General features: G+C 60.2%; 236 protein-coding genes, 6 tRNA genes, 1 other RNA gene and 3 pseudogenes (2 of these 246 only partly in view). 110 read left to right on the forward strand and 136 right to left on the reverse strand.

Annotation, left to right across the window (positions count from 1 at the left end; translation table 11 throughout):
* Positions 1–1,400 carry the 3' portion of a threonyl-tRNA synthetase editing domain-containing protein gene (locus AArcSt11_RS02105; protein ID WP_250594142.1) on the forward strand. 328 nt of this gene lie to the left of the window's left edge, so the window shows 1,400 of its 1,728 coding nt (coding positions 329–1,728); its start codon lies beyond the left edge, outside the window; its stop codon occupies positions 1,398–1,400.
* An 11-nt stretch (positions 1,401–1,411) separates the two neighbouring features.
* Here AArcSt11_RS02105 and AArcSt11_RS02110 read toward each other — a convergent pair whose 3' ends face one another.
* Positions 1,412–2,401 carry an aldo/keto reductase gene (locus AArcSt11_RS02110; RefSeq protein WP_250594143.1) on the reverse strand — a complete coding sequence of 330 codons (990 nt, stop codon included), beginning with the start codon at positions 2,399–2,401 and terminating at the stop codon, positions 1,412–1,414.
* A 131-nt stretch (positions 2,402–2,532) separates the two neighbouring features.
* Here AArcSt11_RS02110 and AArcSt11_RS02115 point away from each other — a divergent pair, with 131 nt between their 5' ends.
* Together AArcSt11_RS02115 and AArcSt11_RS02120 are read left to right on the forward strand one after the other, a co-directional pair.
* Positions 2,533–4,788, forward strand: a complete 2,256-nt coding sequence (locus AArcSt11_RS02115; RefSeq protein WP_250594145.1) for a PAS domain-containing protein — start codon at positions 2,533–2,535, stop codon at positions 4,786–4,788.
* 195 nt (positions 4,789–4,983) lie between these two features.
* On the forward strand, positions 4,984–5,415 hold the full coding sequence (locus tag AArcSt11_RS02120; RefSeq protein WP_250594147.1) for a universal stress protein: 432 nt from the start codon (positions 4,984–4,986) through the stop codon (positions 5,413–5,415).
* Here AArcSt11_RS02120 and AArcSt11_RS02125 read toward each other — a convergent pair whose 3' ends face one another.
* From AArcSt11_RS02125 to AArcSt11_RS02150, 6 genes are read right to left on the reverse strand one after another with little or no spacing between them, the layout of a single operon-like run.
* Positions 5,416–6,435, reverse strand: coding sequence for a phosphate uptake regulator PhoU (locus AArcSt11_RS02125; RefSeq protein WP_250594149.1), 1,020 nt, complete (start codon positions 6,433–6,435; stop codon positions 5,416–5,418).
* A gap of 37 nt (positions 6,436–6,472) precedes the next feature.
* Positions 6,473–7,138 (reverse strand): phosphate signaling complex protein PhoU, encoded by a 666-nt coding sequence (phoU, locus tag AArcSt11_RS02130; RefSeq protein WP_250594151.1) that lies wholly within the window; start codon positions 7,136–7,138, stop codon positions 6,473–6,475.
* A gap of 2 nt (positions 7,139–7,140) precedes the next feature.
* Positions 7,141–7,971: a phosphate ABC transporter ATP-binding protein PstB gene (gene pstB, locus AArcSt11_RS02135; protein WP_250594153.1), complete on the reverse strand. Its 831-nt coding sequence runs from the start codon at positions 7,969–7,971 to the stop codon at positions 7,141–7,143.
* A 1-nt stretch (position 7,972) separates the two neighbouring features.
* Positions 7,973–8,881 carry a phosphate ABC transporter permease PstA gene (gene pstA, locus AArcSt11_RS02140; RefSeq protein WP_250594155.1) on the reverse strand — a complete coding sequence of 303 codons (909 nt, stop codon included), beginning with the start codon at positions 8,879–8,881 and terminating at the stop codon, positions 7,973–7,975.
* On the reverse strand, positions 8,878–9,870 hold the full coding sequence (gene pstC / locus AArcSt11_RS02145) for a phosphate ABC transporter permease subunit PstC (RefSeq protein ID WP_250594157.1): 993 nt from the start codon (positions 9,868–9,870) through the stop codon (positions 8,878–8,880). The genes pstA and pstC overlap by 4 nt, the downstream gene beginning before the upstream one ends.
* Before the next feature lie 14 nt (positions 9,871–9,884).
* The gene (locus AArcSt11_RS02150; RefSeq protein WP_250594159.1) at positions 9,885–10,925 is read right to left on the reverse strand and encodes a PstS family phosphate ABC transporter substrate-binding protein; all 1,041 of its coding nucleotides are present in this window, start codon (positions 10,923–10,925) and stop codon (positions 9,885–9,887) included.
* A 157-nt stretch (positions 10,926–11,082) separates the two neighbouring features.
* Here AArcSt11_RS02150 and AArcSt11_RS02155 point away from each other — a divergent pair, with 157 nt between their 5' ends.
* Complete coding sequence (locus tag AArcSt11_RS02155) at positions 11,083–11,841, forward strand: DUF7260 family protein (protein WP_250594161.1); 759 nt, start codon at positions 11,083–11,085, stop codon at positions 11,839–11,841.
* Position 11,842: 1 nt separating this feature from the next.
* On the opposite strand, the gene AArcSt11_RS02160 is transcribed toward AArcSt11_RS02155, so the two are convergent.
* The 3 genes from AArcSt11_RS02160 to AArcSt11_RS02170 all read right to left on the reverse strand — a co-directional run bounded on the left by AArcSt11_RS02160 (position 11,843) and on the right by AArcSt11_RS02170 (position 16,184).
* Positions 11,843–13,204, reverse strand: a complete 1,362-nt coding sequence (locus AArcSt11_RS02160; protein WP_250594163.1) for a PAS domain-containing sensor histidine kinase — start codon at positions 13,202–13,204, stop codon at positions 11,843–11,845.
* Between the two features lie 94 nt (positions 13,205–13,298).
* The gene (locus tag AArcSt11_RS02165; protein WP_250594165.1) at positions 13,299–14,654 is read right to left on the reverse strand and encodes an ATP-binding protein; all 1,356 of its coding nucleotides are present in this window, start codon (positions 14,652–14,654) and stop codon (positions 13,299–13,301) included.
* 63 nt (positions 14,655–14,717) lie between these two features.
* The gene (locus tag AArcSt11_RS02170; protein ID WP_250594167.1) at positions 14,718–16,184 is read right to left on the reverse strand and encodes a PAS domain-containing sensor histidine kinase; all 1,467 of its coding nucleotides are present in this window, start codon (positions 16,182–16,184) and stop codon (positions 14,718–14,720) included.
* A 161-nt stretch (positions 16,185–16,345) separates the two neighbouring features.
* On the opposite strand from AArcSt11_RS02170, the gene pyrG reads away from it, so the two are divergent.
* The 4 genes from pyrG (at position 16,346) to AArcSt11_RS02190 (ending at position 19,873) form a co-directional block, all read left to right on the forward strand.
* Positions 16,346–17,998 carry a CTP synthase gene (gene pyrG, locus AArcSt11_RS02175; protein WP_250594169.1) on the forward strand — a complete coding sequence of 551 codons (1,653 nt, stop codon included), beginning with the start codon at positions 16,346–16,348 and terminating at the stop codon, positions 17,996–17,998.
* Complete coding sequence (guaA, locus tag AArcSt11_RS02180) at positions 17,998–18,915, forward strand: glutamine-hydrolyzing GMP synthase (protein WP_250594171.1); 918 nt, start codon at positions 17,998–18,000, stop codon at positions 18,913–18,915. Before pyrG ends, guaA begins: the two co-directional genes overlap by 1 nt.
* Complete coding sequence (locus tag AArcSt11_RS02185) at positions 18,915–19,238, forward strand: DUF7126 family protein (RefSeq protein ID WP_250594173.1); 324 nt, start codon at positions 18,915–18,917, stop codon at positions 19,236–19,238. The genes guaA and AArcSt11_RS02185 overlap by 1 nt, the downstream gene beginning before the upstream one ends.
* Positions 19,239–19,555: 317 nt before the next feature.
* On the forward strand, positions 19,556–19,873 hold the full coding sequence (locus tag AArcSt11_RS02190) for a cupin domain-containing protein (RefSeq protein ID WP_250594175.1): 318 nt from the start codon (positions 19,556–19,558) through the stop codon (positions 19,871–19,873).
* A gap of 22 nt (positions 19,874–19,895) precedes the next feature.
* On the opposite strand, the gene AArcSt11_RS02195 is transcribed toward AArcSt11_RS02190, so the two are convergent.
* Both AArcSt11_RS02195 and AArcSt11_RS02200 read right to left on the reverse strand, forming a co-directional pair.
* Positions 19,896–20,549 carry a MogA/MoaB family molybdenum cofactor biosynthesis protein gene (locus tag AArcSt11_RS02195; RefSeq protein ID WP_250594177.1) on the reverse strand — a complete coding sequence of 218 codons (654 nt, stop codon included), beginning with the start codon at positions 20,547–20,549 and terminating at the stop codon, positions 19,896–19,898.
* 165 nt (positions 20,550–20,714) lie between these two features.
* Complete coding sequence (locus AArcSt11_RS02200) at positions 20,715–20,921, reverse strand: cold-shock protein (protein ID WP_008418277.1); 207 nt, start codon at positions 20,919–20,921, stop codon at positions 20,715–20,717.
* Between the two features lie 139 nt (positions 20,922–21,060).
* On the opposite strand from AArcSt11_RS02200, the gene AArcSt11_RS02205 reads away from it, so the two are divergent.
* On the forward strand, positions 21,061–23,286 hold the full coding sequence (locus tag AArcSt11_RS02205) for an outer membrane protein assembly factor BamB family protein (protein WP_250594179.1): 2,226 nt from the start codon (positions 21,061–21,063) through the stop codon (positions 23,284–23,286).
* Here the strand turns inward: AArcSt11_RS02205 and AArcSt11_RS02210 are convergent, their stop codons facing one another.
* Positions 23,287–23,475 (reverse strand): hypothetical protein, encoded by a 189-nt coding sequence (locus tag AArcSt11_RS02210; RefSeq protein ID WP_250594181.1) that lies wholly within the window; start codon positions 23,473–23,475, stop codon positions 23,287–23,289.
* 108 nt (positions 23,476–23,583) lie between these two features.
* Between AArcSt11_RS02210 and AArcSt11_RS02215 the strand changes: the two genes are divergently transcribed.
* The 3 genes from AArcSt11_RS02215 to AArcSt11_RS02225 are packed head-to-tail and all read left to right on the forward strand — an operon-like array spanning position 23,584 to position 25,392.
* Positions 23,584–23,973, forward strand: a complete 390-nt coding sequence (locus AArcSt11_RS02215) for a DUF7987 family protein (RefSeq protein WP_250594183.1) — start codon at positions 23,584–23,586, stop codon at positions 23,971–23,973.
* Between the two features lie 32 nt (positions 23,974–24,005).
* A complete protein-coding gene (locus AArcSt11_RS02220; RefSeq protein ID WP_250594185.1) occupies positions 24,006–25,052 on the forward strand; it encodes a zinc-binding dehydrogenase in 1,047 nt (348 codons plus the stop codon).
* Entirely contained in the window at positions 25,036–25,392 is a 357-nt protein-coding gene (locus AArcSt11_RS02225) for a DUF7977 family protein (RefSeq protein ID WP_250594187.1), read from the forward strand. The genes AArcSt11_RS02220 and AArcSt11_RS02225 overlap by 17 nt, the downstream gene beginning before the upstream one ends.
* On the opposite strand, the gene AArcSt11_RS02230 is transcribed toward AArcSt11_RS02225, so the two are convergent.
* The 3 genes from AArcSt11_RS02230 to AArcSt11_RS02240 form a co-directional block, all read right to left on the reverse strand.
* Positions 25,389–25,739 carry a DUF7853 family protein gene (locus AArcSt11_RS02230; RefSeq protein ID WP_250594189.1) on the reverse strand — a complete coding sequence of 117 codons (351 nt, stop codon included), beginning with the start codon at positions 25,737–25,739 and terminating at the stop codon, positions 25,389–25,391. The two genes, AArcSt11_RS02225 and AArcSt11_RS02230, sit on opposite strands and share 4 nt — an antisense overlap.
* 156 nt (positions 25,740–25,895) lie before the next feature.
* The gene (locus tag AArcSt11_RS02235) at positions 25,896–26,462 is read right to left on the reverse strand and encodes an NUDIX hydrolase (protein ID WP_250594192.1); all 567 of its coding nucleotides are present in this window, start codon (positions 26,460–26,462) and stop codon (positions 25,896–25,898) included.
* Between the two features lie 273 nt (positions 26,463–26,735).
* Positions 26,736–27,149, reverse strand: a complete 414-nt coding sequence (locus AArcSt11_RS02240; protein WP_250594194.1) for an Lrp/AsnC family transcriptional regulator — start codon at positions 27,147–27,149, stop codon at positions 26,736–26,738.
* Between the two features lie 104 nt (positions 27,150–27,253).
* Between AArcSt11_RS02240 and carA the strand changes: the two genes are divergently transcribed.
* Entirely contained in the window at positions 27,254–28,330 is a 1,077-nt protein-coding gene (carA, locus tag AArcSt11_RS02245) for a glutamine-hydrolyzing carbamoyl-phosphate synthase small subunit (RefSeq protein WP_250594197.1), read from the forward strand.
* Positions 28,331–28,403: 73 nt separating this feature from the next.
* Here carA and AArcSt11_RS02250 read toward each other — a convergent pair whose 3' ends face one another.
* From AArcSt11_RS02250 to AArcSt11_RS02265, 4 genes are all read right to left on the reverse strand, one after another.
* Positions 28,404–29,552, reverse strand: a complete 1,149-nt coding sequence (locus AArcSt11_RS02250) for an ABC transporter ATP-binding protein (RefSeq protein WP_250594199.1) — start codon at positions 29,550–29,552, stop codon at positions 28,404–28,406.
* Between the two features lie 4 nt (positions 29,553–29,556).
* Positions 29,557–30,573: a carbohydrate ABC transporter permease gene (locus tag AArcSt11_RS02255; protein ID WP_250594201.1), complete on the reverse strand. Its 1,017-nt coding sequence runs from the start codon at positions 30,571–30,573 to the stop codon at positions 29,557–29,559.
* Positions 30,573–31,577 (reverse strand): carbohydrate ABC transporter permease, encoded by a 1,005-nt coding sequence (locus AArcSt11_RS02260; RefSeq protein ID WP_250594203.1) that lies wholly within the window; start codon positions 31,575–31,577, stop codon positions 30,573–30,575. The genes AArcSt11_RS02255 and AArcSt11_RS02260 overlap by 1 nt, the downstream gene beginning before the upstream one ends.
* A gap of 118 nt (positions 31,578–31,695) precedes the next feature.
* Entirely contained in the window at positions 31,696–33,138 is a 1,443-nt protein-coding gene (locus AArcSt11_RS02265; RefSeq protein ID WP_250594205.1) for an extracellular solute-binding protein, read from the reverse strand.
* A 190-nt stretch (positions 33,139–33,328) separates the two neighbouring features.
* Here AArcSt11_RS02265 and AArcSt11_RS02270 point away from each other — a divergent pair, with 190 nt between their 5' ends.
* On the forward strand, positions 33,329–33,796 hold the full coding sequence (locus AArcSt11_RS02270) for a DUF8215 family protein (protein WP_250594207.1): 468 nt from the start codon (positions 33,329–33,331) through the stop codon (positions 33,794–33,796).
* 46 nt (positions 33,797–33,842) lie between these two features.
* Positions 33,843–34,679, forward strand: a complete 837-nt coding sequence (locus AArcSt11_RS02275; RefSeq protein WP_250594209.1) for a DUF8054 domain-containing protein — start codon at positions 33,843–33,845, stop codon at positions 34,677–34,679.
* Here AArcSt11_RS02275 and AArcSt11_RS02280 read toward each other — a convergent pair.
* The 12 genes from AArcSt11_RS02280 to AArcSt11_RS02330 form a co-directional block, all read right to left on the reverse strand.
* Entirely contained in the window at positions 34,676–35,203 is a 528-nt protein-coding gene (locus AArcSt11_RS02280; protein ID WP_250594211.1) for a DUF8215 family protein, read from the reverse strand. The genes AArcSt11_RS02275 and AArcSt11_RS02280 overlap by 4 nt on opposite strands.
* 57 nt (positions 35,204–35,260) lie before the next feature.
* Complete coding sequence (carB, locus tag AArcSt11_RS02285) at positions 35,261–38,479, reverse strand: carbamoyl-phosphate synthase large subunit (RefSeq protein ID WP_250594213.1); 3,219 nt, start codon at positions 38,477–38,479, stop codon at positions 35,261–35,263.
* A 127-nt stretch (positions 38,480–38,606) separates the two neighbouring features.
* A complete protein-coding gene (locus AArcSt11_RS02290; RefSeq protein WP_250594215.1) occupies positions 38,607–38,948 on the reverse strand; it encodes a glutaredoxin family protein in 342 nt (113 codons plus the stop codon).
* A 55-nt stretch (positions 38,949–39,003) separates the two neighbouring features.
* Positions 39,004–39,249, reverse strand: a complete 246-nt coding sequence (locus tag AArcSt11_RS02295; RefSeq protein ID WP_250594217.1) for a BolA family protein — start codon at positions 39,247–39,249, stop codon at positions 39,004–39,006.
* A 59-nt stretch (positions 39,250–39,308) separates the two neighbouring features.
* Positions 39,309–39,761: a pyridoxamine 5'-phosphate oxidase family protein gene (locus tag AArcSt11_RS02300; protein ID WP_250594219.1), complete on the reverse strand. Its 453-nt coding sequence runs from the start codon at positions 39,759–39,761 to the stop codon at positions 39,309–39,311.
* A 67-nt stretch (positions 39,762–39,828) separates the two neighbouring features.
* Positions 39,829–40,035, reverse strand: a complete 207-nt coding sequence (locus AArcSt11_RS02305; RefSeq protein ID WP_238478167.1) for a hypothetical protein — start codon at positions 40,033–40,035, stop codon at positions 39,829–39,831.
* Between the two features lie 104 nt (positions 40,036–40,139).
* Entirely contained in the window at positions 40,140–40,673 is a 534-nt protein-coding gene (locus AArcSt11_RS02310; protein WP_250594221.1) for a DUF5815 family protein, read from the reverse strand.
* Between the two features lie 229 nt (positions 40,674–40,902).
* Complete coding sequence (locus tag AArcSt11_RS17235) at positions 40,903–41,376, reverse strand: toxin-antitoxin system TumE family protein (RefSeq protein WP_491896763.1); 474 nt, start codon at positions 41,374–41,376, stop codon at positions 40,903–40,905.
* Complete coding sequence (locus tag AArcSt11_RS02315) at positions 41,376–42,053, reverse strand: winged helix-turn-helix domain-containing protein (protein ID WP_250594223.1); 678 nt, start codon at positions 42,051–42,053, stop codon at positions 41,376–41,378. The genes AArcSt11_RS17235 and AArcSt11_RS02315 overlap by 1 nt, the downstream gene beginning before the upstream one ends.
* Positions 42,054–42,416: 363 nt before the next feature.
* On the reverse strand, positions 42,417–42,833 hold the full coding sequence (locus tag AArcSt11_RS02320) for a DUF7124 domain-containing protein (RefSeq protein ID WP_250594225.1): 417 nt from the start codon (positions 42,831–42,833) through the stop codon (positions 42,417–42,419).
* Between the two features lie 72 nt (positions 42,834–42,905).
* Positions 42,906–43,817, reverse strand: coding sequence for a universal stress protein (locus tag AArcSt11_RS02325; RefSeq protein ID WP_250594227.1), 912 nt, complete (start codon positions 43,815–43,817; stop codon positions 42,906–42,908).
* Positions 43,818–43,879: 62 nt separating this feature from the next.
* Complete coding sequence (locus tag AArcSt11_RS02330; RefSeq protein ID WP_250594229.1) at positions 43,880–45,124, reverse strand: NAD(P)/FAD-dependent oxidoreductase; 1,245 nt, start codon at positions 45,122–45,124, stop codon at positions 43,880–43,882.
* A gap of 117 nt (positions 45,125–45,241) precedes the next feature.
* Between AArcSt11_RS02330 and AArcSt11_RS02335 the strand changes: the two genes are divergently transcribed.
* Positions 45,242–45,853 carry a DUF6149 family protein gene (locus tag AArcSt11_RS02335; RefSeq protein ID WP_250594231.1) on the forward strand — a complete coding sequence of 204 codons (612 nt, stop codon included), beginning with the start codon at positions 45,242–45,244 and terminating at the stop codon, positions 45,851–45,853.
* A 21-nt stretch (positions 45,854–45,874) separates the two neighbouring features.
* Here AArcSt11_RS02335 and AArcSt11_RS02340 read toward each other — a convergent pair whose 3' ends face one another.
* On the reverse strand, positions 45,875–46,402 hold the full coding sequence (locus tag AArcSt11_RS02340) for a DUF4399 domain-containing protein (protein ID WP_250594233.1): 528 nt from the start codon (positions 46,400–46,402) through the stop codon (positions 45,875–45,877).
* Positions 46,403–46,478: 76 nt separating this feature from the next.
* Positions 46,479–47,720, reverse strand: coding sequence for an FAD-dependent oxidoreductase (locus AArcSt11_RS02345; protein WP_250594235.1), 1,242 nt, complete (start codon positions 47,718–47,720; stop codon positions 46,479–46,481).
* 96 nt (positions 47,721–47,816) lie between these two features.
* Here AArcSt11_RS02345 and AArcSt11_RS02350 point away from each other — a divergent pair, with 96 nt between their 5' ends.
* The 3 genes from AArcSt11_RS02350 to AArcSt11_RS02360 are packed head-to-tail and all read left to right on the forward strand — an operon-like array spanning position 47,817 to position 49,375.
* A complete protein-coding gene (locus AArcSt11_RS02350; protein ID WP_250594237.1) occupies positions 47,817–48,695 on the forward strand; it encodes a homoserine kinase in 879 nt (292 codons plus the stop codon).
* Positions 48,692–49,039, forward strand: coding sequence for a hypothetical protein (locus AArcSt11_RS02355; protein WP_250594239.1), 348 nt, complete (start codon positions 48,692–48,694; stop codon positions 49,037–49,039). Before AArcSt11_RS02350 ends, AArcSt11_RS02355 begins: the two co-directional genes overlap by 4 nt.
* A gap of 30 nt (positions 49,040–49,069) precedes the next feature.
* Positions 49,070–49,375, forward strand: a complete 306-nt coding sequence (locus AArcSt11_RS02360; protein WP_250594241.1) for a lycopene cyclase domain-containing protein — start codon at positions 49,070–49,072, stop codon at positions 49,373–49,375.
* Here the strand turns inward: AArcSt11_RS02360 and AArcSt11_RS02365 are convergent, their stop codons facing one another.
* Both AArcSt11_RS02365 and AArcSt11_RS02370 read right to left on the reverse strand, forming a co-directional pair.
* Positions 49,376–49,645, reverse strand: a complete 270-nt coding sequence (locus AArcSt11_RS02365; RefSeq protein ID WP_250594243.1) for a HalOD1 output domain-containing protein — start codon at positions 49,643–49,645, stop codon at positions 49,376–49,378.
* Between the two features lie 172 nt (positions 49,646–49,817).
* On the reverse strand, positions 49,818–49,973 hold the full coding sequence (locus AArcSt11_RS02370; RefSeq protein ID WP_250594245.1) for a hypothetical protein: 156 nt from the start codon (positions 49,971–49,973) through the stop codon (positions 49,818–49,820).
* A 154-nt stretch (positions 49,974–50,127) separates the two neighbouring features.
* Here AArcSt11_RS02370 and AArcSt11_RS02375 point away from each other — a divergent pair, with 154 nt between their 5' ends.
* Genes AArcSt11_RS02375 through AArcSt11_RS02385 form a run of 3 tightly spaced genes read left to right on the forward strand, consistent with a single transcriptional unit; the run spans position 50,128 to position 54,028 of the window.
* On the forward strand, positions 50,128–52,530 hold the full coding sequence (locus AArcSt11_RS02375) for a penicillin acylase family protein (protein WP_250594247.1): 2,403 nt from the start codon (positions 50,128–50,130) through the stop codon (positions 52,528–52,530).
* The gene (locus AArcSt11_RS02380) at positions 52,527–52,865 is read left to right on the forward strand and encodes a hypothetical protein (protein WP_250594249.1); all 339 of its coding nucleotides are present in this window, start codon (positions 52,527–52,529) and stop codon (positions 52,863–52,865) included. Before AArcSt11_RS02375 ends, AArcSt11_RS02380 begins: the two co-directional genes overlap by 4 nt.
* 47 nt (positions 52,866–52,912) lie before the next feature.
* Positions 52,913–54,028: an AI-2E family transporter gene (locus AArcSt11_RS02385; RefSeq protein ID WP_250594251.1), complete on the forward strand. Its 1,116-nt coding sequence runs from the start codon at positions 52,913–52,915 to the stop codon at positions 54,026–54,028.
* Positions 54,029–54,462: 434 nt separating this feature from the next.
* On the opposite strand, the gene AArcSt11_RS02390 is transcribed toward AArcSt11_RS02385, so the two are convergent.
* Entirely contained in the window at positions 54,463–55,491 is a 1,029-nt protein-coding gene (locus AArcSt11_RS02390; RefSeq protein ID WP_250594252.1) for a tyrosine-type recombinase/integrase, read from the reverse strand.
* Positions 55,492–56,274, reverse strand: coding sequence for a hypothetical protein (locus tag AArcSt11_RS02395; RefSeq protein ID WP_250594254.1), 783 nt, complete (start codon positions 56,272–56,274; stop codon positions 55,492–55,494).
* Between the two features lie 210 nt (positions 56,275–56,484).
* On the opposite strand from AArcSt11_RS02395, the gene AArcSt11_RS02400 reads away from it, so the two are divergent.
* Positions 56,485–56,796, forward strand: coding sequence for a helix-turn-helix domain-containing protein (locus AArcSt11_RS02400; protein ID WP_353617657.1), 312 nt, complete (start codon positions 56,485–56,487; stop codon positions 56,794–56,796).
* Positions 56,797–56,819: 23 nt separating this feature from the next.
* Positions 56,820–57,086, forward strand: a complete 267-nt coding sequence (locus tag AArcSt11_RS17240) for a hypothetical protein (RefSeq protein ID WP_491896764.1) — start codon at positions 56,820–56,822, stop codon at positions 57,084–57,086.
* Positions 57,087–57,116: 30 nt separating this feature from the next.
* Here AArcSt11_RS17240 and AArcSt11_RS02405 read toward each other — a convergent pair whose 3' ends face one another.
* From AArcSt11_RS02405 to AArcSt11_RS02480, 16 genes are all read right to left on the reverse strand, one after another.
* The gene (locus tag AArcSt11_RS02405; protein WP_250594258.1) at positions 57,117–57,536 is read right to left on the reverse strand and encodes a hypothetical protein; all 420 of its coding nucleotides are present in this window, start codon (positions 57,534–57,536) and stop codon (positions 57,117–57,119) included.
* A 2-nt stretch (positions 57,537–57,538) separates the two neighbouring features.
* Positions 57,539–58,408: a hypothetical protein gene (locus tag AArcSt11_RS02410; RefSeq protein WP_250594260.1), complete on the reverse strand. Its 870-nt coding sequence runs from the start codon at positions 58,406–58,408 to the stop codon at positions 57,539–57,541.
* Entirely contained in the window at positions 58,408–58,650 is a 243-nt protein-coding gene (locus AArcSt11_RS02415; protein WP_250594262.1) for a hypothetical protein, read from the reverse strand. The genes AArcSt11_RS02410 and AArcSt11_RS02415 overlap by 1 nt, the downstream gene beginning before the upstream one ends.
* Positions 58,651–58,929: 279 nt before the next feature.
* A complete protein-coding gene (locus tag AArcSt11_RS02420) occupies positions 58,930–59,862 on the reverse strand; it encodes a hypothetical protein (RefSeq protein ID WP_250594264.1) in 933 nt (310 codons plus the stop codon).
* A complete protein-coding gene (locus tag AArcSt11_RS02425; RefSeq protein ID WP_250594266.1) occupies positions 59,862–60,701 on the reverse strand; it encodes a hypothetical protein in 840 nt (279 codons plus the stop codon). Before AArcSt11_RS02425 ends, AArcSt11_RS02420 begins: the two co-directional genes overlap by 1 nt.
* A complete protein-coding gene (locus AArcSt11_RS02430; RefSeq protein ID WP_250594268.1) occupies positions 60,691–61,248 on the reverse strand; it encodes a DUF8063 family protein in 558 nt (185 codons plus the stop codon). The genes AArcSt11_RS02425 and AArcSt11_RS02430 overlap by 11 nt, the downstream gene beginning before the upstream one ends.
* Positions 61,249–61,256: 8 nt before the next feature.
* Positions 61,257–63,017, reverse strand: coding sequence for an Env/VP5 family phage fusion protein (locus AArcSt11_RS02435; RefSeq protein ID WP_250594270.1), 1,761 nt, complete (start codon positions 63,015–63,017; stop codon positions 61,257–61,259).
* A complete protein-coding gene (locus AArcSt11_RS02440; RefSeq protein ID WP_250594272.1) occupies positions 63,014–63,166 on the reverse strand; it encodes a hypothetical protein in 153 nt (50 codons plus the stop codon). The genes AArcSt11_RS02435 and AArcSt11_RS02440 overlap by 4 nt, the downstream gene beginning before the upstream one ends.
* A gap of 1 nt (position 63,167) precedes the next feature.
* Positions 63,168–63,569 carry a DUF8023 family protein gene (locus AArcSt11_RS02445; RefSeq protein WP_250594274.1) on the reverse strand — a complete coding sequence of 134 codons (402 nt, stop codon included), beginning with the start codon at positions 63,567–63,569 and terminating at the stop codon, positions 63,168–63,170.
* Between the two features lie 6 nt (positions 63,570–63,575).
* Positions 63,576–63,935, reverse strand: coding sequence for a polysaccharide deacetylase family protein (locus AArcSt11_RS02450; RefSeq protein WP_250594276.1), 360 nt, complete (start codon positions 63,933–63,935; stop codon positions 63,576–63,578).
* 211 nt (positions 63,936–64,146) lie between these two features.
* Positions 64,147–65,442: a DNA methyltransferase gene (locus AArcSt11_RS02455; RefSeq protein ID WP_250594278.1), complete on the reverse strand. Its 1,296-nt coding sequence runs from the start codon at positions 65,440–65,442 to the stop codon at positions 64,147–64,149.
* Between the two features lie 85 nt (positions 65,443–65,527).
* Positions 65,528–66,892: a DNA double-strand break repair nuclease NurA gene (locus tag AArcSt11_RS02460; RefSeq protein ID WP_250594279.1), complete on the reverse strand. Its 1,365-nt coding sequence runs from the start codon at positions 66,890–66,892 to the stop codon at positions 65,528–65,530.
* 2 nt (positions 66,893–66,894) lie between these two features.
* Positions 66,895–68,922, reverse strand: coding sequence for an ATP-binding protein (locus AArcSt11_RS02465; protein ID WP_250594281.1), 2,028 nt, complete (start codon positions 68,920–68,922; stop codon positions 66,895–66,897).
* 234 nt (positions 68,923–69,156) lie between these two features.
* Entirely contained in the window at positions 69,157–71,007 is a 1,851-nt protein-coding gene (locus AArcSt11_RS02470; RefSeq protein WP_250594283.1) for a DUF8148 domain-containing protein, read from the reverse strand.
* A 47-nt stretch (positions 71,008–71,054) separates the two neighbouring features.
* Positions 71,055–71,396: a hypothetical protein gene (locus tag AArcSt11_RS02475; RefSeq protein WP_250594285.1), complete on the reverse strand. Its 342-nt coding sequence runs from the start codon at positions 71,394–71,396 to the stop codon at positions 71,055–71,057.
* Positions 71,397–71,509: 113 nt separating this feature from the next.
* Positions 71,510–71,584 (reverse strand) — tRNA-Val (locus AArcSt11_RS02480).
* A gap of 166 nt (positions 71,585–71,750) precedes the next feature.
* Between AArcSt11_RS02480 and trpD the strand changes: the two genes are divergently transcribed.
* The 4 genes from trpD to trpG are packed head-to-tail and all read left to right on the forward strand — an operon-like array spanning position 71,751 to position 75,638.
* Positions 71,751–72,749, forward strand: a complete 999-nt coding sequence (gene trpD, locus AArcSt11_RS02485) for an anthranilate phosphoribosyltransferase (protein WP_250594287.1) — start codon at positions 71,751–71,753, stop codon at positions 72,747–72,749.
* The gene (locus tag AArcSt11_RS02490; RefSeq protein WP_250594289.1) at positions 72,746–73,411 is read left to right on the forward strand and encodes a phosphoribosylanthranilate isomerase; all 666 of its coding nucleotides are present in this window, start codon (positions 72,746–72,748) and stop codon (positions 73,409–73,411) included. Before trpD ends, AArcSt11_RS02490 begins: the two co-directional genes overlap by 4 nt.
* A complete protein-coding gene (gene trpE, locus AArcSt11_RS02495; protein ID WP_250594291.1) occupies positions 73,408–75,018 on the forward strand; it encodes an anthranilate synthase component I in 1,611 nt (536 codons plus the stop codon). The genes AArcSt11_RS02490 and trpE overlap by 4 nt, the downstream gene beginning before the upstream one ends.
* Complete coding sequence (trpG, locus tag AArcSt11_RS02500) at positions 75,015–75,638, forward strand: anthranilate synthase component II (RefSeq protein ID WP_250594293.1); 624 nt, start codon at positions 75,015–75,017, stop codon at positions 75,636–75,638. The genes trpE and trpG overlap by 4 nt, the downstream gene beginning before the upstream one ends.
* On the opposite strand, the gene AArcSt11_RS02505 is transcribed toward trpG, so the two are convergent.
* Positions 75,635–75,841 (reverse strand): DUF8029 family protein, encoded by a 207-nt coding sequence (locus tag AArcSt11_RS02505; protein ID WP_250594294.1) that lies wholly within the window; start codon positions 75,839–75,841, stop codon positions 75,635–75,637. The two genes, trpG and AArcSt11_RS02505, sit on opposite strands and share 4 nt — an antisense overlap.
* Positions 75,842–76,236: 395 nt before the next feature.
* On the opposite strand from AArcSt11_RS02505, the gene AArcSt11_RS02510 reads away from it, so the two are divergent.
* From AArcSt11_RS02510 to AArcSt11_RS02530, 5 genes are all read left to right on the forward strand, one after another.
* Positions 76,237–80,508 (forward strand): ribonucleotide reductase barrel domain-containing protein, encoded by a 4,272-nt coding sequence (locus tag AArcSt11_RS02510; RefSeq protein WP_250594296.1) that lies wholly within the window; start codon positions 76,237–76,239, stop codon positions 80,506–80,508.
* Positions 80,509–80,593: 85 nt separating this feature from the next.
* A complete protein-coding gene (locus AArcSt11_RS02515; protein WP_250594298.1) occupies positions 80,594–80,830 on the forward strand; it encodes an antitoxin VapB family protein in 237 nt (78 codons plus the stop codon).
* Positions 80,831–80,832: 2 nt separating this feature from the next.
* A complete protein-coding gene (locus tag AArcSt11_RS02520) occupies positions 80,833–81,222 on the forward strand; it encodes a type II toxin-antitoxin system VapC family toxin (RefSeq protein ID WP_250594300.1) in 390 nt (129 codons plus the stop codon).
* Between the two features lie 198 nt (positions 81,223–81,420).
* On the forward strand, positions 81,421–82,086 hold the full coding sequence (locus AArcSt11_RS02525; protein WP_250594302.1) for a hypothetical protein: 666 nt from the start codon (positions 81,421–81,423) through the stop codon (positions 82,084–82,086).
* Between the two features lie 65 nt (positions 82,087–82,151).
* Positions 82,152–82,298: an HVO_2523 family zinc finger protein gene (locus AArcSt11_RS02530; RefSeq protein WP_250594304.1), complete on the forward strand. Its 147-nt coding sequence runs from the start codon at positions 82,152–82,154 to the stop codon at positions 82,296–82,298.
* Here the strand turns inward: AArcSt11_RS02530 and AArcSt11_RS02535 are convergent.
* Entirely contained in the window at positions 82,292–82,957 is a 666-nt protein-coding gene (locus AArcSt11_RS02535) for a TVP38/TMEM64 family protein (RefSeq protein WP_250594306.1), read from the reverse strand. The two genes, AArcSt11_RS02530 and AArcSt11_RS02535, sit on opposite strands and share 7 nt — an antisense overlap.
* A gap of 103 nt (positions 82,958–83,060) precedes the next feature.
* Between AArcSt11_RS02535 and AArcSt11_RS02540 the strand changes: the two genes are divergently transcribed.
* The 3 genes from AArcSt11_RS02540 (at position 83,061) to citZ (ending at position 86,085) form a co-directional block, all read left to right on the forward strand.
* Positions 83,061–84,440 carry an MFS transporter gene (locus AArcSt11_RS02540; protein WP_250594308.1) on the forward strand — a complete coding sequence of 460 codons (1,380 nt, stop codon included), beginning with the start codon at positions 83,061–83,063 and terminating at the stop codon, positions 84,438–84,440.
* A gap of 65 nt (positions 84,441–84,505) precedes the next feature.
* On the forward strand, positions 84,506–84,799 hold the full coding sequence (locus AArcSt11_RS02545) for a DUF7536 family protein (protein WP_250594310.1): 294 nt from the start codon (positions 84,506–84,508) through the stop codon (positions 84,797–84,799).
* Positions 84,800–84,945: 146 nt separating this feature from the next.
* Positions 84,946–86,085: a citrate synthase gene (gene citZ / locus AArcSt11_RS02550; protein ID WP_250594312.1), complete on the forward strand. Its 1,140-nt coding sequence runs from the start codon at positions 84,946–84,948 to the stop codon at positions 86,083–86,085.
* 208 nt (positions 86,086–86,293) lie between these two features.
* On the opposite strand, the gene AArcSt11_RS02555 is transcribed toward citZ, so the two are convergent.
* Complete coding sequence (locus AArcSt11_RS02555) at positions 86,294–87,838, reverse strand: stage II sporulation protein M (RefSeq protein WP_250594314.1); 1,545 nt, start codon at positions 87,836–87,838, stop codon at positions 86,294–86,296.
* Positions 87,839–88,110: 272 nt separating this feature from the next.
* Between AArcSt11_RS02555 and ilvA the strand changes: the two genes are divergently transcribed.
* Entirely contained in the window at positions 88,111–89,322 is a 1,212-nt protein-coding gene (gene ilvA, locus AArcSt11_RS02560; protein WP_250594316.1) for a threonine ammonia-lyase, read from the forward strand.
* Here ilvA and AArcSt11_RS02565 read toward each other — a convergent pair.
* The gene (locus AArcSt11_RS02565; protein ID WP_250594318.1) at positions 89,298–89,645 is read right to left on the reverse strand and encodes a nucleoside triphosphate pyrophosphohydrolase; all 348 of its coding nucleotides are present in this window, start codon (positions 89,643–89,645) and stop codon (positions 89,298–89,300) included. The two genes, ilvA and AArcSt11_RS02565, sit on opposite strands and share 25 nt — an antisense overlap.
* Before the next feature lie 96 nt (positions 89,646–89,741).
* Between AArcSt11_RS02565 and AArcSt11_RS02570 the strand changes: the two genes are divergently transcribed.
* From AArcSt11_RS02570 to AArcSt11_RS02585, 4 genes are all read left to right on the forward strand, one after another.
* Complete coding sequence (locus AArcSt11_RS02570) at positions 89,742–90,122, forward strand: Rid family detoxifying hydrolase (RefSeq protein ID WP_250594320.1); 381 nt, start codon at positions 89,742–89,744, stop codon at positions 90,120–90,122.
* Entirely contained in the window at positions 90,119–90,328 is a 210-nt protein-coding gene (locus AArcSt11_RS02575) for a DUF7981 family protein (RefSeq protein WP_250594322.1), read from the forward strand. The genes AArcSt11_RS02570 and AArcSt11_RS02575 overlap by 4 nt, the downstream gene beginning before the upstream one ends.
* A 27-nt stretch (positions 90,329–90,355) precedes the next feature.
* Positions 90,356–90,437 (forward strand) — tRNA-Ser (locus AArcSt11_RS02580).
* Positions 90,438–91,036: 599 nt separating this feature from the next.
* Positions 91,037–91,618 (forward strand): cadmium resistance transporter, encoded by a 582-nt coding sequence (locus AArcSt11_RS02585; protein WP_250594324.1) that lies wholly within the window; start codon positions 91,037–91,039, stop codon positions 91,616–91,618.
* Here AArcSt11_RS02585 and AArcSt11_RS02590 read toward each other — a convergent pair.
* A complete protein-coding gene (locus tag AArcSt11_RS02590) occupies positions 91,610–91,984 on the reverse strand; it encodes a hypothetical protein (RefSeq protein ID WP_250594326.1) in 375 nt (124 codons plus the stop codon). The genes AArcSt11_RS02585 and AArcSt11_RS02590 overlap by 9 nt on opposite strands.
* Positions 91,985–92,109: 125 nt before the next feature.
* Between AArcSt11_RS02590 and AArcSt11_RS02595 the strand changes: the two genes are divergently transcribed.
* Positions 92,110–92,388 carry a hypothetical protein gene (locus AArcSt11_RS02595; protein WP_250594328.1) on the forward strand — a complete coding sequence of 93 codons (279 nt, stop codon included), beginning with the start codon at positions 92,110–92,112 and terminating at the stop codon, positions 92,386–92,388.
* Between the two features lie 2 nt (positions 92,389–92,390).
* On the opposite strand, the gene AArcSt11_RS02600 is transcribed toward AArcSt11_RS02595, so the two are convergent.
* Positions 92,391–94,040: a histidine kinase N-terminal 7TM domain-containing protein gene (locus tag AArcSt11_RS02600; RefSeq protein WP_250594330.1), complete on the reverse strand. Its 1,650-nt coding sequence runs from the start codon at positions 94,038–94,040 to the stop codon at positions 92,391–92,393.
* 289 nt (positions 94,041–94,329) lie between these two features.
* Between AArcSt11_RS02600 and thsB the strand changes: the two genes are divergently transcribed.
* Together thsB and AArcSt11_RS02610 are read left to right on the forward strand one after the other, a co-directional pair.
* Complete coding sequence (gene thsB, locus AArcSt11_RS02605; RefSeq protein WP_353617683.1) at positions 94,330–95,985, forward strand: thermosome subunit beta; 1,656 nt, start codon at positions 94,330–94,332, stop codon at positions 95,983–95,985.
* A 127-nt stretch (positions 95,986–96,112) separates the two neighbouring features.
* Positions 96,113–96,835, forward strand: a complete 723-nt coding sequence (locus AArcSt11_RS02610; protein ID WP_250594335.1) for a class I SAM-dependent methyltransferase — start codon at positions 96,113–96,115, stop codon at positions 96,833–96,835.
* A gap of 3 nt (positions 96,836–96,838) precedes the next feature.
* Here the strand turns inward: AArcSt11_RS02610 and lrp are convergent, their stop codons facing one another.
* Entirely contained in the window at positions 96,839–97,300 is a 462-nt protein-coding gene (lrp, locus tag AArcSt11_RS02615) for an HTH-type transcriptional regulator Lrp (protein WP_238478127.1), read from the reverse strand.
* 127 nt (positions 97,301–97,427) lie between these two features.
* Here lrp and glnA point away from each other — a divergent pair, with 127 nt between their 5' ends.
* Together glnA and rnpB are read left to right on the forward strand one after the other, a co-directional pair.
* Positions 97,428–98,783: a type I glutamate--ammonia ligase gene (gene glnA, locus AArcSt11_RS02620; RefSeq protein ID WP_250594336.1), complete on the forward strand. Its 1,356-nt coding sequence runs from the start codon at positions 97,428–97,430 to the stop codon at positions 98,781–98,783.
* Positions 98,784–98,884: 101 nt separating this feature from the next.
* An RNA gene (rnpB, locus tag AArcSt11_RS02625) (RNase P RNA component) lies at positions 98,885–99,220 on the forward strand.
* On the opposite strand, the gene AArcSt11_RS02630 is transcribed toward rnpB, so the two are convergent.
* Positions 99,206–100,573, reverse strand: coding sequence for a hypothetical protein (locus tag AArcSt11_RS02630; RefSeq protein WP_250594338.1), 1,368 nt, complete (start codon positions 100,571–100,573; stop codon positions 99,206–99,208). The two genes, rnpB and AArcSt11_RS02630, sit on opposite strands and share 15 nt — an antisense overlap.
* A 93-nt stretch (positions 100,574–100,666) precedes the next feature.
* On the opposite strand from AArcSt11_RS02630, the gene uvrA reads away from it, so the two are divergent.
* The 6 genes from uvrA (at position 100,667) to AArcSt11_RS02660 (ending at position 107,448) form a co-directional block, all read left to right on the forward strand.
* Positions 100,667–103,630, forward strand: coding sequence for an excinuclease ABC subunit UvrA (gene uvrA / locus AArcSt11_RS02635; protein ID WP_250594340.1), 2,964 nt, complete (start codon positions 100,667–100,669; stop codon positions 103,628–103,630).
* A gap of 118 nt (positions 103,631–103,748) precedes the next feature.
* Positions 103,749–104,426, forward strand: a complete 678-nt coding sequence (locus AArcSt11_RS02640) for a hypothetical protein (protein ID WP_250594342.1) — start codon at positions 103,749–103,751, stop codon at positions 104,424–104,426.
* A 62-nt stretch (positions 104,427–104,488) separates the two neighbouring features.
* On the forward strand, positions 104,489–105,481 hold the full coding sequence (locus AArcSt11_RS02645) for a WD40/YVTN/BNR-like repeat-containing protein (RefSeq protein WP_250594344.1): 993 nt from the start codon (positions 104,489–104,491) through the stop codon (positions 105,479–105,481).
* A gap of 219 nt (positions 105,482–105,700) precedes the next feature.
* Entirely contained in the window at positions 105,701–106,168 is a 468-nt protein-coding gene (locus AArcSt11_RS02650; protein ID WP_250594346.1) for a pyridoxamine 5'-phosphate oxidase family protein, read from the forward strand.
* Between the two features lie 78 nt (positions 106,169–106,246).
* Positions 106,247–106,669: a CBS domain-containing protein gene (locus AArcSt11_RS02655; RefSeq protein ID WP_250594348.1), complete on the forward strand. Its 423-nt coding sequence runs from the start codon at positions 106,247–106,249 to the stop codon at positions 106,667–106,669.
* Positions 106,670–106,701: 32 nt separating this feature from the next.
* Entirely contained in the window at positions 106,702–107,448 is a 747-nt protein-coding gene (locus tag AArcSt11_RS02660) for a sugar phosphate isomerase/epimerase family protein (protein WP_250594350.1), read from the forward strand.
* Positions 107,449–107,627: 179 nt separating this feature from the next.
* On the opposite strand, the gene AArcSt11_RS02665 is transcribed toward AArcSt11_RS02660, so the two are convergent.
* Positions 107,628–108,020: a DUF2267 domain-containing protein gene (locus tag AArcSt11_RS02665; protein WP_250594352.1), complete on the reverse strand. Its 393-nt coding sequence runs from the start codon at positions 108,018–108,020 to the stop codon at positions 107,628–107,630.
* A 105-nt stretch (positions 108,021–108,125) separates the two neighbouring features.
* The gene (locus AArcSt11_RS02670) at positions 108,126–110,951 is read right to left on the reverse strand and encodes a cation-translocating P-type ATPase (protein ID WP_250594354.1); all 2,826 of its coding nucleotides are present in this window, start codon (positions 110,949–110,951) and stop codon (positions 108,126–108,128) included.
* 572 nt (positions 110,952–111,523) lie between these two features.
* On the opposite strand from AArcSt11_RS02670, the pseudogene AArcSt11_RS17040 reads away from it, so the two are divergent.
* Positions 111,524–111,643, forward strand: a pseudogene (locus AArcSt11_RS17040) (sugar phosphate isomerase/epimerase family protein); the annotation flags it as partial.
* Between the two features lie 375 nt (positions 111,644–112,018).
* Here AArcSt11_RS17040 and AArcSt11_RS02680 read toward each other — a convergent pair.
* Positions 112,019–112,867: a hypothetical protein gene (locus tag AArcSt11_RS02680; protein ID WP_250594359.1), complete on the reverse strand. Its 849-nt coding sequence runs from the start codon at positions 112,865–112,867 to the stop codon at positions 112,019–112,021.
* A gap of 343 nt (positions 112,868–113,210) precedes the next feature.
* Positions 113,211–113,429 (reverse strand): hypothetical protein, encoded by a 219-nt coding sequence (locus AArcSt11_RS02685; protein ID WP_353617658.1) that lies wholly within the window; start codon positions 113,427–113,429, stop codon positions 113,211–113,213.
* A gap of 5 nt (positions 113,430–113,434) precedes the next feature.
* Here AArcSt11_RS02685 and AArcSt11_RS02690 point away from each other — a divergent pair, with 5 nt between their 5' ends.
* Positions 113,435–113,659: a MarR family transcriptional regulator gene (locus AArcSt11_RS02690; RefSeq protein ID WP_250594363.1), complete on the forward strand. Its 225-nt coding sequence runs from the start codon at positions 113,435–113,437 to the stop codon at positions 113,657–113,659.
* A 38-nt stretch (positions 113,660–113,697) separates the two neighbouring features.
* On the opposite strand, the gene AArcSt11_RS02695 is transcribed toward AArcSt11_RS02690, so the two are convergent.
* The 3 genes from AArcSt11_RS02695 to AArcSt11_RS02705 are packed head-to-tail and all read right to left on the reverse strand — an operon-like array spanning position 113,698 to position 115,248.
* Positions 113,698–114,195, reverse strand: coding sequence for a type IV pilin domain-containing protein (locus AArcSt11_RS02695; protein WP_250594365.1), 498 nt, complete (start codon positions 114,193–114,195; stop codon positions 113,698–113,700).
* A 37-nt stretch (positions 114,196–114,232) separates the two neighbouring features.
* The gene (locus tag AArcSt11_RS02700; protein WP_434803490.1) at positions 114,233–114,811 is read right to left on the reverse strand and encodes a type IV pilin domain-containing protein; all 579 of its coding nucleotides are present in this window, start codon (positions 114,809–114,811) and stop codon (positions 114,233–114,235) included.
* Positions 114,811–115,248 (reverse strand): type IV pilin domain-containing protein, encoded by a 438-nt coding sequence (locus tag AArcSt11_RS02705; RefSeq protein ID WP_250594369.1) that lies wholly within the window; start codon positions 115,246–115,248, stop codon positions 114,811–114,813. Before AArcSt11_RS02705 ends, AArcSt11_RS02700 begins: the two co-directional genes overlap by 1 nt.
* Positions 115,249–115,638: 390 nt before the next feature.
* Between AArcSt11_RS02705 and AArcSt11_RS02710 the strand changes: the two genes are divergently transcribed.
* The 3 genes and pseudogenes from AArcSt11_RS02710 (at position 115,639) to AArcSt11_RS02720 (ending at position 117,639) form a co-directional block, all read left to right on the forward strand.
* Entirely contained in the window at positions 115,639–116,277 is a 639-nt protein-coding gene (locus AArcSt11_RS02710) for a hypothetical protein (protein WP_250594371.1), read from the forward strand.
* 90 nt (positions 116,278–116,367) lie between these two features.
* The gene (locus AArcSt11_RS02715; protein WP_250594373.1) at positions 116,368–116,901 is read left to right on the forward strand and encodes a hypothetical protein; all 534 of its coding nucleotides are present in this window, start codon (positions 116,368–116,370) and stop codon (positions 116,899–116,901) included.
* A 158-nt stretch (positions 116,902–117,059) separates the two neighbouring features.
* Positions 117,060–117,639 (forward strand): annotated as a pseudogene (locus AArcSt11_RS02720) (tyrosine-type recombinase/integrase).
* A 4-nt stretch (positions 117,640–117,643) separates the two neighbouring features.
* Here the strand turns inward: AArcSt11_RS02720 and AArcSt11_RS02725 are convergent.
* From AArcSt11_RS02725 to AArcSt11_RS02755, 7 genes are all read right to left on the reverse strand, one after another.
* The gene (locus AArcSt11_RS02725; protein WP_250594377.1) at positions 117,644–117,892 is read right to left on the reverse strand and encodes a type II toxin-antitoxin system RelE family toxin; all 249 of its coding nucleotides are present in this window, start codon (positions 117,890–117,892) and stop codon (positions 117,644–117,646) included.
* Positions 117,893–117,898: 6 nt separating this feature from the next.
* On the reverse strand, positions 117,899–118,219 hold the full coding sequence (locus AArcSt11_RS02730) for a winged-helix domain-containing protein (RefSeq protein WP_250594379.1): 321 nt from the start codon (positions 118,217–118,219) through the stop codon (positions 117,899–117,901).
* A gap of 295 nt (positions 118,220–118,514) precedes the next feature.
* The gene (locus tag AArcSt11_RS02735) at positions 118,515–119,528 is read right to left on the reverse strand and encodes a tyrosine-type recombinase/integrase (RefSeq protein WP_250594381.1); all 1,014 of its coding nucleotides are present in this window, start codon (positions 119,526–119,528) and stop codon (positions 118,515–118,517) included.
* The gene (locus AArcSt11_RS02740; protein ID WP_250594383.1) at positions 119,525–119,755 is read right to left on the reverse strand and encodes a hypothetical protein; all 231 of its coding nucleotides are present in this window, start codon (positions 119,753–119,755) and stop codon (positions 119,525–119,527) included. Before AArcSt11_RS02740 ends, AArcSt11_RS02735 begins: the two co-directional genes overlap by 4 nt.
* Entirely contained in the window at positions 119,752–120,021 is a 270-nt protein-coding gene (locus tag AArcSt11_RS02745) for a hypothetical protein (RefSeq protein ID WP_250594385.1), read from the reverse strand. Before AArcSt11_RS02745 ends, AArcSt11_RS02740 begins: the two co-directional genes overlap by 4 nt.
* A gap of 384 nt (positions 120,022–120,405) precedes the next feature.
* Complete coding sequence (locus AArcSt11_RS02750) at positions 120,406–120,612, reverse strand: hypothetical protein (RefSeq protein WP_250594387.1); 207 nt, start codon at positions 120,610–120,612, stop codon at positions 120,406–120,408.
* Positions 120,609–120,890 carry a hypothetical protein gene (locus AArcSt11_RS02755; protein WP_353617659.1) on the reverse strand — a complete coding sequence of 94 codons (282 nt, stop codon included), beginning with the start codon at positions 120,888–120,890 and terminating at the stop codon, positions 120,609–120,611. The genes AArcSt11_RS02750 and AArcSt11_RS02755 overlap by 4 nt, the downstream gene beginning before the upstream one ends.
* A 217-nt stretch (positions 120,891–121,107) precedes the next feature.
* Here AArcSt11_RS02755 and AArcSt11_RS02760 point away from each other — a divergent pair, with 217 nt between their 5' ends.
* Positions 121,108–121,428, forward strand: coding sequence for a helix-turn-helix domain-containing protein (locus AArcSt11_RS02760; protein WP_250594389.1), 321 nt, complete (start codon positions 121,108–121,110; stop codon positions 121,426–121,428).
* A complete protein-coding gene (locus AArcSt11_RS02765) occupies positions 121,428–121,703 on the forward strand; it encodes a hypothetical protein (protein ID WP_250594391.1) in 276 nt (91 codons plus the stop codon). Before AArcSt11_RS02760 ends, AArcSt11_RS02765 begins: the two co-directional genes overlap by 1 nt.
* A 41-nt stretch (positions 121,704–121,744) precedes the next feature.
* Here the strand turns inward: AArcSt11_RS02765 and AArcSt11_RS02770 are convergent, their stop codons facing one another.
* Genes AArcSt11_RS02770 through AArcSt11_RS02780 form a run of 3 tightly spaced genes read right to left on the reverse strand, consistent with a single transcriptional unit; the run spans position 121,745 to position 123,272 of the window.
* A complete protein-coding gene (locus AArcSt11_RS02770; RefSeq protein ID WP_250594393.1) occupies positions 121,745–122,242 on the reverse strand; it encodes a type IV pilin domain-containing protein in 498 nt (165 codons plus the stop codon).
* A 25-nt stretch (positions 122,243–122,267) separates the two neighbouring features.
* Positions 122,268–122,792 (reverse strand): type IV pilin domain-containing protein, encoded by a 525-nt coding sequence (locus AArcSt11_RS02775; protein ID WP_250594395.1) that lies wholly within the window; start codon positions 122,790–122,792, stop codon positions 122,268–122,270.
* A 3-nt stretch (positions 122,793–122,795) separates the two neighbouring features.
* Positions 122,796–123,272 carry a type IV pilin domain-containing protein gene (locus AArcSt11_RS02780; protein ID WP_250594397.1) on the reverse strand — a complete coding sequence of 159 codons (477 nt, stop codon included), beginning with the start codon at positions 123,270–123,272 and terminating at the stop codon, positions 122,796–122,798.
* A 233-nt stretch (positions 123,273–123,505) separates the two neighbouring features.
* On the opposite strand from AArcSt11_RS02780, the gene AArcSt11_RS02785 reads away from it, so the two are divergent.
* A complete protein-coding gene (locus AArcSt11_RS02785; protein WP_250594399.1) occupies positions 123,506–124,300 on the forward strand; it encodes a hypothetical protein in 795 nt (264 codons plus the stop codon).
* Positions 124,301–124,326: 26 nt separating this feature from the next.
* Here AArcSt11_RS02785 and AArcSt11_RS02790 read toward each other — a convergent pair whose 3' ends face one another.
* Positions 124,327–124,776: a hypothetical protein gene (locus AArcSt11_RS02790; protein WP_250594401.1), complete on the reverse strand. Its 450-nt coding sequence runs from the start codon at positions 124,774–124,776 to the stop codon at positions 124,327–124,329.
* Between the two features lie 166 nt (positions 124,777–124,942).
* Between AArcSt11_RS02790 and AArcSt11_RS02795 the strand changes: the two genes are divergently transcribed.
* Together AArcSt11_RS02795 and AArcSt11_RS02800 are read left to right on the forward strand one after the other, a co-directional pair.
* Entirely contained in the window at positions 124,943–125,530 is a 588-nt protein-coding gene (locus AArcSt11_RS02795) for a tyrosine-type recombinase/integrase (RefSeq protein ID WP_250594403.1), read from the forward strand.
* A 43-nt stretch (positions 125,531–125,573) separates the two neighbouring features.
* Positions 125,574–125,798, forward strand: a complete 225-nt coding sequence (locus AArcSt11_RS02800; protein ID WP_250594405.1) for a hypothetical protein — start codon at positions 125,574–125,576, stop codon at positions 125,796–125,798.
* Here AArcSt11_RS02800 and AArcSt11_RS02805 read toward each other — a convergent pair.
* Positions 125,795–125,974 carry a DUF8053 family protein gene (locus AArcSt11_RS02805; RefSeq protein ID WP_250594407.1) on the reverse strand — a complete coding sequence of 60 codons (180 nt, stop codon included), beginning with the start codon at positions 125,972–125,974 and terminating at the stop codon, positions 125,795–125,797. The two genes, AArcSt11_RS02800 and AArcSt11_RS02805, sit on opposite strands and share 4 nt — an antisense overlap.
* Positions 125,975–126,087: 113 nt before the next feature.
* Here AArcSt11_RS02805 and AArcSt11_RS02810 point away from each other — a divergent pair, with 113 nt between their 5' ends.
* From AArcSt11_RS02810 to AArcSt11_RS02840, 7 genes are all read left to right on the forward strand, one after another.
* Entirely contained in the window at positions 126,088–126,513 is a 426-nt protein-coding gene (locus tag AArcSt11_RS02810; RefSeq protein ID WP_250594409.1) for a DUF8023 family protein, read from the forward strand.
* 10 nt (positions 126,514–126,523) lie between these two features.
* Positions 126,524–129,412 (forward strand): WD40 repeat domain-containing protein, encoded by a 2,889-nt coding sequence (locus tag AArcSt11_RS02815; protein ID WP_250594411.1) that lies wholly within the window; start codon positions 126,524–126,526, stop codon positions 129,410–129,412.
* Between the two features lie 2 nt (positions 129,413–129,414).
* Positions 129,415–129,966 carry a DUF8063 family protein gene (locus tag AArcSt11_RS02820; RefSeq protein ID WP_250594413.1) on the forward strand — a complete coding sequence of 184 codons (552 nt, stop codon included), beginning with the start codon at positions 129,415–129,417 and terminating at the stop codon, positions 129,964–129,966.
* Positions 129,963–130,766, forward strand: a complete 804-nt coding sequence (locus AArcSt11_RS02825) for a hypothetical protein (protein WP_250594415.1) — start codon at positions 129,963–129,965, stop codon at positions 130,764–130,766. Before AArcSt11_RS02820 ends, AArcSt11_RS02825 begins: the two co-directional genes overlap by 4 nt.
* Positions 130,759–131,943 (forward strand): P-loop NTPase family protein, encoded by a 1,185-nt coding sequence (locus tag AArcSt11_RS02830; protein WP_250594417.1) that lies wholly within the window; start codon positions 130,759–130,761, stop codon positions 131,941–131,943. The genes AArcSt11_RS02825 and AArcSt11_RS02830 overlap by 8 nt, the downstream gene beginning before the upstream one ends.
* Positions 131,944–132,220: 277 nt before the next feature.
* Positions 132,221–132,439, forward strand: coding sequence for a hypothetical protein (locus AArcSt11_RS02835; RefSeq protein WP_250594419.1), 219 nt, complete (start codon positions 132,221–132,223; stop codon positions 132,437–132,439).
* Positions 132,426–132,812, forward strand: coding sequence for a PD-(D/E)XK family putative nuclease (locus AArcSt11_RS02840; RefSeq protein ID WP_250594421.1), 387 nt, complete (start codon positions 132,426–132,428; stop codon positions 132,810–132,812). The genes AArcSt11_RS02835 and AArcSt11_RS02840 overlap by 14 nt, the downstream gene beginning before the upstream one ends.
* 40 nt (positions 132,813–132,852) lie before the next feature.
* Here AArcSt11_RS02840 and AArcSt11_RS02845 read toward each other — a convergent pair whose 3' ends face one another.
* The 8 genes from AArcSt11_RS02845 to AArcSt11_RS02875 all read right to left on the reverse strand — a co-directional run bounded on the left by AArcSt11_RS02845 (position 132,853) and on the right by AArcSt11_RS02875 (position 138,763).
* Positions 132,853–133,773: an SDH family Clp fold serine proteinase gene (locus AArcSt11_RS02845; RefSeq protein WP_250594423.1), complete on the reverse strand. Its 921-nt coding sequence runs from the start codon at positions 133,771–133,773 to the stop codon at positions 132,853–132,855.
* Between the two features lie 524 nt (positions 133,774–134,297).
* A complete protein-coding gene (locus tag AArcSt11_RS02850; protein ID WP_250594425.1) occupies positions 134,298–135,920 on the reverse strand; it encodes a DUF7845 domain-containing protein in 1,623 nt (540 codons plus the stop codon).
* Positions 135,917–136,408 (reverse strand): phosphatase PAP2 family protein, encoded by a 492-nt coding sequence (locus AArcSt11_RS02855; RefSeq protein WP_250594427.1) that lies wholly within the window; start codon positions 136,406–136,408, stop codon positions 135,917–135,919. The genes AArcSt11_RS02850 and AArcSt11_RS02855 overlap by 4 nt, the downstream gene beginning before the upstream one ends.
* Entirely contained in the window at positions 136,405–136,716 is a 312-nt protein-coding gene (locus AArcSt11_RS02860) for a DUF5658 family protein (protein WP_250594429.1), read from the reverse strand. The genes AArcSt11_RS02855 and AArcSt11_RS02860 overlap by 4 nt, the downstream gene beginning before the upstream one ends.
* Complete coding sequence (locus AArcSt11_RS02865; protein ID WP_250594431.1) at positions 136,713–136,922, reverse strand: sigma factor-like helix-turn-helix DNA-binding protein; 210 nt, start codon at positions 136,920–136,922, stop codon at positions 136,713–136,715. The genes AArcSt11_RS02860 and AArcSt11_RS02865 overlap by 4 nt, the downstream gene beginning before the upstream one ends.
* A gap of 207 nt (positions 136,923–137,129) precedes the next feature.
* On the reverse strand, positions 137,130–137,258 hold the full coding sequence (locus tag AArcSt11_RS16920) for a hypothetical protein (RefSeq protein WP_259371228.1): 129 nt from the start codon (positions 137,256–137,258) through the stop codon (positions 137,130–137,132).
* On the reverse strand, positions 137,255–137,497 hold the full coding sequence (locus AArcSt11_RS02870) for a DUF7563 family protein (protein ID WP_250594433.1): 243 nt from the start codon (positions 137,495–137,497) through the stop codon (positions 137,255–137,257). The genes AArcSt11_RS16920 and AArcSt11_RS02870 overlap by 4 nt, the downstream gene beginning before the upstream one ends.
* A gap of 249 nt (positions 137,498–137,746) precedes the next feature.
* Positions 137,747–138,763: a tyrosine-type recombinase/integrase gene (locus AArcSt11_RS02875; RefSeq protein WP_250594435.1), complete on the reverse strand. Its 1,017-nt coding sequence runs from the start codon at positions 138,761–138,763 to the stop codon at positions 137,747–137,749.
* Between the two features lie 803 nt (positions 138,764–139,566).
* On the opposite strand from AArcSt11_RS02875, the gene AArcSt11_RS02880 reads away from it, so the two are divergent.
* The gene (locus tag AArcSt11_RS02880) at positions 139,567–140,286 is read left to right on the forward strand and encodes a DUF8102 family protein (RefSeq protein WP_250594437.1); all 720 of its coding nucleotides are present in this window, start codon (positions 139,567–139,569) and stop codon (positions 140,284–140,286) included.
* 343 nt (positions 140,287–140,629) lie between these two features.
* Here the strand turns inward: AArcSt11_RS02880 and AArcSt11_RS02885 are convergent, their stop codons facing one another.
* Entirely contained in the window at positions 140,630–141,454 is an 825-nt protein-coding gene (locus AArcSt11_RS02885) for a hypothetical protein (RefSeq protein WP_250594439.1), read from the reverse strand.
* A 218-nt stretch (positions 141,455–141,672) separates the two neighbouring features.
* Positions 141,673–142,800, reverse strand: coding sequence for a hypothetical protein (locus AArcSt11_RS02890; RefSeq protein WP_250594441.1), 1,128 nt, complete (start codon positions 142,798–142,800; stop codon positions 141,673–141,675).
* A 423-nt stretch (positions 142,801–143,223) separates the two neighbouring features.
* Here AArcSt11_RS02890 and AArcSt11_RS02895 point away from each other — a divergent pair, with 423 nt between their 5' ends.
* Positions 143,224–143,817 (forward strand): site-specific integrase, encoded by a 594-nt coding sequence (locus tag AArcSt11_RS02895; protein ID WP_254714696.1) that lies wholly within the window; start codon positions 143,224–143,226, stop codon positions 143,815–143,817.
* A gap of 108 nt (positions 143,818–143,925) precedes the next feature.
* On the opposite strand, the gene AArcSt11_RS02900 is transcribed toward AArcSt11_RS02895, so the two are convergent.
* Positions 143,926–144,513 carry an antitoxin gene (locus AArcSt11_RS02900; RefSeq protein ID WP_250594445.1) on the reverse strand — a complete coding sequence of 196 codons (588 nt, stop codon included), beginning with the start codon at positions 144,511–144,513 and terminating at the stop codon, positions 143,926–143,928.
* 254 nt (positions 144,514–144,767) lie between these two features.
* Here AArcSt11_RS02900 and AArcSt11_RS02905 point away from each other — a divergent pair, with 254 nt between their 5' ends.
* Positions 144,768–145,358: a nucleotidyltransferase domain-containing protein gene (locus AArcSt11_RS02905; protein WP_353617684.1), complete on the forward strand. Its 591-nt coding sequence runs from the start codon at positions 144,768–144,770 to the stop codon at positions 145,356–145,358.
* The gene (locus AArcSt11_RS02910; protein WP_434803491.1) at positions 145,351–145,839 is read left to right on the forward strand and encodes a DUF8154 family protein; all 489 of its coding nucleotides are present in this window, start codon (positions 145,351–145,353) and stop codon (positions 145,837–145,839) included. Before AArcSt11_RS02905 ends, AArcSt11_RS02910 begins: the two co-directional genes overlap by 8 nt.
* Before the next feature lie 998 nt (positions 145,840–146,837).
* Here AArcSt11_RS02910 and AArcSt11_RS02915 read toward each other — a convergent pair.
* Positions 146,838–147,197: a hypothetical protein gene (locus AArcSt11_RS02915; RefSeq protein ID WP_250594451.1), complete on the reverse strand. Its 360-nt coding sequence runs from the start codon at positions 147,195–147,197 to the stop codon at positions 146,838–146,840.
* Between the two features lie 80 nt (positions 147,198–147,277).
* On the opposite strand from AArcSt11_RS02915, the gene AArcSt11_RS02920 reads away from it, so the two are divergent.
* The 6 genes from AArcSt11_RS02920 to AArcSt11_RS02945 all read left to right on the forward strand — a co-directional run bounded on the left by AArcSt11_RS02920 (position 147,278) and on the right by AArcSt11_RS02945 (position 157,109).
* Complete coding sequence (locus AArcSt11_RS02920; RefSeq protein WP_250594453.1) at positions 147,278–148,654, forward strand: hypothetical protein; 1,377 nt, start codon at positions 147,278–147,280, stop codon at positions 148,652–148,654.
* 68 nt (positions 148,655–148,722) lie between these two features.
* Positions 148,723–148,914: a hypothetical protein gene (locus tag AArcSt11_RS02925; RefSeq protein WP_250594455.1), complete on the forward strand. Its 192-nt coding sequence runs from the start codon at positions 148,723–148,725 to the stop codon at positions 148,912–148,914.
* 3 nt (positions 148,915–148,917) lie between these two features.
* Positions 148,918–153,033, forward strand: coding sequence for an Eco57I restriction-modification methylase domain-containing protein (locus AArcSt11_RS02930; RefSeq protein WP_250594457.1), 4,116 nt, complete (start codon positions 148,918–148,920; stop codon positions 153,031–153,033).
* A gap of 57 nt (positions 153,034–153,090) precedes the next feature.
* Positions 153,091–153,621: a TATA-box-binding protein gene (locus AArcSt11_RS02935; RefSeq protein ID WP_250594459.1), complete on the forward strand. Its 531-nt coding sequence runs from the start codon at positions 153,091–153,093 to the stop codon at positions 153,619–153,621.
* A complete protein-coding gene (locus AArcSt11_RS02940) occupies positions 153,614–156,565 on the forward strand; it encodes a DEAD/DEAH box helicase (protein WP_250594461.1) in 2,952 nt (983 codons plus the stop codon). Before AArcSt11_RS02935 ends, AArcSt11_RS02940 begins: the two co-directional genes overlap by 8 nt.
* The gene (locus AArcSt11_RS02945) at positions 156,558–157,109 is read left to right on the forward strand and encodes a TATA-box-binding protein (protein ID WP_250594463.1); all 552 of its coding nucleotides are present in this window, start codon (positions 156,558–156,560) and stop codon (positions 157,107–157,109) included. The genes AArcSt11_RS02940 and AArcSt11_RS02945 overlap by 8 nt, the downstream gene beginning before the upstream one ends.
* Before the next feature lie 2 nt (positions 157,110–157,111).
* Here the strand turns inward: AArcSt11_RS02945 and AArcSt11_RS02950 are convergent, their stop codons facing one another.
* The 8 genes from AArcSt11_RS02950 to tuf all read right to left on the reverse strand — a co-directional run bounded on the left by AArcSt11_RS02950 (position 157,112) and on the right by tuf (position 165,843).
* A complete protein-coding gene (locus AArcSt11_RS02950) occupies positions 157,112–158,266 on the reverse strand; it encodes a competence protein CoiA family protein (RefSeq protein WP_250594465.1) in 1,155 nt (384 codons plus the stop codon).
* Positions 158,267–158,293: 27 nt separating this feature from the next.
* Positions 158,294–160,540, reverse strand: coding sequence for a DEAD/DEAH box helicase (locus AArcSt11_RS02955; RefSeq protein WP_250594467.1), 2,247 nt, complete (start codon positions 160,538–160,540; stop codon positions 158,294–158,296).
* A complete protein-coding gene (locus AArcSt11_RS02960; RefSeq protein ID WP_250594469.1) occupies positions 160,537–161,292 on the reverse strand; it encodes a hypothetical protein in 756 nt (251 codons plus the stop codon). The genes AArcSt11_RS02955 and AArcSt11_RS02960 overlap by 4 nt, the downstream gene beginning before the upstream one ends.
* A 255-nt stretch (positions 161,293–161,547) precedes the next feature.
* A complete protein-coding gene (locus tag AArcSt11_RS02965) occupies positions 161,548–163,167 on the reverse strand; it encodes a DUF7845 domain-containing protein (protein ID WP_250594471.1) in 1,620 nt (539 codons plus the stop codon).
* A 277-nt stretch (positions 163,168–163,444) separates the two neighbouring features.
* Positions 163,445–163,516: transfer RNA gene (locus AArcSt11_RS02970), tRNA-Ala, on the reverse strand.
* Between the two features lie 26 nt (positions 163,517–163,542).
* Positions 163,543–164,151 (reverse strand): rhomboid family intramembrane serine protease, encoded by a 609-nt coding sequence (locus AArcSt11_RS02975; protein ID WP_250594472.1) that lies wholly within the window; start codon positions 164,149–164,151, stop codon positions 163,543–163,545.
* Positions 164,152–164,271: 120 nt separating this feature from the next.
* Positions 164,272–164,580 (reverse strand): 30S ribosomal protein S10, encoded by a 309-nt coding sequence (gene rpsJ / locus AArcSt11_RS02980; protein ID WP_250594474.1) that lies wholly within the window; start codon positions 164,578–164,580, stop codon positions 164,272–164,274.
* A complete protein-coding gene (gene tuf, locus AArcSt11_RS02985) occupies positions 164,581–165,843 on the reverse strand; it encodes a translation elongation factor EF-1 subunit alpha (protein WP_250594476.1) in 1,263 nt (420 codons plus the stop codon).
* A gap of 236 nt (positions 165,844–166,079) precedes the next feature.
* Between tuf and AArcSt11_RS02990 the strand changes: the two genes are divergently transcribed.
* Positions 166,080–166,328 (forward strand): hypothetical protein, encoded by a 249-nt coding sequence (locus AArcSt11_RS02990; RefSeq protein WP_250594478.1) that lies wholly within the window; start codon positions 166,080–166,082, stop codon positions 166,326–166,328.
* 256 nt (positions 166,329–166,584) lie between these two features.
* Here AArcSt11_RS02990 and AArcSt11_RS02995 read toward each other — a convergent pair whose 3' ends face one another.
* Complete coding sequence (locus tag AArcSt11_RS02995; RefSeq protein WP_250594480.1) at positions 166,585–167,541, reverse strand: homoserine dehydrogenase; 957 nt, start codon at positions 167,539–167,541, stop codon at positions 166,585–166,587.
* A complete protein-coding gene (locus tag AArcSt11_RS03000) occupies positions 167,538–168,101 on the reverse strand; it encodes an amino acid-binding protein (protein ID WP_250594482.1) in 564 nt (187 codons plus the stop codon). The genes AArcSt11_RS02995 and AArcSt11_RS03000 overlap by 4 nt, the downstream gene beginning before the upstream one ends.
* Positions 168,102–168,249: 148 nt before the next feature.
* Here AArcSt11_RS03000 and AArcSt11_RS03005 point away from each other — a divergent pair, with 148 nt between their 5' ends.
* Together AArcSt11_RS03005 and AArcSt11_RS03010 are read left to right on the forward strand one after the other, a co-directional pair.
* On the forward strand, positions 168,250–168,468 hold the full coding sequence (locus AArcSt11_RS03005; RefSeq protein WP_250594484.1) for a hypothetical protein: 219 nt from the start codon (positions 168,250–168,252) through the stop codon (positions 168,466–168,468).
* Positions 168,469–168,542: 74 nt separating this feature from the next.
* Entirely contained in the window at positions 168,543–168,824 is a 282-nt protein-coding gene (locus AArcSt11_RS03010; RefSeq protein ID WP_250594486.1) for a hypothetical protein, read from the forward strand.
* A 131-nt stretch (positions 168,825–168,955) separates the two neighbouring features.
* On the opposite strand, the gene AArcSt11_RS03015 is transcribed toward AArcSt11_RS03010, so the two are convergent.
* The gene (locus tag AArcSt11_RS03015) at positions 168,956–171,142 is read right to left on the reverse strand and encodes an elongation factor EF-2 (RefSeq protein WP_250594488.1); all 2,187 of its coding nucleotides are present in this window, start codon (positions 171,140–171,142) and stop codon (positions 168,956–168,958) included.
* Between the two features lie 228 nt (positions 171,143–171,370).
* A complete protein-coding gene (locus AArcSt11_RS03020) occupies positions 171,371–171,604 on the reverse strand; it encodes a YgaP family membrane protein (RefSeq protein ID WP_250594490.1) in 234 nt (77 codons plus the stop codon).
* Between the two features lie 216 nt (positions 171,605–171,820).
* Here AArcSt11_RS03020 and AArcSt11_RS03025 point away from each other — a divergent pair, with 216 nt between their 5' ends.
* The 8 genes from AArcSt11_RS03025 (at position 171,821) to AArcSt11_RS03060 (ending at position 179,651) form a co-directional block, all read left to right on the forward strand.
* Entirely contained in the window at positions 171,821–172,216 is a 396-nt protein-coding gene (locus AArcSt11_RS03025; RefSeq protein WP_250594492.1) for a hypothetical protein, read from the forward strand.
* Between the two features lie 39 nt (positions 172,217–172,255).
* A complete protein-coding gene (locus tag AArcSt11_RS03030; RefSeq protein WP_250594494.1) occupies positions 172,256–173,269 on the forward strand; it encodes an N-acetyltransferase DgcN family protein in 1,014 nt (337 codons plus the stop codon).
* Positions 173,266–174,321, forward strand: a complete 1,056-nt coding sequence (locus tag AArcSt11_RS03035) for a dipeptide epimerase (protein WP_250594496.1) — start codon at positions 173,266–173,268, stop codon at positions 174,319–174,321. The genes AArcSt11_RS03030 and AArcSt11_RS03035 overlap by 4 nt, the downstream gene beginning before the upstream one ends.
* A gap of 136 nt (positions 174,322–174,457) precedes the next feature.
* Positions 174,458–174,820 carry a zinc ribbon domain-containing protein gene (locus AArcSt11_RS03040; protein WP_250594498.1) on the forward strand — a complete coding sequence of 121 codons (363 nt, stop codon included), beginning with the start codon at positions 174,458–174,460 and terminating at the stop codon, positions 174,818–174,820.
* Positions 174,821–175,105: 285 nt separating this feature from the next.
* On the forward strand, positions 175,106–176,146 hold the full coding sequence (locus tag AArcSt11_RS03045; RefSeq protein ID WP_250594500.1) for a Brp/Blh family beta-carotene 15,15'-dioxygenase: 1,041 nt from the start codon (positions 175,106–175,108) through the stop codon (positions 176,144–176,146).
* 46 nt (positions 176,147–176,192) lie between these two features.
* Positions 176,193–177,746: a phytoene desaturase family protein gene (locus AArcSt11_RS03050; protein WP_250594503.1), complete on the forward strand. Its 1,554-nt coding sequence runs from the start codon at positions 176,193–176,195 to the stop codon at positions 177,744–177,746.
* A 51-nt stretch (positions 177,747–177,797) separates the two neighbouring features.
* The gene (locus tag AArcSt11_RS03055) at positions 177,798–178,697 is read left to right on the forward strand and encodes an SDR family NAD(P)-dependent oxidoreductase (RefSeq protein WP_250594504.1); all 900 of its coding nucleotides are present in this window, start codon (positions 177,798–177,800) and stop codon (positions 178,695–178,697) included.
* A 48-nt stretch (positions 178,698–178,745) separates the two neighbouring features.
* On the forward strand, positions 178,746–179,651 hold the full coding sequence (locus AArcSt11_RS03060; RefSeq protein ID WP_250594505.1) for a DMT family transporter: 906 nt from the start codon (positions 178,746–178,748) through the stop codon (positions 179,649–179,651).
* 406 nt (positions 179,652–180,057) lie between these two features.
* Here the strand turns inward: AArcSt11_RS03060 and AArcSt11_RS03065 are convergent.
* Positions 180,058–180,130 (reverse strand) — tRNA-Pro (locus tag AArcSt11_RS03065).
* 47 nt (positions 180,131–180,177) lie between these two features.
* The gene (trmY, locus tag AArcSt11_RS03070; RefSeq protein ID WP_250594506.1) at positions 180,178–180,768 is read right to left on the reverse strand and encodes a tRNA (pseudouridine(54)-N(1))-methyltransferase TrmY; all 591 of its coding nucleotides are present in this window, start codon (positions 180,766–180,768) and stop codon (positions 180,178–180,180) included.
* 465 nt (positions 180,769–181,233) lie between these two features.
* Here trmY and AArcSt11_RS03075 point away from each other — a divergent pair, with 465 nt between their 5' ends.
* On the forward strand, positions 181,234–182,535 hold the full coding sequence (locus AArcSt11_RS03075; protein ID WP_250594507.1) for a tRNA pseudouridine(54/55) synthase Pus10: 1,302 nt from the start codon (positions 181,234–181,236) through the stop codon (positions 182,533–182,535).
* Between the two features lie 57 nt (positions 182,536–182,592).
* On the opposite strand, the gene AArcSt11_RS03080 is transcribed toward AArcSt11_RS03075, so the two are convergent.
* From AArcSt11_RS03080 to ahaH, 9 genes are all read right to left on the reverse strand, one after another.
* A complete protein-coding gene (locus AArcSt11_RS03080) occupies positions 182,593–184,266 on the reverse strand; it encodes a CARDB domain-containing protein (protein ID WP_250594508.1) in 1,674 nt (557 codons plus the stop codon).
* 109 nt (positions 184,267–184,375) lie between these two features.
* Positions 184,376–185,791, reverse strand: coding sequence for an ATP synthase subunit B (locus AArcSt11_RS03085; RefSeq protein ID WP_250594510.1), 1,416 nt, complete (start codon positions 185,789–185,791; stop codon positions 184,376–184,378).
* A 2-nt stretch (positions 185,792–185,793) separates the two neighbouring features.
* Positions 185,794–187,554: an ATP synthase subunit A gene (locus tag AArcSt11_RS03090; protein ID WP_250594512.1), complete on the reverse strand. Its 1,761-nt coding sequence runs from the start codon at positions 187,552–187,554 to the stop codon at positions 185,794–185,796.
* Positions 187,555–187,557: 3 nt separating this feature from the next.
* Positions 187,558–187,890, reverse strand: coding sequence for a V-type ATP synthase subunit F (locus AArcSt11_RS03095; protein ID WP_250594514.1), 333 nt, complete (start codon positions 187,888–187,890; stop codon positions 187,558–187,560).
* Positions 187,887–188,945, reverse strand: coding sequence for a V-type ATP synthase subunit C (locus tag AArcSt11_RS03100; protein WP_250594516.1), 1,059 nt, complete (start codon positions 188,943–188,945; stop codon positions 187,887–187,889). The genes AArcSt11_RS03095 and AArcSt11_RS03100 overlap by 4 nt, the downstream gene beginning before the upstream one ends.
* A complete protein-coding gene (locus AArcSt11_RS03105; RefSeq protein ID WP_250594518.1) occupies positions 188,942–189,523 on the reverse strand; it encodes a V-type ATP synthase subunit E in 582 nt (193 codons plus the stop codon). The genes AArcSt11_RS03100 and AArcSt11_RS03105 overlap by 4 nt, the downstream gene beginning before the upstream one ends.
* A 25-nt stretch (positions 189,524–189,548) precedes the next feature.
* The gene (locus tag AArcSt11_RS03110) at positions 189,549–189,779 is read right to left on the reverse strand and encodes a F0F1 ATP synthase subunit C (RefSeq protein WP_250594963.1); all 231 of its coding nucleotides are present in this window, start codon (positions 189,777–189,779) and stop codon (positions 189,549–189,551) included.
* Positions 189,780–189,841: 62 nt separating this feature from the next.
* Positions 189,842–192,067: a V-type ATP synthase subunit I gene (locus AArcSt11_RS03115; protein ID WP_250594520.1), complete on the reverse strand. Its 2,226-nt coding sequence runs from the start codon at positions 192,065–192,067 to the stop codon at positions 189,842–189,844.
* Positions 192,054–192,386: an ATP synthase archaeal subunit H gene (gene ahaH, locus AArcSt11_RS03120; RefSeq protein WP_250594522.1), complete on the reverse strand. Its 333-nt coding sequence runs from the start codon at positions 192,384–192,386 to the stop codon at positions 192,054–192,056. The genes AArcSt11_RS03115 and ahaH overlap by 14 nt, the downstream gene beginning before the upstream one ends.
* A 165-nt stretch (positions 192,387–192,551) precedes the next feature.
* Between ahaH and AArcSt11_RS03125 the strand changes: the two genes are divergently transcribed.
* Positions 192,552–193,178 carry a methyltransferase domain-containing protein gene (locus tag AArcSt11_RS03125; protein ID WP_250594524.1) on the forward strand — a complete coding sequence of 209 codons (627 nt, stop codon included), beginning with the start codon at positions 192,552–192,554 and terminating at the stop codon, positions 193,176–193,178.
* 7 nt (positions 193,179–193,185) lie between these two features.
* Here AArcSt11_RS03125 and AArcSt11_RS03130 read toward each other — a convergent pair whose 3' ends face one another.
* Positions 193,186–193,674 carry a type IV pilin domain-containing protein gene (locus AArcSt11_RS03130; RefSeq protein WP_250594526.1) on the reverse strand — a complete coding sequence of 163 codons (489 nt, stop codon included), beginning with the start codon at positions 193,672–193,674 and terminating at the stop codon, positions 193,186–193,188.
* Positions 193,675–193,718: 44 nt separating this feature from the next.
* Positions 193,719–194,912 (reverse strand): DUF7096 domain-containing protein, encoded by a 1,194-nt coding sequence (locus AArcSt11_RS03135; protein WP_250594528.1) that lies wholly within the window; start codon positions 194,910–194,912, stop codon positions 193,719–193,721.
* A 168-nt stretch (positions 194,913–195,080) separates the two neighbouring features.
* On the opposite strand from AArcSt11_RS03135, the gene AArcSt11_RS03140 reads away from it, so the two are divergent.
* From AArcSt11_RS03140 to AArcSt11_RS03150, 3 genes are all read left to right on the forward strand, one after another.
* Positions 195,081–196,295 (forward strand): helix-turn-helix transcriptional regulator, encoded by a 1,215-nt coding sequence (locus tag AArcSt11_RS03140; protein WP_250594530.1) that lies wholly within the window; start codon positions 195,081–195,083, stop codon positions 196,293–196,295.
* A gap of 66 nt (positions 196,296–196,361) precedes the next feature.
* Positions 196,362–197,153, forward strand: coding sequence for an electron transfer flavoprotein subunit beta/FixA family protein (locus AArcSt11_RS03145; RefSeq protein WP_250594532.1), 792 nt, complete (start codon positions 196,362–196,364; stop codon positions 197,151–197,153).
* On the forward strand, positions 197,150–198,112 hold the full coding sequence (locus tag AArcSt11_RS03150) for an electron transfer flavoprotein subunit alpha/FixB family protein (RefSeq protein ID WP_250594534.1): 963 nt from the start codon (positions 197,150–197,152) through the stop codon (positions 198,110–198,112). The genes AArcSt11_RS03145 and AArcSt11_RS03150 overlap by 4 nt, the downstream gene beginning before the upstream one ends.
* Positions 198,113–198,306: 194 nt before the next feature.
* On the opposite strand, the gene AArcSt11_RS03155 is transcribed toward AArcSt11_RS03150, so the two are convergent.
* The 3 genes from AArcSt11_RS03155 to AArcSt11_RS03165 all read right to left on the reverse strand — a co-directional run bounded on the left by AArcSt11_RS03155 (position 198,307) and on the right by AArcSt11_RS03165 (position 200,811).
* Positions 198,307–199,536, reverse strand: a complete 1,230-nt coding sequence (locus AArcSt11_RS03155) for an FAD-dependent oxidoreductase (RefSeq protein WP_250594536.1) — start codon at positions 199,534–199,536, stop codon at positions 198,307–198,309.
* Positions 199,537–199,736: 200 nt separating this feature from the next.
* Positions 199,737–199,931 (reverse strand): cold-shock protein, encoded by a 195-nt coding sequence (locus tag AArcSt11_RS03160; RefSeq protein ID WP_006087767.1) that lies wholly within the window; start codon positions 199,929–199,931, stop codon positions 199,737–199,739.
* 187 nt (positions 199,932–200,118) lie between these two features.
* Positions 200,119–200,811 (reverse strand): carbonic anhydrase, encoded by a 693-nt coding sequence (locus tag AArcSt11_RS03165; RefSeq protein WP_250594538.1) that lies wholly within the window; start codon positions 200,809–200,811, stop codon positions 200,119–200,121.
* Positions 200,812–200,901: 90 nt separating this feature from the next.
* Here AArcSt11_RS03165 and AArcSt11_RS03170 point away from each other — a divergent pair, with 90 nt between their 5' ends.
* Positions 200,902–201,069, forward strand: a complete 168-nt coding sequence (locus tag AArcSt11_RS03170) for a hypothetical protein (RefSeq protein ID WP_250594540.1) — start codon at positions 200,902–200,904, stop codon at positions 201,067–201,069.
* 3 nt (positions 201,070–201,072) lie between these two features.
* Here AArcSt11_RS03170 and AArcSt11_RS03175 read toward each other — a convergent pair whose 3' ends face one another.
* Positions 201,073–202,887, reverse strand: a complete 1,815-nt coding sequence (locus AArcSt11_RS03175; RefSeq protein WP_434803489.1) for a formate/nitrite transporter family protein — start codon at positions 202,885–202,887, stop codon at positions 201,073–201,075.
* A gap of 160 nt (positions 202,888–203,047) precedes the next feature.
* Between AArcSt11_RS03175 and AArcSt11_RS03180 the strand changes: the two genes are divergently transcribed.
* The 3 genes from AArcSt11_RS03180 to AArcSt11_RS03190 all read left to right on the forward strand — a co-directional run bounded on the left by AArcSt11_RS03180 (position 203,048) and on the right by AArcSt11_RS03190 (position 205,712).
* A complete protein-coding gene (locus AArcSt11_RS03180; RefSeq protein ID WP_250594544.1) occupies positions 203,048–203,323 on the forward strand; it encodes an acylphosphatase in 276 nt (91 codons plus the stop codon).
* Between the two features lie 82 nt (positions 203,324–203,405).
* Positions 203,406–205,340 (forward strand): aldehyde ferredoxin oxidoreductase family protein, encoded by a 1,935-nt coding sequence (locus AArcSt11_RS03185; protein ID WP_250594546.1) that lies wholly within the window; start codon positions 203,406–203,408, stop codon positions 205,338–205,340.
* A gap of 15 nt (positions 205,341–205,355) precedes the next feature.
* Positions 205,356–205,712, forward strand: coding sequence for a DUF8159 domain-containing protein (locus tag AArcSt11_RS03190; RefSeq protein ID WP_250594548.1), 357 nt, complete (start codon positions 205,356–205,358; stop codon positions 205,710–205,712).
* 9 nt (positions 205,713–205,721) lie between these two features.
* On the opposite strand, the gene AArcSt11_RS03195 is transcribed toward AArcSt11_RS03190, so the two are convergent.
* Genes AArcSt11_RS03195 through AArcSt11_RS03205 form a run of 3 tightly spaced genes read right to left on the reverse strand, consistent with a single transcriptional unit; the run spans position 205,722 to position 206,779 of the window.
* A complete protein-coding gene (locus tag AArcSt11_RS03195; protein ID WP_250594550.1) occupies positions 205,722–206,093 on the reverse strand; it encodes a DUF8048 family protein in 372 nt (123 codons plus the stop codon).
* 10 nt (positions 206,094–206,103) lie between these two features.
* Positions 206,104–206,364 carry a MoaD-like domain-containing protein gene (locus tag AArcSt11_RS03200; protein ID WP_353617685.1) on the reverse strand — a complete coding sequence of 87 codons (261 nt, stop codon included), beginning with the start codon at positions 206,362–206,364 and terminating at the stop codon, positions 206,104–206,106.
* A gap of 37 nt (positions 206,365–206,401) precedes the next feature.
* Complete coding sequence (locus tag AArcSt11_RS03205; RefSeq protein ID WP_250594554.1) at positions 206,402–206,779, reverse strand: DUF7971 family protein; 378 nt, start codon at positions 206,777–206,779, stop codon at positions 206,402–206,404.
* 100 nt (positions 206,780–206,879) lie between these two features.
* Between AArcSt11_RS03205 and AArcSt11_RS03210 the strand changes: the two genes are divergently transcribed.
* Positions 206,880–207,317 (forward strand): MoaD/ThiS family protein, encoded by a 438-nt coding sequence (locus tag AArcSt11_RS03210; RefSeq protein ID WP_250594556.1) that lies wholly within the window; start codon positions 206,880–206,882, stop codon positions 207,315–207,317.
* A gap of 96 nt (positions 207,318–207,413) precedes the next feature.
* A pseudogene (locus tag AArcSt11_RS03215) lies at positions 207,414–208,723 on the forward strand (RNA-guided endonuclease InsQ/TnpB family protein).
* 87 nt (positions 208,724–208,810) lie between these two features.
* Here the strand turns inward: AArcSt11_RS03215 and AArcSt11_RS03220 are convergent.
* Positions 208,811–209,086 carry a ubiquitin-like small modifier protein 1 gene (locus AArcSt11_RS03220; protein ID WP_250594558.1) on the reverse strand — a complete coding sequence of 92 codons (276 nt, stop codon included), beginning with the start codon at positions 209,084–209,086 and terminating at the stop codon, positions 208,811–208,813.
* Between the two features lie 54 nt (positions 209,087–209,140).
* On the reverse strand, positions 209,141–210,451 hold the full coding sequence (locus tag AArcSt11_RS03225; RefSeq protein ID WP_250594560.1) for an MFS transporter: 1,311 nt from the start codon (positions 210,449–210,451) through the stop codon (positions 209,141–209,143).
* Positions 210,452–210,739: 288 nt separating this feature from the next.
* Here AArcSt11_RS03225 and AArcSt11_RS03230 point away from each other — a divergent pair, with 288 nt between their 5' ends.
* Complete coding sequence (locus AArcSt11_RS03230; protein WP_250594562.1) at positions 210,740–211,372, forward strand: vitamin K epoxide reductase family protein; 633 nt, start codon at positions 210,740–210,742, stop codon at positions 211,370–211,372.
* A gap of 294 nt (positions 211,373–211,666) precedes the next feature.
* Here AArcSt11_RS03230 and AArcSt11_RS03235 read toward each other — a convergent pair.
* Positions 211,667–211,740: transfer RNA gene (locus AArcSt11_RS03235), tRNA-Phe, on the reverse strand.
* 94 nt (positions 211,741–211,834) lie between these two features.
* Complete coding sequence (locus tag AArcSt11_RS03240; RefSeq protein ID WP_250594564.1) at positions 211,835–213,208, reverse strand: hypothetical protein; 1,374 nt, start codon at positions 213,206–213,208, stop codon at positions 211,835–211,837.
* 143 nt (positions 213,209–213,351) lie between these two features.
* Here AArcSt11_RS03240 and AArcSt11_RS03245 point away from each other — a divergent pair, with 143 nt between their 5' ends.
* Positions 213,352–213,585, forward strand: a complete 234-nt coding sequence (locus tag AArcSt11_RS03245; RefSeq protein ID WP_250594566.1) for a hypothetical protein — start codon at positions 213,352–213,354, stop codon at positions 213,583–213,585.
* Between the two features lie 169 nt (positions 213,586–213,754).
* Here the strand turns inward: AArcSt11_RS03245 and AArcSt11_RS03250 are convergent.
* Positions 213,755–213,828, reverse strand: a tRNA-Val gene (locus tag AArcSt11_RS03250).
* An 85-nt stretch (positions 213,829–213,913) separates the two neighbouring features.
* On the opposite strand from AArcSt11_RS03250, the gene AArcSt11_RS03255 reads away from it, so the two are divergent.
* The 4 genes from AArcSt11_RS03255 (at position 213,914) to AArcSt11_RS03270 (ending at position 217,495) form a co-directional block, all read left to right on the forward strand.
* On the forward strand, positions 213,914–214,417 hold the full coding sequence (locus tag AArcSt11_RS03255; RefSeq protein WP_250594568.1) for a DUF192 domain-containing protein: 504 nt from the start codon (positions 213,914–213,916) through the stop codon (positions 214,415–214,417).
* Positions 214,418–214,459: 42 nt separating this feature from the next.
* Positions 214,460–214,729 carry a DUF7538 family protein gene (locus AArcSt11_RS03260; protein ID WP_250594570.1) on the forward strand — a complete coding sequence of 90 codons (270 nt, stop codon included), beginning with the start codon at positions 214,460–214,462 and terminating at the stop codon, positions 214,727–214,729.
* A 62-nt stretch (positions 214,730–214,791) separates the two neighbouring features.
* Positions 214,792–216,726: an ABC transporter ATP-binding protein gene (locus AArcSt11_RS03265; RefSeq protein ID WP_250594572.1), complete on the forward strand. Its 1,935-nt coding sequence runs from the start codon at positions 214,792–214,794 to the stop codon at positions 216,724–216,726.
* A gap of 31 nt (positions 216,727–216,757) precedes the next feature.
* Complete coding sequence (locus AArcSt11_RS03270) at positions 216,758–217,495, forward strand: creatininase family protein (protein ID WP_250594574.1); 738 nt, start codon at positions 216,758–216,760, stop codon at positions 217,493–217,495.
* A gap of 50 nt (positions 217,496–217,545) precedes the next feature.
* On the opposite strand, the gene AArcSt11_RS03275 is transcribed toward AArcSt11_RS03270, so the two are convergent.
* The 3 genes from AArcSt11_RS03275 to AArcSt11_RS03285 all read right to left on the reverse strand — a co-directional run bounded on the left by AArcSt11_RS03275 (position 217,546) and on the right by AArcSt11_RS03285 (position 219,573).
* Entirely contained in the window at positions 217,546–217,959 is a 414-nt protein-coding gene (locus tag AArcSt11_RS03275) for a DUF5790 family protein (RefSeq protein ID WP_250594576.1), read from the reverse strand.
* A gap of 115 nt (positions 217,960–218,074) precedes the next feature.
* A complete protein-coding gene (locus AArcSt11_RS03280; protein ID WP_250594578.1) occupies positions 218,075–219,130 on the reverse strand; it encodes a DUF7544 domain-containing protein in 1,056 nt (351 codons plus the stop codon).
* Between the two features lie 98 nt (positions 219,131–219,228).
* Positions 219,229–219,573 carry a dihydroneopterin aldolase family protein gene (locus AArcSt11_RS03285; protein ID WP_250594580.1) on the reverse strand — a complete coding sequence of 115 codons (345 nt, stop codon included), beginning with the start codon at positions 219,571–219,573 and terminating at the stop codon, positions 219,229–219,231.
* A 124-nt stretch (positions 219,574–219,697) separates the two neighbouring features.
* Here AArcSt11_RS03285 and azf point away from each other — a divergent pair, with 124 nt between their 5' ends.
* Positions 219,698–220,459: an NAD-dependent glucose-6-phosphate dehydrogenase Azf gene (gene azf / locus AArcSt11_RS03290; protein ID WP_250594964.1), complete on the forward strand. Its 762-nt coding sequence runs from the start codon at positions 219,698–219,700 to the stop codon at positions 220,457–220,459.
* A gap of 155 nt (positions 220,460–220,614) precedes the next feature.
* Here azf and AArcSt11_RS03295 read toward each other — a convergent pair whose 3' ends face one another.
* On the reverse strand, positions 220,615–220,968 hold the full coding sequence (locus AArcSt11_RS03295) for a hypothetical protein (RefSeq protein ID WP_250594582.1): 354 nt from the start codon (positions 220,966–220,968) through the stop codon (positions 220,615–220,617).
* Between the two features lie 46 nt (positions 220,969–221,014).
* Positions 221,015–221,629 carry a DUF309 domain-containing protein gene (locus tag AArcSt11_RS03300; RefSeq protein ID WP_250594584.1) on the reverse strand — a complete coding sequence of 205 codons (615 nt, stop codon included), beginning with the start codon at positions 221,627–221,629 and terminating at the stop codon, positions 221,015–221,017.
* A 93-nt stretch (positions 221,630–221,722) separates the two neighbouring features.
* On the opposite strand from AArcSt11_RS03300, the gene AArcSt11_RS03305 reads away from it, so the two are divergent.
* Together AArcSt11_RS03305 and AArcSt11_RS03310 are read left to right on the forward strand one after the other, a co-directional pair.
* Positions 221,723–222,784 carry a glycosyltransferase family 4 protein gene (locus AArcSt11_RS03305; RefSeq protein WP_250594586.1) on the forward strand — a complete coding sequence of 354 codons (1,062 nt, stop codon included), beginning with the start codon at positions 221,723–221,725 and terminating at the stop codon, positions 222,782–222,784.
* A gap of 153 nt (positions 222,785–222,937) precedes the next feature.
* Positions 222,938–223,093, forward strand: coding sequence for a hypothetical protein (locus AArcSt11_RS03310; RefSeq protein ID WP_250594587.1), 156 nt, complete (start codon positions 222,938–222,940; stop codon positions 223,091–223,093).
* On the opposite strand, the gene AArcSt11_RS03315 is transcribed toward AArcSt11_RS03310, so the two are convergent.
* A protein-coding gene (locus tag AArcSt11_RS03315) for a hypothetical protein (RefSeq protein WP_250594589.1) crosses the window boundary here: on the reverse strand, positions 223,094–223,275 show its final stretch. It continues 550 nt past the right edge of the window; 182 of the gene's 732 nt are visible here — the last part of the coding sequence; its start codon lies beyond the right edge, outside the window; it ends in the stop codon at positions 223,094–223,096.

Here is a 223,275-nt window from a genome sequence, read left to right on the forward strand (position 1 = left end):
CGGTTCCGTCGGGCTGGCATCTCGAATGTGACCTGCGGACGAAGGGCCATCCCTACGCGGTTCGGTCCAGACGACTCACTGGCGAGGACCACGTGGACGAGGCGACGGGCGAGACCGCGTGGTTCCTCGCGGGCGACACGAGTGCAGACGGCCCGGACGCCAATGATCCGCCGGTACCCATCCAGGACGCCACCGCGGTTCCGGCTGTGCTCGACGGGATCGTACGCGGGGAGCGACGCCACCCCCGACTTGGTGAGATCCTCCCAGCCCACGGGATCACAACGAGTGACGAAGCGGCGACAGGAGGCGGACTACGATGGACGCCCCGGGGCCTGACGATGCGCGCGTGCATCCGGGCGCTGCTCGACGAGCGGTTCGCGGACGCGACGCCGATCCGGACGCCGGAGCAACTGAATCCCGCGACGACGGCGATCCGCGAGCACGTCGCGGCCGCGGGCTGGACCGTGGAGGGGCCGTCGGTGACCCGTCGGGCGCTCTGTCCCGGCCATCTCTCGGCCCTCGCGGACGCCGATCTCGACGCCGACGCGCTTCCGGCGACGCTGTGGGAGGTCGGCGAGTGCGAGCGCCCGGACTCGGCCCCCCAGAAGGTGACGCTTCCGGAGGCTCACACCGCGACGACCGATCTCGATGCCGCGCTGGCGGTTGTCGAGGAGCGGCTGGGGCTGTTCGACGAGCTCGATTCGACGCTCGGGATCGATCGCGTGCCGGTCGTGCGCGTCACCGACGAGTTCTATGCGGCCCACGAGCAGTGGGTCGAGGGGGTCGTTGGGCGCTTCGAGGGGCCGGTCGCCGTCGAGCGCGGCGCGGTCGAGCACCCTTTCTCCGTGGCGTTTTTCGCGTCGGTCGGCGACGACGTCGTCGAGCTGGGCTGGCTCCGGGTCGATGTCGACGGCCCGGCGCGGTTCGGTGTCGAGTACGCCGATGGGACGCGCCGCTCGACGCCGGTCGTCGTCCACACCGCCCCCGTCGGGACCGTCGAGGCGCTGGCCGCGACGGTGCTCGATCCGGGCGTCCCGACGTGGCTTGCCCCCACACAGGTCCGACTGCTTCCGATCGACCAGGGACAGGTAGCGCGCTGTCGGAGGGTTGCGGCGACGCTGTCGGGGGCGGGGGTCCGTGTGGATATCGACGACAGGGCGCGGACGGTCGGGGAGCGCATCGCGGCTGTGACGGATCGGGTCCCGTACTACGCAGTGATCGGTGACCGGGGCGACGGGGAACGACTGCGCGTCACCGACAGCGAGACCGGCGCGACGGAGGAAACGACACCCGCGGCGCTCGCCGAACGGATCGGGGCATCGACGCCGCTCGATCGACCCGTGTCGCGCCGCGGGCCACTGTGTCTGAGCGACCGGCTGGTGGTCGGCGGGTCGGAGTAGGACGGTTCGGCCTACCAGCGGTGGTGAACGTGCTCGTGGACGGCGGCCTCGTAGATGTCCCGGACCGCACCGTGGGTTGCGTGTGAAAGCGAGCCTGCCTCGGAGACGGCGGCGTTCTGGCGGACATGCTCGGGCGAGGTCGAGCCTGGAATAACCGACGAGACTGCCTCGTGGTCGAGGATCCAGCGGAGCGTGAACTGGGCCATCGTGAGCTCCTCGGGGACGAGCGGGCGGAGCTCCTCGACGGCGTCGAGGCCGGTCTCGTAGGGAACTCCGGCGAACGTCTCGCCGACGTCGAAGGCATCGCCGTCGCGGTTGTAGTTGCGGTGGTCGTCCTCGGGGAACTCCGTCTCGCGGTCGAGCTTGCCGGTCAGCAGCCCCGACGCGAGGGGGACGCGGACGATGACGCCGACGTTTCGGCGTTTTGCCTCGCGGAAGAACAGTTCGGCCGGGCGCTGACGGAACGGGTTGAAGATGATCTGGATCGTCTCGACGCCGGGATACTCGATCGCTTTGAGCGCCTCCTCGACGCGCTCGACGCTGACGCCGAAACTGTCGATTTTCTCCGCGTCGGCGAGGGCGGCCAGCGCGTCCCACGGCTCGGGTCGGTAGTACGCGTCGGTCGGCGGGCAGTGCAGTTGCAGGAGATCAACTGTATCCTCGCCGAGGTTCTCGCGGGAGCGATCGACGAACGCTTCGAGATGCTCGCGGTCGTAGTCCTCGGCGACGTGCGGGTCGAGTCGCCGCCCGGCCTTGGTCGCCACCGTCACCTCGTCGTGGGCCTCTCGTTCGTCGAGCACCTCGCGGATCAGGCGCTCGCTGCGCCCGTCGCCGTAGACGTCTGCAGTGTCGATGAAGTCGATCCCGGCGTCGAGGGCGGTCCGGATAGCCTCACGGCCCTCCGCTTCCGATACCTCGCCCCAGTCCGAGCCGATGTTCCAGGTGCCGAGGCCGATTTCCGAGACATCAAAGCCAGTGTCGCCGAGTCGTCGGTGTTGCATACCAGTTGGTTCGTCCCCAGCCACCTAACGGTTGGTCAGGCGGCAAGCGTGTGCTGTGCCGAGTAACGATTCCGAGTTCTGATACCATACCCCTCGGTACATGTATGTGGTTAAAACACGTCTATGTGGCAATGAGCGAACACTCGCGGTCGGACCGCGAAAGGCTTCCACCAGTCGGTGACGAGTCGGAGACGGTCCACGAGGTACTTTTTCGAGAGATAGCGGATGCCGTCTTTCTGCTCGATGTCGAGTCGACGGAGGGCGACTACAGGTTCAGGTTCCGCTGGAACAACGCTTCGCATCGGCAGCGGACGGGCTTTTCGACCGACGACCTGCGCGGGAAGACGCCACGGGAACTGCTCGGTGACGATCGGGGTGCAACCATTGCCGACAACTATCGTCGCTGTGTCAGCGCCGGGGAGACGATTCAGTACGAAGAAACTCTGGAGCTGCCAGATGGAACGAGCCACTGGCAGACGAAACTCACTCCGGTCACCGAGGACGGGACAGTCACACGGATTATCGGCGTTGCTCGGGATATCACCGATCAAAAAGAACGAGAACGGGAACGTCGGGCGATGGCACGCCGATTCGAGACCGTGCTCGAAACCATGTCCACGGCGGTGTTTCTGAAAAGCACCGATGGCGAGTACTACCTGATGAATCGGGCCTGCCGTGAACTGCTCGGTATCGACGACGAAGATATCACCGGACTGACGGACGAAGATATCTTTCCCCCTGATGTCGTCGAACAGGCTCGTACGGACGATCGGACGGTCGCCGAGACCGACGAGATGATCGAGGTCGAGGAGACGGTGCCAACGAAGTCGGGCGACAGCATCCGTCTCACTCGAAAGTCACCCGTGTATGACGAGTCCGGCGAGATTACTGCCATCTGTGGCGTCTCGACCGATATCACCGAACGGAAACGACGCGAACAGGAGATAGAACAACTCACCGAGCGCCTTTCGCTCGCACTCAGGTCGACGAACACAGGCGTCTGGGAACTGGATCCGGCGACCGACGAGGTGATCTGGACCGAGTCGATGGAACGCCTGTTCGGGATCGACCCCGGTACGTTCGATGGAACGTATGACGGGTTCGCAGAGCGCGTGCATCCGGATGATCTGCCCGCTGTGGATCGTGCAGTCGACCGATCGGTCTCCACGGGCGAACCGCTCCAGATCGAGTACCGTATCCAGGCAGACGACGGCAAACACCGATGGGTCGAATCCCGCGCTGAACTCGTGGGAACGAACGATGACGAGCGTCGGATGATCGGTGTCGCTACAGATATCAGCGACCGGAAGGAGTACGAGCAGGCCATCGAAGCGACACAGGAGAAGCTCAGACAGATCATCGATCTCGTCCCGGACCTGATTTTCGTTAAAAATAGTGAGGGGGAATATCTACTGGCAAACGAGGCGACTGCAGCAGCGTACGGGGCCACCCCCGAGGAGATCGAGGGGAACCGCGAAGCCGAGGTCATCCCGGATGCCGACGACTCAGAGGAGTTCCGTCGGGACGATCTGGACGTACTCTCATCGGGGCAGCCGAAAACGATCCCCGAAGAGGAACTGACGACCGCAGACGGCGAGACGCGAGTTCTGGAGACGACGAAGATCCCGTATCAGGTCGCCGACAGCGGTGACGAAGCGGTGCTCGGATACGCTCGCGACATCACCGCGCTCAAGGAGTACGAAGAGACGCTAGAACGCCAGCGCGACAATCTAGAAGTGCTCAATCAGGTTGTCCGTCACGACGTCCGCAACGCACTCCAGCTCGTGCTCGCGTATGGAGCAACGCTCGAACCGCACGTCGACGAGGGTGGCGAGGAGTATCTTCGTCAGATCCTGGAGGCGGGTCGCGAAGCTGTGGATATCACCCGAACCGCCGGTGACGTTACCGAGGTACTGCTTCACTCCGATGGTGACCGTCGGCCTGTTTCCCTCCGGCACATCCTCGAAGCGCAAGTCGAGGAGGCCCGCTCCAGTCACGAGCGTGCGATCGTTTCGATCGACGGTACCGTTCCGGATACGCGAGTGTTGGCTGATGATCTGCTGGAATCCGTGTTCCGAAACCTGCTGAACAACGCGGTCGTCCACAACGACACCGACCTGCCCAGTATCACCGTTTCGGCGACTGTGACGGAGGAGCGAACTCGCGTGCGCGTCGCCGACAACGGTCCCGGAATCCCCGACGAACGGAAAGACGAGCTCTTCGAGCGAGGCCGAAAAGGGCTCGACAGTGACGGGACCGGAATCGGGCTCTACCTCGTCCGAACGCTCGTCGACCGCTACGGCGGTGATGTCTGGGTCGAAGACGCGGACACTGGGGGCAGCGCGTTCGTCGTCGAGCTAGAGCGGCACGTATCAGAGGACGCGTAGCTATCGACCGCTGTCCCGTCTGCCACCCGTCCGGCCTCGGCGGCCGCGCCGACCAGTTCGGCGACGGGCTCTCCGTGGACCTCGACGATCGTCGTCTACATACCCACATACGGGCTGTATCGCCCCCCGATTGCACGCGAATCGTGATCTCGGACGGGGCAAGATTCACGGTCTATCGTATGAAATACCGGACCGATGTACGACGACATACTGGTGCCGACTGACGGGAGCGAGGGGACTGCGGAGACGCTCGACCACGCAATCGAGATCGCTGGGAACCACGATGCCACCCTGCATGCGATCTCGGTGATGGACCAGCGCGTCTATCTGGCGGCCGAGGACGACGAGCGCGACGAGATCATCGACCGACTCCGCCGGGACGCCGAGGCGGCGATCGAAGACGTCGCGGACAGGATTGCTGAGACCGACCTCGCCCTCGAAACCGCGGTGGTCGACGGAACGCCGTACAAGGAGATTCTGGGCTACGCTGACGAGCACGACATCGATCTGGTCACGATTGGGACCCACGGCCGGACGGGCCGGGACAAACTGGAGAACCTCGGGAGCGTCACCGAACGAGTAGTGAGGGAAGCGGATCGGACGGTGCTGGTCGTCAGTATCGGGTGACTACTGGCCGGTCGTCCGGAGCGCCGACTGGAGTCCCGTCTCGGCGACGTTCGCGCCGTACTCGGCGATCCGCTCGATGCTGTCGAGGACACTGGCGAGGAGCTGCGGTTCGGGCACGTCCTCGTCGTACAGCGACCGGTCGAGCGCCCGGACGTCAGCGACGACGCTGTCCCGATCGACGAAGACGGCCTGCAGATCGCCGATCGAGCCGCCGTCGAGCCCGGCCTCTAGCGCCGCCCGGAGCACCCCGCGAGAGCGCTCGCCGAGGCTGACGAGATCCTCGTGAAACCGCTCGGGCGGGGCGTCGTGCTGGCGCGTCGCCACGACCGCCGTCTTCTCGGCGTGGTCGGCGACCCGCTCCAGCTGGCGGGCCATCCGGTAGTACGCGAAGGCAGTCGGGCGGTCGACATCGAGCTGGGCAATCTCGCGGAACTCCGCGAGGCCGCGGTGGAACTGTCGGCTTACCAGAGCGAACAGCCGGTCGACGTCGTCGTCCTGATCGATCACGCGACGGGCGAGTTCGTCGTCGTTTTCGAGGATCGCACGGATCGCATCCTCGTGCATCGACAGCGCCGTCAGCTGCATCTGGACGACGGTCTGGCGAAGCGACACTTCCGTCCCGTCGAGCAGGCTGTGGACCAGCAACGAATCCTCCGTCACCGCCTGGATCTCGACGCCGACGAGTCCGTTGACCGTCGAGCGTGCGGCCCGCCGCTGTTCTGCGGAGAGCCCGGTCGAGGACTCGATCGTAATCTCGTCGTAGCCGGTGACGTAGGCCGTTTCGAGCGTCTTTTTCATCGCCTCGGGATCGACGCCCCGGACGTCGACGGTGATGGCGTCGTCGTCGTGCTCGGCCGTCCGTTTCAGCGCCACGAGTCGGTCGGTGCCCGGATACAGGACGAGCGGTGTCCCCGTCTCGACGTCGTTGGTCGTCGCCCACTCTTTGGGCAAGGAGATCGTGTAGGTCGACCCGCCGGTGAGCTGGACCTTCCGTTCGACCGGTTCGGGATTCCCGTTCATACTCATCGGCCGGTCATCGTCGTTCCGTAGGGCATGGTCAGTAGATCAACTCGTCGTCGCTTTCGATCATGTACAGGGTTCTCGCGGCGATGTTGACGGCGTGGTCGCCGACGCGTTCGAGATCTCTAACCGCCAGCAGATGCGTCGAGATGTCGTCGAGGATCGTTTCGGTCGTCTCGTCGGCCGGGCGTTCGAGCAGGCTCCGGACGATCCGATCGTTGACTTGCTCACAGCGATCGTCGAGCGCATCGTCGCGCTCGGCGACGTCGTAGGTCGCATCGGCGTCGTCGCGGGCGTACGCCCCCATCGCCGTCTCGACCATCTCGACTGCGGTCTCGCCGATCTCCTGTAGTTCGGCGGTCGCGTCGGGATCGACAGCCGCCCGGCGGGCGTAGCCCGCGAGGTTGGTCGCCAGATCCGCGATCCGCTCCAGATCGGTGATGATCTTGAACGAGGCGGCAATAAAGCGGAGATCACCGGCGACGGGCTGTTGGAGCGCCAGGATGTCGACACAGTCCTGTTCGAGATCGAGATACAGCTGGTTGATCTCGTCGTCGCCACGAACGACACGTTCGATGACCGCCTCGTCGCCGGACCCGAGCGCATCGAGCGCCAGTTCGAGCCGCTCGACGACGAGTTCGCTCATGTCGAGGACGTTCCCGCGCAGCCGTTCGAGCTGTCGTTGGTAGTCGTGTCGTGGCATGGTTATCCGAACTTCCCGGTGATGTACTCCTCGACGCGGTCGTGTTCCGGGTTCTCGAAGATCTTGTTGGTGTTGTCGAACTCGACGAGCTGTCCGCCGGTAAGAAAGACCGCCGTCTTGTCGGAGATCCGGGCGGCCTGTTGCATGTTGTGCGTGACGATGAGAACGGTGTATTCCTCGACCAGATCGGCGATCAGATCCTCGATCTTCGAGGCGGCGACCGGGTCGAGCGCCGAGGTCGGCTCGTCCATCAGGATCACTTCGGGATCGGTCGCGATGGCACGAGCGATACAGAGGCGCTGTTGTTGCCCACCGGAGAGGTCCAGTCCCGACGAATCGAGTTGATCCTTCACTTCGTCCCACAGCGCCGCGCCACGGAGCGCCTCCTCGACGGCGTCGTCGAGGTCGACGTCGTCGGCTTTCCCCTGCACGCGCAGGCCGTAGGCGACGTTGTCGTAGATCGACTTTGGGAACGGGTTCGGTTTCTGGAACACCATGCCGATCTTCCGCCGGAGCGCGACCGGATCGACGTCGTCGTCGTAGACGTCTTTCCCGTGGAAGCGAAGATCCCCCTCGATCCGACACGCGTCGATCTGGTCGTTCATGCGGTTGACACACCGCAGGAAGGTGGATTTCCCACAGCCAGACGGCCCGATGATCGCGGTGACTTTGTGTTCGGGGATCTCCATCGAGACGTCATCGAGGGCCTGCTCGTCGCCGTAGTAGACATCGAGGTGTCGTGAAGCGACAACTGTCTCGTCCGGCCGCTCGACCCGTCCTGTGCTACTCGTCTGCACGTCGGTCGTGATGAGTTTATCTCCTTCTGTTGCCATGTTAGACCTCCGTCTCGTACCTGTTTCGCAGGTAGATCGCGATCCCGTTCATCGCGAACATAAACGCAAGCAGGACGACGATACCGGTTGCCGCCAGATGGATGAAATGCTGGCTCGGTTCGTTCGCCCAGTTGTAGATCTGGGTCGGCATCGCGCTGAACCGATCGAGCGGGCCAAACGGCATCCGGTTGGTAAACAGCGCGCCGACCATGATCAGCGGGGCCGTCTCGCCGATCGCCCGGGCCAGCGCGAGGATGGTCCCGGTCATGATACCGGGCATCGCAGCGGGCAACACGACCTTCCGAATCGTCTGCCACTTCGTCGCACCGGTCGCGTAGGAACCGTTCCTGACGCCGTCCGGAACGGCCCGGAGCGCCTCCTGGGTCGAGACGATGATAATCGGCATCACGAGCAGGGCGAGCGCGATCGCCCCGGCGAGCAGGATCGGCCCCATACCGATCCCGTTGACGAACGCGGCGAGCGCGAGCAGTCCGTAGACGATCGAGGGGACGCCAGCGAGGTTCGCGAGGTTCGCCTCGATAAGCCGCGTGACCCGGTTGTCCGGCGCGTACTCTTCGAGGTAGATCGCCGATCCGACGCCGACGAAAAACGAAAGGATCGCCGTCAGGACCATCAGCATGATCGAGGCGATGATCGCACCGCGGAACCCGGAGAGCTCCTCGCGCCGGGAGCCGTCCCGCGTAAGGAAGTCGCTCATGCTGATGTTGAACTCCGTCATCCCAACGTAGAAGTCGGTGGCGACGTCGAACAACAGGAGCGCGAGCATGACGACGCCGAACATCGACGCCGCGAAGATGATCCAGAGGAAAAGCCGGTTTTTCAGGTGCTCCCAGCCGAGATCGATCTCGGTGAACAGGTCCTCGTCGTCGGTTTCCGTATCGGTGCTCATCGGTACTCCTCCTGGAAGCGGCGTTTGAACCAGTCGTTGAGCAGATTCATCGTCAGCGTCATCACGAACAGAAACAGCCCGACCGCGAACAGGCTCTGGTACTCGATGGTCCCGACCGCGGACGTTCCGCGGGCCATCGAGACCATGTAGGCGGTCATCGTCATGATCTCGTCGAACGGGTTCGCGGTGATGTTGGCGTTGAACCCGGCCGCCAGCGTCACTGCCATCGTCTCGCCGATCGCGCGCGAGACCGCGAGAATGTAGGATGCGAACACGCCCGAGATCGACGCCGGAAGCACGATCTTCGTCGAGACGTCGAACTTCGTCGCGCCGAGGGCGTACGCGCCGTTTCGCAGGTCGTCGGGCACCGCGGACATGGCGTCCTCGCTGATCGAGGAGACCATCGGGATCGTCATGATACCGACCACGAGCATCCCCGAGAGCATGCTGTACCGGCCGATGTTGATCCCGAACAGCGAGTCGGCGATCGGGCCGAGTAACACGGGGTTAATGAAGGCGATCGCGAAGTAACCGTAGACGATCGTCGGGATTCCGGCGAGCACTTCCAGCGTCGGCTTGAGCTTCGCACGGACGCCCGGCGAGGCGTACTCCGAGAGGTAGATCGCGGTCGCCGTCCCGATCGGGATCGAGACGAACGCCGCGCCGACGGTGATCACGAGCGTCCCGTAGACGATCGGCAGGACACCGTGAGCAGGGGTCGCGTGATCCGGTGCCCATCGCGTGCCGGTGAAGAACTCGGTGAAGGTGATCGCCTGTTCGGTGCTCGCGCCCAGCAGCATCTGGGTGAGTCTCGCTCCGAAGAAGTAGCTCGCAGCATTATCCAGCAACACGAAAAAGATCGCGAGCGTCGTGAGGACCGTGACGGCGGCACAGCCGAAAAGCGCGCGGCGAGCACGCCGGTTGGCTGCCAGATCGCTCTGGGCGGTGCCGCCTGTGATCCCCGGCCCGTGGTCAGTGTCAGTGCTCATCGGTTCCCTCGTGATTACTCACGCTGGACGGTGAGCTCGTCCGGGTCCACGCCGACCTGATCGAGCCAGCTGTCGATCTTGTCGTGGTTCTCCTCGGTGACCTCGTCGGGTGCCGCAAAGAATCCCTCGTCGCGGGCGAACTCCTGGGCGTTGTTGGCGTAGAACCGGGCGAACGAGCCGATGAGATCGGGATTCTCCTCGAGGCTCGCCAGATTGACAAACGCAAAGAGCGGTCGGGCAAGCGGGGAGTACAGCCCCTCTTCGATGTTTTCCTCGGTGGGCAGATAGAACTCGCCGTCGGCGTCGCTCTCGACGGGGACCGCCTCGATCGGCTCGTCGTCCCGAATGTCGGCCAGATAGCCGAGTCCGCCCCAGCCAAAGCCGTGTAGGTTCCCGGCCACGGCGTTCATGATCTCGTTGGTTGCACTGGTCGCGGAGTAGTCGTCTCGAATGTCGCCGACATCGCCGTTGATATTTTCGGTGAAGTAATCGAAGGTCCCGGACGCGCTGTCCCGGGCGTGGAGCTGCATCTCCTCGTCGGGCCACTCGTCGCGGACGTCGCTCCACTGTGTAATCTCGTCGGTCGCCTCGAACTCCCAGATCAGCTCGAGTTCCTCGAGCGTGATGTTGTCGACCCAGTCGTTCTCGGAGTTTTTCACGACCGACAGGCCGTCGAGCCCGACCTCGAGGAACCCGTACTCCACGTCGTTTTCCCCACAGAGATCGATTTCGTCCTCGGAGATCTGGCGGCTCGCACTCTGGACCCCGGAGTTCCCGCGACAGAACTCCTGGAACCCCGCACCGGTCCCCTCCGGCGCGACGTCGACGAGCACGTCCGGATACTCGTTGGCGAAGTTTTCGCCCGCCCAGTCCGTGATCGGTGCGACGGTGTTCGATCCCGACGCGTCGATCGTTCCCGAAATTTCGCCGTCAGCGCCGCCGAGACAGCCCGCCAGTGCCAGCCCGCCGACCACGCCCGCGGAGGCGAGAAACGTTCGTCGCGTGCTGTCAGTTCGTCCGGTGCTGTCGCCCGTGTCCGATGGGTTCTGTGCCATCGAGTACCGATATGGGAAATTCCAATAAGTAGGCTGCTATGAGCTATATATTTGAACCTGTATCTATATATTGTATGCTATATCACTATGTTCCACTACATAGTTCGACGGGCCGTGAGACAGATTTATACTCCCAACCCGCCGACCTACGACCGACGTGGGGGCGAACACACCGACAGGACCGATCGACGCCGCAAGACGGGCGCTCAAGCGCGAGCGCCGTCAGTTGCGCGAGGAGGTCGATGCGTTCACGGCCTTCGGCGAGCGGGTGGTCGATCTCGATGCCACGCAGCCGACGCCGAACCGGCCGAAAGCGCCGGTGGCGGAACCGACCTCCGCGAGCCTGCAGGCGGTCCGGGATGCCTACTCCGAGACCGTGATGAGCGTCTCGCACTTCGAGCTTGCGTACGACGAGTCCCTGCCCGAGCACATGGCCGGCGAACTGGGCGAGGAGGTTTCCGCGGCCGTGGTCGGCAGCCAGTCGCTCCATCCACCCCTGAAACGAAGCCTCATCACGACGACGAACGAGGCGATCAGAACCCGAAAGCGGGTGCTCGCCCTGATCGACGGGGAAGAAGAGCGCCTCGACGAGGCCGAACGGACGGTGGTCGACACCATAGAGCGGATCGATTCGATCCTCGACCAGCCGATCGACCGGATGGAGTTCAACAGCCTCCGGCTCACCCGCGAACGACTCCTCGATCTCCGTGCGGAGTGTGACGAACTGGTCGACGAGCGCCAGGACTTTCTCGAACAGCAGCGCCGCGAACTGCCCGATCCAATGACCGGTCTCGCGGAGTATCTCTACCAGTACTGCGAGACGACGTTCCCGCTGCTCGCCGTGTACGCGCGTCTGGCCGACGTCATCGATCGCTCGATCGAGCGTGCCGAGCGCCGGCTCGCAGAAGCGTCGTAGCTCATTCGACGCCGGTGATCTCGAAGCGTGCGCCGCCGTCCGCCCCGTCAGTAACCGAGATCGTCCAGTTATGTGCCTCGACGATATCCGTCACGATTGAGAGGCCAACCCCGGAGCCATTGTCCGCGATGGTGTACTGTGTCTCGAAGACGTTTTCGCGCTCATCAGGAGGGATCCCGGGTCCGTCGTCCTCGACTGCGAATCCAGTTACGGCACCGCCGGATTCGACCGCTTCGACCTCGATCGAAACGTCGGACCCGGCGTGCTTGACGGAGTTTCTGAACAGGTTTTCGAGGACTCTGGATAGCTGTGACCGATCTGCCTCCACGAGGATTTCTTGATCCGGCAGCGACAGTGAGGCATCGATCGCGCTGACACTCCGCCATGCATCCTGACAGACATCGGATATCAACACCGTCGTGGTGTCGAGATCGACTCCCTCAGCCTGTGAGAGTGCAATGACATCGTCGATGATCTCGTCCATCCGATCGAGAGATGCGACGACTTCGTTGACGTGTGATTGATCGCCGGTCTCCATGGCGAGCTCGGCGTGTCCTCTGGCGATATTCAACGGGTTCCTGATGTCGTGTGTGAGCGCCTCTGCAAACTCCTCTAACCGCCCAGTCCGCCGCTGTAGCTCCTGCTCTGTCAGTTTCCGGTCAGTAATCCGCCGTGTGATCCCGACAAGTCCGACCACCTCATCGTCGACACGGAGCGGCTGTTTCGACGTCCGATTCCACTGCTGGATCTCCGGCAGATACTCTTCTTTGTCGATGATCGCGACGTCCTCCTCGACCACCCGCATATCATCGGCGTAGCTCTCCTCGATGTGTTCGTCCGCGATCCCCTCGACTTCTAGATCCGTTTTTCCCACCACATCCTCCGCGAACTCGAGATGCTTGCTCACCCGGACGTGACGGCCATCGCGATCCTTGACGTAGACGTGGGCCGGGATGGACTCGAAGACCGTATCGAGCCGGTTGACCTCCGCTTTGAGTTCACGTCGCTCCTGCATCGACGACGTAACATCGACGACGAATCCCTCGATCTGCTCGTCCGAGACTGCCCGAAATCGGTCACGGACCCAGCGTTCGTCACCACAGTCGGTCTCGATCCGGTAGGAAATCGTCTCGACATCCTCTCGTGGCGGCTCGCTCACCACGTCGACGAGCGCCGGTCGGTCGTCCTCGACGACGATATCGAGCCAGCCCCGCTCGTCGCCGTCGAGATCGGACGCTTCGAGGCCCAAAAGCTCCTGCAGGCCGGGCGTCGCTCGCTCGACTGGCTGTGGTCGGGAACTGGACCGTCGGTACACGGTTCCTGGCGTCTCGTCAACGACGGCTTTGAGCGGTGAATCGAACATGCTCGAATCTGACGTACTGCAACCGTACTGCCGCCCGATGCGTCTACTGTACGCAGCGAATGAACGCTACTAAATGTTCTGGATCCGACACGAGCTATCGGTCGGCATCTCGTCGCTCGACGCCGGTAATTTCGATCCGTGTGCCGCCGCTCTCGGGGCTCGTGAGATGAATCTGCCAGCCGTGAGCCTCGACGATTTCGGCGACGATCGGCAGGCCAAAGCCCGTCCCGTCGGGATGTGTCGTGTACGATTCCTCGAACACTCGCTCGCGCTCTTCCTGAGAAATACCGGGGCCGTCGTCGGCGACGGCAAAGCCCTCGTCCAGCAGCTCGACGTCGATCCGAACCTCCGTGCCGCCGTGCTGGACCGCGTTGGTAAACAGGTTTTCGAGCAGCCGACGGAGCTGGGAACGGTCGGCCAGCACCTCCCGGTCCGCGGGGAAGTCGATCTTGGCGCGTGGCGCGGTAATCGAGTGGGCCGCACCGTGACAGAGCCGCTGGAGGGAGACCCATTCCGGATCGATGTCGGGGTCGTGGCGAGCGAGCGTCAACACGTCGTCGATGATGGCATCAGCCTGATCGAGCGCGTCGATGGTCTCATCGAGATGTGCCGGATCACCGGTTGATTCCGCGAGTTCGAGCCGACCAAGCGCCGCCGTGAGCGGGTTTCGGATGTCGTGGGCGACGATATCGGCAAACTCCTCTAACCGGTCGGTTTCCTCGCGGAGCTGCTTTTCGGCGCGCTTGCGCTCGGTGATGTCTCGCGAGACGCCGATGATCCCCTGCACCTCGCCGTTCTCGTCGGTCCAGGGCACTTTCGAGGTGAGGCTCCACTGATCGAGCCCCGGCAGGTACTCCTCCTGATCGAGGATCGGCTCGCCGGACTCGATGACCTGTCTATCGTCACGGAGACCGCGCTCCCCACGCGGATCGCTGTCCGCAGCGATCTCGGCATCGGTTTTGCCCACGAACTCCACTCGCTTTTCGAGGTGGTCGCTCACGCGCAGGTGGACTCCATCGTCGTCTTTCACATAGAGATGAACCGGGATCGACTCGAAGAGCTGGTCGAGCAGGTGCGACTCCGTTTTGAGCTCCTGGTGTCGTCGCTCGTCCTCGGTGACATCGAACAGGATACCATCGAGCACGTCTGCGTGATCCTGCGGCACTGCGGCGACATCACGCACCCAGACCGGATCGTCGGTCCCGAGCCGATAGCGCAGGTCGACGCTCTCGCCCGGGTTCAGGGATCCGACCGCCTTCACTGCATCCCGGTCGTCGGGATGGACGATATCGAGCCAGTCGGGGTCCGAGGTCCGCTGGTCGAGGATGTCGAGTGCTGGAGCAGGGCCGTCGTCCAGCGACAGCACACGCTGGCCGTCGCCCAGACGGCGGCGGTACTGGCGACCGCCGGCGAGCGCTGCAGGCACGTCGTCGATGCTGTGCTCTGTCATCAGTCTCGGGTGTGTCGGTGATAGTTCTCGCCGCCATGATACTAAGCGTTCGGGCGCTCTCGGCTAGTCGTCTCGGCTCCCCACGACGTCGACGCCGGTGATCTCGAAGCGGGCACCGCCGGAAGCGCTCGCAGACAGGTCGATCTCCCAGCCGTGAGCGTCGATGACCTGCTCAACGATTGCGAGGCCAAACCCGGTTCCAGTCTCGGCTGTCGTGTACTGCTGTTCGAAGACACGCTCGCGCTCTTCCGCTGGGATGCCGGGTCCGTCATCTTCGACTGCGAAGCCGTCCTCGATCCGCTCGACGGTAATTGTAACCGTCTCGCCGCCGTGCTCTACGGCGTCCTGACGAGTTTTCGAGTCAGGGCTTGTGGAACCGTGTTCCACAGCGTCCTGCTGAGCCTGCGAGTCAGGGCTCGTAGAGCCGTGTTCTACGGCGTTCTTGAACAGATTCTCCAGCGCCCGCGCGAGCTGTGACCGGTCGCCCCGGAACTCCAGGTCCTCGTCGGGCAGCGAGAGCGTGGCCTCGGCCGTCTCGACGTGTGACCAGGCGGTCTCTGCGGCGGTCGACAGCTGGAGTACCTCGGGATCGAGGTCGGCCGCACCCTGTCGAGAAAGCGCCAGCACGTCGTCGAGGATGGCGTTTGCCCGCTCGATCGACTGCCTGACCTGTTCGACGTACTCGGTCTCGGCGTCGGGCTCCTCGATCAGCTCCGCGTAGCCCCGTGCGACCGATAACGGGTTCCGGATATCGTGGCTGACGATGTCGACGAACTGTTCGAGACGCTCGGTCTTTCGTTCGAGCTCTGCCTTCGCCTGTTTTCGCTCGGTGATCCGTCTGGTTGCCCCGAGTAGCCCCATCGTCTCGCCGTCCTCGTCGTAGATCGGGACCTTCGAGGTGAGATCCCACTCGCCAACCGCCGGGTAGTGTTCCTCCTGATCGAGGATCGTCTCGTCGGTCTCGATCACTCGCATGTCGTCCTCGTAGGCGCGCCGTCCTGATTCGGGTTCAGTGAAGCCGATGTCGATATCGCGCTTGCCGATCACTTCCTCCGGAAAGTCGATGTGGTCGCTTACGTACTGGTGGCGGGCCTCCTCGTCTTTGATGTAGACGTGGATCGGCACGTGTTCGAAGATGTCGTCGAGCAGCTCGGCGTCCCGTTCGAGGGACTCGCGGTGCGCGATCTCCTGGGTGACCTCGAAGCAAACACCCTCGATCTGGTCGTCGTCATGTCGCGCGAAGCGGTCCCGAACCCAGCGCGTCCAGCCGCCGTCGGTTCGGATGCGATAGGTCACGGTGGTCGGCTCCCCGCCTGCTCTCCCGACCGCCGCCCGCACGTCCTCCTGATCGGCCGGGTGGACGTGATCCAGCCAGCGCTCCGGAGCCGTCGACAGGCCAAGCAGCGCGCCGATCTGTCCCCCACCCGATTCGAGGCGGTGCCCACCGTCCGTTCGGCGACGATACGGGACGCCGTCGGCGTCGGCAAGGGCGCGAGCGAGCGCGTCCGGTGACGGGGAATCTCCGGTCATACTCGATGGCCGCCAGCGGAGGACTGATCGATCACGTAACTCACAACTATCATCATAGAACCGTATACAGACGCGTAAGCGTTGCGCTCGAAGGGGTGTTACGGACTGGCGCGCTGGCCGCCGTCCGAAATCATTTTGACCCACGCTCGCGGAAGGTCGGTATGCCGACCGAATCGGACACTGAGTACGACCCGACCCTCGGGAACAAGTTCGTTTTCGTCACCGGGGGCGTGATGTCGGGACTCGGCAAGGGGATTACGGCCGCCAGCACGGGCCGACTCCTGAAAAACGCCGGGTTCGACGTCACGGCAGTAAAGATCGACCCGTATCTCAATGTGGATGCGGGCACGATGAACCCCTACCAGCACGGCGAGGTGTACGTGTTAAAAGACGGCGGCGAGGTCGACCTCGATCTCGGGAACTACGAGCGGTTCCTCGACATCGACATGACCTTCGACCACAACGTCACGACGGGGAAGACGTACAAGCACGTCATCGAAAAAGAGCGCGCGGGCGATTATCTCGGCAAGACCGTCCAGATCATCCCCCACATCACCGACGACATCAAGCGGCGGATCCGCGAGGCCGCCGAGGGCACCGACGTCTGTCTCATCGAGGTCGGCGGCACAGTCGGGGACATCGAGGGGATGCCGTATCTCGAAGCGCTGCGCCAGTTCGCCCACGAGGAAGACGACGACGACATTCTCTTTACACACGTCACGCTCGTCCCCTACTCGAAAAACGGCGAGCAGAAGACCAAACCCACTCAGCACAGCGTCAAGGAACTGCGCTCGATCGGTCTCCAGCCCGACATCCTCGTCGGGCGCTGTGAGGACCGGCTGGATCTCGATACCAAAGAGAAGATCGCGCTGTTCTGTGACGTGCCGATGGAGGCCGTCTTCTCGAACCCCGACGTCGAGGACATCTATCACGTCCCGCTGATGGTCGAAGAAGAGGGTCTCGACGAGTACGTCATGGAGCGGCTCGGACTCGCCGACGCCGCGCTTCCGCCGGAGGAACGTGATAACGAGTGGCGCGAGGTCGTCACCCAGCCCACCACGGGCGATGTCGAGATCGGTCTCGTCGGCAAGTACGGCCTCGAAGACGCCTACATGTCGATCCACGAGGCGCTGAAACACGCCGGGCTCGAAGCGAGCGTCGACGTGGAGGTTACGTGGGTCCACTCCGAGGAGCTTGCGGACGGCCACGACGGCCAGCTCGATGATCTGGACGGCATCGTCGTTCCCGGTGGCTTCGGCTCCCGGGGCACGGAGGGGAAGATCGAGGCGGTCCGATACGCCCGCGAGAACGACGTCCCCTACCTCGGGCTCTGTCTCGGCTTCCAGATGGCGGTCGTCGAGTACGCCCGAAACGTCCTCGGACTGGAGGGCGCACACTCCGCCGAGATCGAGGAGGACACACCCCACCCGATCATCGACATCCTGCCCGAGCAGTACGAGGTCGAGGACATGGGCGGGACGATGCGACTGGGCGCACACGAGACCGATATCGAGGCCGGAACGCTGGCCCACGAGGTCTACGGCGAGATGTCCTGTACCGAACGCCATCGCCACCGCTACGAGGTCAACCCCGAATACATCGACGAGCTGGAAGAGGCGGGTCTCGTCTTCTCGGGTACATCCAACAATCGCATGGAGATCGTCGAACTCGCCGATCATCCCTACTTCTTCGGGACGCAGTTCCATCCCGAGTTCCGCTCGCGGCCGACGCGGGCGAGCCCGCCATTTGTCGGGCTGCTTGACGCGATGGTCGAACAGGTCGAGGACACCGAACAGACGGAGGTCGAACTATAATGGTAGACGTAGATTCATTCATCACGGAGAAAGTCACAGAGATCGAAGACGCAGTCGGCGACGAAAACGCGGTCATCGCGCTGTCGGGCGGGGTCGACTCCTCGACTGCCGCGGCGCTGGCCTACGAGGCCATCGGCGACCAGCTCACGGCTGTGTACGTCGACACCGGCCTGATGCGCAAGGGCGAAACCGAGCAGATCCGCGAGACGTTCTCGTATATGGACTCGCTGCGGATCGTCGACGCACAGGAGCGATTTCTCGACGCGCTCGGCGAGACGACCGATCCCGAGGAGAAACGCCACATCATCGGCGAGCAGTTCATCCGGGAGTTCGAGACGGTCGCGAAAGACGTCGACGCCGACTATCTCGTGCAGGGAACGATCTACCCCGACCGGATCGAGAGCGAAGGCACGATCAAATCCCACCACAACGTCGGTGGCCTGCCCGAGGTCGTCGACTTCGAGGGGATCGTCGAGCCGATGCGTGATCTCTACAAGGACGAAGTACGGGAGGTCGCCCGCGAACTCGATCTGGACGCCCTCGTCGCCGAGCGGATGCCGTTCCCCGGCCCCGGTCTCGCCGTGCGGATCATCGGCGAGATCACCGCCGAAAAGCTCGAAGTCGCCCGTGAAGCGAACCACGTCGTCGAGGAAGAACTAGAGGAGTACGAGCCGTGGCAGGCGCTGGCCGCAGTGATCGGCAAGGCCACGGGCGTCAAAGGCGACAACCGCGTCCACGGCTGGGTCGTCTCAGTCCGGTCCGTCGAATCGCGTGACGGCATGACCGCACGCGCACAGGAGATCGACTGGGAGACGCTCCAGCGCATCCAGAGCCGGATCACTGGCTCCCACGAGAACGTCGCCCGCGTCGTCTACGACGTCACCCACAAACCGCCCGCGACCATCGAGTACGAGTAATGTACGCGATTCTCGCAGGTCCCGACCCGGACGATCTGGGCGAACAGCTCCGTGAGCAGGGCGTCGAAGTCACAGCGATCGATGGCCTGGCCACCCGTCCCAAACTCGAAGAAGCGGGCGTCCACCGGGCCGCATTGCTGGTCCTCACTGATGTCGAGCAGGCGACGGCGATTGCGATCGCGAAGGACATCAACGACGACGTCCGAGCAGTCGTCTACGACCGCCAGTCCCTGCCGGAGTTCGCCAGCGCACAGACGGATCTCGCGGTCGATCCCGAGCTGCTGGGGGCCGAAACGGTTGCTGAAGAACTGGCAGCGGAATAGCGACGATCCGTTTCCGTACGCCCCGCAAACCCGGGCAGCCCTCGACGGACTGTCCCGGGGCGCTCTGACATGGCGCACTCGTGACGTGTCCCGGATGGTATGTAAGGCCCGGAGACAGTTGCCGTGTATTTACCTTCGTTTGCGCGTTTTATCCGAATTAAGTACCGGCGTTGACCCTGGCAGCGATGGTGAATTCCCCACGCTCGGAATCGTTCCGTACACGCCGATTTTGAACGATATTTAGACAGTTTGAACGGTGTCGGTTGCAGCCCCGGTCAGGGAACTGTTATGACACCGGCAGCCGCTAGCATCGATCGATGACACTCGATCAGCTACCCGACCTCGACCCGTCCGACGGAGAACTCCTCGACGCAGAAGTCGTCGTGACCGACGACGTACTAGTCAAGGCGTTCGCGCTCGGTCCCGGCGCGGAGCTATCGCCACACGAACACGCCGACGCGACGAACGTATTTCATATCATTGAGGGCGAAGTGACGGTGATCCAGGACGGCGAGGAGGAGACGATTTCCGCGCCCGGCGTCGTGCTTCACGGGCGCGGGGTCGCCCACGGCGCGCGCAATGACACGGACGAGACTGCGGTGCTGACCGCGAGCCTCTGTCCGCTACCCTCGTAGCCTACTGCCCTGCCCGCGTAACCTAGCGCCCCGCCAGCCCGGCGAGATGGCCTGCCTCCTCGACGATGATCGCCTCGGCACCTAGCCGTGCGGCGTTCTCGCTGCCCGGCAGACAGAACACGGGCGTCTCCTCGACGATGCCCGCGGTCGCTCGCGTCCCGACGATCCGGGTGCCGATCTCGTCGTAGGAGAGCATCCGGAACAGTTCGCCGAAGCCGGGCAGTTCCTTTGTGAACAGTGCGGAGACGGCCTCGATCGTCACATCGTCGGGCGTGACGCCGGTACCGCCTGTGGTGACGACGACATCGACGTCTTCGCGCGCCGCCAGGACGTCGACGGTGTCCCGGACCGCGCCGTGGGCGTCCCCGACCAGTTCGCGCGCGACGACCTCGTGGCCCTCGCTCTCGAACGCTGCAGCGATGGCGTCCCCGGCCGGATCGTCGTCGAGCGTCCGTGAGGTCGAGACGGTGACGACCGCCGCGCCGAGCGATTCGACGTCGTGGTGATGGTGGTCGTGGCCCTCGTCGTGTTCGTGGTGGTGCTCCTCAGTGTTGTCGTCGTGCTGGGCGTCCCCGTCGTCGGGAGCGTGCTCGTTCGAATCCTGCTCGTCGCCGTTCTCGTCCTCGGCGTCGTCGCTCAGGCCACGGGATGTGTCGCGTTGCTGGAAATCGACCATGCGAGGGCGTTCGAATCCCGCCACCAAAATTCCTTGTCAGGAAATCCGGCTCTGGAATCATCCCTATCAGGCTATATTGGTCGATACAGCGTTGCAGAGAGCGACAGCTCGGCGGTGTAGTCTGCCAAAAAACTGTGAGTGTTGTCCGTCGCTGTGAACGACAGCTTATTGTCGGACGACGTTCGCTGCGCGAGGCCCCTTGGGCGAGGACTCGATGTCGAACTCGACCTCAGTACCTTCGGTGAGGTCTTCGCCGCCGACGTCTTCCATGTGGAAGAACACGTCTTCGTCGTCGTCGAGGTCGCCGTCGTCTGTCGAAATGAAACCGTAGCCGCCTGTGTCGTTGAAGAAATCAACCTTACCGTTTGCCATTACAAACAGACAGAGGGGTGGATGAGGGATAACCCTTGCGAGGGTCGGGGTACCATGACCCGCCACCGGGATCGGTGCGTACGTTCGACCGTTCCGCTCCTCGGAACGCTTATTTTGCGGGGGAATATTCGATTTGAATATGGATCGTCGCACGTTCCTCGGTGCGGCAACCGGCTCGTTCGCTGTCGGCACGGCCGGCTGTTTCGGTCTCTTTTCTTCCCATGATGGCGTCGCGCTGCTTGACACCGACCTCGCCAATAGCGGGTGGCAGCCGTCCGCGTCACCTCCCGACGACGTCACCGTCGTCGACTGGCTCTCGAACACGTGGGGGCAGGTGACACAGCCAGTCGTCAATGACGGTATTGCGTACCTCGTCAGTGGGCTCCGCAAGTCACAACTGCATGCGTTCGACGTCGAGACCGGCGATCGGCGGTGGACGACGGAACTGGATTCCTACTCGATCGAGGGGCCAATCGGCGTGACGGGTGAACACGTTTTCGCCGCCAACGAGCGCGGCGTTCACGCGTTCGACCGGGAGACGGGCGAGGAGATGTGGGTTCAGGGTGGCGGGTACGTGCAGGGCGACAGCCAGACCGGGGTCGCCGTCACGGGCGATGTGGTGTACGCGGTGCTGTCTCCGGGCCCGGAGGACCCTCACCTGTTCGCAATCGATCCGGATACCGGCGAGGAACGCTGTGCCCGCGAAATCGACGGGCGATCGCCGCCGATAGTGCGTGACGGCCGACTCTATCTCGCCAGTCGTGAGACGCTTTATGCGCTCGACACCGAGACCGGCGAGACGATCTGGGCGCTCGATAGCGACTCCGACATCGAGGCTGTCACGCCAGCGGTCGGACCGAAGCGAGTGTACGCAGTCCACGAGGAGGGCCTCATCGCGGTCGATGCGACGACTGGCGAACGCGAGTGGGAACAGTCCGGTGCCTACCAGTCTTCCAGCCCGGCGCTCGACGGGGATCGCCTGTACGTCGGCGTCGGCGAGGGGGACACTGGCGATCGATCGCCCGGTCTCGTCGCACTCGATCGATCGAGCGGCACGATCGAGTGGCAGTTCGCGAGCGACACCGGTGCCGGGTTGCTGACGCCAGTCGTTGATGATGGGACGGTCTACGTCGCCGGTACCGACTTCCGGCTGTACGCGCTCGATAGCACTACTGGCGACCGTCGCTGGGTTCGACCAACACAGTGGACCGTGGGCACACCTGCCATCGCCGACGGCACAGTACTGGCGAGCGTCGGCGGGCGACTGCTGTCGTTCAGCGAGGATGGGCCGGACGCGCTTGCCGGACATCCGGAGCTTGACCCCGACGCCGACCCGCCAGCGCCCGAGTATATGAACCACGAGTTCTACTTCGGCACCGAGGGGTACGAGGTTGCGGCGACGGCGACCGCCGAAGTAGTTCAGGACGAGGAGCCGCCGTTCGACGCCACCTTCGACGTCGTCGACGAGGAAGGGCAGGTAGCGATCGAGTTCACGCTGGCCACGACCGGTGAGACAACTGTCTCACTGACACCGACGGGATTTCGCGGGTTTGCGTGGCCGTTCGGGGCGATCGAGGTACAGGATGAGTCCACTGACTCTACGATCCGTCTCTGGAGCGACGCGTACGAGTCGGGGGATAACAGATGGGACATGGAGCCCCCCGAGCGGCCAGAGGTCACTGTCGAGCCGGGCGAGTCGGCCACCGGAGCGTACAGGCTTACGCCGGCTAGCCACGGTATCCAGCCCGGCCGGTACGCTCGCGAACTCGAAAGCATACCGATCAACACCGGGGCAGACAGCCACCGATGGCTCCTGAACGTCGATTTCGAACTCGATATCGAGCAAGTGGCCCCCGACACGGGATCGCCTGTGTTCGACCTCGTCGTGGCCGACGAGACCGATGCTCCCGCGGAGTTCGACGGCTATCTCTCTGTCGAACCACTTGAACCCATCACCGACAGCCATCCCGGGCTGGTCGAGGTCACTCTCACGGGCGGGCCGGAGGAGTACGGCGCTGCTGCCCATCGGTCGGTGCCGTGGGGGGCCTACGTCGGCCGTGGATCGGACGGGTCACGCCTCGTACTGTTCCCTGCCGACATCTACGCCCCTGCACACGTTCACGCGGAAACCGAGGGCGAGGACGGCTGGTGGCGACCCGGATTTCTCACGTATATGGACAAGAGGTACGGGCCGGGCGGACGCTCGGTCGATCCCGCCGAGAGATTTTCACGGCGATACGTCGTGGTGTCTCACCCCGAAAACGACGGCCCGCCCTCACCCGGTTCGTACGTCTTCGAGTGCGGCTACGCTGATCTGGATACGGAGTTCACCTGGGGCTTTGTGCTGTCGCTTGTCGAGGCCTGATCACTTCTCTGACTCGTCGAAAAAGAGCAAGACGCCGATGGCAAAGCCGATAGCAACTGCGATCCCGTAGGTGAACGCATCGACGAGGCCGTCGCCGAGAAGGTGGCCGAAGACCACGCCGAACACCATTGCGACGAGAAATGACGCCGCCGTCGTCCCCCGTTTCGTCTCCGGATACCGGAGCTCCATACCCGAACGGTTGGGCGGCCCGAGCAAAACCCCTGGGACGGCTGTCCAGTGCGTGCTTATGGTCGAATCGTGTCAGTATTTATGTATTATCGGTGTCTGTATCGAGCCATGCCCTCCGACGACGCTTCGATGGAGTATCTCCATGGACCGATCGCGACGACCGCACTGGCAGCCGCGTTCGTACTGGTCGGTGTCGGGTTGCTGGTCGGGCTGACGAGCGGGTCGATGGACGTGCTGGGAGCCACCATGATCGGTATCATCGTTCTCACCGTCGCGGGAATCTACATCACGATCCGACGCGAAGGAATCGTCACGCGGGAAAACGGGATCATTGGTTGTTGCGTACTGCTCGCGATGGTCCTGCTGTTCGCCCTCTACGAGCTTACCGCGCTGTCCTCGGAGGTCGTCTTCGCGGTCGTCGGCTTCGTCGGCGTGATCGTGCCCCATCTGCTACTTGAATACACCAGCTACGCCCGCGAGAAGGATGATCCGCGGTAGAGCTTTTCACAGTTCGCGCGGACGTCCTAGCCATGCAGGCAGTCCAGTTCACCGACCACGGCGGTACCGAGGTCATCGAGTACGGCGAGTACCCCGGGCCCAAACCGGGGGACGAGGAGGTACTGATCGACGTCAAGGCGGGGGCGCTGAACCATCTCGACGTCTGGACGCGCCGCGGGCTCCCGGGGGTCGACCTCGACATGCCACACGTTCCCGGTAGCGACGGTGCAGGCGTCGTCGAGCGGGTCGGCGAGGACGTCACCCGCTTTGCGCCCGGTGACCGGGTTGCGCTCGCGGCGGGCGTCTACTGTGGCGAGTGTGGGTACTGCCGCCGCGGCGAGCACTCGATGTGTGTGAACTACCGGATCATCGGCGAGCACCTGCCGGGGATCCACAGCGAGCGCGCCGCCGTCCCCGCAGCGAATCTCGTGCCAGTACCGGAGGGCGTCGACTGGACGACGGCGGCGGCCGCGCCGCTTGTCTTCCAGACGGCCTGGCGGATGCTCACCACGCGGGCGGACGTCTCGCCGGGCGAGAACGTGCTCGTGCTCGGGGCGAGCGGCGGCGTGGGTCACGCTGCGGTGCAGATCGCCGACTACGCGGGGGCGACCGTGTACGCGACTGGAGGCAGCAACGAGAAATGCGAGTACGCCGAGGAGATCGGCGCGGAGCACGCCATCAACTACGAGCGCGACGACTTCGCCGAGGAGATCAGAGACCTGACCGGCAAGCGGGGCGTGGATGTCGTGGTCGATCACGTCGGCGCGGCGACGTGGACCGATTCGCTGGCGAGCCTGGCGAAGGGCGGTCGGCTGGTCACCTGCGGTGCGACGACCGGCCACGCGCCCGAGACGAACATCAACCGGATCTTCTGGAACCAGCTCTCCGTACTCGGGTCGACGATGGCGACAGCGGGCGAAATCGACGACGTGCTCGACCTCGTCTGGGACGGCGAGTTCGAGGTGCGGATCCGGGATCGACTGCCGATGAGCGAGACGGCCCGGGCCCACGAGCTGCTCGAAAACCGTGAGGGCTTTGGGAAAGTAGTGGTAACTCCTGACAGTGAGCTCGACGCCTGACGCGGAACGTGACGATGGAAGGAACGGCAGTGGGGACCACGGTAGCGACGATGCCAGCTATACCCACGATCCGGCCGCGTTCGATGAGGATGGCGAGCGCGTCGACGCCGAGGGCGGCGAGCGCATGGACGAGCCGACCCATCCGGACACAGTTGATCGCGAGTTCGACTGGCGGGGCTGGGTGCTGATCGGCGTGATGCTGTTCGCCCTCGTCGTTGCACCGCTGATCGTCTACTTGCGGCCGCCCGTGCTGGGCTTTCGGGTCTCACTGATCGTGATGCCGCTGATACCCGCACTCTTGCTCGGCGCGGTCGCCGTCTGGGCGACCACTCGCCCCTAGGTGATCGCCGCGGGTGGCTCGACGAAGGCCGCATCGAGGCGTCGCGCGACGCCGACTGCCGCAGTGACATCGGCCGTTGGGGTCTCCGGCGACTCCGCGTACTCACAGAGCGCGCGCCGGACGCGCCAGGCTTCATAACAGCTGAATGTCGGCCCGCCATCGGCATCGCGCTCGCGCACCGGCCGGTCTTCGAGCTTTTCCAGAACCGAGAGTACCCACCAGGGTGGGGACTCCCGGGCCTCGTAGCTGGCTTCGATCTCGGCGATGACGACGTGGTGGACGACCCACTGTTCGGCTCGGCTCATGTCGATTCGGGTCCGGTCACGCCGCGGAACGCTGTTCCTCATTATTGTCACCTCTGGGCGGCCATCTGCTTGCCCTACCTGCAGGTACGCTCCGTCTGTTTATAAATCCTTGTTAGGTGGTAACAATGTTCATAATTTGCACACCGGCAGTTGTGACTGGAACCAGATGAAACGCTGATCGAAAACAGAGCATTTGCGCTACTGGCTCACGTCCCGGCGCATCGCAATCTCGAACCACGGGCAGAGACGCAGCTGCCGGTACCACTCCGGATGCTCGTGCAGGCGCTCGTAGGGGACCCACATGAGTCCGGCAACCTCCTCCTCGTCGGGGGCGAGCGAGGTGTCGTCCAGCGTGAGCTGGAGTACGGCACAGACCTCGTGTTCGAGGCCCGCGTTCTCGTAGTAGCGTTTGTACTCGAACCGGTCGGTGAGTCTCAGGTCCGAATACTGGTCGGGGGTGATGCCCAGTTCCTCTTCGAGGCGTTCGCGGGTCGCCTCCTTCTGGGTCTGGCCCTCGACAGGGTGGGAGGCGACTGTGCCGTCCCAGTGGGTGTCCCAGAGGCGCTTGTTCGGAGCGCGCTGGGCGAGCAGGATGTTGCCGTCGCCGTCGAAGATCAGTGCGGTAAACGCGCGGTGGCGGATCCCGTCGCCGGTGTGGGCGTCCAGCCGGTTCACCAGCCCCTGCGGTTCGTCGTTTTCGTCGACTGCGATGACGTCCTGCGAGGCGTTCTCGTGTTCGAGCGCGTCGGCGTCCTCGGTGCTCATTAGGCGTACTGTCGAATACCACCGTAAAACCGGCTTCGGTTTTGGGTTCGATTGACGACAGCACAGGACCTACACGTCTTTTCGCTGTCCGTGGCGCTCCCTCTCAGTCGATTTCCGACAACCGATGACATCCTCACGCTGTAATTCTATAGAATGTGTACACATTCTGCTCACGTCATCCGATATTTCCCAATATCACAATCACAATTTCTACAATGTGTGGCTCTCGGGTCGCACGGCGAGATCCTGTCGGATATGGACCGACCCGACCAACTATCCCAGCTGCTCGTCCAGAATCAGGCGCGTCTCGGTGCTCACGACGTCGTCAAGCTCGCGGGCTTTCGTGATCAGTTCGTTGAGGTCCTGTGTGTCCGCAGCGTCGACGACCAGCACGATATCTTCCTCGCCGCTGACCTGCCAGACGAAGTCGACCTCGTTCCAGTCGGTCATGCGCTCGGAGACGGCGGTGGTGTCGACGTCGACCGCAACGCTGACCTCGATCATCGCTTTGACGTTCCCCGTGCGCGTTGTGACGGTAAAGCGCTCGATGACGCCGTCGTCGGTCATCCGTTCGACGCGGTTCCTGACGGTCCCCTCCGAGGTGTCGACCTGCTGGGCGATCTCGGTGTACGGCGTCCGGGCGTCGCGCCGCAGGACATCCAGTATCGACCGATCGAGGTCGTCCATGATACACCGACCTTTCTGCCGCCCCCACTTACCGATTACGAAATTCGTAGCCTGACTTCGAAAGGAAGCTTTATTGACGCCGGAAGTATACGCATATCGTAACGATGGATGCCTACGTAGCACTGGAAGGCGGCCATGTGGTCGAAGCCCGTGGTCGTGTTCCTGGAAGCACACCCGGCGAACTCGTTTTCACGACAGCATACACGGGCTACGAGGAGAGCCTGACCGACCCCTCCTACGAGGAGCAGGTACTCACCTTCTCGTACCCGCTGATCGGCAACTACGGCGTCCGGGAAGAGCGCTTCGAGTCCGGGCGCGTCCACCCGAACGCAGTCGTCGCCCGCGAGTTGACCGAGGATGTCGTCGAGTGGCTCGACGAGGAGGGCGTGCCCGCGGTCGACCATCTGGACACCCGCGACCTCGTGACCGACATCCGCGAGGAGGGCGCGATGAAGTGTGGCATCGCCGTTGGCGAGGACGTCACCGAGCAGGACGCGCTCGACGAACTCGCGGCCTGCAAGGGGATGAGCGAACACACGGATATCGGCGCACAGGTCAGTGTCGACGAGCCCGACTTCAGCGCCGGAGCGGAGGACGGCGTGGACGCCCACGTGACACTGATCGACTGTGGGCACAAGGGCTCGATCGTCGACTCCCTGAACGCCCGCGGTGCCGACGTCGAGATTCTCCCCTACGACGCAACGATCGAGGACGTCGCCGAGACAGAGCCCGACGTTCTGTTTATCTCGAACGGGCCCGGCGACCCTGCGAACTTCGAGGAGACCGTCGAACTGGTCGACCACTACGCCGGCGAAGTCCCACTCGCCGGGATCTGTCTCGGCCAGCAGATCGTCGCGCTCGCGCTGGGCGGTTCGACCGCAAAGATGGACTTCGGTCACCGCGGCGTCAACCAGCCCGTCATGGACGTCCGCACGAATCGCGTCGTCATGACGACGCAGAACCACGGCTACACCGTCGCCGACCCCGGCGAGAACCTCGAAGTGACCCAGTTCAACGTCAACGACGACACCCCCGAGGGGCTGGACAACGACGAACTGGAGATCATCACGCGCCAGTACCACCCCGAGGCCAACCCCGGTCCGAACGACTCGCTCGACTTCTTCGACGACGTGCTCGCGATGGCTGACCCGGCCGCCGATCCGGTCATCGCCGACGACTAGGCACTGACCAGTTTTTCTGTCCGTCCGATTCCGGAGCGATAGCCAGGGCGACGAAAAATACGATGGGCGGTGCCTACGGCTCGGGCACCGATTTCGGCTGGAGCCCGTGGACGATGGCGTCGCCGGTGTTCGTATCGAACAGGTGGATTTTCTCGCGGTCGAAGACGACCGAGATATCCTGGTCCTCGTCGATATCCTCGTCCGGACCGAGATTCATCAGGAGCTGGCCCTCACCGCGGCCTTCGGCGCTGGCCTCGACGTCGCGTGCCATCAGCAGGTAGACGAACAGCTCGTCGCCCATCGGTTCGAGCACGTCGGTGACGACGTTGAACGTACGGGTTGCCGCGGCGGCGCTCGACTGGTCGCGTTCGAGGTGGACGTCCTCCGGACGGACGCCGAGTGTGACCTGCTGGCCGACATCGACGCCGTGTGCGGCCGGATCGAAATCGACTGTTATGTGCTTGGAGGTAAAGCCGTCCTCGGTGATCTCTCCGTTCTCGAAGTTCATCGCCGGTGAGCCGATAAAGCCGGCGACAAAGAGGTTGTTCGGGTTGTTGTAACACTCCAGGGGGGCCGCGACCTGCTGGAGCTCGCCCGCGTCGATCACGGCGATCCGATTGGACATCGTCATCGCCTGTGCCTGGTCGTGGGTGACGTAGATGATCGTCGTGTCGAGTTTTTTGTGCAGGCGCTGGAGCTGCGTCCGCATGTGGACTTTGAGCTCCGCGTCCAGGTTCGCCAGCGGCTCGTCCATCAGGAACACGTCCGGGTCGCGGACGATCGCGCGGGCGATGGCGACGCGCTGGCGCTGTCCGCCGGACATCTCCGAGGGCATCCGGTCCATCATCCCCTCGAGCTGGACAATGTCGGCGGCCTCCTCGACGCGCCGGTCGACCTCCTCCTGGTCGTACTTGCGGAGCCGAAGCCCGAAGGAGATGTTGTCGTACACGTCCATGTGCGGGAACAGCGCGATGTTCTGGAACACCATCGAGATGCCCCGATCCTTCGGCGGCAGGTTCGTGACGTCGCGCCCGCCGATCTCGATGGTCCCTTCGGTGGGGAGGGTCAGTCCCGCGATCGTTTCCATCGTGGTCGACTTGCCACAGCCCGAGGGCCCGACGAGTGTGATAAACTCGCCGTGCTCGACATCGAGGTTCATGTTGTCGACCGCCGTTACGTCTTCGTACCGTTTCGTAATGTTTTCGAGTTTGACGTTTGCCATGGGTTTACTCCTTGACTGCTCCCTGTGTGAGTCCACTCACGATCTTTTCCTGTGCGACGATCACCAGAATGGCGATCGGCAACACTGCGACGATGCTCGACGCCGCCATCAGGTTGAACAGGGTTTCGTACTGGCCCTGGAACCGCAACACACCTTCAAGCATCGGTGCCCAGTTTTCGGGGCGGCCGTCGGTCATCAACGAGGAGAAGAAGTACTCGTTGTAGATGGTGATGAAAGATAGCACGCCAGCGGTTGCGACGCCGGGTGCTGACAGGGGAACGATGACGCGGAACAGCGCGCCGAGTCGTGTTGTTCCCTCGACGCGGGCGGCATCCTCCAGACCGTCCGGAATCTGTGCGTAGAACACCATCAGGATGAAGATGGCAAGCGGGAGGTACAGCGCCGACACCGGAATGATGATCGACGAGGGGTGGTTGTACAGCGATCCGTCGGCGATGATCGGTGCGAGAACGTCGAAGTTCCGGTTGAATAGCCGGTTCAGCGGCACGAAAAAGGCCGCTGGCGGGAAGAAGGAGACGATCAGCACGGTCAGCAGTAACGGTGTCTTCCCGCGGAACTGGAGCCGTCCGAAGACGTACCCCGCAAGCGACGCGACGAAGAGGACGAGTACCGTCCCGATCGTCGCGATCAGGAAGCTGTTGAACACGAACCGGTGGAACGGGACAGTGGTGAATATATCGATGAACGCACCTGGGTTCGTCCCCATCGTGAGATCGCCCTCGGCGAGCAACGAGGGATCGAACCCGCCGGGAGTAAGGATGATGCTGTCGCGACCGAACTGGCCGCTCGGCGTCAGCGCGAGCATGAACAGCCAGTAGAAGGGGAACAGTGTGGTCACGAGGAACGCTATCGTGAAGGTGTAAAACGCTATCTTGTAGGCTCGGTCCGGATTACTGATCATCCGGGCGGCCCACCCCTCGATGAGCCCACGATCTATCTCGGGTTCATCGGTGGCCGTTTGCTGTGCGGCGAGGTCTGGATGTTCGTCTTCAGTGCTCATTATAGCTCACCTCCGGAGTCCCGCAGGAAGATCAGGTAGACGAGGACGAACAGCGCGATCACGACGGCAGTCAGGAACGCCACCGTGGAGGCTGTCGCCCAGCGTCTGGTCTGGTCCAGCGAGATGATCACGAGGCAGGTCATCGACGGGACGGTCGAGCAGCCGACACTGGAGTCGATCAGTCCGTAGATTCGCATCGCGTCCATCGTCCGGAACAGCATTGCGACGATCAGCGCGGGCGCGACCAGTGGCAGGGTAATGTATTTGAATCGCTGCCACGGCGTCGCACCGGATACCTTTGCGACGTCGTACAGCGAGCGATCGATGCTCTGGAGTCCGGCGAGGATCAGCAACGCCATGAACGCCGCTGTCTTCCAGATGTCGGCGACGGTGACGATGATGAACGAGTCACGCGTGTTCGCAAGGGGGTTCGATCCGAAGAGGCCGAGTCCCTGCATGAGATCCGAGCCAAAGCCGACGTTCGGGTTGAAGATCAGGAAGAAGATCATCCCCTGAATGACGATCGGAACGGCCCACGGGATGATGACCGCGACGCGGACCCACCGGTTGCCTTTGAAGTCCTTGTCGAGTACGAGTGCCTGTCCGAAGCCGATAAGCGTCTCGAAGAAGACGCTGATGATCACGAACGCGAGCGTGACAAACAGTGCCTGCCGCAGGAACGGCGAGCCCATTTCCAGGAACGGGAACCCGCTCGTCGTCGTGATATCGATGAACTGTCTGGGTACTCGTGCGTTCCCCGTCAGTACGGCTATGTAGTTGTCGAGCCCGACGAACCCGCCGAACGCCTCGGCCGCAGCCGTCTGGTCCTCGAGCAACGAGAACCGAAACGTCTGAATCAGCGGGTAGAACGCAACCACCCCGAGCAGCGCGAACGCCGGTGCAAGCAGGAAGTATGCGTACACCGCCTCGGTCTGCGTTTCGAGCCAGTTGAGTGGCCGCATCAGGAGCCGTGACCCCTCGTCAGATTGTTGTTCTGTTGACATGGTTCTGGTTAGTCTCCGATAGTTGGTGTATGTGTGGTGTTCTCATCCATCACAATTAAAAAGTAATATTGTAATTTGGTATTAAACCTACCGGCGAGTCGCCGGCGGGCGTTGTCGTCTACTGTTCGGAGTCTTCAAGCTGACCCTGCAGGTCGGCCATCGCATCCTCGGGGGTCTTCTCTCCGGTGTATGCGTCGTGGACCTCCTGGTAGATGAGCGAGGATTGCTCCGGCCAGAGGTCGGTGACGGGACGTGGAACCGAGTTCTCGCCGACAAACGCGAGCGTGTCGAGATGCGGGCCCATCGCGCCGACTGCGTCCGGGTCCGCGTTGGCGAGCACTTCCGGGTCCGGTGGCAGGTTGCCCTGCTCCTCGAAGACTGTGAGCATCACGCTCTCGTTGGCGAAGGCTTCGAGCACCTGCACCGCATCGTCGGTGGCATCGGAGTTCGGATTGACCGTCAGCATCCAGCCACCCAGCGCGTGCGAGGGGCCGCCCGCGCCTTCGTACTCGGACTCGCCCTCTTCGACGCCGTACGGAAGCGGCATCGTGCCGATCTCGCCCTCGCCCTCGTCGGCGTGGATCGGGATGATGTACGGCCAGTTCCGCATGAAGATCGCGTTCCCACCTGTAAATGGCCCACGGGCCTCCTCCTCGCCGAACTCGACGAGATCGCTGTTGGAGATCTGGGGATAGTCCGGGTGCGCATCGTCGGCGTCCGGACCGTACATGAACGAGCGCATCATCCGGATGGTCTCGTACATCGGCTCGTCGTCGACGGTGACCGGTCGGTCACCGGTCGGACCGAAGAGGTTCTCGTGATCGCCGAAGTACGCGCCGCCGAAGGAGGTCATCGTCTCGTTGAACGTACAACAGGAGAGGCCTTCGTACGCCTGTGCCTGCGTCGTGAAGCCGTAGTCGTAGTCGCCATCCGGACCGCCGTGGTACTCCCAGACGTCCTCGACGACCTCGGCGAACTCCTGCCAGGACATGGGTGTCGTCGACCAGTCTTCCCCCTCGGGATCGTAGCCAGCCTCCTCGACCAGATCCTTCCGGTAGTTCATCATCGGGTAGTCCGGGAAGAACGGGAGCCCGTGCAGGTCACCGGTCTCCGGATCGCTCGCAGTGTCGACCGTCGCCGGCAGGTAATCGTTTTTGACGTAATCGAGGGTGTCGTCCGAGAGCTCGTTCTCCAGGTTGAGAACCTGTTCTCGGATAATAAAGGGCATTGCCCATCCCGAGTCCATCATGAAGATATCCGGGCTGCCACGTCCTGCATCGAGCGCGCTCTGGTAGTCGGCCAGTCGTGAATCCGTCTCGAAGTCGCCCGGCAGGATCCGGATCTCGATATCCTCGTCCAGTCCAGCATCCCAGAGTGACTCCTGAATCACGTCCTCGACATCCGCGATTTGGTCGTCTGCGGAGATCTCGATTCCGTCGAAGTCGTCCCCGAGGCAGCCAGCGACGCCCATTGCCGCGCCCGCAGCTCCTGTGGCTTGCAGGAACCGCCGTCTGGAAACGCCACTCAGCTTTCGGTCAGTGGTCGGATCGTTTTCAACCATTACATCTGTTGTTAATGATGGTATCCTATTTATATATACCGCAATTTCTCAACGAACAACCATGCAATATAATAAGGCGAGTATTATTTCATACTCTGCAGTGTAATATATATGTTTCCCCTGTGATGCAACCGGTCCCGGAACGGACCGAACCTGCTTAGTACCGTGGCGACAAACTCCCGTCCTGATCGTGACGACCTCAGAGAACGCTGATGACGCCCCGATCGAGGAGTCACTCGGCCTGTTTGGCTGGCTCGAAGAGATCTTCTATGCGGGCGTCGAGCTCTCAGTTCTGGCAACGCCCGGCTTTCTGGCCGTTTTCCTGACCCAGCATCGATATCCGGACGCGGTTCCGCTTGCCGGTCTCATGGCGCTTGCCGTCGGCTATCTCTCGCTTGCCGTGTTCCGGCAGCAAACGATCGACGTCGGAACCTGGCCGCGTCGCGGCGAGTTGACCAGCAGTCCGCTCCGGTTTACCTACTTCAGCCTCCTGTTTTTCGTCTCGTCCTACGGCGTCGGTGCGGCCGCAATGACGCTTGGATCGTACTGGTACACCCTCTTTGGCGGCGTCGTCATCGCGCTTGGACTCGCTGCGTTCCCGACGACCTATCGCCTGCTTTACGGCGATCCGACCACGAAACCCGCCGACATGGTGTAGCAGGCCCAGTCGATATTTTTACAACACCTGAAGCAAACGATCAGGTATGTCATTGATCGACAGCCTTGCACGGGGGATCGACGCTCTCCGCCGTCCCGAGTTTACCGGGGAGAACCGGTGTGACGCATGTACGGTGGTCAACGCCGCGATCGTCGCCGTGGTTGGACTGGTGCTTTACAAGGTGCGCAAACCGCTTGGCTATCTCGCGGTTGCCGTCGGCAGCGCACTGGTCTATCTCCGGGGCTACGTCGTGCCGGGAACGCCCTCGTTTGCCCCGGAGCTCGTCCGCCCGCTCCCGATCGACTTCGACCACGACGAGCCCGAGGGAGTCGGCTCCGGCTCACTCACCGGGAGCGACGAGGACGCCGAGCCATCCGAGTTCGACGGCGAAGAGATCATCGAGGCCCTTGCCCGGGCTGAAGTCGTCGAGGCTGGCGAGGAACAACTGTACCTGAACGAGTCGTTCCGCGAGAACTGGGAAGCACGGATCGAGGAGCTGGGTGAGCTGGAGCCTGACGCGCTCGCAGATCGAACCGCTGTGGCCTCGCCACACGACGTCGAGGGGGAGGTCCACGGCAACCGAATCCTGCTCAAGGGTGCGGGACGGGACGTCTGGTTGAGTCACCCGATCGCGATCGCCGAAGCCGCGGCCACGGAGACACTCGCAAACTGGGACGTCGACGCGGAGATGCGTGCAGCAGCCGCGGAACCGCTCAGAACCTTTATCGAACTATGTCCCGCGTGCGGGGGCGATGTCCGCGAGACGACGCTTCGGCAGTGCTGTGGTGGCCCCGGATCCTACCAGAGCCGACCGGGACAGCTGGTGCTCGCCTGTGAGGACTGTGATACCGTTCTCTTCGAGTTCGACGACGTCGCCGTCTAATAGTACCGGCCGAACCGGCGTGCCGTCTCCTCGCCGATTCTGGGAAACAGCAGCGTCGAACCGACAGCGATGCCGGCCGCCCAGAGAATAGCGGCCGGAGCCCAGCCGACGACGGCTCCAGCAAGCACGCCACCGAACGCCGCAACCACGAACGTTCCGTTGAAATACAGTACGCGAAGCACGAGTAGCCACGGCGATAGCGTCACCCAGCCCGGCGTGTCAGTGGCGAGCGGGTGGACCCACCCGCCGCGGATCAACGTCCCGACGAGCGTCATCAGAATCCATGCGACGAGTGCCGCCCCCGTCGCATCGTACCAGACCCCTGGCGGGAGTATGTGGACGAGCAACAGGATCGGAAGCGAGAGCACCGTCACCTCACCGTAGATCCGGATTATGTCCTGTAGAAACATCCCGAGGGGGTCCTTTTCTGCACGCCCGAGCGTCCCGTAGCCGTACCAGATGCGGCGCTCGGTGGAATCGGCCGCGTCGGTTTCCCTGCCCGGTGGCCCGCGTTGACGCTCCATACACCTCATATTACTGGGTGTTGTAAATAATTTACCTGGGCGTCGGCAGGAACGTGCCTACTGCTTTGGCTGGCCCCAGTACTCCTGGCGCTGTGGGCGGTCGGTCACCGGCCTGACGTCGATCGGATCGTCCGCCTGTTTGCGTGCTTCTAGTGCCGCCTTCGCCGAGGCCGTCGTCGAGAAGTAGGTGACGTCTTCCTCGACGGCGGTTTCCAGTAGCTCACGATTCCGCGAGATTATCAGATCGACCTCGCCGCGTTTGACAGCCTCGATCAGATCGACTGCCTCACAGAGATCGTAGTACTCGGTGAACCGCTCGACCAGTTCCTCGCCCTCCTCGGTGTCGGGATCGGGGAACTCGTCGGCCGACAGATCGACCACGGCAGTCCCGGATTCCGGGATCGGCTTGCCGACCGAGTCCTGTGCTTTGTCGTACGCCTTGCCGAACGTGTCGGCAGTCCCCATGACTTCGCCGGTCGATTTCATCTCCGGCCCGAGACGCGGATCGGAGCCCGGCAGGCGGTCGAAGGGCAGAACGACCTCCTTGATCGAGGTCTGTGCGGGAACCTGTTCGTCGACGTCGAGCTCCGATAGCGACGTGCCGTTCATCACTTTTGCGGCGAGTTTGGCGATCGGAACGCCGGTCGCCTTCGAGATGAACGGGACGGTTCGCGAGGAGCGCGGGTTCGCTTCGAGGACGAAGACCTCCCCGTCGCGGACCGCAAGCTGGACGTTCAGCAGGCCGACCGTGTCCAGCGCGCGGGCGATCTCCTCGGTCACCTCGCGCACACGGCGGTTGACGTCACGGCCGAGCGAGCGGGGCGGGATCATACATGCCGAGTCGCCGGAGTGGACGCCAGCGCTCTCGACGTGTTCCATGATCCCACCGATGAGGACGTCCTCGCCGTCGGCGACCGCGTCGACGTCCAGCTCGATCGCGTCCTCGAGGAAGTCGTCGATGAGGATCGGCTTGTCCTTGGCGACGCGGACCGCCTCCTCGATGTACTCCTCGAGGTCGGCGTCGTCGTAGACGACCTCCATCGCGCGCCCGCCGAGCACGTAGGAGGGGCGCACGAGCACGGGATAGCCGATCTCGTGGGCGAGTTCGAGGGCTTCTTCCTTGCTCGTCGCGGTGCCGCCCTCGGGCTGGGCGATCCCGAGATCGTCCATCAGGGCGTTAAAGCGGTCGCGGTCCTCCGCGAGGTCCATCGCCTCGACGCTCGTACCCATAATCTCACAGTCCAGCCCGCGGCGCTCCAGTTCGTCCTCCAGCGGTTCGCCGATGTTCACGGAGGTCTGCCCGCCGAACTGGACCATGACGCCGTCCGCGCCGGTCGCTTCGGCCACGTCGGCGACCTCCTCGGCCGTGATCGGCTCGAAAAAGAGGCCATCGGAGGTGTCGTAGTCCGTCGAGACAGTCTCGGGGTTGTTGTTGACCACGTAGGCGTCGATGCCGAGGTCGCGCAACGCACGAACCGCGTGGACCGAACAGTAGTCGAACTCGACGCCCTGTCCGATCCGGATCGGGCCGCCGCCGACGACGATTACGCTTTCTGCGTCGCGGTCGACTTCGAGTTCACCCGCCGCGGCGTCGCCTTTGAGCGGTCCGGACTCGAACTCGGACTTGCGCGAGGAGTAGTAGTACGGCGTCTCGGCCTTGAACTCGCCAGCGCAGGTGTCGACCTGTTTGTAACTGCGGCCGGGGACCTCCTGTTCGACGGTGTCGACGTCCGCGCCAGCCGTCGCGGCGATCGTCGCGTTGGTGTGGCCCGCGATGGCGGCCTCGGTGAAGTCGCCGTTCTGGGCAGCGAGTGTCGAGTCGGCGATGCGTTTGAACCGCTCGGTGTACCACTCGAAGATCCCGGTCAGTTCGACAACCTCGTCGACGCTGTAGCCCCGCTCGAACGCCTCGAACATCGCGTAGGGACGATCGGGGGAGGGTCGTTCGAGGTAGTGGGATTCGAGTTCGTCGTCGTCGACGCCGGCCCAGTCGGCCTCGGGGTCATACTCCGAGGAGCGAAGCGCCTTCAACAGCGATTCCTCGAAGGTGCGCCCGATCGACATCGCCTCGCCGGTCGATTTCATCGCGGTCGTCAGCTCGAAGTCGACGTCGTCGAACTTGTCTTTGGGCCAGCGCGGCACCTTGGTGACGACGTAGTCGATCGCGGGCTCGAACGCCGCCGTGGTCTCGCCGGTAATCTCGTTGTCGATCTCGTGGAGCCGCTTGCCGAGCGCGACCTTGGCGGTCACGCGGGCGATCGGGTAGCCGGTCGCCTTCGAGGCGAGCGCGGAGGATCGGGAGACGCGTGGGTTGACCTCCACGACGCGGTACTCGCCGCCGGGCGTGCCGTCGTCGTGCCAGGCGAACTGGATGTTACAGCCGCCCTGAATGCCGAGTTCGCGGATCACGTCGAGCGCCGCGGTGCGCATCTCCTGGTGACCCTTGTCGGGGACGATCTGGGAGGGCGTGACGACCGTCGACTCGCCCGTGTGGATCCCCATCGGGTCGATGTTCTCCATGTTACAGATGATGATACAGGAGTCGTCGGCATCACGCATTACCTCGTACTCGTACTCGACCCATCCGGAGATCGACTCCGTGATCAGCACTTCGCTGTTTCGGGAGAGACGCAGCCCCTTGCGGACGCGCTCGATCAGCTCCTCCATCTCGTGGACGACGCCCGACCCCGATCCGCCGAGCGTGTAGGTGGTGCGTGCGATGACCGGCAGGCCGCCGACCTCGTCGACGGCGTCGTGGACCCGATCGACGAGGTCCTCTTCGGTGAGTTCAGCGACCGATTCGCCCTCGTCCAGCGAGATCGTCGTCGACGCTGGAACCGGCTGCCCGATATTTTCCATGCGCTTGCGGAACAGATCACGATCCTCGGTCGCGTAGATCGTGTCAAGCGGCGTCCCCATGATATCCACGTCGTACTCGTCGAGGACACCCTCCTCGGCGAGTTCGGCGGTGACGTTCAGGCCGGTCTGTCCGCCCAGTCCGGCGATGACGCCGTCCGGTCGCTCACGGGCGATGATCTCGGCGATCGCCTCCGTCGTGATCGGCTCGATGTACACCTCGTCGGCCATCTCCGGATCCGTCATGATCGTCGCGGGGTTGGAGTTGACCAGCACGACCTTCGCGCCCTCCTCCTGGAGCGCGCGACAGGCCTGTGCGCCCGAATAGTCGAATTCGGCGGCCTGTCCGATCTGGATCGGGCCGCTGCCGATCAGCAGGATCGTACGATCCTCCTCGCCGCTTGTCCCGTCGGTAGTCATTCTATCTACGCGAAGTCCGTACATCGTAATAAGCCCGACGAAATATTACGAACAGCGAAACCGAGTTTCGAATTTCGAATTCCGGTCGGTCCGGACGGTACGGCGGCTGCACTCGACGACCCGATGGTCAGGCGTCGAGTTTCGGTTCCAGCTCTCCGCGTTCGTCCAGCTCCTCGACGATGTCGCTCCCGCCGACGAACTCGCCGTCGACGAACACCTGCGGGATCGTCTCCCAGCCGCTGTGTTCCTCCAGTGCCTCCCGGTACTGGTCGAGCGCTTCCAGCACGTCGACAGTCTCGACATCGTCACGATACTGCGTGAGCAGGCCGAGGGCCTTCCGCGAGTAGCCACACTGTGGCATCAGCTCGGTGCCTTTCATAAAGAGGACGACCTCGTTTTCCGCCAGGGTCTCGTCGACGCGCTCCTGTACCTCCTCCGTGGACAGTTCGGAACCGGGCTCGAACGTCATATAGCGGGTATTCATAGACGCTCACTCAAAGGCTTGCCGCCCTGCGCACCATCCGTTACCCGTCGTACTGTTCGGGCGTGTGTGTGCTCAACTCAAGTGCGTGAATGTCGGTCGTCATGTGCTCGCCCAGCGCGTCGTAGACGAGTTCGTGCTGTTCGACCAGCGACTTCCCCTCGAAGGCCGGGGAGACGACCTCGGCGGCAAGATGATCGTCGTCCTCTACGCCACGCGGGCGGGAGACTGTTACTTGCGCCGCGGGAAGCTCCGCCTCGATCAGGTCGGCGACGTCCTGTTGGTCCATACACGTAGGTGTAGATCCAGCGAGAAAAACGTGTCTCAGTAGCGTCCACAGGCCAGTGCTCACTCGGTGCCCATGGCCCGCCCCGATTTCGTTTCGATATCGAGCGACCAGACCCGCGGATCCGACTGGACGTCGATACTGGTCAGCAGGTCCGGGCGATAGGCGTTGTCGATCATCGCCTCTCTGGCCGTGTCCCACTCCTCTGGTGTGATCCGGGCAAGCGCGCCCGAGACGATCACGCTCTTCCATTCGTCGTCCGCAGCCACGTCGTACACCAGAAAGCTCGCCTCCTCACTTTCCTCGGCGAACTCCATCTTTTTGCCGTCCTCCGAGTGGCCCGCAAGCAGAAAATAGAGCGTCTCGTCGCCCGCGTAGCCGAACGACATCGGGATGCTGTACGGCGTTCCGCCGAGTGCCATCGAGAGGACGCCGACACCGTTTGCTTCCAGTACTCGGTCGATCGCTGCATCGTCCATCGTATGCCCCTGTAAAATACCGGGATTCGGTGACATACCTCACCCACAGGCACGTAGAAAACAAAAACCCCTCCCCCGATTCGCGCGTCGTAAGAACTGGCGACTACAGCTCGTAGCGGTACGGCCGATCCCGGATCACCGTCACGTCGCCGTACTCGGCGCGACGGCCCAGCACGGTGGCGATCCGGTGTGGGCTCTCGAACTCCCCATCGTCGAGCAGTTCGAGGATCTCGCTGGCCGTCAGGGGCTCCTCGACATCCGCCGCCTTGACGGTCTGTCGGATCTGCTCGTACTCGCCCAGCGCGTACATGGCTGTGTGAACGATCAGCACGATGGATAATAAACCCCTGTCGCACAGGCGTCGGACGTGTGTCGTCTCAGGGCGTCCGCGAATGCGGTTGCCACACCGCGCGGCTATATCGCCCGATCGTGCTCCGTTTCGAGGTCCCGCTCGTCGCGGTACTGCTCGACGAACTCCGCGACATCGAATTCGAGCATCTGCTCTTCGAAGGCGGTCATCGCCTCGTTGCTGTCGGCGTGACTGATCGCGTGTTCCATCAGCTCGACGAGCAACTCGACGACGATCTCGTGGAGCTTGCGGTCGTCGAAGTCGGTCACCCACAGCAGGCCATAGCCCACGTTCCCGTCGTCGCTTTTGTCGAGCGTGACGACGTCTTCGGGAAACTCCTCCATCATGACGCCCATCACGTGGGCGGTGCCGAATTCGTCGAACTCGTCGTCGGTTTCGATGGTCTCCCGGAGCACCTCGACGAGGAACTCGGGGACAAAGCGGGAGGGCGGATGGACGTCCATCACGACGGCGTGGGTCTCGCCACACGAACACTCGAACGATCGCATCCCGAGGTCCAGACGCTGCGGATCGACCGACTCCCCACACGGCAGGGCGAGTTCCTCGCCGCCACTCCCGGGGACTCGCGGTTCAGGCATACACATGTCTCGGTCGGTCCGACGAATAAACTCCTCGGCTTCTCTGGCGGTACCGACGACCCACGCCGAGGCATGCAGGCTCCGTGCAGTTCTCATCGGCCGCGGGGCGAGATCCGGTTCGGTGACGACAGTACTGTGATGGAGGACGAGATATACGGATTCTGGTATGAACGGCGTGCAAGATACAGAGGATAGATTGTCACAAAGGGCCTATCACATACTTTCGGTGCTACGGCAAGCCATTCTGCGCGTTCAACAAGCCCTCATCATGATTCTTGACCGCTGTCCACCATGTCTTCAGTACAGCAATCGTAACGCGGTTTGGTGGTTGTTCAGCCCCGATACAGGATTGCCTGTGTGCGTCAAGATTATTAGGTGGGTGAAAATGCCGTACTGGTTTCTTGGTGTTCTTATTCGCTGCTTCGCGTCCGAATCTAAATTCTAGTCCTTCTTCCCGATAGTGGTATTTGTAGTCTCCATTTTCCCACCACTGGATATCGAAATACCCAGCCTGCTTGTGGATTCCAGGCGTAATAGTGACTCGTGCTGTTCTAATGTCTTTTCCGTCACGCGGTTTGAACGGTTGCCCTTTCTGGTATCGGAACCGCACTTTGACAACTCCTCTCCCGAGTTGTTGGTACATCTGATTCACGCTCTCATCAATCGCTGGTGAATCGATTGGAGAGCCGTTCCCCATTCCCATTATTGGAGTGGGGCCTGATTGTTGCTGGGTGTTGTTGTTTGATTACCCGTGCGCCTATCTTCCGGTTCAACTGCGATTGAAGCCTGCTCTTTTGCTTCTTTGAGGCGGTATGCCGCTCTAAGGTGGCTTAATTCTCGTTCTGCTGTCCGCCAGTGAGAGATGTCGTCGAGTTCATTCTGGTCGAGTTCCTTGTCTGAAATCAGAAGTTCCTCTGGGCCATTCACGTCATATTTGGATTTGTACTCTGTGAGTTCCTGTTTTATTCGCTGGATTTGATTGACAAGCGTCTCACTGCTGGCGAGTTGCCTGATCTGTTTGAGAAGCTGCCACTCTGGATCTCGGCTGTATAGCTTTCCAGAGTCGGTCTGATGACTTCTAACAATGCCTTCTTCAGCAAGTTTGTTGAGTGTCGTTCTGGCTTTTGTTTCTGAGACGAGAGCTGTGTCTGAGATGTCGGACGCCGATTTCGGAGTCGTCGTTCTGTTGATCACCGTGCGAACTCGTTCGTCCGCAGTGCTCTGGGTTTTCCACTCTGCGGCGGCGAAGTCATCGATGTCCTCAAAGTCGTCGTCATCAACACTGAATGGATCAATATCATCCACGGTCATCGGTTCGTCCGGGATCTCCTCTTCAGAGGGGAACTCGTCGGGGCCGTCGGGTGATGGGTCGCCAGTCATACGATACACTACGCCGCAGACACACATATATTTTTCTGGCTCGCATATATGTGTTAGAGGATTCTGATATCGATCGTCTTGAGAATGAGAGTGGCAAGACTCGCGCACTGTATCTTGCACAGTATCAAAAATACCATTTGCAATTGGTAGAAGCCCAAGTGGCCAGTTCGAACCAGTCCCCTCATTCGTGGTACCCGGTGCAACCACCGTTTTCGAGTTGTCGTCGTGGACGGGCCGTCGAAGTGGCGCAGAGAGCGAATCCCTACCCAGGTGCAGTGTGACGTTGTAAATAATGTTACAATGTCACACCGGAGACGCTCGGCTACAGAGCGCGAACGCACAAAAAAGCGATCTCAGGTCCTGTCAGGGCCAGTCGTCCCGTCCCGATTCGGCCTCGATTCCCTCGTCCGCATCGTCCTCGGCGAGCGTCCACTCGGCGGCCTCGGCGGCATCTTCGACGGGCAGGTACTCCCAGCCGACTTCCTCGGCGAGCGCGGCGTCTTCCTCGTTGGTGCCGACGAAGACGTGACGGTCGGTGTCGAACTGCTCTTTGACACTGTCGAGGCTCTCCTCGCGCCCACGCGGGCCCGAGAAGAAATCCTGTCGGATCCTGTTTTTCCGCGTAAAGTTCGTCACGACGTAGGTCGGCTTCTCCGAGACGACGCCGACGTACTCGCTCCAGCGCCTCGCGTCCTCGAACACCCGACCGGGGTCTGCGAGCTCCTGGAGTGCGGTCAACTCGAACGCCAAAGTCATATCCGCGTCCCCGCCGCCATTCATACTCGACGTTCGTCGGGGAGCGTGCAAAACGGCTTCGGTCTTTTTGCCACCCTGAGAACGGCACCGAACGTGTCAGGGCCACCAGCGTGTGATCAGTTCGCCCAGACGCGAGCGATCCGGACGCCGTTTCGTCATCACGAAGGGTCGATCGGTTTCGGCACCGACCGTCCGCGGAATGCTCCCGGCGACCCGGCGGGTCAACACGCCCTGTCTGGTCGCGCCGAGCACGATTACATCGTGATCCTCCCCGACGTCGAGGATGGTTCCGGCGATGTCGTCGGACTCGATCACCAGCCGGTCGGTTTCGACCTCCGGAGGTAGCAGTTCGAGACTGCGCTCGATGTGTCCCGTAGCGGTGTCCCGTTCCCTGTCGTCTGCGCCCGGTTTGATCACCGAGAGCACGTCGACGGTGGCGTCGTTCCGCGCCGCGATCGCCCCGGTGACTTCGGTCGCGAGCTCGGCGTGTGGGCCGCCGACGGTCGGCAGCAAGATCGTGCCGACCGTGCTCGTCGTCAGCCCGACGCGCTCGACCAGCACGTCACAGCGTGCACGCCGAACCACCGGATCGATCGTCGTTCCCAGTACCCGATCCGAGGCGGTCGACCCGCCGCGCCAGCCCAGCAGGATGGCGTTGGCGTCGACCTCGTCGATCGCATCGAGGAGCACGCCCGAGACGCTGCTGCCGACAAGCAGGCTGTCGGCGACCGGTACCCCGGCCTCCTCGGCGACGCTCGTCGCCCGATCGACCAGCCGCTGTCTGTCGCCCGAGAACTCGGATTTGATGTACTCGTCCTCGAACAGCAAAAACGGCGAGGTATGGTGTTTGTGAATCACGCTGACGACGTGGACACGGCCATCGTTTGCGACCGCAAGGTCGACCGCCGTGCGCACCAGTTGCTCGGCGTTCCCGGGGTTGTTGACCGCGACGAGGACTGTGTACTCCTCGCTTGGCGTCAGTCCGTTACCCGCGACTGTCGAGGACATCCGTCTTTATATCGGTCCGCCGAGGTCAAAAAGATTCGCGTGCATTAACGGATTCGCTCGCGCTACTGTTCCTGCGCTGGCGCGTCGAGTTTGTCGATATCGACTGTCTCTTCCAGCAGCAGTTCTTTCTGTCCGGAGACGTCACGTTCCTCGCGCATCAACTTCTTGAACGTCGTCTGTGGCGCGAGATCGCCGATCAGCACGCCGCCGATCACCTTGCCGTCTTTGAACGTGATCCGTCGCCACTCGGTGTCGCTGTACTTCTTCTCGACGGCGTCGTCGCCCAGCGTCGGGTGACCAAAGGAGAGGAACGGGAAGTCAAAGTGAGTGATCGAGTACGAGGAGACCCAGCGGAACGCCTCGGCCTCGTCGTCCGCGGCCATGTTCGTCGCGGCGACCTGGCCCTGCTCTTTGGCCGACCCCCACGAGCCGTTCTGTGCGTGCTCGCCGAGGATGGTGTCGTAAAACCGGGTGAGGTCGCCCGCAGCGTAGATATCGTCGAGATTGGTCTGCATGTACTCGTCGACGAGGACGCCGTCGTCGAGTTCGAGGTCGGTGTCTTGCATATACTCGACGTTGAAATCGAGGCCGATCGCGATCCCGACGAAGTCGCTCTCGTAGCGCTCGCCGTTCGTGTCGATGGTCGCCTCGACGTGGCCGTCCTCGTCGAGGACGAACTCGTCCGCACCGCTGCCGAAGACGGGCGTGACGCCGACGTCGCGCATCCCGTCGTGGATAATCTCGGCTCCCTCCGGGCTGAGCGCGTAGCGCCACCAGCACTCGCCGCGCATCAGGTAGTGGGCGTCGACGTCCTGTGCGCCACAGATCGCCGCGAGGTCGATCCCGAGTAGCCCCGCGCCGATGACGACGCCGGTGTCGGCCTCGCTGGCGTGCTCGTTGATCGCGCGGGCGTCCTGAAACGTCCAGAAGTGATGGATGCCCTCCCCGTCAGCGTTTTTGACGGGGAGCTTGGTGGGCGTCCCGCCGGAGGCGATCAGTAGTTTGTCGTACTCGATCGTCCCGCTATCGTGGGTGTGGACCTCGTGGGCGTCGGGGTCGACATCCGTGACGTGGGTGTTCAGTGCGAGGTCGATGTCGCGCTCGGCGTACCAGTCCTCTTCGTGAATCGAAACCGGCGCTTCGGGGAGTTTCCCCTTGGCGAACTCCTTGATGAGGATCCGATTGTACAACGCCTCACCTTCATCGGTGACGACGGTGATGTCGGACTCCGGGGCTTCCTCGCGGAGGGTCTCGGCCGCGGAACTGCCCGCGATTCCGTCACCGATGATGACGTACGACTCAGTCATGTTCAGGAGTTTTGCTGCCCGGGTTAAAGTGGATTGCTATCTCGGCTATACTATCGCAGCGCCACCGAACTGACCGCTTCGGGAAGGTTCAAGGATCTCACGACCATATGACGGGGTATGAAACTCCGGCAGAACATCCGCCACTTCGCCGCCAAACAGGCACTGACCGCTCCAGTCATCGGTGACATCGCCAACGACAAGCTCGTCGACTTGCACACCGGAATCTTTGCCGACAAGGCAGACGAGCAGTATCAGGACGAGCGCCGCGACCATCTCGACGCCTTCTTCGATTGCACGATGGACACCTACGTCGCTGCGCTCGAGGAGGGGTACCCCGAGGCCGAGGCCCGGGAGATAACCCACATTCAGGCGAACTTCGACTTCTACAACCACGGCTGGACCGAGATGATGGAGTTTCCCGCGGACGAACTCGAAGCGCACTACGAGCGGTACGGAAAGTTCTTCGAGGCGCACGGGATAACCATCGACGATCCGCTCGGCGAGTTCCGAACACGGGACGTTCCCGATGCGCCCTCGACGCCCGAAAAGCTCGACGACCCCGAACACCCCCACGCCGAGGGCGGGTTCGCCGACGACGTCTACGTCGAAGGTCCTGACGGCGAGTTGCGGGTCGGCGGGCAGGAAGAACCCGACGAGGTCGACCCCGCGGAAGCACCGGGGCTCTCCGAGGAAGACGTCGAAGACGCCGATCACGAAGCCGGAGCCTGAACTTCCGAAAAAAGGTGGCGTTCACTCCTCGACGGTGATGGTTATCTCGTCGGTTTCACCGAACGCCATGTGTGCTCCGTCACCGAGCTGTACGGCAATCGTGTACTCGCCGGGGTCGAGCTCCAGAGTATCTTCCGTCTGGGCGTCACTCCAGTGGTAGATTCCGTCTTCCTCAGCGGAGTCGCTCGGTCCGGGAATTGTTTCTCCTCGTTCGAACACGTCGTGATCGACGAGAATGTGTAGATGCCCGGCCCCGACCTCGTTTTCACCGGCGGGGATGAGGTCGGCTCCCTCGACTGATACGACGAATTCGACCGGCGACTGGACGGTAGCGCCATCCTCCGGTGACTCGAAGGTGGGTGATGCATCTTCGGGCTGGTCCTCGAAGTCGTACTCCTCTTCTTCATCCGGTTCGTCGTCGTCGTCCGCTGGTTCGTCGTCGTCCGCTGGTTCGTCCTCCGGCGGGTCATCGTCGTCTCCGAGACAGCCGCTCAGTCCTACTGCCCCGACTGCAACGGCGCTCACGAACGTCCTCCGTGTATGGGTCATGGTCTCGTACCTCATGCTAGAACTACGAGCACTGACCACTTTATCTCGGGGGGTCAACCCTGTCGTTGCCCGCTGGTTACCAGCTTCGTCCGGCAACGGATTTCCCGACTGCCTGACCGGTCCGGATTGTGGCGTCAAGCGAGTGATCAGCGTACCGCTCTCGACTCGCAGCACCGGCGTAGAACCCCCCAGATAGGGCCGGTCCGTCGTCCGGAATGATGTGGTCCGAGTAGCCGACGCTCGGAACGGAAACAGTCTCCGTGTGGACTGCCGACCACCGGATCGTTCCGGGATCGAAGGCGGGAAACAGCGATTCGATTCCGTGACGGACCTGTGACTCGGTTTCCCGATCGGCCGATTCGTCGGCTACAATCGCGTAGATGATCTGTGTCACCTCTTCGGTCGGCCCGGGCAGTGCAACGAGCCGTCCGATCGGTGTCTCGTCGACGACAGTCACCCGGTCGATCGACAGGAGCGGCTCGTCGAGCCCGACACAGACGGTCGTTGTCGCCGCCGTCTGACCGCCCCAGTCGTCGCCCGTCAGCCGTGCCAATCGCTGTGGCGGCGTATCGAAAATAACTGCGTCAACGTCATGCTCGGTGCGCGCTCCGTCTTCGATCGTGACGAGGTGATCGACTGCCCCGCGGCGTGTCCCGACTGCGGTAACGCGGCAGTCGGTGTGGAGTCGGTCGCGGCCGATCGACCGAGCGAGGGCGTCGACGAGCGATCTCGGCTCGACGACCTCGGTACTGCCAGTGCGCTGGCGTATCACCCTGTTTACCAGCCACGACGCGCTTACCCGATCCGGGGCGTCACCGAACCGAGCGCTCAGCAGTGGCTCGATCGCCTGCTCGTACAGCGACTCGGTCGCGTGCTCGGTAACAAAGGACCGGGCCGTGACGTCCGCCAGCGCCTCCGGCTCATCCAGCGTGTGGTCAGGGACGGTAAACGGGGGCACACCGCCATCATCGACGAGCGATCGGAAGTACGACGTATCACGCAGGCCCAGGGGTGGAAAGGCGAGTAGCTCACGGCGGCGGTCGACGGGATAGACGACGCCGTCGTGATAGTAGCCGGTGCGGGCTGCGTGAGCGTCGAGTTCGACCCCGAGTGTTCGCGCGAGCGCCTGACTGGCCGCCCCTGCTGTCGAGAGCCCCGGCGGCTGGCGCGGCAAGACGGCGTCCGACGCGGTCCGAACGGGAGCGAACCGTCCGCCGACCTGCGTGTCGGATTCGAACACTCCCACCTCGTGGCCCCGGGACTGTGCTGTGTGGGCTGCCGTCAGTCCCGCGATCCCGCCGCCGATGACGCCGATCATGGGCAATCGTTGGCGTGCAACCGAATTGTGTGTTGTGATCACCCGGGAGCCTGCTTTCCGCTGGCTTTTTAGCCGCGGTCCGGTTACCCCTCGGGTATGCTTACAGTGCGGGCTCCCGCGACGAGCGCGAACCTCGGGAGCGGCTTCGACGTCTTCGGTGCCGCACTCGAACGCCCAGCCGACATCGTCCGCGTCGAGCGCGCCGAGGAGACGACGATCGAGATGAGCGGCGCTGGCAGCGAGTTCATTCCCGAAGACCCGGCGAAAAACACCGCCGGAGCCGTCGCCGAGGCGCTCGACGCGCCCGCACGGATCAAGATCGACAAGGGTGTCCGTCCGGCCTCGGGACTCGGCTCTTCGGCTGCCAGCGCCGCCGGGGCCGCGCTTGCGCTCAATGAACTGTACGACCGAGGACTCTCACGCTCGGAACTCGTCCCGATCGCCGCCGAGGGCGAGGCGCTCGTCTCCGGTGAGGCACACCAGGACAACGTCGCACCCGCACTGCTTGGCGGGTTCACGATCGTTGCCGACGACGGCGTCACGCAGGTCGATAGCTCGATTCCGCTGGTCGTCTGTCTTCCGGATATCGTCGTCTCGACACGGGACGCCCGCCGGGTCGTTCCTGACTCGACGTCCGTCGAGAACATGGTCGACACGGTCGGTCGCGCCGCGACGCTCACCGTTGGGATGCACCGCGAAGACCCGGCGATGGTCGGCCGTGGGATGGAAGACAACGTCGTGACGCCCGCCCGGGCGAAACTGATCGACGGGTACGACGCTGTTCGGGACGCCGCGCTCGACGCCGGTGCGATGGGCGTCACCGTCAGTGGGGCGGGGCCGGGCGTCATCGCGGCCTGTTACGAGTCGGATCGCAGCGCTATCGCGGGTGCGATGCTCGACGCATTCGACGACGTGGGCGTCGATAGCCGTGCCTACCAGACCCGGATCGGGGACGGCCCCACCGTCTACCGGTGACGACTGCACGGCGTGACGGTGGGCTGGCGACTGTCGCGCTGTTTGGCGCACTCGGCGCGGCGGTGCTCACCGACGTTGCGCTCTCGCCGGTGTGGCTGCTCTGTGGGGCGCTCGGTACGATCGGTCTCGAAGCGATTGCGATGCGATACCGGGAAGCCGTGCGGGCGCTCTGGGAACGACCTGTGGTGCAGGTGGGATCGCTCGTCGGTGTACTGGCCGGTACCGCGCTCGCAGCAGTCTACCGCTCGCGGATCGTCGTGAGCCTTCTCGTCGGCGGGCTGGGCGCGTATCTCTGTGTGCTCGTGCTAGTCAGTGGCTACCGCCGCCACTCCGCTCGGGCGTAGTTTGATAGGCCATCGCTCCCTAGCACGGCCATGCGACCCGACATCAGCGTCTTCGGCCGGTACACGTATCTCGCAACAGAGATCGTCTGGGGCGCAATCGCGTTCCTCTTGCTCAGACGTGCAGGGGCGCTTGGACGTGCTGCAAAAACAGTTATCGCGCTGTATCCGATCGCGTACGTCTGGGACTGGTACACCCTCGAAATCGGAATTTTCGATATCGAGTTACGGACCGGCAGGGACTTTCTCGGCGTCCCAATCGAGGAGCATATCTTCATGGTTGTCGTCCCCTCGCTGGTCATCGCCTTTCACGAGACGCTACACGATGTTGTCGACTGATCAGCACCGTTCGACGACGACGGTGTCACCGCTGATTTCGACAGCGTAGCCGTCGGCGGTAAAGCTCACGCCAACATCACTGGACGGTCCCTCACAGAGCGCGTCCAGTGCGTCCAGATCCACCGAATCGTACAGTGTGACATCGAGCGTCATCGGCTGGGTTGATTCTAACTCCGCTATCGCTTCGATCACGGCTGTACTGGCTGGGACGGTTTCGGTGCGTTGTTCGACGACACGATCCTGTTTGGCATCCCCCACTGTCACTGCCATATTGAGATCGTCAGGGTGGTTGTATAAAAGTATTTGTCAGACGATCGTATGACGCGCACTATCGCCTTCTGTATGAACGGATACAGTCGATAGCCGAAACTCGAAATCACTCATCGACCACCGCTGTTCTTGCGGTGTTGCCACCATCCGACCCGCGAACGTGTCGGTCTAGCTACTCGATCGGGATGGCGGTCCCATCGTCGTCTACCAGTGCAGGCTCTGATCGCCGCTGTGCGCGCCGGTGAAGCAGGTATAGACCGACCGAGCAGGTGGCGACGCCCGAGGCGAAGCCGGAGATCCACGCGGTCGTTTCGCTGTCGAGACTCATCCTACCCAGTGGTGGATACGCATACTATATTAATCTGTTCGCCACCTGTACGGCTTGATGACGGGTTAGTTGCCCGACAGTATTGGGGTGTGAGAGTCAGTGACTGTGGAACTCTCCGGAATTATCATTACGGTTCGGTCGCTTCACTCCGATAGTGACAGACGATACGACACGTCGCGGCGTCCTCGCAGGGCTCGTCGCCGCCGGAACAGGCGGGCTCGCGTTCACGTCTGCAAGCGATCTGCTCGACTCGTTTGCCCCCCTGTCGGGGGACGCGTGGGATGCGGCCGACCGCTCGCTCCCCGGGAGCGTCGAGAGTCCCTATGGCGATGCGAGCCTCCATGTCGACGAGTTCGGCGTCCCACACGTCGAGGCAGAAGAGGAGACCGCGGCGTACTTCGCGGTGGGCTACGTGCAGGCGTTCGATCGGCTGTTCCAGCTGGACCTCCAGCGTCGGGTGATGCGAGGCCAGCTTTCGGAAGTGATCGGCGAGGCGACGATCGAGGACGACGAGTTCCACGTCCGGATGGACTTTGCGGGCGCAGCCGAGGCGACGTGGGAGCTGGTCAGCGAGACCCGGGCGGGGCCGCTCGTCGAGGCCTACGCCGACGGCGTCAACACGGTGATCGAGGAGGGTCGGCTCCCGCTGGAGTTCGAGTTGCTCGGCTACGAGCCACGGCCGTGGACGCCCGTCGACTCGATGCTGATGGAAAAGCAAATCTCGTGGGATCTCACTGGCGATTTCAGCGAGCTCCGCCGTGCGCTGCTTGCCGACCGACTCGACGACGAACTGGTCGAGACGCTGTTCCCCCGACGGCTCGACCACGAGTATCCGATTCTCGGGGGTGGTGCGGTAGACGGGGATGCCATGGCCCAACTGGGAACCCACGAATCGCCCGACACCCCGTCGAGATCCGAACCGCTCGACGCCGAGCTCACTCGCTACCTCTCAGCGTTCGAGTCGCCACGAGGCGTCGGCTCGAACAGCTGGGTAGTCTCGGGGGAGTACACCGAGAGCGGCGATCCGATCCTCGCGTACGACCCACACCTCTCGTTGATGACGCCGCCGCTGTGGTACGAACAGCACGTCGAGACGCCCGAACGGTCGGTGCGGGGCGCGACGTTCCCGGGCGTCCCCTTCGTTATCGCCGGGGCCAACGACCGCGGCGCGTGGTCCTTTACCAACGTCGGCGCGGACGTGCTCGATTGCTACCGATACGATATCGACGAGGACGGCGACCGGTATCGCTATCGCGACGAGTGGCGCGAGTTCGAGCGCGAGGAACACACGATTGGAGTCGCCGGTGGCGAGGACCGAACACTGACGCGCCGCAAGACTGTCCACGGCCCGCTCATCGAGCGGGAGGACCGGCGCGTCGGCGTCGCCTGGACCGGCCACACGGCGACCCGGACCACGGTCGCGATCGAGGCGTTCGGCCGGAGCGACGGTCTCGACGACGTGCGCGCGGCAACCCGGGAGTTCGATCTCCCCACGCAGAACCTCGTCTACGCCGATGCTGACGGCCGGACGATGTACTACGTCACCGGGAAGCTGCCGATCCGGCAGGTAGACGGCGAGGTGGTGACCGGCGATCGGATCTTCGACGGCTCGGCGGGCGAGGGCGAGTGGGACGGATTCGAGCCGTTCGGCCAGTCTTCGTGGGACGGCTTTGTCCCGTTTGAGGAGAAACCTCACGCGATCGATCCGGACGTCCTCGCGACGGCGAACCAGCGCGTCGTCGACGACCCCGACCACTACATCGGCGTGAGCTACGCGACGCCCTATCGTGGAATGCGGATCGAAGAACGACTCGCCGATGCTGTCGGCGACACGGATCCCGAGTTCCACCGCGAACTACAGAACGACGTCCTGGACGGGCGCGCCGCACAGCTTGCTCCGGATCTGGTTGCGGCGGTTCAGGAAGACGACGAAGGGGCCGCCACCGACCGCATCGTCGACGCGGCCAGCAGCCTCGACGAGTGGGAGTACCGGATGGAGCCCGAATCCGAGGCCGCGCTCGTCTTCGCCCGCTGGTTTACGGCCTTTCGCCGCCGACTCGTCGAGCCGACATTCGAGGACGCCGATCTGGACGAGTCGTACTACCCGAACGACTGGGTAATCGCCACGCTCCCGGCCGATCATTCGCTGTTCGAGGACCGATCACGCGAGTCGATGATGGTCGACGCACTCGGGGACGCGCTCGACGAGATCGACGAGGAGGGCTGGTCGGTCTACGGCGACTGGAACTCGACGCGCTCGATTACCCACCCGCTCGGCGTCGAGGCTGGCTTTCTGGACTACAGGACCCGCCCGGCTGACGGCTCGCGGGCAACGGTCAAGAACTTCCGCGTGGAGTCGGCGGTCGGCTCCAGCTGGCGGATGGTCGTCCGACCCGGTGAGGCTGCCACGGCGATCCTGCCGGGCGGGAACTCGGGCGATTACTTTTCGCCCCACTACGACGACCAGTTCGAGCGCTGGCTCGCCAACGATCAAAAGTCCATGGAGCTGGCAGTCGCCGGGGAGCAACGAACCCAGTTCCGGGGTGAGTCCTCGTGAGTAACTCCTCTGTGGAGGGACTCCGCCAGGTCCGGACGGAGCCCCGATCCCACGCCCTCGCGCTCGTCATTGCAGCGCTCGTCGGTCTTGCGCTCGCGTGGGTCCACTGGCTCGGGCTGGTCGCCGCCGGTGCCCTGGTTGCGCTGGTCGCGCCGTCGCTCCGTCGCGGGCTCGCCTACGGTATCGGGTTCGGCCTGCTGGTACTGGTCGTCTTCGCCTTCTTGCTCGGCGACGCCGCTGCTCGGGTGCCTGCGATGACGCCGATCGTTTATCTGACACTCGCCAGCGCGCTCGGACTGCCGCTGCTCGGCTCGCTGGTACGGGGAGTCATCTGAGATCGGACGCGGTTCCGGCTCCGGCGTGGGACTGAAGTGTACCCCCGGTGAACGTCGAACGAATGGAGTACGATCACGCGCTCGGCCGCCGACTCCTCGTTGGCGCGTTCCTCGCCGTCCTGTTCGCTCTGGTCGGCTATATCGCCTATTCGTTTCTTGCGGTGCTCGTCTTCGCCGTCTTTCTGTACTACGCCGTCCGGCCGATCCACCGCTCGCTCGTACGCTTTGGCCTCCCGAGGCGGATCCGGGCGGGTCTCTCGATCGTTCTCTTTGGGATCCCGTTCGTGCTCTTGCTGGGCTATACGCTCGCCGTGGTGGCAATCGAGACGCGGGAGCTACTCGATGTATACGATGTCGAGGCAACCTACGTCGACCAGCTGCTCGAAGGAACCGACCTTGCAGAGCTGGATCTCGCCGAACTCCAGGCGCTGGTGACCGACACCGTTAGCCCTGACTCGGCGGGGGTCCTTCTGGCGAACCTGCTGGAGGTCATCGGACTTGCCAGCGGCGCGCTCGTGCAGTTCCTCGTCCTCGTCGTACTGACGTACTACATGCTTGTTGACGGCCCGCGGCTTGTCGAGTGGCTGCTCGCCAACTACGACGAGTCCGGTGTTGCTCGCCGGTACGTCCGCGCCGTCGACCCCGAGCTCTCGATGACGCTCTTTGGCAACATCGTGAACGTGTTCGTCACCGCGATCGCGGGCGTCCTCACGTTCTACACGTACAACCTGCTCGCGCCCGCAACCGTGGCTGTCCCCTATCCGGGCCTCATCGCTGCACTGGCCGGGATCGGGAGCCTGATCCCCGTTGTCGGGATCAAACTTGTCTACATCCCCGTGGTCGGTCTGCTCGCTGCGACCGCGTGGTCGATCGGGGACCTCTCGCTGCTCGTTCCGGTCGCGGGGCTGCTGGTCGTCAGCGCCGTCGTCGTCGACTTCATCCCCGACTTCTTTATTCGCGCCCATATCAGCGGCGACGCCACCCACACCGGGATGTTGCTCGTCGCCTACGTCGTCGGCCCGGTCGTCTTCGGTTTCTACGGGCTCTTTCTTGCGCCGATCCTGCTGATTCTCGTGATCAACGCGGTGTCGGTGCTCGTTCCGTTCGTGCTGAGCGGGGAGACCGAGGGGATGCGGCAGGCGACGCTACGGGAGTATCAGTAGCGCAGTCGTATCGGGTAGTGTCGCAGGAGGTTGGTTCAACTGTTCTCGTTGTCGCAGGTGATGATGAGTGCGTGTATACAATGTAACATTGTAACATTATTTACAACGTCACATGCTGGTCGGGGGGATGCCGGTCGCTGGGGCTGTTGAGATGCTGTGCCGACTCCCACGGGAGCCCCACCTGCTTGACGGCGCTGTGGCCGTGCATGCTCTGGTTCGTCGTGTAGCGTTCGGAAAAGTGGGTCTGGGCAGATTTTGAACCACGTCGAGACGTGCTCGCTACGCTGCGCGCGACTCGTCTCGTTCAAATCTGCCAACATAACGATGCTGTCGCTCGCGGATTTGCTCGCGACAGAATAGTGGGTTTGGGCAGGTTGCACTTTCGAAGGGCGTTCCGGGAGTCGTGGGAAGTCGCTTCCGTGGTGTGATTTCGGTCATTCGTCGTCGAGTGAGAGCTTGTCGAGGTGTGGTCGTCGGCGGTGCTCCATCCTGTCACGATGCGTAGATTTGTCGTAGTGGCGATCGATCACGCGCTGGGACGCGTTGACGCGCTCGCTGGTGACCGATCGAGGAAACTCACAGTCTCGATGCCAGGTGATCGAACCGGTACGCACCTGGTGGGGCGATCGACTGGACGGGCACTTGCTCGCGCTGTTGAACTCGGTGAACTCGCAGGTCTCGCGCTCGTGACCGTGCGGGCAGTCGGAGTGAAGGCAGGGGAGGGTAGCCTGATAACACCAGACTCGAATGGTGTTTCTCGATGGACGGCCTTTCGCAGTCGAAAAGAGCGGTTGCCGTCCGTGGTCGTCGTGCGTTTCCCATCGGTGGTGAGTGAGGTAGTTCGAGATCGCGTCTACCACCTCGTCGTGGAGTGCCACCGCGCGCTCGCCGTGACGTTTGTTCTTGAGCGGCGTATCTGACTCCGGACGATGGGTAAAGGTGACGAGTTTCGCGTGTTCGTCGAAGTCCCGAACGTCGAGGCCGCGGACAGCTCCGAGGCGTGCGCCGGAGTGCCACAGGAGTTCGAGGAGTGCGTGATGCTTCCGACCGTACACGTCCTCGTTGTTGCGGTAGTAGGTGAGAAGTGCCCGCGCGTCCTCGGTCGAGAGTTTCACGTCGGACGCTTCCTCACCCTCTGGAACGATCGGGACGTGGACCTTCTCGGAGAGATCTTCGTCGACGGCCTCGATCCGTTCGAGGTATTCGACGAAGTTCTTGATCGTCTGCATCTCGCCGTTGAGTGTCGAGGCCGCGAGCTCGCCAGCGCGCTTTGATTCGTACTGCTCGAAGAGCCAGCCGGAGAACTCCGAAACAGTCTGAATGTTGTTCTCCTCGCACCACTCGACGAACAGCTTCAGACGGTAGTGGTAGGTCTTCTGCGAGCCAGCGGTGGTTTCGGTACTCCGTCGGGAGACGTACCGATCCCACGCGTCACGCGGAGAGAGTTCTGCGGGTGCGTCCATCTACTCCGCAGCACCCCGTTCCGGTTTGATGGTTACCCGTCGCGCGAGATAGTCGACGGTGATCTGCACGTACTCGCGCTCGACGGTGAACTCGGGGAACGAGTTCGGATCAGGCCCGAGTCCGGCATTCAGTGCGACGGAGTAACGCCCGTCTTCGAGTAGGCGTACGTCGATCGCGTCGAACGTGTCGGAGTTCGTGATCAGGTCGACCGCGCCGTGCAGGTCGCAGTCGGGGTTCTTGTGCCAGCCTTTGGGCGGCTCGACGAATCGATCAGGCTGGTCGTCCGACTCCGATGCAGTGGGAGAGTCGGCCTGCTGGTCGCGCCGTCGAAGACACGTCTTGCATGGCGAACGCCCGCGAGTTCCAGCAGGCGACTCGACGTATTCGGGTGCGCGGAGAACTGTCGAGTCGGGGTCGGCGTCGTCGAGATGCTGGCAGTTCTGGAAGAAGTGGAACGAGCTACCGGAGTCAGTGTACCACGCTCGTTCTACCTCGGTAGTGGACGGGCCGCCGTCAGTCTCGACGGGCAGCTCGGAGACGGGAGTGACGCCGGTCGGCGCACAGTTGAGTCCGTGGCTATTGGCCTTCCGGTGTGCCCGAGCACGGGAGTTGTGAGTATCAAGATAGCCACAGTCGGTACACCGGAGGATGAACTCCTCGGGTGCGTGGTGATCCGGCTCGTAGCCGTCAGGTATCGCCTGCGCGTACACGTCGCCGGGCTTTTGAGCGTGTGATGCGTCCAGATCGTTGTGGGGCTTACCCCCCACGGTGGTTTCGCTCATGGATTCTCCTGCGGAGCCACCTTGGGCCGGTGTGCCAGCACCGGCCTGCTTCATTTGCCGACTAGTTTCGTCTACATCCAGCTTGGTTGCCCCGCATACAGGTAGTTGAATTCTCTATGCATAAATGTATCGCAGATAGTTTCTAACATCATAGATAGGTAGTAGCATCTTCCATGAGTATTAGATGCCTGCATCACGAAACGAATAGCAATGAGACAGTCGGGCACTTGGATGACCATCTGGGACGACCGAATCTTAGAGGTCGTTCGAGACGAGGGTGCAACCCCCGTAGGAAAGATAACCGAGAACGATGGGATCAGAATTTCCCAGCCGTCAGTTTCGCGCCGATGCCAGAAACTGGCGGACAATGGACTGTTACGCCCGATTGGAAACGGTGTCTATGCGATCACAGATGAAGGTGAAGCCTATCTAAAAGGAGAGTACGATGCCGAAAATGGTGCGTTCATGAACGGTGGTGAAGTAAACAACGGCCCCGCTGCTGGAGAACCCTCTGATATATGACTGACCGCAAAGCCGCCCGTTGGATGTGTACACTCGATGAGCGAATCCTTGAGCACTTACAGAGGAGATCGTGGGAGACTCCCAGAACGATCTCTTCAGTAATGCGATTCAATGCGAGTGAGGATCGGATACGAGAGCGTTGTCAAGCACTTGCTCAAGCCGGATTGATCGGACCTCTTCACGAGGATTCAGATATGTATTCAATTACAACTGAAGGGGAGCTGTATCTGTCTGGTGATCTCGATGCAAATAGTGTTTCACGTCCCTCTATTGAAAGATTGAGGGGGTAAGTGAAGGAATAAAACAAATACCATCCAAAGCTAAAACTCACGGCTATAATTATCAGCAAATTTATCTATAAATATGTGTGTTGATAATATGAATATAAAAGACAAAGATGCAAACAACAAAATTACAGAAATCATCTCTTCTACTGTTGCAATGATTGATAACTCAACTGACGTATGGGCATACGATACAACAATTGAAACTAAGGAAATCAAATAAACCCATTCTAAAGGTTTTGGTGATTCATCTGGGTGTCCTATTGTATAATTATACATATACGCACCCATCAATAATGTAATTGCCCCGAATAATAAAAACACACCATTGTGTTTTATATTTGGCAAACTTGGTTCGACACCCATAGAATAAAGTACTATATAATTCAATGCCGGTAAGAATACGAACAACCCCGACTTCTCATCAAGCAACGCGTCTACGTCTTGAACAGACATTATTAATCAGATTCAGCATTGTCAGCTTCCTGAAACTCATCACAGTCAATTCTGTAGACCGTTTCTCGGCTATCTAACATCATAGTATATTTTAGATTTTCCGAAGAAGTATGCAAAGTATCTATACTTTTTCTGAGCTTCAACCGGTTTTCCCAACCTTGAGCTCGTGCATCAACATATTCAATTTTTATCGGATGACTATCGTAGTCATTAAGCTTATTTATTATTCTTTTAGTTATCATGTACTGTTTGGTATGTTTTGATACATAGACAGTAAAAGGCTCATTAGAAAGAATATAGTTATGAGCATGTTGACGAGAGTTCGTGGGATAATTAGTGTATTCATTGGGACTATCGAATATTTTTCTAATATATCCGCCTTCGTCGTAGTACCCGGAACTTATTAAGTTAGCAACAAGCCTTATTTCGTCATCCTGAAACCGATTAGATAATTCGGACAGACGCTCTGCCATTTTTTTCTTCGGTGTATAGTGTGACTTCTTTTCCCAATCCTGACGGAGATACAGTGCATTCCGGATCATTGCAACATCATTCTTCGTCAGGTAATCTCTATAATAATCTACAATATCTGTCAGACGATCTTCAGTTAATGCTTTCTGAACTAATAGAATATCCTCTTGAATTTCAGGATCAAAGAATCCACCCTGCATCCATGCACCGCTGTATACTTTTTCAAAATCATCGTCAGAGAGTGCATCTATATTTATAACAACAATTTCCTCACCTTCCTTCTGTTCAATACGAGCTTGAGGAACATCAGAACCGAGAGCGTCAACTTCAATTTCGATATTTTCTAGGTTTCTATCAGAAGGTACAATATCAGAAGTGATTTCTCTAACGGTGTCCCACATCACTCGTCTATTCCATGTTTATGTTCAGCAAACTTGGCTGCAGAAGCAAAATTATCTTCAATAAAAACCTCGGAGGCATTTCCAACTCCACCTAGGTCTTCAATCTTTATTTCATTTCCAAGGTTGGACTCAACTCTATCACCGTCCTCGTCTAAAATATATCCTTCATCATCAGTAGATTTACCAGACCTTTCAAGCATCTTCTCCAGCGCGGCGGGCCTGAATGTGATGTTTGATTCCATGATTGAACAGTTCACAGGCCTAGGGCCAGTGTCTATGTCGTATTACGAGAAGCTATGATCATATATTTTGTGACTCAACGCTCGCTAACTCGTAACCGCATTCCCGTGGCCCCCTGCGCTCCGCTTGGGGGCGTGCGGTCGATCTTCCGTGTTTACCCCCCATGGGAGGGGGGTAAAGACGGCTATCTCCCTTGTGGTGTTTGGTGAGCTGGGAGAAACAGGATGGCTGAAAGACCGCCCGACCCGTTGAGGGACGGGCGGTCGGACCGTCAGAAGATGTTAGTCGGTGATCTCGAAGGTAGCGGTCTCGTCAGGATCGTAGTCAGCATCGGACTCAATCGAGGGAACCGGATCGATCGTGAACTGCTCCCCGACAAAATTGCCGTCGTCGATCGCGTCGTAGAACTCCGCGTGGTACTCGTCGGCTTCGAGATCGTGCTCTTCCCGAACCTGCTTGACGAAGTACGTCGAGTGTTCGCGCAGTGCTGGCGCGATATCGTACCCATCCTCACGGTGACCGATGACGATCATCCGAAGCCCGAGTTTGCTCTTGAACGTGACCAGTTCGTAGAAGTGTTCGTTCACGTCGTAGTTGCTGGTCTGGGCGTTCGCTTCGGTCGAGAACTCGTCGAGGACGGCGAAGATATCGTCGTACTCGTCGCAGAGATCCCGGAGTTCGGACTTTGATTCGACGTAGTGAACGCGCTCGTCGAGCGCGTCGTCGTGGAACTCCAGCGTGGTGACGTTCGTAGCGAGCACCATGTCGGGATCGTCCAGGAGCGCGAGGAACGCGAGCCACAGCGCGGTGTTCGTTTTCCCGCCGTCAGTGTGACCGACGAAGACGGGCATCCAGCCGGGCCGTCGCATCTCGTCGACGATCTTCATCAGGGTGCGCGCTTCGGAGAGGTCGACCTCTCGATGCGTTAGGCCGGTGAGGTAGGAGAGCAACGAGACGTTTCCTTCACGGACTGCGCGAGCTGCTGCTTCGCCAGCGTGTTTCATCAGCATTCGCTCGCAGAGGTCGGTCTGCTCGAATGTCGCCGGGAGATCGGGATGGTGAGAGGAGTCGTAGACGTGAGAGAGGTACTGATATCGTTCGAGTGCAGCACCCTCGAAGTACGCGCTCAGTGGATAGGCGGCTCGGTTGTCGGTGAGCCGACCGTCCTGTACTTCGCGGTACTCCGCAGCAGGGAGTGATGGGTCGCCGGACATCAGTCATCGGCCCCCGCTCGATCGGGCTGGTCGGAGAAGAGACCGGCACTGTCGGCGTTGGGATCGAGGCGATCAGGGCCAGCCGGTTGGTAGTCGTCCGGTGTTTCGGTCCACGGTGCGGGATCGTCGAGTTCGTCGATATCGGAGAGTTCGACATCACTCTGTACTCCGGCGATCAGACGGTTTGCCTGGTCGCGGAGTCCCTGCACGCGCTTCTGGAACATCTCCTGTTTCTGCTGGACGGACTCCTGCACGATATCAGTGAGATCGACGCGGACCTTCCGCCATTCCTGATATCGGTCGGTTTCAGCGAGTTCCAGCCACGAGGGTTGTGATTCGGTGATTGGCGTATCGAAGACCGCTCGAACGTCGTCGTCGAGGTCGTCCTGGTCGTCGTCAGTCTGAAGGACGACATAGCCGGCTCCGTTATCGGTCTCGCGCTGGCGCGGGAGTCCCTGAGTGAAGGCGAATTCGTTCAGGGAGTTCCCGGTAGCGAGGACGCAGTGAACCTCTTTGTGATCAGGATCTCCGATCACCAGAGGCGTAGCGTTCTGCAGAGTGATGTAGAGGTTGGCACTGAACACCATGGGACCGACGATCAGGAGGAAGAGAAACGCGGTGAGGAACGATAGGGAGAGCCATCGGAGTGTTCTCGACGGAATACCCGAAAGCTCGATGAACGAGAGGGAGAGACCAGCGACCAGTAGCAGGATACAGAGGGTGATCGGCCACTTGAACGCGATCAGGAGATCGGCGAGATGGCCGCCGGTTCCCTTGGCTTCCGTGTTGACGTTCATTGTCTGCGGGAGGTTCTTCGGGTTCCGGTCGTCAGAAGACACGGTAGACACCCCCGTTGCTGTTGCGGAACCAGTAGGCACAGGTCACGACGACTGTGGTAACGATGAACAGCGCGGTGCTACCGACGACCAGCGGATCGTAGCTGTTCGGCTGGCCGGGGAGTCCTGGTGCGCTGATCGCTTCGCGTTCCCCGAGTGGGATGCGAACTGTTTGCCCGTACTCGGAGGAGACAGTGACCATCGCCTCACCGTGATAGGTAGTCGCCGGGATCGTGATCACCGTCTCGCCGCGATCGACCTCGACGCTCGACGAGTCGACGCGGGACGGACCAGCATCGGGTTCTTCACCACCGCCGTAGAGGTCGCTGTATGCGATCGTTTGCGGTCGGTCGCTTTCGATCGTGACCTCGACTTGGTCGTTCTCTGGCTGATGGTTCACGTCGGTCACACAGGTGATATCGTTGAGACAGATCACCCGCTCATCGGGTTCCGGTTCGGTACTGTTCTCGGCTTCCTGCGCAGCGACGGAGCCGGTCAGCAGCGCGAGCAATGCAACTACGCACACGAGCGTTCTGAAAAATCGGATCATGGGTGTTGTTACGGAGTGATCAGTCGGATGTACGCCGAGGCAAGTGCCGTGAGGAAGAGAACGACTGCGACGATGCCAGCGGCGGCAGAGCCGACGAGCCCAGGTGCCTCGAACCCGCTGACATTGAGATCGGGCCAGATGCCAGCAGCTTGGTTCTGCTGGGATTCTTTGTACTTCTCGATGAGTTCGTCGTTGCGCTGTTTCATCTCTTCCCACTCCTCTTGCTCAATATAGTTGCTGTCGTCGTGGGCTTCCGAACTCTCGAACTGTGCACTGTCGTGTTCGTTTCCGTCGCTGTCGACGAAGGTCACCACATCGAAGGTCTGTTCGAGACGGATTGTCTCGTACTGTGTTTCGTCGAGATTCGACCGATACTCGATCTGGTCGACCTCGGTAATCGAGTCATCGAGCTGGGGAGAGAGGTCGATCGTCCACTCCCCGTTCTCCTCGTCGTGTGCGAGCTCGGAGTGATCGAATTCAGCGGTCTCCCCCGCGACAGTATGGACCGTGAATTGAACGTCCTCGAACGGTTCCTGAGTGATGGTCAGGACCCCGCCATCAAGGCCGTCCTGATAGCCGGTCCACTCTCCACGACCCTGCGAAATGTCGTAGTTGATATAATAGGTGTGATCAGTGGCCGTTGGGTCGATCGTATCGCCAGCGGAGACAGATGTGTTTCCGGTCACACCGAGCGACCCGTAGATCGTCGCGTCAGCTTCATGCAGATAGAGTTCTGCCTCTCGATCGAGATCGACGGCGACGTTCAGTGCCATCAGGTCGGCGATCGCCTGATCAACCTCTTCGTCACTGATTTCCGCCCACTCTCTGGGAGTGAGCAGTTCCTCAGTATCGAGGTCTCCGCTCTGTACGTCGTCGTAGACACCGCTGACCCAGTTATTGAGTCCAGCTCGAACACCTGCGAACTCGTCATGGATCAGGTCGCGGATCTCTTCCCAGTCGTCGATGTCCAGAATGTCAAATTCTTCGCTGTCTTCGTATGAGATCGTGAGGGGAGGTTCGTTACCCGATCCCCATCCATCGGTTGTGTGATGATCAAAACCGAACTCAAATTCACCATATGACATATCGCCGCTTTGAGACTGGTACTCGACCCACAACCGATCTACTTCCATTTCGCTCCCGTCTGGAAGCTCAATGAGTTCAGGTTCAACTTTTTCGATCTGCTGAACCTCGCCCGAAGTACCACCGATCACCTCGTGGATACCGGCGTCCGGATGATCACTGTACCTCTGGCTGATTGTCTCCAGTTCATCACAGGTCTCGTTCCACGACTTGTAGAAGTTCGAGAGAACCGTGGTCTCGTAGTCGTCGACGGGAGGGAGTGACGCGTCATAAACATCGTTCTGTGACTCTTGATCGTTCAGTGCCTCGATCGCCGCGACCTTCCCCTCGGCATAGGCGGGATGGCTGATCCCTTCGAGGATGTTTTTGTTGTCGATGAAATCACTCTGGTTGTTGCTATGACGCTTCCGGAGGGTTTCATACGAATTATTGTTCAAAACTTCGGGAGTCAGCCCTTCGGGTGGTGGATTTGATCCCACTACCTCGTTATCGCGGAGGTAGACGCCAGCACCGACGCCGACCTTTCCGGCAGAGTAGACACCGACAGCAGCAACAGCTGGAGGGATCGCTTTAGCTTCCTGTGTCGGGCCGTGCTGCGAACCTACGCCTACAACTGTCGCAGCTCCGGCGGCGGTCCCCTGGAGAACTCGTCTACGAGTGAGGCAGGGACCACTCTCGTCGGTCACAGTAGACCACCGGCTGCGAGAGCCGTCCCGGTGAGCGCGCTGAGCGCACCCACCGAGATCCAGATAGAGCGATCAGCGAACGATCCGGGTTCGATCTCCCCGACGATCGAGGTCGAGCCGAGCAGGAGTGTGTTGTCTGTTTCAGTCATGTTACTTGCTCACGATGAAGCCAGCTCCGAGCATCACGAGCAGCAGGACGAATCCAACGATGGGAACGCCGTGCGGCTGCAATGCCGGATCGGTTACGAAGTCACGAAACGGTGCGACGAAGCCGTGTGCGAGACAGAGTAGTATCGCCAGGAGGACGACACCGACCTCTGAGGGATGGAAGTCGCTGGGATCGCGCGTGTTCGAGGACATGAACACCACGATCAGCGCGAGCAGCGAGAGCGTGACCGGGATCAGCGGGTTGTGATACATCAGGTCGATCAGCCAGCCAGCGACTCCGGTCTGTACCGCACTGAGGAAGGTGAACAGCGCGAGGGCGACCCCTGCCATCCAGTTCACGGAGGCGAATGCGTGCGCGGGATTCCACGAGTTGCTGTGTGCCATCGTGGGTTACTCCAGAACTCGCACTTCCCAGTTGTCGTACTCGACTTCGTTACCGTCGTCGTCGACGAACGAGCGGGTTTCCTCAGTGTGGAGGATGCCAACGACATCGCCTTCGCCGAGTTCTTGCTCCTCGAAGACGCGATCGATCTGGCCGTTTGACCACATCGAGACCACGTCACCGAGGCCGCGGGCAAGCTCGAGGACGGTCGTGTTGTAGTCGCCGCAGTTGGGGTTCACCGAGCGAACTTCACCCACGACCTTCTCGCCGCGATCGAGTTCGATCCATTCGGTTTCGTAGTCGTCTTCGTTGCTTTCCGGTTCGACAGGTTCGAGATCTTCGAACGCTGGGGTTTCTTGAGTTGCCATAGCTCCATTCGAATCAGATGCTAGAAATAGGGGTTAGAGTATCCCCTCGCTTGGTGAAAGTAAAAACGAAGGTATTGGAGTTTAGTAGCGAGAGATCTGACGGGAAAGTGCGAGCTACGACTTTGTTGAAGGCTCCAACGGTTAGACTGATCGTATGTTTATAGATTCACAAAACGAGCGTGAAACTGAGAAGAGAGTAGCACGACAGAAATTATTGATTTTGCTCCAGACCAGTATACGACTCAGTTTCCCAATCAATATCTGGGTCTGATTGCATATCTGGGTCTCCTTTTGTCAAAATCAAACATCGATCAATAGCATCTTTTTCTTTTCGGTCCTCTTCATGATCGTATTTTAACCGATTGAAAACTACATACGCTCGGCTATCTAGATCATAAGCATCGCTAATGATGCCATGAACATCGAAATCTGTTCTATTACGGGCCTCTTCTGCAATAATCGCGGCAGTATTGAGTGTCCGCTTGCCGGAAGCCAGGTTCTTTTGAACGTCACCAACAATTAGTACTGCAACGCTATCAGGTGCCAAAACGTCATACATCGAGTGCAGACACTCTCGCATAAATCTCCGGTATTTATCGGTGTCTTCGGTAATATCGAGCTTATTACGCTCTGATTTACGGTCCTCATTGAGCCACCAGAGTCGAATCCAATTATTCCAAGTGTAGTCCAGCGTCTGCATATAGGGCGGCGAAGTGACTATTAAATCAACAGATTCTTTCTCAAATGAGTTGAGAAGGTTTCTCGAATCACCACGAGTAATCTTAGTTCGCTCACCTAGTGATGCTGGTACGGTATCTTCGTGTGCCAACTCTTGTTTTCGGAGTGCCTTTGGCCGGATATCCCGTTCGGGCCGTTGCAGATCATTCTTTTTAGCATACTTGCGTACATAATTTGCAGTTCCGGAGTATGTATCCTTTGTCTGAAGTGATAGATACATTTTGCTGGGGCCGTGCAGAATCCCACACATAATCCCATTTAGATAGGTTGCCTTTCTGCTGTCATCCTCGTGTAGAACTTCTCGGAGACGGAGAATTTGATCTAGTGTATGATCCGAATAAAACACTTTCAAGTCATCATTGTCAAGAAGTCGCATTTCCTCATTGTCCACTTTGCGGGCTTCATCCAGTTTGGTATCAAGATATGGTTCAAACTCGGACGTGCTCAAAGGATTACACTTTGCCTTTGAAAGGACATATGCGTAAGAGAAGGCATCGTTTGCGTATCCATTCCGATTTTGAAGCGCAGCTTCAAGTGGAGTGGTACCGCCACCAGAAAAGGGATCTAAAACAGTGTCTCCACTCTTACTAAAACGTCGGATGAAATAGTGTGCAAGAGATGGGGGAAACCCTCCAATATAGGGAGCTAGCCTGTGAAGGCTGTGACCCCAATTTCTATGTGCATCTTTCCAAGTAGATTGGAGATCTTCAGTAGTTTCTGCTACGACGTTTTCTTCGGATAACTCTTTATCTTCTGATGATTTAGACATGGCTTCAGACTCTCTTGTTCAACACGCTTCTCGCGATGCCCATAGTATTATTCATTCGGACCCATTTGAAATACTATTTTTATATTTACGATGAATTGTCCTCAGTAAATTCCCTAGAGAACAACTCTAGAACCCGTGAGCCGGTTTTTAATGGGATAGATGCCTGCTGATGTGCCAATGTGATCGGAATAGTAGCATCATCATAAAGGGAAGTTTCAACACGGTCTATCGCCTCAAGCGTTTTCCGCATTAAAGGATAATTGGTCGGGTCATACTTATCAGACCCGTCTGGAAGTTTTGGAAGATCAAGCACGAACATCCTTTCAGATTCTGATTTGTAGATGAATGGCCATCCATAGTGGTCTCGTGTTCCATATTCTAACCGAGTGGTCCCGGACTTAACATACTCATAGATGTACTCGTTATCCATTCCCAATACCGACCCAGCAGGCATGTTGTCCTTGATATTCACTGCATGATCTTTGAATTGACCACTCTTTTCGATACCCACGATAATTGGCGGTGAATAACCGTTTGCACGCTGTTTATCAGTAACTCGTTTAATCGTATCAAGTACAGGTTCATGGAACCAAGCAGGTGTATCGTAGACTGCTAATGGACCATCAATAACGAACCCGACCCGAGATAATCTGCTTGGATTACTTTCGGACAAATAACGCAGGTATGCGCAGAGTGTCAAATGCTCAAGCACCTGCATCACCGCCGATATCGCAGCACCATTTGCCTGTGTTTCACTCACATTCTCATGCGTTCGAAGAGAATCAGTTGGGTAAACTTCAATACCGCATTCCTCGCAGATTCCGAAATCATAAATATCTGTGTGGATGTGCGCTTCGGCCCCTTCTGTTGGGCAGTCCGGGTTCGGGCACCGGTAAACATCTACAGTCCTACTGTCGATATGACGTGGGTCGGACTGAATGACATCCATAAATATTTCGAGGTACGTTTTCCCCTCGATCTCACGACTCAGAAACGTATTATAAAGGTGTTGTCGCCAACTATCCAAAGTTGTCTCAGCGTCTCCAGCTGTATAATTGCTACTTGGAAGAATGATTGGCTGGGAGACACTCTCCTCGAGGTCTTCCACTCGAGATGGATCTACAAACCGTTGTTGTTGTTGTTCTACGAGGATATCCAGTTTCGTGAGAACCGCAGCAATCTGTATAAATCCGATTCGACTACTCGGATACTCTTCGTTAACGGGGACTTCTTGGAGCGAACCATCAATGGATAAGAGATATTCTGGTTCTTCGCCTTCGTTTGGCAAGTCTTCAACATCGACGGAGTTCTCTTCAATTGGTGCTTCGTCCGGGTCAACTTCTTTTGTCTCGAAGTTTTCTAGTTCTTCCTGGACGAGTTCATTTTCAATGATGGGAACGTGTCCTAGACGACGAGCGGTTTCGTAGATATCTCCTCGTTTCTGTGGCATTTTTAGAGGGTTTCTTGCCGACTGCTGTCACCGTCTCCGTAACGCTGTTCGTACCGGTTACCGGCTCGAGTAATGAGGTCTTGATCAAATTTGTCTATTTGCGTTGGAACAATGAACTGCCCAGAGAGGGTTTTTACGCGGGCAAACCCTACGTCCTCAGCTTCGAGAGTTAACCGCTCAAAATCCTCAAAATTGTAGTATCTAGAGAGTTCTTTGGTTTCGTTACGATTGTTGAGGTGAGTTACAATCCAGTTAGCTGTGTTCGCAAGCACACGCCCATCGACACCGCTGACTTCTTGGGTTGCATAGATCAGGCCAATATTGTACTTAGCAGCTTCTTTCGCTAGCCGGACGTACGGGTCGGTAGCATCTGCATCGTCAAGATAGTCGCTGCCGAATAGGCGGTGTGCTTCTTCGACATAGACCTCAATATTGTGCGGTTCCTGACCGTTGGTGAACATGTCCACCTGTCGCTCTACGACTCGTTCGACGATTGTTTTGGAGATTCGCTGATTGATCTCATCTGTCCCACTGGTTAGATCAACAATCACGATATCTCCATCAGCGAGACTGTCGTAGATGATATCCGGATAGTAGCCCTGTGTACCCGGATCGTGATATCGCCGTAGCTCTTCCAATATTTGATAACCATTACCGGCCTCTTGGTTAAACATCGTTAACATTGCCTCAACATCGTTGGTGATCCAGTCTTCATCGGCGTTGTTGATGTCCTCGCGGTTGTTCGCGACGATATCCCAGAATTCCTCAAGCCGGTTCTCATCAACAAACGACCAGCCTGATGGGCCGAAGTCAGAGTTTTCGAAGTCTGGATCGTTGTCATCCAAATGCGCATTTACCGCATTACGGACGTTGACATTCGTCGGTATCGGGGTACTGAAACCATTTGGAGTCTCGAATCCTGCTCGGATCAGACAAGCATACAGGGCAGACTGACATCTGACCGCCTCATTGACTTCTCCCCGGTTATCATCCTGTTGTTCCGGAGCAACAGGGTTAGCTGCTTTGAACGAATTAACGTAGTCTCTGTCTCGGGTGAGATGAAGTTTGATTGTTTGCCATACTTCATCGATTTGTTGATAATCGAAGAAGTCGATCTGTAGTGATTCGACATCGTCTCCTCCTCCACCCCAGCTGTAAACGGTTACAACATCATCATGAATATCTGCTAAAGCGGTTTCGTCGTCCTGAGTATTCACATTTGCATACTCCCCAGCTGGGTCGAATAGGAGCTGCCCGATCTCTTGATCGGTCTCAACAGCGTGCTCGAAAATATTTGTTGCGAGCACTTTCATCGTGTTCGACTTTCCTGTACGGGTCATCCCAAACAGGGCTGTCTTATTGCCGACAACGTCGTTGATATCAAGAGGTACGGTGGCATCATAGAGCTCCGAGTTTCGCTCAGTGGAGGTATAACGCACCCTCCCAAGCCGAATTACGGAGTCGTCTGATTCACTCTGATCGAGTTGAATCAGTTGGAAGATTTTTGAGAGTGCTTCTGGCCTTGGTTTATATACCTTGTACCGTGCCGAAGAATAGAACGTTTCAACGTCACTGCCAAACTGGACACCGTCGTCGGTTTCATATATCGTTCCCAGTATTTTTGCGTTGATCCCGGAGAACTGGATTTCGTTCTTTGTGAGAACATCCATGATTTCCTCGCTCGAACCCGGTACATTCCTTGTGTCAACTCCCGTGTCGTTCGTTATTTTTCTGCGCATCGCCTCCTCACGAACTTTCATAAGATCGTCCTCTGCCGGAAGTTTTTCCGGGCCTGTGGCACGAAGGAGTACAGCGTATGCGTCTTCCTCCTCGAATTCATCTGGGTTTTCCCAGTCTGTCGCCGTGGCGAGGAGGTAACAATGGCGAGGTATTCCACCAGCATCGTCTTTCCATTTGTCGTTACTGACGATGACGCCTTCGTCATAATTCATATAATAAATGCCGCCTACAAGGTCCGAACCTTCAATTATTGGCCGGATGGCTTGATCATCGAGGGCCATCTCGTCCATCAAATCAGGAGTCATGTCAATACGGTATGAGGCCTTGGTAATAAACTTGGTCACACCTTAGTAAAAATAGAATACAATAACTAAAGAATATTCTCGACAAGTGAATCAGATACCCGTTGTTGGATATTTATCGATGTGAAGGTCAAAATGTCAAATTGAACTCACACCCAACTACTGTAGTACCCCAGTACTGTGGGCTGTAGATGGGACTCGATACATCAAGCTCCATGAAACTCACCATACCGCTTCTACGGGTGGGGGTCGGTCACCGGTTGAACGGTACGAGATTGATGAACAATCATCATGTGCTAGCTCTTCGAGAACCTGAATGTTCACCGTGTTATTGGGTGCGGGCATATCCCAATACGCGTAGGTTCCAAGAAACTCAACATCGACAAGCGTCCCACGAATCAGGTCATGAAGCGTTGACTGAGCCCGATTACTGTCGATATCGATCTCGGGATAGCAAGCATGAGACTCGTGAGCGAGATCAGCATGGTACAGGACTGAGCTTTTCGTAGCTTCGTGAACAGCTCGACGAACTTCGTCTGACTGCTGATCGTCGAGAGCAATGTCTTCCTCGATAGTCTTCGAGATCGACCAAAATCGCCGCTGGGTACACCAGTACATCGCCAGCTTCCAGAACGCTGCCTTCCCGTCGTCGTCGAGTTCATGGTCGCCGTTTTCGAGTGAGTCTGTACTATCGAGCAGGGCGGCGTAGGTTTCGGAAATGTACTTGCCGATGTAGCTGCCAGCCGTTTTTTGATAGGCAACTTCGTCGGAGCCGTCCATGTTGATCAACCCGTCCTTCTTGTGCCAGCGCGCTTTGTCCTCGATCCACTCTTCGGAATGCTCGTGATCGCCGTACCTGTACCAGCTGACGAAGCCTTCGTCGGAGTTGAACTGCGCGTCGGGCAGTTCGTCGAGGTCGTCGCGGTAGGTGAGGGGATAGAGATCAACGATCTTCCCCTGGCCGTAGCGGTCCCAGTATTCGGAGAGTTCGTTCTTGTCGATCAGCCACGGCATTCCGTCGGTGTCGCGCGTCGGGACGTTGAAAAACAGGACGTGTAGGTGGGGATAGCCCGCGCTGGTGAACTCCAAGACCTTCACATATTCCAGTCGTTGCCGAGGTCGTCCCGACACGGCTCCCTCCTGACCGAAGTGGAAGTTCGAGGAGTCGAGTGCCGAGCTCCAGGAGGGCACGCCCTCGCGCCGAGTGTCTTTCACCGTCGACGGATCAGACTTGAGGAACTGCGTGAGTCTGTGGAAATTCTCGTTGATATCCTGAATCGCACTCCAGAGCGAGTCGTGCTGTTTCGGATCGGTGGTGAGAGTACAGAAAACACCGTTGTCACCGTGTTCGTAGCCCCATTCGAGGGAGGACTGCAAGCGCGCGAAGGCTTTGTTGACGCGACCTTCGGAGGTGAATCGGGTATTGAAACGTTTCGTCATCCGGCGTTTGTCCTGGCCGGTTCGTCTTCCTGAAAAGTGAACGTCGAAGACGAGTCTGTAATCGTTAGTTCGTTGGATGTAACGACGCAAGCTGTTCGCAAAGAGTTCCTTCTGGGAGTCGGATAGCTGTTTGAGTCCCGAAGTAGTGGATTTGAGGAGGTTCTGGCAGTATTCTCGATCGTAGACGAGTTCGTTCGATTCTGTGTCTGTTTCAGTAATGCCTTCTGAAATCAAGTCAAGTAACTCAAGTGTGGGATGCGCGACCCGTCCGGCGTTGGAGTCCTCTAAGCGGACGAGATCGTGGTCTTGAGCGAGTTCTTCGAAAAAGCGGAGGGTGAACTGGTAGTCGTCGTCGGAGCCATCGAGCGCGGTCCAGCCGCTTTCGTCGTAAATGCGATTCATCGCGGCGTCGTACCGCTGCTCGGCGGATGGGCTGAGGAACTCGGGTTCTGTGTGAGTGTTCGCTCTGTTGCCTTTCAGCACCAGATGCGTCATGCTGGTGAGCAGGTAGCCCTCTGGGTGTTGAGCGAGAAACTTGAGGAGTCGAACGCGATCGCGGTTGCGGTCAGTCAGTTCGTCGGAGTCGGAGGTCTGGCCGTAGGCTGTGAGTCCTCGATCGGACAGGTAGTCCACCAAGGTGGATGTGTTACATCTTGAGGTGTCGATCGAGGCCGTCGACATCAGCTTTCGAGGTCCTCGTAGCACCGCGAGGTTCGAGCTGTGAACTCGTCGGGATCGGTGGGTGCGCGGAGATCGATGAGCGCGGCTTGCTTGGCCGCTCGAACACAACCGGAGCAGAGATCGATCTGCTCTTCGAGCGAGCCAATGACCGCGATCTCGTATCGACGGCATCCGCACTGATACGCGCGGAGGTCATCGTACGCGATCGGTGTTGCGTCACTCTCGTCGTAGCAGGAGCGACAGAGCGCGCGCTCGCCCGCGTGAGTACGAACGAGTTCCTCGCTGTACTCTTCGCACTCCGCGCAGTAGCCGGGAACGCCGTACGTGGGCGTCCCGGTCACAGGACCACCTCACGAGGAAGAAGTATCGAACCACGAACAGTGACCCGTCTCTGAGGAGTTTGGAACAGCGGGAAGAAAAGCGGCGAAAAACGCCGCTTTACTTTTATATTCAGTGGGTTTGGGCAGATTTGAACTGCCGGCCTCCTCCATGTCAAGGAGGTGTCATAACCAGACTAGACCACAAACCCGGTCTGGTGCGCTTCTTTCTGCACTCACAGATATCCCGGGGATACAATTGAAGGTTTCGGATTCGGCCGCCGGTTGCGGGTTCCCCACACGCAAGTCGTGCGACACGCTTAAGTCAGTGTACGAATTTGTACATTGTAAGACTAAACAGTTCATTGGTGGTCTCTAATGCAAGAGTATATCGAACGCGTGACCGAGGGCGAGGACCTGACACAGAACGAGGCACGGCAGGCCGCAAGCGCCGTGTTCGAGGACGCCACGGAGGCACAGATCGGGGCGCTGCTGACCGCGCTTCGGGCGAAAGGCGAGACCGAGACCGAGATCGCGGGCTTTGCCGAGGGAATGCGCGATGCTGCACGGACGATCACGCCCGATCGGACGCCGCTGGTCGACACCTGCGGCACGGGCGGGGACGACTACGATACGATCAACGTCTCGACGACGAGCGCGATCGTCGCCAGCGGGGCGGGCGTCCCCGTTGCCAAGCACGGCAACTACTCGGTGTCGTCGAACTCGGGCAGTGCGGACGTCCTGGAGGAGGTCGGCGTCGACGTCGAGGCCGAGCCCTCGGCGGTCGAGGGGGCCATCGAGACCGACGGGATCGGCTTCATGCTCGCGCCGGTGTTCCACCCGGCGATGAAGGCCGTGATCGGCCCGCGCAAGGAACTCGGGATGCGAACGGTGTTCAACGTGCTCGGGCCGCTGACGAATCCGGCGGGGGCGGACGCACAGATTGTCGGCGTCTACGATCCCGAGCTCGTGCCAGTGCTGGCCCGGGCGCTTGCGCAGATGGACGTCGAGCGCGCGCTCGTCGTCCACGGCGCGGGCATGGACGAGATCACGGTTCACGACGAGACGACCGTTGCGGAGGTTTCCGGCGACGAGAGTACGGAGTACACCCTGACGCCCGCCGATCTCGGGCTGGACGTTCACCCGATTGACGCCGTCTCGGGCGGGACGCCGAGCGAGAACGCCGCCGACATGCGCGGGATCGTCGAGGGCGACGTCGAGGGCGCGAAACGCGACATCATCCTCGCGAATGCGGGCGCGGCGGTCTACATCGCAGGCGAGGCCGACTCGCTCGAAGCCGGTGTCAACGCCGCCCGCGAAGCGATCGAGTCTGGCGCGGCGGCCGACAAACTCGAACAGCTACGGACGGGCGTATGACGCGGGTCAAGATCTGCGGGCTGACGAGCGAGCGAGACGTCGAGACGGTGGTCGACGCTGGTGCTGACGCGCTCGGCTTCATCGTCGACGTGCCGGTCGATACCCCCCGGGAGCTGACCGTCGACCGTGCCGCCGAACTCGTCGCTTCCGTCCCGCCGTTTGCCTCGACGGTGCTCGTGACGATGCCCGAAACGCCCGAGGGCGCAATCGAACTCGTCGGGCGGATTCAGCCGGACACCGTCCAGCTCCACGGCGACCTGTCGCCCGCGGAGGCTGCGGCAGTGACTGATCAGGTCCTGGCGACCACGATCAAGGCGGTCGACGCCGACGAGCCCGAGCGCTGCGCCGAATACGTCGATTCGGTCGACGCGTTACTCGTTGACTCCGTCGACGGCGAGGGCGGGGGCGGCACCGGTGAAACCCACGACTGGGAGCGCACCGCGACAGTCGTCGCCGATCTCGACGTGCCGGTGATCCTGGCCGGTGGGCTCACTCCCGAAAACGTCGGCGAAGCGGTCGAGACCGTCGCCCCGTACGGCGTCGACGTTGCGAGCGGCGTCGAGCGCGAGCACCCCGATGCGGAGGGCTTGCGGAAGGACGCCGATGCAGTAGCGCGTTTTGTCGCCAATGCGAACGCGACCAGCGAGGCAACGATAGCATGACCAAACTCACGCCCACCCGAGAAGAGTTCAGCCAGCACGTCGCCGACGCCGCTGACGACGAAACGGACGCGGTCGTCGTGCGCACGGCGGTCGATCTCGACGTCGATGTCTCGCCCCTGTCGGCGTATGCGGCGCTGACGGGTCGGACGACCGACGTCCCGTCTGCCGATTACGCGTTCTTGCTGGAGAGTGCCCAGAAGACGGCGTCAAGCGATCCTGATGGCGCGTTCCGCCCGGCATCTGCGACCGCGGACCGACACGCACGCTACTCCTTCGTGGGCTACGACCCGGCGGCAGTCGTGACCGTGGACCCCGACGAGACCACGGTCGAGGTCCTCGGCGATGACCGCTACGCAGACCTGATCGACCCTGCAGGCGAGGATGCTACTGACACGCTCCGCTCGGCCCTGCCCGACGCCGCCCTCACGGGGTTCGAGAACGGCGACCGCCGCCAGCTCGATGGTGGGCTGGTCGGATTTCTCGCGTACGACGCGGTCTACGATCTCTGGCTCGACGACGTTGGGATCGAGCGTCCCGATTCGCGGTTTCCGGATGCCCAGTTCGTCCTGAACACGAAGACGCTGATCTTCGATGAGGTCGCAGAGTCGCTCTCGCTCGTTTTCACGCCGGTCGTACGCGAGGGCGACGACCCCGACGCGATCTACGACGACCTCGTGGCGGAGGCCGAACGTGTCGAGGAACTGCTCGCCGACGCGAGCGAGCCCGACTGTGGACCGTTCGTTCGTGATCGCGAGGTCGCCGGACCGCAAGACGAGTACGAGGACGCGGTACGCGCGGCCAAAGAACACGTCCTCGATGGTGACGTCTATCAGGCCGTCGTCTCTCGAAAACGCGAGCTCTACGGCGACGTTGACCCGCTCGGGTTCTATCGCGCTCTGCGCGAGATCAACCCCTCGCCGTACATGTACCTGCTCGGCTACGACGATCTGACCATCGTCGGTGCGAGCCCCGAAACGCTCGTTTCGGTCGAGGGTGAGACGGTGACGTCGAACCCGATCGCAGGGACCTGCGACCGTGGCGAGAGCCCGGTCGAGGACCGCCGACTGGCGGGCGAGATGCTCGCCGACGACAAGGAACGGGCCGAACACACGATGCTCGTCGACCTCGCGCGCAACGACGTGCGGCGGGTGAGTGAACCCGGATCGGTTCGGGTCGACGAGTTTATGAACGTCCTCAAGTACTCCCACGTCCAGCACATCGAGAGTACGGTCACGGGAACGCTTGCGGCCGATGCAGATGCCTTCGACGCCACTCGTGCCTCGTTTCCTGCCGGAACGCTCTCGGGCGCGCCGAAGATCCGCGCGATGGAGATCATCGACGATCTCGAACGCGAACCGCGGGGGATCTACGGCGGCGGCGTCGGCTACTTCTCGTGGACCGGCGACGCCGACATGGCGATCGTCATCCGGACCGCGACGATCGAACACGGCGAGGAGGATCGGATCACTGTACAGGCGGGGGCGGGACTGGTCGCCGACAGCCAGCCGGAAGCGGAGTACGAGGAGACCGAGAAGAAAATGGGTGGCGTTCTGGCAGCGATCGAGGAGATCGAGACACCCACCCCGGCGTCGGAGGTGAGCCGATGAGCGGTACCGCGGAATCGCCCACGACGACCGACACCGGGGACCGACCGACGGTTCTCTTCATCGATAACTTCGACTCCTTTACGTACAATCTCGTCGAGTACGTCAGCGAGTACGCGGATACCGCGGTCCTGCGGAATACCGCGTCGCTAAATGACGTGCGTGCCGAGCAACCGGATGCCATCATCATCAGTCCGGGGCCGGGCCATCCGAAACACGATCGGGATGTCGGGGTCACGATGGACGTGCTCCGGGAAATCAGCCCGGAGATGCCGACGCTCGGCGTCTGTCTCGGTCTCGAAGCGGCGGTCTACGAGTACGGCGGGACGGTCGGCCGTGCGCCCTCACCGATTCACGGAAAGGCCTCGTCGATCGAGCACGACGGCTCGGGCGTCTTTGACGGGCTCGACCAGGGCTTTCGGGGCGGTCGGTACCACTCGCTGGTCGCAACGGAGGTGCCGGACTGTTTCGAGGTGACGGCAAGTGCAGAGCACGCTGGCGAAGAGCTAGTGATGGGAATCAGACACCGCGAGTACCCGATCGAATGCGTCCAGTTCCATCCCGAAAGCGTCCTGACCGGGGTCGGTCACGATCTGATCGAGAACTTCCTCGACGGCCTCTAGATACCGACGAGCGTCAGTCCGTAGAGGATGGCGACGCCGACCGCAGCAATGGTGAGGAGTTTCCAGGCGAGGCTGAGCAGAAATCGGCCGACGATCGTCACGAGTGCGAGAAGCACGATGCCCACCAGCGCCTGTGCGAGCGGGTCCGAGGGCATTGCGTCGACGACCAGTGGTACTGCGGCAGGGGAGATCGCACTGAGCATGCAGGGTACCTATCAGGCCTGCATGATAACCTTTGTGGGCGGCAACTGGCACGTACCATGTCAGCCAATCGTCGAAAGTGAAACCCAAAGAGGGCTCCGTGATCGGCGACGATAGGATCACTTTCACTCCGCGAATGACCTAGTATTAATACGCCCGACCGTTAGTGTACGTACGAACTCGGGCCAGCGACTATGAGGGGGAACAGTTCGCACGTTGACATAAAACAGACGTATCTATGAAATCAGAGTTGTTTTAGTGCAAACACAACCCAATTCAGTCGTTTTATGAGGATGGAATCAGTACCAATGGTCCGTCACCGATTACCCCGAACTATGACGCACACAAACTACAAAATTGCCGGACAGTATCGTTATTCGACCGTGGTGAGCGCCGCATGAGCGACGCGGAGCTCTCAGCGGACGACCTCTCCTTGCCGATCAAGCGGACGGTCGGAGATTCGCTTGAGGATCGACTCACCGGGAACGCCTATAACAATATTCTCCCGGCTCGCTACCTGCGCAAGGACGCCGATGGCGAACTCGTCGAGACGCCCGAAGAGCTCTTCGAGCGCGTCGGCGAGAACGTCGCGCTGGCCGAGGCGGTGTTCGAGGCCGAGAAACAGGGCACGGAGATCACCGTTACGCCCGACCAGCTCAAACCCGGTCATCCGCGCCGCGACGAGCTAGCAGCGGAAGTATTCGGCAAAGGGACGACCGCCGAAGACGACGCCGAGACGACGCTTTCGGTGTACAACGTCAACAAGTTCGCCTACGAGACGATCGTTCCCGAACTCCCCGCCGAGGTGCGCGAGCACGTCGAGGGCGTCGCCGACGAGTTCGTCGAGATGATGGAGTATCTGGACTTCATGCCGAACTCGCCGACGCTGATGAACGCGGGCGACGAGCTCCAGCAGCTCTCGGCGTGTTTCGTCGACTCGCCCGGCGACGACATCGACGACATTCACCAGACCGCAAAGGAGGCCGCACAGGTGTTCCAGAGCGGCGGCGGCATGGGCTATGCCTTCTGGAAGCTTCGCCCGTACGGCGATCCGGTCGGCTCGACCGGTGGTATCGCATCGGGACCGATCACATTCATGCGCACGTACGACCAGATGTGCGAAACGATCGCACAGGGGGGTGCGCGTCGTGGCGCACAGATGGGCGTCATGCGCGTCTCCCACCCCGATGTTATCCAGTTCATCCACTCGAAGAACAAGGACGTCTCGCTGGCCGAGACGCTGCGACTGAACGACCCCGACGACTTCACGCACAACTCCTTTGCCGACGCGCTCGAAGAGGCCCGTGAACTGATCGACGACGAAGGGAAAGTTCCCAAACACCTTCGCAACGCCGTCGAGGGACACCTCTCTAACTTCAACATCTCCGTCGGCATCACCGACGACTTCATGGACGCGCTCCAGAGCGGTGAGGAGTTCACCTTCACCAACCCACGCACCGAGGAGCCCCATATCGCGACGCCCGAAACCAAGGAGCTCTACGACATGTTCGATCTCGGCGAGCACGTCGAGGTCGGCGAGGTACTCTCGATCCCCGCCGAGGCGCTCTGGGAGCGGATCATCCAGGGTGCCCACGAGAACGGCGAACCGGGCGTCATCTACCTCGAACGGGTGAACAAACGCCACTCGTTCGACGTCGAAGAACATCCCGACCATCAGATCCTCGCGACGAACCCGTGCGTTACGGGAGAGACGCTGATCAGCACCGAAAACGGGCTCGTTCCGGCCGAAGAACTGTATGAGCAAGGTGTTGCGCGGGATGTCGTCGTCGATGGGCGACTCAGCGAGGACCGCATAAAAGAAGCGTCCAGTGTCTACAAAACCGGCGAAAAAGACATTTACAAGCTGACAACTGAGGAAGGATACGAGCTACGTCTAACCGCAGACCACCGGGTAATGACGGCTGATGGCTGGGTCGAAGCTCAGGACCTCGATGCAGGTGATACCATCAACGTCCAGAACCGCAAGGGTGAATTCGGACAGCACGGTAGCGCGGAGGAAGGTCGCGTACTTGGATGGCTCGTCGGAGATGGCCACCTCAAACACGGCGAAGAGCGCGCCGTTCTCAACTTCTACGACGAAGACTCCGAGATCTCCGGACAGTTCGCAGACGACGCTAATACTGTCGTACGTGAGCCGACCGGTAACGCGGATTACGAGATCGGCGTCAACGAGATTTCGCGAGACGATGACTATCGCGGGCCGCAGGCGATCGAGCAGCGGATCCGATCGACCCGGCTCTACGAGTTCGCCGAACAGGCCGGGCTCACGGAGAACAAGTTACAGGTTCCCGACGCGGTCATGCGCGGTAGCGAAGAGATGGCGCGGGAATTCCTTCGTGCGCTGTTTACCGCCGACGGCGGTGTACAGGGCAACGTCGAAAAAGGCGTCTCGGTGCGACTGACGAGCACCGATACGGACCTGCTCAAAGACGTACAGCGCCTACTACTTAACTTCGGCATCTTCAGTAAAATCTACGAGGAGCGTCACGAAGCGGGGCTTCAGGAGATGCCGGATGGAAACGGTGGCACGGCAGAATACGAGCGTCAGGCCGATCACGATCTCCTGATCTCGAAGGACGATCTCCTTCGGTTCCGCGAGGAGATCGGCTTCATGCTTGACTCGAAGAACGAAGCACTCGACGAACGGATCGATGCATACGACCGTGGTCCGTACAGCGAGTCGTTCGACGCGACCGTCGAATCGGTCGAGCATGATGGCCACGAAGCGGTCTACGACCTGACCGAACCTGACACGAGCTCGTTCATTGCTAACGGTCTCGTCGTTCACAACTGCGGTGAGCAGCCGCTCGAAGAGTACGAGGCCTGTAACCTCGGCCACATCAACCTCTCGACGCTCGCCGACGAGGACGCCCCGGACTGGCGTATCTGGTCCGAGGAACACGGCGACGAGTACGAGAGTCAGGAGGCGGCGATCAACGCCTTCCTTGAGGAGGCGATCGATTTCGAGGAACTTGACCACCGCGTCGAGTACGGGACACGCTTCCTCGAAAACGTCGTCACGATGTCGGATTTCCCGGTCGAGAAGATCGAACAGAAGGTCCGAGAGATGCGCAAGATCGGGCTGGGGATCATGGGACTGGCCCAGCTGTATATTCAGCTCGGTATCGCCTACGGTAGCGAGGAGTCCAACGAGGTCGCCAGCCAGCTGATGACCCACATCAACCACGGCTCGAAAGCGGCCTCTCGGGAGCTCGCCGAGGACCGCGGTCCCTTCGCCGACTGGGAGGACTCGAAGTACGCCAACCCGACCGAGTACCGCGAGTGGTTCGAGCGCCAGACCGGCGAGGACGCAGACGACTGGGAAGACGGCTACCCGATGCGTAACCACAACACGACGACCATCGCGCCGACCGGTACGACCTCGATGATCGGCAACACGACTGGTGGCTGTGAGCCGATCTACAACGTCGCCTTCTACAAGAACGTCTCCGGCGACGTTCAGGGCGACGAGATGCTCGTCGAGTTCGACGACTACTTCCTCCGCACGCTGGAGGACAACGATATCGATGTCGACGCGGTGAAAGAGGAGGCACAGGAACAGATGGCCGCCAACGAGTTCGACGGCGTGGACGGCCTGACGACCGTCCCGGACGCCATCGGCGAGCTGTTCGTCACGACGGGCGATCTCAGCGCCAAACAGCACGCTGCGATCCAGTGTGCCTGCCAGAAAGGCGTCGACTCTGCCATCTCGAAGACGGTCAACGCGCCCAACGACTCGACGGTCGACGACGCCAAGGACGTGTTCGAGTGGGTCTACGACCACGGCGGGAAAGGCGTCACCTACTACCGTGACGGCACCCGCTCGAAGCAGGTGCTGACCACGCGTGCCCAGAACACCGAGTTCGCCGACGAGCAGGAGGCCGCAGCGGCGCTGGTCGAACAGATCGAGGAGGTCTTCGGCGGCCTCGAAGGGTTCCTCGAGAACGAGGACGTACAGGCCGCGCTCGACCAGCAGGTCGAAGAGCTACTCTCCGTTGCGGACGGCGAAGATCTCGATGCCGAGTACGCCAGCAAGCGCGCCCGGCCGGACGTGCTCCACGGCGTCACCCAGCGCATCGACACCGGCTACGGGAAGCTCTACGTCAACATCAACGAGGATCCCGAGGCCGAGCGACCGTTCGAGCTCTTTGCCAACATCGGCAACTCCGGTGGCTTCACCGCCTCCTTCACCGAGGCGCTGGCAAAGACCATCTCGACGGCACTCCGTTCGGGCGTCGATCCCGAAGAGATCGCCGACGAACTGCAGGGGATCCGCTCGCCGAAAGTCGCCTGGGACAAGGGCGAACAGATCCAGTCGATCCCGGACGCCATCGGCACCGCGATGCGCCGGTATCTCGACGGCGAGATCGAGAAGGCCTACCCACAGCAGCAGAGTCTCACCGAACTCGAAGACGAGGCTCCCGAAACCGACGGCGGCGTCAGCGCGGAGAGCCGCTCCGAGGTCGATGTCGGGACGCCCGACGCCCCGGCAGAAGCACCTGACGGCCCCGAAGCCGAGCAGTCCGACGCCTCACAGGACCTGATCGACGCGGGCGAGAGCCCCGAGTGTCCCGAGTGTGGCTCGCTGTCGCTGTACTACTCCGAAGGCTGCAAGACCTGCGAGTCGTGTGGCTGGTCGGAGTGCTGACGTAGCCTCGTCTGACGCCCTTTTTTCGCACGATCGCAACGCCCCGGCAAAAGAGCTATTTTGGTCTGCATACAACTGTATGCATATGTCCAAGAGTATCCGGCTCTCGGAGGACGCCTACGAGCGTCTAGCCGCACACAAACGTGAGGACGAGACGTTTTCGGATGTCGTCATGCGCCTCGCTGGCGAGCGATCACTGCTCGAAATCGCTGGCGTTCTCAGCGACGAGGAAGCCGACGAACTCCGCGAGGCGGTCGCGGAGCGGCGAAAGCGGCGAGCCGACGGACTGGAAGACATCGCGGATGAACTGGAGCATGCGTAGTCGTGCTGCTCGATACTTCCTTTCTGATAGATCTGATGAACGGCGAAGAGGGTGCCGTCGAGAAGGCCAAAGAGCTAGAGGCAAACCTCGTCCAGCAGCGCCTCTCCGCGATGACCCTGTTCGAGTTGTACTACGGTGTTGCCCGTGCGAGCCGATCGGAGGACGAGCGGGAAACGGTTGAGTCGGTCCTCGCATCAAAGCCGATCCATCCCGCGGATACCGCAGTGATGCGCAAGGCAGGTCGTCTCTCGGGCGAACTGGCGAACGACGGAACGCCGATAGGTGACGGTGACGTGATTATCGCTGCAACGGCACAGGTCGTCGACGAACCCGTGCTGACGCGAAATGAATCCGACTTCGAACGACTTGGCGTCGACATCGAGAGCTACTGAACACGTCTGACGCGCTTTTTTTGTACTCCGCCGACATACGGCCGATAGATACCGACGATCCGTCTGGAGATCCCTGACGCGCTCGCCGAGAGCCTCGATACCGAGCGGGAGCTGCTGGGCTTTGACTCGCGCGAGGCGTACCTCCACTGGATCGTCGATCACCGGACCGACATCGAGGTCGGCTCCGACCGTGATCAGGTGCTGTCGGCCTTTACCGAGCGCGTCGAGGAACTGGAGGCGAAACTCGACGAGGGTGACGACGCTGCGACGGTGCTGGGCGAAAGCGATTCGACGCGACAGGGGACACTGACGAGGGGGTCCGCAGAGGACAACGATGGCGAGAGCGAGGGGCCCATCAGGGAACCGCGCACCGCGCGGATCCAGGACGACACGGTGAACGAGCTCGCGACGGATCTCTCCGGCGTGGAGAACGAACGTCTCGACGCCTTCGCACGATCGGCAGTCCGGAAGACGGGCGAGTCGTTCGACGGCAGCCCCGAGAGCGGGATCGACTACGAGCTACCGACCGACCTCGACGACGGCGACCGACCGGGCGAGGCGATCACCGACCTCGATACCATCGAGGTGCCGGGCCACGACGAGACGCTGATCGAGCGCCGGAAGATTGCGGTCGGCGCGGCACTTGTCTTCTTGCGCGAGCGCGAGGAGGCAAAGCGAAACGAGTTCGTCGACGCGCTGTACCGGGAGTATCCGGCAGGGTACGAGACGAGCGAGACGTGGTGGGACTGCGTGAAAGACGGTCTCCGACAGATCGACCGCGTTCATCCGGCACGGGAGGGACGGCGAGTCTGGCGATTCAACACGACGCCAGGGCGAGTGACGCGGCTACCGAGTCGGGACTGAGCGTCGGCCGCTCCCGACCAGACAGAGGGCGAACAGCCTTGATGCCGGACCCACAACAGGCGGGTATGACGGATGACGCCGACGGACGTACCGGGGACGGACAGGGTGGGCGACCCTGCCCTCACTGCGAGATGCCGATGTACCACCGGCACTGCAAGTACGTCTGCCCGCAACACGGCGTCGTCTACGACTGTGCGGACACCTTCTACTGACCGACCGTACTGCCGCCATCAACGAAGTGCTCGTAGGCCGGTCCGGCGAGCAAGAGGAGTGCGGCGAGGGTCGTCACGACGCCCAGCTGTGTTCCGACACTGCCGAGTCCCGCTGTCGAAATGGTGTGCAGGGAGTTACCGACGACGACGGCGGCGATCGTCCACGGGAGTTCGCCGACGAGGATCCCGGCCGTGAGCGTGCGGAGGCGGACGCCACCCATTCCGGCAGCGGCGCTCACGGCGTCCGCGGGAACCGGTGCGAGCCGTCCGGCAACGACGCCGCGAAGATCACCGGTCGCGTCGAAAAACCGGCTCCCGGCGCTGGCCAGCCGTGCAGCGACGCCGCAGTCCCAGCCAGCGGCGACCCAGCGTCCGGCATAGTAGGCGGGAATCGACGTGACGACCGCACCGGCCAGCGCGATGGGGAATCCAAGCACGATGCCGAAGCCGTAGCCGACCGCGACCGCAACGAGCGTGGTTGGCCACAGGACCAGCGGGCGGAGGGTATAGAGCAGGGCAATCGCGACGGCAAAGAGGAGTGGATCGCCAGCGACCGTCTCCGCCGCTCCGAGTACCGTCTCTTTCGAGGTCAGCAGGGCGGCCACGACAACGATCGCGAGCGTGGAGAGAGCGACGAGATGACGATCCGCGAGGCGCATCACCCCGTTCTGTGTCGTGCTGGTATGAACGTCTTGTGGTCGCACCGTCCGCTTTGCCGCCGGGCGAAACCACTTCACCGATGTTCGAGAACGTGGCGAACGAATGACAACCGAGGAAACTGAAGCTACCGAGCCGGACGTCTTCGACCCGTTCAGGCAGTTCTTCGCGCTCGAACGGGACGTCCTCGTGCTCTCGCTGGCGATGTTCGCCTTCAGCCTCGGCTTTCAGATGACCGGTCGGTATATGGCGGAGTACATGAGCGCGCTGGGCGCGACGGCGCTCGTGATCGGGCTCTATGGCACCTTTGGGAATATTATCGGTGCAGTCTACCCGTATCCGGGCGGGGCGATCTCCGACCGGCTCGGCTCACGGTACGCGTTGACAGCGTTCGGTCTCGTGACGACGCTCGGATTTGGGATCTGGCTGGCTGCGCCGTTGCTCGATGTGACGGTCGGACCTGTCTCGCTGTCGATCGTCGCCATCTTTGTCGGCCTCGTGCTCGCACAGGCGTGGAAATCCTTCGGGCTCGGCGCAACCTACGCCATCGTCAAGCAAGCCGTTCCGCCCTCCCGCCTCGCTGCGGGATTCGCGAGCACCGAGAGCTTTCGCCGGACGGCGTTTCTCGTCGGGCCGCTGATCGCCGCCGCTATCTTCGCGCCCTTTACCAGCGCTTCGGAGGACGTCGTGCTCGCCTTCCAGTTGATCCTGGTCGTAGCAATCGTGTTTGGTGTGATCGGAACACTCACCCAGCACCGCCTCTACGACCCCTCGGACGATAGCTTTGGCAAGGAGTTCGAGGGAGTGAGTCAGATCCGTGAAGATCTGCGGAACCTGCCGGAGCCGCTGCGACCGCTGCTCGTGGGCGATATCCTCGTTCGCTTTGCCAACGGGATGGTCTATATCTTCTTCGTCCTCGTCGTCACGCAGTTCCTCGAGGTCGGACTCTCGCTCTCGCTGCCGGCAATCGGCGACATATCGCTGTCCCCACAGGCGTACTTCGGGATCTTGCTCGGTCTCGAAATGCTGGTCGCGCTGCTGGTGATGATCCCGGCCGCAAAGATCGCCGAGCGCGTCGGACTGAAACCGGTCGTCGCCGCGGGCTTTCTCGTCTATGCGATTTTCCCGATCATGCTGATCGGGGCGCCCGAGAGTGCACTCGCTCTGGCGGTGCTCTTTGCGTTCTCGGGGCTCCGATTTGCCGGCCTTCCCGCCCACAAGGCGCTGATCGTCGGCCCCGCCGAGCAGGGTGCTGGCGGCCGGGTCACCGGGTCGTACTATCTGCTCCGGAACGTCGTCGTCATCCCGAGTGCGGCGCTCGGCGGACTGCTCTGGGGTGGGTTCTCGAACCCACTGACTGGCGACGTACTGTTCGCGGGTGATCCTGTACTTGCGTTCTCGATTGCCACCATGATCGGCCTCGTCGGAACGGGCTACTTCCTGCTCTTTGGCAAGGAGTTCGAGGCCTATACGACGGGAAGCTAGGCGACGATCCTCTCTTTTCGACCGAAACCGACGCGGATTAGTGGGTGCTCTCCCTACCTCAGACCGTGTCACAGGAACAGTTCGAGCGAACGGAAACCGGTCCCGACCACGACGGGACGAAACGGTTCGCCGCGGCGCTGGGCGTCGGCCGTAACGCGAAGATCGCTATCGCCGTGAGCTTCGTGTTGTCGGCCTTGTTGTACGGTACGTTCGTTATCACGCCTGCCGAAACGGCCCACCATCCTGTCCTGTACGCCGGACTCACCGCAGTGATCTGGTTCGCGCTGGCGCTGACGTTTACTCTGGTGTTGACTGCCTATTCAGCGTGGAAGCTCGTACGCGAGGACAACGACCCCTGAATTGGCTCCGTACGTTGGGAATTCCGGCGTATTGGGTCGAAATCTCCGTTTCGCTTCGTCTCAAGTGCACGATCATCCAATCGACTGTCGGAATTATCAGGGACAAACGGCAATGTTTTTCCCCTACCGTCTGAAACCGTACGGGTATGTCAGACGAGGTCAAAAAAGGGCTGGAGGGCGTCCTCGTCGCGGAATCAGGACTCAGCAACATCGACGGTGACGTCGGGAAGCTGATCTACCGCGGCTACGCCATCGAAGATCTGTCTCGCCAGGCGAGTTACGAAGAGGTGCTGTATCTACTCTGGCACGGTCGGCTGCCCGACCGTGATGAACTCGCCGAGTTCGAGGCGTCGATGGCCGAGGAACGCGAGGTCGACGACGGCGTCATCGAGGTTGTCCGCGAACTCGCCGAACAGGACGAGGATCCGATGGCGGCACTTCGGACCATCGTCTCGATGCTCTCGGCGTACGATCCCGAGGGGAGCGGCTACGACACCGAGGACGACGAGGCGCTCTTGCGCAAGGGTCGCCGGATCACCGCCAAGATGCCGACCGTCCTCGCGGCGTTCAGCCGGATCCGGAACGGCGATGAGCCGGTCGCACCCCGCAGCGATCTGGGCCACGCCGAGAACTTCCTGTACATGCTCAACGACGAGAAGCCCGACGAGGTCCTCGCGGAGACGTTCGACATGGCGCTCGTGCTCCACGCCGACCACGGCCTGAACGCCTCGACGTTCTCCGCGATGGTCACCGCGAGCACGCTCGCGGACGTCCACAGCGCCGTCACCAGCGCCATCGGGACGCTCTCGGGCGGGCTCCACGGCGGCGCGAACCAGAACGTCATGCGGATGCTCGAAGAGGTTGACGCGGCCGAGCAAGAGCCCGTCGACTGGGTAATCCAGGCGCTCGACGAGGGACGCCGTGTCCCCGGCTTTGGCCACCGCGTCTACAACGTCAAGGACCCTCGTGCGAAGATCCTCGGCGAGGAATCCGAGGCGCTCGGGGAGGCCGCAGGTGACACCAGGTGGTACGAGATGAGCGTCGCCATCGAGGAGTATATGGCCGAGAACAAGGGGATCGCCCCGAACGTCGACTTCTACTCCGCGACGACCTACTACCAGATGGGCATCCCGATCGATCTCTATACGCCGATCTTTGCCATGAGCCGCGTCGGCGGCTGGGTCGGCCACGTGGTCGAGTATCTCGACGACAACCGCCTGATCCGCCCTCGCGCCCGCTACACCGGCCCCGAAGACCAGACGTTCGTTCCGGTCGACGAGCGATAACGGTCGACACGGTACGACCCTGTTTTTGACCTGTTTTGCGGCTACTGGTGGGCTGGCAGACAATACTTCGAATGCTGTAGTTTAATACTACAATACTTGTAGTGAATGGCTTCGAATAGTGTAGTAATGGCTGTAGCGTCCTCTGGCATCTACTTTTGGACACAGAGGAGTATTACAATCGATATAGCCGATCGAGCGGTTCCGATTGTCAGATCCCGAGCAGGCCGTAGTAGTACGGACTGACGAACGCCTCGATGACGCCCGCCACGGCAAAGAGGATCAGGAGTCCGACGATGACGTGGTAGGCGCGTTCGATGTCGGCAGTGATCCGGTCGCGACCGTGTCGGCCACGAACGAGCCGGATCATCGAGTGGCCGAGATACAGCCCCATCGCACCGGCGATCAGTATTGCCGGAATCTCGATGACTCCGTGGGGGATGACGAAGGCCAGCAGTTCGAGCCGATCGGTCTCGAAGCGGGTGAGCGCGCCGAGGAAGATGCCGTTGTATATCAACACGATGATGCTTGGGATCCCCGCAGCGAGTCCGGAGTACACCTCGGCGACGCCGACCTGCCAGTTGTTTGCGGTGAGGTTGATCGCCTCGGCGGGGGGGAACCAGCCGACCAGCCGGTTCGCGATGGAGGCCTCCACGATGGCGTCGAGGCGAACGCTGAGGACCCAGCCGGCGTAGCCGCTCACGAAGAACACGCTGGTGCTGATGGCGTGATACGTCGGCGTTTCGCGGACGAACGAGCGGAGTTCGACCCAGCCACGGCGGAGCGCGGCGACGAAGCGCTCCCGGAGCGAGCGTTCGCGGGGCTGAGCGATGAGATCGTAGTCGGTTCGCTCGCGGGCGAACAGCCATATCTTGACGAAGTCGAGGAACGGAAGGACAAGGAGTGGGCTGACAAGCGCCGCGACCTGTGCGGTCCCAACGACCTGAAACAGACTGGCCAGTGTCGAGGTGACGACCCCCGCGGCGATCAGCAAGACGACGTAGAGACCGGTCGTCAGTAGATTGTGTCTGATGAACCTCAGATTGGACCTGATGGCAGCGAGGACGCCGACGTCCTCGACGACGACCGCCTGGCGCGAGAACAGAAAGGACACCCAGATGAGGAAGATCAGCGGCAGCCAGGCGAGGGAGGCGAGCAGTCCGACCAGCACCGCCGCGCCGTCGCCGACGAGGAGCCAGGTCAGCACCACGCTGCCGATCAGGAGCCCGGTGACGAGCGCCATCAGCGCGATTTCGAGCACGGTGAGGCCGACGAACCGCCGGTAGTCACGCGCGATGCCGTCGACACCGGCGCGGAGCCCGGAGCGGTTGCGCAGGACGGCGTACACCGCGTGAACCTGCCCGGTGCTGATGATGGCGTTGGCGACCAACAGCGCGAGCGCCATCCCCACGATCGTCAGCGCGCCGACCGCCAGCAGTTCGAGGGTTGCCGCGCTCTCCAGCGCGGACAGCAGCGGTTCTGTCGACTCGCCGTCGATGATGATTTCGCCGTTGACCTCGGTCGTCTCGACCTGGGGGTCGTCGAGAGAGAACGGCCCGAGCGCTTCTAACTCTGCAAGGATCGGTTCGAGGGTGTTCTGGGTGGTCATCACCAGATAGCCGCTCAGCAGGCCGAAGAACATGACCGTCAGAGCCACAGCTGGGGTCGCCAGTGCCATCAGGTAGTACGGCAGTATGTCGGAGGGGCGAGCGCGGTACCCACGGTAGGCAGCGCGGGCGGCATCGTCGATACTCATACTAACGTCTCAGGTACCTAGCCATTTCACTGTTAGCTCTCTGGGTATTCGAAGGGGAAGAGGGGAGTATTGCACGGCGCGTGTGACGTGCAATGCAATAGAGGAGGCCAGTACAACTTAAACCCCAGCCAGCCGGAGTGAAAGTGTAATCGCAGTACTGCACCGCGATGAAAACGCTGTCAGACGGGTGTGTGACGAGTGTCGCCTGTCACTCACAGTGAGTGCGTCGGTCCGACAGTAGCTTATTACCGGGACCGTTCGTACCACCTCGTATGCTCGATGTCGACGATGTACGCGCCGCCCGCGAACGGGTCCGCGAGACGTCCCGGTGGACGCCGCTCGAATACTCACACACGTTCTCGGAGATGACTGGCGCGAACGTCCATCTGAAACTGGAGACGTTCCAGCGGACGGGGGCGTTCAAGATCCGCGGTGCGACCAACCGGATCGCCACGCTGAGCGACGAGGAGCGCACGGCTGGCGTCGTCACGGCGAGCGCCGGTAACCACGCACAGGGTGTCGCGCTCGCCGCCTCGCGAGCTGGCGTGGACAGCAAGATCGTGATGCCCGAACACGCACCGATCGCGAAAGTAAAAGCGACGAGAAGCTACGGTGGGGAAGTCGTGCTCCACGGCGTCGACTACAGCGAGGCGGCCGAACGTGCCCACGAGATCGAACACGAAGAGGGCCGGACCTACGTCCACGCGTTCGACGATCCCGCGATCATGGCAGGACAGGGAACGATCGGCCTCGAAATCGTCGACGACCTGCCCGAGGTCGACACCGTGGTCGTCCCGATCGGTGGCGGCGGCCTGATCTCGGGGATCGCGACGGCTCTCAAAGGATTCGACCCGGAGATCCGCGTGATCGGCGTGCAGGCCGAAGGCGCATCGAGCGTCGCCCAGTCCCTGCAGAAAGGCGAGGTCTACGAACGCGAAAGCGTCGACACGATCGCCGATGGGATCGCGACCCGCCGCGTTGGCGACCTGACGTTCGACGTGATCGACGAGCGTGTCGACGAGGTGGTCACCGTCGACGACTCCGAGATCGCCGTTGCCCTGACCTATCTGCTCGAACGCTCGAAAACACTCGTCGAGGGGGCGGGCGCAGTACCGCTGGCAGCGCTACTGAACGGACGATTCGAGTACGACGACGACGAGACGATCGTTCCCTGTCTCTGCGGCGGGAACATCGACCTGAACACGCTCACGACAGTCATCATGCGCGGGCTGGTCGAGACGGGGCGGTACGTCCGGCTCAAGACGGTGCTCAAGGACCGACCCGGCGCGCTGGAGGACCTGATCGACGTGATCGCCACCCAGCAGGCCAACATCTACGCCATCCAGCACGACCGGACCTCGCGGGATATCGGCATGAACGCCGCGGAAGTCGAGCTGGATCTGGAGACCAGAGGACCCGACCACGTCGCCGAACTCGTCGCCGGGATGGAAGAGCGTGGCTACGAGGTCGAGTTACTCTCCTGAGAGTCCGACTCGACGGCATCGAGGACGACTCCGTCGCCGAACCCCCCTCGCTCGCTGGCTTTCTCCTCGCGGAGCGTCTCGATGTCCTCGAACTCGACGCCCCGATGCTCACAGATCGCCCGGACGACTTCGAGCACGTCCGCGAGCTCTTCGAGTTCGCCGCTCTCGCGGAACTCCGCGGTCTCTTCGTCGAGTTTGTCAGCAAGCCGATCAGCGTACTCGGCGTCGTCGGCGACGTGAACGACAGGTCGCTCGCCGGTCTCGCGGATGATCTCGGGAATCTTGTCACGTACCAGTTTGTCGTACTCGCGTCGGTCGGTCATCGGGTGGCCGTTTCTTCCGGTGTCGGTAAGTGGTTTCGCCGTCAGTCCACAGGCGCAACCGGCCGTTTTTTGTCGACGCCGCTCGACGACTCTCGCATGAAACGCATCGTCAGCACCGACGCCGCACCCGCCGCGGTCGGCGCGTACAGTCAGGCGACCACGAATGGCGACCTGCTCTTTACCGCAGGCCAGATCCCGCTGACCCCCGATGGGGAGTTACTCGACGACGAGCCGATCGACGTTCAGACCGAGCAGGCTCTGGACAACCTCGTGGCCGTGCTCGACGCCGAGGGGCTCGGTCCCGAAGACGTCCTGAAGGTGACCGTCTTCCTCGACGATATCGACGACTTCGACGCGATGAACGAGGCGTATGCGGCGTACTTCGAGGACGAGCCGCCAGCCCGGAGCGCCGTCGGCGTCGACGAGCTCCCGAAGGGTGTCGGCGTCGAGATCGAGGCGATCGCAACACAGCTGTGAGGCCGCGCGTCAAGTCAAGCCTGCTGTGGGGTGTGGTCGGGGCGCTTGCCTTCCTCGTCCTGAACAACGCCTACGTGCTGGTGCTGGACGGCGAGTTCGTTCCGCTGTGGGGGATCGTCCTCGTGACCGTGCTGGTCGGCGTCGTCTCCGCGGGCACCACGTACTACAGCGAGGGCTGGTGGTTGAGGCGGAAAGAAAATGCTTAAACACGGCACGGGGTTAGGTTGAGACGAGCCAGGATGGCCGAATGGTAAGGCGCACGCCTGGAAAGCGTGTTCCCTTTCGGGATTCAGGGTTCAAATCCCTGTCCTGGCGTTTTCACGGAGACAACACGAACGAGGAGCGATAGCGACGAGTGAGCTGTCTCCGTGAAAACCGAACGAGGGGGATTTGAACCACGGCAGACGCGCGCAACGGATGTGAGCACGTCTGGCATCGGGTACAAATCCCTGTCCTGGCGTATTTTGCCACGAACAACCAGGGTGTCATAGAACGCTTCACAAGGTGTTGTTTTCGCAGGTTCAACGCTGAATTGCCTGTTACATCGTTCTTGCGTATTGAACAGTAGCATTCGTGCGACCGAGCGGTCCGGAGGACCCGGTAGGTCGCACGATTCACCGGACGAGCGAAGCGAGTCCGGCTTTTCCACCCATGTTTTTGCCGCGAGCGGTACCGCAGCGAGCACCGCGAGCGAGGATACCCGAGTGGGAAAAAGATGGTCTGAATTGACCGATTCGGGGCGGTGCTAGCAGGTATGGGAACCGTTGTATGACGCCCTGACGAACAATTCGTGAGTGGCAAATCCCTCTCCTGACGTTTTGACTGTGTATCTCCACTCCAGAGAACCTACTGCATCCACTTCGCCACGAATATATTAAAGTATCAACGCTGTATCTGAATCCGAGGGCTTGCAGATGTTCACTCTCCTTTCCCTTTTCGTCGTCGCGTTCATCGTCACGAGTCTCGACGATCTCGTCTTCCTGACCGCCTTCTGTGGCTACGAGCGCTATCGGTTTCGCGAGGTTCTCGTGGGACAGTACGTCGGCTTCGGGGTATTGCTCGCGGTGAGCCTCGTCGGGGGAACGATGGTCGGTAGGCTGTTCAGCGACTACGCACGGTGGCTTGGCCTGTTCCCGATCGTTGTCGGCGTCGCCTGGTTCCTCCGCTCACGAGCCCACTCGATCGGGACTGGTACCGATCATCAGGCGAGTAGCAACTCGACGTCCTGGTCGCGTGCTGGACTGGTCTCCGGTGTTGCGATCACTGACGGCTCCAACAACCTCGCCGTGTACATTCCGCTGTTTGCGGTTCTTGAGCCGGGCCAGACGGTGTTTGGGGTCGGGATCCTGTTGAGCGCAGTCGGTATCTGGGTGCTCATCGCCAGATGGCTCGCAGATCGTCCCGTACTGGCTACACGGTTCGAGGAGTACGGGTCTCGACTCGTGTCGTTCGTGCTTGTGGTGATCGGTGTGCTAGTCCTCACCGGTTTACTCTGAGCGTTCCGGGATGTCGGGCGTATCAGCGCGCTCGGTCGGAACGGTGTCGAACGAGTCCGCACCATCGAGAGCGAGGTGAAAAAACAATCCTGCTGTAAACGCTAATGCGACTGCAACACCGACGAGTTCGAACAGGAGCGATCGCTCGAATAACAACGGGGCAGTCAACGAGAGCACGGTCGCCTCAAGGAGAACGATACCCTCCGAGACTGCGAGCAATCGCATCATTGCAGTCGATACGATCGCGATAGTCACGACGATACCTGCAAGGGCAAACACTGTGAACTCGAACGATCGATACCCAGCGACAACACCGACTGTGATGACCGACATGATCCCAAGTGCGAGCAGATTCTCCCTGTGCATGCGATCTATTATAATCCTATACGCCGTCAAATATATAGTCGATTCGGCGAGCAAGGGTGTTCCGGCTCTGTCGGCTCAGCTCGTGTCCCCGAAACGTTCTTTCCTGCACTCTTCGATCATCAACTATGTCTCCCACGGTCGACGAACTCAGAAACGAGATTCGCGTCGAAACGGGCCGATACGAGCGCGTCGAATCGACTGCCTTCACCAAGGAAGCGCTGGCAGCGATCTGTGAGGCGGTTGGCTACGAGATCGGTCCGGGATCGCTCCCGCCGAAACCCGACATGCGGGCGGGGATCCTGTTCTCTATCGGTGAACTCGACGAGAACGATCCCGAGGAAGCCTCAGGAGCGTTCCGGAAAGCGCAACTGGAAGCGATCGCCGAGGCACTTCGCGAGGAGTAGGTTCACGATTCGATCTCAAATCGAGCACCGCCGGTTTCGCTGTCGGTGACGGTGATCGACCAGTCGTGTGCGCCGACGATGGCGTCGACGATTGCGAGACCGAAGCCGGTGCCGTCGTCCTCGGTTGTGAACCCTCGCTCGAAGATTTCTTCGCGCATCTCCTCCGGGATTCCCGGCCCGTGGTCGGCGACGTAGAACCCGCCAGAGTCGAGCGTTCCGACGCGGATCGTGGGGGTGTCACCTCCGTGCTCTACACTGTTGCGAAACAGGTTCTCGAACAGGCGAGTGAGCCGGTCCTCGTTGGCGACGAGTGTCGATGACGATTCGATCTCGATCGCTGCCCCGCCAGTGTCGACGTGTTCCCACGCGGCGGTGGCGACGTGTTCGAGTTCGACCTCCCAGAGGTCCGCCTCGTCCATGCGCTGGCCGGAGCGAGCAAAGGAGAGCGATTCGTCGATGATCGTTCGCATCCGGTCGAGGCTGTCGGCGACGATCTCGACGCGGTCGGTGTCGGCCTCGCGCTCGACGAGTTCGATCCCGCTTTCGGCGACGGTGAGGGGGTTGCGAAGGTCGTGTGAGACCGTGCTGGCGAACTGTTCCATGTGCTCGCTCTGTCGTTCGAGTTCGCGGCGCTGTTTTCGGCGCGTCGTCTCGTCGCGGAAGATCAGGAGATGGCCGCGCTGGGATGGATCGTCGGGCAGCGGTGTAACGTCGAGCAAGTAGTATCGCTGATCGCCATCCTCGCCGATCGTCAGTTCGTGGGTTCCCGGCTCGGCGGAGAACCACGCATCGTCCGGTTCCGTTGGGAGAACAGCAGAGAGTGACTTCCCGAGCGGTTCCTCGGCCGTGAGCAGATCCTCGGCCGCCGGGTTGATGTCGGTGACCAGTCGCTCGTCGTTGACCGCGATGACTGCATCCCGCATCGCGGTCATGACGGTGTCAGTCTCGACGGGATAGATATCGAACAGCTGGTGCCGGTAGAGCGCCCAGCCGATGAGGCCGCTGCCGAGCCCGAAGCCGAGCGCCGTCACGTCGGCACTGCCGAGCGGGAAGGTCCCGAACGTCGATCCGGCACTCAGGACGACGGCGAGGCTGCCGCCAGCGAGCAGGATCGCGGGCTGGGACTGGTGGGCGTTCCGGGCGTTGACAAGCACCTGCAGTAGCAACACCATCCCTCCCAGAACGAGCGCGGCGGCAAGCGCGAGGTGAACGATGTACACCGGCCCGGCCGTCGTTTCGACAGTCGGTGCGACGCCGTCCTGTAGCGTGACCGCTTCCCAGACGAGTTGATGGCTGGCGTTCGTCAGCGTCAGTCCTGCGACGATCGCGGCTTCCGTGAGCACGATCGCGGTGACTGGCCGGACGTACTGGGAGTACAGGTCGGTGTACCGGAGCGTGAACACGAACCAGAGCGCAGGGACGAACGCGGCAATGCTCCAGCGGACCTTCTGCCAGACGAGCCACGAGTCCGGTGATGACGCGGTCAGAATCGCGAGCGCGTCGACGAACGCCCACGTGGCGATCGCAAACAGGAGCGCAATAAATGCGCGTGCGCCACGCTGGTTGCGCCGCGACCAGACCCAGGTAGCGACGGCGAGTGAGACCCCGCCGGAGAGGACGTACAGGAGCGCGTATGCTATCGTGTCGACCATCGCGTCGGCGTAGGTTTCTCCGGTCGTCCTATCAGTCTTTGGGCAGGGACGATCGCACCTGCTTGCGCTCCGTACCACTCGGCGGATGGCTGAGTATATAAACCGCCATGCATGTTAGTCTGTCTCGAATCTCGAACGAAACTCATTCCCGGATTGTATACCGGCCACGATGTCGATATATCTGGTTTTGTGTCGAATCAATACGTTTGCTATGACTGGCTACTAACACTAGAAAAGACAGGTTTATATAGAATCGCAATCAACCAAACTCTTGACTATGAGCCAGCGAATGCAGCAAGGGCAGCCGATGATCGTAATGGGTGAAGACGCACAGCGCGTGCAGGATCGCGACGCGCAGGACTACAACATTTCTGCCGCACGCGCGGTTGCGCAGTCCGTTCGCTCGACGCTCGGCCCGAAAGGGATGGACAAGATGCTCGTCGATTCGATGGGCAACGTGACGATTACGAACGACGGTGTCACCATCCTCAAGGAGATGGATATCGACAACCCGACGGCCGAGATGATCGTCGAAGTCGCCGAAACGCAGGAGGACGAGGCGGGCGACGGGACGACGACCGCCGTCTCGGTTGCGGGCGAACTGCTGAAAAACGCCGAGGATCTCCTCGAACAGGATATCCACCCGACGGCGATCATCAAGGGCTTCCACCTCGCGAGCGAGCAGGCGCGCGAGGAGGTCGGCGATATTTCCGATGATGTCGATCCCGACGACGAGGACCTGCTTCGTTCGGTCGCGGAGACATCGATGACCGGCAAGGGCGCGGAGCTCAACAAAGAACACCTCGCACAGCTGATCGTCGATGCGGTACAGAAAGTCACCGTCGAGGATGATGAGGGGGGGCACGTCGTCGATCTGGAGTTCCTCAACATCGAGACACAGACAGGTCGCGCCGCCGGCGAGTCCGACCTGCTTTCCGGTGCGGTCGTCAGCAAGGATCCCGTCCATGACAACATGCCGAGCGAGGTCGAGGACGCCGACATCATGCTGCTCGACTCGCCGATCGAGGTCGACGAGGCCGACACCGACACGGAGGTCAGCGTCACCGACCCGAGTCAGCTTCAGCAGTTCCTCGACCGCGAGGAAGACGAGATCAAAGAGAAAGTCGAAGCGATCGTCGACTCCGGCGCTGACGTCGTCTTCTGTCAGAAGGGCATCGACGACCTCGCCCAGCACTACCTCGCCAAGGAGGGCATTCTCGCCGTCCGCCGAGCCAAGAAGTCCGATATCGAGTTCCTTACGGAAGTGCTCGAAGCGAACGTCGTCTCGGACCTCTCCTCGGTCGACCCTGCCGATCTCGGCCACGGCGACGTCGTCCGCGGTGAGGACGACGACCTCTTCTACGTCTCCGGTGACGGGCACGGCGTGACGCTTCTGCTTCGCGGCTCGACCGACCACGTCGTCGACGAGCTCGAACGCGGTATCAGCGATGCACTCGATGTCGTCGCCCAGACGGTCTCCGACGGCCGCGTGGTCGCCGGTGGCGGCGCGATCGAGGTCGAGGTCGCCCGACGTCTGCGTGACTACGCTGACGGCGTCTCCGGCCGCGAACAGCTCGCAGTCGAGGCGTATGCCGATGCGCTCGAACTCGTCCCCCGCGTGCTCGCCGAGAACGCCGGCCTGGACTCCATCGACACGCTCGTCGACCTGCGCGCGGCCCACGAGGACGGCCAGACGCGCGCCGGCCTGAACGTCTTCTCCGGTGACGTCGTCGACACGCACGACGCGGGCGTCGTCGAGCCGGCCCACGCCAAAGAGCAGGCGCTGACCTCCGCTACGGAGGCCGCGAACCTCGTGCTCAAGATCGACGACATCATCTCTGCCGGCGAGCTGTCGACCGACAAGGGCGACGACGAGGCAGGCGGCCCCGGCGGTGCGCCCGGCGGCATGGGCGGTATGGGCGGTGGCATGGGCGGCATGATGTAGGCCGACCGCACGCCCACTGAGTCGTTTTGTAGCGTCTTCGTATCGCTGACCAATACTCTATCTCTCCCCGTTTTACTCACGATTGGTGCAGACAAAATATATCTGGCTGGACACCGTCTGCCGAGCTATGGCAGACCCGTTCGGCCACGCCATTCATGATCACTATCACGGGACACGCTCGGAGCCGCTCGTGCAGCGTGACGGAGAGCAGCGGCTCGATCATCCGATCGAGGCGTTCTACTTCGAGCCCTACGAGGCTGGGGACGATCCGTGGCTCGAAACATGGCTCGACGGTCCGCTGCTCGACATGGGCGCAGGGGCGGGGAGACACGTCCGCTATTTCCAGTCTCGCTTTGAGACGGTCGGGATCGAGCACAGCGAGCCGCTCGTCGAGACGATGCGTGATCGGGGCGTCGAGGATGCCCGGCTGGCCGATATGTTCGTCCTTCGGGACTCGTTCGAGGCGGATCGGTTCGGGTCGGCGCTCGCGTACGGCACCCAACTCGGCCTCGCCCGGTCGATGGCTGGCCTCCGGACGTTCCTCGCCGACCTTGCATACGTCACGACGCGGGATGGGACGGCGGTGCTAGACTGCTACGATCCCACGCAGGCGGCGACCGAGGAACTTCTTGGGTATCGCTCCGATCCGACCCCGGGACTCGCCTATCGGCTCTTTCAGTTCGAGTACGACGGCGTCCTCGGGCGGCCGCTGCTGTTCAGGCTGTTCAGTCCCGATCGGGTTCGCGAAGCGACGACCGGGACGGGCTGGACCGTCGTCGACGTCGACCACGGGGACGGTGATACCGCACACTATCGGATCGCACTCGAAAAGCGGGGATCGAGCGACTGAAGCCTACTCCCGGTCGACGTCCAGCTCGAACTGGTCGTTCTCGCTGGTCGCATTGAGGACGACGCTCGTGTTCGATTCACGGATGTCGGGGTCGGTGAGCAACGTTTTGATCTGCTCGTTCATTCCGTCAGTATCCTCGAATTTTCCGATGGCGATGATATCGTAGCCGCCAGTCACCTCGTAAACGCTGATCATTTGCTTTTCCTGTTCGAGCCGTTCGGTGATGTCCGGGAGCGCGTTCCCCTCGACTTTGAGCTGCAGGATCGCGGTGACGTCGTAGTCGAGCTTGCCGTAGTTGACCTTCGGCGTGTATCCCTCGATGACACCGTCTTCTTCCAGATCGCTGAGGTGGTTCGAGACGGTGGTGACGGAGACGTCGAGCTCTTCGGCGAGGCTTCTGAGACTGGCTCGGCCGTCGCCCAGAAGTGCATTCACTAGTTTTGCATCCAGATTTTCGTACGTCATTGTACTCCCCAATCCACTCCAGCCATTATAATTTTACGAATATGCAATTTCTCAGCGAGCGCGGTAGAATTGCGCAGAACAGTAGGGCTTTAATACTGGCTATCTACAGATACACTGACGACAAAACATGACAAGTGGAAGCCTCACATCGGAGGAACAGGCAGTACTCGACGAGATCGAAGAGAAGGACGTTGATTTCCTGCGACTGCAGTTTACGGACATTCTCGGCACAGTCAAGAACGTCGCGGTTCCCGCCCGACAGGCGGAGAAGGCGTTCACCGAGGGCATTTACTTTGACGGCTCCTCGATCGAAGGGTTCGTTCGTATCCAGGAGTCCGACATGCGGCTCAAACCGGACCCCGAGACGTTCGCCGTGCTCCCGTGGAGGACGGACGATCAGGCCGCCGCAGGCCGAATGATCTGTGACGTCATCAACACCTCGACGGGCGAGCCGTTCGAGGGCGACCCACGCTACGTGCTCAAGCAGGCGATCGACCGCGCCAACAAGATGGGCTACACGGTCAACGCCGCGCCAGAACCGGAGTTCTTCCTGTTCGAGGAGGACGAGGACGGCTACGCGACGACCGAGACCGCGGATCACGGTGGCTACTTCGACCTCGCGCCGAAGGACCTCGCAAGCGATGTCCGCCGAGACATCATCTACGGTCTCGAAAACATGGGCTTCGAGATCGAAGCCAGTCACCACGAGGTCGCACAGGGCCAACACGAGATCAACTTCGAGTACGACGACGCCCTGTCGACGGCAGACAACGTCGGGACGTTCCGGACGGTGGTCCGCGCCATCGCGGCACAGCACGACCAGCACGCGACGTTCATGCCCAAGCCGATTCCGAAAATCAACGGCTCCGGGATGCACACCCACATCTCGCTGATGACCGAGGACGGCGAGAACGCGTTCCACGACGAGAGCGACGAGTTCGACCTCTCGGACACGGCTCACTCGTTCCTCGCTGGCATCCTCGAACACGCGCCCGCGATCACGGCCGTCACCAACCCGACCGTGAACAGCTACAAACGACTCGTTCCGGGCTACGAGGCACCCGTTTACGTCGCCTGGTCCGACCGCAACCGCTCGGCGCTCATCCGTAAGCCGGCAGCACGGATCCCGGCTGCCTCGCGTATCGAGGCTCGCTTCCCCGATCCGTCCTGTAACCCGTACCTCGCGCTGGCTGCGCTCATCACCGCCGGTCTCGAAGGCATCGAGAAGGACCTCGACGCCCCGGACCCGGTCCGCGAGAACATCTACGAGTTCGACGAGGAGAAACGCGAGGAGTACGGCATCGAGACGCTGCCGTCGAACCTCGGCGAAGCGGTCGACGCACTCGAAGAGGACGAGGTCATCCTCGACGGGCTCGGCCCACACATCAGCGAGAAGTTCGTCGAAGCGAAGACCCAGGAGTTCGAGGAGTACCTCGTCGACGTCTCCCAGTGGGAGATCGACCGGTACCTCGAAACCTACTGAATCGACGACGTCGCGACGAACAACAGACTGACCGATTTTCTTTTTTGCGCCCCAGTGGACGCCACGACAGGCTTAAACGGCACACTCGTCTACAACTAGCTGGTAGAGAGAGCCCGGCCTCCGCGTGCAGACGTGAGGAAAGTCCCCCCACCGTTCTGGCGGGTGACGGGGCGCAAGCCCCGGGCGGGAAACCGTCGGCTCTGGAACAGAAACGACACGTCTCGACCCGATCGATGCGGTGTGCGAACTCCGAGCGATCACAAGCGAGGAGGAGCTAACCCACCGAGAGACGACGGTCGAGGATCGATGGAACGGCGAATCCCCATCGGTGCAAGTCGACGCCGCCGACGCGAGAGCGTCGAACGGTAGCCAGAACATAGGCGTCGACGCTCAGCCGAATGCCGGGCCGAACAGAAGGGGGCTTACTCCTCTCTGCCAGTATTACGCCGCGAGCCGCCGGCTTGACCGCTGCGTAACCGACGTGACAGCGCATAGCCGGCGGAGAGTCCAAGTACAGCCGCGCCACCGGAAAATCCGGGGAGCGAATCGTCCTCCTGCTCGGCGATCGAGTACTCCGGTTCGATCGGTTCAGCGCCTGGTTCGGCGATCTGCCCGACCGAGAGTAGCCACCCACGAGTGTCATTACTGTCGAATTCGGTGGTTCGCCCCCCGACGACGTAGCCTCCCTCCGCCGGGACCAGCGACTCGAACGTGCCGTCACCATCGCCGGAATACGACTCGGAGGCGATTAGTTCGCCGTCGTCGTTGAGTGCGGCCAGCCAGCCGTCTTCGAGTCGGCGTCCCGCAAGCACACAGCCCCCCGCGGCCCGCGTGAGGAGGTCGTAGCACGCGGATTCAACGTGGTTGACCCATCGCCATTGCTCGTTCCCTTCGGAATCGACCTTGAGAACGACGGCTCGAAAAATATGCGTCGAACTACCCGTTCGGCCGCCAAGTACGTATCCACCGTCCTCGGTGGGGACGACCGCGTGTGCGAGCGAGTACGCTCCCTCGACGTCGTACGTGGCGTCCCACTGGTGTCTGCCCTGTGTATCAGTACGGACGAGCAAGATACGGGAATCGTCCTCGCGATCGGTCGAACCAGCCACGAGATAGCCGTCACCCACTGGCAGCACTGCCCGACAGACGTTGACAGCATCCTCTGCGCCGAGGGTTCGCATCCAGCGCTGTGTCCCCTCGCTGTCGATCGAGAGGAGCAGTATCCGCGTTCCTTGCGTCGCATACGAGCGGGCGTACGCCCCGATCACGTAGCCGTCCTCAGTCGATGCAAGCGTCGACATCGAGACGTGCCAGGGCCGGGCGAACTCCGTTGCCCAGCCGAACTCCCCCTCCTGTCCCAGAGCGACCGCCGTGACGTTCGACTCGTCGGTGAGATGCGTCGTCACGTCACCGACAGCTACACAGCCGCCGTCGGGTGCTGCGCTGATCGCGTGGAGCGGTGCTTCGTCACCGGGACGGTTGTCGATGAACTCCCAGTCTACTTCTCCACGCTCGTCCACACGCTGGACCCAGCCGTGACTGGTACCGGTTCGATACCCCGTCTCTCCCGCGAGATAATAGCCGTCCCCGGCGGTCACCACCGCGTTGCACTCGACGTACTGGTTCGGCCGATCGTACGTTTCGCTCCATCTAACCGCTCCGTGCTCTCCCGTGTCGCCCTCACCGGCTCCGCTACCAACTCCAGTGATCGCTACGCCGGTCGCGAACGCGGTGCCTGTCCACAGCAGTCGACGGCGAGAGAAGCGTCGAGTATCCCCGGCGTCTTTCATCGAAGTAACGAAAGGAACATGCGAATAAAGGTCTACCTCTCGCGGAACCGGAACCGACGGGTATACCCGATTCCGGTCCATACTGCGGCCAGAATGAGCAAGGACTACATCGAGGTCCGGGGTGCCGAGGAGAACAACCTCAAGGACCTCGACGTCGAGATTCCGCGCGAGCAGTTCAACGTCGTGACCGGCCTTTCGGGGTCGGGCAAGTCCTCGCTCGCGTTCGAGACCGTCTATGCGGAGGGCCAGCGCCGCTACATCGAGAGCCTGTCAGCGTACGCCCGCAACTTCCTCGGGCAGATGGACAAACCGCAGGTCGAGACCGTCGAGGGGCTCTCCCCGGCGATCTCGATCGACCAGAAAAACGCCGCGAACAACCCACGCTCCACGGTCGGCACCGTCACCGAACTCCACGACTACCTCCGGCTGCTCTATGCCCGCGTCGGGACGCCCCACTGTCCCGAGTGTGGCAAGGAGGTCGGCGAGCAGAGCGCCCAGAATATGGTGACACGCCTGCTCGATCTCCCCGAGGGAACGAAGGCGAAACTCGCCGCGCCGGTCGTCCGGGATCAGAAAGGGGCCTTCGAGGAGCTGTTCGACGAACTGGTCTCGGAGGGGTACTCCCGCGTGGAGGTCGACGGCGAGGAACACGACCTGACGCTCGACCGGCCGGAGCTCGACGAGAACTTCGATCACACGATCGACGTGATCGTCGACCGCGTGAAGATCGCGCCCGAGGCCCGCTCGCGGATCGCCGACTCCGTCGAGACCGCCCTGGAGGAAGCAGACGGTGTGTTGAAAGTCATCCTCCCGGACCCGCCCGAGGACATCGACGTCGGCGCCACCGCGCGGTCGACCGGCGATCTGGGGACCGGCGGGGAGAAAGACGACACCGCCGACGAGCGGCTCGTCGTCGAGTTCTCAGAGGAGCTGGCCTGTACCGAGTGTGGGATCGACCTGCCGGAGATCGAGACCCGATCGTTCTCGTTCAACTCGCCACACGGGGCCTGCCCGGAGTGTGACGGGATCGGCCACACAAAGGAAGTCAGCGAGGAACTCGTCGTCCGGGACACCTCGAAGCCGCTGAAACACGTCTTCGAGGCCTGGAGCTACAGTCGGTCGTACTATCAGACCCGGCTCGACGCCGTGGCGGCACACTTCGACGTCTCGCTTTCGACGCCGTTCGAGGAGCTTCCAGCCGACATCCGTCGACAGTTCCTCTATGGTACCGACGACGAGGTGCTGTTCAAACGCCAGACCAGAAACGGCACCCGCGAGAAACGAAAACGGTTCGAGGGCGTCATCCCCAATCTGGAGCGGCGATACGTCGAGACCGACAGCGAGGGCACCCGGGATCACATCGAGAAGTACATGTCAGTCACCGAGTGTCCGGCCTGTGAGGGAACCCGGCTGAAGGACGCCTCCCGGGCAGTCTTGATCGACGAGACGCCGATCAGCGCAGTCAACCGGATGAGCATCGGCGACGCGCTGGCGCACTTCGAGGAAATGGAGGCGACGATGTCCGACCGGGACCGAACCATCGCCGAGGAGATCCTAAAGGAGATCCGCGCCCGACTCGGCTTCATGTGTGAGGTCGGCCTGGAGTATCTCACGCTCGATCGGGAGGCCTCCACGCTGTCTGGCGGGGAGAGCCAGCGGATCCGCCTTGCTACCCAGATCGGCTCCGGGCTCGTCGGCGTGCTCTACGTGCTCGACGAGCCCTCGATCGGTCTCCACCAGCGGGATAACGACCGGCTCCTGAACACGCTCGAAGAGCTCCGGGATCTGGGGAACACCCTGCTCGTCGTCGAGCACGACGAGGAGACGATGCGCCGGGCCGACAGCGTTATCGACCTCGGCCCGGGCCCCGGCAAACGCGGCGGCGAAGTCGTCGCCCAGGGTGACGTACAGGAAATCATGGCCGCGGAGGATTCGATCACCGGCGATTACCTCGCCGGACGGACGGAGATCCCCGTCCCCGAGGAGCGGAGAGAACCGGACGGTCATCTGACCATCGAGGGGGCGCGCCAACATAACCTCGACGACCTGGACGTCGACCTGCCGATCGGCTGCTTTACCGCGATTACCGGCGTCTCCGGCTCGGGCAAGTCGACGCTGATGCACGACGTGCTGTACAAGGGGCTGGCCCGGAAGATGAACGACAACACGAGTGTCGACCCCGGCGAGCACGACGCGATCACCGGCCTGGAGGGCATCGAAACGGTCCGGTTGATCGACCAGAGTCCGATCGGCCGGACGCCACGGTCGAACCCTGCGACCTACACGAGCGTCTTCGATTACATCCGTGAACTGTTTGCCCAGACCGAGCTTTCCAAGCGCCGTGGCTACGCGAAAGGCCGGTTCTCGTTCAACGTCAAGGGGGGCCGTTGCGAGGAGTGTGGCGGGCAAGGTACCGTCAAGATCGACATGAACTTCCTCTCGGACGTGTACGTCCCCTGCGAGGAGTGTGGCGGCGCGCGATACAACGACGAGACACTCGACGTCGAGTACAAGGGGAAAACGATCGCCGACGTGCTGGAGATGTCAGTCGAGGAGGCCTACGACTTCTTCGAGCACGACTCGCGGATCGAACGCCGGCTCAAACTGCTGAAAGACGTCGGACTCGACTACATGAAGCTCGGCCAGCCGTCGACGACGCTTTCGGGCGGCGAGGCCCAGCGTATCAAACTCGCCGAGGAACTGGGCAAGAAACAGACCGGCGAGACGCTGTATCTGCTCGACGAGCCGACGACTGGCCTGCACTCGGCCGACGAGCGAAAGCTCATCGAAGTGCTCCAGCGGCTGACCGATAACGGCAACACGGTCGTCGTCGTCGAACACGAACTGGACCTGATCAAAAATGCCGACAACGTCATCGATCTCGGACCCGAAGGCGGCGAACACGGCGGGCAGGTCGTGGCGACCGGAACGCCGGAAGCGGTCGCCCGAAACGACGAGTCACATACTGGCAGGTATCTTCGTGACCTGCTCCCCGCCGTCAAGCTTGATGGTCCGAGAGCCGACCGGACGACCACACCGGCCCCGACCGACGATTGAGCGGACGGGGCAGCGATCGAACCCCGCGGACCGCCCGGTAGTTCTCGATACGTACGTTTACTCACGGGTACCCTTTTTTAGCCAAAGGTATTTGCGGCTTCTCTGCCTATTACGGGCCATGACACCGATCGAGATAGGGCTGATAGTTGCTGGGATCGTCCTCGCGTTCGCGGGTGCAGCGCTGTTCAAATACACGGTGACGCTGATCGGATTTCTGTCAGGTGCCGCAGGTGGTTACGCCATTGCTTCGTACCTCGCACTGGACCCGCTGATACTGGCGGGTGCAGCGCTGGTCGCCGGACTTGCTGGTGTTTTCCTTGCATTTACACTGATCACCACTGTCGCAACCATTCCGGGATTCCTGCTCGGCTCGTACGTCGCTGGGACGGCTGTCGGTCTGTCTGGATCGAACCTCGGCCTCGAACCAATCGGGATCACGATCTTCGGCGGCATCCTCGGTGCGGCGGCCGCCGGGCTCCTCTTCAAGAAGGTCCTGCCGATCCTGATGGCCTTTGTCGGCGCAGCACTGGTGACACAGGCCTGGACCGTCGAGGCGTTCTCTCAGGCAGCGTCTTCGCTCGATCCGTCGCCCGTGTTGTTCGATCCGACGCCAGCCTTTATCGCGGTTGTCGCCGTCGGGACGCTCAGCCAGTACGGCCTCGTGAAGCTTGGCTGGGCCAAGAAGCTCACCGTACCACTGGCACTGCTGTGGGCCCGAATTCGCGGCTCCGGCGAGCCGGTCGACGATTCCACGGAAGCGGATACGAGCGGCGAGCAGGGTGCGTCGCCGAGATGACCTGCTGACCGACGCTCGGTGCGCATCAAACGACTATCACCACCCGAAACCGATCGTATCGTATGCGCGTGTATGCCGCGATGCGCGACCGACTGTTCTCCGTTCGGACTGACGAGCCACGAGCCACCACACATCTCGTCGGACATGCGATCGAGTGCGTCGACGCAAACGATTCGTGGGCATTTTGCGGAACGTTCGAGTCGGGACTGTTTCGTCGCGACGATGAGGGATCGTGGGGACGCGTTGGGATGGAGACGCTGCCGGACTCCGTTACTGCCGTCGAACTCTCCCCGCACAATGTGGACGAACTGTGGGTTGGGACCGAGCCGAGCCGGGTGTTTCACTCCGTCGACGCGGGGGAGAGCTGGGAGCGACTCGACGGGCTGACCGAGCTTTCGTCCGCTGGAAGCTGGTCGTTCCCGCCACGACCGGAGACTCATCACGTCCGCTGGATCGAGCAGGATCCAAACGACGCGGGGCGTCTTTACGTCGGGGTCGAGGCGGGAGCGCTGGTGATCAGTCCAGACGGTGGCGAGAGCTGGATCGATCGGCCTGGCGGCTCTCGACTGGACAACCACCAGCTTGCAACCCACGCAGATACATCCGGACGCGTGTACTCGGCCGCCGGGGATGGCTACGCAGAGTCGGACGACTGGGGAGAGCACTGGACGCACCCACAGGACGGGCTTGGCCACCGCTACGTCTGGAGCGTCGCGGTTGATCCCGGGGATCCGGACACAGTCCTCGTTTCGGCGGCGTCGGGGGCAAGAGCAGCACACAGAACTCCCGAGTCCTATGTCTACCGTCGTCGTGGCGACGGTGAGTGGTCCCGAATCGGAGAAGCGGTGGTCGCCGAAAGTGGCCTTCCGACTGGAGAGGGGGTGTACCGCTACGTGCTGTCCCCGGGGGAGCGGCGCGGCGAGTTCTACGCGCTCTCGAATACGGGGCTGTTCCGATCGGATGATGCGGGCGTGACGTGGGATCGGATCGAGATGGGATGGCCGGACGAGTGTCAGGAGATGACGGCGCGCGGGCTGGCCGTGGTCGTGGAGTAGGGCGAACAGGCGACGAGCGGCTACCGCGGAGCGACGTGTCGCACACTTCTGGGGAAATCCCCGACGACGGAGAGCCGTCACGGATCGCTCCGGGCGGGTATCAGCGCATGGGCTGGATCGCCGCCCGATCGGTTATAAACTCGTGGGGGAGTGAAACGGGGAACCGTCACTCGTCCGCGGCAGGGATTTTTGTCCTGTCCCCGCGCCATTATCGTATGTATGTCCATCGACGCGCTCGAAGAGTACGGACTCGAGCAGATGAACGAAACGGAGATCGGGAACTTCCTCACAGCACAGGGTGTCGGCATCCTCGGACTACCGAACGAGCCGGTACCGTACCTCCTGCCGATGTCCTACGGCTTCGACGGCGATCGGCAGCTGTACTTCACGTACTTCGTTGGCCCAGGGAGTCGGAAGGACTCCCTGAGCGACAGGGCTGACGCGGCGAGCTTCCTCGTCTATCGAGCCGATTCGGCGTTCAGTTGGGAGAGCGTCCTGCTGGAGGGCCAAATCGAAGCGCTCTCTCCGTCGGAGTGGGAGGCGCTCGGGGACGCGACGGACGGTGGCTGGCGTCCCGAACTGTTCACTGCTGGATCGACGGAGGGCAATGTCAGCTTCTACGAGTTTACGATCGATGCCCAGACTGGCGTCAAACATACCGGGCTTCCGCCGGGATTCGAGCGGTGAGACCGACCCGCCACGGCGTCATCGCTGACACCAACGACTATTGTGACCCTCGTTGCCTGTTCTAGTGAGGGAGATACAATGCCAGTCGAAGACCTCGCACGGAGTGCTGTTGTAACCGCATCGCCGGATGCATCGATTCGGGAACTCGCGACAACGATGGACGACGAGGAGGTTGGTAGCGTCGTGATCACTGACAGCGAGACGCCAATTGGGATCGTCACCGATCGGGATCTGACCGTCCGCGTGCTGGCTGCGGAGCGCGATCCGAGTGCTCTCCGCGCCGAGGACGTCATGACGACCGAGCTATGCACGGTCGAGCGTACTGCCGGGTTCTACCGGGCTACCGAGCTGATGGCCCAGCACGGTGTGCGGCGCTTGCCCGTCTGTGATGGGGCCGGGGAACTGGTCGGTATCATCACGACGGACGACCTGAACGAACTGCTCGCCGACGAGCACGGTGAACTCGCGTCGGTAGTGCGTGCGCAACGACCGCCGTACTAGACCTTTTTCCGGCGGTCGACGAGAGAGTCAGTATGGACGTTGGTCTGACCGTCGGCGATTCGATCGCACGTACCGAGGCGACAGTCGAGGCATTCGATTTCGCCGAGTTCTCGATCGGGGAGGGCACTGATCCGGACGGGATCGACGCCGAGCGACTCGAACAGGCTCTCACTGAGACTGCTGCTGACCTCTGTGTCCACCTCCCATTTCAACAGGTCGTCGTAACGCCTGTTCCGGAGATCAACGAGGCGATCATCGACTACCAGAGCCGATTGCTGGAGTGGGCCGGGAAACAGGGGGCGCAGAAGGCGGTACTTCACGGCACGGCGAGGAATCCACACGATGTGGATCTCCGGGACGTGTTCGCCGACCAGCTGGAGGCGATCGGCCGCGCCGCCGCAAACGCAGACGTCGAACTCGTCGTCGAGAACGTCGGCCACCAGAAGCGGGGACTGCCGCTGACCGTCCTCGGCGATATCGCCCGGGAGACGGATACCTCGGTCTGTTTCGATGTCGGCCATGCGTATATGGAGGACGGCATGGATGGCGTCGACCGATTCCTCTCCCGCTACGACGATCTCGTGTCTCATCTCCACGTACACGATGCGCGGAGTCGTGGTGACACGCACTTGCCGATCGGGGCCGGGGAGATCGACTACGATATCGTGGCCGAAGAGCTCCCCGGGTACGATGGAACGGTCGCCGTCGAGGTGTTCACCGATGATGTGGGGCTGTTGAGCGATACCAGAGATCGGATCGAGCACCATCTCGCGGTGTGAGCGGCGACGGGAAAGACACCCCTCGAGCCGGAGCCACTGTACGGCGTCCTCGAAGAGCGCGGGTTGACACACGCTACAGAACTGGTCGACGAGGACCAGTGGCACATCGAAATCGAGCACGCCTGAAGAAAACACCGTCCACGAGTCACGTTTTCCCCAGCGAGCGAAGCGGACGGTGGTCAGTCGTCCACCCCAGCGTCCAGTAACCCAAACAGCGTGTCGAAGTCCTCGGGAAGGCCCCCACGAGCCTTCTCGATGTTGCCCGCCGGGACGTCCTCCGCGACGACTGCAATCACTTGCTGTGCATGGTAGTTAGCGTCGGGACGATCGACGCCCTCCCGTTCGGCGACCCGGTCGAGGAACTCGTCGTAGTCGAAGCGCTGGCCGTGTTCGGCCTCGATCAGGTACCGATCGATCTCCATCGGAAGCGGGCTTGCGAGATCCGTCGCTTCCCCTTCGGGCATCCGCTCGCCAAGCGTCACCAGGACCGCCCGTATCGCCCGGACGGCCTGTCCGAACTGCGCATACTCCAGTCGATGCTGTACCTGTCCGACGAATTCTTTGTAGTTCATAGCTGTGTCACACCATTGTGACATCGTGGCATACCACGGGAGCCAACTAAAACCTGATACCGGGACTTCGACTCCGCAGCGACGATAGTCGAACATAGCTTGCCGTCAGTACCGGTCGAAGTATCGATCCTGGATTTTCACGAAAAGCGCCATCAGCAGCGCGAACACCGCCGCCGAGACAAGGATCTGGGCCCAGTGAACAAGCTGGAGCGGTTCGACGTCGAATAGCAGCTGGCCGGTGGGCGTGTACAGTACGAGTAACTGGAGCGTGACCGCGATGCCGACGGCGAGGACGAGCCAGGAGTTCGAGAAGAGCCCGAGGTCGTACCGGAACCGAATTGCCTGGATCCGCACGATCTCCATGAGGACAAAGCCGGTGAACACCATCGTCTGGGCGAGATCCCGTCCCACGTCGTACCCTGGGCTCCAGCCGAATACGGCGTCCGTGACGTCGTATCCTGGGATCAACTCACCGTACAAGTTGAGCGTGAACAGCGGGAGCAGGCAAACGGTCATGAAGAGCGCGATCCCCACGATCGAGGCCAGAATCCGTCTCGTGATGACGCCCTCTTGGGGCGGTCGCGGGTCACGCTCCATGATGTCCTCTGCCGCGGGATCGACGCCCATCGTGAGCGCGGGGATACCGTCGGTGACGACGTTGATCCAGAGGACCTGAATCGGCGTGATGACCAGTCCGAGCCCCGCGAGCGTCCCTGTGAATATCATTGTCACCTCGCCGCCGTTACCCGAAAGGAGGTAGTTGACGAACTTGCGGACGTTGTCGAAGATCCGCCGGCCGCCCCGGACGGCGTTGCGGATCGTCGCAAAGTTGTCGTCGAGCAGGACGATGTCTGAGGCCTGTTCGGTGACGTCCGTGCCCCGAATGCCCATCGCCACGCCGACGTCGGCGTTCTTGACCGCCGGTGCGTCGTTGACGCCGTCGCCCGTCATCGCGACGGTGTGGCCCTTCGCCTGCAGCGTCTGGAGGATGCGCGTCTTGTGGTCCGGCGACGTCCGGGCGAAAATGTCGACGTCATCGACCATCTCCCGGAGCTTCTCGTCGCTCATCTCCTCCAGTTCGGGGCCCGTGATCACCCGCGTCGACCGGAGCCCGACCTCCTTGCCGACGGCGCGGGCGGTGACTGCGTTGTCGCCGGTAATCATCACCACGTTGATGCCAGCGTCGAGACAGCCCGCGATAGCGCCCGGAACCTCCGGCCGTGGGGGGTCGAGCATCCCCTGCAGGCCGAGAAAGACCATGGACTGTTCGAGCTCCTCGTTCGGCGTCTCGACCTGATCGTCGGGGACCTCCGGCCGGTAGGCAAAGCCCATCACGCGGAGGGCGTCCTCGGCGAACGACTCGTTGTGCGCTTCGATCTCGGCTCGTCGCTCGTCGGTCAGCTCGACGAGTTCACCGTCCACCAGTTCGCGGTCACACCGCTCGACCACGGTCTCTGGCGCACCCTTCATGTAGGCGACGGTGTTGCCGTCTGGCGTCCGGTGGACGGTCGTCATCCGCTTTCGCGCCGACGTGAAGTCGACCTCGCCAGTTCGGGGGTACTCCTCGGCAAGTTTCTTGTGGTCGAAGCCGGCCTTCTGGGCGGCGACGAAAAGCGAAATCTCCGTCGGATCGCCGAGGTAGGTCCGTTCGACGTCAGCGTTCGCGCCCGCCGCGCCATCCTCGACCCGGGCATCGGGACGGTCCGAGTCCCGTTCCCGGAGTCCGACGTCGACGTTGTTGCACAGCATTCCACACCGCAACACCTCGGCCACGCGCTCGTCGTCGACGGGGTCCCCCTCGTGACGGAACTCGCCGTCGGTGTCGTAGCCGGTTCCCGTCACCTCGTAGGTCTCGCGGTTGGCGACGATCCGCTGGACGGTCATCTCCTCCTCGGTGAGTGTGCCGGTCTTGTCCGTGCAGATGACGTCGACCGATCCCAGTGCCTCGACGATAGGAAGCCGGCGGACAAGCGCGTTTTGCTCGGCCATCCGCCTTGCCCCAAGCGCGAGCGAGAGTGTGACGACCGCTGGCAACCCTTCGGGAACCGCGGAGACGGCGATGCCGACCGCCGTCAGGAAGACCTGCAGCGGCGGGGTGTCGCCGATCACCAGTTCGCTGATCGCGATGACCGCAACCGCGCCGATCACACCCGCCGCGATGATCTTCCCCAGGCGGTCCATCTCGGCCTCGAACGGCGTGTCGCGCTCCTCGGCCTCTTCGAGGGCCGTCGCGATCTGGCCGATCTCGGATTCGGGCCCGGTCTCGACGACCACCGCGGTTCCCGACCCGCGCTGGACGACCGTATCCTTGAACAGCATGTTCTTGCGCTCGGCGAGCGCGGTCTCTTGGCCGATCTGACCGACCTCCTTCGAGACGCCGATGCTCTCGCCTGTCAGCGCCCCCTCGTCGACTCTCAGGTTTGACTCCTCGACGATGCGGGCATCCGCGGGGACGATGTCGCCCGACTCGACGAAAATCACGTCGCCGGGGACGACCTTCGTCGCGTCGATCTCGGTCTTCTCGCCCCCCCGTCTGACGAGCGCGTACGTCGTCGACATCTCCTGAAGCGCCTGAATGCTCTGCTCGGCGCGGTAATCCTGTAGGAAGCCAAAGACAGTGATAAACACGACCACACCGGCGATAACCCCAGCGTCGATCGTGTGCCCCACGATCGCCATCACCGCTGCAGCGACGATCAGCACCCAGATTAGTGCCGGTTTGTACTGGTTGATGAAGATCTGCAACAGTGAGACCCCTTCTTCGCTCTCGATCTCGTTGGGGCCGTACTCGTCGAGCCGACGCTGGGCCGTTTCGTTGTCCAGACCCTCTCGATCCGTCCCCAGCGCGTCGTATACGTCCTCCAGCTGGTGGACGTGCCAGTGCTCGTCGGCGTCCTGTTCGGAAGCGGAAACGGATTCTGAGCGTGACACGGATCTGTTCTGGCTCCAGTCCCGTCGAGTGGCTGTGCGTGACCGTGGCGGGGAGGATCGTGGAGGGGATCAGATGGCCCTCGTGAGGTTACTCGGTTGGCACTATCACGGTCTCCCTGTTAATCCCCCACGACGGTAGAATGAGATCGATCACAGATATGCGACGGGTGGGTGGGGCTGGTCGTGAGTACGGGCCATACACTTTCGTGCACTGACCCGGGTATCCGGCGACTTACACACGACCACTGGGACGCTGTCGTCAACAATCGCAGGTGGAGCCGAGACTGGATGGCACGTATATATGGCCAATGTATAAACAAAAATATAATACCGAAGAAGATCGGTCAGTAACTGAGCTTAAAGACGCTGGAAAACAGTCCCCTGACGGGCCCACGACACGAAGGGTTTGACCCGTAGATAGAGACCAGAGGCCGATGCATCGCCGTACGAACCTAGTAGCGATCGGAACAGCAGGCACTACAGCACTGGCAGGCTGCACGAACGACACCACCGGCGATCCCGATTGTTGGATCGAGACTGACGACGTGTCGGAAGTAGTCTCTGACGGGTGGGAGAACGTCGGCCACCAGAAGCGTGGACTCCCGCTGAGCGTTCTCGGCGACCTCGGTAGGGAGACGGATACGGCGGTCTGTTTCGACGTCGGCCATGCGTACATGGAGGATGGGATGGACGGCGGGTCGACCATATTGTTTGCAATGACAACGACAGCACGAGCTCAGAGAAGTACTGGAACGCGGTGACAGAACGGGACCACTCTGGGAAGACGAATCGCTTCCGACGGAGCGTCATCGGCGTGGCTCTACCGAGAGCCATCGTTTCTCGTCGTCGAGCGCTATCAGGAAGGAATGGGGCAAGCAGGGTGTAGTCGAAGCCGTTGCGTGTCTCTGGCAGACACATACGCGAAGAATCGTCCGCACCCCCCGATCAGGCCTCCCCGGAATATCAGTGCCGTATCGAGGCGGTACCGAAAAACTAGAGCGTGAATGGAATCAATTTGTTTCGAGGGGGTCAGACCCCGGTGGTCGAGGCCGTCGAATAACCCTGAATCAGTTGTCTTCTGACGTTTCGTCGACTTTCTTTTCGACCGTTTCCTCAACCTTTTCCTCGACGGTCTCTTCGACTTTCTTTTCGACCGTCTCCTCGACTTTCTCTTCGGCCGTTTCTTCAGCTGTTTCTTCGACTTTCTGCTCGACCGTCGCTTTGACCGTCTCGTCGGCCGTCTCCTCGACTTTCTGCTCGACCGTTTCTTTGACCTTCTCGTCGGCCGTCTCCTCGACTTTCTGCTCGACCGTTTCTTTGACCTTCTCGTCGGCCGTCTCCTCAACTTTCTGCTCGACCGTTTCTTTGACCTTTTCGTCGACTGTCTCCTCGACCCTCTGTTCGACTTTCTCGTCGACCGTATCTTCGACTTTCTCGTCGGCCGTCTCCTCGACTTTCTGCTCGACCGTTTCTTCGACCGTTTCTTCGACCGTTTCTTCGACTGTCTCCTCGACCTTCTTTTCGGTCGTTTCCTCGACCTTCTGCTCGACCGTTTCATCCACCGTCTCCTCCACTTTTTCGCCGACTGCATGCTGGACGTCTTCCTCGCGCGGCCGACGGTCGACACGCTGGTTCACCTCGTCGATCTGGTTCCGGACGTCGTCGACCTCTTCTTCGACCTGCTTTTCGACGCGCTCGGAGACTTTCTGCTCGACCTCTTCCTGGACCTGTCTGGTCATCCAGTCCGGATCAAACCGACCCATCTTCCAGACGACGTGGATGACATACGAGGCGATGATACCGAGGCCGAACGCGACGCCGGTCTCTGTGCCCACGAGTACAATAATAGCGATCGCCGCGAGCAAGAGGAGCCCGTAGGCCATGTCGACGAGAAAATCGATACGGTTCGGGTTCATTGTACACCACCAGTCAGGCAGGGATATGTTGAACTCATGGAACAGATTCTGTTTACAGTCTTTACTTCCCACAGATAGTAATAGTCGGTGATTCGTCGGGACTGAGCAGAACCGAAGGTTCTGCGAGGGTCGGAGCGGCGCTGCCGCTCCGGGATTTGAACCCGATGGCGAGACTCGCTACGAATCTCCAGCCCACCCCCACGGCGCTGCTCGACCATCCGGGCTTCCCGATCGTCGCGGCAGAACGAACAGATCGACGGGCGGGTTTGCCTGTCCGCGGGAACGTCCGGCCTGTACCGGAGCTGGTCGGCCTTGCCACAGTCCTTGCACTCGCCGAACCGGCTCATGCCGACCCCTCCTCTCCGGGAAGTGCCACGTCCTCCACATCCAGCACTTCGAGTTTCACATTCCGGCGCGTGCGCCGGAGCAACGTCGAGACCGTTCCGGGCTTCCGGTCGGTCTGGCGCGCGAACTCTAGAACGCCGGTCGTTCCCAGAGCCACCGCCTCGTAGGCCTCGCGTTCGGCGTCGGACAGGATACTTATTAGTCGGCGATTCCTCACTGCTCGTGCGATTTCTCGCAACCGAGGACATGGCCCCGGCGTCACTGATCGCAAACGAAGTGTTCCGGACGGTCTCGCCGGGCCACGTCAGCGAGCGACTGGCAAAGCTCGAACACGCCGGGCTGGTCCACCGCGCCGGAATGGATTCGTTCGATCTGACCTCCGAAGGCGAGCGGTATCTCGACGGCGACCTCGACGTCGAGTACCAGCCACGCCCGCGGCGGGTGTAGGCGTCGCTCGGTGGGCAAGGAGAGAGAAAGAGAGCGCGTTATCGATCTTCGACTTCGTACTCGAACAGCGTCGCCGACGTGTCGGTGTCGGCGCTGTTCCAGATCACGCTGATCTCGGTGCCGGGGTCGAGTTCATCGGGACTGCTCCCGCCGAAGTTGGCGTTATCAGCAGTGGTGAATCCATTTCCATCCGCGGCGATATAGAGCGAACTCTGTGATCGAAGTCCCTCGTCGGAGTCCGACCAGTCGGCACCCGTCTCGCTGACGGTCTCGCCGTTGACGACGACCGAGATCGTGTCGAGGTCCTCGATCGTGTTTCCGGACATGTGGTACACGCGAACGAACTGGTCGTGGTCCCCACCGTACTGTTCGGCGTCGAATCGGACGTCGGGTGATTCCTCGACATCGCCCGCGCTCTGGTAGAGGTCGATGGCGAAGATGCCGAGAACTGAGGCGAGGATTACGACTATCGCGACCAGCAAGATAGTGCCGATTACACTACTTTGTGCAGTATCGTTTGAAAGAAGTCGCGTCATGTTTTTTTCTGGGAACTGGAACTGGATGTGATCCAGCTTAGTTCACTTCGTAAGTCTGGAGGACGGATGAGTCGCCCCCGTCATCAGATTCCCAGACAATTCGAATTGTATCTCCGCTACTTAGCTCACTTGCGTCGGTTGGGTTATCGATCGTGAAGTCCGCATCGTTAGCGATCGTAACTTCATCGCCGCTACCACCAGCCGGGTCTATATCACCAGATGCGGCAATGGTAGCAGAGTTGCCGGCAGACACTTGGCCACCGTCATCGAAGATAGCATCAGCATTGCCGGGTGTGGCCTCGTCTCTGATCTCAAAAGCCTCATCTCCATTTACAGTTACTTCGAGGTTATTGTGATCAATCGAAGATCCTGACTGATGTGTGACTTCTACGACAGTTGCCACGCTAGGATCAGCGTTATCATCTATGGTGTCAAATTCTTCTGTACTTTGACTAAAGTCCCAACTCGCTTGGGGAACTGTCGACTGATCGTCGCCGATACCAATGACAAACGCTCCAATTACGGCGGCCAGAATTACGGTTATTGCCACCATTAAGATGACCCCTATGACTGGCGAGACCGCATTTTCTTGAGATGAGAAATTTTTGAAATTCATCATCTGCTTACTTCGTAGGTTGCAAGTACAGATGAGTCTCCACCACTATCAGACTCCCATACGACACGGATAGTTGGATCATCGTTGAGGTCATCACCGTCATTGTCGTTGGGAATCTCGAAAGTTGCGCCAGCACTTACTGGGTCACTACTCCAGCTTGGTGTCGTGAGTTCAACACCGTTGTTAGTCACGTCCAGATTCGACTCGTCAATCGAATCGCCAGCTGAATGAGTGATTGTCAAATCACCATCTTCTCCCTCGTCATCAAAATCAAAACTGGCCTGCGGAACAGCTTCTTGATCATCACCAATACCAATTACGAACGCACCAATCACAGCCGCGAGAATCACCGTGATTGCGACCATGAGTATAACACCGATAACCGGTGACACCGCACGTTCGTCGCCGTCCGTTTCGAATAGTTTTTTGAAATCCATAGTTTTCCTTAGTTTTCGTTGTTCGCGCCGACATCCAGCCAAAGGATTAATATCTTACACTTGAATGGTGTAAGATGAGGCAAGGGGTCGAGGGCTACAACACCCCTCCTCGCCTGTCCTTTCACGTGCTGTCGGCGTTACAGGTAGTAAGACAGCCACCCCTAATAAAACTTGAGCCAAATATGATGAACTACTACATAAATGGCACCTAATTAGCACGTATCTATAATAAAATGAATACTATCGGACTCTCGCCCAAAGCTCTCGCGCACCTACGACGTCCAGAACCGTTCGGACGCATGGGAGGCCGTAGAGGACTATCAACGGTATCTCGACGTCGCCGCCCAGAACCCAGACAGTGGCTCCAGCGCGCTCTCGTCGAAACTGGAGATGCCGCGCGGGCGGATCCGCTCGTGGGAGAACGGAGCAAAGCCCGACCCCGCCCGCGCCGTCGAGGTCGCCGAGCAACGCGACTGGTTCGGGAGTGTCGAGACCGACGAGTTCGCGGCGCTGAACCAGCTCGTCGCGTGGATCTTCTCCGGCGGGTCGATCTCCACGGACACCTACGCCCCGCATTTCGCCGTCGACGACGCGACCGAGTCACGGGTGACCGACGCGCTGGAGACGCTGGGGCTCGACTGGCGACGCGAGCGCGACGACGAGCCCGATCGGGCGACCGAGATTGTCCCCACGGAGCACGCCTCAATACTCGGGCGGGCGCTGTCGGTCCTCGGCGCACCGATCGGAGACAAGAACGACCACGCCGAGATCTCCCTGCCGGAGTACCTCGACGACGCCCCAGACGAGATCAGGGCCGAGTTCGTCGATGTTTACCTCCGGAACCGAGCCCAAAGTCACGACGACAAGGGAACGCTGACACTCCGGGAAGAACGCGCCGATCGCTACCTCCAGGAACTCGCGGCGCTCGTCGAGGACGTTGCCGGGGAACAGGTGACGGTCAGCGACAAGAACGTGATCCTTTCGGCCGCGGCGGCCAACGCGCTGTACGGGAATTCTCGGCCGTTTTGAGGTGTGCCTATCTGGATAATTCAGAACTGTATTTGGGAAACACAATTGATAAGTTAATTCCATCGCCATCTGCTGTCAGACACATAACCTATGGCAATTGCTGAATCCCATCGTGAGGTTGCGTCTACCCATACCGGCGAATCTGAACAAATAAAAACAGCATACAGAGAAACGGATTCAGACACGTTAGTCCTCACCGATCAACGGCTTCTCTTTATCGAGGATCAATCGGAGACCAAGCGAGAGACTCAATCGATTGAATCTATTTTTCTATCGAGCATTGATAGTGTCGAAGTCACATCACTTGGTCCTGAAGACATTGATACGGACAAATTGGCTAATGCGGCAGTTTTTGGCTTCGGAGCGTTGGGGTCGCTTGTGATGCTTGTAGGATTTTTTGATTCCTTGTCGCCCATTCAGATTATGGCGGTAATAGGAGTAGGGATTTTATTGGGCACGCTTGCTGTCGACCAGTATTACGACGCACATCAAACCGACGAGGGACATATTGAGATCGATATTCACACCACGAATAGTCTCTCTAACACCTCTGTCAAACTTCCATTGGACAAACAGAGTTTCGCTTCTGAGCTGAATAAGACTGTAGCTAACGACCGTCCGTAGTCGGTTTTAACTCCAGTTGAACACTCATGTACGACGGATAGAAGAACCGCGTCCGGAAATGAAGGGAAAGTCGGACGGATCCCGCCCCGATCACGACGGGAACCCCCACCAAAAACGACATTATCCCGCGTTGCCGTCCGGGTTCAGGCTACCCGGACATGAATCTGAAAGCCCACGCCCAACGCGACGACATGAAGGTCTGGCTCAGCCAGTCCGAAGTGAATCAACTGATCGACCAGGCGGACGGCACCCAGCAGCGGATCGCCTTCTCGCTCGGTGCTCGCTGCGGGCTCCGAAGCCACGAGGTCCTCGACGTCGCGCCGGAGCACGTCGTCGACACTGACGCCGGAACGATGCTCCGGGTCTGGCACGGGAAAGGCGACCAGTACCGCGAAACGCCGGTCCCGCGAGATCTCGCCACTACGATCCGCACGATCGACGACGTGCGCGACCAGAGCGCCAGCTCGTCGCTACTCGACATCACGTCGACGCGCTCACTTCGGCGGTGGATCCAGAACGCCGCCGATCGCCTCCAGGACGAAACCGGCGACGAGGGCTGGAACCATCTCGGATTTCACGATCTCCGGCGGACCTGGGCGACCGCGCTCGCCAGCGCGGACGTCGACGCTCTGCGACTGGGGCCGCTGGAACGATCTGGAGACGTTTCTGGAGCACTACCGTGGGACGTACTCGCCGGAAGCCCAACAGCGAGAACGAGGAAAGGTCGACTGGCTGTAACAGGCTACTGATACACGGTATCCCGTGTATCGATCTTCAGCACTCGGAGTTCATCGGCTTGCTTGTCCCAGTCGATAATTGCGCGCCGTTTCCCGATTCGCAGGGAGTAGTCGTCACGGCCTGACAGTGGTTTCAGGTGCCGGTCGGGGTTGTTCCCCGCTTCTTCAAGCTTCGACCGAATCCGATCTTCGATATCGTTCGGAAGCGATTCCAGTTTCTTCTGAACGTCGGGATGTAACAGAACCGTCGCCATTCGTCGTTACAGCTCTTCCCACTCGTCGGAGTCTTTTCGCGCGTTGACCTCGGCGGCAGTATCGACATCGAGTTCCGGGGCGACTTCGGCCCACCAGCCGACCGCTCGCGCACCGAGCTTCTTTCGACTCACCAGTCCCTTCTCGTCCATTGTTTCGAGTCGGTTCCGGACGCCTTCAGGTGTGATCCGCTTCCCGAAGCGCCGAAGCCCGTCAGCAACCTCCGGCGCGGTGAGAACCGGATCATCCTCGTAATCAAACACCTTCAGAATCTCCTGTTCCGAGACGGTCTCCTTGAACCGCCCTGCGTCATCTCTGCCTTGACTCATACATCGTCCAACGCGCCGACCACTCATAACCGTTTTGCACGAACCAACCGGATAGGACCAACTACAGATTCTCGACATACTCTGGTTAGTTAAGTTAGGAGATGGTACTACTGACAAATCATCAAAACACTACCGGTAAATCATATCCGGCGACGGAGCGAATACACTGCTCAATTGGTGTCTGGATCGTATAAAAAATAAACGCCCTATTGCGATTACCGAGCGTGCGGAGAGCATACGGACTCGTCGGGATGGTCGAACCCTTACGAGTCGCGTGGATTTGTGAATCATGGATCTATTTCGGAAGGTCTTGCTGACGGACTGCCATCTTCTCGCGTTCCGTCCGCGCGTCGTAGTGCTGATACAGAACGTCGAGCGAGACGTCCATCCGTTCGCTCACCGTCTCCGGTGCAGTTTCAGCGTTCAGGTGGTTCGTGATCGCTCCCCGGCGGACCGCGTGCGGTGATCGGGCGGACGGACACCTCGACGGAACCGCGTCACGTCCGCGAGCATCGCAGGTCTCCGGCGTCTCGTCGTGGGGGCAACTCGCGTACGTACACGGGTGCAGCGCTCGAATCACCCACTTGTATATCGATCCGCCGGAAGCTCGTGTTCCCATCTGCGTCGAGAACAGCGGGCGGCGACCGTGCTCGTCGGTAACTTCTGGTCGGTCGGGATTCGAGACGTAATCGTCGAGGATCTGGAACCAGCGCGGCCCCAGATACACCCAGCGTGTTCCGTCGTCGCCGTTCTTCAGTCCCGTTCCGGTCTCCGGACGGTGCTCGACGTAGACCGCGTTATCGTCACCGTCGAGATCGTTGACATCGATGGCGCGCGCTGCACCGCGACGCATCCCCGTCCGCCACAGCAGCGCAAGCAAGGCGTGATCTCGGCTGGCGTAGTGATGTCGGTCGTGATACTCCAGTGCACGCTTTGCCCGATCGGGCGAGAGAAACACATCTCGGGACTCGGCCCCGTCCGGCAGCTCCGGAGCGTGTAGCTTCTCGGCCAGTCCCTTCTCGACGGCTTCGATATCAGCCCACCATCGCAGGGCGACCCGAACGCTACTCAGCTGCTTCTGGAGCGTAATCGCCGCGACGTCGGAACGACGCCAGGCGACGAAGTCGGAGAGATCACGACCGGACAGTTCGTTCAGGTTGTGGATCTCCCGTTCATCGCACCACTCCAGAAACGCGTTCAAGCGCGTTCGTGTATTCTGTAACGAACTCTCCCGGATCGATGGCTCTCGGTGTCGGATGAATCGCTCGACGCCTTCTTCGGGAGAGAGGTGTTCCAGGTCCTCGCTCACGCGGATCCCTCCCCGACACTCGCCGCCGGAAAGTCGTCCTCGACGATCTGGTCTTTGAGCTGGTCGACCAGCCACTCGGCGTCAGCACGGCGGGCGGGACTCACCGAGTCGTCGACCTGCGCGACCGCGCTCGCCGGATCCTCGGCCGCGCCACTGGCGAGCTGGTAGGACGCCGCGCGGGCGATCGTCTGCACCCGCTTCCAGTGACGGTCGTCGAGCGGGTTCACTCGGACCCACCTTGGTTAGATCGACCACCGTCACTGACGAGTGTCGCCTGTTTGGTCGTCACATCGACGTCGATCTCTTCCGCGAGCGCTGTCCGAAGGATCTCGGAAAACACACTGTCCCGGCGTTCCGGTCCCGGCGTCGGGCGGCACTCCGCACAGACCCACAGGCCTGCGGCAACACCCTCGGAGAACTCGGGGGTTTTGATCCACACCCGGTCATCGGCAGTCACGTCACGACCGCAAAAATCGCAGTCGAGCGCGGTCATTGCGATCCCCTCCGTTCGGTCTCCGCGCCAGTCGAATCCTCTGTTCGAGCGAGTAGAAGCCGACCGAGGTCTCTCGCTCGCTCCGGATCCATCCTGTAATTGTCGTCGGGGGTCCGCAGGACAGGGGTATCCGTACCCTGGGGAGTGAAGACAGAGAGACCTACTGGGAGTTCCGGCGGGCGCTCAGGCTCCGTGTCTTGTGATCGACGGGGCGGATGGTGGCAGACGACTCCGTTGCCCTCGTTCAGCGGATCCTCGGCTCCGCAGTATACGCAGTAATTCGGATGCGCCCGAGGATAGAACGCCTCTCCGCACTCCCGGCACCGCGACTTGAGTACGGCGTCAGGATATCGCTCGTCGCTTCTGTCAGTACCTTTGGCGGATTCACTCGGCATGGTCCTCACCTCCGGCGTCGACGTGCGGGGGGATCTCCAGCCCACGCTCACGGCGCTGCTCGACCATCCGCGCCTCGCGATCGTCGCGACAGAACGAACAGATCGACGGGCGGGTTTGCTTGTCCGCGGGGACGTCCGGCTTGTACCGGAGCTGGTCAGCCTCGCCACAGTCGTCACACTCGCCGAACAGGCTCATGCCGACCCCTCCGTTTCGTCTCCGGGGAACGCCACTTCCTCGGCATCCAGCACTTCGAGTTTCACCTTCCGGCGGGCACGCCGGAGTAGCGTCGAGATCGTTCCCGGCTTCCGGTCGGTCTGGCGTGCGAACTCCCGGACCCCGCTGGTCCCGAGTTCGACCGCCTCGTAGGCTTCGAGTTCCGCCTCCGACAGGATCTCAAGGACGGGATACTTTTCAATCAGCGATTCATCGCTAGCCGTGCGGGCGTTTTCGCCCGTTTGAGTGGTTTCGTGCATAGGAGCACCCCGGAACCACCTTCTCCGGGTCGGCGTCCTAGCGCCGTCCCGGTATCCCACCACTTTCAGCTACGGGTGTAGCCAAGGCGGGGGTGGTCCCGTGAGACACACAAAGAACGTATCGTACATAAATGTACGGAATGTTCTAGAAACATCTTAACGTGTTTTGAATAACCCTACGTGATTGTTATATTGGTTGGGTGTATCTATGTACTCAATGAGACGGTCTGGTGCGTGGATGACGATCTGGGACGACCGGATCCTCGAAATTCTACGTGACGAGGACTCCGGCACGCCCTCGAAGCTCGCCGAACGCGAACAGATACGGGTCAAGCGGCCACAGGTCTCGCGACGACTCCAGAAACTCAGCGAGCGTGGGCTCGTGAAGCCGCTGGGGAACGGCGTTTATATTATCACCGAGAGGGGAGAGGGCTATCTCGACGGTGAGATCTCCACCTACGAGGACGAGCCCGACGAGATCAGGGAGAACGGCGGGGAGGAGAACGACGACGGCGTACCGTCACCAGGTGGTATCTGATGACTGGCCGGCACAACGCTGCCTGGATGAAACGCGAGGACGAACGCATCCTCGAATATCTCGGCTCCGAGGACATGGCGAGCGCACGACTGATCTCCCGCGAGGCGTTCCGGCAGGTCTCGGCGGGCCACGTCGCCGAACGACTGGCAAAGCTCGAATATGCCGGGCTGGTCCACCGCGTCGGGACCACCTCCTTCGAGCTGACCTGCGAGGGCGAGCGGTATCTCGCTGGCGATCTCGACGCCAAGCATCAACCCCGCCCGCGCCGAGTGTAGCTGTCGCTACGTGGGCTGGGAGAGAGTAGAAAGAGAGCGCGTTATCGATCCTCGACTTCGTACTCGAACAGCGTCGCCGACGTGTCGGCGTCGGCACTGCTCCAGATCACGCTGATCTCGGTGCCGGGGTCGAGTTCATCGGGACTGCTCCCGCCGAAGTCGGCGTTATCAGCAGTGGTGAATCCGCTTCCGTCCGCAGCGATGTACAGTGAACTCTGTGACCGAAGCCCCTCGTTGGAGTTCGACCAGTCGGCACCCGTCTCGCTGACGGTCTCGCCGTCGACGACGACCGAGATCGTGTCGAGGTCCCCGATCGTGTTTCCGGTCATGTGGTACATGCGGACGAACTGATCGTGATCCCCACCGTACTGTTCGGCGTCGAATCGGACATCGGGTGATTCCTCGACGTCGCCTGCGCTTTGGTACAGGTCTATTGCGAAGATACCGATTACTGACGCGAGTATGACGACTATCGCGACGAGAAGGATCGTACCAATGACTGATGATTGGGCACTGTCGTCTGAAAGAATGGAACGCATTGGTTGCTACTGAGGATCCGTCGGATTAGCCGACCTCGTAGTCAGACAGGACGGACGAATCGCCTCCATCGTCGGATGTCCAGACGATCCGGATGGTGTCACCAGATGTTAATAGCTCGCTATCTCCATCGAAGGTTTCACTATCTGATTTTGTATCGTCATATCCAACAACTCTGACACTCTGACCAGCACTAACAGAGCCTGTTCCATCCCAAAGACCAACTGTATCGGCCGCCGGACCGCTACCGTCACTATCCCAAGCAGTCTCTCCTTCGGCGGTGATTTCTAGATTACTTTCGTCAATAGTTGTTCCAGTACTGTGCGTGATTGTTACAGTTTTTGCATCCGACTCTGTACTTACAAATTCGATCTCTTCAGTTGTTTGGTCAAAATCCCAACTAGCCTGTGGAACTGTCGACTGATCATCGCCGATTCCGATAACAAATGCACCAATAACAGCTGCTAGAATCACCGTTATGGCGACCATTAATATGACCCCTATGACAGGCGATACAGCCGAATCGTCTACGAATATATTTTTGATATTCATAGTTTACTGGACTTCAAAGTCGAATAGTACAGACGAGTCACCGCCGTCATCAGAGGTCCACACTACTCGAATTGTTTCTCCTTCATTTAGGTCGTTATCGCCGCTATCGTCGTCATCTGTAATCGTATAGGTAGATCCTGCGCTTACTGGATCGCCAAACGGACTCAGACTGGAAGTACTAGTCACCCAGTCGTCGGCGTCATCGCCATCGATTGTAACCGCTAAGTTGCTTTCATCGATGGTGGCACCGGTCTGATGAGTAATCTCAACTTCAACATCTTCGCCGTTATCTACTTGATTATCTTGATTACTGTCCCAACTCGCTTGTGGGACGGTTGACTGATCGTCACCAATCCCAATCACGAACGCACCGATCACAGCCGCCAAAATTACTGTTATGGCGACCATAAGAATTACTCCGATAACCGGAGAAACAGCCCGTTCGTCGCCGTCTGTTTCGAATAGTTTTTTGAAATCCATAGTTTTCCTTAGTTTTCGTTGGTTGCGCCGACATGCGGCCAAAGGATTAATATCTTACACTTGCGTGGTGTAAGATGAGGCAAGGGGTCGAGGGCTACAACACCCCTCCTCGCCTGTCCTTTCGCGTGCTGTCGGCGTTACACGTAGGAAGACATCCACCCCTAATAAAACTTGAGCCAAATATGATGAACTACTACATAAATGGACCCTAATTAGCATGTGTCTATAATAAAATGAATACTACCGGACTATCGCCCAAAGCTCTCGCGCGCACCTACGACGTACAGAACCGTTCGGACGCATGGGAGGCCGTAGAGGACTACCAGCGGTATCTCGACGTCGCCGCCCAGAACCCAGACAGTGGCTCCAGCGCACTCTCGTCGAAACTGGAGATGCCGCGCGGGCGCATCCGCTCGTGGGAGAACGGAGCAAAGCCCGATCCCGCCCGCGCCGTCGAGGTCGCCGAGCACCGCGACTGGTTCGGCGGCCCCGAAACTGACGAGTTCGCGGCGCTGAACCAGCTCGTCGCGTGGATCTTCTCCGGGGGGTCGATCTCCTCGGAGACCTTCGTCCCGCATTTCGCCGTCGACGACGCGACCGAGTCACGGGTGACCGACGCGCTGGAGACGCTGGGGCTCGACTGGCGACGCGAGCGCGCCGACGAGTCGGACCGGGCCACCGAGATCGTGCCCACGGACCACGCCAGCGTACTCGGGCGGGCGCTGGTCGTCCTCGGCGCGCCTCAGGGCGAAAAGAGCGACCAATCGGCGTTCTCGCTGCCGGAGTATCTCGACAACGCGCCGGACGAGATCCGCGCCGAGTTTGTCGACGTCTACATTCGGAACCGCTACACGGACCACGACCGGCTGGTGATGGGCTTTCGAGAGCAACGATCCAAAGCGTACCTGCAGGAGCTGGCGAGCCTGATCGAAGACGTCGCCGGCGAGTCGGTTACCGTCAGCGAGAAGAACATCTACCTTTCAGCTGAGGCGGCCGATGCTCTATACGGGAACTCCCGGCCATTTTGATCAGGCTTATTGACTAAATAACGAGATTACTCGTTCGGCGCAGTACTGGTGCTAATTGTGGCAGAATCGCTCTCGTCCGCAGAGACCCATTCAAGCGTTATTGTCTCCCCTGACCATTCTTCCCCGACTGCACTATGAGAGCCGAGGTCAAACTGACTTCCAGCTGAGACGGTCGGATTCGACTCAGTGACCCAATCTTCAGATTCTCCATTAATGATGACTTCCAGAGAGTCTGGCTCTTCAACCGAATCTCCACTTGAATGAGTTAGTGCCCCTTCGCCACTATTCTCGAAATCAAAGTCTATAGCCATTTGTGGGACAGTTGATTCGGTTGTCGAATCATTTTCTTCTTCATTATTCCCAGAGTTTTCATCTTCATTTTCATCTCCTTCATCAGCACCGAGGCAACCGCTGAGAACTGATACTGCAACACTTGAAGCGAGTATTTTTCTTCGACTTGTGACGCTGTTAGCCATGGCCAGTGATTTTTACCCCTGTCCAATAAATGACTAGTTCTTCTGTTGAGAACTCGTCCGGAAAGAGAGGGAAAGTCGGACGGATCCCGCCCCGATCACGCCGGGAAACCCCACCAAAAACGACATTACCCCCCGCGTTGCCGTCCGGGTTACAGGCTACCCGGACATGAATCTGAAAGCCCACTCCCAACGCGACGACATGAAGGTCTGGCTCAGCCAGTCCGAAGTGAACCAACTGATCGATCAGGCGGACGGCACCCAGCAGCGGATCGCCTTCTCGCTCGGCGCTCGGTGCGGGCTTCGAAGCCACGAGGTCCTCGACGTCGCGCCGGAGCACGTCGTCGACACTGACGCCGGAACGATGCTCCGTGTCTGGCATGGAAAAGGCGACCAGTATCGGGAGACACCGGTGCCGCGGGATCTCGCGACGACCATCCGCACGATCGACGACGTGCGCGACGCCAGCGCCAACTCGTCGCTGCTCGACATCACGTCGACGCGCTCGCTTCGGCGGTGGATCCAGAACGCCGCCGATCGCCTCCAGGACGAAACCGATGACGAGGGGTGGAACCATCTCGGCTTTCACGATCTCCGGCGTACCTGGGCGACCGCGCTCGCCAGCGCCGACGTCGACGCCCTGCTGGTCTGCGACTGGGGCGGGTGGAACGATCTGGAGACGTTTCTCGAACACTACCGCGGGACGTACTCGCCGGAAGCCCAACAGCGAGAAAGAGGGAAAGTCGGCTGGTTATGAGACATCGAATGAACTTTTGATCACCTTACTCAATTCCCCTTCTATGACTGAAGAAAGTGGATTCTATTGCAGTTGGTGTGACCAATTCGAAGACCCAGAAAACCTGTCTTTAGACGAAAGGCAAGACCAACTCAAAGAGCACTATCTGGAGTCCCATGAAGAGAAGCTGAAGGAGATGCGGGACAAGAACTTTGACCAGAGCCTTGCCTATTTTGCGGGAATGGAAGCCTCGAACAAACCGACTGCCGACGTGGAGCTGGATCTTTAGAGATCCTCGACCACTTCGACGGTCCACTTCCCAGGTCCTTCGCGTCGGATATGCGCGTGTTGCTCGCCGTCGATCTCGCCGTTCTCGTCGATCAGCCCGTCAAGCCGGAGATCGTCTTTCGGGATCGTCACACCGGCACTATTCGAGTCGAGCTGTCGGAGTTTGTTGACTGCCATAACTGAGCGGGCAACGTACGGTCTAATAAAAGTGGTGTAACCAGAGGGTAAACGGTGGTCAAACCAAGGAAATCCTAAGTTTTTCCGCGGCACGCGTGGCCGGTCTCGTCGCAATGTCCTATGCAAACTGGATCCCTGACGGGGTCCGACGAGAAGACGGCATCGACCTGATCGACGCGGTACTCGCTCCGCTGTTCGTGCTGGCGAGTTTTAGCACGGCCGCGGTCGGCTCGCTCGAGCTGTACGATCCGATCAACTGGGGCTTCGAAGACATCCTGTACGCCGCGGGTGGCTCCGAGATCACCCTCGGCTTCGTCGTGACCATGATCACGATCGTCACCGCCTGGGTGACCAACGGCCAGACGAGCGTCGACGACTTCACCGACGTCGAAACGATCACGCTCCTGCTGGCGATCGTGCTGAACGTCAGTATGGCGCTGGTCCCACTGGTCTCGAACACGGTCGAAGCGCAGTGGTTCCTCGGCTGGTTCCTGGTCATGCTCAACGGCGCCGCGTTCTACCTGATCGCCTACAAGTGAGGTCCCAAGTATGAGTACACAACCAACTGACGACGAGAGCCCACCGCCCACGCCCACGGCCCACCGCTCAGAGGGGGGTCCGATTCCGAGCACCGTGCTCGACCGCCGGACGTTCCTCCGCGGGACCGCGGCGGCCGGCGGGACTGCACTCGCTGCGGGGACGGCTACAGCTGACGACGAGGACGACGGCGTCCAGGGCGATGAGATCGACGAGGATCTCGACGAGGACTTCTGGATCACCACCGACGGCGGCAATGATCCTCGGGACCTATCGTCCGGGCTACTGTTCGCCGCGTCACCGCCTGCGTGGGTGCTCTGGCAAGGTGTAGATCTCCTCGGCGAATATATCTGGGGTCCCGATCAAGACGACCTCGAAAGCGCCGAGGCCGCCACTCTCTGGATGGAAGCACGGGATGCACAGCAGGCACTCTATAACTTCGAGGCGATGCTGTCGAACCGCCTCACTGACGCCCAAACTATCGCCAACATCGAGGCCCGCCACGGGATCGCCTCGGGATGGGAAGACGGCGAGGCAGCGAGTGACGCTTACGCTCGCGCTCTCGAACGTATTCGGGGCTACTACGAACCCATCGAGGCGAACCACTGGGAGATCGGCGTGTTCACCATGGTCCAACTCGGTTTCATCGCCGAAGCTGGGACTGACGAGGACCAACTACCCGAGGAAAATGGTTGGGCAACTGCTCTTGCCGATTACGACGGCACCGACGAGCACGTCTTTTGCCGACCAACCAACGAGGAATGGGTCGCCGACTCCGACGCCGACGACTACGACGGTCCGGTCGAATCCGCCGACCTGCACAACGGCTACGGCTACCAGCTATCATACTACACGAAGATGCGCTTCTTCACCTCTGGGGGTGATAGCTACGAGGTCCCCTTCTCCGAGTTCATCAATTCGTGGGACGAAACTGCCGGAGAGGTCGTCATCCAGGGGGACAACCACGAATGGACCACAAACGGCCAGTTCACCACTCCGAACGTCCCTGAAATCGACGAGTCGGGGTTAATCGCATTTGAGACCGAGGAGTACGTCAAACACTTCGACACCATCGAGGAGCAGAGCGACGAGATCGTCGCCAACTACGATACTGAGTTCGTCCAGCAGCTATTCGACGGCCTCGACGACGGCACGATCGACGCCTCGCAAGTCCGTGGTGTCGAAGGTCAGGCGCGTTTCATGTCGGGATCGACCGACGCAACAGAGCACCGGTACCGCCTCTCGCTCCTGCAAATCCTCGGCCTCGATCAGTCTGACCTTTCTGAAATTGCCAGTATGGTGATTTCTTACGATGGGTTTACTGATCGGACTTTTGAGAGCACCGACGGCGGCGACCGCCAGCAGGTCCTACTCGACGAAACTGAGGAAACACAGACCTACGAGGGTCAACTATTCGCCCGTGAAACCCCTGCCGATGGATTTCAGTCTGGCGGCGAATACCTCGCCGGACAGTACTACTTCAGACAGTCGAACGACGACGACACTGTGACACTTCACACCTTCGACGGCGAAGAACTCTGGAGCCACGATACTGGTGGTCTTGAGGATATGGTGTATTCTCCCGAAGATCGCGCGATATACGTCTGCTACGACACTACCGTCGAACGGATTAACGCCGCTGACGGTACACTCGACTGGCAAGAAGACTACGCCAACGATTTCGTCCGCCACCTTTGCGTGATGGAAGACGGTCATCTAATGGCGTCCGGTTACCTATCCGACGACCCGATTCTCAAAATTGATCGGGAAACTGCCGACGTGGTCGATGAACAAAGCGTATCGTTCAATCCTGACGGTCTGTTCGCAAACCCCGATGGGACTGAGTTCGCAACTGGTGGAAACGACGAAATTACCATCTACGACGGTGATTTCGAGACTGTAGCCACCGTAGCAAACGGACTCCGTGAGGGCTCTGCATCTCCTGACGGGGATTACCTCTACACAGTTGACCAAGACACCGACGACCTCGTCAAGTATGAGTGGTCTACGCTTGACGAAGTGTGGTCTGTAAACCACTTCACCGACCGGATCGACGACCTCGACGCAGGGCATGATGTTGTCGCCGCTTGCAATGGCGACGGCTACGTTTTCACTGTCGATACCGCTGACGGTGAAATCAACTCGCAAAACCAGTTCGGCACGAATAATATCAGGGCTGTCTCGCTCCGGTACGATGAATCCCACTTCATCGCCGAGGATTACAGCGATGATGTGAGTCGGATCCTCGACGTGGACACTGCTGACGTAACCAGCATATTCAAAGAAAACAATCAACCGGCGACCGGATTCTCTGTTCCGTCTCCAAACGCCGCAGATGTTGACGGTCTTGTCGATGGTGCGCTCATGTATGATGCACTCGACTCCGGCGAGATCGAACTGCCACTCGGGACGTTTACGCTGGACGAGATGACGGACTCGGACGGCGAAGAGATCTCGCCGATCACCGACCAGACGATCACCGACATCGAGGCGCAAGCCGACCGCGACATCGAGGACATCGTGGCCGACATCGAGGAGATCGAGAGCGTCGACGACATCACTGACCTCAACGACCTGAACCTGATCCTCGAAGCCGAAGAACTCGACGGGGGCGAGATCGAGACGGACTCGACCGACTGGTCGGCTCCCGACTACGATTCGATGGATAACGAGGAGTACGGTATCCAGATCTCCGAAGTCGGCGATTACATCATTGAGGAAACGGACCTGTATAGCGACGATGACGACGACGGGGGCGACTGGTGGCCGTCTGTCTCGGGGCCGGACTTCGGCGGCGACGGCTTCGGTGCCCAACTCGCCGGGCTCGCCGTGATCGCCGCGATCGTGGTCTCGGTAATCTGGTCGGTCGTGAGTGACGCCGTTCCGTTCATCGGTAACTGACCATGCGCCGCTTCTTTTTTGCGCTACTGACGGTATCGGTAGCTCTGGCGGTGGGCATGGGTGTTATGGGCGTCACCGCACAGGAGACGCCGACCAACGAGACAGACGAGTTCGAGGACGACCTCGGCGACGAGTACGAGCAACTGATCGACGCCGAGACGCGAGTCGTCGAGTGGTCCTACGATAGCGGTGTCTTCACGATCACCGTCGACGCCGACGAGGACACGGAGCTGGGGATCACCGAAGCGGGCGGCTTCGAGGAAGGCTCGGGATCGTACAACTTCGAGACCGTCGAGATCCCCGAGGGCGAGTCGACGGTCACCTTCTCGACGCGGGACGGGAACGGCGCGGCAGTCACGATCTCGACCCAGGAGAGTCTCGCGCAGGGGACCGGTGCGTACCTCTCGACCGGGACCGACGTCGAGGAGAACCCGTTCCGGCACTTCGGCGGCACGTCGGGACTGTTCTCCGGCGTCGGCATGACCGTCCTGCTAGCGGGGCTCGCTGCTGGCTACGTCGTGCGCTCCGAGAACCGGGGTGTCATTGAGAAATGAGCGGGGACACTTCAGGCACCTTCGGCGGGTGGTCCGACCGACTGACGTACATCGCTGCCGAGGGCCAGCTGGTCGTGCTCGGGATCGCCTTCAGCATCGGCGTCTTGCTGCTGTGGTTCCGGCCGTCAGTGCCAGGCGTTCCGCCGATCGCGTTCGGCTGGTTCGCCGCGCTGTTGATTCTGGGGCCGCCGCTGCTGGCGATGTTCGTCACCGGCGCGCGCAAGCTCCGGAACCGCCACATGGTCGAGGTACACCACATCAACGGCGTCACCGACAAGCGCCGGAAGCTCGACGTCGCGCCGGAACTGTGGGACGCAAAGAAGGTCGAAGGCCCGAGCCCGTATCCCGTGAACGACGGCGACGCCTACGAGGTTCGGGAGTTCGAGTACGACGAGGAACTCGACCAGCTCCGCGTGCGCGGCTGTTACTTCTCGCAACTCGCCGATTCGAAGCTGGTGACGGTGAAGGCGATGCTCGAAGACATTCACGGGGATCTGATAGAGGAATTCATCGCCAGCAACCGGCTCCGTGGGCGGATCTCGAAAATGGGCGTCGAGATCCAGAGCGACGTGGTCAACAAGGAGGCTGAAGCCGACGAGCGCGGGCTGATGAACCCGCGGACCACGGTGAAAGAGCGCTTCGAGTCGGCGCGCGACGACGTCGAGGACGCTTCGATCGACGAGATCCGCGACATGAACGACTACGTCGACGAGTACACCGACGAGCATGGGATCGACGCGGTCGGCGGACCGCCACAGACCCGCCAGCAGGCGGCCACGGACGGTGGTACGAATGAGTGACGAACAGGACAATTTCACGGTCGGCGGCTTTCGGGAGTACCAGGACGGCAATCTCGCGCGGGATCCCGACGAGGTGCTGGATCACTCGGGCTTTGTCCGCGACGAGAAGGTCGATCGGCAGATGACCATGCGGGCGGTCCACCACGATCCCGACCGCTGGGACGGCAAGGCCGCCGCGACGTACATGGACGTCGGGAAGAACCGCGACATCCTCAAAGCCGAGGGGGCGACGACCGCCCGGAACGCGCTCGACAACGGGGATACCCTCACGCTCAAGCACTATATCGGCGACCCAAGTCAGGAGGCGGACCTCTCGGGCATCAAGGCGATCTCCCGGCTCCGGCAGATCGTCGCCGGTCCCGCCCCGGTGATCGTTGTGCTCGGGGAGATGGGTGCCGGGAAAACGAACTTCGCTTGCTTGCTCGCCCAGCTCCGCGAGCGCTGGGTCGACGGGAATCTCATGGTCGGTTCGAATATTCGGACGCTCCCGCGCAACGACGACTGGGTGCGCGACGACGGGAGCGTCGAGGACGGCTGGATACCGAACTATCCACTCCTGAGTGAGTGGGTCCAGCAGGACGGCGATCCCGTCGAGAACGCCCAACAGCCAAAGCTGTTCATCGGTGATGAGTTCTCGACGAACGCCTCAGGCTCGGGCAAGGACGGTCAGAAGGTCCGGAAGCTGATGGGGCCGCTCGTCTTCAAGATCCGCAAGTACGGCGGCGCGCTGATCTACATCGGCCACGACGAGTCGTCGATCCACCCGCTACTCTGGCGGGTCGGCACGATCATCAAAAAGCCGGATCGGAACAACCGCGGGAAGGCACTCATCGCTGAGCGGATCTCCGGCGGGAAGCTCCAGGACGTGGATCCCCAGCCGCTCACTGGGATCCCGCCCGCAGACTTCGAGCCGCATACGAACGACGAGGCTCCGTGGTCGTGGGACGCTCCGGTCGGCGGTGGCGACGACGGCGAGAGCTTCGAGGAGGCGGACGTGAAGCGTGTCGCCATGTGGACGGTGAAAACGGCGGTGCGCGACCAGGGGATGACGCCGAATCAGGCGGCCGAGTACGTCCCGTACTCGTCGACGACGGTGTACAACTGGTTGGAAGATTACGACTCGGGCGACCAGCAAAAGCGCGAATGGGTTGAAAGCGTGGAGTCGGTGATAGCATGAGAGCGTCGGGGTTCCAACCTTCAAAGTTCAAGCAACCCCCCTTTACTCAGGCCCGTAGCCCACCGCTCGCTCCCCGCGGGACGGGGAGCGAAGCGACCGATGGGCTGTTCGGCTGGCTTCTCACCGAGCGGAGGAATATATATAACCGCACGCGGGGCGCGTGGGACGAACGCGATCTCCCGCCCGCGGTGCGTTGGCTGACCGATCCGTCCCGCTCGCGTCCGAAGGTTTTCGTGAGTAACGAATCAATGACCTTTCTCAAGCAACAGAATTAATCATGGTTTTCGAAAAAATTCGACGCGCGCGTATTGAGGCCTGGCGGCTGTACGATCCAGTGAACTGGATGATCTTCGGGATCACGTTCCTGTTCGGTGTGTTTGCTGCGGTCTCCGGGGAGTGGCTCGGTACGCTCGTATTGGGCTGGTTGACTATCGTGGTGATCCGGGCGACCGTTCGGAACGATCACCGCTGGAGAGCCACCGATGAACCGGAGTAAGCGCGCAAACCACTTCGGAACGATCTGCGAGAAGCGGATGGCGCGGAAGCGTCGGTTCTCGCTGGAGCGGGCGAGCTGGCACGATGCTCGGTTTCAGAACGGGACGCCAGTCGAGATCAAAAGCACGATGCGCGAGCACTCGGACGGCCAGCCGGGGAACTTCAAAGTCTATCGGAAGTACCACGAGAAGCTCCGGCGTCACGACGGCTGGTACTGTTTCGTGGTGTACCGGCCGCATGGTCGGTCGGGATTGACTGTGCTCGACGACAGGATGGTCCGAGCGGGAGATCTCCCGTTACTTCGATGGCACGGGGGCGGTGATCATCGTGGGACCAAGCAGGCGAAGCTACAGATACGCTCAGTTTTTAAATAATCAATGAGTTCGTGAAGTATCGAGCTATGACCCGGGTATTCTAGTTCTGGACCCGACGTCCGTATAGATCGCCATTATGATTCTCGATGATTTTAGTATGCTGTTGATGACTATGGGTTGCAGTAACTGCATGAAACACAGAAAGAACTGCATCCTGTAACGTTTGGTTACTCTCTAGCTTGGTCACCTTCATCGGAGTATTTTGTTTGAGATGCTTTCGTCCAATGCGGCGATTGTGACTGAGGAAGTTAGTGTGATTACTCAGATAACTAGATAGGTTGGATGCTTTTGTTGCAGCATTTGAGTCAGAATCAAACATATACTCTTCTGCCCACTGCTCTGCCAATCGATTAGTTAAGTCAATCGAATTTTCGGCTTGCTGTTTAAGTCCTGGATCGTATTGACTCAATATCGGGGTATAGTGTCCGATTTGTTCTCCAGCTTGAATCTTATCATCAATTTCGTTGAACTGATCAACGATAGTTTGGGCAGGAACCCAGCGCTGGCCTGTTTTTGTTGGGATTCGCATTTGAGGATCAGTAGGACCTAATGCAGAGTGATGACCCATCACAACGTCATCAGCTGCACAACACATCAATGTAGCAGCCGACATCGCTGCCTGTGGAACGATGATCCGGATAGAAGAAAACTTCTCTCGCAAATAAGTAACAATCTGCTCTGCAACGTCCGTTGAACCCCCTGGACTGTGGAGTATAAGATCTAATTCGTCACTATCTACGCGACTTATAGTTTCCATGAACCCCTGAACATCTGTATCTGTAATAGAGAATTGAGGAGAATCAACATCAAGTTCAGTCCAACCGGATGAATATAGAAGAACCTCGCGGCCAGTCTCGTCTGCTACTTTTTCTAGATATTTCTGTCGAACCCTGTCAAAAGGTGACGGACTCGTATCTTGTGCTTCCTGAATCTCGTCGATTATTTCGCCCCAAGTGGGCATAGATTATCTCGTAGTATTCGTTGCGACTGTCTGAACGACGTGATCCGTCGAGTCTTGCTCAGAGTCTGGATCATAGGACAAGATGTGCTCAACATCACGTTCCATTTCCATCAGTTCCATAACTCTCTTCATCTCACCGTCAACGTTACTCCCATCTGACTTTTGTGGAACATCTTGCACCATAGATATGCTATTGTTGACCGTCCTAACATAAATCTGTTCAAGGTGAATATCGCCCCCGTTAAAAACAACCCTCAGACGCCCCCATTTCCAGTGGATCATCTGGATCAACTGGAACTCAGCGGTGCGGGGTACTTTTTTTGGCCAGTGCCCTTAGGCACACTCCCTAAGGGGTGTGTCCCGCTCGGTGGGAACACTCCCGTCTGGAGATCTCCCCCGAGCGGCCCGATCACCGCGTAGCCACTGCCTGCAAGTAAAGTAAACTATACCTAAGCACCTGAAAACTACAACTCCACTTGAACTACTGGGGTCGAAAAATAGCGTTGCCACTCGACTGTCGGGCGCTACCGGGTGAGCGAACGCACCCGACTGCGTCGCCGATCGCCGTCCGCGTTCAGCCACTCGACGCGCGCCTCCAGGAGCTCGGCGACGTCGCGACTGTCCTTTACCCAGGCCTTCTTTGCCTCCTTGAGGACGTCCTCGACGAGCGGGTACGAGGACGCTTTGAACTCCCCGAGTCGCGTGTCGATCCGAACCGTCGTGTCGTTACTGTCCGGGTCGAAATCGAACGATGCGGCGTACTTCTGCATCCACTTCTGGAACGCGCTCGACGCCGACTGCCGGACGTTCACGTTCATCAGCTTGGCCGCTCGATCGGCTGCGTTTTCGATACGGTGCTCGGCGCTCTCGACGATCCCGGCAATCTCCTGCTCGATCTTCCGACTGGTGAACTCAACTTCGGCACGGTCGTTCCGGACCAGCCCATCGAGCCGGTCGAGGAACCGGTACAGCGTCGAGATCCCGCGGTCGGCGTTGTTCGCGAGTTCCTGGGGATGCTGGCCGTCACCTTCGTCGACCAGCGCCTCCAGAAAATCGACATCCGCCTCGGTCATGTCTCGGAGCGTGGTGATCAACAGCGCGTCCTGTTTCGCCTCGATCTCCGGCGTCGGGTCCTCGAAGAACTCGACGTCCTCCTCGGCGGCCGTCGCCTCGAAGTGATCGTCAGCGACGAACGTGGTCCCGCCCGCGCCGACCGGGATATCCGACCACCGGAGCGTGTTGAGAAGCGTCTCGTCGATCTCCCGCCGGAGCGCGTCGCAGTTGTCCCACTTGAACGCTCGGCTCTTGTTCAGCGACTTCTTCAGTAGAACGCCGACTTTCGGATGGTGCAAGGGGTTGTCTTCGTCGCCGTTCACATACTCGGGGTGGTAGTGTTTCAGTTGCTTCCCCCGCGTGTGCATCGGGATCAACTCGCGGGCGTCGGTCTTCGGGATAATCAAGCGGTGGTTGTAGCCCACGATATCCTTGTTCGGCCCACAGTTGTCGGGTTTGTAGACGACACTCGACCCCTCCTTTTGTGCAAGGAGTTCGAAGATCCGCCGGAACGCACCGGTTGAGCGGATGTACTTCTGAGACATCGAGCGTTGGATCCGCACGTACCGCTCGTAGCTTGTGATGTTGCTCGTCGGGTGGATCCTGACAAAGGCACTCGAATTGAATCCCATCCCGGCTTCGCTGGCCAGCTCCTGTAGGACCTTCCGGAGTAGAACCGGGTAGGTATCTGGTTCCAGATTGCTCCCCGAGAACTTCACGTTCGTCGCTTCGTCCGGGTAGTCATCGCTATCGCACGGGGAAGTGATGTTCTTGTCCTCTTCGTAGTGCTCCATCCCGGCGAACCGCGGGCGAACGTGGAAGTTGGCTTTTCGCTCGCCGTGCCCGTACGCCCCGATCCGGAACTCGTACAGTCGTTCCTCGACGTCGTCCTGGGAGCGCGGGGCGATCCCTCCTTTCTGGTACTTGAGGTTGATCGTCCACTCTTCTCCGGCGATCTCCGTGGTGAGGTCTCCGGAGTAGCCGTCGAAGCCGTGAAACAGGAGCTTCGAGATCGCCCAGTACGGACTGAGCCCATTCTGGAAGAAGTTCAGGTTCCCCTCGATCTCGTGGGGAGCTGTCGCGACGTGTGTCACGCCGACCACCTCGCTACCAGCCGCTCGACACCAGCGAGATACGCAAGGCCCAGCCCAACGCCAACGATCACGTCGGCCGGGTAGTGGACGCCGATCACGACCCGCGACGCCGCTATCGTCGCGACGACCAGGGCGGCGAGCACGGTTCGGAGCCGAACCGATCCGACATCGAGACGCCGGGCGACGAGACCGTACGCGACAGTCGCCCCCAGGGCGTGACCGCTCGGGAAGCCGTACCCGCCGATCTCCGCGACCGGCGGCCGGGGCAACCCGAGCGCGTTCTTCAGCAGCGTCGTGAGCCCGATCGCACCGAGGACGGCGACGACCGGCCACGGTCCACGATCCCGCTCGGCGACCAGCCACAGTCCCACGGCAATCGCAACGACGACCAGGTAATCACCGCCGGTCGTCACGATCCCCGCGGCGTCGATCAGCCACTCGGGAAGCGAACCGCGGAAGGATTCGAGCGTCTCCGGGTTCCGGATCACGCCGACCACCCCGCGACGGCGGCCATGATCCATGCCAGATTGTTCGCAACGACCAGCGCGCTCGGGATCACTCCGGCGAGCAACACGGGCGTCCGATGCCCGCGCTCGACCGCGGCGACGACCGCACTCGCCAGCCCAACGTACAGGACTTGTGATAGCGGGACAGCGACGAGTCCGTGAGAGGCGACCAGCGCGTCAATGAGGGGGTTCGCCTCCGGCAGCCCCAGCGATAGTGCCGTGATCGTCGTTGCGGCGTCACCGGCAGCGAGCGCGACGAGTGCCGCCCACAGCCCACGCTCGGGGATCATCGGTCACCCCGCTGGTCGAGCTTCTTCTCGGCACGCCGGAGCAAGTTCCCGACCGTACCGGGAGATCGCTCGCTGAAGCGCGCCTGTTCGCGAACGCCGACACCGTTGATCCGACAGGCTACGTACGCCTTCCGCTCGGCGTCGGTGAGCTTGTCGAGATCCTCGCGACGGACACCGACGAACTCGGGGAGCTGGCTCTGACTCACTCAGAACCCCCTCGGTTAGTATCCGTTCGCGACACAGCATGGGTTTCGTCCGCTATCTCCCCAAAACGAGGCCGCGTCTCGTGGACCTCAGCGACCGACCGAGCGATCCGCTCATTGTTCTCCTTAGGGAGATTTGACGCACGCTTTTCGCGTTCGATTGACCAGCCACAGACACACTCCCATCGGTAGGTGCCGTGCGTGCACTCATCACTCGGCAACGTCGATCACCTCCTTGCGGATCGGTGCGTTCTCGACGAGCCACTCTTTCAGCTCGCTCGCCTCGTCGAGGTCGTCAAATCCGGAGATCTCGACACGCGGGTCCCGTCCGTCCGTCACGCCGACCACCCCGCGGCCTGTTCATTACTCCGATGCGCGCTCGAATCCTCGGGATCGGTGGCCGCAACCTCGCGCCCGGCGGCACTCCCGCGGGTCAGTCGGCGGCTGGTATCGCACTCAGGACAGCGGTGGGCGACGTGATCTTCGTCACCGAACACCCGCTGGAAGTCCTCCGAGACGTGGGCTCCACAGTTCCGGCAGGTGGCGGACTCGTCGCTCTCGGTGACGAGTTTCAACACGCCGACCACCCCCGGAAACCTTCTACTAAATCACCCGACAGCGCGGACCCGAAACCCGCGGCCGACGTAATTCGATCAAAGTCAGCGTTTTTTCGCTCCAGAACGTGTGCGCACTTTGGCGTACTGACGCCTGAGCGTGCCGCTAACTGGATAGTTCGATACGTGTATGAAGTCGGATGGACTCGTCGGGGAGGAACCTCTGAGTATTTGATATGCAATTCTCCAATCGTTCCGCTATAACTTGGAAACTCATTTGTCTGGTAAATTATCTTTCCGGACACTCATCTTTTCGCGCTCGTCACGAGCGTCGTAGTGTTTGTACAGGATTTCGAGGCTGACATCCATCCGTTCGGAGGCGACTTCCGGCGAAGTGCCGTGTGTGAGATGGTAGGTTATCGAGCCCCGACGAAGCCCATGCGGTGACCTCGACGACGGGCAACGGCTCGGATAGCCGTCCGTTGAGTTAGCCTCGCAGGTCTTCGGATCGCGATCATGTGGGCAGTCTCGCCCGTACTCACACGGCTGCGTCGCCATGTTGACCCATTTATAGATAGTGTCGCCGGTCGGGCGGCCGTAGCGAGTGGTGAGCAGAGGCTCACGACCGTGGTCGTCAGTCACGTTAATGCGATTTTTGTCGATGTAGTCGTCGACGATCTGGTACCAGCGAGGGCCGAGATAGACCCATCGCTCGCCGTCATCGTGGTTCTTCAGTATCGTATCCGTTTCTGGACGGTGTTCGAGAACGACGGCGTGTTCCTCTGGACGAAGATCATCGAGATCTATCGACCGAAGAGCCGACCGTCGCATTCCAGTCCGCCAGAGTAACGAAATGACGACGTGCCGCCGGCTGGCGTAGTCGTACCGATCGAGATATTCGAGGATCTCAGTAGCGTGCTGATTTTCGAGGTGAACATCGCGTGCTTCAGCGCCGTCCGGCAGCTCGGGACTATGGAGTTTCTCGGCAAGGCCGTCTGTTACGCCCTCAATGTTAGCCCAGTACCGAAGCGCCATCCGAACCGTGGACAGCTGCTTCTGAAGCGTTACGGGCGCGATATCGTCACGCCGCCAGGCGACAAAATCAGCGAGGTCGCGGCCGGTGAGTTCGTTGAGATTCTCGATGTCGACTTCGTTGGCCCACTCTTTGAAGTGGCGCAGCCGCGTGCGGGCGTTGGCCATTGTCGACTCGCCGACACCCGACTCGTGGTGTCGGAGGAAACGATCGATACCGTCCTCAATATGAAGCGGTTGAAGATCGTCGTCGCTCATGCGCTTTCCGCCTCCGTTCGTCTGGCTCCCGTTTCAGCGACAAAAGTGAAGGCTGTGACGTAGTTGTCGATGGTAAGACGATAGTCTTCGTCCCACTCCGGAGCGTCTCGTACGTAGTTGTATGCGATTCGAGCTTTCGATGTAGCGTCTCTATTTTGCATTAGATCGGTTTTGCGAACCGATCGAGCCGATAGGGGATATCAGGTGGAGTTCAGGCTCCACCCTAACCGTTATATCCCTGCCAGACGAAGCCTGAAGCACAGGATCTGGTCTATCTGGCCCGATCCATTTCCTCACACGCCCGAAACTGGTATCCTTGGCCGGGAAGGTTTCGGGCGTGTTGTTGAACTGTTCCATAGCAGCGGTTATTCTGTGGTATTAACGTCGTCGTTTGGGTTGTATTGTTGTACCATCTTTTCTAACAACTTGTCGTAGGACTCGCCACCCCTCTTTTGAGCTTTGAGGAGCTTGCGTGTCTCGCGGGAACACGGAATTCGAGCCTCGTTTGATCTGGTCATGCCAATGCAATTTACCATAATGTAACATACTGGTAAAACTGTTTCGGACTAATTGAAAAAATAATTAGGCCATATATAACTAATACCTGATTTCGTGGAACTACAACCTTCTATCGGTTACCACGCGCTGGATTCAAAAACCGCCAAGCCACGACTCTAAGACGAAGTAGACTCCCTCTATGTACAACGAATAACAGTATAGCTAGTTTGAGCCAGATGCAACAGATGGGGCTAAGAGAAACCGTTTTATGATATCTTCCCCGTATATTAGGTAGAAACCAGTTAATGATTGACGAAGATAATCAGCCAGATACTAGTGAAGAGATTATGGGAGACCGGGGCAGGTATATCAATCCTCGTCTTTTTGATTTAGATCGGCCCAGAGGTATACTTTCAAAAACTGACCGGGAGTATCTTGTTGGCAATCGAGAATATGAGCACAAACAGTCGGAATTAAATAGAAAGCAAGAGATCCGAAAGCGTATAAAAAATGGACTGCAGGACTTTGAACTGTTAGAGAATTATCTTGATGTTGATCAAAGGGAAAAGGTGTTTGAGGACTTTGATGAGGATGAATTAGATCATTATGTCACGTCACTAATTTCGTATTTATATAAGAGTTCTGAGGGAGATGCCGAATGGTTGAAAGAAAATGTTAGGACAGGAGTCTTTAGGGGGATCGCTACCAATGAGAAGGGGGCTATGCTTGGAGATATAAAATCTGTCTCTGTTGACATCAATATCGAATATGAACCAGATGTTGCTCAGATATACAAAAAATTCACCCAGTCAAATGAGGAGCCACTGACACCAGAAGAGATTGGGCTTCTAGTCAGACATGGAAAACTTTCTGAAGCCGATATTGAAGAGCTGGACAGAAGTGACCCGATGGAAACCCCAGTAAAGCTTGAAAGAATGATGGAAATGAGGAAACAGATGATAAAGGAGTCGGACGAAATGGAGTTGATTGAAGAAGACTTACAAGACAAGAATAACCGAGAATAGTTCTAAATTTTACCTTTTCTCTTATTAGTTTGATTTTCTTGAAATTGTTGAATGGTTCATATTCATTCCCAATAATTTTGGATACAATGGGGGTACCACACCATCCCGCGATGGGGTCCGTAATTTGAGAACGATAATTCTGGGGATCGTCTCCTTAAAGTATCTCTCCGAGGGAAACGGAAAAGCGTCGTTTGTTCTGAATTTGGCAGATCTATCCGTGCAAGACTTAAAGAGCACGTTCAGCACAGCCGTCAAGGTCTATCACAGGTTGGGGACTTCAACAGAGCCAGGTTACACAACAATCGAAAGGGAATAGCAGTTACTTCTTGCTCTCGTCTTCTTCCTAGTCTTCCGACTCTTCATCATTATCGTTCATCTCGCCTTCACCATCATCAACAACCTCCTCATCCTCGTCACTACCATTGGCCATGACCTCATCCGAAACCATATCGAGCGTTGCCTGCTGCTCATCCGGAATATGATTCTCGTCAACGTCGTCCAAAACCTCCTCAACACGCTGATCACGAACCGTCTGGATGATGCTTAACACCTCTGAGATATGATCTCGGGAGAACTCGTACGTCAAGTCCTCAACGTGATCGCAAGCATCGATTTCAGTCAGATAGTATAGTACTCGGTTCACTCGTGTCGGGGGAACGTTGAATGTTGGCGCAAAGTGATCGCGAATTTGGTTTACGTTTACCCTCACCGAATTATCGTAGCCAACTGCCTGTTCACCCCAAATCCCACAGATTGCAACGGCTAGAATTTCCTTTTCCATCTGCTCAGTCAAAACAAACTCTTCCTTGGGGTTCACGGGAAGCTCAATGCCGTCCTCAAATCGGTGTTGCAGACGCCCGGACTCGAACTCTCCAGCAACACGACGCAGCGTGCCACCGAAGTCCTGTGTCAGAACCGCCGCTTCCTGCTCTAGCCGTTCGAGTTGTTCCTGGCAATTATCCCACTCGTTTCGGCACTGCTCAACCCACTCTTCGTCGATATCGTGATAGACGATACAGCGATCAATGGTCTGCACTTCTCCGTTGTACGGAGTTTTGTCTTGTACTTCCGCCGCTTCCAGTTCCTCTTCAACCCCATCAATAGAGAGTTGGTTGCAGTGCTCCATCTGGCCAATATCTCGTTCGCGAATATTGTCCCCTGATTTCACCTCTACGAGCAAGCACGTGTCCCCGTCGTACAGTACAAAGTCAGGTCTAGCCACAACACCAGCGTACGGATCATTGATCTCTCCGAACTTGATAGGGACACGCCATCCATGGTCAGCGAGGCAGGGGGACGCGCGAGCTGTCAGAGCACTGTAGAATAGATTGTAGGTTTGCTTCTCTCTCAGTTGCCGATCCACTTCTGGCGATCCCGACATTTATATTACGATGAGGCAACCGGATTCCCGACTTTATTTTGAGAGTACGTCGAGTCGTACTCGAAGATTTCCTGCACGATATCTCTCAGACTCATCGAAGTCGCTGTCTCACGCGGATATACGATTATGTTCGGTCCTTCAACAGCAAGATCGAATATCTCGTCGTGGTGTGTGTCGTAAACCCTAAGCGTATCTCGCTCTCGCTCTCCGAACCGGTACTGGTTCCCGTTCAGAACATTGTCCTTGAGTTCCTCAATCAACGACTCGTTAGACTCGGCGTCCCGATCTGGGTTAGTCAACTCAATCGCAGTAAACCCGTCTACGGAAAATCCTGTATCAGTACTCCTGTGTGTTGGCGCATGTTCGACCTCAAAACTGGCCTTGTCCAGATCTTGGTACTCCTCAGAGACACTCAGAAGCGTTTCCACAGCTTTGTCTTGCGATCCTCGCACCACAGACTGCAAGGAGAGACGTCCCTCATTAGTACTCGATCCTTGGATAGCCGCGGTTGGACTATTCGTCTGATCGAACTCAATCCGGGTTGGCTTCGCATCGAAGACCTCCTCGGCCTTCTCAAGATCTTCTTTGCGCCCCCCATGGAACCGGAGGGTCGCTTTACGCTCAGCGTATGGAGCGTGATATTTTGCTGTAAATCCGGAGACGTAGGAGTCTTGAATAACATTATCATCGGTAACTGCATCCAAGTAATCTGACGAGAGATACAGACGTTCGACCTGTGGGAGGTACTTGATTAGCTTCTCTATCGTCTTCTTACGCCACTTCTGTCGCACAGTCGTGAGCACCCAAATGTACTCGCCATGGGCGATCCACACAGATTCATCTGTGCGTGACTTTTTCGGAACGGTGACTCCGACAATTGCTGTATCGTCACCGAGCGTCTCCTCTGAGAATGTGTACTTCTCGACGAATTTTTTAGCGTGCCCGCGAACCCGTTTACTTTGGGTGATGTGGTTGATGTAGTCGTCGAGTGATCCTACTTCCATCCCCTGATTGTCCAACAAATAGAGATTAAGATCGGTAGAACTCCCACTCCGGTGTTCCTTGTCCTCGTTGTCTTCTTTCGAGGTGGCAACGTGTTCGATGAACTCACGGAGGATCTCCCGTTTGCTCATATCTCGGTACCGGTCGGGATCCAGATTCATAGAGGGGTGTGTTATTGGATATTTCTGATTCCGTCTTTTTACATCTGGGGGTTTTTGGTTCTCCTCAAATAAATGTATGTGAAACACGTACATAGTGGTCAGCCTCACACTGAAAGTGGAATCGAGATGTCTATGTTCACTCGTTGTCTCGTAGTTCTTCCGTAAACGGGTATCGACTAGCCACTGATAACCCCGTCTTCGTATTCGGGCTCTTCCGGCCATCCGCGTGTGGTGACGCTAGTAACTGTTTCGCCAGACAGGCACGTATTTGTAAACTAATTCTGATCGGGTTATTCCATAATCCGATTACAAACAGCCCTCTGATCCACCAATCTCGGTGAGACCACCCGAGAAGAAGCAAAGTTATAATCGGATACGCAGTGATTTCCGATTATGGTTCGTGTGGACGATAGCAACGACGTGACGAAGTGCTGGCTTTCCCCGGACAAATTAGAGCAGCTGGAGCGAACAGCTGGGGAAGACGGCTGGACCCGTGAGGTGGCTGTCCAACTAATGGGCCGGTGCGGGCTTCGAGCGTCAGAGGTGAGCTACCCGAGCGACAGTAACCTCCGATACTCCGACGACGGCGACATCTGGCTCTTCGAGGTTCAGGGAAAGAATACGAAAGGTGGAGCAAAGAAAACGCGCGATGCGTGGATGCCCGACGACGTTGCCGATGATATCCACAAATTCAGCCGTGAGCGTGGTCTCAGCCCGTCCGAGCCGTGGGTCGACGCCAGCACCCCGTCCGTCCGTCGTTGGGTGAAAGAAGCCGCTCACGCCATCGCAGAGCAAACAGGGGAGCAACGGTGGCAATCAGTCTCTTCGCACGATCTTCGTCGCTCCTGGGCGACCTATCATCTCGTAGAGCGCCAGGTCGATGTCCGGACTATGATGAGCATCGGCGGTTGGTCTGACTACTCCGCCGTCGAGCCCTACCTTGCAGAGCCAACCGAGTCGCGTATTGGGGAGGCTATGCAGGTATAGCGGGAAGCCATCCGTAGCAAGCACGTCGTGAATTGGATTAGATCGGCTCTGTTGAGATCATATTCACCCTATAAATACAGAGATCTGTCCGGCCTACTAATCGGCTGTTCACTCTAGATTTTCCAGGATTTGGAGGAACCGGAATGCGGGGGAGCCATAATTACTGGTGTCATCCTTTGCTTTGTCTCGTAAATCCTCGATCCGATCGGAGTATTTGGCGTTGGTAATGAGTTCCAGCTGTTCACCAGTTTCATCCTCAAATTCATCTTCAAGCTTCTCAAGTCCTTGGATGAGATATCCGTGATTTTGACTGCCTGTCACCACTGGTGCCCAGAACTGGAACGAATACTCAGCGTTGGGAAAGGTCTCGTCAACGTACTGATGGGCATCTATGAATTTTCGCCATAGCGTCTCTAAGGAGTAGTGGTAGGAACTGGTGTTTGAATAGTCCATCCACCAACCTTCCTTATCATCTGGCGTGCCAGAGTACAGACTGCCGCCTAGATGGGTTACAACCTCGCAGACGTAGATGTGCTGTTTATTGTTTTCACTATCGTTTTTTATTGCGAGAACATCAGTCTCCATCTGGTTTCCTGGTTCTGCCGAGCGATTGTTATAATTTACAAGCTCACATTCGTTGAGGAGCTGGTGATATGCGCCAACAAGTAATTCTCCCCAGCTAGCATTTCCGGGCATGGACATGAACACTGCCTCACACGTAATAATTCATTCTCCACCCATGCCTGTGGAACTTGTTTAAAACATCTGTGCGCTGTATTCAGCACGGTCCTCTGGAGCGATCGCTACTCGACATTTCTACAGGACCACTAGTTCACCACCAGAGTTTTCAAGTTATTCCTATTAGGAATAGTATGCCTAATAGGAAAGAGTCTATTTCGATCGAACTGGAGTATCCGTTCCCGAATGAGCGGGTATTCCGGTATCAGGCGATGCAGGACATTCTCGATATCCTGATCGACCAACCGTATACTGCGTACTCGATAAGTGAACTCGCAACCCTCACGGAAGCCAATCAGGGCACGATCTCCAAGGCAGTCGGACTGCTTGGCGAACTCGACGCCGTGCAGATTGCACAGGACGGTCGAGCTCAACAGGTGCAGATCAATCGCGAGCGGCTCACGAAGCCAGAGCCAGTACTCGCCATTCCCCAGACGGAGTTCCACCAACCAATTCGGGCGTTCCTGCACCGACTCAAGGAAGAGGTGGAGGAGTTGGTCGGGGTCCTCCTCTTCGGTAGTGTCGCCCGGGGTGATGCCGACAGGACCAGCGACATCGATCTCCTGGTGGTCGTCGACGGCGACAAGACGGAGGCCAGGCGCACGGTCCAGTCGATCGTCGCCGACCTAGAGGACCGGAAGTTCGAGGGGAACAGGTACACGTTCCAGCCGCTCGTCGAATCGACAGACAGCGCCCGGCGAATAGGTGGGCAGCTACGGGCGCAGTTCGACGACGGGATCACGTTGGTCGAGTCCGACCAACTCACCGAGCTCCGGGCGGAGGTGTACGCCGATGGTGAATGACGAGATTCGCGACCAATTGATTGCCGCTGAACGAACGTTCGAGGGGAGCCCGGGAACGATTGAGGAAGGATTGGATGTAGATGACGCGGAGTTGGTCCAACTTCGTCGCGCTTGCCGACTGTTAGAAGTCGGATCGACATTGCTCGACCAGGGGTACTACACCGTTGTAATCGAGTCGGCATTTGTCGCGATCGAGCGAACCATCCAGTTTCGGCTGATCCACGACGGGGCGATGTCCCCCGAGGAAGTCATTAGCAGCCACCGGCGGCTATACCAGCGCGGGGCCGAGATAGGCCTGTACGACGACGCGTTCGGGGATGATCTCGCCGAGCTGTGGAATCGGAACCGAACGAAGACCTATTACCGGCTCGGCATTGCGACGAAAGAGCAAGCCGAGGCGATGCACCGACTCGCCGCCGACGTCCACCGGCACCTCGTCGACATGAGCCGGGTGTCTCACGAGTGTCTCTGTCGGGAATGACCTGAACCCCCTCGGCGAATAGGTAGGGACCGGGTCCTGGAACCCGGTAAGTTGGTCGGGGGTGCATGGAGTTCGTCAGTGGGGAATGCTTGCCGACGGAAGTGTGATCCGAGCTATCCGTAGAATCGACATTTCGGCCGGACGGAACGTCGAAATTCGGTTTAGGAACACGAGTGAGATGGCCGGGAGCACGGCGGGCTTTCCCGGCTTGTCAGGGCGAATTAGCCGAGGGTATCGGAAAAGTGTGTATTTCTAACAACGACTCAGTGGAAACCTGAGCAAGGCGATCCCAGTCCGTCGGCAGAACCGTCTTTTTCGCCGGTCGAAACCGTCATATTCGGATTATACAACAGTAGCGAATTACCACCTATTGTCCGGTCGAATTGGTCGGGGGGAGCAGGGAGTTCGTCAGTGGGGAATACTTGACGAGGGAGTGATATCCGGACTATCCGCAGAACCGGGATCTCGGCCGGGCGGAACGTCGAAATTCGGTCTAAGAACACAAGTCCAATGGCCGGGGCATGGGTTGGCCATTCCCGGCCCGTCGGGATGAAATAGTCGGGGTCTCAGAGAACTGGCTATTCCTAACAGGAATTAGCAGAGAGCGGAGAGAACCAATACCAGTCTGTCGGCAGAATCGTCTTTCTCGCCTGGCGAAACCGCCGTATTCGACTTATACAAGAGTACCGATCCACCACCTACTGAATCGGATCGAATGGTCGGACGAGTCCCGGCGAGGCCGGGGGTTACTCGGGGATACACGGATATGAGTCGAAACCGGCTTTCGGTATCAAATACTGTTGGTCCATCTATCGCTTAAACCGTCTTTCTGTCCGGGCGAAACGTCGGAATTCGGTTCCGAGGTGTCTGAGACAACTACGTTCCGCGTCGCCGGGTTGGTCCGGGAGTTGGCCGGGGGAGCTGGTCAGTTAGTAGGGGGTTCCAAGGGAACGATAGAGCAGGGGCCGACACAGACGAGGGAGACCGGCCGCCCCGACCTATTTTTTGTCCGGGGATTGCACGATCTCCCCGACCGACCGGACGAGTTGGACGGCGTTCTCGTAGCTCGTCACGATCCGATATCCCTCTTCGGCCTGTTCGACGACTCCAATACTCGGGTGGCTCAAGAATTGGAGCGCACTCTTGACATCCCGTTCACTGGGGACTTCGTCCGAGTTCTGCATACCGACGACGATCCACCGGACATCGGCGGCGGTCTCGACCGGACCGTCCGCCCGTTCGAGGGCCAGGATGACTGCCAGCAGCGTCTCACCGGCGTCAACCCGGTCCTGGATGCTCTCGTCGAGAAGGTCCAGCCGATCGTCCTGGAAGGTCCCCGGTCGGGTCAGCGGCTCCAAGATTTCCTCGGGGGGAATGGCGTATTGACTCTGTAGACCCAGCCGTTTATGTAAGATGAGGTATTTGATAATGTTAACACATGGACATAATTCGTGATGATTTAGGCCAACACAATAGCTATGTGTTTTCTCACGTCAAAGAACCGGAGGCTGAATCAACCTTGGGAGAGCTCCGTTTTGATAATCTCCCGGATCCCCTGGAAATTAATTCACCCCCATTCTGTACTATTGAACAAGTCGACAATCAAGAAGGGAAAATAACAATCAAGCTTGAGAAAGGCGGCAAAATGCGTGGGAATATATCTATACAAACAATTGGGAAGTCGTATCATATATCGCTTTTTTCGGCTCCAGCATATTTTGCAGTGATTTCTGCTATTGATGGACGTGGTGAACAAGCAATTGATGTACTCAACCGATATTACGGCGATTCTCGACTAGAGTGGGAATTTCGGACAGCTTGTAGAGCTACTCTTCAGTACGAGGCTTTTATAACAACTATGGATGAACTTGCAGAATATTCTGGACAGTTTGAGAATGTAATGTATCGTTCGGCCACTGGTTATTTCGCAAAGCGCATTGATGATCGTGGTCCGCAAGGCATCAATTCGTATCAGATGCTAAAGGACCGTGTAGATCAGTGGAACCGTGCCGAGAATCTAACACAGATCTCAATTAATGATATTCTCGCAGAGTATCTGGGCCGAGGTTGGATTCATAACTATCTCACAAATGAACGAGAGAGATTACAAGATATAGGATTTAACCCAACTAGCTACGACCCATCTTGGAACACAATCGTTCCTGCAAGCTGGATTGCTCATCTTCTATTAACTGAAGGAGAAGACGCTGCAAGAGACTATATCAAGAACCGTCTAGTTCCTCATGAGACATCTTACGGAAAGCTAAGCGAGAAGGCAAATAATGCCAATGAGGATCGATGGAAATCCTGGGGGGATGTAGTAGCAGTTACAGGTAGTGAAGCTGAAGAGAACTTTCACTATGCCACTTACCAGTACCTGAGATTTGCTGGTACGGATTATCATGGAAATGCAAAAATCAATCCAATGCTGTACTCGGCGGCTACAACACTTACTGGCCCGCTGCCGGAATTCTTTCACCAAAGAATAAGATTTGAGGAGCAGATTTCGTTAGGACATGAATACAGACGAGATAAAAATTGGCAAGCAGCACAAGAAGCGTTCCAAAATGCAAAAGTGATTGCTACTGGAGAGTCAGTTGGTAGTTATGACTTTGATCGGCGGAAAGTGGCGCAAGCAAAAAAGAGTCTTGGTCATATTGAGGCAACAGTCTTAGCTATAGACAATGATATCGAAGCTGCCATAGAGAAGTATCAGACAACTATATCAGATCTCCGACGGCTCGAAAATGATCCCGATGTCCGCGTTCAACAGTACATCGACTTCCTTGAACAAGAAAGAGATAGTATGCTGTAGAAGTATCAGTTTCTGACTAGTCGAAGTAAAGACTATACCCCTCCAGTGATTCGTGAAGTCCATACCTGATGACGCAGAAACAAGTCGGGCGAAACACCGGCAACTCCGGTCGGATCAACGTCTCAGGGTCCGAGTTGGACAAACTCGGAGTAGATATCGGCGACGCGGTCGACGTTGACGTCGTCGACGCCAAGACGATCGCCCACGCGCTCATCGACAGCAAAGAGTCCGAAGAGTTTCTCATCGTTACCCCTGCCTAACGCATGCAAACAGCACTCAACTATCGTACGAACCGCGATCTGTTTTCCAATCACTACCTCGACAAGCATCTCCCCGAGACCGAAGAGTGGGACGAGGTCAGCGACGACGAGCTCCAGGAGGCGTACGACGACATCATGGACCTCTGGGAGCGGGAGAAGGATACAGCACCGAAGCGAAACGAGTCCCAGCTCGAAGAGAAGTTCATCCGGCCGATGTTCCGGAAGCTGGGGATTCCCTTCGAGGTCGAAGAAAGCACAAGTCGGACCCAGCGCCGACCCGACTACGGCTTTTTCGAGTCCGACGACGCAGCCCGTGACGCGTTCGAGCGCCGGGAGGAAGGCGGCGACTTCTACAAGAACTCGGTCGCCGTCGCCGACGCCAAGCGGTGGGGCCGCCCGCTCGACACCCGCGGGAGCGGTGAGCACGAGCGCGACTTCGAGAACCCGAGCTACCAGATTCACGTCTACCTGCAGGAGACGCCCGCCCGGTGGGCCGTCCTGACCGACGGGAAGAGGTGGCGGCTCTACTACGGTCCGACGAGCCACCGGCTGGACTCCTACTACGAGATCGACTTGCCGACTGTGCTGGAGAAGGGCGATCTGGAGGACTTCAAGTACTTCTACCTCTTCTTCCGCCACGGCGCGTTTCTCGAAGACGCTGGCGGCGATAGCTTCCTCGACGACGTTTACGATGAGTCCAACGTCTTCGCCCAGGAGCTGGGGGAGGACCTCCAAGACAATATCTACGAGGCGATAAAAGTCCTTGCTGAGGGGTTTCTGCAGTATCCTGACAACGACCTCGACGAGGAGACCCTGGTCGAGCAGGACGTCCTCCCCGACAGCTACGCGGAGTTCGAGGAGGCCCGGCTCGATCTCATCCACGACTCCTCGCTCATCTACCTGTACCGGCTCATCTTCGTCCTGTACGCCGAGGCAGAGGGTCGTGAGCTACTCGACACCAATAACGAAATATACGAGCAGAGATACAGCCTGAACTCGCTCAAGCAGGAAGTCGCCGAAGAACTCGACAGCGCGGATCCCACGTATCGCGCCTGGCAGGACGACCTCCAGTCCAGCCTTGACGGGCTGTTTACCCTCATCGACCAAGGGAGCAAGTCCCGAGGTATTCCGGAGAAGGACCTCTACATTCCGGCTTACAACGGTGGGCTGTTCCGCACCGACCCCGACGAGGACGACAGCCGGGAGGCACAGTTCCTTGCCGACTATCAAGTCGGCGACGCCTATCTCGCGCGAGTCATTGAGCTGTTGACCCGGAGCCAGAATGCGAACGCTGAGGGGAAAATCTTCGTCGACTACTCCTCGCTAGATGTCCGTCACCTAGGCAGCATCTACGAGGGACTGCTTGAGTACCAGCTCAACGTCGCAAACGATCCGCTGGCGCTCGACGACGGCGAGTACGTGGAAGCCGAAGAGGGGGATGAGATTGTCGTCCACAAGGATGATGTGTACCTCACCACCGGGAGCGGGGAGCGAAAGGCAACCGGTTCGTACTACACTCCCGAGTATGTAGTCGAGTATATCGTCGATGAGACACTCGGGCCGGTCGTCGATGAGATCCGCGAGGATCTCGTTGGCTATGATTCATACAGTGAGGGCGGTTTTGCAACGGAATTCGCAGACCGCATCTTCGAGCTGAAAATTCTCGACCCGGCGATGGGCAGCGGTCACTTTCTCACAAGTGTGGTCGACTACCTTGCTCGCGAAATCATCGACGCTCAAGAGAAGCAGGCCGCGCAGGAGGGCATCGAGACAGTCGATGAGCACCGGGACATCAACTGGGCCCGCCGGCAGGTCGCCCAGCGGTGCATCTACGGCGTGGACCTGAATCCGCTGGCGGTCGAACTGGCGAAGGTGTCGCTGTGGCTTCGGACGCTCGCGGCCGAGCAACCGCTGGCCTTCCTCGATCACCATCTGAAGACGGGGAACTCGCTGGTAGGAAGTGATATTGAGACGGTACTGGACAACGGTGACTCCGACACCGGAACTGAGAAGGGTCAGTTGACGCTGCAAGAGTCGTTCGACCGAACCCGTCGGCAGGCACTCGAACATGTCACCGATCGGTTCGAGAACCTGCTCGCAATCGACAATGAGACACTGGACGATATCAAAGAGATGGAAGCAGTCTACGAGGATGTACGCGACGACCCACTATATCTGCATCTCATAGCCATGGCAAACGTCCACACCGCCGAACAGTTCGGCCTTGATATTCCAGCCGACGCCTACGAGCGCATGGCTGAGGCCCTACGGGGCGATTCGTGGAATGAAGTCGAAGGTCTAGACTGGTACCGCTCTGCGCAGACAATGGCAGAGGATCAGCGATTCTTCCACTGGGAACTAGAGTTCCCAATTGCCTTTTATGAACAAGACGGCGAACGGAAAGAAAATAGTGGATTCGATGCAGTGATTGGTAATCCACCATATGGGGCTGAATTTTCGGATTCGCAGGAAACATATCTTCGAGATCGGTATCCTAATCAGGACTATCAATTAGATACCTACTTATTGTTTATAGAACAAGGATTAAATCTTAATCGTAGTAGGGGCAGATTCGGAATGATTGTGCCAAATACATGGCTTTCGAATCTGCAACTACAGAGCATTAGAAAACTACTTTTTACAGAGAAGACAATCCGAAAGATCCGATACTATCAGAAGCCTGTCTTTGAGAATGTTACAGTTGATACACTTGTACTAATCGCTCAAAACAAGACATTCAACAAAGATTCCAAAATAAAAATTGAGTTAGTTGATGACAAGTCAGAAGAGTATCAAATTCCACAGGAACGTTGGTCTGATCGTGGTGGAGAGGCGGTCAATATTTTTGAACGACCAGAAATTATTGGCTTAAGCGATAAAATTCGCAACCAGCCACGATTAGATAAGTTTTGTAAGGTGACCCAAGGTACAAAACCGTTCCAAGTTGGAAAAGGAAGTCCAGAGCAGACGCAAGAAATTGTCAATAAAAAGCCATACGTATCAGATGAGCAAAAAACTGAACAGTTTCGGCCACTTCTAAGTGGAAAACATGTAAATCGTTACGTAATCAATTGGGATAGTAATTATTGGATTAAATTTGGGGATTGGTTAGCAGAGCCCCGCTATTCAGCTAATTATGATGTTTCTTCAAAAATCCTAATCCGACAGACTGCTGATTCACTTATTGCCACTCTTGATACAGATCAATTTATTGTCCGAGATAACCTCTATACTATAACGTGTGATTGTGATTTTGATCACAAATATCTCTTAGGGCTTCTAAATTCAAAATTACTTAATTGGTATTATCAGCAGGTTGTTAATCCAGAGAAAGGTGAAGCATTAGCTCAAGTTAAACGTGGACATGTTTCTCAGCTGCCGATCTGTCCAAGAAGTTCTATAGATTCTGAAATCAATATCAGCACCTTTAGTTCAGATAGTTTGTTTGAGGAAAATAATATAGATCTATATCAAGGTATCTGTAATGGTGTTCAACAGTTGCTTGAAATCAAGGATCAGAGACAATCTCTCAATCTTTCTTTACTTGACTATCTCGGTAATTACAAAAAGGGCCCCTCTCTTCCAGATGCTGGTCTCTTTCAGCCGACCGATTCAACTATACTTGATGCTACTACTACGGACTACGAGAAACTGCGTGTTGGAGATGTTATGACTGAACGCAGCGGTAACCGTGTCAGTATTCACGCGACAGCGCGTTACAAACCAATCGATGAAGATGAATACGAAACCGATCGCTGGGGGTACACTGAGACAGAGCAATACGAGGCATTCACCCTCACTAACCTCACTGACGAGGAGGCTACTCTGATTGAGGCTTTCGTTCCGGTTGCTGTTGAAAAGAGCGACGGCTTCGCAGGCTTCCGAGATAATGCGACGAAGAACATCTCTTTAACAGACCGGTTGAAAACGATTACGCTACCAGATCCTAACGATGTCACAGACGATCTCCGTCGGTACACTGAGGTAAAAGAACAGGCCGAGGATCTGGACGAAAAAATAGAGAAAATCAATTACTTCCTCAACGAAATTGTCTATCAAATTTATGACCTCACTGATGATGAAATTGAAATAATAGAATCGGCATTTCAAGATGACTGAGATAATGCTCATCTACATTACACTTGTCCACCGGAGGGACAGAATCAACGAAATACTATGAGTAGATTGACAATTGCTAGTATAGTCGCCACTGGAAAGATAGATAGAGAATTCGATTTGGCGACTCTTGCGAATGATATAGATTGTTATTCGTACGACTATGAAGAAGGTCGCTCTGGGTTACATGTACAATTTTATGAAGAAGGCCCAACAGCCACGATCTTCAGAAGTGGTTCCTGCAACATCCGAGGTGCATCCTCTGAGAAAGCATTATATGAAAACAAGTCGATGTTGGAGGATGCTATATCTAATTTAGGTATTGAGGGAACGATATCTAGATTTCAGATTACCAATATCGTGTTTACTGCAGATTTAAACAAGTCCATTGATCTTAATGAACTTGCTGTCAAGCTGGGATTAGAAAATGTAGAGTATGAACCAGAGCAGTTTCCAGGATTAGTATACCGATTAGATCAAGGAGTTATCTTGATCTTCGCTTCTGGTAAGTTAGTTCTCACAGGATTTACGAATCGCAAAGATGCAAAACAGGCACTCAATACACTATCCAACAAATTGACCGATGTCTAACTTCAAAGCGGGAGAACATATCAAGTTCGCTGGCGGGCGTGGAGAGATCACAAAAATCGAGGAACGGCCCAACGGCGGCCACCTCCTCCACGTCTACACCTCGGAGGGACAACTCCGCAAACTCCCTAGCGGCCTCCCCCATATCAAGAAACTCGATTCGCTCGTCGACCGCCTCGCAGCCGGCCAATCCGACGCCCCGCTCCAGTATGATCTTCGAGAGCGAGCGATTCGACTCGATCTCGCATACAAGTACGACCGCTTTCTCTCGCTCGCGAACAACCGCATCGAGATCGAACCGTACCAGGTCCAGGCCGCCTACGAGATCCTGAACACCTACGACCACCGTTATTTGATCGGCGACGAGGTCGGTCTCGGGAAGACTATCGAGGCCGGGATTGTCATCGAGGAGCTCATCGCTCGTGGCCGTGCCGACCGCGTACTTATCGTCGCGCCAGCACCGCTTACCGTCCAGTGGCAAGCCGAAATGCGCGAGAAATTCGACCGGAACTTCGTCATCTACGATCGCGAGACAGTCCAGACCTACCGCCAGTCTCACCCGAACCAGAACGTCTGGGAACAGGAGGACTTGATCATTACGTCGATCGACTTCGCGAAACAGACGACGGATGACCCCGAGTCGGACAAGGTGTCCGTGCTCGACGCCCTGGGCAATCTCGAAGCGGAGTGGGACGTGGCGGTCTTCGACGAGGCTCATCACCTGACTGCCCGACGATCGAGCGACGACTCGATGGAGCGCACCCAGCGCTACATGGTCGGGGAAGCTGTGGCGGATAACTCCGACGCGCTCCTGTTCCTGACCGGGACGCCGCACAAGGGTAAGTCCGACCAGTTCTTCTTCCTGTTGAGCCTGCTCGATCCCTACCGGTTCAGCCACGAGTCACAGATCCATCCCGACAAGCTCGACGACCTGCTGATCCGGCGGCTCAAGGACGATATGCACGACACCGACGGGACGCGGATGTTCCCCGAAAAGAACATCGAGGCACTGCCGGTCGAGATGTCCGACGCCGAGCGTCAGCTCTACGAGGACGTTACCGAGTACATCCGCGAGTACTACAACATGGCCCAGCAGGAGGAAAATCAGGCCGCTGGCTTTACGATGGTGATCTATCAGAAGCGGTTGGTCTCCAGCATATACGCCATCAGGAAATCGCTTGAGAACCGAATGCGGGCCATTCAGAACGACGCCGTCGCCGAGGACCTGCCGGACGATGTGCAAGAGCTCATCCCGCGGTACAGCACCGAGCCGGAAACGCTGACCGATGCGGAACGTCGAAGCGTCGAGGAAGCTCTCGAAACCGTCACGATCACACTGAACCGGTCGCAGATGCAGGCCGAACTGAACCGGGTCAAAGAGCTCTGGCAGCAAGCAAAGGCGATCGAGACCGACTCGAAGGCCCAGCTACTGCGTAACTTCGTCGATCGTGTCCTATCGGAGGATCCTGACGAGAAGATCCTCATCTTCACCGAGTACACGGACACGCTCGAATACCTGCGCGACCAGGTGCTCAACGACTACGATATCGCCCAAGTGTATGGCGACCTCGACCAGGACCGTCGGCGACAGGAGATGGAAGACTTCGAGGACGGTGCGAACATTATGCTCGCGACCGACGCGGCACAGGAGGGCCTCAACCTCCAGTTCGCCCATATCATGGTCAACTACGACCTACCCTGGAACCCGACCCGTATCGATCAGCGGATGGGGCGGCTCCACCGCTATGGGCAGGACAGGACCGTCGAGATCCGCAACCTGTTCTTTGACGATACTCGTGAAAGCGAAATCCTCAAGCTGCTCATCGAAAAGATGGATCAGATCGAATCTGACCTCGGAATGCGGTCGGACGTACTTGGTCGGGTACTAGAAGATGAAAACCTCGACGACACGATTATGGCCGCCGTCGCCGAGGAGCGTTCGACTGACGAGGTTGTTGCGGATATCGACGAAAAAATCGAGGAGCGAAAGGAAGCACTGGAGACCGTCGAGAACGACCTGCTCATCCGTGACCGGTTCGACCTCTCCGACGAGGACCAGGAGATCCTAGAGGTTATCGAGAAAAGCCGCCACGGAGAGGTAAGCGAGGAAGACATCGAGACGCTCGTCCGGGAGTTTTTCGATGTCTTCGGCGGAGCCATCAAAGGCGTACGTCCCGGCCCTTCTCGCGAGGAGGGCGACGTCTACCGGCTCGAAGTACCGAACCACATTTCCGGCGATCAGGTCAGCGGCCACTACGAGCGAGCTACCTTCACCAGATCGGTCGCGATCGAGCACGATGATGTCGACTTTATTGCCCTTGACCACCCACTGGTGCAGTCTATCATCGAGTTCTGCCTCGACTCAGACCATGTCCAGGGGCAGATCGTCGCCAAAACGACGACCAGTGACGCGGCACCGGGGATACTGTTCAACTATCGCCTTGGCTATCTCTCGGGGGCGGGCGACGTAATCACTGAGAAGCTCGTTCCGCTCTATGCGCCGCTGAAGGGTGAGGTGACGAGAGAGGTACCGGAACTTATCGAAACGCTCCAAGAAGACGAAATAGACGCTATGACTCTAGAGAGGCTTGCGGCGGACGCTGAAGATCTGCACTCCGACGCGGAGGCAAAGGCATGGTACGAAGTCGAAGCCTTCGCTGATGAGGCCCGAGAAGAGCGGGAACGGGAAGTCGAGATCAAACGCGAGCACGCAGAGCGACATTTCGACGAACAGATCGAAGAGTGGCAGGACCGACTGGATACGTATCGCCAGCGAAATGAAGAGGGTGCGGATATGAGTGCCCCGATCGGCAACGCCGAGCGCAAGCTGGAAGATCTCAGACGCGAAAAAAGACAAGAGCTACAGCAATTGGCTGAAGAAAAACACGTTACACCCGAACAGCCGGAGCTCGTGACTGCGGCGTTCGTTCTCCCAACAGATGAGTGAGCTACAGATCGTGAATATAGTCGGCGCAGGGGACCTGCAGCAAGAGCTGGACATCGAGCAGGTCGGAAGAGACATTGCAGTGCCGTACAGCGAATACGATCCATCGAACTATCACGGACTCTACCTCCGACCCGTTGAGGACGGACCGCTCATCACCGTATATCGAAGCGGAAAGTACATCGTGACCGGGCCATCAAGTCTCGAAGAGCTCTACGGGACAAACGAGAAGTTCCTGACGAAATTGGGCGAACTGGACGGGGTTGGTGAGTTTGTGGACACCGGATTTGCGGTCCAAAATATCGTCAGTACTGCTGAGCTAGATGAACATATAAACCTGAACGCCCTGTCTATCAGTCTCGGACTCGAAGCGACCGAATACGAGCCTGAGCAGTTTCCCGGGCTGATTTATCGACCGGCGGAGTACCCTGTCGTCCTGCTGGTGTTTGCAACCGGGAAGGTCGTTATCACGGGGACAGCCGATACCGAAGTCGCAAGAAAGGGGTTCGAGCATCTTCAGTCAGAGATGGACTTTGAATCGGCATGAGATCATTTCTTACGCTCGATCTCGAAGGCCCGTTCCAGTAAATCGGCGATTTCAGAAAGCCCATTGACTGCTCGACGATCAACCACCATACTGACTCGATCAGTCTCTTTCGGGTGCTTCTTTCCAAGGGCAATAACGATATCATCGTCAGGTGAAAATGTGGCAGAAAGCCATGCAGTAATGGTATCAGTTCCGGACAGCCATTCTGTAAAGATGTCGTGCCACGCCTCCTCCCTTTCAGGCGGTGACGGGGGCTCTGATTCGAACCCTTCGCGTTCGAGTCGGTCAGCAAACGCTCGGAGCCGGTCACAATCCTCAGGAGATACCTGAACGGTAACACTCTCGATATCCGCATTATATCCACTTTCGCGCTTGCCCAGTTGGAATGTGAGATCACCCCAAGGGCTGCGCGAAATCGTCGCCCAGGCTCGACCGCGCCGACGGAGTACTTGCTTTGCGATTCTAACCCACTCGTCGGATTTGTCGAACGATATCCAGAACTCACCGGGGAGCGGAATCTCACGTTCTACCGTCGGCGATTTCTCTTGGCGCAGCCATCGCACGATATCAGGATATCCTTCTAGTGCGGATCGATCGGGGAGGGCATACGGCCAGACGGTCAGGATACCGGATAGATCGACATCGTAGTCCGAAAAGTCGTCTTCGTCCAGCCAGACAACACTATAGCCGCTAGCCAGATAGTGGTCCGTGACGGCCTCGATGTCCTTCCCCTCGTTGCGGTACTGGACCTCGACGGCGATACCCCTGCCATAGGGGTTCCGTGGCTCGTCAAACGTGAGGAGGACATCGGCGACACGGTCACCGATACCGGATTCGAGCTCCAGCGTAGCCTCGGAAAAATCATTGTCGAGTCGGGCATAGGCGATCGACTTCATTTTGAGGTGCTGGTCCGACTCGCCGGGGCATTTACCCGTCTTCCCGATTTCATCAAGGGTTGCCTGTCCGGTTGTCGTACTAGCTTCGACATCGGCTTCCTGCTTTTCGTGTCGAAAGTGGCGCGAGACGAAGCTATTCTCCCGTTCGTACGAGGAGATAACAGTCATCTGTTCGTCACAGACCGGACACACAACAGTCGCGTTGTCCTCTACTTGCGGTGGGATGACGCGGTCTCCCTCAAGAGTTCCGAGAAATGGCATCTGTTATCGTATGATCCTGTGGAGTGGTCACGCTCCGAAATCGTCAAGGCTCGTCCTACGGCTATACCCACCGGTGGTATCACCAGACGATGAAACGTCGGAGTCGTCTGTCGATTCGAGATACCGACTATCGACATCCCCATGCTCGATAAACGCCTGAATGTTACCGGCAGTTGCCGGTCCGATGCCGTCAACGCCGTCCCTCAGGACATCCTCGAACTGTGTCGAGTCGCCGATCGATTCGTAGAATGCAGTCAGTTTGGTCCAGAGCGTTCCGTCGGGGAGATCCCGTCCAGCTACAATATCAGAGCCTCTCAGGTATTCCTGTAGCGACCGAACTCGATACCGTCCAAGACCGGAGATATTTTCGACCAGCGGCACCTCCTCGTGTCGAATTCCCCGATCGACACGGAACGTCAGGCTATCGAACCACTCGGGGCGGCGAGCGTTCGGTGCAGCATCGATCAGATACTGGGTAGCCTCGATCGTCGACGAAAGACTGCTTGCTGTGCTGGATATGTACGCGGCGTCGACCTCCGTTCGATCTTCGATATCCCGGGTGTCGAGGTTGTTCATCCAGTACCAGCGGATTACCCCAGTGGTGATTCCATACTTATCCAGGGCAATACCATGTTCTTCGAGTTTTGCTTCGAGCTCTGAGGAACCACCTCGTGCACTGATTGAGTGGTCAAAGAGCCGTGTCGTTTTGTCAAGCATGGCAGTTCTGGTAACCTCGTCGTGGTCTGTCTCCTCGACCCACTGGTAGAACTCTTTGATCGCCAAGAGAGTGGCGCTAGCAAAGCTATTGAAGGCGAAATCAACTGCCCCGTCCCCCAGTGCAGTCGTCTGGAACTGACGTTTGGTATCGTGCTCGGAAATGAAACCGTGCTCGATCAACCAGTCCGCTGTCTCCCGGAGTCGGGTATTCAGTCGTTCATCACGGGATCCATGTTCTCGTCCCCATGCCCCGAGTTCCGTGAGCTGGTCCCAGTAGAGCATCTCCTTGACGAACGCCTCTATCTCGTGAGGAGTATCCCATCCTGTCGCGACCAGCTCAAGAACGAGCCACTGGAACCGTTCTTGATTTTCGATGTGTGTTTCTACCCGTTCAAGTTCTCGCTGGGGCTCGAAAAAGCGCTGAGCAGTCTCATCGGGCTCGTCAGTAAGCGTATAGGCAAATCCCTTGTCGTATCCATATCCCGGACGAGCGGCTCGTCCGATCCACTGAATGTACTCCCAGACTCCGACGTAATTCGGACCGCGTTGGATATCTGCGACCAGCACGGTCTGGACAGGCGAGTCGAAACCATACGCGATCGTCGTAGTGGCAAAGAGACACTCGATCTCCCCCTCGTAGTAGAGATCCTCAATCCAGTTCGTGATGTGTTTCGGGAGGTCCGCATGATGAAACGCGACACCATTGTTCAGCGCATGAGCCAGTTTCTCGAACGTTTCAGTGAGCCGCCCATCGACCTTATTTTCGAGCTCTACGTGGAAATTGCGGTCAGATGAGCCACGGAAGGCTCTGGTATCAGCAACTGCTTTCGCTCGTGATTCCGTCCACGGTTTTGCATAGTTGAAGACGAGGAAGGGTCCTTTGTCGCGGTGTGTCCTGACCGCATCGACGACCGCTTCCTTTGTTTCGTTGTTCGCGGTGTCTATGGCGTGCTCTTCGATCTCGATCTGTCGACCTTCCGGGCTGACGGTGACGTCAGCATCCATCCACTCGGCGAGCTCTTCGGGGTTGCCGACCGTCGCACTCATGGCGAAAATGTCGATACCTTCGTACTTGGCAGCCGCAATCGACTTCTCGATCTCCGGGCCGCGAAAGCCGCCGTAAATTTCGTGGAAGTCATCGAGTACGATCAGATCCAGATTTCGAGCGTTCCCCGTATTTTGGAGAATCGCCCGATAAAACGAGTCAAAGGTTTTTACAGCAACGTCTGCCGTTCGATAGGCAGTCCGATCGGACTCGATCCGATACTGGTCTCCTCCCCATTCCCGCAGCGCATCGCGCTTGTCTCGCACCAGTTGTCTGGAAGGAACCAGATAGCCGACACGCCCACCGTCGTCCAAGATCTTCTTTGTGACTGTCTCCGCGCAAAGCGTTTTGCCGTTCCCCGTCTCGGCCACAAGAAGATGGTTTCCGGGATCCAAAATGCCGTCCTGGAACGCCAGCCGTTGCGTTTCTTTGAGGCTCTCGTAGCCGTGGGCGGCCATCACTGTCTCGACGGTTTCCACGTCTTCAGGCGAAAGGTCACTTGGGACGGTCATATTTCCACGCCATCGGCTGAAAGACATCGATGGAGCTCAATGAGAGGACGGACATCTTCAGTGGCATAGTCCACCAGGAGACGTTCGAGTTCTTTGAACGACTTGCGGTCATCGAGACCCGCATCCAGCCAGCTGACGTACTTCTCCCCCCAGACTTCACCGATGTGCTGTCCCACTACCTGCTCGTCAGTAATCTGGCTCTGTTCGATAATACCATCGTCGAGGCCGTAATCGGAGTAGCGGGTCGGGATGGTTTCGATCCCAAGCCGTTCACAAGCTTCCTCGAATTTGGGGAAGCCGTACCCATCTAGTTGCTCTTCCGCCAGGAGGGCAACATCAACGTGTTTGGAGAAAAGCTGATCCAGTTGCCGACTAGCGTCGACTGTCAACCCATGATTGTCGACCTCAGTAGCCCACTCCCGTAGGTGGATCTCATCGAAGTCCTCTCCGTTATACGTAAGAACGTGCTCAGCAGGTCGCTGTTCACACCAATCGAGGACTCGATCGAGAAGGGTAGCGGTGTGATCGATTTCCCAGTCTCCGTTCCGGAGGAAGACCTCAGTCTCGACCTCATCACCTGGCGATGATTGATACCCCGCTGCGACGGCGACAAGCTCGAAATAATCGGTGTTCTTGAACTCCTCCCGATTGTCAGGTGAGTTGAAGGGACTCGCGGTCTCGATATCGATAGCGAGGGTTGCCATGGATACTGGCAATTCACAGCCATCTAACATATTGTTTTGGAAAACCACGGTCGAACCACCGTTTCGAGTGCTTCGACTGGAACGTTGCGGTGCGGGTGCGGGGTATGTTTTTTCGCCAGTGCCCTTAGGCACACTTCCTAAGGGGATCCTCCCACTGAGTGGGAAGATCTCGACCGCAGAGCTCCCGGCTACAGGTAAAAATACCACTCCTATCGAAACAGGGGTCGGAAAATACCCCCTCGCGGGACGAAATAGACCCGAAAATAGACCTACAGAATAGTGTTGCCACTCGCCAGTCAGGCGTTACCGGGTGAGCGATCGCACCCGTCCGCAGCGGCGATCACCGTCGGCGTTTAGCCACTCGACGCTCGCCTCCAGGAGGTCGACGATGTCGCGACCGTCTTTCATCCAGGCCTCTCTCGCTTCCTGGAGGACCTCTTCGACACGAGGGTACGATGAAGCTTTGAACTCGCCGAGCCGCGTGTCGATCCGGACCGTCCGGTTATCGTGGTCGTCGACATCGAACGACACCGCGTACTTCTGCATCCACTTCTGGAACGCGCTCGACGCCGACTGGCGAGCGTTTACGTTCATTAGCTTCGCCGCTCGGTCAGCTGCGTTTTCGATCCGGTGCTCGGCGCTCTCGACGATCGCGGCGATCTCCTGCTCTATCTTCCGGCTGGTGAACTCGACGGCGGCGTTGTCGTTCCGGACAAGCCCGTCAAGTCGATCCAGGCATCGGTACAACGTCGAGATACCTCTGTCAGCGTTGTTCGCTAGTTCCTGCGGGTGCTGGCCGTCTCCGTCAGCGACCAGCGCCTCCAGAAAATCGATATCCGCCTCTGTCATATCTCGCAGTGTCGTGATCAGGAGCGCGTCCTGCTTGGCTTCGATCTCCGGTGTCGGGTCCGCGAAGAACTCGATATCTTCCTCAGCTGGGGCGGCATCGAAATGATCGTCGGGAACAAACGTAGTTCCGCCCGCGCCGATGGGGATATCCGACCATCGGAGCGTGTTGATCAGCGTCTCGTCGATTTCCCGACGGAGCTCGTTACGATCGCTCCATGCGAACGACTGACCTTTGTTCAGCGACTTCTTGAGCAGAACCCCGATCTTCGGATGGTACAGCGCGTCCTCGTCGTCGCCGTGGACGTACTCGGGATGGTAGTGTTTCAGTTGCTTGCCCCGCGAGTGCATCGGGATCAGCTCCCGGGCATCCGGTTTGGGCAAAACGAGACGGTGGTTGTAGCCCACAATATCCTTGTTCGGCCCGCTGTTGCTCGGTTTGTAGACGATATCCGAGCCCTCCTTCTGTGCGAGCAGCTCGAAGATCCGACGCATGGCACCGGTCGAGCGGACGTACTTCTCGGCCATTGACCGGTGAACGCGCACATAGCGCTCGTAGGTGGTGATGTTACTCGTCGGATGAATCGCGGTGAAGTAATTCGAATTGATACCCATCTCGGCTTCCTCAGCCAGCGCGTTCAGGGCCTTTCGGAACAGTACCGGGTAGGTGTCCGGTTCCAGATTACTCCCCGATATTTTGACGTTTGTCGCCTCGTTCGGGAGGTCGTCGCTATCGCAGGGCGACGTGATCTCATCGCCCGTGTCGTAATGTTCCATCCCGGCGAAGCGGGGGCGAATGTGGAAGTTAGCCTTCCTCTCGCCGCGACCATACGCACTGACGCGGAACTCTTTCAGACGTTCGTTTACGTCATCTTCCGGCCGTGGGGCGATACCGCTCTTCTGATATTTGAGGTTGACAATCCACTTCTCACCGCCGATTTCCGTGGCTATCTCTCCCGAATATCCGTCGAATCCGCGGTGCAACAACATCGACACCGCCCAGTAGGGACTGAGCCCACGGTCGAAGAAGTTCAGATTTCCTTCGAGCTCGTGGGGCGCGGTCGCGACGTGACTCACGCGAGACACCCCCGTTTGACAGAGCTGGGATTGTAGCTACCAACCTCTGAAACTCCGGAATATGTAAGGGTGGATAAGAGTCTGCTGGAGATGGTACATCTGTGTCGAAACAGGCTATTCCTTCTGTTAACCGCAATACTGCGGGCACCCGGAAGAAGAATCTTCGTGGACTCACTTTCAATCGGGGTTTCTTTCGCAGAAACGATTTCCGAGTATTGGCAACTAAACGTCGGAGACGGCTCTACCCGGCAGAACTCTACATGAAGAATATCCGATATGGACTCGTCGGGATTTGAACCCGAGGCCTCTTCCTTGCGAAGGAAGCGATCTACCGCTGATCTACGAGCCCGTACACCTGTTTGTACTCGGAGAAGCCTATTTCAGGCTTGCGTTTCGGGGCGGTCGAAGCAGGTTCAGCTGTCCGGCGACGAGCCCGAGCAGGAAGCCGAAAAAGTGGGCAGCCAGAGCGACGCCGGGAGCGGCGGTGACGAGCGTCACGACCACGGCAAGGAGGACAAAGAGCACGAGCATCGCGCGACCGGAGAGATCGATCCGGTCGAACAGCCGACCGGAGAGTCGGTTGCCGGTGACGACGTAGCCGATCAGCGCGAAGACGGCTCCGCTGGCACCGAGCAGTGCGGCGTCGACCCCGAAAAGGGATGCAATACCGATCTGAAAGACCCCGGCGGCAACGCCGGTCGTGAGGAAGAACGCGTGAAAACGTGCCCTCGTGGTGTGGCGTTCGAGCAGGAACCCAACGACGGCTAGCGCGATTGCGTTCGCGAGGAGGTGGTCGAGCCCGCTGTGGGCGTAGACGCTCGTGACGAGCGCCCAGGGGTCGGCCAGTACTGGGGCCTGGAGCGTAAAGAGCACGAATGCAAGCGGCTGGCTGACGAGCGCGACCAGCTGCTGGAGTACGAACACTACCGCGATAACGAGCAGGATCTCCAGCGTTGGGCTACGAGCGTCAGCGGACCCATCCATACCGCTCCGTAGGGTGGCGAGGCACAAAAGCATACGACTCCCGTAACTATCGCTGGCCGTTCGTCATAAATCGAAGAAAGTGCACGCGAGTGTGCGAGCGGACGTCCCGAGTCTCAATTATCAGTCTTCGAGAACGATCTCGATGCTGACGTCGTTGGGGACCTGAATCCGCATGAGCTGACGGAGCGCACGCTCGTCGGCGTCCAGATCGATCAGGCGCTTGTGGACGCGCATCTCCCAGTGCTCCCACGTCGCAGTCCCTTCACCGTCAGGGGACTTGCGGGTGGGGATCTCCAGCGTCTTGGTCGGGAGCGGGATCGGCCCCGACAGCGCAACGCCAGTTTTGTCCGCGATGTCGCGGACGTCCGCGGTGATGTCGTCGAGATCCTCGGGGTTGGTTCCCGCGAGGCGGACACGTGCTTGCTGCATTTATTTCTCGTCGACGCTCAGGACCTTGCCAGCGGCGATAGTCTGACCCATGTCTCGGATCGCGAAGGAGCCGAGTTCGGGAATCTCGCTGCTGGGTTCGATCGAGAGCGGTTTTTGCGGTCGGATCGTGACGACCGCGGCGTCGCCGGACTGGATGAAGTCCGGGTTCTCCTCGGCGACTTCGCCCGAGGACGGGTCCATCTTCTTGTCGATGGACTCGATGGTACACGCGACCTGAGCGGTGTGGGCGTGGAAGACCGGGGTGTAGCCCGCGGTGATCACGCTGGGGTGCTGCATGACGACGACCTGAGCCTGGAACGTCTCGGCGACGCTTGGCGGGTCGTCGGCGGGGCCACAGACGTCGCCACGGCGGATGTCGTCCTTGCCGATGCCGCGGACGTTGAATCCGACGTTGTCACCGGGTTCTGCCTTGGGCACCTCTTCGTGGTGCATCTCGATCGTCTTCACTTCGCCGCCCACGTCGCTGGGCTGGAAGGAGACGTTGTCCCCGATGTTCATGACACCGGTCTCGATACGTCCAACGGGGACAGTACCGATACCGGAGATGGTGTAGACGTCCTGGATCGGGAGTCGGAGCGGCGCGTCCGTCGGCGGTTCCGGAGCCGGAAGGTTGTTGAGCGCTTCCAGCAGGATCTCGCCGTCGTACCAGTCGGTGTTCTCGGACTCCTCGGCGATGTTGTCGCCCTCGAAGGCGGAGATCGGGATGAACTCCGCGTCGTCGGTGTTGAACTGGACCTGCTTGAGCAGGTCGGTGACCTCGGAGACGACCTCCTTGTAGGAGGACTCCTTGTAATCGACGAGGTCCATCTTGTTGATGCCGACGATCAGCTCGTCGATACCAAGCGTACGGGCCAGGAAGACGTGCTCCTGGGTCTGGGGTGCGACACCGTCGTCTGCCGCGACGACGAGAACCGCGTTGTCGGCCTGACTCGCGCCCGTGATCATGTTCTTCACGAAGTCACGGTGGCCGGGACAGTCGACGATGGTGAAGTCGTAGGCGTCCGTGCTGAACTCCTGGTGGGCGATGTCGATGGTGACACCACGCTCTCGCTCCTCGGCGAGGTTGTCCATGACGTAGGCGAACTCGAAGCCACCCTTGCCTTTCTCTTCTGCTTCTTCTTTGTGCTGTTCGATGACGTGCTCTGGTACGCTGCCTGTCTCGTACAGGAGGCGTCCCACGAGCGTGCTCTTCCCGTGGTCAACGTGGCCGATAATGGCCAGGTTCTGGTGTTGGTCGCTCATTGTTGTGTCTCACGCGCAGAGGCGCTATATCGGATCCTTTCGCCTGTAGCAGTTAAAACGATTTCGATACCGTGCGTTGCCCATGCCGAAGCCCTCTTGCGGTTTGTGTACCGTTGCCACGACTGGTGGGAGGAAGACGGACGGATCGGCGTCGTTCGTTGGGACGTTCAACCGGATTCTACTTGAGTCAGAGCAATGAATATAACTATCACTCACCGGTTCCGATTCCCGTCCGAATGGCATCTCCCGTGCGAACCATCCTGTTCGACCTCGACGAGACGCTCTGCGAGCGACCACCGTCCGAAGATCCAATCCTTGGCCGGGCGTTCCGGATCGCAGGCGTCGATCCACTGTTTGATCGGGCGGACTATCACCGCGTCGCCCAGTCTATCGGTGGCACCGACAGCGACGTCGATCGCCGCGTCGAGAGCTTCGAACGGCTGGCGCGCGCTGTCGAGCCTTCATGGCGAGACAGCAGTGCGTGAGGGATGAGTGAGGGAACGTAGTGACCGAACGAATCGGTTGGGGAGGGCTGGGGTGCTGTCCGGGTGGGAATGAAAAGGGCCGCCACGGTCGGCCCGGTGAAGCGACGTAAGGACCGCAGCCGACGGCGAGGACCGCAACGAGCTGCAACCGGTCGAGCGTGGCGGGGGTTTTCAGGGAAGTCCCAAGTACTCGGCACTGCTCTCCGGAGAATACAACTACGGCCCGAACAAAAACGACAAAGACCGATCGCGATTCCTATTCGAGCGGTGGCAGTCGTCCGACGTCCGCGAGCACGGCTGTTGCCGTCTCGGGACCGCCCGCACCGCGACCGCTTACGTTCAGTTCCCCTGCGTTCTCGGTCTCAAACTGGATGATGTTCCGGGTCCCCGTCACGGCAAGGACGCCGTTCTGTGGAACGAGCTTTGGTGCGACCTGAACCCCGTCGGGTGTCGCCTCGCCGATCAGGCGGATCGTCCGGTTGTCCTCGGCCGCGAGGTCGAGCGCGTTTCCGGGGATGTTCTGGATGCCCTCGACGGTCGCGTCCTCGAGCGTATACTCGCGTTCTCCCTGTGAGAGTACGTTCGATATGATGACGAACTTCAGGGCGGCGTCGGTTCCGTCGACGTCGAAGGTCGGGTCCGCTTCTGCGACACCCAGATCTTGCGCTTCGGCGAGGACGTGCTCGTAGTCGAGCCCGTCGGCGGCCATCCGCGAGAGAATGAAGTTCGCCGTGCCATTCAGGACGCCGCGAGCGGCGGTGATCTGGTCCGGCCCGAAGTCGTCGATCGTCGAGAGGATGGGGATAGCGCCACCGACGGTCGCCTCGAAAAGCACGTCGCCCGCGCTCTCGTCGGCTAGCGCCATTAGCTCGGCGTAGCGTTCGGCGACAGGCCCCTTGTTCGCCAGCACGACGTGACGGTCCCGGGAGAGCGCCGTCTCGACGTGACTGAATCCGGGCTGGGCGTCGCCCAGCGTCGTGGGGGTCGCCTCGACCAGTACGTCGTACTCGGCGGCGAGGACGTCCTCGGGGGTCCCATCGCCAACCGTTCCCTCCTGATCTTTCCGTTCGAGAACGCCCTCAACCTCGATGCCCTCGGCGTCGACGACGCCGCTGCTGGAGTCGGCCAGCGCGATCACGTCGTGACCGTACTGCCCGGCGAGTTCGACGACCGAGCGCCCGACAGCACCGGCACCCAGCACGGCGAGTTTCATGCCGAACCACCCGCGATCTGGGGCTCGATGACGTGGATATCCTTCTCCTCGGCGATATCCCGAACTGTTGCCAGCACCTCGTCGGCGCGATCCGCCTCCGTTGCGAGCCGAAGCCGTGCGCTGGAGACTCCTTCCGTTCCCTCGGGGGCTGACAGCGAGACGTCGACGACTTCCGCCCGTGAGGTCGTCTGGAACTTCCGCAGGCTATCGGAGAGATCGGTGTCGATCAGGTGCCCGACGAGGATCACGGTCAGCTCCTCGCTGTACCGTTCCGCACCGGCCTGAATGACGTTGATGCCCGCATCGCGAAGCGCTTCGACGATGGTCTCGAACCGGTCGGGTGGGCACTCTATATCGACTTCCACGGGGATATGCCCGCGCGGCGTGACGTTGCCCCGCTCGTGGAAGATCGAAAGGAGATTTGCGCCGTGATCGGAGATCGGCTGGAGCGCGTTCAGCAGTTCCCCCGGCTCGTCGACGAGTTCGAGACGGACGGTGTACGCCTGCACGGACTGGCCGCCGTCCGTCTCGGCGTCCTCGTCTGCGGCGTCGTCACTCATCGTTGACCACCCCGACGACAGGTCGTGCGTATCGATCAATCATATCCGTCCCTGAGGGGAAGGAGGTATAAGAGTACCATCATTCCGGACTGTGTGGCGTTCGCACGGAGTCGGCGAGTTTTTGCGCTCGGCGGGCCAAACTCGGGCCATGTCCGTCTACCGTCGCCTGTTCGATGCACTGATCGCAGTTGTCCTGTCTGCAGTAACGATCGCAGTTACCGCACCGGTGGTTCCCGGTCTCGCCCAGTCGCTGGGGATGCTCATCGCGGCCACTTTCTACTTCTCACGAAACCCGTGGGGGTCGGGCGATGGCGAACGGATCAACGAGCGAATCGACGGGTTGTACGATCGGTTCTTGCCTGTGTAGGACTGCCTGAACTTGATAATTCACGCGGCAATAGTAGCAAGAACTAATAATCTGCATGTATAAATTAGCAATCAATGACTGCGTCCGCAAACTCGATCACGTCCCGATACCGAATCCTCGCTCCGTGGCAGTTCGCCGCCAGGGCCGTTCTACTGGGTCTGTTCACCGGTGGGGCACTCGGAGCGAGTATCAGTCCCGAACTCGGCGTTGCTGGTGGACTCTTCGTCACGACAGTCGTATATTTCGGGCTCTTCTTTCTCGCTCGTCGACTCCGTGCCACGACCTCAGCCACCAGCCGTCGAGCGATCAATCCTGTCGTCGCGGCCGACGGCGGGCAATCGAACGACCGGGACTGAGCAGAATCGCAGGTTCTGGGAGGGTCGATGAGTTCACTCACTGGCGAACGTAGTGAGGACGGAAGTGGGCTGGTCGAGACTGAGCAAACGCTTTGCGTCTGATATAGAGAACGGAGAGAAGAGAAGCCGGATTAGAGGTAGTCGACGGCCTGTGGCAGTTCGAGCTTCATTCCCTTGCGTTCGCGGATCTCCATGATCTGCTCGCGCTGGAGGTTGTCGGCCATGACCTGGAAGCCGGCGTTCTCGGTGTTCCAGGAGGCACGACCCTCGGTCGCCGAGCGGATGTCGCTGGCGAATCCGATCATCTCTTCGACCGGCGCGACGCCTTCGACGACCATCAGATCGCCTTCCTGGTACATGTCGTCGACGCGGCCACGACGGCCCTGGATCTCGCCGGATGCCGAGCCCATGTAGTCGTTCGGAACGTCGATTCGGACGTCCTGGATGGGTTCGAGCAGCTTGATGTCGGCGTCGATCAGCGCGTTATGGACGGCGTTGCGCACTGCGGGGATGACCTGTGCCGGACCGCGGTGGATGGTGTCCTCGTGGAGACGCGCGTCGTGGAGGCGGATGAGCGATCCCTGGACCGGCTCGGCGGCCAGCGGACCGTCGTTCAGCGCGTCTTCGAGGCCCTCGATGAACAGCTCCATCGTCTCGTTCAGGTGCTGGATACCTTTCGTGTCGTCGATCAGCACGTTCGTGCCGTGGATGGTCTCGATGTTCTGGCTGGTATCCTTGTCCATACCCGCTTCTTGGAACGCTTCACGTCGCTCCTGCTCGGGCATGTCCATCGAGGCCTCGCCTTTCTTGATCACATCGACGATATCCTTGTCGAGCGGGTGAACGGAGATGTAGAAACGGTTGTGGCGGTTTGGCGAGATCCCCTCGACCTCGCGGCTCTCGCTCTGGGGCATCTCGCGGAAGACGACGATCGGTTCACCGGTGTTGATCGGGATGCCCTGGTTGCGCTCGATCCGCTGACCGATGACTTCGAGGTGAAGCTCACCCTGTCCGGAGATCAGGTGCTCGCCGGTGTCCTCGTTGATCTCGATCTGGATCGTCGGGTCCTCTTTGGAGACCTGTCGAAGCGTCTCGATGAGCTTCGGCAGGTCGTCCATGTTCTTGGCCTCGACGGCTTTCGTGATGACGGGCTCGGAGATGTGCTCGATCGACTCGAACGGCGTCATCTCGACGGAGGAAACGGTCGAACCGGCGATGGCGTCGGCCAGGCCGGTGACTGCCGCGATGTTCCCTGCGGGAACACGGTCCACTTCCTCGCGTTCGCCACCCATGTAGATACCGACGCTCTGGACGCGGTTCGTCCCGGCGGTCCCGGAGACGTAGAGGTCCTGGCCCTTCTCCAGCGTTCCGGAGAAGACACGACCGGCGGCGATCTCGCCTGCGTGCGGGTCGACACCGATGTCGGTGACCATCAGGACGACTTCGCCTTCCTCGTTGACCAGGCGCATGTCGCCCGCGAGCTCGGACTCGGCGTCGCCACGCCAGACCCGCGGAATACGGCGGGGCTGCGCGTCGACGGGGTTCGGGAAGTGCTCACAGACCATGTCGAGCACGACGTCCGAGAGCGGCGTACGCTCGTGGAGCTCCTGGCGCTTGTCGGCGCGTTCGAGGTCGATAATGTCGCCGAAGTCCATGCCGGTGCGCTGCATCGACGGCATCGAGACGCCCCACTTGTACAGGGCGGATCCGAAGCCGACGGTACCCTCCTCGACGGAGACCGTCCAGTCGTCGATGTCGTCCATCTCCTCGGTCATCCCCTCGATCAGCTCGTTGACGTCGCGGATGACCGCCATGAGACGCTGTTGCATCTCCTCGGGACCTTCCTGCAGTTCGGAGATGAGGCGGTCGACCTTGTTGATGAACAGCGTCGGCTTGACACCCTCTCGAAGGGCCTGCCGGAGCACCGTCTCGGTCTGGGGCATCGCCCCTTCGACGGCGTCGACGACAACGAGCGCACCGTCGACGGCGCGCATCGCTCGGGTCACGTCGCCACCGAAGTCGACGTGGCCCGGCGTGTCGATCAGGTTGATGAGGTGGTTGGTGTCCTCGTACTCGTGGGTCATCGACACGTTTGCCGCGTCGATGGTGATCCCACGTTCCTGTTCGTCCTCTTCCGTGTCCATCGCGAGCTGCTCGCCTGCGGTGTCCTGGGAGATCATCCCGGCACCGGCCAGCAGGTTGTCCGTCAGTGTCGTCTTGCCGTGGTCGACGTGTGCGGCGATGGCGATGTTCCGGATGTTCTCCGGCTCGTCCATCAGTCGCTCGCACTCCTCGACGATCTTCTTTCGTCTACCCATTACCCTCTCATATCGTTAGCGGGGTGAAAAGGGTGCTGTTTCGTGGCGGCGAACCGTGTGAAGCCGCCACGAGGCTCATAACGAGCGAAGCGAAGTTATGGTGTTTCGTCAGCGCCGAGTGTGCGAGGCGCTACCGAAGCTCGGCACGAGCGTAGCGAAGTGCCGGCGTTTCGTCAGCGCGCGGTGTGTGAAGTACTGACGAAGCTCGTAACGAGTTGTTTCCTACGGCTACTTCGCGGCGTCCGAGTCCAGCGAGCACGTGTCGACGCCGAGCACCGAATAGAGCCCGCAGGTTCCCGTTGCCGCCGTTCCGAGCATTACAATCGCGACGATGCCGAGTACCGCTGCGAGCGTTTCCGGAAGGGCGAGGACGCCACCGAGGATCGCGATTGAGAGAAGTCCAGTGATCGCACCGACGCCCGTTCTGACCTGCCGATCCATCGAGCCAACGTTCATGTTCATATCACCTGTAAGGACTCGGCAGAGATAATGGTTTGTATTGGGCTGATTGAGAAATACTACTTTGGATAGGGAATTGCCCGTTCCGACAAAACTACAGGTTTCGAAGTATTAGCTTCAATTACTGTAGTATAATACTTCAATATTCGAAGTCAAGGGCCTCCGTCGCCAGCAACGATCAACCAGCACATCTAAGGGAGCATCCGACGTGCGCCCTGTATGAGCGACGCTGGAATCCACCCCTGGGTTGGCATCCTGCTCGGCGCGTTGCTCGCCGGTGCAAATACGGCCGTCGTGGGTCTCGTAATCGACGGCCCGGAAGCGGTCGCCGCCGGGCTTGGCCTCGCGATGCCGATCCTCCTGCTGTACGGCGCAGGTGAGACGTTCGATCGGGAGCAGTATCTCGCGGATCACTCAACGGGCGAGACGATGAGCGACATGGTCGTCATCGCCATCGGTGCGGTCCTCGTGGGCGTTCTCGGGGTTGTCGCGACGAGTGCGGTGACCGAGAGCCAGCTCGCCGTCTACGGGATCGCGGCCGGAGCGACGTTCCTGGGCGGCTACGTCGCGCTGTACGTCCGCCAGCCGGAGTATCACGGTCCGGTCGGAAACTGAGCGGCAGTTCTTAAGTTCCCAGTCTGCGATGACATGGCTATGCGCGTCGCCGTACTTGCCCACGGGAAGTTCCCCGACCGGGCAAAGACTGCCGTAGGAGTCCTCAGATACGCCGACTACGATGTCGTCTCCGTCATCGACAGGGACCATGCGGGCTCGCGAGTCACCGATCACGTCCCCGGTGTTCAGGATGCACCCGTCGTCGCTGGCTTCGGCGAGGTGCCGGAGCCGGTCGACGCCCTCCTGATCGGTATCGCACCGATCGGCGGCGGCTTTGACGAGTCCTGGCGGCCGGATGTCCTTGCTGCACTCTCACGGGGCTGTGACGTGATCGCCGGACTGCATTATTTTCTCAACGACGATGAGGAGTTCGTCAGTCTCGCCGCCGAAAATGACTGCGAGCTGCGGGACGTCCGGCGACCACCTGACGATCTCTCTGTAAGCGAGGGCCTTGCAGGTGCGGTCGACGCCGAAGTGATCCTGACCGTCGGCACCGACTGCTCGGTCGGCAAGATGACGACGACGATGGAACTCGCGCGGGCCGCGAAGGCGGCCGGACACGAGGCCGCCGTGATCCCCACCGGTCAGACCGGGATTATGATCGAGGGGTGGGGGACGCCGATCGACCGCGTGGTGAGTGACTTCACCGCTGGCGCGGTCGAGGCGATGATCCGAAAGAAAGGAGACGACTACGAGTACCTGTTCGTCGAGGGGCAGGGCAGCATCGTCCACCCCGCCTACTCGGCGGTCACCTGTGGCATTCTCCACGGTGCGATGCCGGACGCGCTGGTGCTCTGTCACGAGGCCGACCGGGACCGGATCCACGGCTACGAGCCGTTTCCGCTCCCGTCGATCGAGGAGTATGTCGACCTGTACGAGGGCCTTGCCGCTCCGGTGAGTGACGCGTCAGTCGTGGCTGGAGCGCTGAATACGAGCGACCTCGGGGACGCAGCAGCGCGAGACGCGCTGGTCGACTTCGAATCCGCGATCGACGCCCCGGCAACTGACGTGTTGCGGTACGACATCGATGACGTACTGGAGGCGATCGTATGAGCCTGAGCACATCCGTCGAGCGCGTCGAACTGCCCTTCGAGTTCCCGTTTACCATCGCGCGGGGGACGACGACCAGCGCGGAGAACGTGGTCGTTCGGATCGAGGACGATGATGGACGGGTTGGGATTGGCGGGGCAGCACCGTCGCCCCATTACGGCGAGACTGTCGATACGGTCGAAGCCGTCCTGCCCGAGCTGCTAGCGATCGTCGAGGACATCGGCGACCCACACCAGCTCGCCCGGATCGAACGCCGGATGCGGGAAACGGTCCGGCAAAACCCTGCCGCACGGGCCAGCGTGAGCATCGCCCTCCACGACCTCGTCGCCAGGCGTCTCGACGTGCCGCTGTACCGCTACTGGGGGCTCGATCCGACCGAGAGCGTCCGGACGTCCTACTCGATCGGTATCGACGACACCGAGACAATGCGCGAGAAAGTCGAGACCGCAACCGATCGGGGTTTCGAGGTGTTAAAAATCAAAGTCGGCACTGGCCGGGACGAAGAAATCGTCCGCACGATTCGAGAGGCTGCACCCGACGCGACGATTCGCGTCGATGCCAACGAAGCGTGGCCCCCGAAGGAGGCGGTGCGGACGATCGACCGGATTGCCGACTACGACATCGAGTTCGTCGAACAGCCGGTGCCTGCCGAGAATCCAGAGGGGCTGCGCTACGTCTACGAGCACTCCCCGATCCCCATTGCGGCCGACGAGTCCCTCGAAACCGTCGTGGATGTCCCGCAGATCGCCGACCGCTGTGACATCGCTGTACTGAAGCTGATGAAATGCGGTGGGCTCCGTGAAGCGCGGCGGATAATCGAGACAGCCCACGCGCACGGGCTAGAGGTCATGTGTGGCTGTATGTACGAGTCGAACGCCTCGATCGCTGCCGCGGCACAGCTCGCGCCCCTGCTCGATTACGCCGATCTGGATGGCTCCCTGTTACTCGACGACGACCCGTACGAGGGGGTTCCGATGCCGGCCGGTCGAATCGGATTGCAGCCACTCGAACGGAACGGGAGCGGTGTGCTGGAGCCACAGACGCGACGGGGATGAGCAACCGTGGTCCGGAGTGGCGCTGAGCGACACGGCGTTACCCCGAATTGACAGGTGGTATCTCCCATTTATTCACAGCACAAGTATAAAAGAAAACAGTGGCTTTAAGTAGGTGAGAATCATCCGGCTAATCGACATGTCCGAGATGCAATCGGAGTCACCGAGACCTGATGAACAATTCTGTCAAAGTTGCGGGGAGACGATAAAAAAGGAAGCCGAGGTGTGTCCGAACTGCGGAGTGAGGCAGAAAGGTGCTTCGGGAGGAGAAATCAAGAACGCAGGCGTTGCAGCGCTTCTTTCCTTCCTTTTCGGTGGTGGCGGTCAGATCTACAACGGTCAGATCGGCAAAGGCATCGGGATCATCGTTCTTCAGTTCATCAACGTTATGTTGATGTTCGTACTGATCGGGTTCTTGACGTATCCCGCAACGCTGGCATACGCAACGTACGATGCGTACAACGTTGCCAACAAGATCAATAACGGCGAGATAGAACCGTAGAGGCCGATTCCCGTTCTTTCATCTGCAGGAGTGCTGTGCTCGACCAAACCAATACCAGCGGACAGCGACGTTCTGGATTCGAAATTCGTTGCGAACTGCTCAACTGAATCCGGTTCGAAGTGTCCATCGTCTGCCAACTGCTGATACACTTGCCAGCCCCGGCACCGGGCATACCGTTGTGACACCCATGGAGAAACCACCCGGCGGGATTCATGTCAGGGTTCCTTATAAAGACCTGCCATTTATTGGCTGTTGGAAAAGCCCCCACAGTCGTAAGAACCGCGTATGGGGACGGGAACGTGGCAACTCGCCGAGACACGGACGAGACGGATCGAGAACTGGACGATACAGGCATCCCGCGGAGCCTTGCTTGCGCTGTTTGTCGTCTTCGCCGCTGCAGGACTGACGGGGTCGATCCCCTCCCTGGAGGTGCAGATGATCATCTACCTCGTCGGAATGGTCGGGCTGAACCTCCCACACGGCGGCTACGAACACTTTGAGAACCTCCGGCGCAGGGGGCTCCCGATGGGCGCGAAGTACGTCGCGATGTACGTGAGTTTCGTTGCTGGATTCATCGTACTGTTTTTCATCGCGCCGCTGATCGCGCTCTCGCTGGCGTTTGCCACGGCTGTCGCGAAGGGCGGCCACGGCGATCTTCGAGTGATGGACGCGCTCGTCGGGAGCGATCACCTGCAAAGCGATCTCCAGCGGGGCCTCGCCGCGTTCGTTCGCGGTGGCGCGGTGATGATCGTCCCGCTCGTCTTCTGGCCCGAGACGTTCTACGGCTTTGCCTCCTACATGGTGTCGATGTTCGACCCGGGTGCCGTGGGCGCACTTCACACCCGAATGGAGCTCGTGACCCCGATCTTCGGTGGTGCGTACGGACTCGCGGTCGTCGCCCATCTGGTCTGGGGCTACGCGACGAGTGGTGGCTCGACGGCGTGGCTCGCCGACCTCGGTGAGACCTCCCTGCTGGTTGGCTACTTCGCCGCCGTCCCGGTCGTCGTCTCGATCGGGCTGTACTTCCCGCTGTGGTACTCGATGCGACAGTCCGGCCGGACGTTCGCCGCTCACCGGAAAGAGCCCGCAGAGGACGAACAGGGGCTCCCCGTTCCGATCGTGTGGGGCGTCCTGATCGTCGGGGCGCTGGCGACCGGTCTCGTCGCGGCGACGCTGTGGCTCGTCGCGCCGAACCCCCTCGGAACACAGGGGCTCCTCCCCGGACTGGTCGCGTTCTATACGATCTTCATCTGTATCGTCGCCCTGCCACACGTCGTCGTCGGCGAGTGGCTCGACTTCAAGCGCGGTATCTGGTACGTACCCTGAAACCCGCCATCGAACGGCTAGCAGTTTCCCAATGCGATTATCAGCTATGAGCAAGACACCATCCACTACGACTTCACTTGCCGGCACTTCGATCGGAATCGTCGGTGCCGGGATCGGCGGCCTCGCCGCGGCGGCGTATCTCGCCCGCGATGGGGCCGACGTGACAGTGTACGAACAGCGCTCGCAGGTCGGCGGCGTCGCCGGCAAGCTCGTCGACGGCGAGTTCCAGTTCGACACCGGGCCATCGTGGTACCTGATGCCGGAGCTGTTCGAGCGCTTTTTCGAGGACTTCGGCCACGACCCCTCGGACTTTTACGAGCTCGAACGCCTCGACCCGAACTACCGGGTGTACTGGAAAGACGGCGACAGCGTCGACGTGCCCGCGGACCCGGATCAGGCCGCCAAGCTGTTCGAGTCCTACGAGCCCGGCGGCAGGGAGGCGTTCGAGCGCTATCTCGACCAGGCCGAGGAGGCCTACGAGATCGGGATGAACCGGTTCGTGCTGGCCAACCGCTGGCGGTTCCGCGACTACGTGTCCGCCGACGTTGCTCGGTCGGGGAAGGGATTGAGCTTCCTCGGTAACATGGACGAACACGTCGCCGAGTACTTCGATCATCCGAAGCTCCAGCAGCTCGTCCAGTACACGCTCGTCTTCCTCGGCGGCTCGCCGTACAACACGCCTGCCCTGTACACCCTGATGAGCCACGTCGATTACGGGCTGGGTGTCTACTACCCGCAGGGCGGGATGTGGTCGTTCATCGAGGCGATTGAATCGGTTGCCCGCGAGCAGGGCGTCGAGATCCGGACCGACACGCCGGTGACCGGGCTCAAGCCGTACGGCAGCGGCGTCACGGTCGAACACCGTGGTGGCCCCACGAGCCACGATCGCGTCGTCAACAACGCGCCACCCGCACATGTCGAGCGTGACCTGCTGCCCGACGGCGCGGCCGGCTCCCGGCCGATCGGCAGGTTGATGGGTGACAGCAACGAGTACTGGGACGGCCGAACCCTCGCCCCCTCGGCCTTTATGCTCTATCTCGGTATCGACGGCGAGCTACCGGAGTTCGAACACCACACGCTCGTCCTTCCGACCGACTGGTCGGGCCACTTCGAGGCGATCTTCGACGAGCCAGGCTGGCCCGATGACCCGGCGTATTACGTCAACGTCCCGTCCAGAACCGATCCCTCCGTCGCCCCCGACGACGCCGAGACGATGGTCGTGCTCGTCCCGATCGCCGCGGAGCTGGCGGACGACCCGGAGCAACGCCAGCAGTACCGCGACGACGTGCTCGACAGCCTCGCGGAACACGCGGACGTCGACCTGCGCGATCGGATTCGCGTCGAGCACACGGCCTGTGTTACCGACTACAAGGTGCAGTTCAACAAGCTCGGCGGGACGGCACTCGGCCTGGCCCACACCCTCGAACAGACCGGCCCCCTGCGTCCGGGGTTCAAAGTACCGGGGGTTGAACGAACCTATTACGTCGGCGGCGACGTCAACCCCGGTATCGGCGTCCCGATGTGTCTGCTGAGCGGCGAGCACGTCGCGGAGGTGGTCCGGGGCGATGTCGCCGATCAGGGCCTGCTTGACGCGGTCTGATCCCGACGACAGGACCGCAGGCTCTTGTTCGTCCGGTCCCTGACACGACTGATGAGTAACCTCCCCGAACGGATCGCGGACGTCGAAGACGCCGACTGTACCGGCATGCAGGCACTCGTTACCGGCTCAACAAGTGGTATCGGTCGTCACGCCGCCCTCGCGCTCGGTCGCCTCGGTGCGGACGTGATCGTGCATGGACGCGATCGACAGGCAGGTGAGGCCGTCGTTGACGAGCTCACCGCCCTCGGCGTGGAGGGACGGTTCGTCGAGGCTGACTTTGCCGACACCGACTCGGTCTGGGAACTCGCAGCCACTGTCCGGGCGGAGACAGAGAGCCTCGACATCCTCGCGAACAACGCGGGTGGGTTCTTCCGAAACAACCGATTGACGGGTCTCGGCGTGGAGTACACCTTCCACGTTAACCATCTCTCCCCGTACCTGCTGACCGCCGAACTGCTCGACCACCTCGCGGCCGACGCCCGTGTCATCACGACGGCATCAGCCGCACATAAGGGGGCATCGCTGGATCTGGACCGGGTATCCGAAGCTGACAGCGGAATGGGCGCGTACAGCCACTCGAAGCTCGCGAACATCCTGTTTTCGACGGAGCTCGCCCGGCGACTCGATGCCGCCGGAGAGGACGTGACCGCCAACAGCTTCCATCCCGGTGCGATTCCAGGGAGCGGGTTCAGTCGCTTTCTCCCAGGTCCACTGCCGGATCTGTTCGCAAAGCTCGACGCAGTACCGGGTGTCACATCGGTCGAGGACGGCGCAGCGGCGCTGGTTAATCTCGCTGTGTCGCCCCGTCTCGACGGGACGTCCGGGCGATATTTTTCAGGGCAGGACGTCACGACGCCATCGAGTGCAGCGAGAAACCGGGATGGCGCAAAGCGGCTCTGGGAGCGAAGCGCCGAGTGGCTCGACGTGGAAGAGCCGCTTTCGGGATACTGAACTGATCGGTTTCGCAAGCTTTTGACCACCACAGCAACCAGCTTTGCTGTGAGCCGATACCGCACCACCCTGTTGTTTCTCACCCTCGCCGCAATCTGGGGAACCGCGTTTATGGCGATCAACGCGGGGCTCGCGTACTTCCCGCCGGTCCTCTTTGCTGCGCTTCGGTTCGATATTGCTGCCCTCGTTATGCTCATGTACGCGGCCTCCGTGGTCGACGATCCGATCCCCCGCGGTCGTCGCGAGTGGGCCGACGTAGCGATCGGCGCGACGCTGATCATCGCTGGGTATCATGCCTTCCTCTTCATCGGCGAGAGCGACCCCGCGGTGACCAGCGCCATCGCCGCCGTCATCGTCGGGCTCTCGCCCGTCCTGACAACGGTCTTTGCCCGTGCGTTTCTCCCCTCGGAACGACTGACGCTCGTCGGGGTCATCGGACTACTGGTCGGCCTGCTCGGCGTGGTCGTCCTTGCCGCTCCCGACCCCGGAAACCTGATCGGGAGCGGGACGACCGCAAAGTTCCTCGTCTTCCTCGCCGCGGCGTCGTTCGCGCTGGGCTCGGTCCTGACACGGGCACTTGACAGCGGGATGCGGATCGAGACGATGGAGGCCTGGTCGATGCTCGTCGGCGCGGCACTGACCCACCTGATCGCCGTTGCACTCGGCGAGTCCCTTTCCGCCATCGTCTGGACGACAGAGGCCGTGCTGGCGCTTGGCTACCTCGCGTTCGTCGCCAGTGGGCTTGGCTTTCTCATCTACTTCGACCTCCTTGACCGACTCGGCCCGATCGAGATCAACCTCGTCTCCTATGTCGCCCCCGTCTTCGCCGCTCTCTCCGGTTGGCTCGTGCTGAACGAGGGACTCACGCTTACGACTATCGTGGGCTTTCTGCTCATCTGTGCCGGGTTCGCAGTTGTGAAGCGTTCGGCGATCCGGGACGAGCTATCGGAGTAGTGAGATGTGGGCCGGCGCGAATTCGTATCACGCCCGAGAACCTGCGTTGCGCGCGCCCGGCCTCATTCGAATTCGCTTGCGTGTATTTTCACCCCGCTATGGACTCCTCGCTATCGCTCGTCGTCGTAGAGTGGGGTGAAAATGGGCCGGCACGAATTCGAATCACACGAGACCTCCGGTCTCGCTTGCTCTCGTTCGCTTCGCTCACGAGAACGCGGTTACGGCCACCCGACGGCGGTAGCTCACCTGTTGAGAATGCGGGAAAAGTGGGCCGGCGCGAATCGCAAATTACGCCCAGACGTGCTCGCTTTGCTGCGCGCGCCTGGCCTCATTCGAATTCGCTTGGATGAACTTCCCCGCATTCCGGACCGCTCGCTACGCTCGCGGTATTGGAATGCGGGAAAAGTGGGCCGGCGCGAATTCGAATCGCGGTTACGGCCACCCGAAGGCCGAAGGATACCAAGCTACCCCACCGGCCCGCACCCGAAAGAAGGGTGGTATCGTTTTTAACGCTTCCGGACTGGTATCAAAACCGCGTGTAGCCGTCGGTGTCGAGGTACTGCTGGACGACGGTGATGGCGTGGTCGGCGTGCAGTCGCTCCGGGCCGAGTCGGACATGCAGGTCGCAGTGCTCAACCAGCAGATCGGCCTCCCACGGCTCGAAATCGTGGTGATCCGAGAGAACGAACACGGGATCGCTCGGCGCGTCGACCTCGACGATCGCATCGCCGTCCTCATGGAGCTGGACAATTGTCCCCCCGATGTCGTCGAGCAGGTCCTCGAATCCCATCCGCCTGAGCGAGACGCCGGGCGAGGTCTCGACGGGGATATGCCCGATCGCTTCTTCGCGTTCTTCGAGGGCCTTGCGGACGAGCGCGGCGGTCGAGCGCTCGTCGGGGTTGAGACGCTGCAGATCGCTCCCCTCGAACGTAACTGTAAATTCGTCCTGCAAGACGAGATGGACGCGGACGTCCTCACGAATGTCGTGGGAGAGAAAGAACGCGGAGTTGACACACCGACAGAGGACGTCGAGGCGACCGGCCCCGCCCGCGAGATCCGAAAGCGCGAAATCCGACTCGATGGGCGCGTCGTGGCCGAGCACGATGAACTGGCGCATACCGGTGATTCGACCAGCGAATAAAAAGGGGCGTCGAATCGTCGACAGACCCGGACAGTAACGGCGCACGCTGGCGGGACTGCCGAGCACCGCGAGGCGTCCCGCCGGAGCCGTGCGAGGGGTGAGGAGCGCAGGAGCAATGCGACGAGCACCGCAACCGGTTGGGGAGGGCGAGGTCCTGTATGGGTGGATCGAAAGGGGCCGGATCGGTCGGCGAGCGAGGCGACGCAAGCACGGGACGTAGTCCCGCGCACAGCGAGCCGCAGCCGGCGAGCGATCCGGGGGCTTTCGTGGTAGTGTTCCCCCGTGATCAAACGATTCCACGAGCGACCCGAGACTGTTCTAGGGAGAGTCATCCAGAACGATTCCAGTACCGAAAACCAATCCAGAAGACGCGACTACCAACTTCCCGACTTCTGGTCGGCTTCCACAAGCTAGTTACCCCCGCTCCGACTGGATACGGGTATGACGGTACTCGACGACGCCCGCGCGCTTCTGGAGACGGGACCGCTCTGTGACGCCTGTCTCGGGCGACCCTTCTCGGATCGGAGCTTCGGGCTGACCAACGACGAGCGCGGCCGGGCGCTCCGAACCGCGATCGCGCTGGAAGACGACGATGATTACGAGCCCACGCCACCCGAGGACTGCTGGGTCTGTGAGGGGTTCTGTGGCGAGTACGACGAGTGGGCCGAGCGCGTCGCCCAGGCGGTCGAAGACATCCACTTCGAGACGTATCAGGTCGGGACGCGCACCCCACCGCTAATCGAGGAAAACGACGTCTTGCTGCGGGAAGACGCCGGACTCGACGCGGATGCGGGCGAGCTGTTCAAATCCGAGTTCAACCGCGAGGTCGGCAAGCGCGTTGGGCAGAAGACCGACACGATGGTCGACTTCGAGCGGCCCGACGTGCTGGCCCTGCTCAACCTCGAACGCGACGGCGACGTCGAGATCCAGGTCAACCCGGCCTTTGTCTACGGCCGGTACCGCAAGCTCGAACGCGACATTCCCCAGACCGAGTGGCCCTGCCGGGAGTGTGGCGGCAGCGGGAAGGATCTCGGTCCCGAGGGCGAGATCGACTGCGACCACTGCGGCGGTAGCGGCTACCTCTACGACGACAGCGTCGAGGGATACGTCGCACCGCACGTCCGCGAGGCCATGGAGGGCGAGGACGCCGTCTTCCACGGCGCTGGCCGCGAGGACGTCGACGCGCTGATGCTCGAGCGCGGTCGGCCGTTCGTCGCGGAGGTCAAAGAGCCCGGCTTCCGGAGCCCAGATGTCGAGGCGCTTGAAGCACAGATCAACGAGGAAGCGGAGGGATCGGTCGAGGTCGAGGGGCTTCGCCTCGCGACCCACGAGATGGTCGAGCGCGTCAAGGAACTGGAAGCGAGCAAGACCTATCGGATGGACGTCGAGTTCGCTGAACCGGTCGAGAATGGCGAGTTCGAAGCCGCCCTCGACGAACTGGAGGGGGCGACGATCGAGCAGTACACGCCCGAGCGGGTCGACCACCGCCGAGCAAGTCTCACGCGCACGCGAGAGGTCTACGAGGTCGAGGGAGAACTGCTCGACGACCGTCACGCTGACATCGAACTCCACGGTGCGGGCGGGCTCTACGTCAAGGAACTGGTCAGCAGTGATAATGGTCGAACCGAGCCGAGTCTTTCGGGGATCCTCGGCGTCGACGCCGAAGTGACGGCGCTGGACGTGCTGGATGTCGAAGGCGAGGAAGAGGCGTTCGAGCAGGCGGAGTTCTTCCGCGAGAGCTAGCTCGATAACCAAACTTTCGGTATAGTGTCGCCGATATCGTTTCGCTACGTTTGAATCTTAGTCGCAGTTCAGATCGATTTCTTGATTTTGGTCAGTGAGTTCTCCCGTACAGGTGGAAGTAGTGCCAGTATCATCCTGAACGATCACCTCTACCGGCAGTGGATTTCCATTATTCACTTTGGTGCTGTCAAAGCCACTGAACGAATATGTACCCTCAAAGTTCACTTCCGGACCCTGTTCTTCATCAGATTCTCCGCCGTGTTTTACCACGAACTCCACTTCGTAGTCAGTATTACCCGGGTTATCCACTTCGACATTGAAATCAACATTATCAACTTCGTTGGGGTGAACATCGTTGGATTCAGCACTGACGCTCTCTACCTCAACCGGGGTTTCCGATTCGTCTTCTGTGACCGTCACATCCGTCATATCGCTGTCGTCCTCACTGGCCACGGTCGCCATGTAATCGCCCGCGTCACCGTTGCTGGTAGACCACGTGAGCGTCACCGTTTCAGTCTCGCCAGCGTCGACATCGACCGATTGGCTGTCCTTTTGCTCACCGTCGATCTCCAGTGCGATCGTCTGGTCGCCGTCTTCCGACCCGGTATTCTCGATATCGGCAGTCACTGTGAGCTCCTCGTCCTCTTCGACCGGGCTGTTCGTGCCGGTGATGTCGACCTCGAAATTCACTGGATCACCCGCCCCGTCGCTTTCTACCTCGACACCAGTGTCGTCGCTGGCGTCCTCACTGGCCACGATCGCCGTGTAATCGCCCGTGTCACCGTCGCTGGTAGACCACCTGAGCGTCACCGTTTCAGTCTCGCCATCGTCGACATCGACCGATTCGCTGTCGCGCTGCTCACCGCCGACATCCAGAGTAATCGTCTGATCTCCGTTTTCGGAGCCGGTGTTGGTAATTTCCGCGGTCACGTCGAGGTCCTCACCCTCCTCGACCGGACTGTTCGTGGTGTCGATCGAGACCTCGAAGTTGGTACCGCCGGCACCACCCGAGACCGTGACGGCTTCCGTAACGCCATCGTCGTCGCTGGCGACACGCACATCGATCTCCGGTGTATCACTTCCATCAGTGGTGTACGAGAACGTGTCGCTATGGGTGTCACCTTCGTCGAGGGTCAGATCGTCCTCCGTCCCTTCGACCGTCCCGTCGATGCGGAATTCGATGTCCTGTGTCCCTTCGTCGCTGCGGGTGTTTTCCACTGTGTACTCGACCTTGACGGTATCTCTGGCGTCGACATCGTTGTCATAGTCGTCGATCGAGACCGCAAAGTAGGTTCCACCGGACAGGTCTGTACGCACGGTATGACTGCTAAACGTGCTTGAGCTACCTCCTCCGGAGTTCCAGATGACGGAGACCGAATCTCCCTGATCGATCGGCTGGCCGTTACACTCATCGAACTCCACCTCGTCGCTCGTTTCGATCGTCCCCGATCCATCCCAGACTCCCGTACACTCTACGCCGCCAACGTAGACCTCGACCTGGTCTTCCGGGACGTTAGTGCCCCGGTCGGCGATTAGGGTTACATTCCCGTCCGGCGATTCGATCGCTTTGAATTCACCGTGCGGTGAGGGCTCCGCCGGGTTTGCAGCGAGTGCAAAGCCACCGATGACAGCCATGATCGTCACAAAAATCGCGATCATCAGGACGACGCCGATTACGGGTGATACGGCCCGTTTGTCGGCCGGCAACGATGGGAAGATTGTAGGAGTCATACAGGTTGCGCGTTGGCTACATATAGCATCGAACATATATATCGGTCACGTATCAAATCCCCGGAGACAGAACATATAACAAACCGAAGACGGCGTGAAAATATACTGCCTAGTCGGCGGTCGTCTCGACGAGTTCGGAGTCGTCCTCGCGGTAGTGCTCCTCGATGAGGTCCTCGTCGATGCGGTTCAGCGCCTCTTTCGGGAGCATCGAGAGCAGATCCCAGCCGAGTTCGAGCGTCTCCTCGATCGATCGGCTGTTGTCGTAGCCCTGCTCGACGAACTCGGCCTCGAAGCGATCGGCAAAGTCGAGGAACTTGTTGTCCCGTTCGCTGAGCGCCTCGCGCCCGACGATGTTCACCAGATCGCGCAGGTCCTCACCCTCGGCGTAGGCAGCGTACATCTGGTCGGAGACGTCGCCGTGGTCACCGCGGGTCAGTCCCTCGCCGATCCCGTCGTCCATCAGCCGGGAGAGGCTCGGCAGGACGTTGATCGGCGGTTTGATACCCTGGCTGTTGAGGTCCCGATCGATGTAGATCTGGCCCTCCGTAATGTATCCCGTCAGGTCCGGGATTGGGTGGGTGTCGTCGTCGCCGGGCATCGTGAGGATCGGAATCTGGGTGACCGAGCCCTCGCGGCCTTCGATTCGCCCGGCACGCTCGTAGAGCTGTGCCAGGTCGGTGTACATGTACCCGGGGTAGCCACGCCGGCCCGGGACCTCCTCACGTGCGGCACCGATCTCTCGCAGTGCCTCACAGTAGTTGGTCATGTCGGTCAGGATCACCAGCACGTGGTAATCCTTCTCGAAGGCGAGATACTCGGCGGTGGTAAGCGCGAGTCGCGGCGTGACGGTCCGCTCGACTGCGGGGTCGTCCGCGAGGTTCATGAAGACGACAGAGCGTTCCAGCGCGCCGGTGCGCTCGAAGTCGTCCATGAACTCGTTTGCCTCCTCCTGGGTGATCCCCATCGCGCCGAAGATTACCGCGAACTCCGAGCCCTCACCGTCGCCCTCCTCTTCTTCCGGCACGGACGCCTGCCGTGCGATCTGGAGTGCGAGATCGTTGTGTGGTAGGCCCGAACCCGAGAAGATCGGCAGCTTCTGGCCGCGAACCAGCGTGTTCATGCCGTCGATGGCCGAAACGCCGGTCTGGATGAACTCCTCGGGATACTCGCGGGCGTAGGGGTTGATCGCCTCGCCGACGATGTCGATCCGGTCGTCCGGGACGATCTCCGGCCCGCCGTCGATTGGGTTCCCGGAGCCGTCGAGCACCCGTCCGAGCAGGTCCTCAGTGACGGGCATCTTCATGGTCTCGCCGAGGAACCGAACGGAGGACTTGCGGTCGATCCCTTCGGTCCCCTCGAAGACCTGAATCGCGACGAGCCCCTGGCTCGATTCCAGAATCTGTCCGCGCTTGGTGTCGCCGGATGGCGTCTCGATCTCGACGATCTCGTCGTAGCCGATCGGCTCGTCGACCTCGGCGAACACCAGCGGACCGCTGATCTCAGTGATTGTCTGATACTCTTTCATTGTTAGTACAGCTCCCGCAGCTGTGTTGCGATGTCGTCTTCCAGGTCGCTGATAAACTGTTCGTACTCCTCGGCGACGCCCATCCGGTTCAGCTGGGGCGCAGCGTCGATGTCCTGGATCTCCTCGACCGGCACACCGGCATCAAGGGCGTCGAACGACTCGTCGTTGAACGTCTTGATCGCCTGGAGCATCCGGTAGGTCTTGTTCGGCTCGCAGTAGGTGTCCACGTCGTGGAACGCGTTCTGCTGGAGCCACGACTCACGCAGGTAGCGCGCGACCTCGAGGGTCAACTGCTGGTCCTCCGGCAGGGCGTCCTTCCCGACCAGCTGGACGATCTCCTGGAGCTCCGTCTCCTCGTCGAGGACGTCGATCGCCCACTGGCGGATCTCCGGGTAGTCCTCGGCGACGTTCTCTCTGTACCACGGATCGAGCTGATCACGATAGAGCGAGTACGACTCGTTCCAGTTGATCGAGGGGAAGTGACGCCGTTCCGCGAGGTCGGCGTCGAGTGCCCAGAACGTCTTGACGATCCGCAGCGTGTTCTGGGTGACCGGCTCGGAGAAGTCACCGCCTGGTGGCGAGACTGCACCGATCGCCGACACCGATCCCTCGGTCCCGTTGATGTTCTCGAAGTAGCCGGCTCGCTCGTAGAACTGTGCGAGGCGGGCGGCGAGATAGGCCGGATACCCCTCCTCGCCGGGCATCTCCTCCAGTCGCGAGGAGATCTCGCGCATGGCCTCTGCCCACCGCGAGGTGGAGTCGGCCATCAGCGCGACGTCATAGCCCATGTCGCGGAAGAACTCCGCGATCGTGATCCCGGTGTAGATACAGGATTCGCGGGCTGCGACGGGCATGTTCGAGGTGTTCGCGATGAGACAGGTTCGGCTCATCAGCGGCTTCCCGGTAACCGGGTCTTCCAGTTCGGGGAAGTCCTCGATCACTTCGGTCATCTCGTTGCCGCGTTCGCCACAGCCGACGTAGACGACGATGTCCGCGTCGGCCCACTTGGCGAGCTGGTGCTGGGTCACGGTCTTGCCCGACCCGAACGGACCGGGAATCGCCGCGGTCCCACCCTTCGCGATCGGGAACAGCCCATCGAGAATGCGCTGTCCCGAGACCAGCGGGGTCGTCGGCGTCTGCTTCTCGGCGGCCGGACGCTGCTTGCGGACCGGCCACTCCTGGTGCATCTGGATCTCCTCGCCGCTGTCGAGTTCGGCGACTGTCTCCTCGACGGTGAACTCGCCGGACTCGATCGAGACGACCTCGCCACCCTCGTAATCGGGGGGCACCATTACCTTGTGTTCGATACTCTCGGTCTCGGGGACGGTGCCGATGATGTCGCTGGCGGCGACCTCGTCGCCCTCCTCGACAGTCGGCGTGAACTCCCACTTTTTCTCCAGGTCGATCCCCGGGGCGTCGACCCCACGGTCGAGGAACGCACCCATCTTCCCCTCCAGCACGTCGAGGGGGCGCTGGACGCCGTCGTAGATGGAGTCCAGCATACCCGGGCCGAGGTCCACGCTCAGTGGTTCGCCCGTGTTCTCGACGGGTTCGCCGGGTCCGACACCCGACGTTTCCTCGTATACCTGGATCGTCGTGACGTTGCCTTCGATCTCGATGACCTCGCCCATCAGCCCTTCCTCGCCGACGTAGACCACGTCGTTCATCCGGGCGTCGAGGTCGGTCGCCGTCACGACAGGGCCGCTCACGCTGTCGATGACACCGTCCTCCTGGATAGTGTCCGTGTCTGTTGCTTTACTCATGATTTAGCTCTCTTCTTCTTCGTCCATCAGGTCGATCCCGATGGCTCGTTTGATCTGGTCGCGCAGTCCGCCGCTCCCGGCTCCGCCGCCGAGGGTCACGACCACCGGTTCGACGCTCGTCTCGACGTCCTGTCGCACCGCTCGCGACAGGTGATCGAGATCGTCGTCGTGCATGACGACGATGCCGATGTCCTCGTCGTCGAGCACTGCGGTTACCGCGTCGTCGAGGTCGTCGTCTTTGTTCTCGTCGGCGACGTTGTGGAACTCGCGAACGCCCGCGAGCCGGAAGCCGGTGGTGAACTCCGGACTGCCGACGACTGCGATCTCCTGGCTCATAGTATCACCAGCTCCTCTTCGATTTCTGCCTCGTCGAGGCCGACTTCTCGTCCGCGTGCGATCGCACGGATGTTCTCGACTTCCCGTTCCTTGGCGAGAATGTACGACATCACCGCCGTGATCGAAACCGGGTAGATCGTCGACAGGCGATCCGTGTACTCGAGCAGCGCCGCGTCGAGCGCGTGCTCGAACTGAATCAGGCTGTCCGCGTCTTCCAGCTCGTCCAGCGCGCGCGAGAGGTCGTCGCCGTACTTGCTCTCACGGATGTGCGTGATCAGCTGGTCGGTATCGGCGACCAGCGATCGAAGCTCCCGTGGTGTAAACAGGCGACCCCCCTCGATGAAGTACGAGGCAGGATCGAGATCGGCGCCGCTGCGGGCCAGTCTGAGCGCATTCCGCGCGTTCAGGAAGTCGATCTCGGCCTGCAGGAACTCGACGTACCGGGCTTTCGGCCCTTCGGCGAGTCGGTCGGTCGACAGGTCATCGAGCAGATGTGTGTAAAACTCGCGGTCGACCGCGTTCTCCAGCGGCACGAGCACGCCGTTTTGCTCGAACTCCTCCAGAGCATCCTCCAACGCGTCACCGTACAGCGTCTCTTCGAGTTGTTCGACGACCGACTCGAGGCTATCGGCCTCAGCGAGCCTGTCGAGCAGTGACTCGTCGAGTTCGCCGGCCCGGATCAGGTCCGATTGAATGGCCTCCGGGGACGCCTCGGAGTAGACACCACGGATGATCGTCTTGATATTCCAGGTGTCGTACTTGCGCAGATAGCGCCCGATCAGATCGTTCAACTGCCCCTCCGACCAGTCCAGCAGGTCGTGGAAGTGTTTCGCGAGATTCCGGTTCAGCGCGTACTCGATCAGATCCGTTCCGCTGTAGCGCGCGCCGAGCGCGTTGATCTCCGTCTCGTACTCGGTCTCTTCCATGAACCGCGCGATACCGCCGGGACCCATCCGGACCAGCTTCCGGTAGTCCTCGTCGGCCAGCAGCGCCGCTCGTCGAGCACGGATGCGGGCGTTGACGTACTCGGGATTCGATGCGCCGAGATAGCTCATTGGTCGAACAGCCGTGCGCTGATGTCTCGAAGGTTATCCTCCCAGACGTCCTCCAGCACGGAATCGAAGGTGTTGTTCACGCGGATGTTCGAGGAGTCGCTTTCGAGGACGACGCCACCGAGGCAGTCGTACTCGCCCGCGAACTCGAAGCCGTCGTACTCCGCGACGATCGACGTAAGTAGCTCCTCGTCGTCGGCACGGCCGTACACCTCGACGTCGGCATCGTCGTCGAACTCGACTGCAGCCGCATCGAGGAGTGCCGTCGTCAGTTCCTCGCGTTCGTCCGTCTCGAGGGAGGTCAGTTCGTCCTCGACCGTATCGTAGACGGATTCGAGGGTGTCACGGCGCGCCTCGAGGCGCTGTTGTTTCGCTTCGAGTTTGGCGCTGGAGAGACGCTGTTCTCGCTCCTGTTCGATCTGTTTTTCGACCTCCGCCTCGGCCTCCGTGAGGATCTCCTCCTTTTCGGCTTCGGCCTCGGCGACGATCTCGTCGGCACGCTCGTCGGCGTCGGAGCGGATCTCCTCCGCACGCGCGCGGGCCTCGTCTCGAATGTCCTCAACTACCGTTTCTAAACTCATGGTTGGAAATAGAGGATGGTCGCGTCTACAGCACCAGGATGAAGACGACCAGTGCGAAGATCACGAGCGTCTCCGGCAGTACTGTAATGACCAGCGATTTACCGAACAGGTCCTCGTCTTCGGCGATCGCACCGATGGCGGCGGACCCGATACCTCGCTCCGCATACCCGGATGCCAGCGCGGCGAGGCCCACGGCGATCGCGGCCGCAGCCTGCGCGTAGCCATCCGCGAGGTTCGCTGCGGTATCCGGACTCATTGCTTCGAGAAGCGTTGCGTTCTCTGCCAGTGTCGTTAGTAGTTCAATTGCCATGTATGTAATCAGTCTTGTGTCGTGTGGTTTCGATCGTAACCGAACGGTTCATATCTCTCCCCGCCGCCTTCATAAAACTTCTGAAAGAACTCGACATACTCGAGGCGGACCATCTGAATGCCTGCGGACGTGATACCGAGCAGCAGGACAAAGAAGTGTCCGACAGCGAATACGAGTATGGCGATCGGCAGGACGAGTAGGAACGGTACTGCGTCGATGTGGAGTAGGCCGACGAAGCCGGTCTCCATCGTGCTGAGGTCTTCGGTCGGTAGTCCGAACATCTCGGTACCGTCGTCGATGTACTGACCGAAGACCAACACGTTCACTGCGAACGCCATGCCACCCTTCGCGAGCAACACAGCCGGGATTCGCAGGAACGAGAGGGTGTGTCCGAACAGGTTCGCGAACACTTCGACGAGTCCGAGTAGCCCTTCGCCGAGTCCGATCCCGACGAGGCCGACAACGAACAGACCGAGCCCAGCGAGTCCCACGATTTCGGGTAGGCCGGTGATCGCCGGAAGGATCGGCAGTCCCGGATCGACCAGGGCTGCATTCTCCCCGACGAGGAAATCGGGTTTCGCGTCCGCCAGATGCATCGAGAACACCCACGCGAAGAAGCCGTTGAGCGCGACGACCCACGAGAGGTTCTCGAGGGCGGCCTCTTTGACGCCGTGATTGAGGTCGTTGACGAAGCCGATGATCCAGCCGGCACTCAGCATCGCGATGCCGAACAGCACGGCGACCACGAGCCAGAGGTCGACGTACGCGACGTAGGCTTCGTCTAACCCCTTCGAGATGATCCCCGCCAGCGGGAGGTTGATCCCGACATCCGACATATGTACGCCGAACACGTCGTCGTACAGGTAGCCAAACAGCACGGTGAACACACCTGACCAGATCGCGATCGCCCCCATCGCCTGCATCGCCATCGAGTCGTATCGGAGCAGGGCATAGCCCATGACACCGTAGAGGATCCCGTACCCGATGTCACCGATCATGAACCCGAACGCGAACGGGAAGGTCAGGAACACCAGCACCGTCGGATCAAGCTCGCTGTAACTCGGTCGGCTGACCGTGTTGACGAGCATCTCGAACGGCTCAGTAATGTCGGGGTTGTCCTGGACGACCGGCGGCGCGTCGTTCATCATCGCGACGCCGCCACCTGCCGCTGCCGCGCTGCCCGTAGAGTGGCCGCCGTCGGTTGCTGCTTTTGGCGGCGCTTCCTCTTCGTCTGGCTGCGCTGTTGCCGATTCCTCGTCGTCGTGATCGACTTCCTCGGCGTGGGTCGCGTGGCCGTGATCGTCGTACTCCGCGACGACGAGCTCCTCGATTTCGAGGCTGTCACCGACCGCATCTCGCAGTTCGGACTCGAACTCGTCGTATCGATCCGTAGGGATCCACCCCTCGGCGATGAACGCTCGTTTCGACGTCGCGAACTGCAGCGGCGCTTCCGAGCGCTGGACGTCGATCGAGAGCTTCTCCTCGGCCGCCAGCAGGAAGCCGCCGACCTCCTCTCGAAGCTCGTCGATCTCGGTCTGGATCTGATCGCGCTGTGCCTGTAGCTCCCGTTTTTGCTCGCGAAGCTCCGCGAGGAACTCCTCGGGCGCACGGTCGCTTTCCGGCACCTCGTAAGTCGAGAACTCGACGCCGACCAGGGCGTCGTCGATGACGTGTTCGGCACCGTCTGCGGGATGGGCAAACACCGCAACGACATCATCGCCAGTGAACGTCTCGTAGGCATCGACGCTCTCCTCGTCGTCGAGCGCCGCCTCGATCTCGTCGACGTTCCCCTGACCGATCCGCACTTCCAGGGAGTCGTAGCCGCCAAGAAGATCCAGCTCGATTCCGAGATCGACAAACGGTTCGATCGAGCCGATCCGTTCGTCGACGGTACGGAGCTCGTCCCGAATCTCGTCTCGGCGGTCATCGAGGGCGTTTACGTCCTCGCGGATCCCCGGCAGTTCGTCGTCGATCTCCTCGCGTGTGACGATCCGGCTCGGGCCGGCATCGTCGTTTTCGATGTCGAGGATGCTCTCGAGCGCACGGACAGTGACGAGCTTCTCGGAGGCCTGTTCGGAGCCCTCGATCGGGTCTCCGTTGTCAAAGCCCTCCCAGGAGCCGTCGTAGTCACTCAGGTGCACCAGATTCATCCCGTGGACGGTCTCGATGACTGGCTCCATCACTGATCGGGAGCCCGCCACCGACACCTTGCTCATCTGCTCAGGTCTGAGCATGCACCGCCTCCTCGAAAAGGTCGAGGACGAACTCGACAGCGTCGTCTTCGCGCTCGCTCGCCTCTGCGGCGAGACGCTCACGCTTCTGGCGACCCTCTTCAAGGATTGCCTCCCGTTCGTCCTCTATCTCCTCGCGTGCGTCAGCGAGGCGCTGTTCTTTCAGCTCTCGTGCCTCGGCCTCCGCCTCCTCGCGGATCTCCGCGGCACGCTCACGGGCGTCGGCGATACGGTCGTCCCGCTCCGCCTCGGCCTCGGCAACGATCTCGTCAGCTTCGTCTTCAGCCGTCTGAATTTGGTCAAGGACCTCTGGCCTCGGCATATCTTTTGGCAGGCGGATGTTTGCGAAGGAGCCTATAAGGTAGTTGCGAAACTGAATCCACTCATTTATTGGGGATTGATATCGTCCAATTCGACTCGAAGCCACGGTGTACGAGCGGGCGTGGAACGGTCAGGATTATGATTGTCCAGTTCTAACTCGCGGTCAATGGGTGTTCTCGAAGACAAACGACGTGCACGGGTATTCTACAAGTACCTCTCGCAGGTATACGATCAGATCAACCCGTTCATCTGGAACGAAGCGATGCGAACCGAAGCGATCGGCCTGCTCGATATCGATGACGACGATCGCGTCCTCGATGTCGGTTGTGGTACCGGCTTCGCCACCGAAGGTCTGCTCGAAGAGACGGAGACCGTCTACGGTATCGACCAGAGCGTCCACCAGCTAGAGAAGGCGTGGGCCAAACTCGGTAAACACGACCCGGTACAGTTCTCCCGCGGTGATGCCGAGCGTCTGCCCTTCAAAACCAATAGTTTCGACGTGCTCTGGTCGTCCGGCTCCATTGAGTACTGGCCGAACCCGGTCAACGCCCTGCGGGAGTTCCGCCGCGTGGTCAAACCCGGCGGCCAGGTGCTCGTCGTCGGGCCGAACAATCCCCGAAACTCGGTGATGCAGCGGGTTGCCGATGCGATCATGCTGTTTTACGACGCCGACGAGGCCGACGAGATGTTCGAGCGCGCGGGCTACGAGGAGTTCGATCATTATCTGATGGGTCCCTCACACAAGCCCGACATCGCAATCACGACCGTTGCAACGGTCCCTGACGACGAATAACAGCGACTCACCGGGCAGTTACCGTCGTTTCTGCGAGCACGTGGTCGCCGTAGACGAGCGTCAGCCCTACGCGATCGCCGCCCTCGATTCCGGCTGGGTCGTTCGTCGACGCGATCCGGACTGTCCCAGTCTCGCCTGCCGTCCACTCGCTGTCAGTTTCCGGGTTGAACGGTCCCGTCGGACCCGGAACGAATCCGTGAGCAGAAAAGAACGGGATCGGCGGCTGTTTGTCCAGCTCGGTGCCGTTGACAGCGATCTGCAGGGAGAGCGCTGATGGATCGAGCGCGCCCCCTCGGACGTGACGCACGGTGACTGTGTTCGTTGTCGGCTCAGCACTTGCGTCGACGACGACAGTCGGTCTGGGATCGGGGGACTCAGCGGTGATCAGTCCGCCAGCAGCGATGCCAGCGAGTAGTATCGTGAGCGCGACCAGTAACACGACGCCGATGACCGGCGACACGCCACGGTCTCTCGCTCGTCCCCCGATACGCACCATGTCGACTCATCGCCGCGGTTCCCATTATAAATGTGTGGGTGCGATCAGGAGCTCGGATCCCGGACCGTAATCGAGATCTCGCCTTCGTCAGTCGTCGCCGTCACGTCAACGTCACCTTCGGGCGCGAGCACCCACGCAGTCCCGTCCTCGCCGGTCTCGACCGGGTGTTGCCCCTCGACTGTGATACTCGCATCCATCGGGTCCTCGGACTCCGGTTCGGTTACTTCGACCCAGACGGGCCCGCCGTCCGTGACGCGATTGCTGGAAATAGTCGCGTTCTCGTTCGTCCGGCTGACCGTGCTCGTCGTCGGGAGTGATTCGACGTCGAGCGTGTGGTACTCCATCACGACATCCTGAGTAGTCGCGTCAATATACGACATCGACTGTCCGCGTGGATGATCGAGGCTGAGTCCGATCAGCCAGTCGTAGCCGCTGATCCCGAACTCGAACAGGTTCGCGTAGATCCATGGGTACAGTTCGGGGCCACGGTCATCAAGCTCGGTGAGGCTATCGAACGTCCCCGGCTCGTCGGGGGCGAACCGATCGAACTGGACTCCTTCACGCACGTACGTTCCGTTCTCGAGGGTGCTCAGAACCAGCCGGTCCTCCGCCGCGGACAGCAGGATTGGCTCCGTCCGGTCCGCATCGCCGTATGTCGCGTCGAGCGCATCCTGACGGATCGGGCTATCGAACCGGTCGAGCTCCCCGCGAACGTTACGAACGCTCACCGAAATCCGGGGGTCGGTCGCACTGAGTTCTTCGATCGTGTCGGCTGTATTGCTGAGCGTCCGGGCCTCTTCGCTCAACTCGGCGAGGTCGCGTAGCAGTGTGTCGCTGTCGATTTCGCCGGCTCTGTACTCCGCAGCGATCGCCGCCTCGCGCTCGTGCAGTGCGATCGTTCGCTCACCGACTTCCTCTCGGTACGCTTCGAGCAGCGACTCCTTTTCCTCGGGTGAGTCGACGTTCTGGAACTCGCGTTCGAGCGCGCCCAGTTCAATTCGGTTCTCGAACTCCGTATCGCCCATCGAAAGTGCGCTTCCAAGATCGGGTCCCTTCGTCGTCGTCTCGGCAGTCGAATCCGCCCCGGTCGTTACCCAGGAGATCTCGTCCGGCGTTTCCTGTTCCGTGCTGTCGAGAGAGGACGCCGTGCCGCCGGCCGGTGTTGGGCCGACCGCTGCCGTCACCGGGGCCGTGACGACGAGGAGGGCGACGAACACGGTCGCGAGGATACGCGTCATTACCGGAGATGTATGCGACTCCTATATAAAAGTTCGCGGATCACCGCGGTGAACCGGTCCAGAGAGCACCCTGATGAAACACCACGAGCGGGCGTGAGATCATTTATAACCCGTGGAGACGTTTTATTTATGAAAAGCGTTTTCTACCGGGAGATAACACGAATCTATATGCGGATACCTGCCGCCCTGCTGGTCGTTTCCCTCACGTGTGCCCTCCTCGCAGTCGCAGCTGGCGGTGTCGTAGCCGCGCCCAACGACCGATCCGTAGCCCTTGACGGGAGTGCGGCATCGGAGAGCCTTCAGACAGTCCAGGAGACGGATGACGTAAACGAGTCGGTCCGACAGACCCTTCAGATCCAGCTTACCGGTGACGGTCATGCCGAGTGGACGGTGACGACCGAGTACGAACTCGAAGACGAAGGGGATCAGGAGGCGTTCGAGCAACTGGTCGAAGATCTCCGGGATGGCGATGACGATGATGTCGGATATTCGGCCGATACGTTCCGTCCGTACGCTACGGAGGCGTCCGCGGCGACCGGCCGCGACATGGAGATACGTGACGAGACGTGGGATGGGACGGTCGAAGACGACACCGGAACCCTCCGTCTGTCGTTTACGTGGACGAACTTCGCTGCGGTCGACGGTGACCGGACCGAACTGGGTGATGTCTTCCAGACCACCGACGACGAAACATGGCTCCCGGATCTGAACGACGAACAGCGACTCATCATCATTGCGCCCGACGGCTACGCAGTCGATGGATTCAGCCTCGATACGCCACCCGACGACGGGTTCGAGGACCGGACTGCCCAGTGGACTGGTCCGGTGACGTTCGGGGCAAACGACATCCGGATCACCTACGTCCAGACTGGTGGATCGCAGCCGCCGGGCACCGGTAGTAACGGTCTCTCGTCGATGGCGCTGATCGGCGGTGGCGTCGGCGTGTTGTTGCTCGTGGCGCTCGTAGCTGCGGTTCTGCTGGTCAACCGTCCGGAAAAACGGGATCAGGTCGAGAGCGCACTTCCGGGTGCGGTTACCGGAATCGGGAGTCAGGACGAGGAGAGTGTCGCTGACCTGCCACCCAACGAGGAATCGAAACAGGCCGGTGAGGAGCCAGTCATGACCGATAGCAGTGACGACGCAACCGAGGAGGAGGTCGACCCCGAGCTCCTCAGCGACGAGGAGCGCGTACTCCGGCTTATCGAACAGAACGGCGGGCGGATGAAACAGGCCAATATCGTCACCGAGACCGGCTGGTCAAACGCGAAAGTCTCACAGTTGTTGTCGGCGATGGACGAGGAAGACCGGATCAACAAGCTCCGAATCGGTCGCGAGAATCTGATTAGCCTTCCCGACCAGGATCCTGCAGACCCCGAACCCTGATCAACCGGAAGCGACGGATTTCAGGTTTCAAAAAGGTTTAGCGACTGCCGGGTGCAATAGATAATTATGAAGGTTCTGGTAACAGTCAAGGAAGTCGTCACAGTCGGTGACGAGTTCGAGATCAGCGGCACCGAAATTGCCGAGCAGTACCGGGAATACGACCTCAACGAGTGGGACAACTACGCGGTCGAGGAGGCCGTCCAGATCAGTGAATCGGAAGAGGACATCGAGGTTGTTACGGCGACGATCGGGCCGGAGCGCAGCGACGAAACGATCCGCATGGCGCTTGCGAAAGGTGCGGATCGCGCGCTTCGCATCTGGGACGACGACCTCGAAGCGGCCGAAACCCTCGACGTCGAAGCGAAAGCCGAAATCCTCTCGGCTGTTGTCGAGGCAGAGGATCCCGATCTCGTGCTCACCGGCGTCCAGGCCGAGGACGACGCCTTCGGTGGGACTGGCGTCGCGCTCGCCGAACGCGTCGGCTACGAATGGGCGGCGGTCGTCAACGACCTCGATTTCGACGCCGACGCGGGGGTAGCATCGGTTCGCCGCGAACTCGAAGGTGGCGTCGAGGAGCTGACCGACGTCGACCTCCCCGCTGTGCTGACGATCCAGACGGGGATCAACGAGCCACGCTACGCGAGTCTGCGCGGGATCCGGCAGGCCCAGTCCAAACCCCTCGACGTTCGGACACTGGCCGACCTCGACGTCGACGCGTCGGTGACCGACAGCGCGCTCGATGTCACGGAGATGTACGTTCCCGAAACTGACAGCGACGTCGAGCTGATCGAAGGCAGTGCGGACGAAAGCGCCGGGCGGTTGGCTGACGTCCTTCGCGAGAAGGGGGTGGCAGAATGAGCGACGTACTCGCCGTCGCGGAACACCGCCGCGGCGACCTCCGGGACGTGAGCCTCGAACTGATCACGGCAGGCCGCGAACTCGCCGACGGGACTGGCGGCAACCTGCACGTCGCCGTCATCGGTGGGGACGTCGACGCGTTCGCCGACGAACTGAACCGCGAGGGCGTCGACCGCGTGCTCACCGTCGCCGAGGGCGAGGAGTTCAACCACGGCGTCTACACGCAGGCCGTCGCAGCGCTGTACGACGAGGTCGCGCCACAGTTCCTTCTGTTGCCCAACACGGTCAACGGACTCGATTACGCCCCCGCCGTGGCGACACGCCTCGGTCTTCCCTACGTCCCCGACGCGGTCGGTCTCGACGTCGACGCCGACCGCCTCGTGGCAACCCGGGAGATGTACGGCTCGAAGGTTGCGACGACCAACGAGGTCGATGCAAGCGGCGGTGTTACGGTCAGTGTCCGGGACGCCGAGTGGCCGCCAACCGAAGCGGCGGGTGACGCCGTGATCGAGTCAGTCGACGTCGAGATCGACGAGAGTACGATCCGCTCGACGGTAAAAGGCTTCGAGGAGGTCGGTGCGGGCGACGTCGATATCAGCGAGGCGGACCTCCTGGTCTCGGTCGGTCGCGGGATCGAAGAAGAGGAGAACCTCGAACTGATCGAGGAGCTCGCGGAGACGCTCGACGCCACGATCTCGGCGTCCCGGCCGATTATCGATAACGGCTGGCTCCCGAAGAACCGGCAGGTCGGCCAGTCGGGCAAGGTCGTCATGCCCGATGTCTACCTCGCCGTCGGTATCTCCGGGGCGGTCCAGCACGTCGCCGGAATGAAGGGCGCGGAGACGATTATCGCCATCAACACCGACCCGAACGCGCCGATTTTCGACCTCGCGGACTACGGGATCGTCGGCGACCTCTTCGAGGTCGTACCGGCACTGACCGAGGAGTTCGGCGGGTAACGCCGCTTTAGCCCCCGTTTTCTTCGCTTCGATTTTTGTAGCAATACGCTTCGAAAGCTGTAGTAATAGACTTCGAGTTTTGTAGCAATACGCTTCAATAATTGTAGTACAGGAGAGACAGGCCCTACTGGTGGCCGACGGTTTCGTTGGTCGTCAACGGGCCCTCGATCGTCGATATCGGGACGAAGGAGCGGTTACTGCGCGCGTCCGACCACGTCGGCGTCGGCGGGGCCGTCGATATCGAACTCCTCGACCAGCGCGTCTAGCGTTGCCGGATCGTCGTGGGCGTACAGCTGCTCGTCGGCGGTTCGGCAGGGCTCGTCGACGCCGAGGCGCTCGGCAATCGCGTCGGCCGCGGCTTCGGCCATCATCCTGTGGGTCGTTAGTTTTCCGCCGACGACGCTGGTAAAGCCGCCGACACCGTCGCGCTCGTCGTGATCGAGGACGAAGAACCCACGGGAGATCCCACGTGCACCGCCGGTTTCGGCTTCCTCGGGAGCGTACAGCGGGCGGACCCCCCAGTAGGTTCGCGTTTCGGGTGCGTCGGCCGCGGGCGGGAAGATCGCAGCACACTCCTCGATGGTGCGTTCTACCTCCCAGTCGGCCTCCTCGTACTCGTCCGGATCGTCGACTTCGACACTCGTTGTCCCAAGAATCACCTCGTCGGCGTGCGGGATGACGATGTCGCCGTCGTCGGGATCCCGGGCCCGGTTGAGGACCGTGCCGAGTCCCTCGTACTCCTGGCAGATCATGACGCCACGTGTCGGTTTCATCTCGACGTCGACGCCAGCCATGTCGCCCAGCTGTCCAGCCCACGCTCCGGTCGCGTTGACCACGTGGTCGGCGTGGATCTTCCCGACGTCGTGATCGACCGCCGCACCGATCACCCGCTCGTCGTCTTTGAGCAGGTCGGTCACGGGGGCGTCGGGAAGGATCGTCGCACCGTGCTCGCGGGCGTCAGCCGCCGTCGCCGCGACGAGTCGCGACGGGTAGATCACGCCGTCCGGAACTTCCATCACTTCAGCGACATCGTCGGCCAGATCCGGTACTGCTTCGCGAGCCTGCTCGACCGGGATCCGTTCGGCCGGGATCTCGTAGTCGAGACAGGCCTCGTACTTTTCCTCGAAGTAGTCGGGATCGTCGTCTTCGAGCCGAATGAAGTACCCACCCGTATCTCGGATGCAGGCCCCGGCGATCTCCCGCAGGATCTCGTTTTCCACGATACACTCGCGTGCGCCCGCCTCGTCGGCCTCGGCGTAGCGCGCACCGCTGTGTAACAGGCCGTGTGATCGGCCGGTCGTTCCGATCCCGAGTCCTCCCCGGTCGACGAGTGTCACATCCACGCCGCGCATCGCCAGATCGCGTGCAATTCCAGTGCCGGTTCCCCCACCGCCGACGACGAGTACGTCGGTACTGTGCATCACGCGTACTAGGGACGGAGCGGACTTTATACGCACGGTGCGTGCGGTGAGCAACCGCTACCGAGAGATCAATATAGCATCGGTCCTACTGGTGTTACCGCTCCGGCAGTACGCCCTGCAGACGCCGGAGGCGTCGTCACTGTTCGATGTGAGTCCGAAATAAAATATCGTTCGTATTCGCCGTCTGAAAACGGAGAACCGAATTAGAGTCGGGTGACGTTGGTCGCCCGGGGGCCCTTGGGGGCCTGTTCGATATCGAATTCGATGTCTGTGCCTTCTTCGAGGTCCGGACCGCCAACGTCTTCCATGTGGAAGAAAACGTCATCGTCCGCGTCGTCCGTCGAAATGAAACCGTAGCCGCCTGTGTCGTTGAAGAAATCAACGTTTCCTTTCGCCATTGCAACCAGACCGACGCCGGAAACACGGATAAGGGTTGTGATACGTGTTCAGAACTGCGGTGAATTGTAAAACACTGTGGAAAAAAGTGCGTAATAACGTGAACATTTGTTTCTCTGTGCTCTCGGAGAGAGAACCTACAGCGACAACCGACCCATCGACGGTGCGAGTTGCGCCCTATCGACCGAGCTACGGTAGCAACCGGTCGACAGCGTCGTGATACTCGGCGGGTGCAAGCTCCCGAAGCGCGGCCACGTCGGTTTCGCCATCGACGTTGACCAGATACGCGCGGCCGCGCTCGTCGGTGTAGACGCCCTGGAAGTCGTAGACGAAGCCGTAGACGGTCTCGGTCTCCGGTACGTCGTCGCTCTCCAGCAGGAACTCGATCTGGCGGTCGACGTTGTACTCGACGAGCTGGTCGACCAGACTCACGTCGCGGTCCGCGTCGACCCGCTCGTCGTCCAGTCCGGCCTCGACGACGGGAACGAGCAGATCGACCCATTTCTCGATTCCCGGCGGAACGTCCCCGGCTCCGTGCTGGACGGCATCGAGGGCGGCAGTCACCGCGCCACAGCCGGTGTGGCCGACGACGAGCGTGACGTCCGTTTCGGTGTTGACCATCGGATACAGCAGGCTCCCATCGACGACGCGCTCGCCATCCTGAATGTCCCAGACCTGATTACCGATCGTGCTCGGGGTGAACAGCCAGCCCGGATCCTCGACGTCCCACATCCCGTCCTGTGGCACCCGCGAGTCCGAACAGCAGATCGAAACTGCGGCGGGCTGTTGTGCGTCCTGTACGGCGTCAAAGTGGTCGTCGTGAAGCGATTCGACGTGGCGGGCGTTGCGTTCGAGCAGTTCTTCGAGTGACGTGTCCGGCATATGTGCGGATGTGATGCGGACGGGTTTTTATGTACCGATTCGCGTAACGATTCGGCGGGGATTAAGCCATCCCGACGACTACCTCCCGCCATGCCCACCGAAGATAGCTACGAATGTGACGCCTGCGGTGCATCCGTCCCGGTCGAGGACGCTATCCGGTCGGAGACGTACGGCGATCTCGATCCGACGAAGTGGCAGACGCTGAACTGTCCGCAGTGCAAGGAGCGGCTCGCGACAGTGTATGTGGGCGATGAGTGAGCGCTAGCCGAACAGTCGTTCGCGAAGCGATCGGCGAGAGGGCCGCTCGGCCAGCAGGACCGAGCAGTCGACCTCGTTGACGACATCGAAGTGAAGCGAGTCGGTAACGAGGCGGGAGAGCAGGCCACGTTCGGTCGCTCCAAGCAGGAGCAGTGTCCGCTCGTCGGCCTCGCGTTTGATCGCTCCTTCCACGTCACCGGAGTCATCGACGATGATCTCGGCATCCTCGAGATCGTGGTCGATGGCCCACTCACCGATGAAACGCTCACCGTCGTCGCGCTCGTCGGGCCCGTCAACGACGTGAAGCACCGAGACCGACGCGCCAGCGACGGACTGTAACATGTTCGCGATCTCGGCACTCAGATCGGAGTCCGGGCCACCTGCAGTCGGCAGGAGGATCCGGGAGGGATCCAGTCCGCGATCCTTGACAACGAGGAAGTCACAGGGCAACTGGTTGGTGAGCTCGGAGATGGGCCGCTCCGCACGCGCATCGCTCCACAGTCTGTCTTCCTCCCAACCCAGCAGTACGAGATCCGGCTCGACGCGCCGAGCCGTGTCGAACACCTCCTCGAATGACCGGTTCGTGATGATGCGGGACGTGCTGACGTCGACATCGTAGTCCTCGGTCCGTTCCGTGAGATCCGTCATCAACCGTTCGGACTCGTCGGTGATATTCTGGTGTTGGCCGGGGCGTAGATTCCTGGAGCGACCGCGCGGGGTCTGCACGATGTGGACCAATTGAACGCTGGCTCCCTCCCGGCTACTGGCGAGGCGACACGCGAAATCGACGACCGGTCCCTCTGTCCGTGGGTTCGCGATGGGGACGAGAATCTGGAACTCGCTTTCCTCATCACCGATCTCGCGCTCTGCGCTGTCCAGAATCGGGACGTAGGAGCGACCGGCGAGGCGGCCGAACAGCCACTCCCGAACGGTTAGTCGTCGCTCGATCCCGTCGAACCGGGCGGATTCGAGCCGGTTTTCGCTGGTCTGGAAGTAGTTGACGATCGTTACCAGCGCGACGCCGCCGATTGTGTTGCCGAGCAGGACGGGAACGACTATCCCGGTGACGCCGGGGAGTAGTGCCAGCTCGCCATGGAAGATCAGGTACAGCACTTCGGTGTAGGTGACGACAACGTGAAAGAGTCCTCCGAGCGGGATCCCGAGGAATGCGAGATACGTAATAACGATCCGGGAGATCGTATCACGAGATGCGAAGCCAACCCAGACGACACCCGCAACGATCAGACCGGCAAACACGGCCTTGAAAAAGAGCGACCACCAGCCGACCTCCATCGCGTGTCGAGAGATCTCCAGCGCCTCGGTCGCCGCGGCAGGGTCGAACACGCCACCCCAGGTGAGCACGATGGCACCGATCGTCCCGCCCGCGAAGTTCCCTGCCAGCACGATCGTCCAGTGACGGAACAACGCCGGAATCGATGCGAGGCGTTCGAGCGTGAGCGTGACCGGGGGCAGCGTGTTCTCGGTGTAGAGCTGATAGCCGCCGATGATGATATACAGGAATCCGAGCGGGTAGAGCAAGGAGGCGACGAACTTGCTGTCGGTCGTCGCGGAGACCGATGCGTACAGGAGAAATGTAATCGTGATCGCGAAGCCAGCAGCGATCCCACTGAAGAACAGTTCACGCCCGCTGGCAGTGATTTCCTCGTCCGCGGCAACGACGATTCGCTGGTATACCTCGTCCGCCGAAAATCGGTCGTGAACGGCCTCGCCGACGGCGGGTGCACCCATATGTGACCGTTCGACTGTGTCGTTCCCATGAGAGTCTGGATCGTCCCTCTCCGGAGGTCGCATTGGCATAGCTACTGCCACAGGGATCCTTGAAGCCTGTCATATGCTGCCGAACATCGAGTACGAGCGCGTGATGGTAACCGACACGCCGGGGATCGGTACAAAGTATTGGAGACGGTGAGCTGATACAGCCCCCGGTCGTTTTCGTGTCCGCTGTGGAACTCCGTCTATGACCGAAGCGCGCGCTCACATTTTTGTCGAAGGCGACGTTCAGGATGTACACTTTCGAGACAATGCACACGAGACCGCCCGCGCACACGACATCGAAGGGTGGGTTCGGAACCTCGACGACGGGCGAGTGGAAGCGCTTTTCGAGGGAACCGAAGAGGACGTCGAGGCGATGATCGAGTGGTGCGAACGCGGTCCGATCAAAGCCGATGTCACCCACGTCGAGGTCGAATACGGGGATCCGCAGGGCGACCTCGAGGACTTTGAGAAGCACTAACAGTAGCTACGCTCCTCGAAATGACGACTTTCTTGACCGAATCATTAAGTGGACAGTCTCCGATAGTACGTTATAGATAATTATGACAGATATGGGCGGATTCAACGACCACCTGGCGCGGGTCGACCTCGGCGAGGGCGAGGTGAACTACGAGGCCATCGACGACGAGGACGCGAAAAAGTACATCGGTGCCCGCGGGCTGGGCGTCAAGTACGTCTTCGAGCAGGGCCCGGACGTCGACCCCCTGGGCCCGGACAACCTGATCGCGTTCATGAACGGGCCGCTGACGGGAACCCAGACCACGATGAGCGGACGGATCGCCGTCTGTACGAAATCGCCGATCAGAGGCCAGGTAACTGACTCCCATCACGGCGGCTGGTCGGGTGCGCGCCTGAAGTGGGCGGGCTTTGACGGCCTGCTGTTCGAGGGCAAAGCCGAGGAGCCGGTGTACGCCTACGTCGAGGACGGCGAGGTCGAACTCAGGGACGCCTCGCATCTGTGGGGAAGCGGCGTCCACGAGACCGTCGAGACGGTCGAAGACGAGATCGACGGCCAGTACGGCAAGAACCTCTCGATCATGGCGATCGGGCCGGGCGGCGAGAACCAGGTCCGGTACGCCTGTATCGTCAACGAGGACGACCGGGCCTCGGGCCGCGGCGGTACGGGCGCGGTAATGGGCTCGAAGAACCTCAAGGCGGTCGTTGTCAAGTCCCAGACCAGAATGCCAAAGCCCGCGGACAAGGAGACGTTCCGCGAGGGCCACAAGCAGGCGATGCAGCTCATCCAGGAGTCCGACGTCACCCGTCCCAACGAGGGCGGGCTGTCGGTGTACGGCACCAACGTCCTGATGAACCTCACCGAGGAGATGGATGGCCTGCCGACCAAGAACGCGAAGTACACGTCGACCCGGTCGATGCGGGAGTCCGAGGGCGGCGACCTCGACGCCGAACTGGTCTCGGGCGAGCACGTCCGGGAGAACATCCTCGTCGACGAGCCGACCTGTCACTCCTGTCCGGTCGCCTGCAAGAAGGAAGTCGAGGTCCAGACCCAGCACAAAGGCGAGGAGCTGAACGTCCGGATGGAGTCCTTCGAGTACGAGTCCGGCTGGGCACTCGGCCCGAACTCCGGACAGACCGACGCCGAGGCGACCACGGTGATGATCGACCGCTGTAACGACCTCGGCATCGACACCATCGACGCGGGCAACACCATGGCGATGGCCATGGAGATGACCGACGAGGGGAAATTCGACGACCTTGACGATGGGCTCGACTGGGGCGACACCGAGGAGATGATCGACATGCTCGGTCGGATCGCTCACCGGTCGGACGACCTCGGCGATCACCTCGCTGGCGGCCCGGCACACCTGGAAGACGAGTTCGACGCCGAAGAGAACTCGCTGGCGGTGAAAGGCCAGACGATGGCAGCCTACGATCCACGGTGTATGAAAGGGATGGCGATCGGCTACGCCACCTCGAACCGCGGGGCCTGTCACCTGCGGGGGTACACCCCCGCAGCGGAGATCCTCGGTATTCCCGAGCAGGTCGACCCACACGATCCCGAGGGGAAAGGCGAACTCTGCGCGCTCTTCCAGGACCTGCACGCCATCTCGGATTCCTTTGACATCTGCAAGTTCAACGCCTTCGCCGAGGGGATCGAGGAGTACGTGCTTCAGTACAACGGCATGACCGGCCTCGACGTCACCGAGGACGAGCTGATGGAGGCAGGCGAACGCATCTACAATCTCGAACGCTACTACAACAACCTCGCCGGCTTCGACGGTGCGGACGACGACCTGCCCGGCCGGTTCGTCGAGGGCCACGAGGACGCCATCCCCGCACAGGGCGGTAGCGAGGGGCAACTGGCCGAGCTCGACCAGCTCAAAGACGAGTACTACGAGGTCCGCGAGTGGGTCGACGGCGTCGTCCCGGACGAAAAGCTCGACGACCTCGGCATCGATATCGGGCCCGGCACCGGCGTCTCCGCGGGCGACTCGGCGGCACCGGCGGACGACTGATCGGTTTCCATATTTATGAACGAGACGGACGACTTCGAGTTTCGAGTAGAGTCACGCCTCACCAGCCACGGCGTCTACGTCGACGAAGTAACCGAGACGGCCGACGGCTACGAGGTCAGCTACGAGTCCATCGCCGCCGAATCCGAAAGCGTCGTTCCCCATCGCGAGGTCGGCCGGGTGATCAACGTCTTCCGCGACCTGCACGAGGATGACTGGACTGGCGCGGATATCGACGCACTCGTCACCGACTTCGAGGGCAACAAAAAGGGCCACTGGTACGTCGAGGCGGAGTGGATCGACGAACTACACAACGGGAAGTTGACCGAAATAGAGTTCTCCGAGCGTGTCGTCGACACGATCACCACCCCCTGAGCAGCCGCGTCACGGCTGGGCGATCGCGACCGGTTCCCTGATCTCGACGCTCGTCTCGAACTCATCGAGTCGGTCGAGTGTGCGACCGTCCCGGAGGAACTGTGATTCGTGTGCGCGTCTGAGCGCGTCGGCCTCGCGGTCGGTGAGACCGAGTTCTTCACCCACCCGCGCCCAGTGACCATCGGACGCAAGGAAGTAGGTCCGCCCATCCGTACCGTCGATTCCCTCGAACTGTCTGGCGTACTCGACGCGCTGGTCAACGAGCTGTTGCTGGGCCCGTTCGAGGAGTGCTGAGAGCTGGGAAAGGGTGACACTGGCGCGCGCGCCGGCGAGCAGCACGGTCTGGCCCTCGATCGGATGCGTGCGCTCGGAATCGGTCATGCGTCCGGGATCAGCCCCCGGCGCGGACCGCCTTCTGCGAGAACTTCTTGATCAGGGGATCCAGCGTCTCCGCGCGCTCGCCCTCGAACGTGACGGTGGTTTCGGTGAGCTTCATCGACGGCCCGATGCTTACTTTCGATTCCGAAAAGGAGGCGCACCAGTCCTCGCCCTCGACGGTCCGGTCGTCGACCCGCTCGCCGCCGAGGTTCTCCAGGTAACCGATGAGCGCTCGGGCGGAGACGCCGCGATAGCTCCGTTCGCGCTCGACCATCACCGGGGCACCCGACATGCTGCACTCGCTAAAACCGTCACGACGAGCCCCCACCGTGACGGATCCCGTCGTCGACGATCCGGGCGTTGCGCTCGCGGTCGATCCGATCGGCCAGCTCGTCGTGGTCGTAGAGCTGGTGGATGACGGCGGCGTGCAAATCCCGCCACCCCATCGCGTAGATGGGCGATTGGCCCCACGCGCGCAACTCGACGACGTACTCGTCGTAGGCTTCCCACCGCTCCTCGAAGTGGTCGAGTATGTCCACAACCGTCCCTACGGCGTCGTCGGCGAGCGCAGCGTTGAGTTCGCGTTCCCAGCCCTCTATCGCTCGACCCATGTCCTGTTTCGTTTCCTCGCCATCTGCGGGCAGTGCGTCAACGATTCCCTCGGGGATGTACAGCTCGATCTCGTCCATACGGACACTGTGGGGCTGTCGACAAGAAAAGATACCGCCGTTCGGCTGACCGAAGATGTTCGGCCCAAACCGCTTCGCAGTGGGCGTGCTATCTCGTTGTATGGGGGAGACACGACAGCGCACTGGCGAGGCGGACGACCGCTCGAATGCCACGTCCGAAACCACCGTCCAGGTTCGCTGTACCGGACACGTCCGGTCGGCAATCGGAACCGGTCGACTGGAGTATCAATTCGAGGGCCGAACGCTCCGGGAGTTCCTCGACGCGTTCTTCGCGGAGTACGACGTACGGGACATGCTGATCGCCGACACGGAAGCCGAGGCGACGACGCGGGGCTGGGCACCCCAACTCGACGAGCTCCCGGGCACGTACGCGAAAAACCCCGAGGGAGAGCAGACCAGACGGTATGCACGGGTCGTCGTCAACGGAACGTTCAACGAACATCTCGACGGGCTCGATACGAAACTTCACAATGGCGACCGCGTTGCGCTCGTTTACAGCGGATCGAGGCGAAAGCCCACCGCTTTAGCGGTGGGATGAGGCCGACAACTGGGAATCGTTCAACGTTCGTAGCTCCAGCAGGATATTCAACATCAAGTACCAATATTTATGTAAGTAGAAGTACTATGCTTACGTATGTCGAATCAGGTCATCACGCGGACACTCAAAGCGAGTATCCACAACCACTCGCAAGTCAGTGACGACCTCGATTCGCATGGCTTTGCCGCGTCGAAATTGTGGAACGTCGGGCGGTGGACAATCTCGCGTGTCTGGGACGCTATCGACCACATTCCAGACGCCGACGAACTGTGTTCGCACCTCAAAAATCACGAACGCTACGCAGACCTGCACAGCCAATCTAGTTCGTTCGAAAGACGAAGTCTTTCGTGATGCCAAAAATCTGCGATTTTTGAGCACAGCGAGTTCTTCAGGAACTCGGTGAGGCGTTTGTCTCGTGGTACGAACAGGACGACGCAGACGCGAACCCACCCGGCTACCGCAAACACGGTGATGACCACCCCCGCTCGACGGTAATATGGAAAAATCAGGGCTTCAAACTCGATACCCAGTACAACCGTGTTCGTCTCTCGAAAGGAACGAATATGAAGGAGTCGCGCTACGCGGCTGACTACATCCTCTGTGAATACACACTCCAGACAGACGACCAAACACTCGACGCTGTAGAGAGCGTCCAGACGGTGCGTGCTGTCTGGACTGGCGACGACTGGGAACTCCACTTCGTCTGCAAGCTGCGGATTGAGACCCCTGAGACCCCTGGTGAGAAGACGGCGGGTGTTGACCTCGGCATCTGTAACACGGCGGCTGTCTCTGTCGGTGACGAAACCGTATTGTATCCGGGCAACGCCCTGAAGGAAGACGCCCACTACTTCCGACAGCAAGAATACGACACGGAAGGCGAGAATGGCCCGAGCGACCACGCAACGTGGGCACGTCGGAAGAAATCCCGGCGACAAGAACATTTCCTGCACGCGCTGTCAAAAGACATTGTTGAGCAGTGTGCTAATCGTGGTGTTGGGACGATAGCAGTCGGTCATCCGAAGAAGATCCGTGAGGATGAAGATTGGGGCCGGCACGGGAACAAACGCCTGCACGACTGGGCGTTTGAAACATTGCTCAGTCAGATCGAGTACAAAGCTGAGGAGTGTGGAATTGAGGTTGAACGGGTTGATGAGTACGAGTTGGCCACGTCGATAACGTGCTGTGAGTGTGGAATGAAAGCAGATTCAAACCGGGTTGAGCGTGGGCTGTACGTCTGTGAGAACTGCGAGCTGGCCGCCAATAGCGACCTGAACGCGGCAGAGAATATGCGAGCGACGGTAACTCCGAGTCCTGGGAAGGATAGGAGTAACGGCTGCTTGGCACAGCCATCGGTACGCCTGTTCGACAAATCAACGGGCAGAGTACGCCCACAAGAACAGGTGTGACCGTAGACCCGAATATCCCACCGTGGGAATCCCACGGCTTTAGCCGTGGGAGGATGTCAACCGTTCATCTACTGCTGTTGAGTCGAGTCAGCCGCCGGCGACCGGCGGGAACGCGCTGATCGTATCGCCGTCGTCGAGGCCCGTCTCCATCCCGTCCATGTGCGCGACGTCTTTCCCGTTTTTCATTATCGTGATGTACTCCCGCGGCGTGCCGTCCGCCTCGAACACCTCCAGCTCCGGGTGCTCCTCGGCGAGCTCGCGGAGGACGTCGCCGACAGTCGCGCCGTCGGGAGCCGTCCGACTGAGCGTCTTCTGGCCGAGTGCTTCCCGGAAGCTGGCGAACGAACGAATCTCGATCTCCATACGCAATGCTGGCACTACAGGGATATAAAACGAATCGAGCCGGATGCTGCGGCGTCACGTCACCTTGCCGACCAGCGGGACTGCCCGACGGGGCGTGTTGACCTCGTCGACCTGCGTCAGCACGACCGCGACGCCGATACCGGCAAGGGCAGCGGCAAAGGCGAACGGGACCACGAAGCCCCACGCAACGAGTATTCCGGCCAGAAGGGGCCCCGCGGCGACGCCGAAGCCGAAGGCCATCGTGAGCACCGAAAGCGTCGATCCGGACTCGTCGTCGGGCGCGATGTCACCTGCGAGTGCGAGGGCGGGAGCAAAGACCATCGCGCCGGCAACACCCTGCAGGAATCGTGCGGTGAACATCACCCACGAGTCCGACAGCCCCCCCAGTGCGAGGTCGGGGATGAGACCCTGAACCAGAGTCGTCGGGACGAGCAGTATGGTCCCGGCGACGATGAACGCTTTGCGACCGTAGAAATCCGTGGCGCGCCCGATGGGTGCCTGCAGAAAGATCTGTGCGAGGACGAATGCGGCAAACTGCAGGCCGAACATCTCGGGACCCTGGTTTAGCTCGGTGTTCACGATATCGCCAAGCGTTGCGAAGACGGCGATTCCTACGGCCATAAAGAAGGAGACGATCCCGAGGGCAAACACCGGATCGAACAGCTGTGTGCCGGTTCGGTCGAACACCTGAAAGCTGTCGAGTGCGGACCCCTCCGGCTCGCTGGGCTCGATGTCGGGATCGCGGATCAGTCCGAGCACGAGGACGAAGGCGAGCGTCGCCGTCGACGCCGCAAAGTAAAAGGCGGCGTCGAAGCCGGTGACCGAGAGCGTCGTCGCGCCGAGCGGGATGGAGTACGGCCCCGCGGCGACGACACCCCCTGCAGCGATCGGGCCGACACCAAAGCCGACCAGTCGGAAGGTGTTGTACGTGCCCATGTTGCCACCGCGGTTCTCGTCGGTCGCGAGATCGTTGACCAGCGCGACCGTCGTCGGGATGATGAATGCGCCGGCGACACCCTGGAAGACGCGTAACACGATCAGGTGCCAGTACGTGGACGCCAGTGAGTACGCGAAACTGGCGACAGCGATCAGGACCAGTCCGAACAGGACGTAGATTTTCCGTTTCCCTGTCCGGTCCGAGAGCCGCCCGGTAAACGGCTGGAGCGGGCTGTTGACGAACCCGAAGATCGAGAGGACCAGCCCGGTGATGAACACCTCGGTCAGCCCGAAGGTGGTACCTGTAACGAACTCGCTGGCGATGAACAGCGGTAGAACGACAATGAGAAACGAGTTTCCGACCGACTCGGACATCCGCGCGAGTGCGAGCGCGAGCACTTGTGGATTGACGCCGAGCAGGTTCCTCATCGATCTGCGTACTCTGTCGCGGTACTCTTGGAAGGCAACATTCCGTCTTGATTGAACGGATGGACGGATGCGACATGGGTGTTTGGATACCGGGCTCTGTAACCGGTATTGTTCTTTCCTCGCACAATAATGGAGGTGAGGAGAGATGCCCAGATGGAGAATACGATGGCCTGAGTGGTCTCAGGGCCACTAATAAGTTCACTAACCGCGTACCGCTCTGAGTTGTAGTCTACTATATTGGGGAGAAAGCACAATTCTTTAATATGCCGTGGACATATTATCTCGTGTATGGCAACACAGACTCGAACGATTGGCGCGTTTGATTACGACTGGGAGTACTCCTCACGGGTGTCGGTTCTGTTCGGCATCTTCGGAGTCGTTGCGGTCGTGGGGTGGCTCGTTAGCATCATGCTGACAGCCATCCATATGTTCGCGATTCCCGCAATACCCGCCGACGCACCCGTGCAGGGCAGCATCGAAGTTATCACCAGCCAGTGGGCCTACGTCTTCGGCATTCCGCTGGCAACGCTTGGTGGTGTGTACTATCTCGGTACGCTCGGCCTGACGCTCTGGTGGTTCGACACCCGCCACCCGCTGATCATCAAGATCCTCACGCCGATCACGGCAAGCGGCGTCGCGTTCTCCGCGTACTTCGTCTACCTGCAGCTGGTGCCGATCGGCGAGATCTGCCCGTTCTGTATGGTTTCGGCGAGCGCGACGGTCATCCTGTTCGGGCTCGAACTCGCGATCCTCAGCAAGAGTTCGACGCCCGGGCTCTCGGAGATGTCCTCGGATCTGCCCCGACTGATTGGCGAGACCAACCTCGCCATCATCGCCTTCCCGATGCTGATCGGCGCGATGACGATTCTGGGGATGTTCGTGGTCCCGATGCTGCCGCTGCCCGACGTCGTTCCGTTCTAACTGTTGAGGCTGGTTGCAGTTCTGTGTTTTTCTGTGGTAATCTACTCGTATCGACAGCCACAGAGATTTTATCCGGCGATTGACCGCTAATGGGGTCCAATCCTCTAATTAGCTGCATACCTGCAGCGGTAGGTCAATACTGTGAAAGAACCATGCCGCCTCCCGGAGTGTGAACTACGTCCGAGAACCTGCTCGCTTCGCTCGCAGAACCTCGGTCTAGTTCAAATCCGATCGGATAGATTTTCACTGCTCACAGTGCAGTCGCTGCGCTCCTTCACGTTGTTCGCAGGAAAATGCCGCCTCCCCGATTTGAACGGGGGACAGCTCGATCTTCAGTCGAGTGCTCTCCCAGTCTGAGCTAAGGCGGCCCACCGTGCGGTGTATCACTAACTCTGTCGATGGAAGGAAAAAGGATTTCGAATCACGGCTGGCGGGCTACCACACCCCACGGCTTGCCGTCGATCAGTCGAAGTACTCGAATTCGTAGCTCTCGGCGACGGATGGCAGGGTCTCCGTCGGATCGTCCCGGAGATCGTCCCAGTCAACTCCCGAGACAGCATCCCGATGAAGTCGTGTGGTCCCCGCCTGTTCCATATCATTGGTCCCCGAGGTCAGCCAGGACTCGATCTCGACATCGAGGACGTGGTACTCGCCGGTGAACAGGGCCTCGAAGACGTCGATCGCGAATTCGGCAGTCGCCGCCTCCGTCCGGTCCGCAGCCGACGAGAAGACGGCCCGCTGGCGAGCCGCCAGATAGCCCAGTCGCACCCGATAGCCGTCGGGGTGAGCCTCGACCTCGACCGGGTCGTCCAGCCAGCGCTCGAAGACGGATGGCGTCCCGATTAGCGGGAACGTGTCCTCCGCGATGCGGATCGCCTCGTCTTCGGTCAGCGCTGGTCCCTCGGGCGAGTCGGGCGTGAACAGTACCTCCTCACGCTGAAGTGGTGTACCGTCCTCGGCCGCCCGGACGGTGACTTCGACGGTCGTCTCCTCGACGATTCGGGGATCGAGGTCTAGCTCTGGCGCGACCAGTGTTTCGGCCGCGAACGTGTCGGTCTCGACGGAGGTTCCGTCGTACGCAGCGACGAGTTCGTACTCGACGTTCGCGCTCGCCTCGGTGATATCGAGGCTGTCCCCGTCTCCACTCTGATCCGCAACGCGGAGCGAGGCCGTCCGCTCGAAGGTGTATCGAACCGTCTCCTCAGCCAGTTCCCACTCGCCGTCCGCTGTCTGGAGCCTGATTTCGGCATCGCGATCCTCCCTGATCGGTGGGTCGAGGTCGAGGACGAGGTTGTCGACCGTGCGGTCGGCCTCGAACTCGTCGGTTTCGACGCGGCCCGATCCGTAGTCGACGACAAGGGTGTACGGAGCGTCCGCGCTCATCTCGTCGATGATAAACTGCTCGCCCGTCCCCTGCTGTTCGTGCACAACGAGCGTCCCCTGGGGCACCTCGACCTCGTACTCGAACTGGTGGCGGATCACCGTTTCGTCGTCATCTGTCGTCCGGAGCAACGCAGTGATGGCCGTATCCGATTCGAGTGGCGGATCGAGTTCCAGTTCGAGGTCTCCCGCGATCTCGTTGGCGGCGAACGCGTCCGTGGTCGTCGATCGACCGTCGTACCGGAGTTCGAGATAGTACCCCGTCGACGCGGACATCGCCGTCACCCTCACCGACCGACCGTCGCCCGTCTGATCGGGCACGCTGACGTAGCCGTCGTGGGAATCGGTTCTCGCTCCCGCCGATGATTCGTCATCATCCTCGCCACCGATACAGCCCGCCAGGAAGGCGACGGGGACGGCGAGTATTGACCGCCGGTCGGTCGGAGTGGTACACACGTTCCACGGTATGGAGTATCAGCGAATCAACGTATTTGCCAGTTACTGTCTCGAATACTACAAACCCGACGAGTGCAGTACGATGGGTGTGTAATAACTGGTATCCACTGGATATATATGTCTGATACAAATAGTGTGTTGCCGTGAGTGTACTCAACTCCTTTGGCGCACTGGTGAGCGGTCTGATCGCTGCGGCAGTGATGCTCGTGTTCGCAATCCTGAGCGTCTTCGTGACCGTCTTTATCGTCGACGCTGCCGCCGCAATCGGCGGGCTCTCGCCGAGCGACGATTACGTCGTGCTCGGGGCTACACTGATCGCCTCCGCAGCCATCGTCGCTGGCGGTGCCGGGTTCGCGACGCCCGAGGACAACACATAAGCGAAACCGAATTTTCCAGGCGGAATTGATGATGAGTAGTGATTACTGGGTTCGGGCGGGTTCGAACCAGACCCAGACGTGCTCGCTTCGCTGCGCGCGACTGGCAGGGTTCGATCCCGCCGCTCACGTCTACGATTTACTCCTCACGTTCGTTCGTCGCAAAATCGAGTGGGTTCGGGCGGGTTCGAACCGCCGACCTCGGCCTTGTAAAGGCCACGTCATAACCAGCTAGACCACGAACCCGACACCGGAGAGAAGACTACCCACGGGAATAACGCTTTCTTTCTCAGTCGGTACGCTTACCCTCGCGCCGACCGATACCGATTCTATGGGCGACAGTCGTCTCCGGGTCGCGTTCTCGCTGACGCTTATCGTGCTCGCGTTCGTCGGGCTGGGACTCTACGCCAGCCAGATGGGTCTGTTTCCGTGGTCGGGCGAGCACTCGGAGGCGACGGTCGAGATCATCGGAGAGGACGACGAGACGCTCGCAGTCGTCGACGCCGAAGTCGCGGACACTCGCTCCGAGCGACTCACCGGGCTGAGCGAGCACGACTCCCTCGATGCAGGCGAGGGTATGTTGTTCGTCCACGACGACGAGGATGAACGAACCTACGTCATGCGGAACATGTCTTTTGGCATCGATATCGTCTTCGCTGATTCGGACGGCGAGATCACGACAATCCATAGCGCACCCGAACCGGGGCCCGACGAGGACGGCGAGGACCAGGAGTACAGCGGGACGGGCATGTACGTCCTCGAAGTGCCGGAGGGATACATGGCCGAGCAGGGTGCGGGTGTCGGGGACAGGATCGAGGTCGAATACCACGACTAACGGATCGAAACGAATAGGCACCGCGTGACGTGAAGAACGTCTATGACCGAGACGATAGACGCGCTCACCGAACAGGACGGCTGGCAGCGCGAGGGCTTCGCGGCGCGGGTCCACTACGAGGGCGCGGGCGAGTACTACAGCATCGAGTACTACGAGCCGAGCGACTGCGTGCTCTACTGGAAGGTGAAAGGCGACGGTGAGACCGCCGTTCCCGTGGGACGCGAAACGGTCCCAACACCGCTTCGCGAGCGGATCCGACTGGATCTCGACGCTGCAGGGATTGACCCGGATGTCGAGGCGAGAACTCTCTAGAAAGCGGCCAATCTCCCGGTGCTGACAAACCCTTTTGAACCGGTGTCTGCTAGTTCGCTCGAATGAGCGGCGTCGACTGGGACGAGGACGATCCTTTCGAGGAGCAGCGGGACAAGATCGAGAATCCGATGAAGCGGCTATTTAGTGAATACGGTAGCCAATACAAGTTCCAGAGTACGGTCGGGATCATCACCAGCATCTTTGCGCGGCTTCTCGACCTCTTGCCGCCGATCCTGCTCGGGGTCGCGATCGACGCCGTCTTTTTCCAGGAGGTTGGCTACGCCGAGGCGTTCCCCATCGGTGAGTCACTCATCGCGCCGATCGCGCCTGCAACACAGGACGGTCAGTTCTGGCTCACAATCGGGCTCATCGCCGGTTCGTTCCTCCTTGGGGCGATCTTCCACTGGACGCGCAACTGGGGGTTCAACTCCTTCGCCCAGAACATCCAGCACGACGTCCGGACCGACACCTACGACAAGATGCAGCGGCTGAACATGGACTTTTTCGCCGACAAGCAGACCGGCGAGATGATGTCGATCCTCTCGAACGACGTCAACCGGCTCGAACGCTTCCTCAACGACGGGATGAACTCCTTTTTCCGCCTGATAGTGATGGTGTTCGGGATCGGCTTCCTGCTCTTTGCCTACAACTGGCAACTCGCGCTGGTCGCCCTGCTCCCGGTGCCGCTGATTATGGTTTTCACCTATCTCTTCATCAAGATCATCCAGCCCAAATACGCCGCCGTGCGCTCGACGGTCGGGAACGTCAACTCCAGACTCGAAAACAACCTCGGCGGGATTCAGGTAATCAAATCGAGCACGACCGAAGACTACGAGTCCGAGCGCGTCGACGACGTCTCGATGGACTACTTCGACGCCAACTGGGACGCCATCGAGACCCGCATCAAGTTCTTCCCCGGCCTGCGCGTCATCGCTGGACTCGGCTTCGTGATCACCTTCATCGTCGGTGGACTGTGGGTCTTTCAGGGCGCTCCGGGACCCTTTACTGGTGAACTCCGGACCGGGACCTTCGTCGTCTTCATCCTCTACACCCAGCGCTTCATCTGGCCGATGGCCCAGTTCGGACAGATCATCAACATGTACCAGCGTGCCCGGGCGTCCTCGGCACGAATCTTCGGGCTGATGGACGAGCCAAGCCGGGTCGAGGAGGACCCGAACGCGACCGACCTGACCGTCTCTGAGGGGCGCGTCGAGTACGACGACGTCACCTTCGGCTATGACGAGGAGACGATCATCGACGATATCGACTTCACTGTCGAGGGAGGCGAGACGCTTGCGCTCGTCGGACCGACTGGCGCTGGCAAGTCGACGGTCCTCAAACTCCTCTTGCGGATGTACGATGTCGACGACGGAGCGGTTCGGGTCGACGGTCAGGATCTCCGGAACGTCACTCTTGACAGCCTCCGGAAATCCATTGGCTACGTCAGCCAGGATACGTTCCTGTTTTACGGTACTGTCGAGGAGAACATCCGTTACGGCACCTTCGACGTCAACCGAGACGACGTGATCGAGGCCGCGAAGATGGCAGAGGCCCACGAATTCATCCAGAACCTGCCCGATGGCTACGATACCGAAGTCGGCGAACGCGGCGTCAAACTCTCGGGTGGCCAGCGCCAGCGTCTGTCGATCGCGCGGGCGATTCTCAAGGACCCCGAGATCCTGATCCTCGACGAGGCGACCAGCGACGTCGACACCGAGACCGAGATGCTCATCCAGCGCAGTCTGGATCGACTCACTGAGGATCGGACGACGTTCTCGATCGCCCACCGCCTCTCGACGATCAAGGACGCCGAAACGATTCTGGTCCTCGAAGGCGGGCGGATCGTCGAGCGCGGCACTCACGAGGAACTCCTCGGCAACGACGGGCTCTACGCCCACCTCTGGGGCGTACAGGCAGGCGAAATCGACCAGCTGCCACAGGAGTTTATCGAGCGCGCCGCGAAACGACAGGCCCGAACCGAGACCGACGACGACTGATTATTTATCTTCGCCCACACAACCACCGGGCGTGCAACTGAGCGACGCTACCTGGACGGATGCCGATGCGAGCGACGCCGATGTCGCCATCGTGCCGATCGGCAGCACGGAACAGCACGGCCCCCACGCACCACTGGGCACCGATGTCTTTACAGCCGAGGCGGTCGCTGAGGCCGGGACGGAGGAGTACAACGGCGAGGTCGTTCTCGCCCCGTCGATCCCCGTGGGGATCGCCGAGGAACACCGCCAGTTCCCCGGGACACTCTGGGTGAGCGAGGATACGTTTCGCTCGTACGTCCGCGAGACGGTGTCGAGTCTCGCCTATCACGGCTGGGACCGGATCGTCCTCGTGAACGGGCACGGCGGGAACGTCGATGCACTCCGGGAAGTCGCCGCGACGATTACGCGTCACGACGACGCCTACGCCGTCCCGTTCACCTGGTTCGAGGCGGTCGGCGAGCACGGTTCGGACATGGGCCATGGCGGCCCACTCGAGACCGCGCTCTTGCGTCACGTCAGCCCGGAGCACGTCGACGAGGGGCGAATCGCGGAGGCGCGAGCGGGGGCCAGCGAAGACTGGGGCGAGTGGCAAAGCGGCGTCAATCTCGCATACGACTCGGCGGAGTTCACCGACAACGGTGTCGTCGGTGATCCGGGCGAAGGCGACGCCGACCGCGGCGAGGAGCTACTGGATCTCGCGGCGGACGCGCTTGCGGACCTACTGGAGACCGTGGCGACTCGGAACGTGGAACCACCGGAAGACAAGTAGGGTTCGGCAGTCGCTACTCGACGGTTCGGCTGCTCGGTCGGCGATGACGACTACTCCTCGTCGTCTGTGCCGTCGCTCTCGGCATCTTCGAGTGTGCTCTTGAGATCGGGGATCGTCGCCGTCAGGTCGCCGACCTGCTCGCTGGCGTCCTCGATCGTCTCGATTAGCTCCTCGACCTCCGCGATCGCCTCCTCGAGATCGTCGGCATCGTCGAAGGCGTCGGCCCGCTGGCCCATCGTGAACCACTTTTTGGCATCGCGGAGGTGGTCGGCCGCCGCACCGACGTCGAGGGCCGAGCGCAACCCGTTGAGCACACCGAGCACGTTGTCGCCCTCCGCCTCCCAGACTGAATCGCTGTCGGGGAGTTCGGCACGTGCATCCGCGAGCGACGCCTCGACGTCCTCGCGCATCTCCGAGGCCGCTTCGCCGAACAGTTCGTCGTTGTCGAGCGTTGACTGGCTCATATCACTACTTCAACCCGACCGCTGTTAAAAAGTTGCCCGAAAGTGAAAGTGAAATCAGTCAGTCTGGGTCGTTACTCGTCGGATCTCGTCGACAGCTGAGTTGCAAACCGGTCTATCACGTGCCGAGCCCAAGCTGGCTCTCACGGGCACGTTCGCGCTGGTCTGGCACCAGATCCAGTCGGTCGTCGACATCGCCGAGCACGAGCAAGGCGTAGTATCGCAGATAGCTCTGGACCGGTACCTGCAGGACTGCGCCGATGACCGTCAGCAGTGTCAGCCCGATCACCGCGGCGACGATGACAAGTGCCAGTCCCGCGCCCGACGTGACCCCGATCCCTCCCACGATAATGATCGTTCCGAACACGACGGCGAGCGCGAGCGCGATCAGCCCCCCCGAGAAGACGAGGACGGTCGCAACCACGGCGGCGAGGACCAGTCCAAGCACATACTGCACGACCACAAAGACCACGAACTCGACGGGTTGGGCCCGTAACGCTTCCCAGACTCGCTTCCATCCCGAGAGAATCCCCCGGTCTTCCTGTATCATCGCGGGGACGACGAAGTAGGTCGTCAGACTGCTGATCACCGTCGTCGTAAGAACAACCAGCGCACCCGCGGTCCCAGCGTACACGAGCGCACGGATAAGCGAGTCGGCAATCCCGAGTTCTAGGGCAAGCACCGCTATTAGGGCGACAAACGCCGTCGAGAGCAGACCGAGCGCGATCCGGAACGCGAGCAGGGAAAGGCCCTGTTTCCAGCGTCGTGATGTGTACTGCCTGATCGTTACGTCGCCGCTCCGGAGCGACTCGACGAAGACGAACTCGGCGATTGACGCGATTGCCGCAAACACGATGGCGATCAGTCCGAGGACCGCGGCTGCGATGAGCAGCGCCAGCAACAGCTCTTCGGGGATCGCGCCGAGCCCGGTATCCGCAACACCCGCTTCGGCGAACAGTTCTTCCATCGTGACCTCATCGGCAGTCGGCCCGCTGTAGGTCGGGTCGAGCGTCGGAGGGACCGGTGGGACGTTCGCCGAGAGGCTGATTCCCCCGCCGCTGAGCACGAAGACGACGACCGAGAGTTTGAGGATTCGACCGGGCGAAAACGGCGTCATAAACTCCCGTGTGAGATCGATCGCGTCGCCGACGGAACTGACCGCAGAGAGACTCATAGGAAAACCTTACAGATCCAGCCTAAAATACGCTGTCGGAGACTGCTTGCTTCGTGGGTCGCTCACTCCCCGCGGCGAATATCGTCGACGCGGGTCGCCTACTCCCCGCGACGAATATCGTCGACGCGCATCAACGGATACCCATCCTCCATCGCCATGCTCGTGATTACCTCGCTGTCCTCGTACTCGATGACGATTTCGACCTCCATGAACTCGCCCGTCAACTCGGTGTAGCCGTGGTCGATCGCATCGTCAAGCGCTGATTCGAGAATGTCGACCGTGACCGTGCTGGCGTGGGGCTGGTTCTCGATCGATTCCTCCATCGCGCGTTCGAGGCTGGCCGCGCTCTCGGGACGCACCGGCGTCCCGGCGAACTGGTGATACAGCGTGCCGAACTTGATCCCGGCCTCGAAACACGCCCGTTCTCCGACGGTCGGCTCCATACACCCACTCACGACGGGGGAGACTAAAACGTCCCGAACACACCGAGTAGGGCCTGTGACAGTCGACTCGGTGCTCGGAAGAAATCGCATGGTACTTGACCCCGCTAGACTACTGGGCAAACGAATGGACGACCCCGTACTACTCACCGGCGCGACCGGACGGGTCGGTACTGCGATCCTCGACGGCATCGGCGACGACTACGAGTGGCGCTGTCTCGCACGAAGCCCACCCGAGGACGACCTCCCCGGCGAGTTCGTTGCCGCGGATATCACCGACGAAGACGCAATGAACGACGCGATGGAGGGTATCGGCGCAGTTATCCACCTTGCTGGCGATCCCCGCCCCGAAGCCCCGTGGAGTAGCGTGCTGGAAAACAACATCGACGGCACAAAAACGATTCTGCAGGCGGCTGTCGACGAGGGTGTCGAGAAGTTCGTCTTCGCGTCCTCGAACCACGCTGTCGGCGCGTTCGAGACCGACGAGCGTACACCCGAGATGTACCGGACACACGACGAGTTCCGACTCGATGGCACCGAGCTCCCGCGGCCCGGAAACTTCTACGGTGTCAGCAAGGCAGCAGGCGAGACGCTCTGTCGATATTACCACGACCATTACGATCTCGACGTCGTCTGCCTGCGGATCGGCAACCTCACGAAGAACCACCCACCGATCGACTACGAACGTGGACAGGCCATGTGGCTTTCCCATCGCGACTGTGCCCATCTCGCCGAGCGCTCGCTCGAAGCCGACTACGACTACGAGATCCTCTATGGGATCTCGGACAACGATCGGAAGTACTACTCTCTGGAGCCCGCAAAGGAAGCGATCGGCTACGAACCACGGGACAACTCCGCGCAGTTCGACGGGAAAGAGCGCGTCGATTGACCTCCGCTCCCGGCATCGGATTCGGAGTGACCGTGCTTTCTGACTCCACAACCAGCGGTCCGGAGAGGAGCCCTTCAAGCGTGATGTGGCCCGAGTCCCGAGATCATCCGTTTACGTACTGCATCGCGGTCGAACCGCACAGTGTCCGGACCCGGTTAGGTTGCTAGCTGGAACGTGAGCTGAATCATGATCGCGTCGTCGTACTCGAACTCCGTCCCTCGACCGTCCATCGTATCACGCTGTTGCCGTGTCGACAGGGTATCGACTGCAGGAAACAGATCGTGACAGGTCTCCTCGAACTCGTCGACGAGAGTCAGAGTTCGGTCGGTCTCCTCGAACACCTCGGAGACCCACTCCTGCTTTGTCTCCTGAATACGTGCCGTATCGACCTGTCCAAAGGCGTCCTCGAATGCTGTGCGTAGCTCCTCGATAGTCTGCTCGTTCCAGTTCGTCTCGTCCGGCACGTCAGCGTCGTCGGGAAGGATGACGTGGAGGCGACAGCGTGTCATACGATGGAGTTGCTGTCGGCCGGGGGTATACCTGACGGAGCTACCGTTATTCGAACAGCCCATCGACGTCCCGCTCTCGTCCGCGACGACGGTCGACGTGCCCTTGCAGACGCTGATAGACGATCCCTCTGTTCTCGTGGTCGCCGACGAAATCGAGCACGAGCGTCAGGAAGGTAGTCTCCGCCGTGTCGAGCTCTTCCCGGGCATAGCTCACGGCATCGTCCACGACCGCCTCGTCCCAGTGCTCCCTGGCGTCGGCCAGCACGGACGCCGCGACGAACGCCGCATCGATGTCGAGCTCAGCCAGCTCGAGTGTCACGCCCTCGTAGCTGAGTCGGGGTGGTGCCTGTCGTTCGATCAGCGCGGGATCCTCCGCGAGCGTGGCGAGGTACGTTCGGATCTCGGTGAGGACGACACCGCGATAGGGATCGGACAGCCCGTCGAGATAGTCCAGTGCGCTTTCCGCGAGTCCCGTCGCGCCGGACCAGTTTCGTTCGGTCGCGTGGTAGATCGCCGCAGTGAACTGGATGAGCCCGTGGAGGAACCGCTCGTCGTCGGTGCTGTCGTCCAGTTCGAGCCAGCGCTCCTCCCACGCATCGTGGGCGGCGTGGTACTCGCCGTGGTTGTAGATCGCGATCCCGGCACGTAACTCCGCGTCCATATGGACGAGTAGATGCGGAGCGGTGTAAACGTCCCGCAGCGGGCCACGCCGAATAAGCGGGATTTTTAATCCGGGACTGCATCCGACCCGTGTATGCGCGTCGCGATGGTTACGTTGGAGACAGTCCACCAGCGCGACGCAGCGTTACAGCGGCGTCTCCACCGGCTCGCACAGACGCTAATCGGGCGCGGTCACGACGTTCACGTCTTCTGTGCACAGTGGTGGGACAAGAAGATCGACACCTTCGTGCGCGAGGAGATCACGTATCACGGGGTCGTCCGGTCGGTCGAGTCGACGCGTGGCTTCCTGCTGGGGTTACCGCTCGCGATCAACAGCTGTGATCCCGACGTGGTCCATGCTGGGGCAGCGTATTCCCCGGCAGTTGCTGCCGCGAGCGTCGGGGCAACGCTTGCCCGCGTTCCGTTGCTCACCGACTGGTACGATCCGACGGTCGGCGACGGATTTCTTGCCCGCCGTGGGCTGTCAGCGTCCGACCGAATCGTCACGCCGTCGCGACTCGTTCGCACCCGGCTACGCGAGCAGGGTGCAGACGCCGACCGGACGGGAGTCGTCCCGAACAGCGTCGACTTCGATCTGATCCGCGAGACCGAGCCTGCCGACGAACGCCATATCGTCTACGCACGGGATCTCGATGCGGGCGCGAACCTCGAAAGCCTGCTGCTCGGGCTGGCCGAACTCCGCGAGTTCGACTGGTCGGCGACGGTGATCGGGGACGGTCCACGTCGCGACGAGTACGAGCAGCAGGCTCGCGACCTGCGGATCGACGACCGGATCTCCTTCGCTGGGGCGCTCTCTCGGGAGGAGCGGGTCGCCATCTACCGGAACGCACACGTCTTCGTCCAGACGGCGCGGCAGTGTCGCTTCCCGACCGAACTGCTGTGGGGACTGGCCTGTGGCTGTGTCGGTATCGTCGAGTATCACGTCGATTCGAGTGCTCACGAACTCGTTGAGGGGCGCGAACGCGGGTTCCGGACCACCTCGGAGAGCGAACTCGCCGACGCCATCCGGGAGGCTGGCGGAATGGAGTCACGAACGATCGACGAGGAGTTCACGGGCTTCGATCGCGGGACAGTCGTGGAACAGTATCTGGACCTGTACCGGGAGCTTCGGAAGCAGTACGGCATTCTACGCTGAACAGCCACACGACCACCTCGTTCGCGCGGAGAAGGAGTTGAACGAACAGTATGGACCACCTCGAAAGCTCACGCCGCACCGTTCAATCCGTAGCTGAACACCGCCCTTCCGAATGACACAAAATATAAACCCGACCAAGGAATATAAGGTATTATGATGCCAGACTGCCCGCGGTGTGGAACGCGGATGAGTATGGACGACGAGACCACGAAACTCGTCGAATATCGCTGTACGGTCTGTCACACGCGCGAGGTAGAACACAGAACGGGCAGCCAGTCGCTCCGCCAGGGCAGTCCGGACGTCGCCTGATCAACTATTCTTCCGGTGTGTATCCAGCGCTTCGTCGAGCGTTAGCTCCCCCGACGCGACGCGTCGTGCCAGCGCCTCGTCGATCGTCCGGTTCTGTTCGGAGCGCTCGCGCGAGCGGTTCTTGATCACCTGTAGCTCCCCTTCTGTCGGCTCGAACTCCCGGTCGTCGATCCGCTCGCCCT

Origin of the sequence: Natranaeroarchaeum aerophilus, from assembly GCF_023638055.1 — an archaeon.
Taxonomy (GTDB): Archaea; Halobacteriota; Halobacteria; order Halobacteriales; family Natronoarchaeaceae; genus Natranaeroarchaeum; species Natranaeroarchaeum aerophilum.

Coding starts and splice junctions, on each gene's coding strand:
- AArcSt11_RS03080 (WP_250594508.1), bottom strand. CDS start 184,266: ATGACTCCTACAATCTTCCCATCGTTGCCGGCCGACAAACGGGCCGTA.
- AArcSt11_RS02210 (WP_250594181.1), bottom strand. CDS start 23,475: ATGGAGCTCCGGTATCCGGAGACGAAACGGGGGACGACGGCGGCGTCA.
- citZ (WP_250594312.1), top strand. CDS start 84,946: ATGTCAGACGAGGTCAAAAAAGGGCTGGAGGGCGTCCTCGTCGCGGAA.
- AArcSt11_RS02755 (WP_353617659.1), bottom strand. CDS start 120,890: ATGCACGAAACCACTCAAACGGGCGAAAACGCCCGCACGGCTAGCGAT.
- rpsJ (WP_250594474.1), bottom strand. CDS start 164,580: ATGCAGCAAGCACGTGTCCGCCTCGCGGGAACCAACCCCGAGGATCTC.
- AArcSt11_RS03300 (WP_250594584.1), bottom strand. CDS start 221,629: ATGGACGCGGAGTTACGTGCCGGGATCGCGATCTACAACCACGGCGAG.
- AArcSt11_RS02825 (WP_250594415.1), top strand. CDS start 129,963: ATGAGCGGGGACACTTCAGGCACCTTCGGCGGGTGGTCCGACCGACTG.
- AArcSt11_RS03225 (WP_250594560.1), bottom strand. CDS start 210,451: ATGAGGAACCTGCTCGGCGTCAATCCACAAGTGCTCGCGCTCGCACTC.
- AArcSt11_RS02830 (WP_250594417.1), top strand. CDS start 130,759: ATGAGTGACGAACAGGACAATTTCACGGTCGGCGGCTTTCGGGAGTAC.
- AArcSt11_RS02895 (WP_254714696.1), top strand. CDS start 143,224: ATGGTTCGTGTGGACGATAGCAACGACGTGACGAAGTGCTGGCTTTCC.
- AArcSt11_RS02790 (WP_250594401.1), bottom strand. CDS start 124,776: ATGGCTAACAGCGTCACAAGTCGAAGAAAAATACTCGCTTCAAGTGTT.
- AArcSt11_RS02125 (WP_250594149.1), bottom strand. CDS start 6,435: ATGAACGGGAATCCCGAACCGGTCGAACGGAAGGTCCAGCTCACCGGC.
- AArcSt11_RS02320 (WP_250594225.1), bottom strand. CDS start 42,833: ATGAATGGCGGCGGGGACGCGGATATGACTTTGGCGTTCGAGTTGACC.
- AArcSt11_RS02710 (WP_250594371.1), top strand. CDS start 115,639: ATGCCGCGCGGGCGGATCCGCTCGTGGGAGAACGGAGCAAAGCCCGAC.
- AArcSt11_RS03030 (WP_250594494.1), top strand. CDS start 172,256: ATGCGCGTCGCCGTACTTGCCCACGGGAAGTTCCCCGACCGGGCAAAG.
- AArcSt11_RS02835 (WP_250594419.1), top strand. CDS start 132,221: ATGGTTTTCGAAAAAATTCGACGCGCGCGTATTGAGGCCTGGCGGCTG.
- AArcSt11_RS02465 (WP_250594281.1), bottom strand. CDS start 68,922: ATGGACGAGATGGCCCTCGATGATCAAGCCATCCGGCCAATAATTGAA.
- AArcSt11_RS02890 (WP_250594441.1), bottom strand. CDS start 142,800: ATGAGCAAACGGGAGATCCTCCGTGAGTTCATCGAACACGTTGCCACC.
- AArcSt11_RS02415 (WP_250594262.1), bottom strand. CDS start 58,650: ATGGAATCAAACATCACATTCAGGCCCGCCGCGCTGGAGAAGATGCTT.
- AArcSt11_RS02925 (WP_250594455.1), top strand. CDS start 148,723: ATGACGCAGAAACAAGTCGGGCGAAACACCGGCAACTCCGGTCGGATC.
- AArcSt11_RS02875 (WP_250594435.1), bottom strand. CDS start 138,763: ATGAGCGACGACGATCTTCAACCGCTTCATATTGAGGACGGTATCGAT.
- AArcSt11_RS02400 (WP_353617657.1), top strand. CDS start 56,485: ATGAGACAGTCGGGCACTTGGATGACCATCTGGGACGACCGAATCTTA.
- AArcSt11_RS02260 (WP_250594203.1), bottom strand. CDS start 31,577: ATGTCAACAGAACAACAATCTGACGAGGGGTCACGGCTCCTGATGCGG.
- AArcSt11_RS03020 (WP_250594490.1), bottom strand. CDS start 171,604: ATGAACATGAACGTTGGCTCGATGGATCGGCAGGTCAGAACGGGCGTC.
- AArcSt11_RS03195 (WP_250594550.1), bottom strand. CDS start 206,093: ATGACCGATTCCGAGCGCACGCATCCGATCGAGGGCCAGACCGTGCTG.
- AArcSt11_RS02950 (WP_250594465.1), bottom strand. CDS start 158,266: ATGCCATTTCTCGGAACTCTTGAGGGAGACCGCGTCATCCCACCGCAA.
- AArcSt11_RS03305 (WP_250594586.1), top strand. CDS start 221,723: ATGCGCGTCGCGATGGTTACGTTGGAGACAGTCCACCAGCGCGACGCA.
- AArcSt11_RS03180 (WP_250594544.1), top strand. CDS start 203,048: ATGACCGAAGCGCGCGCTCACATTTTTGTCGAAGGCGACGTTCAGGAT.
- AArcSt11_RS02595 (WP_250594328.1), top strand. CDS start 92,110: ATGTCTCCCACGGTCGACGAACTCAGAAACGAGATTCGCGTCGAAACG.
- AArcSt11_RS03095 (WP_250594514.1), bottom strand. CDS start 187,890: ATGAGCCAGGAGATCGCAGTCGTCGGCAGTCCGGAGTTCACCACCGGC.
- AArcSt11_RS02165 (WP_250594165.1), bottom strand. CDS start 14,654: ATGACAGAGCACAGCATCGACGACGTGCCTGCAGCGCTCGCCGGCGGT.
- AArcSt11_RS02370 (WP_250594245.1), bottom strand. CDS start 49,973: ATGAGTCTCGACAGCGAAACGACCGCGTGGATCTCCGGCTTCGCCTCG.
- AArcSt11_RS03135 (WP_250594528.1), bottom strand. CDS start 194,912: ATGACGCGTATCCTCGCGACCGTGTTCGTCGCCCTCCTCGTCGTCACG.
- AArcSt11_RS02645 (WP_250594344.1), top strand. CDS start 104,489: ATGCGCGTGTATGCCGCGATGCGCGACCGACTGTTCTCCGTTCGGACT.
- AArcSt11_RS03295 (WP_250594582.1), bottom strand. CDS start 220,968: ATGACACGCTGTCGCCTCCACGTCATCCTTCCCGACGACGCTGACGTG.
- lrp (WP_238478127.1), bottom strand. CDS start 97,300: ATGACGTACGAAAATCTGGATGCAAAACTAGTGAATGCACTTCTGGGC.
- AArcSt11_RS02945 (WP_250594463.1), top strand. CDS start 156,558: ATGAGTGAGCTACAGATCGTGAATATAGTCGGCGCAGGGGACCTGCAG.
- AArcSt11_RS02750 (WP_250594387.1), bottom strand. CDS start 120,612: ATGAGCCTGTTCGGCGAGTGTGACGACTGTGGCGAGGCTGACCAGCTC.
- AArcSt11_RS03100 (WP_250594516.1), bottom strand. CDS start 188,945: ATGAGCTATCTCGGCGCATCGAATCCCGAGTACGTCAACGCCCGCATC.
- AArcSt11_RS02190 (WP_250594175.1), top strand. CDS start 19,556: ATGACACTCGATCAGCTACCCGACCTCGACCCGTCCGACGGAGAACTC.
- AArcSt11_RS02455 (WP_250594278.1), bottom strand. CDS start 65,442: ATGTCTAAATCATCAGAAGATAAAGAGTTATCCGAAGAAAACGTCGTA.
- AArcSt11_RS02240 (WP_250594194.1), bottom strand. CDS start 27,149: ATGGACGACCTCGATCGGTCGATACTGGATGTCCTGCGGCGCGACGCC.
- AArcSt11_RS02715 (WP_250594373.1), top strand. CDS start 116,368: ATGGCAATTGCTGAATCCCATCGTGAGGTTGCGTCTACCCATACCGGC.
- AArcSt11_RS03255 (WP_250594568.1), top strand. CDS start 213,914: ATGGGCGACAGTCGTCTCCGGGTCGCGTTCTCGCTGACGCTTATCGTG.
- AArcSt11_RS02490 (WP_250594289.1), top strand. CDS start 72,746: ATGACGCGGGTCAAGATCTGCGGGCTGACGAGCGAGCGAGACGTCGAG.
- AArcSt11_RS02745 (WP_250594385.1), bottom strand. CDS start 120,021: ATGACCGCGCTCGACTGCGATTTTTGCGGTCGTGACGTGACTGCCGAT.
- AArcSt11_RS02800 (WP_250594405.1), top strand. CDS start 125,574: ATGACTGAAGAAAGTGGATTCTATTGCAGTTGGTGTGACCAATTCGAA.
- AArcSt11_RS02255 (WP_250594201.1), bottom strand. CDS start 30,573: ATGAGCACTGAAGACGAACATCCAGACCTCGCCGCACAGCAAACGGCC.
- AArcSt11_RS02150 (WP_250594159.1), bottom strand. CDS start 10,925: ATGGCACAGAACCCATCGGACACGGGCGACAGCACCGGACGAACTGAC.
- AArcSt11_RS02565 (WP_250594318.1), bottom strand. CDS start 89,645: ATGACCGACCGACGCGAGTACGACAAACTGGTACGTGACAAGATTCCC.
- guaA (WP_250594171.1), top strand. CDS start 17,998: ATGGTAGACGTAGATTCATTCATCACGGAGAAAGTCACAGAGATCGAA.
- AArcSt11_RS02795 (WP_250594403.1), top strand. CDS start 124,943: ATGAATCTGAAAGCCCACTCCCAACGCGACGACATGAAGGTCTGGCTC.
- AArcSt11_RS02600 (WP_250594330.1), bottom strand. CDS start 94,040: ATGGTCGACACGATAGCATACGCGCTCCTGTACGTCCTCTCCGGCGGG.
- AArcSt11_RS02300 (WP_250594219.1), bottom strand. CDS start 39,761: ATGTCACCGAATCCCGGTATTTTACAGGGGCATACGATGGACGATGCA.
- tuf (WP_250594476.1), bottom strand. CDS start 165,843: ATGAGCGACCAACACCAGAACCTGGCCATTATCGGCCACGTTGACCAC.
- AArcSt11_RS02630 (WP_250594338.1), bottom strand. CDS start 100,573: ATGAAAGACGCCGGGGATACTCGACGCTTCTCTCGCCGTCGACTGCTG.
- AArcSt11_RS02420 (WP_250594264.1), bottom strand. CDS start 59,862: ATGTCCGGCGACCCATCACTCCCTGCTGCGGAGTACCGCGAAGTACAG.
- AArcSt11_RS03105 (WP_250594518.1), bottom strand. CDS start 189,523: ATGAGTTTAGAAACGGTAGTTGAGGACATTCGAGACGAGGCCCGCGCG.
- AArcSt11_RS02860 (WP_250594429.1), bottom strand. CDS start 136,716: ATGATCCCCGAGCGTGGGCTGTGGGCGGCACTCGTCGCGCTCGCTGCC.
- AArcSt11_RS03140 (WP_250594530.1), top strand. CDS start 195,081: ATGCGGATACCTGCCGCCCTGCTGGTCGTTTCCCTCACGTGTGCCCTC.
- AArcSt11_RS02295 (WP_250594217.1), bottom strand. CDS start 39,249: ATGGACCAACAGGACGTCGCCGACCTGATCGAGGCGGAGCTTCCCGCG.
- trmY (WP_250594506.1), bottom strand. CDS start 180,768: ATGCGCCAGTTCATCGTGCTCGGCCACGACGCGCCCATCGAGTCGGAT.
- AArcSt11_RS03035 (WP_250594496.1), top strand. CDS start 173,266: ATGAGCCTGAGCACATCCGTCGAGCGCGTCGAACTGCCCTTCGAGTTC.
- AArcSt11_RS02845 (WP_250594423.1), bottom strand. CDS start 133,773: ATGCCCACTTGGGGCGAAATAATCGACGAGATTCAGGAAGCACAAGAT.
- AArcSt11_RS02655 (WP_250594348.1), top strand. CDS start 106,247: ATGCCAGTCGAAGACCTCGCACGGAGTGCTGTTGTAACCGCATCGCCG.
- AArcSt11_RS02315 (WP_250594223.1), bottom strand. CDS start 42,053: ATGACTGGCGACCCATCACCCGACGGCCCCGACGAGTTCCCCTCTGAA.
- AArcSt11_RS02770 (WP_250594393.1), bottom strand. CDS start 122,242: ATGCGTTCCATTCTTTCAGACGACAGTGCCCAATCATCAGTCATTGGT.
- AArcSt11_RS02120 (WP_250594147.1), top strand. CDS start 4,984: ATGTACGACGACATACTGGTGCCGACTGACGGGAGCGAGGGGACTGCG.
- AArcSt11_RS03110 (WP_250594963.1), bottom strand. CDS start 189,779: ATGAGTCCGGATACCGCAGCGAACCTCGCGGATGGCTACGCGCAGGCT.
- AArcSt11_RS02405 (WP_250594258.1), bottom strand. CDS start 57,536: ATGTCTGTTCAAGACGTAGACGCGTTGCTTGATGAGAAGTCGGGGTTG.
- AArcSt11_RS02700 (WP_434803490.1), bottom strand. CDS start 114,811: ATGAATTTCAAAAATTTCTCATCTCAAGAAAATGCGGTCTCGCCAGTC.
- AArcSt11_RS02900 (WP_250594445.1), bottom strand. CDS start 144,513: ATGCCCGGAAATGCTAGCTGGGGAGAATTACTTGTTGGCGCATATCAC.
- AArcSt11_RS02365 (WP_250594243.1), bottom strand. CDS start 49,645: ATGGCAGTGACAGTGGGGGATGCCAAACAGGATCGTGTCGTCGAACAA.
- AArcSt11_RS02445 (WP_250594274.1), bottom strand. CDS start 63,569: ATGGCACACAGCAACTCGTGGAATCCCGCGCACGCATTCGCCTCCGTG.
- AArcSt11_RS02940 (WP_250594461.1), top strand. CDS start 153,614: ATGTCTAACTTCAAAGCGGGAGAACATATCAAGTTCGCTGGCGGGCGT.
- AArcSt11_RS03185 (WP_250594546.1), top strand. CDS start 203,406: ATGACAGATATGGGCGGATTCAACGACCACCTGGCGCGGGTCGACCTC.
- AArcSt11_RS02990 (WP_250594478.1), top strand. CDS start 166,080: ATGGCATCTCCCGTGCGAACCATCCTGTTCGACCTCGACGAGACGCTC.
- AArcSt11_RS02350 (WP_250594237.1), top strand. CDS start 47,817: ATGCTTACAGTGCGGGCTCCCGCGACGAGCGCGAACCTCGGGAGCGGC.
- AArcSt11_RS02930 (WP_250594457.1), top strand. CDS start 148,918: ATGCAAACAGCACTCAACTATCGTACGAACCGCGATCTGTTTTCCAAT.
- AArcSt11_RS03150 (WP_250594534.1), top strand. CDS start 197,150: ATGAGCGACGTACTCGCCGTCGCGGAACACCGCCGCGGCGACCTCCGG.
- AArcSt11_RS02540 (WP_250594308.1), top strand. CDS start 83,061: ATGACAACCGAGGAAACTGAAGCTACCGAGCCGGACGTCTTCGACCCG.
- AArcSt11_RS03210 (WP_250594556.1), top strand. CDS start 206,880: ATGGGGGAGACACGACAGCGCACTGGCGAGGCGGACGACCGCTCGAAT.
- AArcSt11_RS02905 (WP_353617684.1), top strand. CDS start 144,768: ATGCAGGACATTCTCGATATCCTGATCGACCAACCGTATACTGCGTAC.
- AArcSt11_RS03145 (WP_250594532.1), top strand. CDS start 196,362: ATGAAGGTTCTGGTAACAGTCAAGGAAGTCGTCACAGTCGGTGACGAG.
- AArcSt11_RS02280 (WP_250594211.1), bottom strand. CDS start 35,203: ATGGAGCGTCAACGCGGGCCACCGGGCAGGGAAACCGACGCGGCCGAT.
- AArcSt11_RS03005 (WP_250594484.1), top strand. CDS start 168,250: ATGTCCGTCTACCGTCGCCTGTTCGATGCACTGATCGCAGTTGTCCTG.
- AArcSt11_RS02330 (WP_250594229.1), bottom strand. CDS start 45,124: ATGACTGAGTCGTACGTCATCATCGGTGACGGAATCGCGGGCAGTTCC.
- AArcSt11_RS02695 (WP_250594365.1), bottom strand. CDS start 114,195: ATGACGCGACTTCTTTCAAACGATACTGCACAAAGTAGTGTAATCGGC.
- AArcSt11_RS02535 (WP_250594306.1), bottom strand. CDS start 82,957: ATGCGCCTCGCGGATCGTCATCTCGTCGCTCTCTCCACGCTCGCGATC.
- AArcSt11_RS02810 (WP_250594409.1), top strand. CDS start 126,088: ATGTCCTATGCAAACTGGATCCCTGACGGGGTCCGACGAGAAGACGGC.
- AArcSt11_RS02185 (WP_250594173.1), top strand. CDS start 18,915: ATGTACGCGATTCTCGCAGGTCCCGACCCGGACGATCTGGGCGAACAG.
- AArcSt11_RS02730 (WP_250594379.1), bottom strand. CDS start 118,219: ATGAGTCAAGGCAGAGATGACGCAGGGCGGTTCAAGGAGACCGTCTCG.
- carB (WP_250594213.1), bottom strand. CDS start 38,479: ATGACTACCGACGGGACAAGCGGCGAGGAGGATCGTACGATCCTGCTG.
- AArcSt11_RS02335 (WP_250594231.1), top strand. CDS start 45,242: ATGAAACTCCGGCAGAACATCCGCCACTTCGCCGCCAAACAGGCACTG.
- AArcSt11_RS02880 (WP_250594437.1), top strand. CDS start 139,567: ATGATTGACGAAGATAATCAGCCAGATACTAGTGAAGAGATTATGGGA.
- thsB (WP_353617683.1), top strand. CDS start 94,330: ATGCAGCAAGGGCAGCCGATGATCGTAATGGGTGAAGACGCACAGCGC.
- AArcSt11_RS02975 (WP_250594472.1), bottom strand. CDS start 164,151: ATGGATGGGTCCGCTGACGCTCGTAGCCCAACGCTGGAGATCCTGCTC.
- AArcSt11_RS02390 (WP_250594252.1), bottom strand. CDS start 55,491: ATGGACGCACCCGCAGAACTCTCTCCGCGTGACGCGTGGGATCGGTAC.
- AArcSt11_RS03160 (WP_006087767.1), bottom strand. CDS start 199,931: ATGGCGAAAGGAAACGTTGATTTCTTCAACGACACAGGCGGCTACGGT.
- AArcSt11_RS02680 (WP_250594359.1), bottom strand. CDS start 112,867: ATGAACCCGAACCGTATCGATTTTCTCGTCGACATGGCCTACGGGCTC.
- AArcSt11_RS17235 (WP_491896763.1), bottom strand. CDS start 41,376: ATGGGAATGGGGAACGGCTCTCCAATCGATTCACCAGCGATTGATGAG.
- AArcSt11_RS03165 (WP_250594538.1), bottom strand. CDS start 200,811: ATGCCGGACACGTCACTCGAAGAACTGCTCGAACGCAACGCCCGCCAC.
- AArcSt11_RS03275 (WP_250594576.1), bottom strand. CDS start 217,959: ATGAGCCAGTCAACGCTCGACAACGACGAACTGTTCGGCGAAGCGGCC.
- AArcSt11_RS03130 (WP_250594526.1), bottom strand. CDS start 193,674: ATGGTGCGTATCGGGGGACGAGCGAGAGACCGTGGCGTGTCGCCGGTC.
- AArcSt11_RS02115 (WP_250594145.1), top strand. CDS start 2,533: ATGAGCGAACACTCGCGGTCGGACCGCGAAAGGCTTCCACCAGTCGGT.
- AArcSt11_RS03220 (WP_250594558.1), bottom strand. CDS start 209,086: ATGGAGATCGAGATTCGTTCGTTCGCCAGCTTCCGGGAAGCACTCGGC.
- AArcSt11_RS02440 (WP_250594272.1), bottom strand. CDS start 63,166: ATGACTGAAACAGACAACACACTCCTGCTCGGCTCGACCTCGATCGTC.
- AArcSt11_RS02110 (WP_250594143.1), bottom strand. CDS start 2,401: ATGCAACACCGACGACTCGGCGACACTGGCTTTGATGTCTCGGAAATC.
- glnA (WP_250594336.1), top strand. CDS start 97,428: ATGACAAGTGGAAGCCTCACATCGGAGGAACAGGCAGTACTCGACGAG.
- AArcSt11_RS03115 (WP_250594520.1), bottom strand. CDS start 192,067: ATGCTCAGACCTGAGCAGATGAGCAAGGTGTCGGTGGCGGGCTCCCGA.
- AArcSt11_RS02200 (WP_008418277.1), bottom strand. CDS start 20,921: ATGGCAAACGGTAAGGTTGATTTCTTCAACGACACAGGCGGCTACGGT.
- AArcSt11_RS03050 (WP_250594503.1), top strand. CDS start 176,193: ATGAGCAAGACACCATCCACTACGACTTCACTTGCCGGCACTTCGATC.
- AArcSt11_RS02775 (WP_250594395.1), bottom strand. CDS start 122,792: ATGAATATCAAAAATATATTCGTAGACGATTCGGCTGTATCGCCTGTC.
- AArcSt11_RS03260 (WP_250594570.1), top strand. CDS start 214,460: ATGACCGAGACGATAGACGCGCTCACCGAACAGGACGGCTGGCAGCGC.
- AArcSt11_RS02305 (WP_238478167.1), bottom strand. CDS start 40,035: ATGTACGCGCTGGGCGAGTACGAGCAGATCCGACAGACCGTCAAGGCG.
- AArcSt11_RS02920 (WP_250594453.1), top strand. CDS start 147,278: ATGGACATAATTCGTGATGATTTAGGCCAACACAATAGCTATGTGTTT.
- AArcSt11_RS02590 (WP_250594326.1), bottom strand. CDS start 91,984: ATGCACAGGGAGAATCTGCTCGCACTTGGGATCATGTCGGTCATCACA.
- AArcSt11_RS02505 (WP_250594294.1), bottom strand. CDS start 75,841: ATGCTCAGTGCGATCTCCCCTGCCGCAGTACCACTGGTCGTCGACGCA.
- AArcSt11_RS02510 (WP_250594296.1), top strand. CDS start 76,237: ATGAGCGACGCGGAGCTCTCAGCGGACGACCTCTCCTTGCCGATCAAG.
- uvrA (WP_250594340.1), top strand. CDS start 100,667: ATGAGCAAGGACTACATCGAGGTCCGGGGTGCCGAGGAGAACAACCTC.
- AArcSt11_RS03015 (WP_250594488.1), bottom strand. CDS start 171,142: ATGGGTAGACGAAAGAAGATCGTCGAGGAGTGCGAGCGACTGATGGAC.
- AArcSt11_RS02230 (WP_250594189.1), bottom strand. CDS start 25,739: ATGAGGAACAGCGTTCCGCGGCGTGACCGGACCCGAATCGACATGAGC.
- AArcSt11_RS02450 (WP_250594276.1), bottom strand. CDS start 63,935: ATGGCAACTCAAGAAACCCCAGCGTTCGAAGATCTCGAACCTGTCGAA.
- AArcSt11_RS02265 (WP_250594205.1), bottom strand. CDS start 33,138: ATGGTTGAAAACGATCCGACCACTGACCGAAAGCTGAGTGGCGTTTCC.
- AArcSt11_RS02785 (WP_250594399.1), top strand. CDS start 123,506: ATGAATACTACCGGACTATCGCCCAAAGCTCTCGCGCGCACCTACGAC.
- AArcSt11_RS02570 (WP_250594320.1), top strand. CDS start 89,742: ATGAAACGCATCGTCAGCACCGACGCCGCACCCGCCGCGGTCGGCGCG.
- AArcSt11_RS02325 (WP_250594227.1), bottom strand. CDS start 43,817: ATGTCCTCGACAGTCGCGGGTAACGGACTGACGCCAAGCGAGGAGTAC.
- AArcSt11_RS02430 (WP_250594268.1), bottom strand. CDS start 61,248: ATGATCCGATTTTTCAGAACGCTCGTGTGCGTAGTTGCATTGCTCGCG.
- AArcSt11_RS03205 (WP_250594554.1), bottom strand. CDS start 206,779: ATGGACGAGATCGAGCTGTACATCCCCGAGGGAATCGTTGACGCACTG.
- AArcSt11_RS02815 (WP_250594411.1), top strand. CDS start 126,524: ATGAGTACACAACCAACTGACGACGAGAGCCCACCGCCCACGCCCACG.
- AArcSt11_RS02555 (WP_250594314.1), bottom strand. CDS start 87,838: ATGAGTATCGACGATGCCGCCCGCGCTGCCTACCGTGGGTACCGCGCT.
- AArcSt11_RS02840 (WP_250594421.1), top strand. CDS start 132,426: ATGAACCGGAGTAAGCGCGCAAACCACTTCGGAACGATCTGCGAGAAG.
- AArcSt11_RS03040 (WP_250594498.1), top strand. CDS start 174,458: ATGTCCGAGATGCAATCGGAGTCACCGAGACCTGATGAACAATTCTGT.
- AArcSt11_RS02220 (WP_250594185.1), top strand. CDS start 24,006: ATGCAGGCAGTCCAGTTCACCGACCACGGCGGTACCGAGGTCATCGAG.
- pyrG (WP_250594169.1), top strand. CDS start 16,346: ATGCCGACCGAATCGGACACTGAGTACGACCCGACCCTCGGGAACAAG.
- AArcSt11_RS02395 (WP_250594254.1), bottom strand. CDS start 56,274: ATGAGCGAAACCACCGTGGGGGGTAAGCCCCACAACGATCTGGACGCA.
- AArcSt11_RS02780 (WP_250594397.1), bottom strand. CDS start 123,272: ATGGATTTCAAAAAACTATTCGAAACAGACGGCGACGAACGGGCTGTT.
- AArcSt11_RS02205 (WP_250594179.1), top strand. CDS start 21,061: ATGGATCGTCGCACGTTCCTCGGTGCGGCAACCGGCTCGTTCGCTGTC.
- pstC (WP_250594157.1), bottom strand. CDS start 9,870: ATGAGCACTGACACTGACCACGGGCCGGGGATCACAGGCGGCACCGCC.
- AArcSt11_RS02585 (WP_250594324.1), top strand. CDS start 91,037: ATGTTCACTCTCCTTTCCCTTTTCGTCGTCGCGTTCATCGTCACGAGT.
- AArcSt11_RS02760 (WP_250594389.1), top strand. CDS start 121,108: ATGAGACGGTCTGGTGCGTGGATGACGATCTGGGACGACCGGATCCTC.
- trpD (WP_250594287.1), top strand. CDS start 71,751: ATGCAAGAGTATATCGAACGCGTGACCGAGGGCGAGGACCTGACACAG.
- AArcSt11_RS03310 (WP_250594587.1), top strand. CDS start 222,938: ATGATGCCAGACTGCCCGCGGTGTGGAACGCGGATGAGTATGGACGAC.
- AArcSt11_RS03265 (WP_250594572.1), top strand. CDS start 214,792: ATGAGCGGCGTCGACTGGGACGAGGACGATCCTTTCGAGGAGCAGCGG.
- AArcSt11_RS03190 (WP_250594548.1), top strand. CDS start 205,356: ATGAACGAGACGGACGACTTCGAGTTTCGAGTAGAGTCACGCCTCACC.
- AArcSt11_RS02995 (WP_250594480.1), bottom strand. CDS start 167,541: ATGAAACTCGCCGTGCTGGGTGCCGGTGCTGTCGGGCGCTCGGTCGTC.
- AArcSt11_RS02290 (WP_250594215.1), bottom strand. CDS start 38,948: ATGACGTTCGAGCCCGGTTCCGAACTGTCCACGGAGGAGGTACAGGAG.
- pstA (WP_250594155.1), bottom strand. CDS start 8,881: ATGAGCACCGATACGGAAACCGACGACGAGGACCTGTTCACCGAGATC.
- AArcSt11_RS02250 (WP_250594199.1), bottom strand. CDS start 29,552: ATGGCAAACGTCAAACTCGAAAACATTACGAAACGGTACGAAGACGTA.
- AArcSt11_RS03125 (WP_250594524.1), top strand. CDS start 192,552: ATGGGTGTTCTCGAAGACAAACGACGTGCACGGGTATTCTACAAGTAC.
- AArcSt11_RS03285 (WP_250594580.1), bottom strand. CDS start 219,573: ATGGAGCCGACCGTCGGAGAACGGGCGTGTTTCGAGGCCGGGATCAAG.
- carA (WP_250594197.1), top strand. CDS start 27,254: ATGGATGCCTACGTAGCACTGGAAGGCGGCCATGTGGTCGAAGCCCGT.
- AArcSt11_RS03010 (WP_250594486.1), top strand. CDS start 168,543: ATGACTGCGTCCGCAAACTCGATCACGTCCCGATACCGAATCCTCGCT.
- trpE (WP_250594291.1), top strand. CDS start 73,408: ATGACCAAACTCACGCCCACCCGAGAAGAGTTCAGCCAGCACGTCGCC.
- AArcSt11_RS02665 (WP_250594352.1), bottom strand. CDS start 108,020: ATGAACTACAAAGAATTCGTCGGACAGGTACAGCATCGACTGGAGTAT.
- AArcSt11_RS03170 (WP_250594540.1), top strand. CDS start 200,902: ATGCCCACCGAAGATAGCTACGAATGTGACGCCTGCGGTGCATCCGTC.
- AArcSt11_RS03175 (WP_434803489.1), bottom strand. CDS start 202,887: ATGCCAATGCGACCTCCGGAGAGGGACGATCCAGACTCTCATGGGAAC.
- AArcSt11_RS02360 (WP_250594241.1), top strand. CDS start 49,070: ATGCGACCCGACATCAGCGTCTTCGGCCGGTACACGTATCTCGCAACA.
- AArcSt11_RS02765 (WP_250594391.1), top strand. CDS start 121,428: ATGACTGGCCGGCACAACGCTGCCTGGATGAAACGCGAGGACGAACGC.
- azf (WP_250594964.1), top strand. CDS start 219,698: ATGGACGACCCCGTACTACTCACCGGCGCGACCGGACGGGTCGGTACT.
- AArcSt11_RS02460 (WP_250594279.1), bottom strand. CDS start 66,892: ATGCCACAGAAACGAGGAGATATCTACGAAACCGCTCGTCGTCTAGGA.
- AArcSt11_RS02195 (WP_250594177.1), bottom strand. CDS start 20,549: ATGGTCGATTTCCAGCAACGCGACACATCCCGTGGCCTGAGCGACGAC.
- AArcSt11_RS02935 (WP_250594459.1), top strand. CDS start 153,091: ATGAGTAGATTGACAATTGCTAGTATAGTCGCCACTGGAAAGATAGAT.
- AArcSt11_RS03085 (WP_250594510.1), bottom strand. CDS start 185,791: ATGAAAGAGTATCAGACAATCACTGAGATCAGCGGTCCGCTGGTGTTC.
- AArcSt11_RS02660 (WP_250594350.1), top strand. CDS start 106,702: ATGGACGTTGGTCTGACCGTCGGCGATTCGATCGCACGTACCGAGGCG.
- AArcSt11_RS03045 (WP_250594500.1), top strand. CDS start 175,106: ATGGGGACGGGAACGTGGCAACTCGCCGAGACACGGACGAGACGGATC.
- AArcSt11_RS03280 (WP_250594578.1), bottom strand. CDS start 219,130: ATGAGTCTCTCTGCGGTCAGTTCCGTCGGCGACGCGATCGATCTCACA.
- AArcSt11_RS02345 (WP_250594235.1), bottom strand. CDS start 47,720: ATGATCGGCGTCATCGGCGGCGGGATCGCGGGACTGACGGCAGCCCAC.
- AArcSt11_RS03090 (WP_250594512.1), bottom strand. CDS start 187,554: ATGAGTAAAGCAACAGACACGGACACTATCCAGGAGGACGGTGTCATC.
- AArcSt11_RS02215 (WP_250594183.1), top strand. CDS start 23,584: ATGCCCTCCGACGACGCTTCGATGGAGTATCTCCATGGACCGATCGCG.
- AArcSt11_RS02170 (WP_250594167.1), bottom strand. CDS start 16,184: ATGACCGGAGATTCCCCGTCACCGGACGCGCTCGCTCGCGCCCTTGCC.
- AArcSt11_RS02235 (WP_250594192.1), bottom strand. CDS start 26,462: ATGAGCACCGAGGACGCCGACGCGCTCGAACACGAGAACGCCTCGCAG.
- AArcSt11_RS02275 (WP_250594209.1), top strand. CDS start 33,843: ATGTCATTGATCGACAGCCTTGCACGGGGGATCGACGCTCTCCGCCGT.
- AArcSt11_RS02310 (WP_250594221.1), bottom strand. CDS start 40,673: ATGCCTGAACCGCGAGTCCCCGGGAGTGGCGGCGAGGAACTCGCCCTG.
- AArcSt11_RS03000 (WP_250594482.1), bottom strand. CDS start 168,101: ATGAGTGACGACGCCGCAGACGAGGACGCCGAGACGGACGGCGGCCAG.
- AArcSt11_RS02515 (WP_250594298.1), top strand. CDS start 80,594: ATGTCCAAGAGTATCCGGCTCTCGGAGGACGCCTACGAGCGTCTAGCC.
- AArcSt11_RS03200 (WP_353617685.1), bottom strand. CDS start 206,364: ATGGTCGAGCGCGAACGGAGCTATCGCGGCGTCTCCGCCCGAGCGCTC.
- AArcSt11_RS03230 (WP_250594562.1), top strand. CDS start 210,740: ATGGCAACACAGACTCGAACGATTGGCGCGTTTGATTACGACTGGGAG.
- ahaH (WP_250594522.1), bottom strand. CDS start 192,386: ATGCCGAGGCCAGAGGTCCTTGACCAAATTCAGACGGCTGAAGACGAA.
- AArcSt11_RS17240 (WP_491896764.1), top strand. CDS start 56,820: ATGTGTACACTCGATGAGCGAATCCTTGAGCACTTACAGAGGAGATCG.
- pstB (WP_250594153.1), bottom strand. CDS start 7,971: ATGGCAACAGAAGGAGATAAACTCATCACGACCGACGTGCAGACGAGT.
- AArcSt11_RS03055 (WP_250594504.1), top strand. CDS start 177,798: ATGAGTAACCTCCCCGAACGGATCGCGGACGTCGAAGACGCCGACTGT.
- AArcSt11_RS02160 (WP_250594163.1), bottom strand. CDS start 13,204: ATGTTCGATTCACCGCTCAAAGCCGTCGTTGACGAGACGCCAGGAACC.
- AArcSt11_RS03025 (WP_250594492.1), top strand. CDS start 171,821: ATGAGCGACGCTGGAATCCACCCCTGGGTTGGCATCCTGCTCGGCGCG.
- AArcSt11_RS02650 (WP_250594346.1), top strand. CDS start 105,701: ATGTCCATCGACGCGCTCGAAGAGTACGGACTCGAGCAGATGAACGAA.
- AArcSt11_RS03075 (WP_250594507.1), top strand. CDS start 181,234: ATGACGGTACTCGACGACGCCCGCGCGCTTCTGGAGACGGGACCGCTC.
- AArcSt11_RS02955 (WP_250594467.1), bottom strand. CDS start 160,540: ATGACCGTCCCAAGTGACCTTTCGCCTGAAGACGTGGAAACCGTCGAG.
- AArcSt11_RS02640 (WP_250594342.1), top strand. CDS start 103,749: ATGACACCGATCGAGATAGGGCTGATAGTTGCTGGGATCGTCCTCGCG.
- phoU (WP_250594151.1), bottom strand. CDS start 7,138: ATGCCACGACACGACTACCAACGACAGCTCGAACGGCTGCGCGGGAAC.
- AArcSt11_RS02610 (WP_250594335.1), top strand. CDS start 96,113: ATGGCAGACCCGTTCGGCCACGCCATTCATGATCACTATCACGGGACA.
- AArcSt11_RS02530 (WP_250594304.1), top strand. CDS start 82,152: ATGACGGATGACGCCGACGGACGTACCGGGGACGGACAGGGTGGGCGA.
- AArcSt11_RS02705 (WP_250594369.1), bottom strand. CDS start 115,248: ATGGATTTCAAAAAACTATTCGAAACGGACGGCGACGAACGTGCGGTG.
- AArcSt11_RS02340 (WP_250594233.1), bottom strand. CDS start 46,402: ATGACCCATACACGGAGGACGTTCGTGAGCGCCGTTGCAGTCGGGGCA.
- AArcSt11_RS02805 (WP_250594407.1), bottom strand. CDS start 125,974: ATGGCAGTCAACAAACTCCGACAGCTCGACTCGAATAGTGCCGGTGTG.
- AArcSt11_RS02820 (WP_250594413.1), top strand. CDS start 129,415: ATGCGCCGCTTCTTTTTTGCGCTACTGACGGTATCGGTAGCTCTGGCG.
- trpG (WP_250594293.1), top strand. CDS start 75,015: ATGAGCGGTACCGCGGAATCGCCCACGACGACCGACACCGGGGACCGA.
- AArcSt11_RS02410 (WP_250594260.1), bottom strand. CDS start 58,408: ATGTGGGACACCGTTAGAGAAATCACTTCTGATATTGTACCTTCTGAT.
- AArcSt11_RS02725 (WP_250594377.1), bottom strand. CDS start 117,892: ATGGCGACGGTTCTGTTACATCCCGACGTTCAGAAGAAACTGGAATCG.
- ilvA (WP_250594316.1), top strand. CDS start 88,111: ATGCTCGATGTCGACGATGTACGCGCCGCCCGCGAACGGGTCCGCGAG.